Annotated in this window: 237 protein-coding genes, 11 tRNA genes, 3 rRNA genes, 3 pseudogenes, 4 riboswitches and 1 other annotated feature (2 of these 259 running past the window's edge); of the genes and pseudogenes, 182 read left to right on the forward strand and 72 right to left on the reverse strand. The window is 41.7% G+C overall.

The window, feature by feature from the left end; translation table 11 throughout:
• The 11 genes from NSQ52_RS02205 to NSQ52_RS02255 form a co-directional block, all read left to right on the forward strand.
• Positions 1–1,027, forward strand: partial view of an LLM class flavin-dependent oxidoreductase gene (locus NSQ52_RS02205; RefSeq protein WP_017358528.1) — the 3' portion only. The gene continues 299 nt to the left of window position 1, outside the view; only the last 1,027 of its 1,326 coding nucleotides appear in the window; its start codon lies beyond the left edge, outside the window; it ends in the stop codon at positions 1,025–1,027.
• 17 nt (positions 1,028–1,044) lie between these two features.
• A complete protein-coding gene (locus NSQ52_RS02210) occupies positions 1,045–1,548 on the forward strand; it encodes a GNAT family N-acetyltransferase (RefSeq protein WP_025206740.1) in 504 nt (167 codons plus the stop codon).
• A gap of 22 nt (positions 1,549–1,570) precedes the next feature.
• The gene (locus NSQ52_RS02215) at positions 1,571–2,365 is read left to right on the forward strand and encodes an amino acid ABC transporter substrate-binding protein (protein ID WP_007498164.1); all 795 of its coding nucleotides are present in this window, start codon (positions 1,571–1,573) and stop codon (positions 2,363–2,365) included.
• Between the two features lie 24 nt (positions 2,366–2,389).
• Complete coding sequence (locus NSQ52_RS02220; protein ID WP_007498163.1) at positions 2,390–3,064, forward strand: amino acid ABC transporter permease; 675 nt, start codon at positions 2,390–2,392, stop codon at positions 3,062–3,064.
• Between the two features lie 12 nt (positions 3,065–3,076).
• Complete coding sequence (locus tag NSQ52_RS02225) at positions 3,077–3,823, forward strand: amino acid ABC transporter ATP-binding protein (protein ID WP_007498162.1); 747 nt, start codon at positions 3,077–3,079, stop codon at positions 3,821–3,823.
• A gap of 33 nt (positions 3,824–3,856) precedes the next feature.
• The gene (locus NSQ52_RS02230; RefSeq protein WP_342473875.1) at positions 3,857–5,014 is read left to right on the forward strand and encodes an amidohydrolase; all 1,158 of its coding nucleotides are present in this window, start codon (positions 3,857–3,859) and stop codon (positions 5,012–5,014) included.
• Positions 5,005–6,339 carry an MmgE/PrpD family protein gene (locus NSQ52_RS02235; protein ID WP_342473876.1) on the forward strand — a complete coding sequence of 445 codons (1,335 nt, stop codon included), beginning with the start codon at positions 5,005–5,007 and terminating at the stop codon, positions 6,337–6,339. Before NSQ52_RS02230 ends, NSQ52_RS02235 begins: the two co-directional genes overlap by 10 nt.
• A gap of 256 nt (positions 6,340–6,595) precedes the next feature.
• Positions 6,596–6,763 (forward strand): hypothetical protein, encoded by a 168-nt coding sequence (locus tag NSQ52_RS02240; protein WP_342473877.1) that lies wholly within the window; start codon positions 6,596–6,598, stop codon positions 6,761–6,763.
• 53 nt (positions 6,764–6,816) lie between these two features.
• Positions 6,817–7,143, forward strand: a complete 327-nt coding sequence (locus NSQ52_RS02245; RefSeq protein ID WP_342474102.1) for a GNAT family N-acetyltransferase — start codon at positions 6,817–6,819, stop codon at positions 7,141–7,143.
• 370 nt (positions 7,144–7,513) lie between these two features.
• The gene (locus NSQ52_RS02250; RefSeq protein ID WP_017358523.1) at positions 7,514–8,209 is read left to right on the forward strand and encodes a response regulator transcription factor; all 696 of its coding nucleotides are present in this window, start codon (positions 7,514–7,516) and stop codon (positions 8,207–8,209) included.
• Positions 8,199–9,626, forward strand: coding sequence for a HAMP domain-containing sensor histidine kinase (locus NSQ52_RS02255; RefSeq protein WP_007498154.1), 1,428 nt, complete (start codon positions 8,199–8,201; stop codon positions 9,624–9,626). The genes NSQ52_RS02250 and NSQ52_RS02255 overlap by 11 nt, the downstream gene beginning before the upstream one ends.
• A gap of 186 nt (positions 9,627–9,812) precedes the next feature.
• Here NSQ52_RS02255 and NSQ52_RS02260 read toward each other — a convergent pair whose 3' ends face one another.
• The 5 genes from NSQ52_RS02260 to NSQ52_RS02280 form a co-directional block, all read right to left on the reverse strand.
• Positions 9,813–10,658 carry a GAF domain-containing protein gene (locus NSQ52_RS02260; RefSeq protein WP_024720194.1) on the reverse strand — a complete coding sequence of 282 codons (846 nt, stop codon included), beginning with the start codon at positions 10,656–10,658 and terminating at the stop codon, positions 9,813–9,815.
• Between the two features lie 152 nt (positions 10,659–10,810).
• On the reverse strand, positions 10,811–12,187 hold the full coding sequence (locus NSQ52_RS02265; protein ID WP_008347247.1) for an aspartate kinase: 1,377 nt from the start codon (positions 12,185–12,187) through the stop codon (positions 10,811–10,813).
• Positions 12,188–12,361: 174 nt separating this feature from the next.
• Positions 12,362–13,795, reverse strand: coding sequence for an MDR family MFS transporter (locus tag NSQ52_RS02270; protein WP_017358520.1), 1,434 nt, complete (start codon positions 13,793–13,795; stop codon positions 12,362–12,364).
• Positions 13,796–13,811: 16 nt separating this feature from the next.
• Complete coding sequence (locus NSQ52_RS02275) at positions 13,812–14,678, reverse strand: TetR/AcrR family transcriptional regulator (protein ID WP_224559208.1); 867 nt, start codon at positions 14,676–14,678, stop codon at positions 13,812–13,814.
• Positions 14,679–14,816: 138 nt separating this feature from the next.
• The gene (locus tag NSQ52_RS02280; RefSeq protein ID WP_138278104.1) at positions 14,817–15,191 is read right to left on the reverse strand and encodes a hypothetical protein; all 375 of its coding nucleotides are present in this window, start codon (positions 15,189–15,191) and stop codon (positions 14,817–14,819) included.
• Positions 15,192–15,314: 123 nt separating this feature from the next.
• Between NSQ52_RS02280 and NSQ52_RS02285 the strand changes: the two genes are divergently transcribed.
• Positions 15,315–15,626 carry a metalloregulator ArsR/SmtB family transcription factor gene (locus tag NSQ52_RS02285; protein WP_007498144.1) on the forward strand — a complete coding sequence of 104 codons (312 nt, stop codon included), beginning with the start codon at positions 15,315–15,317 and terminating at the stop codon, positions 15,624–15,626.
• 81 nt (positions 15,627–15,707) lie between these two features.
• Here the strand turns inward: NSQ52_RS02285 and NSQ52_RS02290 are convergent, their stop codons facing one another.
• The gene (locus NSQ52_RS02290; protein WP_342473878.1) at positions 15,708–16,259 is read right to left on the reverse strand and encodes a DUF4865 family protein; all 552 of its coding nucleotides are present in this window, start codon (positions 16,257–16,259) and stop codon (positions 15,708–15,710) included.
• A 99-nt stretch (positions 16,260–16,358) separates the two neighbouring features.
• On the opposite strand from NSQ52_RS02290, the gene NSQ52_RS02295 reads away from it, so the two are divergent.
• On the forward strand, positions 16,359–17,090 hold the full coding sequence (locus NSQ52_RS02295; protein WP_340940331.1) for a LysR family transcriptional regulator: 732 nt from the start codon (positions 16,359–16,361) through the stop codon (positions 17,088–17,090).
• A gap of 66 nt (positions 17,091–17,156) precedes the next feature.
• Here the strand turns inward: NSQ52_RS02295 and NSQ52_RS02300 are convergent, their stop codons facing one another.
• A complete protein-coding gene (locus NSQ52_RS02300) occupies positions 17,157–18,581 on the reverse strand; it encodes a PLP-dependent aminotransferase family protein (RefSeq protein ID WP_342473879.1) in 1,425 nt (474 codons plus the stop codon).
• 108 nt (positions 18,582–18,689) lie between these two features.
• Between NSQ52_RS02300 and gabT the strand changes: the two genes are divergently transcribed.
• From gabT to NSQ52_RS02315, 3 genes are read left to right on the forward strand one after another with little or no spacing between them, the layout of a single operon-like run.
• On the forward strand, positions 18,690–20,006 hold the full coding sequence (gene gabT / locus NSQ52_RS02305) for a 4-aminobutyrate--2-oxoglutarate transaminase (RefSeq protein ID WP_047946159.1): 1,317 nt from the start codon (positions 18,690–18,692) through the stop codon (positions 20,004–20,006).
• A gap of 21 nt (positions 20,007–20,027) precedes the next feature.
• A complete protein-coding gene (locus NSQ52_RS02310) occupies positions 20,028–21,416 on the forward strand; it encodes an APC family permease (protein ID WP_039166214.1) in 1,389 nt (462 codons plus the stop codon).
• On the forward strand, positions 21,391–22,785 hold the full coding sequence (locus NSQ52_RS02315; RefSeq protein ID WP_047946157.1) for an NAD-dependent succinate-semialdehyde dehydrogenase: 1,395 nt from the start codon (positions 21,391–21,393) through the stop codon (positions 22,783–22,785). The genes NSQ52_RS02310 and NSQ52_RS02315 overlap by 26 nt, the downstream gene beginning before the upstream one ends.
• Before the next feature lie 247 nt (positions 22,786–23,032).
• Here NSQ52_RS02315 and NSQ52_RS02320 read toward each other — a convergent pair whose 3' ends face one another.
• The 3 genes from NSQ52_RS02320 to NSQ52_RS02330 form a co-directional block, all read right to left on the reverse strand.
• On the reverse strand, positions 23,033–23,629 hold the full coding sequence (locus NSQ52_RS02320) for an NAD(P)H-dependent oxidoreductase (protein WP_160758164.1): 597 nt from the start codon (positions 23,627–23,629) through the stop codon (positions 23,033–23,035).
• A gap of 130 nt (positions 23,630–23,759) precedes the next feature.
• Positions 23,760–24,374: a DUF1775 domain-containing protein gene (locus tag NSQ52_RS02325; protein ID WP_039166206.1), complete on the reverse strand. Its 615-nt coding sequence runs from the start codon at positions 24,372–24,374 to the stop codon at positions 23,760–23,762.
• 16 nt (positions 24,375–24,390) lie between these two features.
• Complete coding sequence (locus NSQ52_RS02330; RefSeq protein ID WP_342473880.1) at positions 24,391–26,025, reverse strand: copper resistance protein CopC; 1,635 nt, start codon at positions 26,023–26,025, stop codon at positions 24,391–24,393.
• Positions 26,026–26,530: 505 nt separating this feature from the next.
• Between NSQ52_RS02330 and NSQ52_RS02335 the strand changes: the two genes are divergently transcribed.
• The 4 genes from NSQ52_RS02335 to NSQ52_RS02350 all read left to right on the forward strand — a co-directional run bounded on the left by NSQ52_RS02335 (position 26,531) and on the right by NSQ52_RS02350 (position 31,546).
• Complete coding sequence (locus NSQ52_RS02335) at positions 26,531–27,973, forward strand: PTS mannitol transporter subunit IICB (RefSeq protein ID WP_144679602.1); 1,443 nt, start codon at positions 26,531–26,533, stop codon at positions 27,971–27,973.
• A 95-nt stretch (positions 27,974–28,068) separates the two neighbouring features.
• A complete protein-coding gene (locus NSQ52_RS02340; protein ID WP_342473881.1) occupies positions 28,069–28,503 on the forward strand; it encodes a PTS sugar transporter subunit IIA in 435 nt (144 codons plus the stop codon).
• Position 28,504: 1 nt separating this feature from the next.
• Positions 28,505–29,626, forward strand: a complete 1,122-nt coding sequence (locus NSQ52_RS02345) for a mannitol-1-phosphate 5-dehydrogenase (protein ID WP_268373272.1) — start codon at positions 28,505–28,507, stop codon at positions 29,624–29,626.
• 171 nt (positions 29,627–29,797) lie between these two features.
• Positions 29,798–31,546, forward strand: coding sequence for a cache domain-containing protein (locus NSQ52_RS02350; protein WP_160758166.1), 1,749 nt, complete (start codon positions 29,798–29,800; stop codon positions 31,544–31,546).
• Between the two features lie 46 nt (positions 31,547–31,592).
• Here NSQ52_RS02350 and NSQ52_RS02355 read toward each other — a convergent pair whose 3' ends face one another.
• Genes NSQ52_RS02355 through NSQ52_RS02365 form a run of 3 tightly spaced genes read right to left on the reverse strand, consistent with a single transcriptional unit; the run spans position 31,593 to position 33,871 of the window.
• The gene (locus NSQ52_RS02355) at positions 31,593–32,459 is read right to left on the reverse strand and encodes an RnfABCDGE type electron transport complex subunit D (protein WP_342473882.1); all 867 of its coding nucleotides are present in this window, start codon (positions 32,457–32,459) and stop codon (positions 31,593–31,595) included.
• On the reverse strand, positions 32,417–33,394 hold the full coding sequence (locus tag NSQ52_RS02360) for an FAD:protein FMN transferase (RefSeq protein ID WP_342473883.1): 978 nt from the start codon (positions 33,392–33,394) through the stop codon (positions 32,417–32,419). Before NSQ52_RS02360 ends, NSQ52_RS02355 begins: the two co-directional genes overlap by 43 nt.
• Positions 33,395–33,409: 15 nt before the next feature.
• Positions 33,410–33,871 (reverse strand): FMN-binding protein, encoded by a 462-nt coding sequence (locus tag NSQ52_RS02365; protein WP_072367902.1) that lies wholly within the window; start codon positions 33,869–33,871, stop codon positions 33,410–33,412.
• Positions 33,872–34,214: 343 nt separating this feature from the next.
• Between NSQ52_RS02365 and NSQ52_RS02370 the strand changes: the two genes are divergently transcribed.
• A complete protein-coding gene (locus NSQ52_RS02370) occupies positions 34,215–34,607 on the forward strand; it encodes a RidA family protein (RefSeq protein ID WP_007498112.1) in 393 nt (130 codons plus the stop codon).
• 43 nt (positions 34,608–34,650) lie between these two features.
• Here the strand turns inward: NSQ52_RS02370 and NSQ52_RS02375 are convergent, their stop codons facing one another.
• Genes NSQ52_RS02375 through NSQ52_RS02385 form a run of 3 tightly spaced genes read right to left on the reverse strand, consistent with a single transcriptional unit; the run spans position 34,651 to position 35,621 of the window.
• A complete protein-coding gene (locus NSQ52_RS02375; protein ID WP_342473884.1) occupies positions 34,651–34,893 on the reverse strand; it encodes a DUF2651 family protein in 243 nt (80 codons plus the stop codon).
• Between the two features lie 31 nt (positions 34,894–34,924).
• Entirely contained in the window at positions 34,925–35,218 is a 294-nt protein-coding gene (locus NSQ52_RS02380) for a DUF5316 family protein (RefSeq protein WP_058336800.1), read from the reverse strand.
• 25 nt (positions 35,219–35,243) lie between these two features.
• Positions 35,244–35,621 (reverse strand): VOC family protein, encoded by a 378-nt coding sequence (locus NSQ52_RS02385; RefSeq protein WP_058336799.1) that lies wholly within the window; start codon positions 35,619–35,621, stop codon positions 35,244–35,246.
• Positions 35,622–35,806: 185 nt separating this feature from the next.
• On the opposite strand from NSQ52_RS02385, the gene NSQ52_RS02390 reads away from it, so the two are divergent.
• The 8 genes from NSQ52_RS02390 to NSQ52_RS02425 all read left to right on the forward strand — a co-directional run bounded on the left by NSQ52_RS02390 (position 35,807) and on the right by NSQ52_RS02425 (position 42,481).
• The gene (locus NSQ52_RS02390) at positions 35,807–36,073 is read left to right on the forward strand and encodes an excalibur calcium-binding domain-containing protein (protein ID WP_080964896.1); all 267 of its coding nucleotides are present in this window, start codon (positions 35,807–35,809) and stop codon (positions 36,071–36,073) included.
• A 127-nt stretch (positions 36,074–36,200) separates the two neighbouring features.
• A complete protein-coding gene (locus tag NSQ52_RS02395; protein ID WP_039166186.1) occupies positions 36,201–36,956 on the forward strand; it encodes a Cof-type HAD-IIB family hydrolase in 756 nt (251 codons plus the stop codon).
• Positions 36,957–37,129: 173 nt separating this feature from the next.
• Entirely contained in the window at positions 37,130–37,888 is a 759-nt protein-coding gene (locus NSQ52_RS02400; RefSeq protein WP_007498099.1) for a 5-oxoprolinase subunit PxpA, read from the forward strand.
• A gap of 24 nt (positions 37,889–37,912) precedes the next feature.
• Complete coding sequence (locus NSQ52_RS02405) at positions 37,913–39,130, forward strand: NRAMP family divalent metal transporter (protein ID WP_007498097.1); 1,218 nt, start codon at positions 37,913–37,915, stop codon at positions 39,128–39,130.
• A gap of 4 nt (positions 39,131–39,134) precedes the next feature.
• On the forward strand, positions 39,135–39,926 hold the full coding sequence (locus tag NSQ52_RS02410; RefSeq protein WP_144679586.1) for a putative hydro-lyase: 792 nt from the start codon (positions 39,135–39,137) through the stop codon (positions 39,924–39,926).
• Positions 39,927–39,945: 19 nt separating this feature from the next.
• Positions 39,946–40,692, forward strand: a complete 747-nt coding sequence (pxpB, locus tag NSQ52_RS02415; protein WP_144679584.1) for a 5-oxoprolinase subunit PxpB — start codon at positions 39,946–39,948, stop codon at positions 40,690–40,692.
• On the forward strand, positions 40,689–41,693 hold the full coding sequence (locus NSQ52_RS02420; RefSeq protein ID WP_159145420.1) for a biotin-dependent carboxyltransferase family protein: 1,005 nt from the start codon (positions 40,689–40,691) through the stop codon (positions 41,691–41,693). Before pxpB ends, NSQ52_RS02420 begins: the two co-directional genes overlap by 4 nt.
• A 14-nt stretch (positions 41,694–41,707) precedes the next feature.
• Positions 41,708–42,481, forward strand: a complete 774-nt coding sequence (locus NSQ52_RS02425; protein WP_096881018.1) for an IclR family transcriptional regulator — start codon at positions 41,708–41,710, stop codon at positions 42,479–42,481.
• A 34-nt stretch (positions 42,482–42,515) separates the two neighbouring features.
• On the opposite strand, the gene NSQ52_RS02430 is transcribed toward NSQ52_RS02425, so the two are convergent.
• Positions 42,516–43,151 carry an FMN-dependent NADH-azoreductase gene (locus NSQ52_RS02430; protein ID WP_024720223.1) on the reverse strand — a complete coding sequence of 212 codons (636 nt, stop codon included), beginning with the start codon at positions 43,149–43,151 and terminating at the stop codon, positions 42,516–42,518.
• Positions 43,152–43,566: 415 nt separating this feature from the next.
• On the opposite strand from NSQ52_RS02430, the gene NSQ52_RS02435 reads away from it, so the two are divergent.
• The 3 genes from NSQ52_RS02435 to NSQ52_RS02445 all read left to right on the forward strand — a co-directional run bounded on the left by NSQ52_RS02435 (position 43,567) and on the right by NSQ52_RS02445 (position 47,578).
• Positions 43,567–44,199 (forward strand): GDSL-type esterase/lipase family protein, encoded by a 633-nt coding sequence (locus tag NSQ52_RS02435; protein ID WP_251211005.1) that lies wholly within the window; start codon positions 43,567–43,569, stop codon positions 44,197–44,199.
• 87 nt (positions 44,200–44,286) lie between these two features.
• Complete coding sequence (locus NSQ52_RS02440; protein ID WP_135010103.1) at positions 44,287–45,369, forward strand: C45 family peptidase; 1,083 nt, start codon at positions 44,287–44,289, stop codon at positions 45,367–45,369.
• 121 nt (positions 45,370–45,490) lie between these two features.
• Positions 45,491–47,578 (forward strand): BglG family transcription antiterminator, encoded by a 2,088-nt coding sequence (locus tag NSQ52_RS02445; RefSeq protein ID WP_008347174.1) that lies wholly within the window; start codon positions 45,491–45,493, stop codon positions 47,576–47,578.
• Positions 47,579–47,594: 16 nt separating this feature from the next.
• On the opposite strand, the gene NSQ52_RS02450 is transcribed toward NSQ52_RS02445, so the two are convergent.
• Entirely contained in the window at positions 47,595–48,206 is a 612-nt protein-coding gene (locus NSQ52_RS02450) for a class I SAM-dependent methyltransferase (protein WP_138825095.1), read from the reverse strand.
• 155 nt (positions 48,207–48,361) lie between these two features.
• Here NSQ52_RS02450 and NSQ52_RS02455 point away from each other — a divergent pair, with 155 nt between their 5' ends.
• Both NSQ52_RS02455 and NSQ52_RS02460 read left to right on the forward strand, forming a co-directional pair.
• Positions 48,362–49,231, forward strand: coding sequence for an SDR family oxidoreductase (locus NSQ52_RS02455; RefSeq protein ID WP_024720227.1), 870 nt, complete (start codon positions 48,362–48,364; stop codon positions 49,229–49,231).
• 296 nt (positions 49,232–49,527) lie between these two features.
• Positions 49,528–49,950 (forward strand): pyridoxamine 5'-phosphate oxidase family protein, encoded by a 423-nt coding sequence (locus NSQ52_RS02460; protein WP_008347166.1) that lies wholly within the window; start codon positions 49,528–49,530, stop codon positions 49,948–49,950.
• A gap of 593 nt (positions 49,951–50,543) precedes the next feature.
• On the opposite strand, the gene NSQ52_RS02465 is transcribed toward NSQ52_RS02460, so the two are convergent.
• Together NSQ52_RS02465 and NSQ52_RS02470 are read right to left on the reverse strand one after the other, a co-directional pair.
• Positions 50,544–50,726, reverse strand: a complete 183-nt coding sequence (locus NSQ52_RS02465; protein WP_008347162.1) for a hypothetical protein — start codon at positions 50,724–50,726, stop codon at positions 50,544–50,546.
• A 13-nt stretch (positions 50,727–50,739) separates the two neighbouring features.
• The gene (locus tag NSQ52_RS02470) at positions 50,740–50,958 is read right to left on the reverse strand and encodes a hypothetical protein (RefSeq protein ID WP_035390420.1); all 219 of its coding nucleotides are present in this window, start codon (positions 50,956–50,958) and stop codon (positions 50,740–50,742) included.
• Between the two features lie 160 nt (positions 50,959–51,118).
• Between NSQ52_RS02470 and NSQ52_RS02475 the strand changes: the two genes are divergently transcribed.
• A complete protein-coding gene (locus NSQ52_RS02475; protein WP_342473885.1) occupies positions 51,119–53,362 on the forward strand; it encodes a hypothetical protein in 2,244 nt (747 codons plus the stop codon).
• A 57-nt stretch (positions 53,363–53,419) separates the two neighbouring features.
• On the opposite strand, the gene NSQ52_RS02480 is transcribed toward NSQ52_RS02475, so the two are convergent.
• Both NSQ52_RS02480 and NSQ52_RS02485 read right to left on the reverse strand, forming a co-directional pair.
• Complete coding sequence (locus NSQ52_RS02480) at positions 53,420–53,716, reverse strand: DUF3817 domain-containing protein (RefSeq protein WP_008347156.1); 297 nt, start codon at positions 53,714–53,716, stop codon at positions 53,420–53,422.
• A 129-nt stretch (positions 53,717–53,845) separates the two neighbouring features.
• A complete protein-coding gene (locus NSQ52_RS02485; RefSeq protein WP_045035043.1) occupies positions 53,846–54,520 on the reverse strand; it encodes a GntR family transcriptional regulator in 675 nt (224 codons plus the stop codon).
• 153 nt (positions 54,521–54,673) lie between these two features.
• Here NSQ52_RS02485 and NSQ52_RS02490 point away from each other — a divergent pair, with 153 nt between their 5' ends.
• The 14 genes from NSQ52_RS02490 to NSQ52_RS02555 all read left to right on the forward strand — a co-directional run bounded on the left by NSQ52_RS02490 (position 54,674) and on the right by NSQ52_RS02555 (position 73,862).
• Positions 54,674–55,501 carry an AraC family transcriptional regulator gene (locus NSQ52_RS02490; protein WP_058336831.1) on the forward strand — a complete coding sequence of 276 codons (828 nt, stop codon included), beginning with the start codon at positions 54,674–54,676 and terminating at the stop codon, positions 55,499–55,501.
• The gene (locus NSQ52_RS02495; RefSeq protein WP_058336789.1) at positions 55,491–56,423 is read left to right on the forward strand and encodes a DMT family transporter; all 933 of its coding nucleotides are present in this window, start codon (positions 55,491–55,493) and stop codon (positions 56,421–56,423) included. The genes NSQ52_RS02490 and NSQ52_RS02495 overlap by 11 nt, the downstream gene beginning before the upstream one ends.
• 99 nt (positions 56,424–56,522) lie before the next feature.
• Complete coding sequence (locus NSQ52_RS02500; RefSeq protein ID WP_045035033.1) at positions 56,523–57,578, forward strand: tartrate dehydrogenase; 1,056 nt, start codon at positions 56,523–56,525, stop codon at positions 57,576–57,578.
• 72 nt (positions 57,579–57,650) lie between these two features.
• Positions 57,651–59,837: a DNA topoisomerase III gene (locus NSQ52_RS02505; RefSeq protein ID WP_041091165.1), complete on the forward strand. Its 2,187-nt coding sequence runs from the start codon at positions 57,651–57,653 to the stop codon at positions 59,835–59,837.
• A gap of 197 nt (positions 59,838–60,034) precedes the next feature.
• Positions 60,035–61,117 (forward strand): glycosyl hydrolase family 8, encoded by a 1,083-nt coding sequence (locus tag NSQ52_RS02510; protein WP_342473886.1) that lies wholly within the window; start codon positions 60,035–60,037, stop codon positions 61,115–61,117.
• Positions 61,098–61,949 (forward strand): GGDEF domain-containing protein, encoded by an 852-nt coding sequence (locus NSQ52_RS02515; protein ID WP_144679562.1) that lies wholly within the window; start codon positions 61,098–61,100, stop codon positions 61,947–61,949. The genes NSQ52_RS02510 and NSQ52_RS02515 overlap by 20 nt, the downstream gene beginning before the upstream one ends.
• Positions 61,939–63,654: a DUF2334 domain-containing protein gene (locus NSQ52_RS02520; RefSeq protein ID WP_342473887.1), complete on the forward strand. Its 1,716-nt coding sequence runs from the start codon at positions 61,939–61,941 to the stop codon at positions 63,652–63,654. Before NSQ52_RS02515 ends, NSQ52_RS02520 begins: the two co-directional genes overlap by 11 nt.
• Positions 63,647–64,915 carry a glycosyltransferase gene (locus NSQ52_RS02525; protein WP_024720234.1) on the forward strand — a complete coding sequence of 423 codons (1,269 nt, stop codon included), beginning with the start codon at positions 63,647–63,649 and terminating at the stop codon, positions 64,913–64,915. The genes NSQ52_RS02520 and NSQ52_RS02525 overlap by 8 nt, the downstream gene beginning before the upstream one ends.
• Positions 64,916–64,919: 4 nt before the next feature.
• Entirely contained in the window at positions 64,920–67,001 is a 2,082-nt protein-coding gene (locus NSQ52_RS02530) for a cellulose biosynthesis cyclic di-GMP-binding regulatory protein BcsB (protein WP_342473888.1), read from the forward strand.
• A 66-nt stretch (positions 67,002–67,067) separates the two neighbouring features.
• Positions 67,068–67,215: riboswitch (cyclic di-AMP (ydaO/yuaA leader) on the forward strand.
• Between the two features lie 112 nt (positions 67,216–67,327).
• Positions 67,328–69,154: an APC family permease gene (locus NSQ52_RS02535; protein ID WP_035703793.1), complete on the forward strand. Its 1,827-nt coding sequence runs from the start codon at positions 67,328–67,330 to the stop codon at positions 69,152–69,154.
• A 70-nt stretch (positions 69,155–69,224) separates the two neighbouring features.
• The gene (locus tag NSQ52_RS02540; protein ID WP_019743133.1) at positions 69,225–70,946 is read left to right on the forward strand and encodes a pyruvate oxidase; all 1,722 of its coding nucleotides are present in this window, start codon (positions 69,225–69,227) and stop codon (positions 70,944–70,946) included.
• 194 nt (positions 70,947–71,140) lie between these two features.
• On the forward strand, positions 71,141–72,733 hold the full coding sequence (locus tag NSQ52_RS02545) for a T7SS effector LXG polymorphic toxin (RefSeq protein WP_342474103.1): 1,593 nt from the start codon (positions 71,141–71,143) through the stop codon (positions 72,731–72,733).
• Positions 72,734–72,737: 4 nt separating this feature from the next.
• The gene (locus NSQ52_RS02550; protein ID WP_041507159.1) at positions 72,738–73,220 is read left to right on the forward strand and encodes a DUF2247 family protein; all 483 of its coding nucleotides are present in this window, start codon (positions 72,738–72,740) and stop codon (positions 73,218–73,220) included.
• A 417-nt stretch (positions 73,221–73,637) separates the two neighbouring features.
• Complete coding sequence (locus tag NSQ52_RS02555; RefSeq protein ID WP_024720475.1) at positions 73,638–73,862, forward strand: hypothetical protein; 225 nt, start codon at positions 73,638–73,640, stop codon at positions 73,860–73,862.
• A 40-nt stretch (positions 73,863–73,902) separates the two neighbouring features.
• Here NSQ52_RS02555 and NSQ52_RS02560 read toward each other — a convergent pair whose 3' ends face one another.
• The 4 genes from NSQ52_RS02560 to NSQ52_RS02575 form a co-directional block, all read right to left on the reverse strand.
• Entirely contained in the window at positions 73,903–74,166 is a 264-nt protein-coding gene (locus NSQ52_RS02560) for a hypothetical protein (protein WP_008346966.1), read from the reverse strand.
• Positions 74,167–74,265: 99 nt separating this feature from the next.
• A complete protein-coding gene (locus NSQ52_RS02565) occupies positions 74,266–74,835 on the reverse strand; it encodes a GNAT family protein (protein WP_008346964.1) in 570 nt (189 codons plus the stop codon).
• Positions 74,836–74,902: 67 nt separating this feature from the next.
• Positions 74,903–76,180: an Nramp family divalent metal transporter gene (locus NSQ52_RS02570; protein WP_008346963.1), complete on the reverse strand. Its 1,278-nt coding sequence runs from the start codon at positions 76,178–76,180 to the stop codon at positions 74,903–74,905.
• Between the two features lie 229 nt (positions 76,181–76,409).
• A complete protein-coding gene (locus NSQ52_RS02575; RefSeq protein ID WP_003214275.1) occupies positions 76,410–76,670 on the reverse strand; it encodes a GlsB/YeaQ/YmgE family stress response membrane protein in 261 nt (86 codons plus the stop codon).
• A 156-nt stretch (positions 76,671–76,826) separates the two neighbouring features.
• On the opposite strand from NSQ52_RS02575, the gene NSQ52_RS02580 reads away from it, so the two are divergent.
• The gene (locus NSQ52_RS02580; RefSeq protein ID WP_342473889.1) at positions 76,827–77,657 is read left to right on the forward strand and encodes an EcsC family protein; all 831 of its coding nucleotides are present in this window, start codon (positions 76,827–76,829) and stop codon (positions 77,655–77,657) included.
• Positions 77,658–77,683: 26 nt separating this feature from the next.
• Here the strand turns inward: NSQ52_RS02580 and NSQ52_RS02585 are convergent, their stop codons facing one another.
• A complete protein-coding gene (locus tag NSQ52_RS02585; protein ID WP_096881033.1) occupies positions 77,684–78,781 on the reverse strand; it encodes a TRAP transporter substrate-binding protein in 1,098 nt (365 codons plus the stop codon).
• A gap of 82 nt (positions 78,782–78,863) precedes the next feature.
• Between NSQ52_RS02585 and NSQ52_RS02590 the strand changes: the two genes are divergently transcribed.
• The 8 genes from NSQ52_RS02590 (at position 78,864) to NSQ52_RS02625 (ending at position 87,539) form a co-directional block, all read left to right on the forward strand.
• Entirely contained in the window at positions 78,864–80,468 is a 1,605-nt protein-coding gene (locus tag NSQ52_RS02590; RefSeq protein ID WP_162837050.1) for a sensor histidine kinase, read from the forward strand.
• Positions 80,465–81,148 (forward strand): response regulator, encoded by a 684-nt coding sequence (locus NSQ52_RS02595; protein WP_039166112.1) that lies wholly within the window; start codon positions 80,465–80,467, stop codon positions 81,146–81,148. Before NSQ52_RS02590 ends, NSQ52_RS02595 begins: the two co-directional genes overlap by 4 nt.
• A gap of 124 nt (positions 81,149–81,272) precedes the next feature.
• Positions 81,273–82,541 (forward strand): C4-dicarboxylate transporter DctP, encoded by a 1,269-nt coding sequence (gene dctP / locus NSQ52_RS02600; protein ID WP_007496516.1) that lies wholly within the window; start codon positions 81,273–81,275, stop codon positions 82,539–82,541.
• Positions 82,542–82,749: 208 nt separating this feature from the next.
• Positions 82,750–83,772 (forward strand): AI-2E family transporter, encoded by a 1,023-nt coding sequence (locus tag NSQ52_RS02605; RefSeq protein ID WP_007496515.1) that lies wholly within the window; start codon positions 82,750–82,752, stop codon positions 83,770–83,772.
• Between the two features lie 63 nt (positions 83,773–83,835).
• A riboswitch (cyclic di-AMP (ydaO/yuaA leader) is annotated at positions 83,836–83,969 on the forward strand.
• A gap of 77 nt (positions 83,970–84,046) precedes the next feature.
• Positions 84,047–85,288: a dicarboxylate/amino acid:cation symporter gene (locus NSQ52_RS02610; protein ID WP_026050049.1), complete on the forward strand. Its 1,242-nt coding sequence runs from the start codon at positions 84,047–84,049 to the stop codon at positions 85,286–85,288.
• Between the two features lie 126 nt (positions 85,289–85,414).
• Positions 85,415–86,341, forward strand: a complete 927-nt coding sequence (locus NSQ52_RS02615; protein WP_024720481.1) for an ABC transporter ATP-binding protein — start codon at positions 85,415–85,417, stop codon at positions 86,339–86,341.
• The gene (locus tag NSQ52_RS02620) at positions 86,319–87,086 is read left to right on the forward strand and encodes an ABC transporter permease (RefSeq protein WP_342473890.1); all 768 of its coding nucleotides are present in this window, start codon (positions 86,319–86,321) and stop codon (positions 87,084–87,086) included. The genes NSQ52_RS02615 and NSQ52_RS02620 overlap by 23 nt, the downstream gene beginning before the upstream one ends.
• Before the next feature lie 117 nt (positions 87,087–87,203).
• Positions 87,204–87,539, forward strand: a complete 336-nt coding sequence (locus tag NSQ52_RS02625) for a hypothetical protein (protein WP_017366657.1) — start codon at positions 87,204–87,206, stop codon at positions 87,537–87,539.
• 98 nt (positions 87,540–87,637) lie between these two features.
• On the opposite strand, the gene fbpB is transcribed toward NSQ52_RS02625, so the two are convergent.
• Entirely contained in the window at positions 87,638–87,787 is a 150-nt protein-coding gene (gene fbpB, locus NSQ52_RS02630) for a Fur-regulated basic protein FbpB (protein WP_017366658.1), read from the reverse strand.
• A 339-nt stretch (positions 87,788–88,126) separates the two neighbouring features.
• Positions 88,127–88,447: a thioredoxin family protein gene (locus tag NSQ52_RS02635; RefSeq protein WP_008346934.1), complete on the reverse strand. Its 321-nt coding sequence runs from the start codon at positions 88,445–88,447 to the stop codon at positions 88,127–88,129.
• A gap of 184 nt (positions 88,448–88,631) precedes the next feature.
• Here NSQ52_RS02635 and NSQ52_RS02640 point away from each other — a divergent pair, with 184 nt between their 5' ends.
• The 7 genes from NSQ52_RS02640 to NSQ52_RS02670 all read left to right on the forward strand — a co-directional run bounded on the left by NSQ52_RS02640 (position 88,632) and on the right by NSQ52_RS02670 (position 96,078).
• Positions 88,632–89,714: a D-alanine--D-alanine ligase gene (locus NSQ52_RS02640; RefSeq protein ID WP_039169882.1), complete on the forward strand. Its 1,083-nt coding sequence runs from the start codon at positions 88,632–88,634 to the stop codon at positions 89,712–89,714.
• Between the two features lie 81 nt (positions 89,715–89,795).
• Positions 89,796–91,160: a UDP-N-acetylmuramoyl-tripeptide--D-alanyl-D-alanine ligase gene (gene murF, locus NSQ52_RS02645; protein WP_024720484.1), complete on the forward strand. Its 1,365-nt coding sequence runs from the start codon at positions 89,796–89,798 to the stop codon at positions 91,158–91,160.
• 26 nt (positions 91,161–91,186) lie between these two features.
• On the forward strand, positions 91,187–91,879 hold the full coding sequence (locus NSQ52_RS02650; protein WP_045035109.1) for an alpha/beta fold hydrolase: 693 nt from the start codon (positions 91,187–91,189) through the stop codon (positions 91,877–91,879).
• A gap of 127 nt (positions 91,880–92,006) precedes the next feature.
• Positions 92,007–92,345 (forward strand): n-acetylglutamate synthase, encoded by a 339-nt coding sequence (locus NSQ52_RS02655; protein ID WP_342473891.1) that lies wholly within the window; start codon positions 92,007–92,009, stop codon positions 92,343–92,345.
• Between the two features lie 166 nt (positions 92,346–92,511).
• Positions 92,512–94,002, forward strand: coding sequence for a DEAD/DEAH box helicase (locus tag NSQ52_RS02660; protein ID WP_041507152.1), 1,491 nt, complete (start codon positions 92,512–92,514; stop codon positions 94,000–94,002).
• A gap of 110 nt (positions 94,003–94,112) precedes the next feature.
• Positions 94,113–94,592 (forward strand): PH domain-containing protein, encoded by a 480-nt coding sequence (locus NSQ52_RS02665; protein ID WP_008346922.1) that lies wholly within the window; start codon positions 94,113–94,115, stop codon positions 94,590–94,592.
• Positions 94,582–96,078 carry a PH domain-containing protein gene (locus tag NSQ52_RS02670; protein ID WP_342473892.1) on the forward strand — a complete coding sequence of 499 codons (1,497 nt, stop codon included), beginning with the start codon at positions 94,582–94,584 and terminating at the stop codon, positions 96,076–96,078. The genes NSQ52_RS02665 and NSQ52_RS02670 overlap by 11 nt, the downstream gene beginning before the upstream one ends.
• Positions 96,079–96,134: 56 nt before the next feature.
• On the opposite strand, the gene NSQ52_RS02675 is transcribed toward NSQ52_RS02670, so the two are convergent.
• A complete protein-coding gene (locus tag NSQ52_RS02675) occupies positions 96,135–96,740 on the reverse strand; it encodes a rhomboid family intramembrane serine protease (protein ID WP_007496491.1) in 606 nt (201 codons plus the stop codon).
• A 94-nt stretch (positions 96,741–96,834) separates the two neighbouring features.
• Here NSQ52_RS02675 and acpS point away from each other — a divergent pair, with 94 nt between their 5' ends.
• From acpS to NSQ52_RS02745, 14 genes are all read left to right on the forward strand, one after another.
• Positions 96,835–97,200 carry a holo-ACP synthase gene (gene acpS / locus NSQ52_RS02680; protein ID WP_017366663.1) on the forward strand — a complete coding sequence of 122 codons (366 nt, stop codon included), beginning with the start codon at positions 96,835–96,837 and terminating at the stop codon, positions 97,198–97,200.
• 160 nt (positions 97,201–97,360) lie between these two features.
• Complete coding sequence (locus NSQ52_RS02685) at positions 97,361–98,377, forward strand: outer membrane lipoprotein-sorting protein (protein WP_007496489.1); 1,017 nt, start codon at positions 97,361–97,363, stop codon at positions 98,375–98,377.
• Positions 98,378–98,512: 135 nt separating this feature from the next.
• On the forward strand, positions 98,513–99,694 hold the full coding sequence (gene alr, locus NSQ52_RS02690; protein ID WP_326112513.1) for an alanine racemase: 1,182 nt from the start codon (positions 98,513–98,515) through the stop codon (positions 99,692–99,694).
• Positions 99,695–99,987: 293 nt separating this feature from the next.
• Positions 99,988–100,269, forward strand: coding sequence for a hypothetical protein (locus NSQ52_RS02695; protein WP_012008995.1), 282 nt, complete (start codon positions 99,988–99,990; stop codon positions 100,267–100,269).
• A gap of 4 nt (positions 100,270–100,273) precedes the next feature.
• Positions 100,274–100,624: a type II toxin-antitoxin system endoribonuclease NdoA gene (gene ndoA, locus NSQ52_RS02700; protein WP_003214169.1), complete on the forward strand. Its 351-nt coding sequence runs from the start codon at positions 100,274–100,276 to the stop codon at positions 100,622–100,624.
• A gap of 114 nt (positions 100,625–100,738) precedes the next feature.
• Positions 100,739–101,569, forward strand: a complete 831-nt coding sequence (locus NSQ52_RS02705; RefSeq protein WP_058336383.1) for an RsbT co-antagonist protein RsbRA — start codon at positions 100,739–100,741, stop codon at positions 101,567–101,569.
• A gap of 4 nt (positions 101,570–101,573) precedes the next feature.
• Positions 101,574–101,942: an RsbT antagonist protein RsbS gene (rsbS, locus tag NSQ52_RS02710; RefSeq protein WP_003214235.1), complete on the forward strand. Its 369-nt coding sequence runs from the start codon at positions 101,574–101,576 to the stop codon at positions 101,940–101,942.
• A gap of 2 nt (positions 101,943–101,944) precedes the next feature.
• Positions 101,945–102,346 carry an anti-sigma regulatory factor gene (locus tag NSQ52_RS02715; protein WP_003214085.1) on the forward strand — a complete coding sequence of 134 codons (402 nt, stop codon included), beginning with the start codon at positions 101,945–101,947 and terminating at the stop codon, positions 102,344–102,346.
• A gap of 10 nt (positions 102,347–102,356) precedes the next feature.
• A complete protein-coding gene (locus NSQ52_RS02720; RefSeq protein WP_017358394.1) occupies positions 102,357–103,364 on the forward strand; it encodes a PP2C family protein-serine/threonine phosphatase in 1,008 nt (335 codons plus the stop codon).
• A gap of 59 nt (positions 103,365–103,423) precedes the next feature.
• Positions 103,424–103,753, forward strand: coding sequence for an anti-sigma factor antagonist (locus NSQ52_RS02725; protein WP_058336382.1), 330 nt, complete (start codon positions 103,424–103,426; stop codon positions 103,751–103,753).
• Positions 103,750–104,238, forward strand: coding sequence for an anti-sigma B factor RsbW (gene rsbW, locus NSQ52_RS02730; protein WP_058336381.1), 489 nt, complete (start codon positions 103,750–103,752; stop codon positions 104,236–104,238). The genes NSQ52_RS02725 and rsbW overlap by 4 nt, the downstream gene beginning before the upstream one ends.
• Entirely contained in the window at positions 104,204–104,992 is a 789-nt protein-coding gene (sigB, locus tag NSQ52_RS02735) for an RNA polymerase sigma factor SigB (RefSeq protein WP_012009000.1), read from the forward strand. Before rsbW ends, sigB begins: the two co-directional genes overlap by 35 nt.
• Positions 104,992–105,591: a PP2C family serine/threonine-protein phosphatase gene (locus tag NSQ52_RS02740; RefSeq protein ID WP_017358391.1), complete on the forward strand. Its 600-nt coding sequence runs from the start codon at positions 104,992–104,994 to the stop codon at positions 105,589–105,591. The genes sigB and NSQ52_RS02740 overlap by 1 nt, the downstream gene beginning before the upstream one ends.
• Positions 105,592–105,667: 76 nt before the next feature.
• Entirely contained in the window at positions 105,668–107,827 is a 2,160-nt protein-coding gene (locus NSQ52_RS02745) for a Tex family protein (RefSeq protein WP_342473893.1), read from the forward strand.
• A gap of 19 nt (positions 107,828–107,846) precedes the next feature.
• Here the strand turns inward: NSQ52_RS02745 and cmpA are convergent, their stop codons facing one another.
• Positions 107,847–107,981: a cortex morphogenetic protein CmpA gene (gene cmpA, locus NSQ52_RS02750; RefSeq protein ID WP_008346893.1), complete on the reverse strand. Its 135-nt coding sequence runs from the start codon at positions 107,979–107,981 to the stop codon at positions 107,847–107,849.
• A gap of 99 nt (positions 107,982–108,080) precedes the next feature.
• Here cmpA and NSQ52_RS02755 point away from each other — a divergent pair, with 99 nt between their 5' ends.
• The 15 genes and pseudogenes from NSQ52_RS02755 to NSQ52_RS02825 form a co-directional block, all read left to right on the forward strand.
• On the forward strand, positions 108,081–108,554 hold the full coding sequence (locus tag NSQ52_RS02755; protein ID WP_039169871.1) for a SprT family protein: 474 nt from the start codon (positions 108,081–108,083) through the stop codon (positions 108,552–108,554).
• Between the two features lie 192 nt (positions 108,555–108,746).
• Entirely contained in the window at positions 108,747–109,724 is a 978-nt protein-coding gene (locus NSQ52_RS02760; RefSeq protein WP_326241932.1) for a thiamine pyrophosphate-dependent dehydrogenase E1 component subunit alpha, read from the forward strand.
• A 20-nt stretch (positions 109,725–109,744) separates the two neighbouring features.
• A complete protein-coding gene (locus NSQ52_RS02765) occupies positions 109,745–110,782 on the forward strand; it encodes an alpha-ketoacid dehydrogenase subunit beta (RefSeq protein ID WP_326112503.1) in 1,038 nt (345 codons plus the stop codon).
• A 17-nt stretch (positions 110,783–110,799) separates the two neighbouring features.
• On the forward strand, positions 110,800–111,930 hold the full coding sequence (locus tag NSQ52_RS02770) for a dihydrolipoamide acetyltransferase family protein (protein WP_058336377.1): 1,131 nt from the start codon (positions 110,800–110,802) through the stop codon (positions 111,928–111,930).
• A gap of 18 nt (positions 111,931–111,948) precedes the next feature.
• On the forward strand, positions 111,949–113,328 hold the full coding sequence (gene lpdA / locus NSQ52_RS02775; protein WP_342473894.1) for a dihydrolipoyl dehydrogenase: 1,380 nt from the start codon (positions 111,949–111,951) through the stop codon (positions 113,326–113,328).
• Positions 113,329–113,436: 108 nt separating this feature from the next.
• Positions 113,437–115,284, forward strand: a complete 1,848-nt coding sequence (locus tag NSQ52_RS02780; protein ID WP_144680384.1) for a sigma-54-dependent Fis family transcriptional regulator — start codon at positions 113,437–113,439, stop codon at positions 115,282–115,284.
• A 209-nt stretch (positions 115,285–115,493) separates the two neighbouring features.
• Positions 115,494–115,568, forward strand: a tRNA-Asn gene (locus NSQ52_RS02785).
• A gap of 4 nt (positions 115,569–115,572) precedes the next feature.
• A tRNA-Ser gene (locus NSQ52_RS02790) sits at positions 115,573–115,663 on the forward strand.
• A 9-nt stretch (positions 115,664–115,672) separates the two neighbouring features.
• Positions 115,673–115,744 (forward strand) — tRNA-Glu (locus tag NSQ52_RS02795).
• Between the two features lie 24 nt (positions 115,745–115,768).
• Positions 115,769–115,843: transfer RNA gene (locus NSQ52_RS02800), tRNA-Gln, on the forward strand.
• Between the two features lie 31 nt (positions 115,844–115,874).
• Positions 115,875–115,950 (forward strand) — tRNA-Lys (locus NSQ52_RS02805).
• A 7-nt stretch (positions 115,951–115,957) separates the two neighbouring features.
• A tRNA-Leu gene (locus NSQ52_RS02810) sits at positions 115,958–116,040 on the forward strand.
• A 48-nt stretch (positions 116,041–116,088) separates the two neighbouring features.
• Positions 116,089–116,172, forward strand: a tRNA-Leu gene (locus NSQ52_RS02815).
• Between the two features lie 625 nt (positions 116,173–116,797).
• Entirely contained in the window at positions 116,798–117,343 is a 546-nt protein-coding gene (locus tag NSQ52_RS02820) for an HAD-IIIA family hydrolase (protein ID WP_326241927.1), read from the forward strand.
• 256 nt (positions 117,344–117,599) lie between these two features.
• A pseudogene (locus NSQ52_RS02825) lies at positions 117,600–117,689 on the forward strand (hypothetical protein); the annotation flags it as partial.
• Between the two features lie 193 nt (positions 117,690–117,882).
• On the opposite strand, the gene NSQ52_RS02830 reads toward NSQ52_RS02825, so the two are convergent.
• Positions 117,883–118,446, reverse strand: coding sequence for a GNAT family protein (locus tag NSQ52_RS02830; RefSeq protein ID WP_144680377.1), 564 nt, complete (start codon positions 118,444–118,446; stop codon positions 117,883–117,885).
• 337 nt (positions 118,447–118,783) lie between these two features.
• On the opposite strand from NSQ52_RS02830, the gene NSQ52_RS02835 reads away from it, so the two are divergent.
• The 3 genes from NSQ52_RS02835 (at position 118,784) to NSQ52_RS02845 (ending at position 120,790) form a co-directional block, all read left to right on the forward strand.
• Positions 118,784–119,578, forward strand: coding sequence for an alpha/beta hydrolase (locus tag NSQ52_RS02835; RefSeq protein WP_326241926.1), 795 nt, complete (start codon positions 118,784–118,786; stop codon positions 119,576–119,578).
• Between the two features lie 215 nt (positions 119,579–119,793).
• Complete coding sequence (locus tag NSQ52_RS02840) at positions 119,794–120,300, forward strand: GrpB family protein (protein ID WP_144668423.1); 507 nt, start codon at positions 119,794–119,796, stop codon at positions 120,298–120,300.
• A gap of 286 nt (positions 120,301–120,586) precedes the next feature.
• A complete protein-coding gene (locus NSQ52_RS02845) occupies positions 120,587–120,790 on the forward strand; it encodes a cold-shock protein (protein ID WP_003214229.1) in 204 nt (67 codons plus the stop codon).
• Between the two features lie 278 nt (positions 120,791–121,068).
• On the opposite strand, the pseudogene NSQ52_RS02850 reads toward NSQ52_RS02845, so the two are convergent.
• Both NSQ52_RS02850 and NSQ52_RS02855 read right to left on the reverse strand, forming a co-directional pair.
• A pseudogene (locus tag NSQ52_RS02850) lies at positions 121,069–121,529 on the reverse strand (CarD family transcriptional regulator).
• A gap of 250 nt (positions 121,530–121,779) precedes the next feature.
• Positions 121,780–122,829, reverse strand: a complete 1,050-nt coding sequence (locus tag NSQ52_RS02855) for an NAD(P)-dependent alcohol dehydrogenase (RefSeq protein ID WP_342473895.1) — start codon at positions 122,827–122,829, stop codon at positions 121,780–121,782.
• A gap of 223 nt (positions 122,830–123,052) precedes the next feature.
• On the opposite strand from NSQ52_RS02855, the gene NSQ52_RS02860 reads away from it, so the two are divergent.
• Entirely contained in the window at positions 123,053–123,454 is a 402-nt protein-coding gene (locus NSQ52_RS02860) for a MerR family transcriptional regulator (protein WP_039169850.1), read from the forward strand.
• A 42-nt stretch (positions 123,455–123,496) separates the two neighbouring features.
• Here NSQ52_RS02860 and NSQ52_RS02865 read toward each other — a convergent pair whose 3' ends face one another.
• Positions 123,497–124,228 (reverse strand): glycoside hydrolase family 16 protein, encoded by a 732-nt coding sequence (locus tag NSQ52_RS02865; protein ID WP_342473896.1) that lies wholly within the window; start codon positions 124,226–124,228, stop codon positions 123,497–123,499.
• 268 nt (positions 124,229–124,496) lie between these two features.
• On the opposite strand from NSQ52_RS02865, the gene NSQ52_RS02870 reads away from it, so the two are divergent.
• The 5 genes from NSQ52_RS02870 to NSQ52_RS02890 all read left to right on the forward strand — a co-directional run bounded on the left by NSQ52_RS02870 (position 124,497) and on the right by NSQ52_RS02890 (position 129,073).
• A complete protein-coding gene (locus NSQ52_RS02870) occupies positions 124,497–125,075 on the forward strand; it encodes a TetR/AcrR family transcriptional regulator (RefSeq protein WP_039169846.1) in 579 nt (192 codons plus the stop codon).
• Positions 125,076–125,147: 72 nt separating this feature from the next.
• Positions 125,148–126,587, forward strand: coding sequence for a DHA2 family efflux MFS transporter permease subunit (locus tag NSQ52_RS02875; RefSeq protein ID WP_045035253.1), 1,440 nt, complete (start codon positions 125,148–125,150; stop codon positions 126,585–126,587).
• A 190-nt stretch (positions 126,588–126,777) separates the two neighbouring features.
• A complete protein-coding gene (locus NSQ52_RS02880) occupies positions 126,778–127,671 on the forward strand; it encodes an alpha/beta hydrolase (RefSeq protein WP_216896061.1) in 894 nt (297 codons plus the stop codon).
• A 151-nt stretch (positions 127,672–127,822) separates the two neighbouring features.
• Positions 127,823–128,200 (forward strand): MmcQ/YjbR family DNA-binding protein, encoded by a 378-nt coding sequence (locus NSQ52_RS02885; protein WP_019743360.1) that lies wholly within the window; start codon positions 127,823–127,825, stop codon positions 128,198–128,200.
• A 111-nt stretch (positions 128,201–128,311) separates the two neighbouring features.
• Positions 128,312–129,073: an SDR family NAD(P)-dependent oxidoreductase gene (locus NSQ52_RS02890; RefSeq protein WP_342473897.1), complete on the forward strand. Its 762-nt coding sequence runs from the start codon at positions 128,312–128,314 to the stop codon at positions 129,071–129,073.
• A 152-nt stretch (positions 129,074–129,225) separates the two neighbouring features.
• On the opposite strand, the gene NSQ52_RS02895 is transcribed toward NSQ52_RS02890, so the two are convergent.
• Positions 129,226–129,798 (reverse strand): UPF0715 family protein, encoded by a 573-nt coding sequence (locus NSQ52_RS02895; protein ID WP_342473898.1) that lies wholly within the window; start codon positions 129,796–129,798, stop codon positions 129,226–129,228.
• A gap of 25 nt (positions 129,799–129,823) precedes the next feature.
• Here NSQ52_RS02895 and NSQ52_RS02900 point away from each other — a divergent pair, with 25 nt between their 5' ends.
• A complete protein-coding gene (locus tag NSQ52_RS02900; RefSeq protein WP_342473899.1) occupies positions 129,824–130,972 on the forward strand; it encodes a type II asparaginase in 1,149 nt (382 codons plus the stop codon).
• Between the two features lie 20 nt (positions 130,973–130,992).
• Here NSQ52_RS02900 and NSQ52_RS02905 read toward each other — a convergent pair whose 3' ends face one another.
• From NSQ52_RS02905 to NSQ52_RS02915, 3 genes are all read right to left on the reverse strand, one after another.
• Positions 130,993–131,901 (reverse strand): alpha/beta hydrolase, encoded by a 909-nt coding sequence (locus NSQ52_RS02905; RefSeq protein WP_342473900.1) that lies wholly within the window; start codon positions 131,899–131,901, stop codon positions 130,993–130,995.
• A 56-nt stretch (positions 131,902–131,957) separates the two neighbouring features.
• Positions 131,958–132,410: a MarR family transcriptional regulator gene (locus NSQ52_RS02910; RefSeq protein WP_019743356.1), complete on the reverse strand. Its 453-nt coding sequence runs from the start codon at positions 132,408–132,410 to the stop codon at positions 131,958–131,960.
• A 103-nt stretch (positions 132,411–132,513) separates the two neighbouring features.
• Positions 132,514–132,699, reverse strand: a complete 186-nt coding sequence (locus NSQ52_RS02915; RefSeq protein ID WP_024719177.1) for a hypothetical protein — start codon at positions 132,697–132,699, stop codon at positions 132,514–132,516.
• Between the two features lie 137 nt (positions 132,700–132,836).
• Between NSQ52_RS02915 and NSQ52_RS02920 the strand changes: the two genes are divergently transcribed.
• From NSQ52_RS02920 to NSQ52_RS02935, 4 genes are all read left to right on the forward strand, one after another.
• Entirely contained in the window at positions 132,837–133,442 is a 606-nt protein-coding gene (locus tag NSQ52_RS02920) for a TetR/AcrR family transcriptional regulator (RefSeq protein WP_007496429.1), read from the forward strand.
• A 31-nt stretch (positions 133,443–133,473) separates the two neighbouring features.
• A complete protein-coding gene (locus NSQ52_RS02925) occupies positions 133,474–134,676 on the forward strand; it encodes an MFS transporter (RefSeq protein WP_326112480.1) in 1,203 nt (400 codons plus the stop codon).
• Between the two features lie 360 nt (positions 134,677–135,036).
• Positions 135,037–136,005: an amidase domain-containing protein gene (locus tag NSQ52_RS02930; protein ID WP_327872471.1), complete on the forward strand. Its 969-nt coding sequence runs from the start codon at positions 135,037–135,039 to the stop codon at positions 136,003–136,005.
• A 41-nt stretch (positions 136,006–136,046) separates the two neighbouring features.
• Positions 136,047–136,517 (forward strand): hypothetical protein, encoded by a 471-nt coding sequence (locus NSQ52_RS02935; RefSeq protein WP_024719174.1) that lies wholly within the window; start codon positions 136,047–136,049, stop codon positions 136,515–136,517.
• A gap of 48 nt (positions 136,518–136,565) precedes the next feature.
• On the opposite strand, the gene NSQ52_RS02940 is transcribed toward NSQ52_RS02935, so the two are convergent.
• Together NSQ52_RS02940 and NSQ52_RS02945 are read right to left on the reverse strand one after the other, a co-directional pair.
• Positions 136,566–136,982 (reverse strand): hypothetical protein, encoded by a 417-nt coding sequence (locus NSQ52_RS02940; protein ID WP_072368465.1) that lies wholly within the window; start codon positions 136,980–136,982, stop codon positions 136,566–136,568.
• The gene (locus NSQ52_RS02945; RefSeq protein WP_024719172.1) at positions 136,979–137,419 is read right to left on the reverse strand and encodes a LytTR family DNA-binding domain-containing protein; all 441 of its coding nucleotides are present in this window, start codon (positions 137,417–137,419) and stop codon (positions 136,979–136,981) included. Before NSQ52_RS02945 ends, NSQ52_RS02940 begins: the two co-directional genes overlap by 4 nt.
• A 161-nt stretch (positions 137,420–137,580) precedes the next feature.
• Here NSQ52_RS02945 and NSQ52_RS02950 point away from each other — a divergent pair, with 161 nt between their 5' ends.
• On the forward strand, positions 137,581–138,369 hold the full coding sequence (locus NSQ52_RS02950) for a GNAT family N-acetyltransferase (RefSeq protein ID WP_342473901.1): 789 nt from the start codon (positions 137,581–137,583) through the stop codon (positions 138,367–138,369).
• Here the strand turns inward: NSQ52_RS02950 and NSQ52_RS02955 are convergent.
• Positions 138,361–138,834, reverse strand: a complete 474-nt coding sequence (locus NSQ52_RS02955) for a GNAT family N-acetyltransferase (RefSeq protein ID WP_025206816.1) — start codon at positions 138,832–138,834, stop codon at positions 138,361–138,363. The genes NSQ52_RS02950 and NSQ52_RS02955 overlap by 9 nt on opposite strands.
• Positions 138,835–138,885: 51 nt before the next feature.
• On the opposite strand from NSQ52_RS02955, the gene NSQ52_RS02960 reads away from it, so the two are divergent.
• Complete coding sequence (locus tag NSQ52_RS02960) at positions 138,886–139,155, forward strand: YesK-like family protein (protein ID WP_035390333.1); 270 nt, start codon at positions 138,886–138,888, stop codon at positions 139,153–139,155.
• Between the two features lie 12 nt (positions 139,156–139,167).
• Here the strand turns inward: NSQ52_RS02960 and NSQ52_RS02965 are convergent, their stop codons facing one another.
• From NSQ52_RS02965 to NSQ52_RS02975, 3 genes are all read right to left on the reverse strand, one after another.
• Positions 139,168–139,692, reverse strand: a complete 525-nt coding sequence (locus NSQ52_RS02965; RefSeq protein WP_024719169.1) for a GNAT family protein — start codon at positions 139,690–139,692, stop codon at positions 139,168–139,170.
• The gene (locus NSQ52_RS02970) at positions 139,689–140,084 is read right to left on the reverse strand and encodes a VOC family protein (protein ID WP_008346708.1); all 396 of its coding nucleotides are present in this window, start codon (positions 140,082–140,084) and stop codon (positions 139,689–139,691) included. Before NSQ52_RS02970 ends, NSQ52_RS02965 begins: the two co-directional genes overlap by 4 nt.
• A 68-nt stretch (positions 140,085–140,152) precedes the next feature.
• The gene (locus tag NSQ52_RS02975) at positions 140,153–140,776 is read right to left on the reverse strand and encodes a GNAT family N-acetyltransferase (RefSeq protein WP_342473902.1); all 624 of its coding nucleotides are present in this window, start codon (positions 140,774–140,776) and stop codon (positions 140,153–140,155) included.
• Between the two features lie 150 nt (positions 140,777–140,926).
• Between NSQ52_RS02975 and NSQ52_RS02980 the strand changes: the two genes are divergently transcribed.
• The 6 genes from NSQ52_RS02980 (at position 140,927) to NSQ52_RS03005 (ending at position 145,001) form a co-directional block, all read left to right on the forward strand.
• Positions 140,927–141,478: a TetR/AcrR family transcriptional regulator gene (locus tag NSQ52_RS02980; RefSeq protein ID WP_342473903.1), complete on the forward strand. Its 552-nt coding sequence runs from the start codon at positions 140,927–140,929 to the stop codon at positions 141,476–141,478.
• Between the two features lie 79 nt (positions 141,479–141,557).
• Positions 141,558–142,097 carry a dihydrofolate reductase family protein gene (locus NSQ52_RS02985; protein WP_096881063.1) on the forward strand — a complete coding sequence of 180 codons (540 nt, stop codon included), beginning with the start codon at positions 141,558–141,560 and terminating at the stop codon, positions 142,095–142,097.
• Between the two features lie 109 nt (positions 142,098–142,206).
• A complete protein-coding gene (locus NSQ52_RS02990) occupies positions 142,207–142,680 on the forward strand; it encodes a MarR family transcriptional regulator (RefSeq protein WP_007496406.1) in 474 nt (157 codons plus the stop codon).
• Entirely contained in the window at positions 142,664–143,287 is a 624-nt protein-coding gene (locus NSQ52_RS02995; protein WP_039170198.1) for a nitroreductase family protein, read from the forward strand. The genes NSQ52_RS02990 and NSQ52_RS02995 overlap by 17 nt, the downstream gene beginning before the upstream one ends.
• Before the next feature lie 17 nt (positions 143,288–143,304).
• A complete protein-coding gene (locus NSQ52_RS03000; RefSeq protein ID WP_024719164.1) occupies positions 143,305–144,357 on the forward strand; it encodes an LLM class flavin-dependent oxidoreductase in 1,053 nt (350 codons plus the stop codon).
• Between the two features lie 350 nt (positions 144,358–144,707).
• Positions 144,708–145,001 carry a hypothetical protein gene (locus tag NSQ52_RS03005; protein WP_024719163.1) on the forward strand — a complete coding sequence of 98 codons (294 nt, stop codon included), beginning with the start codon at positions 144,708–144,710 and terminating at the stop codon, positions 144,999–145,001.
• Positions 145,002–145,045: 44 nt separating this feature from the next.
• On the opposite strand, the gene NSQ52_RS03010 is transcribed toward NSQ52_RS03005, so the two are convergent.
• Complete coding sequence (locus NSQ52_RS03010; RefSeq protein WP_342473904.1) at positions 145,046–145,600, reverse strand: XRE family transcriptional regulator; 555 nt, start codon at positions 145,598–145,600, stop codon at positions 145,046–145,048.
• A gap of 110 nt (positions 145,601–145,710) precedes the next feature.
• Here NSQ52_RS03010 and NSQ52_RS03015 point away from each other — a divergent pair, with 110 nt between their 5' ends.
• Positions 145,711–146,298, forward strand: a complete 588-nt coding sequence (locus NSQ52_RS03015; RefSeq protein ID WP_342473905.1) for a LysE family transporter — start codon at positions 145,711–145,713, stop codon at positions 146,296–146,298.
• 4 nt (positions 146,299–146,302) lie between these two features.
• On the opposite strand, the gene NSQ52_RS03020 is transcribed toward NSQ52_RS03015, so the two are convergent.
• Together NSQ52_RS03020 and NSQ52_RS03025 are read right to left on the reverse strand one after the other, a co-directional pair.
• The gene (locus NSQ52_RS03020; RefSeq protein WP_096881064.1) at positions 146,303–146,854 is read right to left on the reverse strand and encodes a GNAT family N-acetyltransferase; all 552 of its coding nucleotides are present in this window, start codon (positions 146,852–146,854) and stop codon (positions 146,303–146,305) included.
• A gap of 122 nt (positions 146,855–146,976) precedes the next feature.
• Positions 146,977–147,870, reverse strand: a complete 894-nt coding sequence (locus tag NSQ52_RS03025; RefSeq protein WP_096881065.1) for a LysR substrate-binding domain-containing protein — start codon at positions 147,868–147,870, stop codon at positions 146,977–146,979.
• 196 nt (positions 147,871–148,066) lie between these two features.
• Between NSQ52_RS03025 and NSQ52_RS03030 the strand changes: the two genes are divergently transcribed.
• From NSQ52_RS03030 to NSQ52_RS03040, 3 genes are all read left to right on the forward strand, one after another.
• The gene (locus NSQ52_RS03030; RefSeq protein WP_342462297.1) at positions 148,067–149,056 is read left to right on the forward strand and encodes an aldo/keto reductase family protein; all 990 of its coding nucleotides are present in this window, start codon (positions 148,067–148,069) and stop codon (positions 149,054–149,056) included.
• Positions 149,057–149,210: 154 nt separating this feature from the next.
• Entirely contained in the window at positions 149,211–149,396 is a 186-nt protein-coding gene (locus tag NSQ52_RS03035) for a CsbD family protein (protein WP_012009048.1), read from the forward strand.
• 148 nt (positions 149,397–149,544) lie between these two features.
• The gene (locus NSQ52_RS03040; protein ID WP_342473906.1) at positions 149,545–150,207 is read left to right on the forward strand and encodes an O-methyltransferase; all 663 of its coding nucleotides are present in this window, start codon (positions 149,545–149,547) and stop codon (positions 150,205–150,207) included.
• A gap of 35 nt (positions 150,208–150,242) precedes the next feature.
• On the opposite strand, the gene NSQ52_RS03045 is transcribed toward NSQ52_RS03040, so the two are convergent.
• Positions 150,243–150,563, reverse strand: a complete 321-nt coding sequence (locus NSQ52_RS03045) for an AzlD domain-containing protein (RefSeq protein WP_039170187.1) — start codon at positions 150,561–150,563, stop codon at positions 150,243–150,245.
• Complete coding sequence (locus tag NSQ52_RS03050) at positions 150,560–151,285, reverse strand: AzlC family ABC transporter permease (RefSeq protein ID WP_007496390.1); 726 nt, start codon at positions 151,283–151,285, stop codon at positions 150,560–150,562. Before NSQ52_RS03050 ends, NSQ52_RS03045 begins: the two co-directional genes overlap by 4 nt.
• A 296-nt stretch (positions 151,286–151,581) precedes the next feature.
• Here NSQ52_RS03050 and NSQ52_RS03055 point away from each other — a divergent pair, with 296 nt between their 5' ends.
• Both NSQ52_RS03055 and NSQ52_RS03060 read left to right on the forward strand, forming a co-directional pair.
• Complete coding sequence (locus NSQ52_RS03055) at positions 151,582–152,457, forward strand: DMT family transporter (RefSeq protein ID WP_024719156.1); 876 nt, start codon at positions 151,582–151,584, stop codon at positions 152,455–152,457.
• Positions 152,458–152,536: 79 nt separating this feature from the next.
• Entirely contained in the window at positions 152,537–153,556 is a 1,020-nt protein-coding gene (locus NSQ52_RS03060; protein ID WP_058336354.1) for a S66 peptidase family protein, read from the forward strand.
• A gap of 38 nt (positions 153,557–153,594) precedes the next feature.
• Here NSQ52_RS03060 and gltP read toward each other — a convergent pair whose 3' ends face one another.
• Positions 153,595–154,845 (reverse strand): glutamate-aspartate/proton symporter GltP, encoded by a 1,251-nt coding sequence (gene gltP, locus NSQ52_RS03065; protein ID WP_024719154.1) that lies wholly within the window; start codon positions 154,843–154,845, stop codon positions 153,595–153,597.
• Between the two features lie 369 nt (positions 154,846–155,214).
• Here gltP and NSQ52_RS03070 point away from each other — a divergent pair.
• The 12 genes from NSQ52_RS03070 (at position 155,215) to tsaD (ending at position 164,463) form a co-directional block, all read left to right on the forward strand.
• A tRNA-Arg gene (locus tag NSQ52_RS03070) sits at positions 155,215–155,291 on the forward strand.
• A 15-nt stretch (positions 155,292–155,306) separates the two neighbouring features.
• Positions 155,307–155,380, forward strand: a tRNA-Gly gene (locus NSQ52_RS03075).
• A 134-nt stretch (positions 155,381–155,514) separates the two neighbouring features.
• Positions 155,515–157,063: ribosomal RNA gene (locus NSQ52_RS03080) — 16S ribosomal RNA — on the forward strand.
• Positions 157,064–157,245: 182 nt separating this feature from the next.
• Positions 157,246–160,176 (forward strand): 23S ribosomal RNA (locus tag NSQ52_RS03085).
• 61 nt (positions 160,177–160,237) lie between these two features.
• Positions 160,238–160,353 (forward strand): 5S ribosomal RNA (rrf, locus tag NSQ52_RS03090).
• Together the 16S, 23S and 5S rRNA genes with 4 tRNA genes alongside form the textbook arrangement of a ribosomal RNA operon.
• Before the next feature lie 17 nt (positions 160,354–160,370).
• A tRNA-Met gene (locus NSQ52_RS03095) sits at positions 160,371–160,447 on the forward strand.
• A 49-nt stretch (positions 160,448–160,496) separates the two neighbouring features.
• Positions 160,497–160,573: transfer RNA gene (locus NSQ52_RS03100), tRNA-Asp, on the forward strand.
• Between the two features lie 278 nt (positions 160,574–160,851).
• Complete coding sequence (gene thiL / locus NSQ52_RS03105) at positions 160,852–161,829, forward strand: thiamine-phosphate kinase (RefSeq protein ID WP_281215938.1); 978 nt, start codon at positions 160,852–160,854, stop codon at positions 161,827–161,829.
• A gap of 12 nt (positions 161,830–161,841) precedes the next feature.
• Positions 161,842–162,318 (forward strand): tRNA (adenosine(37)-N6)-threonylcarbamoyltransferase complex ATPase subunit type 1 TsaE, encoded by a 477-nt coding sequence (gene tsaE, locus NSQ52_RS03110; protein ID WP_281215937.1) that lies wholly within the window; start codon positions 161,842–161,844, stop codon positions 162,316–162,318.
• Entirely contained in the window at positions 162,299–162,988 is a 690-nt protein-coding gene (tsaB, locus tag NSQ52_RS03115) for a tRNA (adenosine(37)-N6)-threonylcarbamoyltransferase complex dimerization subunit type 1 TsaB (RefSeq protein ID WP_061418121.1), read from the forward strand. Before tsaE ends, tsaB begins: the two co-directional genes overlap by 20 nt.
• 25 nt (positions 162,989–163,013) lie before the next feature.
• Positions 163,014–163,442: a ribosomal protein S18-alanine N-acetyltransferase gene (gene rimI / locus NSQ52_RS03120; RefSeq protein WP_008344382.1), complete on the forward strand. Its 429-nt coding sequence runs from the start codon at positions 163,014–163,016 to the stop codon at positions 163,440–163,442.
• A complete protein-coding gene (gene tsaD, locus NSQ52_RS03125) occupies positions 163,435–164,463 on the forward strand; it encodes a tRNA (adenosine(37)-N6)-threonylcarbamoyltransferase complex transferase subunit TsaD (RefSeq protein WP_342473907.1) in 1,029 nt (342 codons plus the stop codon). Before rimI ends, tsaD begins: the two co-directional genes overlap by 8 nt.
• A gap of 267 nt (positions 164,464–164,730) precedes the next feature.
• Here the strand turns inward: tsaD and NSQ52_RS03130 are convergent, their stop codons facing one another.
• On the reverse strand, positions 164,731–166,653 hold the full coding sequence (locus tag NSQ52_RS03130) for an ABC-F family ATP-binding cassette domain-containing protein (protein ID WP_243824929.1): 1,923 nt from the start codon (positions 166,651–166,653) through the stop codon (positions 164,731–164,733).
• A gap of 138 nt (positions 166,654–166,791) precedes the next feature.
• On the opposite strand from NSQ52_RS03130, the gene moaC reads away from it, so the two are divergent.
• The 4 genes from moaC to tatC are packed head-to-tail and all read left to right on the forward strand — an operon-like array spanning position 166,792 to position 168,930.
• Positions 166,792–167,283, forward strand: coding sequence for a cyclic pyranopterin monophosphate synthase MoaC (gene moaC / locus NSQ52_RS03135; RefSeq protein ID WP_026050052.1), 492 nt, complete (start codon positions 166,792–166,794; stop codon positions 167,281–167,283).
• A gap of 15 nt (positions 167,284–167,298) precedes the next feature.
• Entirely contained in the window at positions 167,299–167,952 is a 654-nt protein-coding gene (locus NSQ52_RS03140) for a redox-sensing transcriptional repressor Rex (protein ID WP_008355687.1), read from the forward strand.
• A gap of 27 nt (positions 167,953–167,979) precedes the next feature.
• A complete protein-coding gene (locus tag NSQ52_RS03145; protein ID WP_008344374.1) occupies positions 167,980–168,159 on the forward strand; it encodes a twin-arginine translocase TatA/TatE family subunit in 180 nt (59 codons plus the stop codon).
• A 6-nt stretch (positions 168,160–168,165) separates the two neighbouring features.
• Positions 168,166–168,930 carry a twin-arginine translocase subunit TatC gene (gene tatC / locus NSQ52_RS03150; protein ID WP_096881072.1) on the forward strand — a complete coding sequence of 255 codons (765 nt, stop codon included), beginning with the start codon at positions 168,166–168,168 and terminating at the stop codon, positions 168,928–168,930.
• Between the two features lie 39 nt (positions 168,931–168,969).
• Here the strand turns inward: tatC and NSQ52_RS03155 are convergent, their stop codons facing one another.
• From NSQ52_RS03155 to NSQ52_RS03165, 3 genes are read right to left on the reverse strand one after another with little or no spacing between them, the layout of a single operon-like run.
• Positions 168,970–169,596, reverse strand: coding sequence for an NUDIX domain-containing protein (locus NSQ52_RS03155; RefSeq protein ID WP_041506696.1), 627 nt, complete (start codon positions 169,594–169,596; stop codon positions 168,970–168,972).
• A 57-nt stretch (positions 169,597–169,653) separates the two neighbouring features.
• Positions 169,654–169,848, reverse strand: coding sequence for a YdiK family protein (locus NSQ52_RS03160; protein ID WP_017366710.1), 195 nt, complete (start codon positions 169,846–169,848; stop codon positions 169,654–169,656).
• Positions 169,845–170,579 carry a CPBP family intramembrane glutamic endopeptidase gene (locus tag NSQ52_RS03165; RefSeq protein ID WP_045034403.1) on the reverse strand — a complete coding sequence of 245 codons (735 nt, stop codon included), beginning with the start codon at positions 170,577–170,579 and terminating at the stop codon, positions 169,845–169,847. Before NSQ52_RS03165 ends, NSQ52_RS03160 begins: the two co-directional genes overlap by 4 nt.
• A gap of 230 nt (positions 170,580–170,809) precedes the next feature.
• Here NSQ52_RS03165 and groES point away from each other — a divergent pair, with 230 nt between their 5' ends.
• The 5 genes from groES (at position 170,810) to NSQ52_RS03190 (ending at position 174,780) form a co-directional block, all read left to right on the forward strand.
• Entirely contained in the window at positions 170,810–171,094 is a 285-nt protein-coding gene (groES, locus tag NSQ52_RS03170) for a co-chaperone GroES (protein ID WP_003214120.1), read from the forward strand.
• Between the two features lie 56 nt (positions 171,095–171,150).
• The gene (groL, locus tag NSQ52_RS03175; RefSeq protein ID WP_007496015.1) at positions 171,151–172,785 is read left to right on the forward strand and encodes a chaperonin GroEL; all 1,635 of its coding nucleotides are present in this window, start codon (positions 171,151–171,153) and stop codon (positions 172,783–172,785) included.
• 376 nt (positions 172,786–173,161) lie between these two features.
• Positions 173,162–173,614 carry a MarR family transcriptional regulator gene (locus NSQ52_RS03180; RefSeq protein WP_039170043.1) on the forward strand — a complete coding sequence of 151 codons (453 nt, stop codon included), beginning with the start codon at positions 173,162–173,164 and terminating at the stop codon, positions 173,612–173,614.
• 21 nt (positions 173,615–173,635) lie between these two features.
• Entirely contained in the window at positions 173,636–174,154 is a 519-nt protein-coding gene (locus NSQ52_RS03185; protein ID WP_178929654.1) for a GNAT family N-acetyltransferase, read from the forward strand.
• Between the two features lie 20 nt (positions 174,155–174,174).
• Complete coding sequence (locus tag NSQ52_RS03190) at positions 174,175–174,780, forward strand: FMN-binding negative transcriptional regulator (protein ID WP_342473908.1); 606 nt, start codon at positions 174,175–174,177, stop codon at positions 174,778–174,780.
• Positions 174,781–174,925: 145 nt separating this feature from the next.
• Here NSQ52_RS03190 and NSQ52_RS03195 read toward each other — a convergent pair whose 3' ends face one another.
• Positions 174,926–175,462 (reverse strand): hypothetical protein, encoded by a 537-nt coding sequence (locus tag NSQ52_RS03195; protein ID WP_045034406.1) that lies wholly within the window; start codon positions 175,460–175,462, stop codon positions 174,926–174,928.
• Positions 175,463–175,699: 237 nt separating this feature from the next.
• Here NSQ52_RS03195 and NSQ52_RS03200 point away from each other — a divergent pair, with 237 nt between their 5' ends.
• The gene (locus tag NSQ52_RS03200) at positions 175,700–176,143 is read left to right on the forward strand and encodes a hypothetical protein (RefSeq protein WP_178929652.1); all 444 of its coding nucleotides are present in this window, start codon (positions 175,700–175,702) and stop codon (positions 176,141–176,143) included.
• Positions 176,144–176,173: 30 nt separating this feature from the next.
• Here NSQ52_RS03200 and NSQ52_RS03205 read toward each other — a convergent pair whose 3' ends face one another.
• The 3 genes from NSQ52_RS03205 to NSQ52_RS03215 all read right to left on the reverse strand — a co-directional run bounded on the left by NSQ52_RS03205 (position 176,174) and on the right by NSQ52_RS03215 (position 178,124).
• Positions 176,174–176,524 carry a DUF4064 domain-containing protein gene (locus tag NSQ52_RS03205; protein ID WP_178929651.1) on the reverse strand — a complete coding sequence of 117 codons (351 nt, stop codon included), beginning with the start codon at positions 176,522–176,524 and terminating at the stop codon, positions 176,174–176,176.
• A gap of 138 nt (positions 176,525–176,662) precedes the next feature.
• On the reverse strand, positions 176,663–177,130 hold the full coding sequence (locus NSQ52_RS03210; protein ID WP_017366718.1) for a hypothetical protein: 468 nt from the start codon (positions 177,128–177,130) through the stop codon (positions 176,663–176,665).
• 319 nt (positions 177,131–177,449) lie between these two features.
• Positions 177,450–178,124 (reverse strand): hypothetical protein, encoded by a 675-nt coding sequence (locus NSQ52_RS03215; RefSeq protein WP_041093255.1) that lies wholly within the window; start codon positions 178,122–178,124, stop codon positions 177,450–177,452.
• 210 nt (positions 178,125–178,334) lie between these two features.
• On the opposite strand from NSQ52_RS03215, the gene NSQ52_RS03220 reads away from it, so the two are divergent.
• Positions 178,335–178,703 carry an RlpA-like double-psi beta-barrel domain-containing protein gene (locus NSQ52_RS03220; RefSeq protein WP_003213878.1) on the forward strand — a complete coding sequence of 123 codons (369 nt, stop codon included), beginning with the start codon at positions 178,335–178,337 and terminating at the stop codon, positions 178,701–178,703.
• Between the two features lie 73 nt (positions 178,704–178,776).
• Entirely contained in the window at positions 178,777–179,826 is a 1,050-nt protein-coding gene (locus NSQ52_RS03225) for a hypothetical protein (RefSeq protein WP_039170027.1), read from the forward strand.
• 217 nt (positions 179,827–180,043) lie between these two features.
• Here NSQ52_RS03225 and NSQ52_RS03230 read toward each other — a convergent pair whose 3' ends face one another.
• From NSQ52_RS03230 to gabP, 3 genes are all read right to left on the reverse strand, one after another.
• Positions 180,044–180,418, reverse strand: a complete 375-nt coding sequence (locus NSQ52_RS03230) for a carboxymuconolactone decarboxylase family protein (RefSeq protein ID WP_045034410.1) — start codon at positions 180,416–180,418, stop codon at positions 180,044–180,046.
• Between the two features lie 267 nt (positions 180,419–180,685).
• The gene (locus tag NSQ52_RS03235; RefSeq protein WP_024719379.1) at positions 180,686–182,215 is read right to left on the reverse strand and encodes a multicopper oxidase domain-containing protein; all 1,530 of its coding nucleotides are present in this window, start codon (positions 182,213–182,215) and stop codon (positions 180,686–180,688) included.
• A 97-nt stretch (positions 182,216–182,312) separates the two neighbouring features.
• On the reverse strand, positions 182,313–183,701 hold the full coding sequence (gabP, locus tag NSQ52_RS03240; protein ID WP_024719380.1) for a GABA permease: 1,389 nt from the start codon (positions 183,699–183,701) through the stop codon (positions 182,313–182,315).
• Between the two features lie 482 nt (positions 183,702–184,183).
• Here gabP and NSQ52_RS03245 point away from each other — a divergent pair, with 482 nt between their 5' ends.
• The 5 genes from NSQ52_RS03245 (at position 184,184) to guaA (ending at position 191,279) form a co-directional block, all read left to right on the forward strand.
• Positions 184,184–185,083: a cation diffusion facilitator family transporter gene (locus NSQ52_RS03245; protein ID WP_008344349.1), complete on the forward strand. Its 900-nt coding sequence runs from the start codon at positions 184,184–184,186 to the stop codon at positions 185,081–185,083.
• Between the two features lie 102 nt (positions 185,084–185,185).
• Positions 185,186–186,148: a MoxR family ATPase gene (locus NSQ52_RS03250; RefSeq protein WP_017366721.1), complete on the forward strand. Its 963-nt coding sequence runs from the start codon at positions 185,186–185,188 to the stop codon at positions 186,146–186,148.
• Positions 186,145–187,335, forward strand: a complete 1,191-nt coding sequence (locus NSQ52_RS03255; RefSeq protein ID WP_342473909.1) for a DUF58 domain-containing protein — start codon at positions 186,145–186,147, stop codon at positions 187,333–187,335. The genes NSQ52_RS03250 and NSQ52_RS03255 overlap by 4 nt, the downstream gene beginning before the upstream one ends.
• A gap of 9 nt (positions 187,336–187,344) precedes the next feature.
• Positions 187,345–189,552 carry a transglutaminaseTgpA domain-containing protein gene (locus tag NSQ52_RS03260; RefSeq protein ID WP_342473910.1) on the forward strand — a complete coding sequence of 736 codons (2,208 nt, stop codon included), beginning with the start codon at positions 187,345–187,347 and terminating at the stop codon, positions 189,550–189,552.
• A gap of 185 nt (positions 189,553–189,737) precedes the next feature.
• Positions 189,738–191,279 carry a glutamine-hydrolyzing GMP synthase gene (gene guaA, locus NSQ52_RS03265; RefSeq protein ID WP_017366723.1) on the forward strand — a complete coding sequence of 514 codons (1,542 nt, stop codon included), beginning with the start codon at positions 189,738–189,740 and terminating at the stop codon, positions 191,277–191,279.
• 82 nt (positions 191,280–191,361) lie between these two features.
• Here guaA and NSQ52_RS03270 read toward each other — a convergent pair whose 3' ends face one another.
• The 3 genes from NSQ52_RS03270 to NSQ52_RS03280 form a co-directional block, all read right to left on the reverse strand.
• Positions 191,362–191,847 carry a YbaK/EbsC family protein gene (locus tag NSQ52_RS03270; protein ID WP_256689053.1) on the reverse strand — a complete coding sequence of 162 codons (486 nt, stop codon included), beginning with the start codon at positions 191,845–191,847 and terminating at the stop codon, positions 191,362–191,364.
• A gap of 88 nt (positions 191,848–191,935) precedes the next feature.
• Positions 191,936–192,994, reverse strand: a complete 1,059-nt coding sequence (locus NSQ52_RS03275; protein ID WP_342473911.1) for a helix-turn-helix domain-containing protein — start codon at positions 192,992–192,994, stop codon at positions 191,936–191,938.
• A complete protein-coding gene (locus NSQ52_RS03280) occupies positions 192,995–194,656 on the reverse strand; it encodes a 2-isopropylmalate synthase (RefSeq protein WP_342473912.1) in 1,662 nt (553 codons plus the stop codon).
• 55 nt (positions 194,657–194,711) lie between these two features.
• Positions 194,712–194,976: a binding site (T-box leader), on the reverse strand.
• Positions 194,977–195,347: 371 nt separating this feature from the next.
• On the opposite strand from NSQ52_RS03280, the pseudogene NSQ52_RS03285 reads away from it, so the two are divergent.
• The 4 genes and pseudogenes from NSQ52_RS03285 to lmuB form a co-directional block, all read left to right on the forward strand.
• Positions 195,348–196,358: pseudogene (locus NSQ52_RS03285) on the forward strand (tyrosine-type recombinase/integrase); the annotation flags it as partial.
• An 18-nt stretch (positions 196,359–196,376) separates the two neighbouring features.
• A complete protein-coding gene (locus tag NSQ52_RS03290) occupies positions 196,377–196,955 on the forward strand; it encodes a hypothetical protein (RefSeq protein ID WP_342473913.1) in 579 nt (192 codons plus the stop codon).
• A gap of 486 nt (positions 196,956–197,441) precedes the next feature.
• Complete coding sequence (gene lmuA / locus NSQ52_RS03295; RefSeq protein WP_342473914.1) at positions 197,442–198,389, forward strand: Lamassu anti-phage system protein LmuA; 948 nt, start codon at positions 197,442–197,444, stop codon at positions 198,387–198,389.
• 5 nt (positions 198,390–198,394) lie between these two features.
• Positions 198,395–200,083: a Lamassu anti-phage system protein LmuB gene (lmuB, locus tag NSQ52_RS03300; RefSeq protein ID WP_056408233.1), complete on the forward strand. Its 1,689-nt coding sequence runs from the start codon at positions 198,395–198,397 to the stop codon at positions 200,081–200,083.
• A 355-nt stretch (positions 200,084–200,438) separates the two neighbouring features.
• On the opposite strand, the gene NSQ52_RS03305 is transcribed toward lmuB, so the two are convergent.
• From NSQ52_RS03305 to NSQ52_RS03325, 5 genes are all read right to left on the reverse strand, one after another.
• Positions 200,439–201,140, reverse strand: a complete 702-nt coding sequence (locus tag NSQ52_RS03305) for a CPBP family intramembrane glutamic endopeptidase (protein ID WP_342473915.1) — start codon at positions 201,138–201,140, stop codon at positions 200,439–200,441.
• 95 nt (positions 201,141–201,235) lie between these two features.
• Positions 201,236–201,646 (reverse strand): hypothetical protein, encoded by a 411-nt coding sequence (locus NSQ52_RS03310; RefSeq protein WP_342473916.1) that lies wholly within the window; start codon positions 201,644–201,646, stop codon positions 201,236–201,238.
• 5 nt (positions 201,647–201,651) lie between these two features.
• A complete protein-coding gene (locus NSQ52_RS03315; protein WP_157292997.1) occupies positions 201,652–202,104 on the reverse strand; it encodes a LytTR family DNA-binding domain-containing protein in 453 nt (150 codons plus the stop codon).
• A 15-nt stretch (positions 202,105–202,119) separates the two neighbouring features.
• Complete coding sequence (locus NSQ52_RS03320; RefSeq protein WP_342473917.1) at positions 202,120–202,689, reverse strand: GNAT family protein; 570 nt, start codon at positions 202,687–202,689, stop codon at positions 202,120–202,122.
• Between the two features lie 4 nt (positions 202,690–202,693).
• On the reverse strand, positions 202,694–202,879 hold the full coding sequence (locus NSQ52_RS03325) for a hypothetical protein (RefSeq protein ID WP_047946428.1): 186 nt from the start codon (positions 202,877–202,879) through the stop codon (positions 202,694–202,696).
• Between the two features lie 179 nt (positions 202,880–203,058).
• On the opposite strand from NSQ52_RS03325, the gene NSQ52_RS03330 reads away from it, so the two are divergent.
• A complete protein-coding gene (locus NSQ52_RS03330; RefSeq protein ID WP_268418041.1) occupies positions 203,059–203,604 on the forward strand; it encodes a sigma-70 family RNA polymerase sigma factor in 546 nt (181 codons plus the stop codon).
• Positions 203,573–205,018 (forward strand): DUF4179 domain-containing protein, encoded by a 1,446-nt coding sequence (locus NSQ52_RS03335; protein ID WP_342473918.1) that lies wholly within the window; start codon positions 203,573–203,575, stop codon positions 205,016–205,018. Before NSQ52_RS03330 ends, NSQ52_RS03335 begins: the two co-directional genes overlap by 32 nt.
• 18 nt (positions 205,019–205,036) lie before the next feature.
• On the opposite strand, the gene NSQ52_RS03340 is transcribed toward NSQ52_RS03335, so the two are convergent.
• Positions 205,037–206,224, reverse strand: coding sequence for an MFS transporter (locus NSQ52_RS03340; protein ID WP_342473919.1), 1,188 nt, complete (start codon positions 206,222–206,224; stop codon positions 205,037–205,039).
• Between the two features lie 100 nt (positions 206,225–206,324).
• Here NSQ52_RS03340 and NSQ52_RS03345 point away from each other — a divergent pair, with 100 nt between their 5' ends.
• The 21 genes from NSQ52_RS03345 (at position 206,325) to ablB (ending at position 225,877) form a co-directional block, all read left to right on the forward strand.
• Entirely contained in the window at positions 206,325–207,203 is an 879-nt protein-coding gene (locus NSQ52_RS03345; protein WP_342473920.1) for a LysR family transcriptional regulator, read from the forward strand.
• Between the two features lie 126 nt (positions 207,204–207,329).
• Positions 207,330–207,431: riboswitch (purine riboswitch) on the forward strand.
• A gap of 145 nt (positions 207,432–207,576) precedes the next feature.
• Complete coding sequence (locus NSQ52_RS03350) at positions 207,577–208,902, forward strand: NCS2 family permease (RefSeq protein ID WP_035703624.1); 1,326 nt, start codon at positions 207,577–207,579, stop codon at positions 208,900–208,902.
• A gap of 206 nt (positions 208,903–209,108) precedes the next feature.
• The gene (locus NSQ52_RS03355; RefSeq protein ID WP_008344307.1) at positions 209,109–209,270 is read left to right on the forward strand and encodes a hypothetical protein; all 162 of its coding nucleotides are present in this window, start codon (positions 209,109–209,111) and stop codon (positions 209,268–209,270) included.
• An 18-nt stretch (positions 209,271–209,288) separates the two neighbouring features.
• Entirely contained in the window at positions 209,289–209,468 is a 180-nt protein-coding gene (locus NSQ52_RS03360; RefSeq protein ID WP_342473921.1) for a YezD family protein, read from the forward strand.
• 220 nt (positions 209,469–209,688) lie between these two features.
• Positions 209,689–210,486, forward strand: a complete 798-nt coding sequence (locus tag NSQ52_RS03365; RefSeq protein WP_342473922.1) for a hypothetical protein — start codon at positions 209,689–209,691, stop codon at positions 210,484–210,486.
• A 305-nt stretch (positions 210,487–210,791) separates the two neighbouring features.
• Complete coding sequence (locus NSQ52_RS03370) at positions 210,792–211,346, forward strand: DUF5698 domain-containing protein (protein WP_008344300.1); 555 nt, start codon at positions 210,792–210,794, stop codon at positions 211,344–211,346.
• Positions 211,343–211,543: an NETI motif-containing protein gene (locus NSQ52_RS03375; RefSeq protein WP_017359825.1), complete on the forward strand. Its 201-nt coding sequence runs from the start codon at positions 211,343–211,345 to the stop codon at positions 211,541–211,543. The genes NSQ52_RS03370 and NSQ52_RS03375 overlap by 4 nt, the downstream gene beginning before the upstream one ends.
• A 79-nt stretch (positions 211,544–211,622) precedes the next feature.
• A riboswitch (purine riboswitch) is annotated at positions 211,623–211,724 on the forward strand.
• Positions 211,725–211,893: 169 nt separating this feature from the next.
• The gene (gene purE, locus NSQ52_RS03380) at positions 211,894–212,382 is read left to right on the forward strand and encodes a 5-(carboxyamino)imidazole ribonucleotide mutase (RefSeq protein WP_017359824.1); all 489 of its coding nucleotides are present in this window, start codon (positions 211,894–211,896) and stop codon (positions 212,380–212,382) included.
• Positions 212,375–213,517: a 5-(carboxyamino)imidazole ribonucleotide synthase gene (purK, locus tag NSQ52_RS03385; RefSeq protein ID WP_041506669.1), complete on the forward strand. Its 1,143-nt coding sequence runs from the start codon at positions 212,375–212,377 to the stop codon at positions 213,515–213,517. Before purE ends, purK begins: the two co-directional genes overlap by 8 nt.
• Positions 213,514–214,809, forward strand: a complete 1,296-nt coding sequence (gene purB, locus NSQ52_RS03390; RefSeq protein ID WP_056705698.1) for an adenylosuccinate lyase — start codon at positions 213,514–213,516, stop codon at positions 214,807–214,809. The genes purK and purB overlap by 4 nt, the downstream gene beginning before the upstream one ends.
• Positions 214,810–214,881: 72 nt before the next feature.
• The gene (purC, locus tag NSQ52_RS03395; RefSeq protein ID WP_007496901.1) at positions 214,882–215,604 is read left to right on the forward strand and encodes a phosphoribosylaminoimidazolesuccinocarboxamide synthase; all 723 of its coding nucleotides are present in this window, start codon (positions 214,882–214,884) and stop codon (positions 215,602–215,604) included.
• On the forward strand, positions 215,597–215,851 hold the full coding sequence (gene purS / locus NSQ52_RS03400; protein WP_008344293.1) for a phosphoribosylformylglycinamidine synthase subunit PurS: 255 nt from the start codon (positions 215,597–215,599) through the stop codon (positions 215,849–215,851). Before purC ends, purS begins: the two co-directional genes overlap by 8 nt.
• Entirely contained in the window at positions 215,848–216,531 is a 684-nt protein-coding gene (gene purQ / locus NSQ52_RS03405; protein WP_008344292.1) for a phosphoribosylformylglycinamidine synthase subunit PurQ, read from the forward strand. Before purS ends, purQ begins: the two co-directional genes overlap by 4 nt.
• Positions 216,515–218,746, forward strand: coding sequence for a phosphoribosylformylglycinamidine synthase subunit PurL (purL, locus tag NSQ52_RS03410; protein ID WP_089374154.1), 2,232 nt, complete (start codon positions 216,515–216,517; stop codon positions 218,744–218,746). The genes purQ and purL overlap by 17 nt, the downstream gene beginning before the upstream one ends.
• Complete coding sequence (purF, locus tag NSQ52_RS03415; protein WP_017359819.1) at positions 218,722–220,152, forward strand: amidophosphoribosyltransferase; 1,431 nt, start codon at positions 218,722–218,724, stop codon at positions 220,150–220,152. The genes purL and purF overlap by 25 nt, the downstream gene beginning before the upstream one ends.
• A 96-nt stretch (positions 220,153–220,248) precedes the next feature.
• Positions 220,249–221,289, forward strand: coding sequence for a phosphoribosylformylglycinamidine cyclo-ligase (gene purM / locus NSQ52_RS03420; RefSeq protein ID WP_045034422.1), 1,041 nt, complete (start codon positions 220,249–220,251; stop codon positions 221,287–221,289).
• Positions 221,286–221,855, forward strand: coding sequence for a phosphoribosylglycinamide formyltransferase (gene purN / locus NSQ52_RS03425; protein WP_008344288.1), 570 nt, complete (start codon positions 221,286–221,288; stop codon positions 221,853–221,855). Before purM ends, purN begins: the two co-directional genes overlap by 4 nt.
• 15 nt (positions 221,856–221,870) lie before the next feature.
• Positions 221,871–223,409: a bifunctional phosphoribosylaminoimidazolecarboxamide formyltransferase/IMP cyclohydrolase gene (gene purH, locus NSQ52_RS03430; RefSeq protein ID WP_008344287.1), complete on the forward strand. Its 1,539-nt coding sequence runs from the start codon at positions 221,871–221,873 to the stop codon at positions 223,407–223,409.
• A 12-nt stretch (positions 223,410–223,421) separates the two neighbouring features.
• Positions 223,422–224,696 carry a phosphoribosylamine--glycine ligase gene (purD, locus tag NSQ52_RS03435; RefSeq protein WP_024719399.1) on the forward strand — a complete coding sequence of 425 codons (1,275 nt, stop codon included), beginning with the start codon at positions 223,422–223,424 and terminating at the stop codon, positions 224,694–224,696.
• Between the two features lie 125 nt (positions 224,697–224,821).
• Positions 224,822–225,016 carry a hypothetical protein gene (locus tag NSQ52_RS03440; RefSeq protein ID WP_008344285.1) on the forward strand — a complete coding sequence of 65 codons (195 nt, stop codon included), beginning with the start codon at positions 224,822–224,824 and terminating at the stop codon, positions 225,014–225,016.
• A gap of 15 nt (positions 225,017–225,031) precedes the next feature.
• A complete protein-coding gene (gene ablB, locus NSQ52_RS03445) occupies positions 225,032–225,877 on the forward strand; it encodes a putative beta-lysine N-acetyltransferase (protein WP_268439395.1) in 846 nt (281 codons plus the stop codon).
• On the opposite strand, the gene NSQ52_RS03450 is transcribed toward ablB, so the two are convergent.
• The gene (locus tag NSQ52_RS03450) at positions 225,872–227,530 is read right to left on the reverse strand and encodes a PucR family transcriptional regulator (protein WP_046526923.1); all 1,659 of its coding nucleotides are present in this window, start codon (positions 227,528–227,530) and stop codon (positions 225,872–225,874) included. The two genes, ablB and NSQ52_RS03450, sit on opposite strands and share 6 nt — an antisense overlap.
• Before the next feature lie 191 nt (positions 227,531–227,721).
• Here NSQ52_RS03450 and NSQ52_RS03455 point away from each other — a divergent pair, with 191 nt between their 5' ends.
• The 4 genes in view from NSQ52_RS03455 to NSQ52_RS03470 are tightly spaced (at most 14 nt apart) and all read left to right on the forward strand, a layout consistent with a single transcriptional unit that may run on beyond the window.
• Positions 227,722–229,086 (forward strand): aspartate aminotransferase family protein, encoded by a 1,365-nt coding sequence (locus tag NSQ52_RS03455; RefSeq protein ID WP_282900914.1) that lies wholly within the window; start codon positions 227,722–227,724, stop codon positions 229,084–229,086.
• A gap of 12 nt (positions 229,087–229,098) precedes the next feature.
• Positions 229,099–229,785: a CoA transferase subunit A gene (locus tag NSQ52_RS03460; protein WP_039168513.1), complete on the forward strand. Its 687-nt coding sequence runs from the start codon at positions 229,099–229,101 to the stop codon at positions 229,783–229,785.
• Positions 229,761–230,426: a 3-oxoacid CoA-transferase subunit B gene (locus tag NSQ52_RS03465; RefSeq protein ID WP_268418063.1), complete on the forward strand. Its 666-nt coding sequence runs from the start codon at positions 229,761–229,763 to the stop codon at positions 230,424–230,426. The genes NSQ52_RS03460 and NSQ52_RS03465 overlap by 25 nt, the downstream gene beginning before the upstream one ends.
• Before the next feature lie 14 nt (positions 230,427–230,440).
• On the forward strand, positions 230,441–230,686 hold the start of the coding sequence (locus tag NSQ52_RS03470; protein ID WP_342473923.1) for a peptidase. Its footprint extends 1,020 nt past the window's final position; 246 of the gene's 1,266 nt are visible here — the first part of the coding sequence; it begins with the start codon at positions 230,441–230,443; its stop codon lies beyond the right edge, outside the window.

Consider the following 230,686-nt stretch of genomic DNA (forward strand, 5'->3'; position numbering starts at 1 on the left):
ATACAGTGAGCCATTCCATATTGCGAGACAGTTTGCCTCACTCGATCATTTATCAGGCGGACGAGCAGCATGGAATGTGGTCACATCTTCTATTGAAGAAACAGCGAAAAATTTTAGCGGAGAAGAGCATTTAGCACACCACAAACGATACGAACGAGCTGAAGAATTCGTCGATGTCGTCAAAGGTTTGTGGGATTCTTGGGAAGAGGACGCCCTTATCAGAAACCAAGAAACAGGGGAATTCTTTGAGTCTAGTAAGCTTCATGAGCTGCAGCACAAAGGTGAATTCTTCTCCGTACGGGGACCGCTTAACGTATCACGCACACCGCAAGGACAGCCGGTGATCATTCAAGCAGGATCTTCTGAAGATGGTCAAAAGCTTGCGGCTAAAACGGCTGAGCTTATTTTTACGGCACAAAACGATCTCGACAAAGCGAAGGAATTTTACCAAAGCTTGAAGGGAAAAGTAGAGGCTGCTGGACGAGCTAGAGAGGATGTCAGCATCATGCCGGGCATCTTCCCAATCATTGCCGATACAGTAGAAGAGGCAAAAGCGAAGTATGAAGAATTACAAGAGCTGATTGTTCCAGAAATCGGCCTTAGCATTTTACAAAACTACTTAGGGGGTATTGATCTTTCGCAGTATCCACTAGACGGACCGCTTCCAGAGATTGATCCAAGCGCGTCAAATGCCGTGAAAAGCCGCTTTGACCTTGTGATGAATATGGCGAGAAAGGACAACCTGACCATACGCCAGCTCTACCAATCTGTTGCAGGGTCCCGTGGGCACCATATCTTCATTGGAACACCAGAGCAGCTAGCAGATGTGATGGAGACATGGCTCGTTGAGGAAGCAGCCGACGGTTTTAACGTGATGCCGCCATTATTGCCAGAAGGACTTGATGCCTTCGTAGACCGCGTCGTTCCGATCCTTCAGGAAAGAGGCCTGTTCAAAACAGAATACACAGGACAAACTTTACGAGAAAATCTCGGATTAAAACAGCCAAAAAATCGCTACACGACATAAAGGTGAGGTGACTAACGTTGGGATATACGTTTCGTCTGGCAACTGAGGATGATATAGAAGCGCTACTTGAACTGACAACAAGAGCCTATGAGCCGATTCGTGAGCTCGGCATCCAGTTCCAAGCAGCACATGCAGATATCGCCCTCGTTCAGAAAAATGTACAAAAGAACCTTTGCTATGTAATGGAAGAAAACGGAGAGCTTCTCTCCACCTTATCACTCCGTATGCCGTGGGGAGAACAGCCAGGACCATTCGGCGTTCCGCATATTTGGTGGTTTGCTTCAGAACCAGCGGCAAAAAAAGGCACAGGCTCAGCCTTGCTTGAGTGGGTTGAAACGGAAGTGCTAAGGGACACACTAAAGGTACCGTTTGTCTCTCTTGGGACAGCTGATAAGCATCCGTGGCTCATGGACATGTATGAGCGTAAAGGCTATGTCAGAGCAGGTGAAAAGGATCTAGGCAAAGGCCATATCACCATTTATTTTAAAAAACAATTAAGATCAGATATTACACAACCATAAGAGGAAAGAAGGGTGTACGAACATGAAAAACAAAAAGTGGCTAGTTGTTTTATTTGCGGCAATGCTTGCAGTGTTAGCAGCATGCGGCGGGGGTAATCAGAGTGAAGGCAAAGACGAGAAAGTGCTTAAAGTGGGCGCTACAGGCCAAAGCTATCCATTTGCTTATAAAGAAAACGGCAAACTAGTAGGATTTGATGTCGAGGTCACAGAAGCCATTGCGAAAAAGCTAGGCTACAAACTAGACTGGCAGCTGAGTGAATTCAGCGGACTGATGGGCCAGCTGACATCTGGTAAGCTGGATACCGTATCAAACCAAGTTGCGATTACAGATGAGCGTAAACAAACGTTCAACTTTACAGATACGTATGCATACGCAGGAACACAAATCATTGTCAAGAAGGACAACAAGGACATTAAAGGACTTGACGACTTAAAAGGAAAAACGGTGGCGGCTGTTCTTGGCTCAAACCATGCCAAAAACCTAGAGAGCAAAGACCCAGACAAGAAAATCAACATCAAAACATATGAAACACAAGACGGTGTCTTAAATGAAGTGGCAAATGGCCGTGTAGATGCTTACGTCAACGGACGCAGTGTCTTGTTAGCTCAAATTGAAAAAACAGGACTTCCACTCAAAATCGTCGGCAACCCAATCGTATATGAAGAAGTCGGCTACCCATTTGCCAAAGATGAAAAGCACGACAAGCTAAGAGAAGAATTCAATCAAGCGATCAAAGAATTAAGAGAAGACGGAACACTGAAGAAATTGTCTGAGAAATATTTCAAAGACGATGTCACAGTTCCAATTAAAAAATAACAACAGCGGCGGTGAAAAGCAGACATGAATCACATTGATTGGCAGTATATGGTGACGGTTTTTCCAACCTTGATTCAATACTTGCCGATAACGATCTTCATGGCGATTGTCTCCATGGTATTTGCCATTATCATTGGTGTGGTATTCGCGCTTATAACGAAAAACCGGATACCTGTCTTATACCAATTTGCCAAGCTGTATATTTCTTTTTTCAGAGCGGTTCCAACTTTGGTTCAGCTCTTTCTCATTTATTTTGGTCTTCCGCAGCTATTCCCTGCGATGACCTCAATGGATGCCTTAACAGCGGTCATTATCGGTTTAAGTATTAAAAACTCAGCGTACTTAGCAGAAATTTTTAGAGCGGCTCTTAATTCAGTGGATGAAGGGCAGCTTGAGGCCTGTTTATCTGTCGGCATGACAAGATGGCAGTCTTACGTCAGAATTATTTTCCCGCAGGCCGTCAGAAATGCCATTCCAGCGACGGGGAATACCTTTATTGGACTTTTAAAAGAAACATCGCTTGCCTTTACCATTGGGGTGGCAGAAATGTTTGCGCAAGGGAAAATGATTGCATCGGCCAATTATAAGTACTTTGAAACGTATTTAGCGGTTGGCATTGTGTATTGGGTGCTCACCATCATTTATAGTTTCCTACAAGACCTATTTGAACGAAAAATCAGCAAACCTTACCGGAATTAAGGAGGTGTGGACATGATCAAGCTCACCAATTTGAAAAAATCATTCGGCGACCTTGTCGTCTTAGACGGAATTAATCTTGACGTGCAAAAAGGGCAGGTTGTGGCCATTATCGGACCTTCTGGCTCCGGTAAATCAACATTGCTACGCTGTCTAAATCTATTAGAAACGCCAGACGAAGGTACGATTGAAATTGGCGATGCGAAGCTGAATGCGTCTAAATATACACGTAAAGAAGCCCATCACCTGCGTCAGCAAACGGCCATGGTGTTTCAAAACTATAATTTATTCAAAAACAAAACAGCCTTGCAAAACATTACAGAGTCACTGCTTGTGACGAAAAAAATGACAAAACAGCAGGCAAATGAGATTGGTATGAAGCTATTGAAACAAGTAGGGCTAGAACAAAAAGCTGACAGCTATCCGGTTACACTATCCGGCGGTCAGCAGCAGCGAATCGGGATTGCCCGTGCGTTAGCGGTCGATCCACATGCGATTTTGCTGGATGAACCAACATCAGCACTCGATCCAGAACTTGTCTCAGGTGTGCTTCAAGTGATTAAATCCATTGCCATCCAAGAAACAACGATGATCATCGTGACACATGAAATGGCGTTTGCAAGAGAAGTAGCAGATCATGTGATTTTTATGGCAGATGGTCATATCATTGAGCAGGGAACGCCAACCGAACTATTTGACGAAACGAAGAATGAACGAACAAAACGATTTATCCAAAAAGAAGCAGCGGCTGAAGAAGCATAAGCTGCTTTTTACTCTTTAGAGGGGTGAGTATCAGTGAAATCATTAGGAAATAAATCTTTAAACAAACGTTTAATTAACATACGCCGAGCGCTTCATGAGCATCCAGAGCTGGCATTTGAAGAATATGAAACGACAAAAAAACTACGAGGCTGGTTAGAAGAGGAAGGGATCACAGTGCTCGATTTCCCAGATCTTCAAACCGGGGTCGTTTGTGAAATCAAAGGAGAACAAGAGGGACCAACGATTGCTCTGAGAGCCGATATTGACGCACTTCCAATTGAAGAAGCATCTGGCGAACCATTTTCTTCAAAGATACAGGGGAAAATGCATGCATGCGGTCATGATTTCCATACCGCTTCGATTTTTGGTGCGGCCGTCCTATTAAACGAACGGAAACATGAGCTCAAGGGAACAGTCCGCATTTTGTTCCAGCCGGCTGAGGAAGTGGCGCAAGGAGCGAAACACGTCATAGAGGCAGGCGTCTTAAATGGAGTGGATGCGATATTTGGTATGCACAATAAACCTAACCTGCCAGTTGGCACCATCGGGATAAGAGAAAAAGCGTTAATGGCGAGTGTCGATCGGTTTGAAATCGACATTCAAGGAACGGGTGGTCATGCTGGAATTCCAAATCACACAATTGATCCGATTGCCATCAGCGGTCAGATCACAAGCGCCCTACAGCAAATTGTCAGCCGCCGCATTAGTTCTTTGCATCATGCGGTTGTCAGCATCACACGTATTCAAGGCGGCACATCATGGAATGTGATACCTGATCGCGTCGAGATGGAAGGGACCGTTCGGACGTTTGAACCTGAAGTGAGAGCGATGATTCCAGATCTCATGAAACAAATCGTGAGCGGTATCGCAGAAGGATTTGGCGCAAAGGCAGAAGTGAAATGGCATCCGTATTTGCCTTCTGTGATGAATGACGAGCGTTTGACAAAGGTTGTGGAAGAAACGGCAGGAGCACTTGATCTCGCAGTAGTAGAGGCAGAACAGTCACCAGGCGGAGAAGACTTTGCCCTTTACCAAGAACGCATTCCAGGCTTTTTCGTCTGGATGGGGACAAGCGGTACCGAGGAATGGCATCACCCTGCCTTTACGTTAAATGAAGAGGCACTCCCTGTTGCCGCTGCCTTCTTTGCCGAGCTTGCGGTTCGGGCGTTGGTGTCAAGATCATGGAACTAACGAAACAGCTCGCAGAGGCAGTGCTATCTGCTGATCCGCTGCAAGATCAACAGGCCGTTCAAATGGCTCGAAACGGTTTGTTAGACGCTGCGGCAGCAGCGCTTGCTGCAAAAGAGGATGAAGGGATTCTGAAACTCATGGCGCTGGTGGAACAAGAAGGCGGCGCGGCTCAAATTCCTGTCATTGGACAAGGGAAGAAGGTCAGCCGTCAATCCGCAGCCATGCTAAATGGCTACCTGATTCACGCCCTTGATTATGATGATGTGCATTCTGATGTGAGAGGACACCCAAGTGCGGTCATCATCCCGGCCTTGCTTTCCCAGCTGACCAACGGGGAGGCGTACGGTGATCGATTTCTAGCAGCCTACATTACTGGCGTCGAAGTAATGGCAAGGCTAGGTGAATCTATCGGCAAGTCGCACTATGAGCGGGGCTGGCATAATACCGGAACTCTCGGAGCCATTGCAGCAGTCTGTGCGATTGGTTATTTGAAACAAGTTTCACAGAAAGAGCTGGCGAAAGCGATCGGCTTTGCAGGTGCGCAATCAGCTGGAATGCGAAAGCAGTTTGGTGCTGATATGAAACCATTACAAGCTGGCCTCGCCGCTAAAACCGCCGTATGGTCCATGGATTTAGCTTGTTCAGGTTTTGGCGGGAGTGAATCGCTTCTGGATGGAGAGCTGGGCTTCTTTTCTCTCTATGGGGATCAGAAACTAGCGGAAAGACGTCTGCTAGAGGACTATGGCACTGCGTGGCGTATTGTGTCACCAGGTCTATGGTTCAAAGTCTATCCGTTCTGTTCAGCGGCGCATCATGCAGCCGATGCGATCGAGTCATTAGTACAAGAACACTCTTACTTACAGGGGAAGATCGAACAGGTCGACGTCATGTTTCCGCCTGGCGGAGATGCCGCACTCACGGAGCGGACACCTTTGACGGGAGAAGAGGGACGATTTAGTGTCGAGTATGTCATCGCACTAGCGGTGTTTGGACAACCTTTATCACTGGATGCTTTTACGAAAAAAGCCATTTCACCAGAGCTGCGGACATGGATGAAGCGGGTAAATAGAGTATATGATCAAACGATAGAACCCCATCCAGACGCAGTGCCAAAAGGACGTTTTACGATTGTAAAGCTCACCTTATCTGACGGCACCACCATCAGCAAACGAGTCGATATCCCTCGGGGAGCACCAGGCTGTGCGTTATCGACAGAAGACATCATACAAAAGTTAAGCAGCGTCACCAGCACATCACAGGCAAAGCAGCTTTTACAGGCGGTTGAAGAGGGGAATGACGCTGCCTATCTGAAGTTGCTCGTGTGATATGAAAAAAGCTCATCTTTGGAGATGAGCTTTTTAAATGTCCTTATTCTTATAAGAGTGAATACACTCTATGACGTCAAACTTCGTCAGGTGAACAATTGATCTACAACAATCACATTTAAAAACGACCCTATTCTATGACAGAGCCAAAACGAGTTTTATCTTTTAGGTGTATTTTTAAAGGTATCAAATCGCAAATCGACGAATTTAGTAGTACGTTTAAAGATTTAAATCATTGATATGAAGGGAGTATGAAATGTTAACTATTCGTCGTATCTATCAAAAAAATTATCCTAAAGGAAAACAAGTATATTATCAATATACATCTGAAAAATACTATGAAATTCATATGGAAACCAGTCACAATGGTTGGAACATCTCCCTTACAGAAGAAGTATTTGAAGCGCCAGTTAAAAAAATCTAAAAGAGGAGATTTTCGATCCATATAAAGAGGGTTCAGAGGTTTACGTGTCAGAGATGAATGGTGAAGAAACTGGAATTATAGTCATTCAACACATGAAATGGAATAATACATTACTCATTCATGATTTATATGTGGATAAACAATTTAAAAGAAAAGGTATTGGCAGCACTTTCATTAAAATGGCAAAAAAACGCGCTCGTGAATTGAGAGTTAGAATGATTGTATTAGAAACCCAATCATCCAATTTTCCAGCTATCCAGTTTTATTTGAAAAATGGCTTTCAACTGATTGGATTAAATGTCAACTCTTATTCAAATGAAGATATAAAGAAAAAGGAAATTCGCATCGAAATGGGGTGCCTTATAGAAAATCACAATTAGCTTCGTTAGGGCACACCCGCCCTCGATATGCATGCCCAGTTCCAAACTGTTTTATATAGACCATTTATAACGATCAGGAAGCGTGTCATTTCATTCTTTTACTTCATGGGAGACTTCTCCATCTCAAAGAACGTAAATGACACTGTCCTCATCTTAGACTATCCTCTACAATTCCTTCATTTTTCCATTCTACGATATTAAAAAAGAACAATGTGATTCCCCAAAATGTCAACTCCATCAAAAAGTATGAATAAAAGATGACCAAAGCATGATAAGTTCATGAAATCGTATCAATCCAATTGAGATTTGAGAAGGAACATGTAAAATAAAGCTACATATAGAAAAACAAAGGCAACAGCGGAGGCTGATGATGAAAATATTAATGATTGAAGATAACCAGAGTGTTTGTACAATGACGGATATGTTTTTTCAACGAGAAGGATTTCAAGCGGAATTCGTCCATGATGGATTAGAAGGATTGAATCGATTTAAGCAAGAGGAGGATTGGGATCTGCTCATCTTAGATGTCATGCTTCCTTCAATGGATGGTCTGACCATTTGTCAAAAAGTACGCCAGATTAGTGATGTTCCGATTATTATGCTGACAGCAAAGGAAACGGAATCTGATCAGGTGCTGGGCTTCGATCTTGGGGCAGATGATTATGTGACAAAACCCTTTAGTCCGCTCACCTTAATGGCAAGAATCAAAGCAGTGAAACGACGTTTTGCTCAAACAACATCTACTCAAGAAGGAGCGAAAGAGGGTGAACGGCTAGAGACCGAACATTTTCAGTTAGATAAAAAAACGAGAGAAGTGTTTCTAGAGGGGAAACGGATCGAAAATTTAACGCCAAAGGAATACGATCTGCTGTGCTTTTTTATACAGCATCCTCGGCAAGTATTTTCACGAGAACAATTGCTTGAGCAAATTTGGGGATACCAATTTTATGGTGATGAACGAACAGTTGATGTTCATATTAAACGATTGCGCCAAAAAATCGGAGACGGACCTAAGCCCTTTCTGTATACGGTATGGGGCGTAGGGTATAAGTTCGATGAAGATTAAATATTTTTACCAGTTGCTGATTAGTCACCTTGGGTTATTGCTCATTGCCATCATTATTATCAGCACCCTCATGTCTCATTTTGTAAAAGATATTGCCTATCAAAATAGGGTAGACGAAATGAGTTCGTATGGGAATGAAATTTTGGAGAATTTTAAACAACTGTCGAAAGCCGAGATGAACTTCCGTTTGCGTCCATTTGAAGACATTCTTTCGACAAGACAAATCCGTTTTTTCGTCTTTGATGAAAAAGGGACTGTGCTGTCTCAGCAGCAAGAGATGCCACCGCATGAAGCGTTACTCACAAAAGATTTGTGGGCCAAGCTTGCAAAAGGAGAAGAAATCATTGTCAAGCGAAGTGATTCGCGCCGGCTTGATCAAGAAGCATCACTTGTGGCACTTCCTGTCATGGAAGACGGAAAGCTGAAGGGCGGGGTGGTACTCATAGCTCCTATTCAAGGAGCAGAAGAGCTGATTGCTCAAATGAACCGGTATTTATATATCATCGTGTTTGTGGCATTGACGATTACCTTTATTCTCAGTCTGTTTCTGTCGAAGTTCCATGTGAATCGTATCAAAAAACTGAGAGAGGCAACTGAGAAAATTGCGCATGGTGACTACAACATTCATCTTGAAAACAAACACCTTGATGAAATCGGCACACTAGGTGAGGATTTTAATATGATGGCCAATCGTCTTCAACGATCAAGAGAGGAAATTGACCGGCTCGAAAAGCGGAGACGCCAATTCATTGCGGATGTGTCTCACGAATTGAAAACACCGCTGACGACCATTCGAGGATTGGTCGAATGGCTGAATACTGCGGATGTGCCGGCAGAAGAGAAAGAGAAATGCTATGCGCTCATCACTGATGAAACAAAAAGAATGTTGCGTCTCGTCAATGAAAATATGGATTATGAGAAAATCAGGTCGAATCAAATCACCCTTCAAAAATTTCACTATCCACTCATTGATACGTTTGAAGTGATTAAGGAGCAGCTGAGCCGAATGGCTGAAGAGAAAAACAATCAGCTCATGGTAGAGGTTCACCCTGAACAAAAGGTATACGCAGATTATGACCGGCTCATTCAAATCCTCGTTAACATCACAAAGAACGCCATCCAATTTACAGAAGGCGGCCGTATTTCTTTGAGAGGGAAAGAAGAGAATGGGGAAACGATCATTGAAGTAGAAGACACGGGAATCGGCATTGCACCCGAAGAAGTCAAACACATTTGGGAACGTTTTTATAAAGCGGATATTTCGAGAACGAATACACCATATGGAGAATACGGACTTGGATTGTCGATTGTCAAGCAGCTTGTGGACTTGCACGACGGACAGATTGATTTAAAAAGTGAAAAACATAAGGGAACAACATTTATCATTCGATTGCCGCTCCCACAGGAAAAGGGCTAAACTCTGTTTAGCCTCAGCGTGAAGACAAACCCTCGCATTCTTTGTCAGTCCTGCGTGCCAGTGCTCACGAATGTGAAATTCGCTCCGCGCCGGTACTCGTCTTTCCTAGACTGCAAAGGTTTTCTATCACGCTGAAAAGAAGAAAAAGGGCTAAACTCGGTTTAGCCCTTTTTGGTGTATCATCACTTATTCTGTTTTGGAGAACGTTAGGCCGATATGAGCAAGTGCCTGCGGTAAATCCTTACGAATGGTGATGTCTTTAAATGAAATATTCGATTGAATCGCACTCAGCGCAAGGTCTTGCTTAATTCCTGTTAAAACAGCTGAGATGCCTAACAGTCTTAACGTTTGCGCATAGCTGACCAAGTATTGAATGCTTTGTTCATTGAGTCGTTTTGTCCCTGAAACATCAATGACCAAATGAGAGAGCGACAGCCTGTAGCTTTCCTGTAAAATGGTTTCTAAAATATGCTGCGCACGTGTCTCTTCGATATCACCAAGAAGAGGGAGCACGGCGACACCGTCAACAACAGGTACGATCGGTACAGATAATTGCTGAATCTGCCGATTGGCCTGGTCGAGTTCTAAGACGTAACTCAACAAAGATGCCATCGTTTCAAACATATGAACATGCTCTTCTGTAAATTGCTGCGGCCTTAGATCAAGCCCACAAATTGTTCCATAGTTCGTACCATCAGTAAAATCGATGGGAACCCCAATAAATGAGCCGCCTTGCAGCTGTTTCGTGACGTCTAAGTTTTTTGAACGCTCGTCCAAGCGGATATCAGGGATCAACAGCGTATCGCGATGATCGACCGCCAGCTTGCAAAATGTCTTCTCGTAAGGATTTTCTTCTCCTTCTTCAAGAAGCTGCTCGTCATGATTTAGCACCTTCACAATCTGATTGGTGTTTTGATCATTTTTAGCAATAAACAGTGTATTCATATGAATGAATTGACTCATCATGTTTAAAATACTTGTAGAAGCATCATGAAAATTGCGAAACTGTTTTAATAGTTGTTGACGAGGCATGGATTAGGACTCCTTGTAGCTCCGATCAATGGCCGGAACAATAGTTGATTTGTCTCTATCATACAAAATCAAACGAGAAATAGATATACTTTAATGCGCAAATCGTGTGAGATCAAAAAGACTGCCGATCCGGAGATCTGACAGTCTGCTGATTAAATGGAGACAGGCACCGTGGACATAGAGAAAAATTCCTCATATAAGGCTTGAACGGCTTCTTTTTCTTGAGCCGCTTTGACGCCAAACATCATGCTCACCTCTGAAGAGCCTTGGTTGATCATTTCAATATTCACTTTGGCTTTTGACAGCGCTTTTGCCGCTCTTGCTGTTGTACCAACATTATGACGCATCGCTTCTCCTACGACCATAATAAGCGAGAGGTTCCGCTCTAAAACCACTTCATCTGCATCAAGCACAAGCTTTAATCGGTCTAAAAGTTCTTGTTCAATCTGTTGCTCCTCCAGCTGATCCTGCCTTAAAATAATGGTCATATCATCAATGCCAGAAGGCACGTGTTCATACGTAAGTCCATATTCCTCTAACGTTTGCAACACCTTACGTCCAAAGCCCACTTCTCGGTTCATCAAATACTTAGAGATATAAATACTGCAAAATCCATTGTCTGACGCGATTCCCACAACAGGGCCATTCGTATGATCCCGTTGATTTACAATTTTTGTGCCTTTGGCCGTTGGATTATTGGTGTTCTTAATCTGAACAGGAATGCCTGCCCGAAAGGCTGGAATAAGTGCCTCATCATGAAATACAGAAAAACCCGCATAGGACAATTCACGCATTTCACGATACGTCAGCTCTGTGATTTCCTTTGGCTCATGAACGATCGTTGGATTGACGGCGTAGACTGCATCCACATCGGTAAAGTTTTCATACACATCTGCCTTCAGTCCATTTGCCAAAATGGAACCGGTAATGTCTGATCCACTACGGGAAAAAGTGACGATATCACCCGCTAGACTAAAACCGAAAAAGCCAGGGAACACAATAATGCCAGAGCGTTCTCTTAATTTGTACAAATGATCATACGATTCTGGAAGGACTTGCGCTTGACCAGGCTCGTCGCTGACAAATAGACCGGCTTCTTTTGGATTCACATAGTGCGCTTCGACGCCTTGATGCTGAAAGTAGGCTGCAATCAGCTTTGCGTTATTATCTTCACCGCTTGCTTTAATCGCATCAAGATAACGCTCAGGATGAGAAGAATCAGCCTGTAATAACGTGTTTACATCTTGCCGGATGGTGTCAATAATGTCATGACCTAACCCCAGCTCATCCGCAATCGAGGCATATCGCTCGATGACAGCTTCTTGTAAATCGTGTGCTTCACCTAAACGTAAATATTGTTCACCGCAGCTAATTAATAGATCGGTGACCTTCGTATCCGTTGAATGCCGTTTTCCTGGTGCGGAAACAACGACTGCTTTTCGAGCTGGATCTGCTGTGACAATGTCAAATACCTTTTGCAGCTGCTTGCCAGAAGCAAGAGAACTGCCACCAAATTTAACGACCTTCAATGCATACATCTCCTATAGTAAAAATTTTCTCACAAATTGAATAGTTTCTATTATCAACTCTTTTCTTCAAATTATCAAGGTTTTTCTTCTCTGAATGAACAAATGTATTTTTGGGGAGGACGTTATGTGTGAATAGATGAAAAAAGAGCCGGCGATATGCCGAGCTCTTTGTCTTTATGAAGAAGAGGACGAAGAAGATAGCTCCTGCTTCATCACTTTGTTTTTACGTTTTTCTTTTAAGAAGAACGAGAGAACGAGTCCAATGACCGCAATAGCACCAGACACGATAAATGACGTATTCATGCCATGAACGGCTGACTTCATTGGATCGGATAATGCTGCATTGGCAGCAGAGCTGCTCATAATGGAGACAAGCACAGCCGTCCCGATAGAGCCGCCCATTTGTCTCATCGTATTATTCATTGCTGTCCCGTGCGGAATCAAATGCGGTGGTAACGAGTTAATACCGGCTGTTGTCAGCGGCATCATGATCATCCCAACCCCGATTAAGCGAAGTGTGTAGGCCACTGTAATGAGGGCAATCGATGAATCAAGGTTCAGCATCATAAATGGCAGGGAAGTGACAGCTAATATCGTAAACCCGCCTAGAGCCAGCCCTTTACCGCCTACTTTGTCAAAAATTCGTCCGATAATCGGTGATAGGAATCCCATAAAGAGAGCCCCTGGCAATAAGATCAGCCCTGTATCAAGGGCAGATAACCCTCTGACATTCTGCGTATAGAGCGGCAGAATCGTCTCTGTTCCAATCAGTAAGGCAAAGACGAGCATACCGAGGAAGGTCGTTAAGCTAAAGATCGCAAACTTAAAGACGCCAAACTCAAGCATCGGTCTTTTCAAATTCGACTGACGCAGGATAAAGAAGAACAAGCTCACAGCACCGACAATGAGTGAAATCAGAACGGTCGCACTCGTCCAACCATACGTTCCGACACTTGAAAATCCGTACAGCAGTCCGCCAAATCCGAAGGAAGACAGGATCACCGATAAGACATCGATACGAGTGTCTCTTTGCTGTGTGACATTTTTCATTAAGAAGAAAGCAAGAATGAGATCAATAATACCGATTGGAAGAACAATATAGAATAAGAACTTCCAGCTAAAGGAATCGACAATCCAGCCGCCAAGTGTTGGTCCAAGCGCCGGTGCGAATGAAATCACTAGTCCGACCATACCCATGGCTTGCCCGCGTTTTTCTTTTGGGAAAATGGTTAAAAAGATCGTTTGCATGAGCGGCATCAAAATCCCTGCGCCAGCTGCCTGGACGATACGTGCTGCAAGTAGCACCGGGAAATTCGTGGCGAACGAAGCAAGAATGGTACCTGCTGTAAAAATGCTAAGAGCCGTTAAGACTAAGGAACGGCTTGAAAATTTCTCAATTAAAAAGGCCGTAATTGGGATGAGAATCCCGTTTGTCAGCATAAAGGCTGTGGTCAGCCATTGGCCTTTACTGACATCAATATTGAACTCTTCCATGATATGCGGGATCGCTGGAATGAGAAGCGTTTGGTTTAAGATCGCAACGAACGCCCCAACGAGGAAAATCCCAACAATCACAGACCGGTTATACGATGTTGTTGATTGGTTCATATTATCCCTTCTTTATCTATAAAATAATGCTTTTCAGCTGTGACACGTTTTGAGATAAAACGCTGTGTTTGCCTAAATAATCAAGCAATGAGCTGATTAAAAAGGTTCTCGGTTGGTCCTTTGACAGTTCTTGACTCAGCAGCTCAAACGCAGAGAGGAGATCGTCCTTTTCTTCTCCATTTGAGAGTGTGTGAAGCTCTTGTTTCATCTTTGTTAAGTACGAGATGACAAGCTTTTCTTCATCATATTCTTCCTGTGTGGAAAGCAAATAAGAGTCCATCAGCTGATCTGTTAACACAGGCTCAATGGAGCAAGGCTTTATTGATACACGGTCCATCACACCGATGATCATTTCGGCGGCATTTTCTAATTGGATGTTCTTGTGCTCAATCGCCAACATCAAGATGAATTCTCTCATTAATCCGTTGAGGACAATCACAAGATCCCACACATAAGGCGCAACAGATTCACCATATGTGCTTAAAATGATGTCTCTGTGCCGCTGCATGATAATGGAGCGTGTCTCACGTAAATGCTTAATGACGATGGGCGAATGCTGTGAAAAAGCTTCAAAGGACAGCATATTCAAAAATTTATGATTCTCTTTAAACTCTTCAAGCTCAAGCTTAATCTTTTTTGTGAATTTTTCCTTTTTGGACAGCGTCGTTTCGGAATGAATGATCTGAGAAATCTCTCTCATTTTGCGCTGATTGTATTTAATCAGTTCCAATAGAAGAGCTTCCTTTGAATCAAACAGTTTATAAATAGACGCTTTTGATATTTTACAGGCATCAGCAATTGACTGCATGGAGACACTCATATAGCCTTTTTGAGAAAATAATTTCTTCGATACCCGCAAAATCTCTTCTTGCTTTTCGTTCATCTTCATAAGTCCTTTCCGAATCGGCAAAACCATATGGTCACAATGGAAACCGAGTGGTCACTTTTGCTATGATAACAAAACCAATGGCACATGACAAGAAAATGAACTTAAAAAAATACCTGCCCCAATGACAGGTATTTATCCTTCCGCATGTGCGGCATATATGTGGATCTGTCCGTTACGTTCGATGATCAAAAGGTCTTCCCGCTCCTTGACAGAGTAAATAGGTGTTCCTTTTTTCAACCGAGAAGCTGTTCCATGTTCAAAATGTGTGGTAGCTGTTTTCTGAATGACACCTACTTGCTGATGTTTTGTTACATTTAATGATTTTGTCCAATCTATGTTTGTTTCATAGATCGTTTCTTCCCATTGAAATAAATCTGCCTGTGGATCGAGAGCTAATAACTCTTCTGCACTAGGTGGTTTTGACTCAAATTGCTGAACAGATTGGCAGGCGCATAAGCTCGTTGCCAATAAGAGCATGAATAAGCAAGTCCATATTGTACGTGTCAAATAAGGTTCTTCCCTTCAAAATAGTGTCTATGAGTCATAGTCGTTTCCAAAGGTTGTCACGTTACAATGTCATAGACGAGTAACGAGATTGTATGTTAGAACAAAATACGATACATTTATCGTATGAATAATCCAAATCATCCAACCCAAGAAAACATGAGACTCATTTCTGTGCTGCAAGCATTGGCTGACCCTGTTCGGCTGGAGATTGTCCGCTGCTTAGCAGAAGCGGGTGAGAGAACATGCGGTACGTATCATATGAACATTGCCAAGTCCACACTGTCGCATCACTTTAAAGTACTAAGAGAAGCAGGCATCGTGAAAGTGAGAATTGACGGGAAGCACCGTTACTACTCTCTCAGAAAGGACGACATTGATACCGCTTTTCCAGGCCTCTTGTCATCCGTATTAGCTGTAGACAAGGAGCGGTGGTAAGAGAATTTTGCATCAATAAATGACAAATCCCCAAGGCATTGTAACCTTGGGGATTTGTGATGCGTCTCGTGTAAAACGGAATTAGGCCATTGAATGATCCATAGACAGATGGATAATCTCATAAGTGTGAATTTGCTTCTCTATATTCACTGGCAATGAGTCTAGAAAAGAATATTTGACGTATTTCCATTTATCGGGGTTATATACGATGACTTCCCCCTTATTGTCGTTAAAATGGGAAAAGAGATGAGCGATATCTAGGTTTTCCAGGCAATCAGTAGGATGAATCGTCACATACTCTTCAAGAACGAATGTGCTACGATGAAAATCATCTGTTAAATGAACGGAATACGTGATGCCAATATTGATTTGTTTCCAGCCAAAAGAACGTAAAATATGATCAAATGACCCCTTAAACACAAAATCCGTCATGCCCTCAGATTGTTTCCAAATATACAATGGGCAATAGCCATTGTGTAAACTCCTATGTTTGTCTTTTTCAGTGATCAAATAAGCTTTAAATAATAAATCCTGATATCCATCTGTTTTCCATCCATTGTTTCGTACTCTTTTTCTAATGATATTCATATCATAATCCGCAGGCAGATCCACATGATATTGCATGGCATGCATAGAAACACTCCCTTTCAATAGCCATCATAATCGACTTCAAACCAGTTGAATAATACATATTTGTGTTATTGTTATCACAAAAAGTGATAGGTGATCATGATGAATATAAATGATTTGATTATTTTTATAGAGGTGTATCAAAAAGAATCGATTAATCAAGCGGCTAAAGCTTTAGGGTATGCGCAATCCAATATTTCTCAAAGAATCAAAGCGCTTGAAACTTTATATGATGCAACATTTTTTATCCGGCATCATCATGGAATCAGTTCAACAGGACAGGGGGATTTATTTTATCAATACGCTCAAAAAATCGTAAAAGAAACGAAGGCCATTCAACAAAAATTGACTTCAAAGAAAAAGACCGTTTTATGCTCTGAGCTTCTATTTACCGTTTTATACGAGCAGCATGTTTTAGAGGATATTCAAGCCACTGATTTTATCATTGCTTCATCAAGTACGATCAACAAAAAATTAACAGAGGATGTGTATGATCAAATCATTTCTTTTAATCAAATGGAAAAAGCGGAATATCAATTAAAAGAGGTAAAGAGCTTGGCATTGAACGTATATGGAAAATCTAAAGAGATATACGATGATGATATTTCATTGGTCGTGAATCGTGATCAGCTTTGCCCATTAAGACATGAGGCCAGACGTATGCTGGGTGATCGAACCCTATTTGAGTTAGATTCGTTTGAAGGAATGATCAAAATCGTTGAACAGGGAGATGGTATTGCGTTACTGCCAACCAACTTAAAAAGCCTTCAAACACTCGTGAAATTGCTAGAAAAAAATATTCACATCAACTATTTCGTTTATGAAAGAATGTGATCGTAACACTCCTCTATGGGGATAGTCCCGTCAAAGGAGTGCCACGATTCATCTACATGAGCTGTTTCATTTCCCATAAATCGAGTCATACAGGCGTTTCACCGCTGGCTTAATATCCTCTGGCCGCATATGCGAGAAACCGAGGACGAGCGGGACAAAGCCTTCTTTGTGACCGGGTACATGCTCATCAAGGGTGAAACGGTCCATTCCGTACATTTTTAGCTTTCGCTCTTTGGCACGTTGTAAAATCTCATGCTGCGTGCGGTTTGAACGGAACTCTGCGATAAAATGCAGCCCTGCATTTTCCCCGATAATCCTTACGTTGTCACGAAAGACAGTGTCGAGCTCTCCAATGAGCTGTTTTCGTTTTTCCTCATATAGCCCATTCATTCTTTTAATATGCCGCTGATAGGCGCCATCTTTTATAAAATAAAGAAGGGTGTATTGTGTAAAAAGGTTAGCCGTTTGAATAAAAAAGTGCTGTTCTTCTTTATAGCGTCTTAATAAATGCTGCGGTAGCACCATGTAGCTGATCCTCAAGCCGGGCAGCAATGATTTCGAAAAGGTCCCCATATAAATGACTTTGTCATAGCGGTCAAGGCTCTGCAGCGCCGGTATGCTGTCTGTGCCATACTTAAATTCACTGTCATAATCGTCCTCAATGATATAGCGGTCTGGCTGATCAGCCGCCCAGTTTAACAGCTGTATCCGCCGGGAAATCGGCATGATCACCCCTGTTGGGAACTGATGAGAAGGCGTAATGATCAAGACATTTGGCTCTTTCTTCTGAATATCGCTCATCCGCACCCCTTTTCGATCAATGCCAATCGTTTCAATCCGGTGATGATTGTTTTTCAGCATTTGATACAGTCTGCGGTAGCCGGGGTTTTCTAATCCATATATTTGATCAGCTGGAAGGATGCTAGATAACGAATGAATGAGTGACTGTGTACCCGCACTTAAAATGAGCTGTTCAGGGTAGCATTTGACCCCTCGTGCAAGTCCAATCAGCCGGGCAATCGTTTCCCGTAGTTCATAGACGCCTTGTGGGTGCGGCAGCTCACCAAAGGCTTCTTGGTGGAGATGAATCGCTTTTTGCTCACTTTTCAGCCAGCTTTTAAAAGGAAAATTGGCTGTATCAACAGAAATATGAGAAAAGGAATACCAGTCATCTCGCTCAATCGGATTCTCTTTTAAATCAGCTGGAAGGGAAGAGGGTTTCAGCTGACCTGACTCATGAAACGTTTCCAGTGATTCCACGAAAAAGCCTTTCCGTTCAACTGAATATAAATATCCCTCGGCAAGCAGCTGCTGATAGGCGCCATTCACTGAATTGACGCTGACGTTTAAATTATCTGCTAACTCTCGTTTAGACGGTAATTGATCGTGTGGTTGCAGGTTGCGGTTTAAAATTTCCTCTTTAATTTTTGTATAAATTTGATGATAAATAAACCCGTTTTCCCCTGTTTGATCTAGTTGAATTGTCAGCATCTCGTCATTCCATCCTCTCTGGTACCATGAAAAAAATGATATTGGTACTTTCTATCATACCAAAAAATATTCAGAATAATAAAAAAGACATAAAGGGGATGGATGACAATGAGTCAAACGACAACAAACCGTTTTTCAACAGAGGAATGGCAGGGGAAAAGAGATCAATACGTCGCAAGAGGCGTAAGTAATGGCAACCGTCATCTTGCAGCGAAAGGGAAGGGAGCCGAGCTTTTCGATATTGATGGCAATCGTTTTATCGATTTTGCAGGCGCCATCGGTACATTAAATGTAGGACACTCCCATCCAAAGGTTGTGGAAGCAGTCAAAGCACAGGCAGACAGCCTGATTCACCCAGGATTTAATGTCATGATGTACGAATCCTATATCGAATTGGCAGAAAAACTATGCCACCTCACACCAGGCGACCACGACAAAAAAGCCATTTTCTTAAATTCAGGTGCAGAAGCAGTTGAAAACGCAGTGAAAATTGCCCGTAAATATACGAAAAGACAAGCGGTTGTCTCTTTTACAAGAGGGTTCCACGGAAGAACGAATATGACGATGAGCATGACAAGCAAGGTCAAGCCTTATAAATTTGGATTCGGCCCATTTGCGTCAGAGGTGTATCAAGCGCCGTATCCTTATTACTATCAAAAACCTGAAGGATTAAGCGATGCAGCCTACGACGAATACATCATTGATCAGTTCAATCAATTCTTTGTCGCAACCGTTGCACCAGAAACCGTCGCTTGTGTGGTGATGGAGCCAGTCCAAGGGGAGGGCGGATTCATTGTACCATCGAAGCGTTTTGTCCAGCACGTCGCTTCATTCTGTCAGCAGCATGGAATCGTATTCGTGGCAGATGAGATCCAAACAGGATTCGCAAGAACAGGGAAATACTTTGCGATTGAACACTTCGATGTGGTGCCAGACTTAATCACTGTGTCAAAATCACTTGCAGCTGGCCTGCCGCTGAGCGGTGTCGTTGGCAGAAAAGAATTACTTGATGCAGCGGACCCAGGGGAGCTAGGGGGGACGTATGCTGGCAGTCCATTAGGCTGTGTGGCGGCATTGGCTGTACTTGATATTATTGAAACAGAACAACTGAATGAACGATCTGAACACATTGGACAAGTCATTGAGGACAAAGCGAATGAGTGGAGAAGTCAGTATTCATTCATCGGGGAAGTCCGGCGTTTAGGGGCAATGGCGGCCATTGAAATTGTGGAAGATCAAAAAACGCGTACACCAGATAAGAAGACAGCCGCAGCGATTGCAGCCTATGCAAACAAGCACGGACTACTCTTATTAACGGCAGGGATCAATGGGAATATTATTCGCTTTTTAACACCACTTGTCATCACAGATGAGCTGCTGCAAGAAGGACTAGGGATCATCGAAGACGCCTTCACAGCACGCTAAACAACAAAGGGGGATGGTTGTATGCAAAAACAACAAATGGCTAAAACCATGTCGCAGTCAGACGTACTGTTTTTATCCATTGGTGCAATGCTTGGCTGGGGCTGGGTTGTACTTTCGGGAGATTGGATTTTAACAGCTGGATTTTTAGGAAGTGTGATTGCCTTTGTCATAGGGGGCATTCTCGTCATCTTTATTGGACTAACGTATGCAGAGCTTTCCTCTGCAATTCCAGAAACAGGCGGAGGACTCGTCTTTGTCCAGCGGGCATTTGGGATCAAATCAGCGTTTGTCTCCGCATGGGGCGTATTGTTCGGTTATGTGTCCGTGATTACGTTTGAAGCGGTCGCACTTCCGACAGTCATTGACTATGTCATTCCAACACAGCATGTTGGTTTCCTATGGAATATAGGAGGATGGGATGTTTACTTTACATGGGTATTGATTGGATCTGGCGGTGCGCTGTTTTTAACAGCTCTCAACTACATTGGCGCAAAGCCTGCTGCTATTTTTCAATCGGTGTTCACAGTGGCCATTATCCTGACAGGTTTTCTTCTATTAGGCGGAGCTACATTTAATGGAGATTTTGCAAACCTTGAGCCGATGTTTCAAGGCGGGGTTGGCGGTCTGATGGCTGTGTTAGTGATGATTCCCTTTTTATTCGTTGGGTTTGATGTCATCCCGCAGGTAGCGGCGGAGATTAACGCACCGAAGAAAATCATCGGGAGAATTTTGATTATCTCCATTGTGAGTGCGGTTGTATTTTATCTGCTCATTGTCTTTGGAGTAGCGGCAGGATTGTCAAAAGGTCAGCTTGAGGCTTCATCACTAGCAACAGCAGATGCTATGGTACAGCTTCTTGGTCATCAGGCGTTTGGGACTGTGCTTGTCATTGGTGGTGTAGCAGGTATCGTAACGAGCTGGAATGCTTTTATCATTGGTGCAAGCCGTATCCTCTACGCAATGGCGGAAAGAGGCATGATTTCCAAATGGTTTGCGTATATTCATCCGAAGTATAAAACTCCGACAAATGCCATTTTGTTCTTAGGTGCATTGGCCTTTTTTGCACCATTACTAGGCCGACCTGCCCTCGTGTGGATTGTCAATGCAGGGGGTGTGGGCATCATCGTTGGGTATTTGATTGTGTCCATTGCCTTTATGAGACTTCGCAAGACAGAACCTGAGCTTGAGCGTCCATACCGCATTAAATATTGGCGGACGACCGGCGTTTTTGCCATTGGACTCAGTCTCCTTTTTCTTTCATTTTATTTTCCAGGGATGCCGGCTTCCTTGTCATGGCCAGCTGAATGGATTTTGCTTTTAGGTTGGGCACTCATTGGGTATATACTATATGTAATGAATCCAAGAACGAAGGAGAAGATAGAGCATGACAAACGAACTCAAAGTGTATAATCCTGCAACCGGAGAAGAAATTGCCTCAGTTGCTCAGCATACAAAAGAACAGATTGAAGATGCGATCACTCGCTCACACAAAGCATTCAAAACATGGGCAAAAACGTCAGCCCATGAACGTGCAAATATCATTCGCAAATGGTTTGATCTCATGATCGAGCATAAAGAAAGGCTTGCAAAAATCATCACAGAAGAAAACGGGAAGCCGTATCAAGAAGCATTAGGAGAAATTGTCTATGCCGCTGGATATATCGAATGGTACGCAGAGGAAGCAAAGCGGATTTACGGCAGAACGATCCCATCACATACGACAAACAAACGCCTATTTGTCACAAAACAGCCAGTCGGTCCTGTTGCCGCCATTACACCATGGAATTTCCCTGCGGCGATGATTACAAGGAAGGCTGCACCAGCGCTTGCGGCGGGCTGTACGTTTATCGTGAAACCTGCTGAAGACACGCCGCTTACGGCCATTGAGCTTGTGAAATTAGGCCATGAAGCCGGAATTCCAGAGGAAGCCTTGCAATGGGTGATTGGAGATGGAAAAGAAGTGGGGGAAATTTTCACAGATAGTCCATTGATCCGCAAGATCACGTTTACTGGCTCAACACCAGTTGGAAAACATCTCATCAAAAACAGTGCGAGCACGGTGAAACACGTTTCTATGGAACTTGGCGGTCATGCCCCGCTGATCGTAGATAAGGACGCCAACCTTGAATTGGCTGTGAAACAAGCAGTGGCATCTAAATTCCGTAATGCAGGCCAGACGTGTGTTTGTGCCAATCGCTTAATCGTCCATGAAGAAATTCATGAAGCATTTGCGCAAAGCTTCAGCAAAGAAGTGGAAAAGCTGAAAGTAGGAAATGGGTTTGAAGAAGGCACGTCCATCGGACCGATTATCAATAAGCGAGGCTTCGATAAAATTGTCGACCAAATTCAAGATGCCGTGGATAAAGGGGCGAAAGTTCTTGTCGGCGGCGATACACATTTTGACGAGGAGAAGTCGTATTATTTTGTTCAGCCGACGGTGCTAACTCATGTCGACCCTTCAATGAACATTATGCATGAAGAGACGTTTGGTCCAGTTGCACCAATTACGACATTTAGCACTTTAGATGAAGCCATTGAATTAGCGAACGATACACCTTTTGGACTTGCGGCTTATTTCTTTACAGAGAATTACCGCAATGGCCTCTATATATCTGAGAATCTAGATTACGGGATTATTGGCTGGAATGACGGGGGACCATCCGCTGTGCAGGCACCTTTCGGCGGTATGAAAGAGAGCGGTATTGGCCGTGAAGGCGGCATCGAAGGCATCGAACCTTATTTAGAAACGAAGTATGTGTCAATTGGTTTAGACGAATAACATGTGAAAAAGACTGTCCGAGAAGCCTCGGCAGTCTCAGCATGTAGACAAACCCTCGCATTCTTTGTCAGTCCTACGCGCTGGTGCTCACGAATGTGAAATTCGCTCCGCGCCAGTACTCGTCCTTCCTAGACTGCAAAGGTTTTCTATCACGCTGAAAAGAAGACAAAGGGCTAAAATCAAGTTCATTTTAGCCCTTTGTCAACAATCTGTGACTGTCCGAGAAGTCTCGGCAGTCTTTTTTATGTTAAACAGCCGGTGGGAAAAGTTGATCCACCGTTTCTTTTGTTTCTTTGAGAATCTCGTGGATGTCGTCTGCAGATGCTTGTTCCATGCTGCTGAACAAGAGCCGTTCGACTGGCTCAACGCCGATCAGATCGAAGGCGGCTGTATCTGTCGTCATCTGATGGCTGGGGGTGATGATCATATTTGAATCAAGAAAGGTCCTCGGTGCATCATGCGTATTAATAATGACCCCTTTTTTGTCTCGAAGCAGATTTTTCACCACTCCGTTTTCATTGATCTCATACGCAAACCCCTCTGAAAAAACGCGCTCTACATAACCCTTTAGCATCGCCGGCAAGCCTGTCCACCATATTGGAAAGATAAATGTGAGGACATCGGCTTGCTGAATCAGCTTCTGCTCTCTTTGAACCGGTACCGGCACATGCCCATTTTTCATGGCAGCCTTTTCTGCTGTTGTCCGCTCTGGCGGAAAGCCAATGGCATACACATCACGAACTGTCACATCATGACCATTGTTCAAAAGAGTGCTTACAACAAGATCTAATAGGGTTTGATTTAAGCTTTGCTGGGGATGAGCAAATATGATTAGATGGTTCATCTCATAGCCTCCTAGGTGGTCATGTGTCTCATTATGGCATGCACGAGTATCCTATTCAATCCTATATTGGAAATGATAGGTTGGGAAAATAAAAAGCGACCGCTTGAAAAAACGATCGCTCATGTAAGGTTTATTTCTTTCTAAAAGCAAGACCAAGTGCAATCAATGCCACAACTAAGGCTGCAATGGACAGACCAAGAACAAGTGGTGAAGAAGAAGCAGAGGCTGTTTCAGATGCCTTTTCTTCTTTTGGTTTTTCTTGCCCATGTGAATCCGTTACGGTATTAGACGCAACAATATTTGTGATTGAATGAGGCTTATCAGCGTCCTTGTCGCCAGTCCATTCAACTACTGTTCCATCCTTATAATATTGATACGCATCCCATGCCGCTTCGCCGGCTTTTTCAGGGTTTTTTGCAACAAACACGAATTGCTGGAACTGCCCAGCAAGGACACCATCGCCAGTTGCTTCCCAAGTGACTCTTGTGACTTTTCCGTTTTTCTCTTCAGTTGTTGTTTTCCAGCCAGGCACTGGCTCGTATTGCTGGAATTCTACGCCTTTAGGCATCGTGATGACAACCTTTGTTGTCGGACTGTCGCTTTCAGAAGGTACTTTTAACGTATAGGTTTCCCAAGCATTAGTTGCAGATGTATCAGGTTTGACTGTCACGTGTGCACTTACAGGAATCGCCAGTAAAAATGAAGCGAGAAGCATTGGTAATAAAGCTTTAACGTATTTTTTCATATCATATAAACTCCTTTTAGTTTCTTCTAATGAATGTCGTATCGATGTTGTCAAAAGAACCAGTTAACGCATGAATGTTAATTTTCCAAGTGCCTTTTTCATTTAGTAAGAGGTTTTCAGCCGAGAAGTGTCCATTCTTTAATCGTTTCAGCTGAAACTCGTTAGGCGTTTCATCACCGAACAAGGAGACTTTGTGGATCTTAGCTGTCACAGATTGAATGTCTGTGATCGTTTGTCCATCCTTCTTCGTAAATGCCACCTCGAACGTGTTTTTACCAGGAGCATTCGGGGTAATGCTCAAAGACACAAGGTCACGATGCTCCACCTGATTGGCTGCAAAGAATGGCTCTGGTGCAGGCGGCGGAGGACTTGGGATATTGGTGAATACGGCTGTTAATAGTAAAATAGCGATCCCAATGATCCACTCTGCTCGTAAAGATACGTTTCGTTTCTGCTTCTTTTCCCATCTCAGCATCAAATAATGGACGAGCCCAAGGAGACCCATGATGATAAATAAACCAAGTTTGATTAAGAAGGTGCGTCCATAAGCTGATTGGAAAAGGGCATCAAATGATTGCAGAATAAAAATCGCATTCACAAACCCAGAAAACACAATCAGTCCAACCGAGAGCAGTGCCCACGGATGAAAAGCTGTCAGGGTGCTGCGTATGAGCGGTTGATCTTCATTCGGCAGTTTCTTCATCAAAAGAAGGACAATAGCTGTTAAGCCGCCGACCCAAATGGATGCAGAAACGAGATGAATGAAGTCAAGTGACGTTGTCAGTATTTTATTATCTGTTGCGGCTGGATGACCGATTTGTGCTTTCAGCCAAAGGAGTACGATGAAAATGAGCAGTGGAAACAGCCATACCCGGAAGGAAGTGAAGTTTCCTTTTTTCATCGCCACAATCGTCCAGATCGTCAGTAGAACAAATGACGCCATTAGCATCATCCACAGACTCCCGCCCGAAGTCGACGCAATGGTTTCTTGTAAAAGAGATGGTTGAAATGCCCCTAAAAAGGACACGTCTGCCGCTGATTTAGTTTGAATCGGCAGCTGGAACAAGAGTGCTCCGCCCATCATGATCAATGAAACAGTTAAGAGTCGCTTCATTCGCCGGGCTAAAACGTCGGTTATGGCCGCTTTAAACCATAGAAGTCCAAATAAAATGGTTCCAAGAAATAAGCTAAATGACGTATACAGAAAGGCTTTGTCAATGGTTGAAGCCATATCGATGGATTCACTCGACTGTCCTTGATCTAATTGATCAAATCCTCCATCCGCTTTTCCGATACTAAAAGGAATCATGCCAGACACAGAGTGTCCATCGGCTGATACCGCATTCCATTGAATGGTGTAAATTCCTTTAGGTAAATTCTTTTTTAAAGCTGCTTCCATGATCTTTTGCTCTTTGATGACCGTATCTCCTTGATCGACACGATCCCCTTTTGCATTGAACACCTTAATGGCATGAAATCCACTTTCGATTCCTTCACTAAAGGTGATCGAGACTGCAGGAGGCTGCTGATCCAGCTCTTCATTTGCCACTGGATTTGAGCTCACTACATATGCATGAGCAAATGCCTCTTTTGGCATGAAGAAGGAGAACATGAAGATGAGCAGCAAAAGCCAATTACTATATTTCAACAATGTGAATAACCGCCTTTCTACCTATGAAAATGTCTCATGTATCAGAAAGAAAGCGGCAGTAAACTGTGAGTCACAGAAAAACCGCTCTTTCTATTGTACCGCCCACTCTAAAAGGTAAACGAAACAAATAGCAAGATGGTTCACTTTTTCTGTGTCATGTCTTGTCTGCGCAGACGTTTCTTGAATGTTTGATCAATATAAGCCTATTCGATTTAAGTAGAGGAAACAAGAAGTGACCATTTGAAAGTTGTGAAATTCCAATGAATTTTGCGCCAAAACAACAGTAGATTCAACTTTTACCCCGCTATCATCTATGGTATGCCGAGAGGTGTCACATTATTTTTCAATTTTGTCACACACTAAGTGACAAAGTGACATTTAGTTTCAATTGAAGGGAAAGTGAAAGCGTTTTACGATAGGTATAAGGGCTTCACTGACTCTTGTTATTATATCTTTTGACCTATAAAGCCCGAAATAAAGGGAGAGAAGAAAGGGGTTTTCACAGATGCAGGAAAAAAGCGGATTCCGCGTGAAAGTACAGCGCTTTGGAAGCTATTTAAGCGGCATGATTATGCCGAATATTGGTGCATTTATTGCATGGGGACTGATTACAGCTTTGTTCATTCCAAGTGGTTATCTTCCGAATGAGCAATTAGCTACACTCGTTGGACCGATGATTAACTACTTACTGCCGCTCTTAATTGGTTACACAGGCGGTAAACTCGTCTATGACCATCGAGGCGGAGTGCTCGGTGCTACGGCTACGATTGGGGTCATTGTTGGCTCAGACATTCCAATGTTTTTAGGTGCCATGATCATGGGGCCGCTGGGCGGTTATCTTATTAAGAAAATCGACCAGCTGTTCAAAGACCGAATCAAATCTGGCTTTGAAATGCTTGTGAATAACTTTACGGCAGGTATCCTCGGTGCCATTCTTGTTGCCATTGCATTCTATGCTATCGGCCCAGTGGTACTAGGTCTGAATAAAGCCCTTGCGGCAGGTGTAGATATCATTGTCAATGCTCATTTACTGCCACTAGCAAGTATCTTCATTGAACCTGCAAAAGTATTATTCTTAAACAACGCGATTAACCAAGGTATTTTAGGTCCGTTAGGGGTCGAGCAAGCAGCGAAGACAGGGCAATCTGTTTTGTTCTTGCTTGAAACAAACCCAGGGCCAGGCTTAGGGGTTCTTCTTGCGTATATGTTCTTTGGAAAAGGAAATGCGAAACAGTCTGCACCAGGTGCTATTGTCATTCAGTTCTTAGGAGGAATCCATGAAATTTACTTCCCGTACATCTTAATGAAACCAAAACTTATTTTGGCTGTCATTGCAGGGGGAGCAAGTGGTGTCCTGACGTTCACATTATTAAATGCAGGATTAAAAGCTGTGCCGTCACCAGGAAGTATTATTGCGCTTATGCTGATGTCTCCAAAAGGCGGTCACCTTGCCGTTTTAGCAGGTGTTGTCGTAGCAGCTATCGTATCGTTCCTTGTCGCATCGGTCATTTTGAAAGCATCTAAAGAAGTTGACGAAGATTTAACAGCAGCAACTGAAAAGATGCAGGACATGAAAGGCAAGAAAAGTGCAGCAGCCGCTGCTCTTACGGCACAAAAAGAAGACGCTCAAGCAAACGAGCAAGCAGCATCTCCAAGTGACGTCAATCCAGATGACGTGAACAAAATCATCTTTGCCTGCGATGCAGGGATGGGTTCAAGTGCAATGGGTGCGTCCATTCTGAAAAACAAAGTGAAAAAGGCAGAGCTTGATATCGATGTGACAAACACTTCTATCAGCAACATCCCAGACGATGCGGATGTGGTCTTTACTCATAAAGATTTAACAGACAGAGCCAAGGCAAAGCTGCCAGGCGCTGTGCATATCTCAGTGGATAATTTCTTAAACAGCCCGAAATATGATGAGCTGATTGAGAAATTGAAAAAATAACATGACGAAACGGGTTGAGTCCAATTTTTCCTAATTGAACTCCCCGTTTTGGTTGTTTTCCTGATTTTTATTCTAAAAAAGGTGTGTGATCATGTATGAAACAAGTACTTTCTAAAGACAATATTTTTCTAAACGAACAAGCAGGTTCTAAAGAAGAAGCCATCAAAAAAGCAGGCGAAGTCCTCGTAGCAAACGGCTATGTCACAAGTGATTATGTCAACAAAATGTTTGAAAGAGAAGAGATCTCTTCTACATTTATGGGGAACGGCATTGCAATCCCTCATGGAACAGAGGATGCGAAAGCGGCAGTCCTTCATTCAGGGATTTCGATTATCCAAATTCCAGATGGTGTTGAATATGGTGAAGGAAATGTGGCGAAAGTCGTCTTTGGGATCGCTGGGAAAAACAACGAGCATCTTGATATTCTGTCTCAAATTGCGATTGTCTGTTCAGAAGAAGAAAATGTAGAACGGATCATTCATGCAAAGGATCAGGTTGAACTGATCGCCATCTTTAACGAGGTGAACTAATATGAAGGCACTTCATTTTGGAGCAGGGAATATTGGCAGAGGGTTTATCGGATCTTTGTTAAAGACATCAGGCTTTGAACTTGTCTTTACCGATGTGAATGAAGCGGTCATCAATGAGCTGAATGAAAGAGGAGAATACACGGTTGAACTGGCAGCACCAGGGCAGAAGCAAGAAGTAGTCGGGCCCGTATCAGCGATCAATTCTTCGCAAAATCCAGCAGCATTAACAGAGGCGGTTGCCACAGCCAATTTGATTACAACAGCGGTTGGACCAGCCGTATTGAAGATCATTGCCTCATCAATTGCTGAAGGATTAAAACAAAAAAAGCCAGACCATATCATCAACATCGTGGCATGTGAAAATATGATTGGGGGAAGTGCTCATTTAAAAGAAGCGGTGTTCTCTCATTTAACAGCAGATGAGCAAGCAGCGATATCACAAACCGTTGGCTTTCCAAACGCTGCGGTTGATCGCATTGTTCCGATTCAGCACCATGAGGACATTCTCAAAGTGTCAGTTGAACCATTTTTCGAGTGGGTCATTGATGAGACGGGCTTTATTGGAGATGTTCCGCAAATTGACGGAGCGACCTTTGTCCAAGATTTGACGCCGTATATTGAACGGAAGCTTTTCACTGTCAATACAGGACATGCACTAGCGGCTTATGTCGGGTATCAGCAAGGTGTAAAAACCATTAAAGAAGCTGTTGATACACCAGACATTCGTCAAGTTGTCGAAGGTGCCCTTCATGAAACGGGCAGTTATTTAATTGACGCGTATGGCTTCCGAAAAGAAGAACATGATGCGTATATTCAAAAAATCATCAAGCGATTTGAAAATGCGTTTATTTCCGATGAAGTGACTCGTGTCGCACGCTCTCCTCTTAGAAAGCTGGGAGCAGATGACCGTTTAATCGGTCCAGCGAAAAAGATCAAGCAGCCAGTGTACTTAATCAAAGGGATCGCTGCTGCTTTGGCTTACGACTTTGCAGAAGACGAAGAAGCGGTTCGCTTGCAGGCATTAAGGAAAGAAAAAGGAATTGAAGGTGTGCTTCAAGAGGTATGTGGACTCCAACCTGAAGACGATCTCTATCAAGCCATCCTCAAAGAAACCGAGCGATAATCAAAAAATCCCTTTCTAACGTGAAAAGAAGACAAAGGGCTAAAATCAAGTTCATTTTAGCCCTTTGTCAACAATCTGAGATCCCTTTCTAACGTGAAAGGGATTTTTTTCTATGACTTTTTTAATACTTTCCCCTGCATGACGATATATGTAGTAAGGGGGAATTAGAACATGAAAAAGAAAGCGTTTGCTTCAAGGAGTGTCTTTTTTCAATTGATGTCAGCCATTATCGTTATTACAATTTTAACAGGCGGACTTGTAGGAACAACGGGGTATTTTTTAGCGAAAAATGTCTTAATTGATGCAGGGAAAGCAGATTTAAAACACATCGTAAATGGAGCGATGGCCACTCTTGAACAATTGAACGACCGTGTGGAGAAAAAAGAACTGACGCTTGAACAGGCGCAGGAACAAGCCCGTATTTATTTGAACGGGCCTAAAAATGACGACGGCAAAGGGTACCAATTTCAAAAATCAGATTTCATCTATAAAAATAAAGGCTACCTTGTCGCATATGGAGCCGATTATTCATCACAGGTTCATCCGGTTAACGACATCGGCGTCATCCCAGATAACACGACAAACCGTCAAAAAATGGTCGCTGGCGCTACAGCAAAAGGCGAGGATGCACACTATATCACCTATATGGATAAAGATGATGCCACGGGGGAAGAAAAGCAAAAACTCGCTTATATGAACCAGTTTACACCGTGGAATTGGAGTATAGGAATCGCCGTATTTCAGGATGAATTTTATAAAGAACTAGAGCAGATGAAGCTCTATATTATTCTCATTACAGCAGGTGTCGCTCTTTTAAGTATGGGTGTCTTTTATTTGGCAGCCCGAGGAAAAGTGAGACTGCTCAAGCAAGTTACGGCTGCTTCAAAAGAAATTGCGGCGGGCAATATTGAACGCACCAGCTTAAAAGAAACCTCGGATGAAATTGGGCAGTTGGCAAAAGGCTTTAATCATATGTCAGGAGAGCTTAGAGCACTTGTGAGCGGTTTGCAGGAAACGAGCAGCCAGCTCGTCGAATCTGCGACAGATCTATCCGCCATCTCTGAAGAAACATCTGCCAGCAGTGAAGAAATTGGCCGAGCGATTGGAGATATCTCAACTGGGACACTTCATCAGGCATCAGACCTTGAGGTAGCCAATCAACAAATGACTCAGTTCAATCAATCCATTGAAAACGTCAAAGAACAAAGCGACCAGATCAAACGAATTTCAGACCAGTCGAACCAATCTTCCGAGCAGGGTCAGCAAATTGTCCAGCAATTAAAACAATCAAATGAGCAATCCATTCAGGCATCTCAAGGCATTCGATCAGGGATTGAGCAGTTAAGTACAAAAGTACAAGATATTTCTCAAATCACAGATACCATTGAAAGCATTTCAAATGAAACGAACTTACTGGCCCTGAATGCGAGCATTGAAGCAGCTCGTGCAGGAGAGCATGGCAAAGGATTCTCGGTTGTGGCGAGTGAAGTGCGGAATTTAGCTGAACAGACAAAGCAATCAGCCGTTCAAATCCAGCAGATGATTCAAGGCATTAAAGAAGAAACGACGGCTACAGCTGGCATGATGTCCAAAACAATGGATCGTTTTGCCGAGCTTGATGAAGCGGTTCACGCAACAGAACAAGAATTCAATTCCATCTCTACATCGATTTCACAAACCATCGTTGAAACAAATGCGATGGCAAAAGAGCTGAATACATTACTGGAACAAAACGACCTCATCACAAAAGCGATGCATGGTGCAGCCCATATTTCTCAAGAAAATGCCGCAGCGATTGAAGAAATCACTGCATCTACAGACGAACAAGTCACCGCCATCTCCAATGTGGCGAAGGCAGCAGAAAGGCTCAATGAGCTAAGCATGCGATTGAATCAAGATATTGCACGTTATCGTTTATAAGGTATGGTCAAACGGACGTCGAAAAGTCGATGTCCGTTTTTTTTATTTAGACGACTTTCGTCCGTGTTGCCCGTCGCTTTTGATTTGTTTGGTACGTTCGATAGGCTTTCCAAGCATTGGCACATAAAAGCCCTGTGAGTAAGTAAGATAAGCTATTAAATAAATAGAAGTCCACACACGAAACGACAGCACAGAGGATACCAAAGATGATTTGATCACGATTCTTTGCTGGTGAAGTAGGTGGATCAGTCAACATAAAGAACGCAAGAAACAAGACAGCATTCAAGTAGGGCGTCATAAAAGCAGATGAAGCATCCGTTAAGCCAATGAATCCCAATATGAGGTGGATCAGGCCGTATGCTGCTAGAAAGGCGAAAACTTGCGGGAATTTTTGTACGCGGCTGGTCACCAAATAACCGCCGACCACCACAAGGAATAGGGTCCACCAAGGTAGAAGAGACATACCGCCCCACCAGCTTTGATTGGAAGAAAATAAAATGACTGAGAGCCATAAACCAAACGCAGCTGGATTCAAAATCGGTTTCTTTTGATAAGTGATGACATGCTTAGATAAAATGGCTGCTGCGGCTGTGAAAACAGAAACAGCAAAAGAAGTAGCTGGACTTAGAACAATGCCAATAATCAGCCCTGTGAGAAGAGCTCCATCAGGGAATGTGTGTTTATTGTTTTTCCAAATCACTCTTGAGATGAAAGAGTCAAGAATTAGTGCTGTCCCGATGCTGGTAGCAACTGTAGCGAGACCACTAAGAAAACCAGCGTGCAGACTCCCGGCGGCTAAAAGGACCAAAAGAATGGCGATGACATACCGTTTTGGTGTCCGAATGTAGGTTTTTAGTGAGGGTGATGGTTTCAAAAATGTTTGGTTTGTGATAGGTGCTGGTTGTGATTCCATGAGTGAACCTCCTTCATCTCCGGTGTTACGATCATATCAGCGGTTTGATCTACCATCACGGCAGGTATTTCATGTTCGGCTAAAAATGAATAACCCTCTTCTCGACCTAATAAAAAAGCAGCTGTGGATAGACTATCGGCGAGCATACCAAGTGGTGCAATGACGGTACAGCTTAACAAACTTTGTTCAGACTGTTTCGTTTGAGGGTGTATCAAATGGTGCGTATGAGGATCATAACGACTGATCCGTTCATAGCTTCCAGATGTACAAATCGCACAATTGGTGGTTTGAATGACCGAGATGTTGGTCTGTTTGTGAATGGGATGCCGAATCCCAATTGTCCACTCTTCTTGTTGTTCGTTAAATCCAGATACCAACACATCCCCACCAGCATTCATCATAAAGCCTTCCCATGCTTCAAGCTCTTTTGCGGCAAGATCGCACGCAAATCCCTTTGCAATAGAACCGAAATCCAAAATCAGCGGTTTGTTCAAATAAATCGTCCGATTCTTCTCGTTTAACTGGACGTCACGATAATGAACGGCTACATGTGGAACGTCATGTGATGAAAAAGTTTGTCCTGTCGTATATAAACGATCGAATCCTTTTTGTTCCATGATTTTTCCGATGGTTGGATCATACTTGCCATTTGTTAACTCGGCTAACTCTAGCGCATAGGCTGTTAAATCGAAAAGCATTTCACTGACTAATACCTCTTGCTTTGAACGATTGGCTAACTTCATGACTTCAGAATCAGAGCGGAAACGGCTAAAACGATGCTCGATATCGTAAAAAATGGAAAAGGCACGGTTGATGTCCTCTAAAACAGCCCGTCGATCTTCTTCATAGGCAACCACTTGAATATTGATAACAGTTCCCATAGCCAGCATGGATTTTTGAAAAGTAATGAGTTTTTGTTGTCCTAACCATTTCATCATGGTGTCTCCTCTCTATGCCTTTGCCTGCTCTAAAGCCTGAGCAACGGCTGTTTCAAAATCCTGAGTACTTAATGTTGCGCCGCTCACCGTATCTACATCAGCACTTTGTCTGATGACCACTTCATTGGGTAATGATGAAATGGAGCTTTGTCCGTATCTAGTGTTATCACTCGTAATCTCGACAGAAGTGATATTTCCTTGTTTGATGGTAACAGATACACTGATAGAGCCAATCTCATTTGATCCAGTACCAGAGAAAGTACCATCCGTGAGTTCAGTTTCTGAAGTGGTATCTTCTGTTTGAGTGGCGGTAGTATCTGATGTGAGAGATGTATGATTAGAAGCGTCTGTTTGTGTATTTGATTGTGCTGTCTGAACGGCTTGCGCGTGATGGGTAGTTGCATAACCAGTGATGTATAAGCTGCTGATAGCTGCGGTGCAAAGACTAATCATTTTCTTATTTATTTTTGCCATGATGTATCCTACCTCCTATTACGATCTACTATATAGAAGAAATTTGAACAAACCATGAACAAGAAAAGAACGATTTTAGATAATAGGCAATAAGAATCAAGATATTGCACGTTATCGTTTATCTTTGACTGTGGTTCATTTATCAGGTAGGATGAAATGAATCTAAACCTTGCTCACGCAATCAAAAAGGAGTGTTTCGTCCATGAAAAAGAAAATATTGATGTTCTTACCTTGTGGCTACGGATACTCCACTGCTGTTTTCTTTTAGGATAGACAAAAATTGGTGAAGTCTGTCTACAGGAAGAAAAACACGCAGAAAAATCATAGTGAGTGAGGGATTTACATGGAGAAAATTACGAGAAAAAATCCAGAAAGTATGCCGAAACCCGTTGGCAACTACAGTCATATCACAAGGGTGCCAAAGGGTGCAGGGTTATTTGTGACATCAGGTCAAGTAGGGACAGGAGCGGATGGACAGATCCCATCAAGCTTAAACGACCAAGTCACCAATACGTTTGAAAATATAAAGAGAATCCTTGCATCAGAAGGGTTGAATGAAGAACACGTCATCAAAGTCAATATTTGGGCAACAGAAGAAATTGATTGGGATCATCTATACCCACAGTGGGATGCAATCTTCAAAACGGCATATCCATCAATGACCGTTGCCTATGTGACTGCATTAGGGTGGCCAGAGCTGAAAATCGAAATAGAGCTATGGTGTGCCGATATTTAATCAAAAAAAGAACAGTGCAAACTGTTCTTTTTTTGATGAGTATTTATGAAACAGCTTTGAATCGCTTTGTAATGAATGCACCGAGAAATGCACAGACTGTGTAAATGATGACCCAAATGAGAAAAGATTCATTTCCACCAATAGAGGTGAACATCAGAATCAGACTCGCAACCAGCACAATCAATGTAGGAAACCAAATGTTCTTTAAAAACAATGTGCCGAAAATACCAATCAGCACAGAGATCATAGGTAAACCAAATACAACGAATAAGACAAAAACAGCCATGTTAATTACTCCTTTGAACCAAATCAACTATTTACATAAAAACATACAACAGTGCTGCACCCATATGCGGAAGGGCAAAGATGATGAAAAGAAAAGCCGTATCAAGACGAAACATCCGGTGTTCTTTTGTTTCAGAGTGATAGGCCGCTCGTGCCTCTTCCCCGTTGGTCCATGCACCCATAAGAAATCCAGATGCAACGAACGCAATAATAGAGATTCCACCACTGACGAATCCAATCCATTCATGGTGCTGTAATATGAGCGCCGCACTGCAAATCAACAGCATGGAGCAACCACCAGCAAAAAAAGCATGTTTCTTTCTCATTATGCTTCACTCCTTCAGACAGCTATTAGGAGACCGCATCACATATTTCAATGAAATGTCCATCAGGATCAGACACATAACTGACCGTTTGTCCCCACGGCTTCTTGGCAGGTTCCTTGATGACAGGTACTCCTTTTTCCTTCAAGGATGCAATTGTTTCATTCACATCATCCACAACAAAGCCAATCTCAAACGTTTGTGACGAGCTAACTGCCTCTGGAACAGGCAGACCAAGTGACTCTTTCACATCTTGGCGTGAATTAATCGATAAGGTCACTTCTCCTGTATCAAACTCAACATAGGATTCAACTCTCAATTTAATCGGGAAACCGAGGATATGATGGTAGAACTGAATACTTGCTTCAACATCGTTTACATATAGAATGGTATATTTCATTTTCATGTGGAAAGCTCCTCTCTTCATATACGTGTCAAAACCGGAAAGGTTTCCCACTCATTTTACCACATAGGCAATAAGATTCATTTAATTCCAAAAAAAACAATATTCCTACCTCAATCGTCTTGAAAAACAAAATGTGGTGACATATGATAAAAATGTAAAATGAGAAAAAATAGGGGGGAACTTACATGTTGAAAAAAATCATGGTGGCTGTCATATCTTTCGGTCTTTTACTTAGCTTTACACAAGTTGACACTCACACAGCGGATGCAAAGACAGTCAAGTACAAAAACTGCAAAGCACTCAACAAAGTGTATAAAGGCGGCGTGGCAAAAAGCAAAAATACGAAAAACAAAGGTGGAAAAACGAAGTACAAGCCTTATGTATCAAAAGCACTTTACTTAAAAAATAAACACCTTGACCGTGATAAAGACGGCATCGCATGTGAACGTTAAGAAGAAGAAAAAAGACCTGTCACAAGGTCTTTTTTCTTTGGGATCAAACTCGTCCCTTTGTGCCATCTTCATCTTTATATTAAAATAAAGATAGATTCAAAAAATGATACAAAGTGGGGTACTCAATTTGTCAACACAAGCTGATAAGAAAGACATCCGATTGATTGCCATTGATATGGATGGCACGCTGTTAAACAGTGAGCACGTCATTCCTGAGGAAAATAAACAAGCCATTAAAGAAGCAGAAGCCAAAGGGGTCCATGTGGTGATTAGCACAGGACGTACGCTGATGACATGCCGAGAGCTGGTCGAGCCGCTGAAACTCTCTTCTTATCTTGTCACAGCGAACGGAAGTGAAATTTGGGATTCAAACTTCCAGTTGATTGAACGGGAACTGCTGCATCCCGATCACGTTCAGATGATGTGGGATCTAAAAAACAGATACGAAACCGATTACTGGGCATCTACTGTGGATAAAGTGTGGAGAGGAGAATTCCCAGAACGCATTCATGACCACGAATGGTTGAAATTTGGTTTTGATATTCATGACGATGCTGTTCGTGAGGAAGTCCTCCATACATTGAAAACAAATGGACAGCTAGAAATCACGAATTCCAGTCCAACCAATATCGAAGTCAATGCAGCAGGCATTAACAAAGCGGCAGCTCTTGCAAAAGTAGCAGAACGCATTGGCTGCACAATGGACAACGTCATGTCACTTGGCGACAGTCTGAATGATATGGCGATGATTCAAGAAGCCGGATTAGGCATTGCAATGGGCAATGCACAAGAAGTTGTGAAAGAAGCGGCTGATTGGATTACGGCTCCTAATACAGACCACGGGGTAGCAAAAGCCATCCAACATTGGGTGCTGTCTAAATAAACGAGTAGAAAAAGTGAGAGGACATGACCTCTCGCTTTTTTTGTTTTCTACTAGTTCTATTGTTATATTTTCTGACAATTTCATGTGCAGTCTATTCAAAGTTGGTATAATCAATATAAATTCGAATATTCGGACTTTCTATTCCGCAATTCGGAACGACAAGGAGGGGTCCTATGTATCAAGTGGATATTAACTGTGATTTGGGAGAAAGTTTTGGTCAATACACCATCGGTTCAGATGAACAAATTCTTGAATATGTTACCTCAGCCAATATTGCATGCGGTTTTCATGCGGGAGATCCAACTGTGATGAGAAAGACGGTTAAAATGGCACTGGATAAAGGGGTTCAAATTGGTGCACATCCAGGTCTGCAAGATTTAGTCGGTTTTGGCAGACGTCCAATCGCGATCTCAGCAGAGGAAGCCTATGATCTTGTGATCTATCAAATTGGTGCACTATCAGCTTTTCTGAAAGCAGAAGGCGGCATGATGCAGCACGTCAAACCACATGGCGCCCTTTACAACATGGCGGCTAAAAATACTGAATTATCTGAATCGATTGCGAAGGCTGTGTATGATATTGATCCTAACCTTGTGTTATTTGCGCTGTCAGGCAGTGAACTTGCGTCAGCAGGGGAAAGAATCGGTCTTCAAGTGGCACATGAAGTTTTTTCTGATCGGACGTATCAACCAGACGGGACACTGACATCCCGCCGTGAACCTCATGCACTCATTGAAGAGGATGAAAGGGCGGTTCAGCAGGTCATCCGTATGGTAAGAGAGGGAAAAGTGCGTACAGTGCAAGGGGAAGATGTTCAGCTCAAAGCAGATACGGTATGCATCCACGGGGATGGCAGTCACGCGCTTCAATTTGCAAAAACCATTACAGCGAAGCTAAAAGAAGCCACTATTCAACTCAAGGCCTTTCGATAAATCGTCATCAAAGGGGGAAACAGCATGAAAAGAGAGAAAGCCAAACAGATGAAAGCTCCAAAAGGGAACCGTTCTATGCTGATGGGCGCAGCCTTTTTAATGGCAACGTCAGCCATTGGACCGGGATTTTTAACACAAACAACGGTGTTCACACAGCAGCTCGCAGCTAGCTTTGGGTTTGTCATTTTGATTTCCATTTTGCTAGACATTTTTGCGCAAACAAATGTATGGCGTATCATTGCCGTCTCGGAAAAAAGAGGACAGGACATTGCCAATATGGTTCTGCCGGGGCTCGGATATGTGTTAGCCTGTTTGATTGTCATTGGGGGTCTTGCCTTTAATATTGGAAATATCGCTGGTGCGGGTCTCGGTTTTCAGGTCATATTCGGCGTCGATCCCCGCATAGGGGCTGGGGTCAGTGCAGTCATTGCCATTCTCATTTTTGTCATCAAAGAGGCAGGAAAAGCGATGGACCGATTCACACAAATCGCTGGTTTTGTCATGATTGGTCTGATGCTGTATGTGGCTATTTCCACAGCACCGCCAGTTGGAGAAGCGGTCATGAGAACTTTCGTGCCAGAGAAAATTGACATGTTATCGATTGTCACACTTGTCGGCGGGACAGTTGGTGGCTATATCGTTTTTGCTGGTGGTCATCGTCTGCTGGATGCTGGCATTAAGGGGAAGGAAGCATTGCCGCAAGTGACGAAAAGTTCCATTTTCGGTATTTTGATCACATCCGTAATGCGTGTGGCTTTATTTTTAGCCGTTCTAGGAGTTGTCTCAAAAGGCTTACAGATTGATCCGTCGAACCCGCCTGCGTCTGTTTTTCAATTAGCATCTGGAAATGTTGGATATAAAATGTTCGGGATTATTATGTGGGCTGCTGCCATTACCTCAGTCATTGGAGCAGCATACACCTCCGTTTCCTTCTTTAAAACCTTCTCACCAAAAATCGAGAAAAATCAACGAGGCATTATCGTTGGATTCATTGCGCTCTCGACCATTTGTTTTATAACGATTGGAAGACCTGTGAACATATTGATTTTGGTTGGGGCCATCAATGCATTGATCTTGCCGCTTGCACTCGGAACATTGCTGATTGCTGCCTATAAAAAAGAAATTGTCGGTGATTATCGCCATCCATTCTTTTTGACCGCAACAGGTGCGTTTGTTGTTGTCATCATGGCAATCATGGGCGGATATACCATCATGAATGAAATTCCAAAACTATGGAGCTGATCACATGAAAGCATATCAAACCTATAAGCCGTCACAAATAAGGGAATTGATTCGTAAGCAGAAGATCACAGGACCAACGGCTGGCTTTGCTGAGGGATTTGCGCAAGCCAACTTAATGATCGTCAAAAAAGAGCTGGCCTTCGATTTTCTTTTATTTTGTCAGAGGAATCCGGCTTCGTGTCCTTTGCTTGATGTGCTCGACCCAGGTGATCCAGTGCCAAGGCGTTCAGCACCTGATGCGGATATTCGAACGGATTTCCCTAAATACCGTGTTTACAAAAAAGGGGTTCTTCAAGAAGAGATAACAGATATTTCTTCCTATTGGGAGGATGATATGGTGGGCTTTCTCATCGGATGCAGCTTTACGTTTGAGCATGCACTCATGCTGAATGACATTCCTGTCCGCCATATTGAAAATGGACATAATGTCCCAATGTATCAAACGAACATTTCATGTGAAAGGGCAGGTGTATTCCATGGTCCGATGGTTGTCAGCATGAGGCCGATCCCAGCGCATCAAGTCACAAGAAGTGTTCAGGTGACGTCTAGATTCCCATCGGTACATGGCGGTCCTATCCATATAGGTGATCCAGCTGTGATTGGCATAGAACATGTAGATCAACCAGACTTTGGAGAGCCATCTGTGATCAAAGAAGGGGAAGTTCCGGTGTTTTGGGCATGTGGTGTGACGCCGCAAGCCATCGTCATGCACACTAAGCCAGACATTGCGATCACCCATGCACCCGGTCATATGTTTATCACAGATGTAAGAGATCAAAAGCTCGGTGTCCTGTAGAAAGAGAGGTGTCATAAGAGTGACATTTTCAACGATAAAAGATACGATCACGTTCCACCCGCTAGGAGACGCAGCCATTGTCATCCAAGCCGGGACTGATATAAGTGAAGACATTCATGAGCGTGTGAAGCAGCTGTTTTCATGTATTGAACAGCATCCATTTGAAGGATATGTGGAAGCTGTTCAAGCTTTTACAAACGTGACCGTCTTTTATGAGCCCTATAAGGTGTATCAATCTGCTCAGCTTAAGCAACGTGCGATCTCTCCGTATGAATGGGTCAAAGACTATATTGAAAACCTCCTTGAAGACAACTGGCAGGAGGGGAATCAGGCAAAGCGCCGGATCGTCGACATTCCTGTATGTTATGGAGGAGAGCTCGGTCCTGACTTAGAAGAAGTCGCCCGTATCAATGATTTGACGCCTGAAGAAGTTGTACGCATTCACACCTCCGGGACGTATCTTGTCTATATGATTGGGTTTGCTCCTGGGTTCCCGTTTTTAGGCGGACTTTCTGAAAAAATTGCAGCTCCGCGCAGACAAACACCAAGAATGTCGATTCCAAAAGGATCTGTGGGTATTGCGGGGAAGCAGACAGGGGTTTATCCGATATCTACACCCGGAGGCTGGCAGCTCATTGGACAAACCCCTTTGTCCTTATTTCGGCCGAATGCTGAGAGACCTAGTCTACTAAAGGCAGGGGACGAGGTTCGATTTGTTCAACTGTCTGAAAAGGAATTTTTCAGCATGAAGGAGGAAGATCGTTGAGTATGCATGTCATCAAGCCAGGAATGTTCACCACCATTCAAGATAAAGGGAGAATAGGCTATCAGAAGTACGGTGTGTTAACGAGCGGCGGCATGGACCCGCTCTCGCTCCGAATCGCCAACATCCTCACCGGGAATCAAGAAAACGAAGCGGTGCTGGAAATCACTTTAATGGGGCCCGGCCCAGTGTTGACATGTCAGAAGGATCAGCTGATTGCCTTGACCGGTGCTGATGTGGAGATTGAGATTGACGGGGAACAAGCGCCTCTATGGAAACCACTCTTCATTCGAGCAGGAAGCACGATCACCTTTGGCCCTTGTAAGAGGGGATGCCGCTCCTACCTCGCTGTAGCCGGTGGATTTGATGTTGAGCCGGTGATGAAAAGTAAAAGTACGTATGTCAGAGCGAAGATAGGCGGGATAGAAGGGCGTCCGCTAGAAAAAGGAGACGTCCTGCCAATTGGAGAACCGTCACCACTGGCGGAGCGCCTCGTTCACATGTTAAAAAGCAAAGGGGAACGTGCGCCAGACTGGACAGTCAATCATGCGCATTTTTTGCCTCTCGGAAAATCACCAGTCATTCGGGTGCTGGCAGGCAGACATTTATCTCATTTTCAGGAAGAATCGCAGCAAGCTTTTTTCGAACGGTCTTATCAGGTCACTCCCCAATCTGATCGTATGGGATGCAGATTGAAAGGGGAACCGATTCGTTTAAAGCAAAAACTTGAATTGATTTCAGAAGCGGTTGCTTTTGGCTCTATTCAAATTCCTCCTGACGGCCAGCCGATTATTCTGCTCGCAGATCGTCAAACGACAGGTGGATATCCCCGTATTGGTGAGGTGGCAACAGTCGATTTGCCGCTCATTGCGCAGGCGATGCCTGGAGCGAATCTCACGTTTCAACAAATTGGCCGCCAAGAAGCAGAGCAAGCCTTATTCACACAAGAAGCAGAGATGAAGGACCTGACGGCAAGATTAAAACTCGAAGCATTTTCGTTTTAGAAAAGGTGAGAAACATGCAGAACACAAATAAAACCGTTGTGAAATCAATGGAGATATTACGGCTTTTTATCACTCGCGAACAATTAACGTTAAATGACATGATTGAGCTCTCGAACATGCCCAAAACATCTGTACACCGAATGGCCAACTCGTTAGCCGATATGGGGTTATTAGAAAAGCATCCTTCAGGTGTTTACCGATTAGGATTGATGTTCCTTGAATACGGTCAGCTTGTCGCAGACCGCCTTGATATCCGTAGAATTGCAAGGCCCTTTATGGAAAACTTGCGTGATGAGGTAGGTGAGGCTGTTCAGCTCATTATTCGTGAAGGGGATGAAGCCATTTATGTGGAGAAAATGGAAGGAACGCAGCCTGTCCGGCTCTATACCGCTGTCGGGAGAAGATCGCCATTATATGCGGGAGCCTGTGCGAGAAGTATTCTCTCCTTTTTGCCAGAGGAAGAGAGACTTGCCTATATTGATTCGGTAGAGCTCGGGAAAATCGGGATCGGAACCATTACCGATAAAGATGTCCTGCGAAACATGATCGAAGAATCAAACAGGCGTGGATATACGTTAAGCTATTCAGAACTTGAAAACTATACTGCGGCTATTGGAGCGCCCATTTTCAATCATCATGGAGAGGTGGCAGCAGGCATTAGTATTGCAGGGTTTGAGGCAGGCTATCAAAAGGAACGGCTTCCTTATTTAATTGAGCAGGTCAAAAAAGCGGCCAGCGGCATTTCAAAAGAATTAGGTTTTACAACTGAACAAATAAAAAGCCAATGATCGTTAAGATCATTGGCTTTTTGCGTGTTCATGATTAGAAAGTTTTACCTAAAGCTTTTGCACGTTCGATCGCATCTGCTTTAATTTGTTCTGCTTTTGCAGGCTCAGCATTGTGACCTTCAACAATAAGACCTTCGAAAGAAGGAATACCGAAGAAGTTTGCAATTGTTCCAAGGTAACGGTGACCTGCTTCTAGTTCAGCAGCAGGACCTTCAGTGTAGTATCCGCCACGTGCTTGGATGTGTAGCGCTTTTTTGTCTGTTAGTAATCCAACAGGACCTTGCTCAGTGTATTTGAATGTTTTACCAGCTACAGCAACAGAGTCGATGTATGCTTTAAGAACAGGTGGGAATGAGAAGTTCCAAAGTGGTGAAACAAATACGTATTTGTCAGCAGAAACGAATTGATCGCTTAATTCGTTTAGGCGAGCAACTTTCGCTTGCTCTTCAGCTGAAAGTGTATCGAAGCCAGCACCAGATTGAAGCTTGCCCCATCCAGCGAATACATCTGCATCAATGTGAGGAATGTTTTCTTTGTACAAATCAATATGTACAACCTCGTCACTTGGATTTGCTTCCTTATAAGATTCGATAAATGCTTTAGCAGTAGCCATACTGTAAGAAACTGTTTCATCATGCGGATGTGCAGTGATGTATAAAACTTTTGCCATGTTCATTCAATCCTTCCTGTTTCAATGATTTTTTTAGTGTATCCCAAAGATACACTGAATATGTGGCATCTTTAATCATATTGGAATGCTATGAAAAAGATGTAACAAGCACAGTTACATAAAAACTGATATTTTTATTGTAATCACTATATAGTTTGAAGTCAAGGTATAAAGTCTTGAAATCAAGATAAAAAGTTTGTAAATTTTTCTGAAACGCTTCAAGTCTGCGATTTAAGCAAAAAAACCCTACTCCCATTGAACAAAAAATGGATCGATATCGCAAGTAAAGTGTTTGTAAATGCGACTCATCCTGCGTTTTTGAAAAAAAGGTGGATGCCTTTAAGCCATCTGCTACAAGCATTTGCTCTTCTTTTTCGTATATATAAGAGAAGGCAGGAGAGAGTGAGGGATAAGAGTGGGACGATCCTATGTTGCGATTGGAGATTCCTTAACGGTTGGGGTGGGGGCACGTTTATTTGGCGGCGGTTTTACGGAGCGATATGCGGCGAAGCTTGAAAAGAAGTTGCATATACCGGTGAAACTGTCCGTATTTGCGAAATCAGGGTTAACAACGGAAGAGATCTTGCAGCTTTTTCAGCGGTCTGATGTAAGGCGGGCGATTGCTCATGCTGACATCATCACCATCACAGGCTGCGGGAATGATCTTGTTCAAGCTGTTCTGCAGTATGAAAAAGGTGAAGATGAAAAGAAACTGCTGCAAGCGTCTATGCATTGTCAGGCGAATTTTAGCAAAATGGTTCAAGAAATCGCCCTGATAAAAAGAGGGCAGCATCAACCATACTGCGTATATTTATTGAATTTATATAATCCTTTTCCTGAGATTCCGATCGCCGAGAGATGGCTGAAGCAATACAACCATCACCTTCGCCAGCTTGCTGCGAATCCACATGTAGAAGTGGTGGATATTTACGGTGTATTTGAAGGTCATCAAAGCGCATACTTATCGATTGATCAATTTCATCCGAACCACAAAGGATATGAAGCAATGGCAGAAGCGCTGTTTCAACAATCCGCTAAGCAACTGTGATCCCGCGGGATTACAGTTTTTTTCATTCTTTTAAATGAAGGGCTGTTTCGATATGATAAAAGAAACAAAGACAAAAGAGGTGGATGCATGCAGGAGATGAGTGCGTATTTTCATGAATTGAAAGGAACAGCTTATGAGGTAGGAAAGCAGCAGGCTATTTGGCTGAAGGAACGCCCTTTGCTTAAGAAACAATACATTCAATCAGAACCGTTATCAAAAGAGGCTGTGAAGGAAACAAAGCAGCTGATTCGACCGTTTCTTCCTCAGTTAGAAGAAGAGCTCTCGGGATTTTGTGATGAAATGCAAATAGATGAAAGCGATTTGACCTTTTTCTATTCTTCGCATCTTCAGCCAGGCTGTTCCCATTGTGTGATGCAGGGGAATGAGGCTGCCAATCAACAGACGGTGATGCTGCGCAACTATGATTTTTCTCCGCTGTTTGATGATATGCGTCTTGTATCTACGCATGTGAAGGGCTCAGCAGTCCATACAGGCTCATCATTAATCTTATTTGGTCGATCGGATGGGATGAATGAGCATGGTCTATCGGTAACATTTTCTGCATGCGGTCCGCCTGTTGGCAACGAACCAGGCTTAAAGCCGCCGGCTGTTGCTGGCTTGCAAGTATATCATGTCATTCGTGCTGTGCTAGAGTCCTGTAAAACGGTGGAGGATGCCGTCCGTTTGGTACAGGAAATGCCCGTCGCGTCTAATGTTCACCTCATGCTTGCTGACCGGAAGGGAGAGGCGGCTGTGATTGAAATGATTGATGGGCAAAAAAAGGTGAGAAGGCCGGAGCGTGGATTTATTGCGGCTACGAACCATCCGCTCGCTGATCACACGGCAAAAGGGTTGACGAAACATCATTCTGTTGTCAGGTACGACATGTTAATTCAAGCTTTAGAAGAACAGCCGTCAAGCGAGTCTCTGACGGAACTATTTCAGGCAGAATACCCTGCTGGTCTGACTGTGCACAATTATGAAGAGCTGTTTGGGACGATGCGAACCGTCATGTTTCGGCCGGAGGAAGGGACGATGGAGTATTGCTTTGGCTCTCCCGTCTATAATCCTACCTATTCATTAAAGGTCGGGGGCACACTGCCATTTCATGAACAAACGATTCAATTTCATCAAAAGGATTATGGACCTTCCTTTTGGAGAAACGTGTGAGTCTTTCATTTTGTCACAGCCTGTGTGCCAAATTTAGATCAACTTCAGGTTGCATCGATCAGTGAAAGCGTTTTATATTAAAGTGTGACAATAGACCTATTTAAGCAGAAGGAGGCATTTCATGTACATAACGGCACGAGAACAGAAAGTGATCAAATATATGATTCAGCAAAATCGTTATGTCACCATTCGTGAGATCGCCGATTCTGTCCAGGTAAGTACAAGAACCATTCATAGAGAACTTAAATCCATTAAACCTATTTTAAAGAATTACAACCTATCACTTGATAAACAGCCGGGGAAGGGCTTGAAGGCGGTCGGTGAACAGGAAGACAAACAGCGGCTTCTGTCTCATATTTCAAATGAAGATCAAATTGAATATAGTTCTGATGAACGGAAGCTCTTAATCCTGTGTGCCCTGCTCGAAGCAAAAGAACCGGTGAAATTATATACACTTGCAGCCGACTTGCAGGTCACAAATGCGACCATCAGCTACGACTTAGATGAACTGACGGACTGGATCGCTCCTTACGGTTTACTGCTTATCCGCAAGCGTGGGTACGGCATTGAATTAAAAGGACCGGAGGAAGCCAAACGAAAAATTGTCGGGAACCTGATTGTTGACCGTCTCGACATTCAATTATTTCTCGAAACGATTGAGATGAATATTAAACATCGAACGAAAGCGACTGAAAAGGTGTTTGGGGTAGTCAGTCGAGGACAGCTGCTCAAGGTAGAAAGGCTGCTCTTTCATTTGAAAAACAGACTCTCTCTCTCTTTGTCAGATAGTGCCTATATTGCACTTGTCGTTCACTTAACCTATGCCATTGAACGCATTCAAATCGGTGAAACCATTCGGATGGAAGAGGAAGAATTGCTTGAATTAAAGCGGACGAAGGAATTTGAATCTTCACTCAGAATCGCGCGAGCATTAGAACGCATGTTTAATGTAGAGATTCCTGAAGCTGAAGTTGGATACATGACCATCCATTTGCGCAGTGCAAATCGAAGCTTTACGGCAGAATACCGCATTGATGAGATTGAGTTAGATATCGCGCTGAGAACGAAGAAACTCATTGACTTTATTTCTCATAAAACAGGCTATCATTTAAATGAAAACGATTCATTGTATGAGGGACTCGTGTCTCATCTTGAACCAGCTATGAACCGATTAAAAGAAAAGATGCGGATTTATAATCCGCTCACACAACAAATAAAAAAAGACTACTTCTTGCTGTTCATGGCGATTGAAGAAGGTGTGGAGCGCTTCTTTCCTGAGATCGAATTTCCAGAGGATGAAATTGCCTTTATCGTGCTTCATTTTGGTTCGGTGCTTGAAATTAAAAAAGAAGAAACCAAGATTCATGCATTGGTCGTTTGCTCAAGCGGTATCGGTTCGTCAAAAATGCTCGCATCACGATTAAAAAAAGAATTGCCTGAGATCGCCAAATTCGATCTATCTTCCTTAATGGAGCTAAAGGAAATCGACGCTGCAAGCTATGACATGATCGTATCAACCGTGCCGATCCCCTACGAGCATATTGATTACATTATGGTCAGCCCGCTCTTAAACGAGGATGACGCGGTGCGGGTCAAGTCTCATATTAAACGAAAAATTCCTTATCTGATTGAGAAAAAAAGAGCGCAGGAATCTGCAAAAGAATCGGTGGAGGAAACGGTTGATATGATAGGAATGGCAGAGCAAATCACGAATTATATGTCAGTGATTCGCAGTATCTTGTCCCATTTTACAATCGAAAAAAAGAAGACGACGGAGCAGCATGAGTCAACAATGAGAGAGCTGATGCGTCAGGTTGAAAGTCAAGGCTATTTAGAACGTGCAGACGAAGTGACAGCCGGTTTGCTTGAGCGTGAGCAGCAAGGTGGTTTAGGCATTCCAGGAACCGAGTTTGCTCTTTTTCACTTAAAGCATGATCTCATTAAGAAACCGGTCTTTCATATCTATGATCTTGATGAGGCATACGAGATCAAAAGCATGGATGGCGGGCAGCAGCTCATGTCCAGAATGCTCCTCATGCTGGCGCCGCTAGAGCTTGGCAAAGAAGGGTCTGAAATGTTTAGCCTGATCAGTTCATCCATCATTGAAAGCGAAGAAAGCATGGCACTTTATGGACAAGGAACAAAGGAAGAGATTGAACAGAAATTACATCAACTTTTTTATCAATTTGTCAAAGAGGCAAAATGGTAAGAAAAAAGCCGAGAGCTTATTCGCTTCTCGGCTTTTTTGCTGTGACACAGACAGCGAGGGTGGGACGAATCTCCTCATATTCAACAGAAAACTGATCAAATCCAGCAAATTCTAAATCATTGAGGATGCTTTCGCTCATTTCTTTTGTTCGATTGGCGTCCGCTCCTTTTTCTCTTGGTTGCATCACAATGACGAGTGTTCCGCCCGGCTTCAAGGTGTGATAAAGGTTGAGTGCGCCAGCCTTTGGGTCATCCCAAATCGTATAATTGTTAACAGAAAGTACTTTGTCATACTGATCCGCCGGCAGGCGTGTTTTTTCAATTTTCCCGACATACAGCCGGACCTGCTTCTCTTTGGATCGTTTCTTTATACGCGAATGCGCCTGTTCCTTCATAGTTGAAGAAGCATCTAGTCCATCAATGTGAAGATCGTCATAATGCTTGAGCATATGTTTGATGCTATAGCCGGGGCCATAGCCTATTTCCAATATGTTTTCACCATCTGATAAATCTAAATGCTGGATCGCCCATTGATTCAGTGCCTTATTTTCATTTGCCATAATAAAACCTGCGATGCTTCCGAGCCAGCCTTTTGGTCTGCTAAAGGTTTTAGAAATGGTTGACAGCATGTGAGAACGCTCCTTTTTTATGTTTATGTAACCGATTTTTCCCATCCTGAAACCTGTCAGTTTTCAAAACGCATCGATGACGCATAGGGATGTTTGAGTGAAAAAATGAAGTGGTAATGAAAGGATACATCAACAAATCAAGGAGGAGCTTACACATGGATTTACGTGAATACTTAACAAATGGCATTCCGCGCCAAACGCAGGATCAGCAGCCGGGCAGTGAAAGAGAAATGAATCCTGCGCCGATCTATGAGGATGAATCGTATAAAGGGTCTGGTAAGCTAAAAGGAAAAGTAGCGCTGATTACAGGTGGAGACAGCGGAATTGGACGTGCCGTTTCTGTTGCGTATGCCAAAGAAGGAGCTCATGTCGCGATCGTATACTTAAATGAACATGAGGATGCAGAGGATACGCAAAAACGTGTAGAACAGGAAGGCGTCAAATGTTTAACAATTGCAGGGGATGTCGGGGACGAAGCCTTTTGTGAGAAAGCGGTAGAAAAGACAGTTGAAGCCTTTGGACAGCTGGACATCTTAGTCAATAATGCGGCCGAACAGCATCCGAAAGAACGTATTCAAGATATTTCTAGTGAACAGCTTCACCAAACCTTTAGAACCAATTTCTATTCCTATTTTTATTTTACGAAGAAGGCACTCGATTACTTAAAACCGGGAAGTTCCATTATTAATACAACATCTATTAACCCGTATCGAGGCAACAAAGTGCTCATTGATTATACAGCGACAAAAGGGGCCATCAACGGCTTTACTCGTTCTATGGCACAGTCGCTTGTGAAAGATGGAATTCGGGTGAACGGTGTAGCACCCGGTCCAATTTGGACGCCGCTCATTCCATCTACATTTGATGAAGACAGTGTCGAAAGCTTCGGTGCCGAGACGCCAATGGGAAGACCAGGACAGCCTGTGGAGCATGTAGGCTGCTATGTACTGCTTGCTTCGGACGAATCGTCTTATATGACGGGACAGACACTTCATGTCAACGGCGGTTCCTTTATGAATACATGATCAATAGCACGCCGCCCAGATTTAATTGGGCGGTGTGTTTAGTATTTCTTCCGATTCTTCTGTACAGATGAGACAGACCATATGATAATGCCCACAACAACCGCTGCAATAACAAGCGAACTCAAATGGAACATCGTTTCATGATGCATATTCAACTACTTCCCCTTTCAATGTATCCGTTTTTTATAGCATCAGCTAGAAGATGTCTTTTTATGAAAAACACATTTCTTTGTTTAATGAATGGATTGTCGTGGAAACCTAAGAGTACGGATGACATTTTGAAGGAGTGAAGATACATGTCACAAGAAGAGTTAAAACAAAAGGTAATGAATTTATTAGACGAACAAAAAGTGGGAACATTGGCGACTGTTGAACAAGATAAGCCGCATACCCGCTATATGACTTTTTTTCATGAAGGGCTGACATTATATACACCAACAAGCAAAGAAACACATAAAGCGGATGAGATTGAAAAAAATCCGAATGTTCATATTCTCATTGGTTATTCAGGTGAAGGATTTGGGGACACATATGCAGAAATTGCAGGTAAAGCCACATTAACTGATGATCCAGAACTGATCGACCGCCTTTGGTCTGATGAGATGGAGAAATGGTTTAAAGGAAAAGATGATCCAAACCTAGTGATCCTTAAGATTGACCCAACCTCCATTCGTTATATGAACGAAGGAAACCGGACACCAGCAGAATTATCACTTTAACACTTGCGTAATTTGGGGGAACGTGTTATAGTTTTATATTAAGTGTTGAAATAGCAAATAAATAAAGAAAGTAAACTTTCTTTTTTCTATGACATAATGAGAAGCAATAGAGCTTCTACTTGATAAGAACGAGACGCTGTCAAAGCGAACAAACTTATTCTTTTCCTTCTGCAACCGCCCCCTATAAAAGCGGAAGAATGGAAAAAAGACGTTTTGATTTACAATTCACACTGGCACGGCTTCGGAGCCGTAAGGACGAATGAGAGGTAGGGCTTTCGTTGTCTTGTTATCCAGAACTTCCATGGCGTTTACTTTCAAACGTAGGTTCACTCGGAACACATATGACACACTGATATGATCGAATCTTAATTCATACACTCCGTGACGGAGATTAAACATTGATTATTTATTTGCATGAAAAGAGTAAGAAACGGGCTGCCATCTATTTGGCAGCCTTTTTACGTTTTAAACAATAAAATAGGAAAAAGGAAGATAAAAGCGGACACCGTCCGCATGATATCTCCTTCAAAAAGATCCGCCGCCAACAATAGAACAACGAACACTCATCGACAGAAAGAGGAAATGCTTCATCATTACTCACTTCGCCCTTTCTTCTGATACCTCCAAATCCGGCCAATAAAAAAGAACATCACCGTAAACAAAATAGAGAAGATCAACATGTCCAGCAGTGTCACGCCTCTATCTGGATGCACAACCCCAAACCAAACCCATTGAAGAACAAAAGAGATAGCAAAATAAAAGATGGATTCTTTCATGAAATTCTCCTTTTTACTTGTTTTTTTGACTGTTTAGCCACACCATCCAGATGAAAAAGGAACAAATGGCGCATGCGAGCAAAGTGACAGGCGGCAAGGTGTGCCAGCTAGTCAGCCCCTTTACAAAGCACATATAAAAAAAGAAAATGGTAATAGATACGAGCACCCCTTGCTTGAACCAACGGGGAACACGCAGCCAAGCCGCTAGAATGATCGATGATAGCTTATCCATTGAGATAACATCCTTTTTTTGAATCTGATTGGATTTTATCGTAAATAATCAAATATGTAAAATATGGATTTAGAAAGTTGGAATGGTATTCTGCTAGCATGAAACATTCTCGCTGCACTGACGTATAAGAAAAAGGAACTCCATGAAAGGAAGCGATCAAGTGAAAAGAATACCAGTGATTTTCCTCAGGTATATTGTCTTCTTTATTCCAGCAATCATTCTTAGTGTCTTGGTGTGGAACCATTACCAAGATGATTTGTCAGCAGGGAAAGCGACGCAATATGACGTCAAACAAATATTTACATTCGATGAAGGAAAACGAGTGGTGAGTGCTGTATCAAAAAACCAGCAGCTCCATTTTGCAATGTATGATCCTCAATCAGGAAAAAGAATCAGTGAATGGACCACGGAAAGCGATACGTTTAATGAAATGTTGCCATCCACTCAAGGTAACAACCTCTTACTTGCTTTAAAAAATAAAGACGAGCAGCTGTTGATCGAGAAACTGTCTCCAAGCGGAGCAAAGAAAGAACTCGTTAAGCAAAAATTACAGATTCCCTCATTTTTAAAAACGAATACATATCAATGGAATGGACGACTCTTGTTTACAGGAGAAAAGGAAGGCGCTGCTGCGGTCCTCGGTGAGCTAAAGAATGGTCAGTTTCATGTCCACAATCTCAACGAGCTGAAGCTGCCAGCAAGACCTGTTTCCATCGATGTCGTCATGAATTCTTTTAGAGGGCAGACCCCATTCCCTATGTTTGAATTGACTTTGAAAAATGACCAGAAGGCGTATGTCAGCGGAATCTCAAACGAGAAACATCAGCTTGGGGTCTATGTCTCCAAAAGTGCAGAACCGTTCAGCCTCATTGAAGATAAAGTCGTGCAGCAGCTGCAAAAAACGATCGGATCATCACAAAACGTTGCTGTCGCTGTCGAATCCACCTATCCAAAAAGACCAAGGAAAGTGAATGCAGAGGGAAGGCTTGGGGAAGTCGTCCCAACACCAAAACCGATTTACCAAACCTTTATCTACCAGCTGAATGAAGAAGAAGTTCTTCTTGCAGGCTCTACAGCAAAGGATGAAGCAAAAGGCAAGCTGACTGGTTATATTTATAATCATCGCACAAATAAGGCGACGTCTGCCAGCAAGCTTTTTCAGTCGTTGTCATATGAATCTTTACAAAAAGAAGATCTCTCTTTTCATAAAAATGTGAAGAGCGATTGGCTCTATTATTCACTTGGCAACCAATTAACGGGGGCATTTGAGGCGAAAAGCAAAAAGCTAAAGGAATTCCCTTTGCAAAAGGTCATCTCAATCGAAAATGCCAGTCCAGCCCACCAAACGTCTGTTGACACCTTTATGCAATATGTCATGAAGGGCGGACCGCTCATTCTCAACTGGGCGATATGGCTCTTTATCCCACTGCTGTTATTTGTGCTAGCGATCTTCCTGCCGCCGATTTTGAGACTGGTGAGAAAGAACAAGATAAAAGACAGTGTCACATTAGAAGCCAATATTGTATCTGTCAAAGAAACGGGTACCTACATCAATGAACAGCCGCTGGTCAACATGCAGCTTCAATTTCAATATGATGGGGAAAATATCGAGAAGGCGGTTAAAACGGTTGTATCCTATACTCAGATACCGCAACCGGATCAGCGTATCGCCATTCTCTACAATCCGAAAAAGAAAAAAGCAATGCTCTTAAAAGAGGGTGACTTCTCGCAGCCGAGCGAGCCAAAGTTCATCAAAGGCGCTATTTTAAGAAACATAGAATCATATGGAACCGTAGGACGAGGCACCGTCTTATCGCTTACATTTGAAGCAGATCAGAAAAGGTATACCATTCCGATGATTCAAGCCGCTGGTTTTGAGTTTAGAACAGGAGAAAAAGCTGATCTCGTTGACATCAGCGGTCAGTTGAAAATGGCAGCCTATGGGCATGAAGTGCGGAATCGTGCGGGGAAAGACGTGACATTAACAGGAACTATCCAACGGGTGAAGCAATATCCAGTCACAATTCATGATCAGAAGCCTATTATGCTGGATGTGACGGTTTCTAGCGGAGGTCAATCCATCACAAAAACGGTCAGTCAATTCATCCCTGACCATATGGAGGTCGAGCCAGGAACTCAAATCACGATGCAGACAAAACAAGAAGAGCTGGATAAAGAAATCAGTCTTATGCAAGAAGGAAGTGCAAAAGTGACCCATGTCACATTTTCCGGTGTCATCGGCAACCAGCCGTTAGCGATCATTCAGATTGAGAGAGATGGCGTGATGTATGAAGTGAAACAGCCAATCGATCCGATCACTAGCGTACTGCCAGGTGATGAATTATGGGTGGCATATCACGAAATGACACGTCAAGCAGCCATTGTGAAATATGCATCGATTTAAAAAATACGTCAGCGTGTAGAAAAAGGGCTAAAACGAATTTCGTTTTAGCCCTTTTGATTAAGCTTTTGTATCATACTGGCGAAGCACCTTATCATAGGCGAAGTTGCCGAAAGGAATGAATGCCGCAAAGAATCCGGCGATGGACCATTTCAAATGCCAGCGAACTTTAAATGTCACATATGCCAAAATGAGCATATAGATCACAAACAATGCGCCATGAAGAGAGCCCACAATGGTGACCGCCATCGGAATATCCGCAAAATATTTTAGAGGCATGGCAATTAAAAGAAGGGTTAAAAGAGACATACCCTCAATAAAACCCGCCTGTCGAAGACGGCTAATACTTGTATGCATATACAAATCCTCCTGTATAAAAGCTAGTTTCTCATCTTCTAATATAAACGAAAGATCGTCTGGACATGCGGAAATCTACGAAAAATTCAAAATATGTTCATGGAATGCTTAAAAAATGGGAAAAGTCCTTTACTCCTTGTTTGTTTCAGAGAGTACTTGCTTTAAGTGCATCACATCATGCAATAAATGCTCCGTCATTGCTTGAACGGCTTCTGTGGAGCGGCGCTTTTTTATTTTAGAATAGATGGCTGCATGCTCTCTTTGAATGGTTTCAGCACGAGCCCCGCCGCTAAAATGAAAGATGCGGCAATAGTGAATGAGTGCATTTACGTGATTCAATTGTTTGGATAAGCGGTCATTGTGACTCGCCAAAATGATTTTTTGGTGAAAGGCTTCATGTAACTGGACGATCTCTTTAGAGGGCAGCTGCTGCTTGATCGCTTCGTCCGCCTGCGTGAGAACCTGCTCAATTTCATCCATTTCTCTTTGCACGGCTTCCTTACAGGCAAGCTCAACAGCAAGTGTTTCTAAAGCTACCCGAATTTGATAAAGCTCCTCGACATCTTTTTCTGTTAACGTATAGACGGAATAGCCTGATCGATGATCCGCAATTAAGAGCTCGTCTTTTTCTAACAGCCTCATCGCCTCTCTTACCGGTGATCGGCTTACGCCAAATTGTTTGGCAAGCTGTGTTTCATTGATGCGCTCTCCTGGCTGAAACTGGCCATCAAAAATCATTTGCTTCAGCTGTTCATAAAATTGCATGTGATACGGTGTTGGTCTTTCCATCTCGAATGAATTCATGCCATCATTCCCTCTTTAATACATCATCTTTTGTCTCATGTTATCCAAGTTTTTCCCTCTAGGCAAGCCTGCATCAAAAAGTCAATATCGTACAATCCAAGAGAAAAGGGGTGTGCTACACTTATGATCAGTTCAGCGAAAAGAGGGATCGACATGAACACACAAGAGGAACGAACTGTACATTTTGATCAAGACTTACAAATAGAGGCATATCGCTTTCATGGCATCATGCAAAAGTTCCCGAATCATTTTCATACATATTATGTGATTGGATTTATTGAAGACGGTCAAAGACGTTTGGTCTGCCAAAATCAAGAATACATCATTGAAAAAGGTGATATCCTTCTTTTTAATCCGTATGATAATCACGCATGTGAACAAATTGATCACAGGACACTCGATTATCGCTGCTTAAATATTGAAGCAGGTGTGCTAGAGAAGGTCTTTCAGCACAAACCGCATTTTAAAGCCCCTGTGTTTTTACAAAGTGAACTAACAAAGCCATTATATGATCTACATCAAATGATCACAGAAGAAGCTCCTGCTTTGAATAAACAGGAAACCTTCTATTTCTTTATGAAACAATTGATTGAAGCCTATGCTGATACCTCAGAGGAAAAAGCATCAGCCACACGTGCCAACGAACAAAAAGTCCGAGACGTACAGCAATATATCGAAACACACCTCACGGAAAATATATCGTTAGATGACTTAGGCGAGCTTGTGTCCATGAACAAATATTCATTGCTGCGTGCTTTTACAAAGTTTAGAGGCATCACGCCGTATCGTTATTTACAGACAGTCAGAGTGAACTTTGCGAAGGAGCTTCTCGCCCAAGGAGTGAAGCCTGTAGATGCGGCTGCCTCCGCTGGATTTTCTGATCAAAGTCATTTGAGTCATTTCTTTTCAGAATTTATTGGGCTCACGCCAGGGCAGTATCAGCAAATTTTTGTAAAGCAGGTAACAGCTGATGAAAAATAAACAGCTGCTCGGTCATTTAGCGGCCATGTTCACCATTTTTTTATGGGGATCTACCTTTATCTCTACCAAAATATTATTAACGGCTTTTTCTCCAACAGAGATTTTATTTTTCCGTTTTTTTATAGGGTACTTGGCTCTGATGATCATCTATCCGTTTACGATGAAGGTGCAAAGTAAAAAGCATGAAGGGATGTTTGCGCTGGCAGGTTTATGCGGTGTGGTCTTATATTACTTTTTAGAAAATGTCGCACTTACTTATACGTTCGCTTCGAATGCAGGTGTCATCAGCTCCGTTGTCCCATTCTTCTCTTTTTTATTGGCTTATTTTTTATTAAAAGATGAGCCGCTGCACAGCCGGTTTTTCATAGGCTTTTTCATCGCGATGACGGGAATCGTGCTGATTAGCATGAATGGAATGACGACGTTTCAATTGAATCCACTCGGTGATGCCTTAGCATTAACAGCAACCATCGTCTGGGCATTCTATTCCATTTTATCGAAGATGATCAACCAATATGGCTACCATATCATTCAGGTAACAAGGCGTGTCTTCTTTTACGGACTGCTATGGATGATTCCACTGATCTGGCATTTTAAGGTTCGTTTAGACTGGGAGCGGTTGACCAATCCATCGTTTGCCTTCCACTTGCTGTTTTTAGGCGTCTTTGCATCTGCTATTTGTTTTCTGACATGGAGCTTTTCCGTGAAGACGATCGGTGTGGTGAAATCAAGTATGTATATTTATGGAGTGCCTATTATCACGATGATCATTTCAATGATCGTTCTTCACGAGAGCTTGACCTTCATGTCTGGGCTTGGAACAGCACTGACCTTAGGAGGTTTGCTGCTTTCAGATAAAAAAAGTGCGGGAAGAAAGAAACAGAAGCCCCATGTGCTGATGCAGGATAAAAAGGCGCTTTGATCAAAAAAAGCGTCTTTTGTCCATTGTAAGAACACGCACTCTTTAGTAAACTCAAATGAAACGGTCGACGGTCGACCGATAACAAAGGGGGAAAAATCAATGAAGCATGTTTCAATTGCAGCGATACCAGGTGACGGGGTTGGAAAGGAAGTTGTGCCTGAAGCTATTCGAGTTTTGAAAGCGGTATCAGATGTGCATGGCGGTCTGTCTTTCACCTTTCAGGACTTTCCGTGGAGCTGTGAGTATTATTTAGAGCATGGCGAAATGATGCCAAAGGATGGATTGGAACAACTAAAAGCCTTTGACAGCATTTTCTTAGGAGCAGTCGGAGATGCCAATTTAGTGCCGGATCATGTATCACTTTGGGGATTGCTCATTAAAATTAGACGTGAATTTGAGCAGGTGATCAACGTTAGACCTGCAAAACAGCTGAGCGGCATTCGCTCCCCGCTTGCTCACCCAAAGGATTTCGATCTTCTTGTTGTAAGAGAAAACGGTGAAGGTGAATATAGTGAAATTGGAGGCCGCATCTATCAAGGGGAAGATCAGCTTGCCATTCAAAATGCTGTTTTCTCAAGAAAAGGGACAGAACGAGCCATGCGTTTTGCCTTTCAATTAGCAGAAAAGAGACGAAAGCATGTGACAAGTGCAACCAAATCGAATGGAATCGTTCATACAATGCCATTTTGGGATGAAGTGTTTCAAGACGTAGCCAAGGATTATCCAAAGGTGACAGCAGACTCGCAGCACATTGATGCGCTTTCAGCCTTCTTTGTGACAAGACCTGAGAAATTCGATGTAATTGTTGCCAGTAATTTATTTGGCGATATTTTAACTGATCTTGGGGCAGCCATTATGGGAGGTATTGGCGTGGCGCCTGCTGCCAACATCAATGTAAATGGCAAATATCCATCAATGTTTGAGCCTGTACATGGGTCAGCCCCAGACATTGCAGGAAAAGGAATCGCCAACCCAATCGGTCAAATTTGGACCGCTAAACTCATGCTTGATCATTTCGGAGAGGAAGAACTCGGTACACACCTGCTCGAAATCATCGAGTCAGTCACAGCAGACGGCTTTTTAACGGCAGACATCGGCGGGGCTTATCGAACACAAGAAATCACAAACGAAATCATCAAGCGCTTGAAGAAATAATCCGTCATTAGAACCGCATCTCCACGTCTGCTATAATAAAAGGATGGATAGAAGAAAGAGATGTGAAATTTCGTGTCAAAAACAGTTGTATTAGCAGAGAAACCTTCGGTAGGACGTGACCTTGCACGTGTGCTGAAGTGTCATAAAAAAGGAAATGGTTTTTTAGAAGGTGATCAATACATTGTCACGTGGGCGCTTGGCCATTTGGTCACACTGGCTGATCCAGAAGGCTACGGGAAAGAATTTCAATCCTGGCGCCTAGAGGATTTACCAATTATTCCAGAACCACTCAAGCTTGTCGTGATGAAAAAGACAGGGAAGCAGTTCCAAGCGGTCAAAGCGCAGCTGGCGAGAAAAGATGTAAAAGACATTGTCATCGCAACAGATGCTGGACGTGAAGGGGAGCTTGTGGCAAGGTGGATTCTTGAAAAAGCACATGTGAAAAAGCCTCTAAAACGTTTATGGATTTCGTCTGTTACAGACAAAGCCATTCAAGAAGGGTTCAAACGATTAAAAGACGGCAGAGAGTATGACAACTTGTACCGCTCTGCGGTGGCGCGTGCAGAGGCAGACTGGATTGTAGGGATCAACGCAACAAGAGCGCTGACAACGAAGTTCAATGCGCAGTTATCCTGTGGACGTGTGCAAACGCCAACGATTGCTATGATCGCCAAGCGAGAGGAAGACATTCAGCAATTCCAGCCGAAGCCGTTCTTTGGGCTGACTGCACAAGTAGACGGACTGACGCTGACTTGGCAGGATGCAAAGACAAAACAAAACCGTACATTCCAAGAAGATGTAGTGAAGGAGCGCTTGGCAGCCTGTAAAGGAAAACCTGCAGTGATTGATGCACTGAAAAAAACAGCGAAAAAAGCCTTTGCTCCAGGGTTGTATGACCTGACAGAATTGCAGCGTGATGCCCATAAACGCTACGGTTTTTCAGCAAAAGAAACACTGTCTACACTTCAGCGTCTGTATGAGCAGCATAAGCTCGTCACGTACCCGCGTACGGATTCACGTTTCATTTCGGCAGATATCGTGCCTACATTAAAAGATCGACTCAAAGGAATGAACGTTAGACCTTACGCGCAGCATGTGAATCGCATTTTACAATCAGGCATTAAAGCACATAAAGGATTCGTCAACGATGCCAAAGTGTCAGATCACCATGCGATCATTCCAACCGAGGAAGAGCTGTATCCAGGTGCATTAAGCGATAAAGAGCGTAAATTATATGACCTGATTGCCAAGCGATTCCTCGCTGTACTGATGACCCCTTTTGAATATGAGGAAACAACAGTGATCGCCAAGATCGGCAGTGAGACGTTCACAGCGAAAGGAAAAATTGTGCAATCAGCCGGCTGGAAAGCCGTGTACGATGATTCCTATGAAGACGAGGAATCAGCCGAAGCAGATCAGCACTTGCCGGCATTAACAGAGGGGCAGTCACTTGACGTACGCCAATTAAAAGAGACAAAAGGCGAAACGAAACCTCCTGCTCGTTTTAACGAAGCGACCCTTTTATCTGCCATGGAGAACCCGTCTGCATTTATGGAGAACAAGGAAAAAGACTTAGTGAAAACCCTTGGCGAAACGGGTGGATTGGGGACAGTGGCAACTAGAGCTGATATCATTGAGAAACTATTTAACAGCTTCTTAATTGAGAAAAAAGGCAAAGACATCTTCATCACATCGAAAGGGAAGCAGCTTCTTTCTTTAGTACCTGAAGATTTAAAGTCACCTGCGTTAACAGCGGAATGGGAACAAAAGCTGTCTAAAATTGCGAAAGGCCAATTGAAAGCTTCTCAATTCATGAGTGAAATGAAGTCATATGCAAAACAAGCCGTATCTGAAATCAAACAAACGAACCAAACCTTTAAGCATGACAACATGACAGGCACACATTGCCCTGACTGCGGAAAACTCATGTTAAAAGTGAACGGGAAAAACGGCACCATGCTTGTTTGTCAGGATAGAGAATGCGGACATCGAAAAAATGTGGCAAAGAAAACAAATGCACGCTGCCCGAACTGTCATAAAAAGCTTGAGCTACGAGGAGAAGGTGATGGCAAAATATTTGCCTGTGTTTGTGGTCATAGAGAGAAATTGTCTGTTTTCGAAAAGCGCAAATCACAATCCAATCAAAAACGAGCCAGTAAGCACGATGTGTCTAAATATATGAAGAAACAAAAGAAAGTGGAAGAACCAATCAATAACGCACTTGCAGAACAATTGAAGAAACTAAAATTAGATCAATAGTTGTGTAAAAACCCATGTGAATTCGCATGGGTTTTTTGTTTGTTCGAGTATTTTGACATGTTGTTTTTCTGTAAATGGGAATATGTAAGCGAAAAGACTCGTAATTTGGTATAAAATATTTATTTTCATTTAAACAGAAACGCTCTATAATAAATCGTTAGATGCTTAGAGAGAACAAGGATTGAAAGGGGACACGAATGGATACACCCATATATCGTACGTCTATCGCTATACTTATTGTCATTTTACTAGGCGGATGTACCTGGAAACAGCAGCAACATTCAGCTCAACCAGAACCTGCAAAGCCAGTATTGTCAGGAGAGTACTTTATGACTCACCACTTAATGACAGATCAAGGCATGATCCGGACCTCGCTTGCGGAGCAGCCTACTTACTTATCAGAATCGCTCGGACTTTGGATGGATTATCTTGTTAGAAAAAAAGATCAAACATCTTTTGATCAACAGGTAGACGTCCTGCGCACTCAATTTTTACTGGAACATAATCTTCTTAGCTGGCAAATCGAATCTCATCAAAAAAGCAAAGTCAATGCTTTAGTTGATGACTTACGTGTAGTAACAGCACTTCAAAAAGCAGATCAATTGTGGCAGAAGTCAGTGTATCAAACCACAGCCAAAAAAATCGCCAAAGCGTTAAAAGACAAAAACATGTTCAAGGGTATGTTGACCGACTATTATGATGCATCGACAAAGCAAACTTCACATACAATCACACTTTCATATCTTGACCCAAAAGCAATCAAAGAACTAGTATCCCTCCACCTATTCACAGAACAAATGATGAACAACCAATTGGCCATTCTAAAAAATGCACCGAGACAAAAAGGATTTTTTCCAAAATCCTATGACATAGCGAAGAAAGTCTACTCGTTTGATCAGGAAATCAACTTGATCGACCAGCTTTATACGGCTCTTTATGCCGAACGTGCACAGGTTGATACAACAGTCATCATGAAATGGCTGAAAACCAACTTCCAAAAGGAAGGAAAACTGTATGGACGATATAAACTGAGCACATTAAAGCCAGCAGTGACGTATGAATCACCTTCGGTCTATGCACTGGTGATCTTATATGCACTCAAACAAGGAGAAGATGATTTTGCAAAAGACGTCTATCACCGAATGAAAGAGCTGCAAATCCAAGATCCTCTCAAGCCTTATTACGGAGGCTACATGAACGAAAAAGATACACACTCATTTGATAATTTATTGCCTCTAATTGCAGAAAGGGAGCTTCTAAATGAAAAGGTTATTCAGTAACACCTATCGCACGTATTATACGGTGCTCCTCATGTTTGCGGGACTCATTTTATTTATGGGCTACTTGAATGGACGTGATGCGGAGAGTGTCATGATCATCACACTCACATTTGTCGTGATAGGATGCGGCATTTTATTTGGTATTTTGCCAGCATTGGTTTTTACTTTGTTGATTTTGTTCTTTATAGGAAGCGGGATGTTCTTTACAGAGCTTGGTCACACAAATTCCCTCTTTTCTCATCAAACGTTGCAAGATGTCGTGATATGGGGCGTGGCGCTTCTCTTTTTTGCTATTTCTGCTGGAAACGTGCATGAGCGAATAAAAACGATGCGTTACACCATTGAACAACAAAAGAGGGCCATCAAACAATTTGTAGCGATTGACTCAACCACAGGCTTTGACAATGCAGAGCGGATGAGGCTCGAATTGTCTGAGGAAATGAAACGAGCAGAACGATACAAACAGCCATTCGTCTTTATCCTTCTTCATATGCACTACTCAGCTGAATTCAAAACATTATATGGAGAAAAAGAAATGCAGCATCTTTTCCAGCAACTCAGTATGAAGATACGCGAAAGTGTGAGAGAAACCGATAAGAAATTTCGATTATCCGAAGAACGAATCGGGCTGCTGCTCACTCACACACCTGCAGAAAACGTCTCGATCGTTCTTGAAAAGCTAAAGGATAAACTGCAAACGCATGTCCTGCTAAATGGTCGTGAAGTGACCTTAACCTTTCATGTTTGTCATTTAACAAGCAGCTCGGATTATCGGACACCAGAGCAATTTTTAGAAGAACTAGAAAACGAGATGATGATGAATGAACTTTAATGTTTTGACGAAATGTTGTTTGTTAATCGTTCTTTTCTCTATGCTTTCGATCAAAGACAGTACATCAGCCGGTGCACTTGAGAAAGAGTCAAGGACCCTCATCGTCTATTCCACACAATCAGGTGAGACAACGCCATCTGTTCATATGCTTGATGTACTTGTGGGGCATTTTTCCACACGAACGACCATTTTATCTGATGAACAAATCACTGAAAAGAACCTCAATGACTCTCAGCTAGTTATCTATATAGGTGAAGAAAAGAGAACGTTGAAAGCACAAACAATTCGTCTTATAAACGAATCAAAACGCTTAATCGCAATAGGATACAATGCGGAACAGCTTCGTCCATTCTCCAAGCTTACTTTTCACAAACAAGATCACATCAGTCAAATCAAAGATACTGATGATCAAGAATACCGTCAGTTAGAGAGAGGAATCACAGCTCAGACGGTTCAAGGGACAGATCTGCAACGTAAATTCTTATTGAAGAAAAATCAAGCTGAACAGCCATTTGTGATTCAAACAAAAGAAGGTGCGGCATATGTCGGAATGCTAAATATCCTTCAGCACGACAAGCTGCTTGCAGAGGTGCTGGAAAGTCTCCTGCCGGCTTCTAATCAAACGACGACAAAGTACTTACAGATTGGGAAGATTAACCCCGTCACGGAGGAGAAGAAGTTACTTGAACTTGGACGATACGTAACAGCTCGCCATATCCCTTTTCTGCTGGCGGTGACCCCTATATGGATTGATCCAGCAACAGGGGATGAAGTGACGCTCAGTGACCGGCCTAAACTTGTCCACGTGTTAACACAATTGCAAAGCAATGGAGCAAGTGTCGTTCTTCACGGGTTTAGCCGTACGTATCGAACGGAGGAGTCGGGTAAAGGCTTTGAATTCTGGGATGTCAAGTACGATCAGCCCGTTACGTCAAATGAACCAGAGAAAGCTAATCAACAGCTGAACAAAAGCTTTTTTCCAAATGAAAAAGATTTTAATGCGTATAACACATCCAATCAACATCAAGAAGCCATCTATACAGAAGAAAAGCTGACAAAAGGCATTGAACTGCTTGCGCAGCAGGGATTATATCCTCTTGCATTTGAAGTGCCAAATGACGCCATTTCCCTGCAAGGCTATGAAGTGATTTCCCGCCATGTGTCCAGTCTATTTGGACAGGTGCAGCTCTCAGACCGTACATGGAAAACAAGAAGTGCATCACCATTTTTGTCGACACCCGCCATGCTTCATGGCATGACTTTATATCCTGAACAGTCTATAGATACAGCGTCTGACCAAGAAGGTGCAAACATACTGACTGAGCAAACAATTCAATCCTTGCAGCATATCCAATCCGCCGCCATTGGGCTGTCCTATGATGTGGAAGCGGGGATAGATGGGCTGCAAGATGTAATCACACAAATGGATGCGATCCCTTCTAGTGAATGGCTAGATTTAAAGAAAACAAAACAGACTGTTCAAACTCAGAATGTCCAGATCAAAACAACAGGAAATGGACAGATTCAAATAGAGCAATCCAATATAGCTGAACCAAAAACAAACAAACGAAGCGGGATGGAAAATATGCTTCGAATACTCACAGTGGTGGTGCTGCTCTTTATTGTGGCATTTGCTTTTTACACATTGTATTTAAGGCTGACGATGAAAAAACGGATCTTTAAGGAGAGAAAATCAGGTGGCTGATATCTTATTTTACCTATCATTAATACTGATTTGGATCATGCTCCTATATCATATGTTTCTGATGCAGGGAGGCTTTCAGCACTATTTAACTTACGAAAAAGTGCTGCCTAAATGGACGAAACAAGGGAAAGATCTGCCGACGGTCAGCATTCTCATTCCAGCACATAATGAAGAAGTGGTCATTCGGCAGACGCTAAAAGCCATGGTCCAGTTATCCTATCCCAAACACCTTCTTGAAATCATTGTGATTAATGACAATTCCTCTGATCGTACAGGGGAGATTGTGCAATCATTTAGTGAGCAATACGATCATGTCCATATGATTGAAACAAAGCCGCCATTTGCAGGGAAGGGGAAATCTACTGCACTGAATGAAGGCTTGAAGGCTTCGACAGGAGACGTTATTTGTGTATACGATGCAGATAATATGCCTGAAAAGAAAGCCGTCTACCATTTGGTTCTTGGATTATTGAATGATCCTAAAGCAGGTGCTGTTGTCGGGAAATTCAGGGTCATCAATGCAGCCAAAAACCTCCTTACAAAATTCATTAACATAGAAACGATCTGCTTCCAGTGGATGGCGCAAGGCGGGAGATGGAAATGGTTTGGCATTGCGACGATACCAGGCACCAACTTTGCGATCCGCCGGCACATTTTAGAAGAGCTTGGCGGCTGGGATGTCCATGCACTAGCTGAAGACACTGAATTAACAATTCGTGTGTATAATCTGGGCTATGTGATTCGGTTCTTTCCTGCTGCGATTACATGGGAACAAGAGCCTGAAACATGGAAAGTCTGGTGGCGGCAGAGAACACGCTGGGCTAGAGGCAACCAATATGTTGTGCTCAAATTTTTAAGGCAATTTATGAAATTAAAACGAAAACGAATGATTTTCGATTTATTTTATTTTTTCTTTACGTATTTCTTATTTTTCTTTGGTGTACTGCTCTCCAACAGCATTTTTATCGTAAACTTATTCGTTGATCTTCACTTATCTGTGGGAGCTGTGGCACTCATCCTATGGGGGTTAGCCTTCTTCCTCTTTTTAACAGAAGTGATGATTACGTTAAGCATAGAGAAAACAGAGCTGACCAAACAAAACATTCTCATTGTCGTTCTCATGTACTTTACCTATTCCCAAGTATGGATTGCGCTTGTTGTGTACTCCTTATGTGTAGAGGTGAAAAGCCGATTATTGAAACAAGAAGTGAAATGGTACAAAACCGAGCGTTACAATCAACAACAAAAGAAAAGCGGGTGACATATTGAAATCGTTAAAATGGTTGATTTATATATTAGGATTATCCTTAGCGATCCAGCCTTTTTTCATGGCAGGTCAAGCAATGGCGCAATCCAACCGAGTTCAAGTCAAAGATGATTGGGTTCAATCTTCAAAAGAAAGCAAAACAAAAACGCAGCATCTATCAGAAGACGTAGTGACCTTATATGGACAAGAAGACCGCACTGATTTTACCTATCAAGTGGATCAGGAAAAAACAGAGTCAAGCACATTGACGTTAAATATAGAGACTTCACCATTATTGATTTCACCTTCCTCATTCACTGTTATGATTGATGGAGAGATCGAAAAGACCATCCCTGTATCAGGGAAAAACCAGAAGAAATCGATTCAAATCAAGTTGAACAAAGCACAATTGAAAAAAGGTACTCACCGCATTCAGGTCACCTTTTATGGTGTTTTAAAAGAAGGCGTGTGTATCAACCAAGAGACACCTGCTAATTGGCTAAAAGTGTATCCTGAAAGTGAACTTACATTCAAAGGAATCCAGACAAAAGATTTCACATTAGATAGCTTTCCATCACCTTTTATTCAAACAGGTGATCAGAAAGAACAGACAGACATTGTAATTCCTAATTCACCGGATGCAGCTGAATTAGAAGCAGCCATCAAAGTATATCGTACGTTGAAAAACAAAGATCGCCAAAAAGAGATCAAACTGATCCAAGAAAAGGACATCAAGCAAGTGGCTCACCCAACGATTGCTGTGGGAGCTATAGGAAGCTGGGATGGACGGATGAAAACGATTGAACAAGCTGCAGGAATTAAAACGAAAAGTAGTCATCTTACGTTAGCGATGAGAACTTTGACAGCAAAGAAAACAAGACAGCCCATTTTATTAGTGACAGCGGAAAAGCCTGTGACAATCGCTGAAAAAATCAATGTTCTAACTCAGTCAGAATTAACGGATCAACTGACTGGAACAGACCTGCTGCTTCAAAAGGCTGCAGCTCAAACGTCTAAACCATCTCACAAGATTCCTTTGAAAGATTTTGGCGGAGATGATGTCACGGTTGGGACCAACAAGACGGCATCCGACCACTACTATTATCCGAAAGCGCTACTGGCTAACCAAAAATCAGGTGCAAAGCTCAATCTTTCATTCAAAAAATCTGATACAGCTGCAAGCAAAACAGAACGGTTAACTGTTATGATCAATGACGAACCGCACGACGTACCATTAACAAAACTAGGCAGTAAAGATGCGAATGGATTCTATCATGTCTCGATTCCAGTAGATTCAAAGATACTTCAAAAAAATGAATATATTGATTTGCAATTTGTCACAAGTGGTTTTAAAAACATGGAATCTTGCAGACATACGGATGAAGAAGGCTGGATATTCATTGACAAAGACAGCTCTCTTCAAATACCAGAAGGAACAACGAGTGAAAAGCCAGATTTAGCCGCATGGCCGCTCCCGTTCACTTCGAAAAATACATTGATCATCATACCAGATCAAATCAAACGTGAAACAATCAATCAAATGGCCATGTTGACGGAATCTTTTAGTCAGCCAGAAGTAGCTCAATATCATTTAATGAAAGCTTCTCAAGTGACAAATGAACAATTGAAAAATCACCCTCTCATTTTCATCGGAGGCATTCAAACATTCTCTCTTCTGAAAGAAAAAGCAGCCGATCTCGTTGTTCCGGTGAAAAAGGATCAGTATGATGTATCTTCTTTCGGCATGATCAACGAAACAACGGCTCGAATTGTATGGACGCAGCCATCTGTTTGGAATAAAGAACAGACAATGACAGTCTTTTCAGGAATGACTGCAGCTGAAGCTAACGTGTCAAATGAAGTAATGCAATTTCTTCAAACAAATACAGAAAAAGCAACAGTTGCAATAGAGAGTAAAAACAAAGGCGTGTTTACTAATCATCAATCCGTCAGTAGCACATCGAGCAGTCTGAAAACAAGTGAAAAACAAAGCAGTAGCGAGTCTTGGATTTACTTTGCGTGTATCGCTGCACTCATCCTTTTGGTGCTTGTGATGATTGTCTATTTCGTACGAAAAAACCGTAAAAAGACTGAGTTCTAAACGATCAAAAGACCTTGAAAAAATCTCTTTACTTTGGTGTCAAACGGGAGTATGATCTCTTTTATAAAAGACCAATCGCTGAATCATTTCGATGAGCGGGGGAACCAATTGTGGTGGTATAAAACACCACGTGGGGTGAATCCTTTTAAGGTAGGGCAAAATCTCATGCGCCCGAATCCGTCAGCTAACCTCGTAAGCGTTAAAGAGAGCAAAGACCAACCTGTGATCTAAACAATAGGCACAGGGGCATTCTATTGCCTCTGTGTCTTTTTGGCGATCCCAATTTTGTAACTCAAATCGTTTGACACTAAAGGAGCGGGCATCACATGTACAGTTTGATGAAGCGTATTTTAATTGGTAAACCATTAAAATCACAGGCAGCAGGAGAACAAAAACTATCAAAAATCAAAGCTTTGGCATTATTGTCATCAGACGCATTGTCGTCAGTCGCATACGGTACAGAACAAATCTTAATTGTTCTATCAGTTGTCAGTGCGGCAGCGTTTTGGTACTCACTCCCGATTGCAGGTTGTGTATTAATTCTTTTAATGGCGTTAATTCTATCTTACCGCCAGATTATTTATGCTTATCCAGAAGGCGGCGGGGCGTATGTCGTCTCCAGCAGAAACTTAGGTGAAAAACCAGGGCTGGTTGCTGGTGGATCATTACTCGTCGATTACATTTTAACCGTAGCAGTGAGTATTTCTGCTGGGACCGATGCAATCACATCGGCTTTTCCAGCTCTATATCCATATCATGTCATGATCTCAATCGTATTAGTCCTAGTGATTATGGTGTTAAACCTTCGCGGACTGACAGAGTCGGCATCTATTTTGGCTTATCCTGTGTACCTATTTGTCTTTTCATTGCTCATTTTAATTGGGGTGGGCGGTTTTAAACTATTAACAGGGCAAGTGCCGCCAGCACCTGAACATACAGCATTTGGCACACATGTATCAGGCATCACGTTATTTCTTTTATTAAAGGCATTTTCGTCTGGCTGTTCTGCTTTAACTGGTGTTGAAGCGATTTCTAATACAATTCCATCCTTTAAAAAACCAGCTGCACAAAATGCAGCGAGAACTTTATTGATGATGGGGGGATTACTGGCCGTTCTATTTGTAGGAGTGACATTGCTTGCGTTTGGTTTTGGCATCTCGCCAAAGCCAGAAGAAACGGTTGTGTCACAGATTGCATCAGACACTTTTGGACGGACATTTTTCTACTATGTCATTCAAGCTGTCACAGCTTTAATTTTAATATTAGCGGCAAACACAGGTTTTTCAGCTTTTCCATTATTGGCTGTCAACTTAGCAAAGGATAAATATATGCCGCGCATGTTTACAGTGAGAGGAGATCGGCTCGGTTATTCCAATGGTATTATCTTTTTAGGTGTAGCTTCTATGCTGCTTATTTGGTTATTTGATGGGAAAACGGAACACCTCATTCCACTTTATGCTGTCGGTGTGTTTATTCCATTTACCTTGTCTCAGACAGGTATGTGTGTAAAGTGGATTCGTGAAAAACCACAGGGATGGAAAGTGAAAATGCCTATCAATATCGTAGGAGCACTTATTTCATTTACGGTTTTCATGATTCTCATTTTGACCAAGTTCCATCTTGTATGGCCGGTATTTGTTTTCATGCCAATTGTTCTATTTATTTTTTATTCTATTAAGAAACATTATCTGTCTGTTGGAGAACAATTACGTTTATTGAATGAAACCGAGCCTGTCGAAATCAAAGGGAATGTGGTCATCGTCCCAATAGCAGGTGTCACACGTGTCGTCGAACAATCTGTTCAATATGCAAAATCCTTATCAGACCAGGTCATAGCGGTTCATGTATCGTTTGATAAAGAGAAAGACAAGAAAATTGAAGCTGATTGGGAAAAGCTGAATAGTGATGTGCGTCTTGTGATTTTACATTCGTCTTATCGAAGTCTCATTCACCCGCTTGATAAGTTTCTTGAAACGATTGAAGCGAAAGCAAATGCGCATCAATATAGAGTGATGGTACTCGTCCCTCAATTTATTCCGAAAAAAAGATGGCACACCATTTTGCATAATCAATCTGCTTTCTTATTAAGGTTCCGTTTATTATGGAAACGGGATATTGTTGTCGCCACTCTTCCATATCACTTTAAAAAGTAACAAGAGCAAGTTGAAACGTTTGATCAAAAGGGTGCGGTGGTATGGAGTAAGAAAAAAGGAGTTTTCTCACATGCCGCAAAGAACCGCAGGAAAAGAAGTAACAGCGCTACTGGAAGAGTGGGGCGTGAAACATATTTATGGAATGCCCGGCGACAGTATTAACGAATTAATCGAAGAACTAAGGCATGAATCAAGCAAAATTCAATTTATACAAACAAGACATGAAGAAGTGGCAGCACTTTCAGCAGCAGCTGATGCGAAACTAACAGGCAAACTTGGTGTTTGTTTATCAATTGCTGGGCCAGGTGCTGTCCACTTATTAAATGGACTATACGATGCAAAAGCGGATGGTGCACCTGTATTAGCGATTGCAGGGCAGGTTGCCTCAACTGAAGTAGGCAGAGATGCATTTCAAGAAATCAAATTAGAGCGGATGTTTGACGATGTTGCTGTCTTTAATCAGCAAGTACAAACAGCAGAAGCTCTGCCTGACTTATTGAATCAAGCCATCAAAGCTGCTTATACCCATAAAGGGGTGGCGGTTCTCACTGTCTCAGATGATTTATTTTCTCAGAAAATTAAGCGGAGTCCCGTTTATACATCACCTCTTTATGTAGAGGGAGATGTGCGGCCGAAGAAAGATCAACTGCTAAAGGCTGCTCAACTCATTAACAATGCGAAGAAGCCAGTCATCTTAGCAGGAAAAGGATTAAGAAATGCTAAAGAAGAACTTCTTTCGTTTGCAGAAAAGGCAGCTGCACCGATCGTCATTACACTTCCAGCAAAAGGTGTTGTTCCAGACAGGCATCCATACTTTTTAGGGAACCTAGGTCAGATCGGGACGAAGCCTGCATATGAAGCGATGGAAGAGTGCGATTTATTAATCATGCTTGGAACCTCCTTCCCATATAGGGATTACTTACCGGAAGACACACCTGCCATTCAATTGGATATCAAACCGGATCAGATCGGTAAAAGATATCCAGTAGAAGTGGGGATTGTAAGTGACAGTAAGACTGGTCTTCATGAACTAACCTCTTATATTGAATATAAAGAGCAGCGCGGTTTCCTTGAAGCTTGTACAGAGCATATGATGAAGTGGCGAGAAGAAATGGATAAGGAAAAATCTATTGCCACATCACCGCTTAAACCGCAGCAAGTCATCGCTAGATTAGAAGAAGCGGTCGATGATGATGCCATTCTTTCAGTTGATGTCGGTAATGTGACGGTATGGATGGCACGTCATTTCGAAATGAAGCAGCAGGATTTCATTATTTCCAGCTGGCTTGCCACAATGGGCTGTGGGTTACCTGGCGCAATATCAGCTAAATTAAACGAACCAAACCGCCAAGCCATTGCTGTCTGTGGTGACGGAGGCTTCACAATGGTGATGCAAGATTTTGTGACGGCGGTAAAATATAAACTGCCAATTGTCGTTGTGATCTTAAACAACAACAATCTTGGTATGATTGAATATGAACAACAGGTAAAAGGCAACATCAACTATGGTATAGAGCTGGAAGATATTGATTTTGCAAAATTTGCAGAAGCATGCGGTGGTAAAGGAATCTCGGTGTCATCACATGAAGAACTAGCACCAGCCTTTGATCAAGCACTTCAAGCTGAGAAACCTGTGATTATTGATGTTGCGGTGACCAATGAACCACCGTTACCTGGTAAAATCACGTACACACAAGCAGCAGGCTTTAGTAAATATTTATTGAAAAAATTCTTTGAAAAAGGTGAGCTGGATATCCCTCCACTCAAGAAAAGCCTTAAACGCTTTTTCTAAACAGCAGGTAGTCGGTCTTCTAATTAGAAGACTGACTTTTTTTGTTGAATAGGTAAAATCATTTCAATTGTCACTTGTTTTCTTCTATATAAAAATATACAGACTGGATTTTTTGCAACTTAAAGCCTATTTTTCCAATTCGGTGAGAAAGGTAAAATAGACTTTATGATCAATAATGGAGGGAGTGGCTTAATCTGGGCAAGATACTTGATGCAAAAGCACTAACCAGTGCCATGGATACAAGGGCAAAACACTATCAGGAACTCCGCGAACAAATGATAGATTTAAAAAAGGCATTACAAGGTGTTGCTAATCTCGGTGACGACTTCACTGGAAAAGGTGCCGATAACATTAAAAGCTTCTACAAAGAACTCGCCGGAAATGTGGACATGTTTATTAGCTTCATTGATAAACAAAAAGCCTTTCATGAAGGTGTTTCTGGGACACTTGATGATACAAATTTTGGCGGCGACACCTTTGTTGAAGAACACTTTTTAGACAATGCCGTTCATATGGGCATCAAAAACGCCAAAAGCATTGTAAAAGATCAAAAAAAGGCACTCAAAACCATTTTTCAAGATATAGATGACCTCATTTCACTAGAGGTATTTGATAGCCAAACTTTTGATGAAAAAATAGAAGATGCGGAATACGAGCGAAAAAAGACAGTGAAAGACCTAAGAGAACTTGATCAAAATCTAAAAGATGAATATGCTTTGTCAGAGACGGAGCAGCAGGCTACAATGGCATTGTACGCAGAAATGATCAATGCCACAAATAACAGAAAGTCCATTTCGCCTATGAATTTTGACAAGAAAGCGTATCAAAATAGCGAAATCTACAAGGCAAAAAGCGATATTGAGAAGCAAACTTCTGAATATCTAAAAATCAAAAAAGATCAAGAAGAAGCTCGCAAGATCGCAAAGGAACAAGAAGCGCTCGCCAACCGTCCGTGGTATGAAAAAGCTCTTGATTACGGAGGAAATATCGTCAATGAACTGACAGGCGTGAACGATGCAAAACGTGCCGCAACAGGTGTCGATCCGATCACAGGTGAAGAACTTACCGCAGGCCAGCGAGTCGCCGCAGGCGGCATGGCAGCAGCAGGATACATCCCGATTGTCGGCTGGGCAGGACGTATTTTCAAAGGCGGAAAAGCCGTCTATAAAACGACTCAAGCCACGTCCGCCGCAGTCAGAGCGGTCGACATTTACAAGACATCACAGAAGTCTTTCGATGCGTTGAAAACATCACAAAAAGGCTTATATGGACTCACCGCGACCAACGGCTTCAGCGAAGCGATTACGGGTCGAGACATGTTTGGAAATAAAGTCTCGAAAGAACAACAGGAAGCGAGTATGAATACGGCGCTTACAATGCTTTTACCGTTTGGATCGAAAGGTTTTCGTGGGAAGATGGGGATTAAGAGTACGAGTGAACTTAAGCATCCGGTTTTAGATAATCCAAGAGTAGGTAGTGCATTAAAAGATGATTTTTATCATAGATTTAATGATATTATTGACAACTATGCAGTTCATTCTAAAAGATTTGATTTGCCGAATAGAAGAGGACATATGGATTCGTTGTATCAAATTGAGGGATCAATGGTTAAGTATGAGACAAAGTTTGTAAAAATTAAGAATAATGCACCTGAAATGATACAGTCGAAAGAGATAAGAAATGGCGTGTTTGAATGGGTTGTAGATCCAACAACTAACAAAGTAACCCATAGAACTTTTATACCTGACGGCAAAGTTACAGGAAAAATAAATCAATGGGGGAAATAAAAAATTGTATAAAATTGAAATAATCAAGAAAAGTGGATTTGAATGTAATTGGGCTACGTTGTTTATTGGTAGACAGTATAATTTAATTCCTGCCTTAGAAGTAACAAACTATGCAGTGGAATATCTAGAAAATAACCCTCATGATGATAACGAGCTCATTCTTGAATTAGCGTGGGAACAAGAAGAAGTAAAGGTAGATGATATACTTGAAAGCATAATCTCTGATAATTCTTCGGAAGACATGACGAGAGAATATCATAAGTGGCTATATAGTATTATGAAAGAAGCGTATACTCACTCAACTGATGATACCATCTTTGAAGAAATTGAACATATTTTCTCAGTCTTTCACACGCCCGAAAATATGTATGTTTTTTTTAGAGAAGTATCAGACGCATTTTATTATCCCCATGATTCACAAAAAACAATGAAAGAACTTGTAGAAGAGTTTTTAGAAAATGAAAAACAATTGATTTTAAATAAGTAGAGAACTTAAAGAAAACGATGGATAAATAAGCCATCGTTTTTTCGTACATAAGATTGTTTGTCTAATGACCTTTCTCTTGAGCATAGGGATTTTCATGCAATTGCAGAAGTCCTTTGGTGATTGAATTCTACGTGGAATGTTATATATAGGATCATTTTATAAAATTTTGAAAGAAACGGTGAAAACATAGATTGACAATAAAATAAGTATCATATCCGAGAAATTTGAAAATAAAAATATGGGTGAACTCGTAGAAGGAATTACGATTATCATAGATAGAAAATTTCACCTTGATTTTTCTGATAAAATCAAGGTTTTTTAAACTGTAAATTCACTTTCATACCAAATCACCCCACACATAATTGGGAATCATATGTTAAACTAACCCAATCACCACAAAAAAAGGGGAAATAAACCATGCTATGGATTTTCACACAAAACGAACAAAGTTTCGTTAATGTTCACGAAGTCACAGTAACCGGTAAAAAGATTGAAGGGTTTATCGCTGGCAGTGATTCTTGGGTCAAGACGCTCGGCAAGTATGACTCAAGCGATCGAGCGTCAGAGATCCTTCAAGACATTGTGAAAGTAATTGAAAAAAACCCAAATGGTACGATGACCTATCGAATGCCTCAGCAGTAAAAAAAGAAACCACCTTTCCATCGCGAAAAGGTGGTTTTGTTTATGAAGGTGTTTTGGTAAAGGCTAAAAATAACGGGATGCCTGTGCCGACAAGTGTAGTGGCGAATAGGAACATACCGCAAATGAATAGAAAATGACTGGCTGAAAAGACGAGTGCCAGAATGAGAAACACGATGCTGAGTCCTGCCATGCTATATGATGGAACAAAGCGGCGTTTGTATGTGGCTTTCTTTGTTAGGAATGAGAAGAAAATGCCAAATAATAAAGGGACAATCCATAAGTAAAATAAAATAATAAGAGACATACATCATACCTCGATTTTTTCCTTCTATTTTATCAGATGCCAATCACAACGGATACTACAAAGCTTCACTTTGTAAAATAGTTCATGCAATCGACACAATTAAGTGGGCTGATTGATCGAATTCGTTTTTTGTTTCATATATTCAGGCTGTAAAAGTGCGTACACACAGTGATCGGCAAAGTGGTCGCCTAGCCATTCACATTGTCTTAATATGCCTTCAAGTGAAAAAGATAAACGCTCTGCGATGCGTCTGCTTTTTTGATTATCAACAGCGGCCCTTATTTCAATGCGATGCAGACCGCACTCTTCAAATAAATAGTGAATGACCGCTTTGCATGCTTTTGTCATGATGCCTTTTCCTTGATAGCCTTCCCCGAGCCAATAGCCAATGGAAACCGTCCGATTAATCCAATGAATTTGGTGGGTGCCAATGATACCAACGAGTTCTCCATGTGACCAGATTCCAGCCTGAAAACCATTGTTTTGCAAAGCTTGCTGCATGGCACCTTGAATAAACGCCATGCTGTCTTCTTCTGTCTGCGTCGAATCGACCCATAGCATCCATTCACGTAAGTGCTCTCTTGAGCGTTGGATGAGCAGATACAGACTTCTCGCGTCTCTTGGTTCAAGCAGCCGCATGGATAGATCTTGATCCTGATAAAAAAACATGTGATCACATCCTCTCAAGGGAAATTCTACCACAACCCGATATAAAAGACAGCATGATCACTGTCTTTTACATAAACGTATCCACAATTAAAAACAGATTCAGTGCGACAACAAGAGCTGCTATCACCCAAGATATTCCGGTCACCCAGCGAGCATTCGTCAAATCGCCCATAATTCGTTTTTTACTTGTAAACAAAATGAGCGGAATTAAAGCAAACGCAATTCCAAAGGATAAGACCACTTGACTCATCACAAGCGCAGATGTCGGATTGACCCCAGATGCAATGATCGCAATAGGGGGAATGATGGTAATTAGCCGGCGGACATACAGCGGAATTCGGTACTGAATAAAACCTTGCATAATAATATCGCCTGACAGTGTACCGACAGAAGAACTGGAAAGTCCGGCTACAAGCAGACCTACACCAAATAAGATCGCTGATACAGGACCTGCGAGAGTTCCAAAATGCTGAAATGCTACATCTAAATCCTCAACAAAAAGACCATTTTTAAAAAATAAAGCAGCTGCTACAATCAACATGCTGGCATTGATGGCGCCAGCAACTACCATCGCAATGAGGATGTCTAAAAACTCAAAACGAAAAATCAGCTTTTTCTCTTTTTCCGTTCTGCCGACGACTCTTCTTTGCGTTAAGGCTGAATGGAGATAGATCGCATGCGGCATCACCGTAGCGCCTAAAATACCAGCGGCAAGCAGTACGCTGTCTGTCCCTTCAAACCTTGGAATGAACAGTCCACCGGCGACACTTGCAAGATCAGGTTTGGCGACAAAGGTTTGTACAGCGAAAGCAATCACGACAACAAACAGCATACCGGTAATTCCTGCTTCTAATGCTCGATAACCTCGTCTTTGGAGCTCTAAAATGGCAAAAGAACCGATCGCTGCAATAATCGATGCTTCAAGCAGCGGGATACGAAAGAGTAAGTATAAACCAAGGGCAGCCCCGATAAATTCGGCTAAATCTGTGGCGATAATGACGAGTTCGCCCTGAATCCATAAACCGATCGAGACTGGTTTTGGAAACTCTTCTCGAGCAATTTCAGGTAAATTTTTCCCTGTTGCGATTCCAAGCTTTGCAGACAAAGACTGGATGAGTAAGGCCATGAGATTGGATATGAGAATGACCCATAACAGAAGGTAGCCATATTTCGAGCCAGCGGCAATGTTGGTCGCAAAGTTTCCTGGATCAATATAGGCAATGGCTGCGATAAAAGCAGGTCCGAGAAAAGGAAGGAGCCTTCTAAATCCCTTCACCTTTCCTTCAAGTGCACGCTCCGCTGCCACTGACATGTGGGCCTGTGCCTCGATGTATTTGTTTGTCATATGTCATCACCTAGATTCTACAAAGTTTTGCTTTGGCACAAAAAGTTTCCTCGATGCAATTTTTAATCATCATATGCCCATCTTCATGAAAAGTCAACTATCTGAACTAATAGGTTTGTTTATCATATGTAAGTGAAAAAAATAGATACCTTGTCAATCAACACATAAAAAACACCGCCTCTTATCTTAGGCGGTGCATCCTCTGCTTCCTCTTCTTTTGTATCGTTTTTTAAGAAACCCTTGATCCAACGCTGCGGAAGATCAAGCTTAAAATAATGACGAAAATGGCTGCTCCTAAGATCGCTGGAATGATCGCAAATCCTGCCAGACTAGGACCCCACGTTCCAAGTAATCCATGACCAATCCAAGCACCTGCAAGCCCAGCAATCATTGAACCGATCCAGCCTCCTGGTACACTGCCTCCAGCTAGTGCACTCCCAATGAGACCAATGACAATCGCCACAACTAATGAAATCAGAAATCCTAACATGTTGATCACTCCTCTTTTGTTTGTTTACTAAGCAATAACCGTTTTAAAAGAGATTAAAACCTTTCGGAACCGCTTCAATGTTCGATACGTATGATGGACAAGGATTGTGTATAATAACAGACATATACTTGAACGGCATCTAAGGAGGCAAATGGCATGGAGGAAAGAGAGTGGCTAAAAGCACAATTAAAAGAGATTGAAAAATGGGAGAAAGACCAGCAAAAGGTATGGTTTTGGGAGAAACTTAGCCGGCTTCCATTTCAAATGCTGGACAAGCTGACCCCTGCCTTTATTCAAAAGAAAATCGGTGTGTTATTAGATGAGATGGGGCACTACATTCAATCAGGCGGTGTCTATTTGACGTCAGAGAAAGGCATTATTCATCAATTTCAAAAGAAATGTGCCGATGAATCGATTCAGCGTATTGAAGATATTGAGGCGGCTCCGATCGAGGTTATGGATGTCATTAGTGATCAGATGGGGAAAAACCGAACAAACCTCGCCACTGTACAAGGTGCGACAACAGGTGTCGGAGGTATGTTTACATTAGCGGCAGATATTCCGGCTGTCCTCGGTCTCTCTTTAAAAACATTACAGGATATCGCCGTCACCTATGGCTATGATCCGAAAAATAAAGAAGAACGAGTCTTTATCATTAAATGTTTACAGTTGAATTCTGCTGACGTTGTTGGGAAAAAATCAATATTAAAAGAGCTGAAGAGCTATCATGCATCAGAAGGGAAGCACGAAAACATGATCTCTCAAATTCAAGGATGGCGTGAGGTCGTATATAACTACCGTGATTCGTTTGGCTGGAAGAAGCTGTTTCAACTTGTCCCAATTGCGGGGATTTTGTTTGGTGCAGCGTCCAACCGCTCACAGTTAAAAGGAATTGCCGAAACAGGCATCATGCAATATCGAAAGCGCAGAATATTAACAAGATTAGAGGAGCTCGCTCAGCAAGAACAGCGTGACTCCGGCGCATAAAAAAATCCCTTTCTCGAAGGGATTTTTTATTTGGTCTCAGCATCTTCTTCAAACGCTTGAATCGGAGAATATTCATAGCGTGCCCGGAGCTCGCGGATTTGTTTGATCAAGGTGGAACCGATGATCCTTTCTGCTTCATCATACAAAGGATCGAGCGCCTTCATCCATTTTTGCCGCTCTGCTGGTGTTAATTCGTGTATGGCAATTGGAGATTCGCGTTTAATATCCTCCAGCTGATCCTTGTTCATTTGTTCGGCATGTTTTTCGTTCCATGCCGTTGTTTCTTCCATCGCTTCGAGTAAAATTCGCTTCGTCTCAGGCGTTTGACGATCAAAAAAGGATTGATCTGTTAAGACGACATACCCTAAATACCCGTGATTACTGATCGTCATATAGTCTTGTATATGATAGAATTTTTTTGAATAAATATTTGAAATTGTATTTTCTTCACCGTCTACTTTTTTTGTTTCTAGCAGCTGAAAAGTTGAATTAAACGATTCCTGATAGGGTTTTGCGCCAAGAAGCTTGAATTGCTTTTCAATCATATCACTTTGCATAATACGGAGAGATTGCTTTTTTAAATCACTAGGCTGCTTGATTGGGCCTTTATTCGAAGTGATTTGCTTAAAGCCATTTGTCCAGTAGGCCATTCCCTTTAGTCCGTCTTTTTGCAGTGTGCCGAACAGTCTCTGTCCAATCGCACCATGTAACCCTTCTTGGACAGCATCGTAGTTAGAAAAGGCAAAGGGCAGATCAAGTGCCAGCCATTCAGGGGACAGCATGCCGAGCTTTGACGTAGACGGAGCAATAAATTGAACTTGATTCTCTTTTAGTGCATTAATTTCTTCAATATCAGAATAAAGACTCCCGTTTGAAAAGATTTGAATGCTGATCCTGCCGTCGGATTTTTCATGAACAAGCTCAGCAAATTTCTTTGCAGCCAGCCCTTTTGGGGTATTATCGGCGACAACATGGCTGAATTTGAACACAAGCTGATCCTTCAGCCCAGTCTGTTCATCGTCGAAGATCGTCGCTGATTTAGGCATCATATGATAAAAACCAAAGTATAAAGCGGTTACAAAACCGATGATGAGCAATAGCGTATAGGCGAGTAAATTCTTCATGCGTCAGATCCCCCTTATGTCAAGGATACTTGACAGAGGAAGAATTCGTAAAGATACAGGTGAAAAAATGATGAGAAATCGACTGAAATTACAACAATTATCTATTAGATGGAAGCTCACCATCCTCACATATTTCGTTGTCATTTTTGCCCTTTTAATCGGAGGAATTGTTCTAGTCGGGGGAATTCAGCAAACAGAGGAACGAGAACTTCGAAAAAGGCTCATGAACACGGCAAGAACAGTAGCTGAGATGAATGAGGTAAAGCAGGCATTGGATGATCAGACAAAGGAGCGTGCTCGGTTGCAGCATGCCATTGAAGAGATTCGGATTATCCAAGATGCTGACTACATTGTTGTCATGGATATGGATCACGTGCGATTGACACATCCAGTAAAAACGAGGATTGGCCAGCGCTCTGAGGGGACAGATGAAGAACCTGCCTTTGCAGAGCATATCTATTTCTCAGAAGCACAGGGAGAGCTTGGCACAGCCATTAGAGCCTTTTATCCAGTAAAGGATGAAAAATTTAACCAAACAGGGGTTGTACTAGTCGGAAGAACATTGCCGAGTATGGCAGATATATTAGGAGAAATGAAGCAGGATATCCTCATGATCCTTTTGCTCACGCTCAGCTTTGGTCTTGTCGGTTCATTTTTGCTCGCCCGTCATATTAAACAGCAAATGTTTAAGCTGGAACCGCATGAGATTGTCAGAATGCTAGAGGAGCGCACCGCTACCTTTCATTCCATTAATGAAGGGGTCATTGCCATTGATAACCAGCACATGATCACCATTTTTAATGAAAAAGCAAAGCAAATTTTCAGCGTGACAGGTGATGTAGTGGGCCGAAATATTTGGGATGTGCTGTCAGATACAAGGCTTCCAGAAATCATTGACCGTGCAGAACCTGTCTACAATGAAGAAATTCATATGAGCGGAAAGCGGATCATGAGCAGCCGAATTCCGATTGTGATGAAAAAGAAAATCATCGGAGCGGTTGCGATTTTTCAGGACCGGACAGAGGCGGCCAAATTAGCGGAGGAATTAACCGGGGTGAAGAACTTCGTTGATGGCCTACGGGTGCAAAATCATGAACATATGAATAAGCTTCATACAATTGCGGGATTAATTCAGCTGGGGAAAGCCGATCAAGCACTCGATTTAGCGTTTCAAACGACCGAAGAGCAGGAGCATGTGACGGACTTTCTCCACCGTGTGATACAGCATGACGCAGTGGCAGGTTTATTGATGAGCAAGATAAGAAGGGGCAAGGAGCTAGGCATAAAGGTTGAAGTAGATGAAAATAGCAGTCTGCGCGATTTCCCAGAGCGGCTGGATCAGCATGATATGACGAAGCTACTTGGCAACCTGATCGAGAACGCCTTTGCCGCGTATGATACTGTAGAAAGAGACACAAAACTCATTTCTATTAGTATTGATCAAACAGAGGATGTCCTCGCGATCTTAATTGAAGATTATGGATCTGGAATAGAAGAGGACATGATTCCTCATATTTTCGACAAAGGCTTTACTCACGGTAAAGAAGGCGGAACAGGCTACGGACTGTATATTGTAAAAACGATTATCGACAAAGGGATGGGAAATGTAGAAGTCACATCAAGCATCGGCATTGGTACCACCTTCTCAATCGAATTCCCAATGACAATAGAGGAGAGAGACAGATGACTCAGATTAAGGTGCTATTAATTGAAGATGACCCGATGGTGCAAGAAGTCAATAAAGAGTTCATTAAGAGTGTCCCTGGCTTTCAAGTTGCGGCTGTAGCAGGAAATGGCGAGCAGGGCATCCAGCTGATCAAAGACATTCGTCCAGATCTTGTGGTGCTCGATGTGTATATGCCTAAAAAAGATGGCGTCAAAACACTGCAAGACATCAGAAAGCAAAAGATGCAGGTGGATGTGATTGTTATTTCGGCAGCAAAGGACAAAGAGACGATCGGCACCATGCTTCAAAATGGTGCCCGAGATTATATCATTAAGCCATTTAAGTTTGAACGGATGAAAGAATCTCTTGAAAGCTATAAAGCGTTCAAATCAAAAATTCGTACCGCAGCAGAATTTTCTCAAGAGATGCTCGATGATATCATACGAAAGCCTGCAGTTAAGCAGGAAGAGACATGGCTTCCTAAGGGGCTGAATGTGCATACGATGAATGAAATTAAAGCCTATATGCGTCTGCAAGAAGGAGCGCAGTCTGCAGAGGAAGTCGCCAATGCACTTGGGATTGCACGTGTCACGGCACGCCGTTATTTAGACTTCCTTGTAAAAGAAGGCGAGCTGAAATTAGATATGCAATATGGCGGGGTCGGACGCCCTGTGAATAAATATATCGTACATTCTGACTAAGAGACCAAAAAGACCAAAATGTACGATATGTCCATAAGCTTCACAGCCTTTGATGAAATCGCTATCATTTACCTACAGATAACAGTTAAGCGTTTACATCAAAGGGTGAGGGAGTTGATTTTTTATGAAGAGGCTATTGAAGAACTTGACATTTCAGGTCATTGCAGCTGTCATTATCGGGATCATTGTTGGGATGGTTTGGCCAAACGTCGGGAAAGAAATGAAGCCGCTTGGTGATACATTTATTAATGCAGTGAAAATGGTCATTGCACCCATTATTTTCTTAACCATCGTACTTGGGATTGCCAAGATGGGGGATATGAAAAAGGTTGGAAAAGTTGGGGGAAAAGCTTTTATCTATTTCGAAGTTGTGACGACGCTTGCGCTTGTCATTGGACTGTTTGTGGTCAATATCATGAAGCCGGGAGCGGGTCTTGACTATAGTAAGCTTGAAAAAGGGGATGTCTCGCAATATACCCAAAATGGGGGACAGGGTATCGACTGGATGGAGTTTGTCACACACATTGTGCCATCTAACATGGTAGATGCCTTTGCAAAGGGAGATATTTTACAGGTCTTATTCTTCTCTATTTTATTCGGTGTTGCGCTCGCTGCACTTGGCGAGAAGGGGAAAGGCATCATCGAATGGCTTGATAAGCTGTCGCTTGTCTTCTTTAAAATCATTGGTTACATCATGCGTGCCGCGCCATTAGGGGCATTTGGAGCAATGGCTTATACAATCGGACACTTCGGTTTAGCTTCAATTAAACCACTGGCTAGTCTGATGCTTTCCGTTTATATGACGATGTTCTTGTTTATTTTCGTCGTGCTGAACATCATTTGTAAAATGTATGGCTTCAGCCTGTTCGGTTATCTCCGTTTTATCAAAGATGAAATTTTAATTGTTCTTGGCACAAGTTCTTCAGAATCTGTCTTGCCAAGAATGATGGATAAAATGGAACGCTACGGGTGCTCTAAGTCGGTTGTTGGACTTGTCATTCCGACAGGCTATTCTTTTAACTTAGATGGAACCTCAATCTACTTGTCCATGGCCGTGGTCTTCTTAGCGCAAGTGTTTGGGGTGGATCTATCCATCGGACAGCAGATCACGATTATCCTTGTTCTGATGCTCACATCAAAGGGAGCAGCTGGAGTCACAGGAAGCGGATTTATCGTGCTGGCTTCTACACTTGCTGCACTTCAGGTTATCCCGCTAGAAGGTCTTGCACTGCTATTAGGGGTCGACCGTTTCATGAGTGAAGGAAGAGCGATTACGAACCTGATTGGAAATGGAATTGCTACAATTGTTGTAGCGAAAAGTGAAGGGGAATTTGACGAAGCGAAGAGTAAAACAGCGCTACAGGAAATGCGAAATATCAAGCAGGCTGTCTAGTATAAAAACAACCAAAAACCGAAACCTTATGTCTACATGGGGTTCGGTTTTTTCTTGTGTAAAAAAGAAAAAACATAAAAGCTTGATTAATTTAGGACGAATCGTAAGACCTCATTGACCTTTTGTTATATAATTTACAGAAAGATCCGATATAATGAATATGAGATCCAACGAAAAATAGACTTTAGTCCTGGCAGGTGTGTAACGTATGGCGGCATTTTTTAAATTGTTTGAAAAACCTGGTGTCAAGAGGTTTTCAGTATTTGTAGTATTAGCCACAGCATTATATCTATTAAGAGGAATGATGAATTTAATCCTCCTGACCTTCATTTTCACTTTTTTAATGAACCGGTTAGAAGAGGTCATAAGAGGCTTTTTAAATCGCTTCCTGAAAATAGGACAGAAATCAGTCATCACCATTTTGTACATCCTTCTGGCTGGTGGATTGACGTTTGGCGGCTTTGTGTTTGTGCCCATCATTGCTAAACAGGTGGAACAGTTATTTCATTTAGGGAAAAAGATTGCAGATCATCCACAAGATTTACCCTTCTTTGACGTCGTCACCAATGTGTTCGGAGATTTCAAAATATCTTCTTTCTTCGAGAAAGGGTTTAATTTCCTCTATACATACTTAACAGATTTCAGCACGTTCAGTATCCAGGTCATTATGTCCTTAATATTAAGCATGTTCTTCCTGTTCGAAAAGGAACGCCTCATTCAATTCATGAATAAGTTCAAAACGAGTAAAATCTCCGTGTTCTATCATGAAATTGCCTTCTTTGGACGTAAGTTTTCCAGAACATTTGGTAAGGTACTTGAAGCACAGTTCATCATTGCAACAGTTAACTGTGTCTTAACGACAATTGCGCTTGGCATTATGGGCTTCCCGCAATTATTTGGATTAGCGGTCATGGTCTTCTTGTTAGGTTTAATTCCGGTAGCGGGTGTGGTCATCTCCCTCGTTCCACTCAGCATCATTGCGTATACACTTGGAGGCGGAATGTACGTCCTATATATTGTGCTGGTGATCGTGATCATCCATGCCATTGAAGCCTACTTCTTAAATCCGAAGCTCATGTCAGCTAAAACAGAGCTCCCTATTTTCTTCACGTTTATTGTCCTGATCTTTTCTGAACACTATATTGGCATTTGGGGACTGATTATCGGCATCCCAATCTTTGTGTTTATCTTAGATATCTTGGAGGTCACGAATAAGGAAGAAAGTAATTAAAAAGTTCATATGAACCTGTTTACAATTTTCTAAAAATAAGGTATAAATAGTATGAAAATATCATATTACCACACGCTTAATCCTTCTAAAGGAATGGGGGACCCAAGTTTTTGGGGTGAATTTTTCTTATTTAAGAAAAAAGGACATCTCTTCGTCCTAACCCGTCAGCTAACCTCATCAGCGTGAAGAGAGTAGACAGTGGTACACGTATGGACACGCAGGCCCACGAGAAGACTCTCTCGTGGGCCTTTTTGACGAGGAAGGGGAGATTTTATTGAAGCTTGCGACGAAAATTATTATTGCTTTAATTGTAGGTGCAATCACAGGACTACTGCTCAACATTTTTGCTCCAAATGTATTCAAAGTGTTAGACCCTTATCTATTTACACCTCTAGGTCAAATCTTCTTAAACCTGATTAAAATGTTAGTTGTACCGATTGTCTTCTTTTCGATCACACTTGGTGTAGCAGGCCTTGGCGATCCGAAAAAACTTGGCAGAATCGGCGTAAAAACCATTACTTACTTTCTACTCACTACGACTTTTGCCATCATTATTGGCATTTCATTGGCCTTACTTATTAAGCCAGGCACATTTGGCAATTTTGATACGAAAGCGGCAGAATATTCCGCTGAGGAAGCCCCATCAATGGCAGACACACTACTCAATATTATTCCAACCAATCCAGTCCAATCTCTAGTTGAAGGAAATATGCTTCAAATTATCGTCTTCTGTGTATTTTTAGGTCTTGGCATTGCCTTGCTCGGTAAAAAAACAGAAGGTTTGCTGAAGCTGTTTGAACAAGGAAATGAATTAATGATGTATCTTGTCGGTGTTGTGATGAAATTCGCACCGTACGGGACATTCGGTTTGATCGCAACGGCGATTGGCAGTCAGGGGCTCGATGCCATGAAAGCGATGGGACTTTACTTCTCAGTCGTCTTAATTGCGCTGATCTTGCATTTCTTCCTGACCTATGGGTCAACCGTTGCCCTATTAGCTAAACGAAATCCAATGGCATTCTTCAAAGGATTTTCTCCAGCGATGGTTGTGGCATTTAGTACATCAAGCAGTAACGCAGTGCTGCCAGTATCAATGGAAACAGCTCAAAAGCGCTTAAAGGTGCCAGAACCTATTTCAAGCTTTGTGCAGCCGCTAGGTGCGACCATTAATATGGATGGTACAGCGATCATGCAAGGGGTTGCGACTATTTTTATCGCACAAGTGTATGGAGTTGAATTAACCCTTGTTCAAATGCTGACAGTTGTCTTAACGGCAGTACTAGCAAGTATTGGCACAGCAGGTGTCCCAGGGGTAGGGCTCATCATGCTAGCCATGGTTTTAAATTCCGTGAATCTTCCTGTTGAGGGCATTGCGCTGATCCTTGGCATAGACCGCTTATTAGACATGGCAAGAACCGTGGTCAATATTACAGGTGACGCAGCATGTGCGGTGATTGTATCTGAAACCGAGAAGAAACATGAGAAGGAAGCACCAACACCTAATTTATCACTGTAACAACAAAAAGGGCTGACTGGATCAGCCCTTTTTTTCGTGGAACGGCTTGTCTAGCGTGATATACTTTTTACAGGATGAGCGGCCGTAACTGCCGCCATAGGTTTTACATCAGAAGGAGGAACCACTTTGCAGTCTGCTGTTCTACACATAGAGAACGTCGATAAACAAATTGGCCGGCATCAAATTTTGCAACATATTTCGATGGACATTAGGCAAGGAGAAATTGTCGGTTTACTTGGACCGAATGGGTCTGGAAAAACGACCTTGATTCGATTGATTGTTGGCTTGATGAAAAAAAACAACGGCCGGATCATCATTAATGGATATTCTCAAGATGATGATCATCTAAAAGCGATGTCATCTGTTGGGGCGATCATAGAAAATCCGGAATTTTATTCATATTTAACAGGTTTTGAAAACCTTGAGCTGTATGCGTCTATGCATGATGGAGTTTCAGAAGAGCGCATTTTTGAAGTGGTAAAAAGAGTTCGTCTGGAGCACGCCATTCACCAGAAGGTCAAAACGTATTCACTAGGGATGAAACAAAGGCTCGGGATTGCACAAGCCATTTTGCATAAGCCCAATCTGCTCATTTTAGATGAACCAACAAATGGGCTTGATCCCGCAGGAATGAAGGAGTTTCGAGAGCACTTGCAAATGCTTGTACAAGAAGAAGGTGTCTCTGTGTTATTTGCTACACATCTTTTGCATGAAGTAGAAGAGCTTTGTGACCGCATGATCATCATCCAAAAAGGACAGATCAAAGCCAATACAAATCTTCGCGACATGGAAGGAAAAGAGCAGGTGCTGATGAATATTCAGCCAGTAGAAAAGGCAGTTTCATGGCTAGAGACGCAAGGATATACATATGAACAAAGGGAGCAGCATGTGCTGGTTCAACTGAAAAAAGACCGTGTGCCGGAGCTGAATAAACAGCTTGTCTTAGCAGAATTTGATGTACTTGAAATGACGCCTCAAAAACAATCAATTGAAGAGGCCTTTATGAAATGGACGGAAGGCGGGACGGCAGATGCTTCAACTCATCAAGAATGAACATAAAAAAATCACGAGACAAAAGATCACATTCATTGCACTTGGACTGATTGTTGTCTTTCAATTGACGATGGCTCTAGCATTGAAACGAGTCATTTCCGGGCTTGGCGGGCAAGATACAGTCGCGAACTATTTTGCTTATTCCACGAATGTTGTGTTTATTTTACAAGTGTTCGCTGTCGTGATTGGCGCCACATTGATCTCAACAGAGTTTCAAAAAAGAACCATCAAGTTCTTGTTGATCAGGCCGAAGACAAGGCTTCATATTTTCTTGTCAAAATATATCACACTTGTGCTGATGGTCCTTTACCTGTTTGTTTTTTATTATGTGTTCGCTTTTCTTTTTGGCCTTATTTTCTTTGGTACTGATTTTGATGAAAGCACTGGGCGGTTATTTCTGCACACATTTGTTGTGATTGGATCACAGTGGGTGGAAGTAGTCATGATGGCAAGCTTTGCTTTTCTGTGCTCAAGTTTGTTTAGAAACAGTCTGATTGCACTTGTGACTTCATTTTTCGTCTTATACGCGGCGAAATCATTAGTGTCGATCATGTCTCTGTTAGAAAATCAGTGGGGGAAAATTCTACTTTTCGCTAATACGGACTTCACACAATACAGTTTTCAAGGTCCGCCGCTCTTTCAGGGCATGAGCCCTCTGTTTTCGCTATTCATTGTAGGGGCGCATTTCGTTTTCTTTGTTGGTGCTGCTTGGCTCCTTTTTTGGAAGCGTGATGTAAATGTGTAAAAATTGTGTCAAATAACAAGAAAAATTCGTGACATCTTTGTGAAAACGAGTCTGTATTTCACGATAACCGGCTGGTTTTGTCTTATAATAAGACAGAGTCATGGAGGTGGCACTATCGTGAAAAATTTTATTACGGCTTTACCTATTTTGTTGCTGTTGTCGTTTTCGTTTGTGTCTTTTGCCTTCCAGTTTGATCATCTTGTTTATTTCAGACTAGCGCTAGGGATCTTTTCATTAGCGGGTCTTTTCTTTCTGTATACACTTAAAAGAAACATGAAATGGTTCATGGTCTATTTATATGCGAGCTGGATCGTTCTTGCTGCCGTTACGACATTTGAAGAACCCGTGTTTTCACAATTCTTCTTTGGTGGTTTAACGATGACAATGGGTTATCTAACATATATGCTCATCTATTTAGGAATGAAACAAGACCGTGTAGCGAAATCACATTAAAACAAAAGCCGATAAAATCGAAGAATAGATTTTATCGGCTTTTTCTTTTCTTCAGGCAAATAAAAAAGCAGCCATCTGTTTGACTGCTCTTCTTGTGTTTATGATTCACGTCCAGCAGCGGCAAGCTGCTTCTGGTGCTTTTTGTCGATGGTTGCGTATATACTTTCCATCATCTTAGGGTCTCGCATGATCGCTTCCTTGTTTTCTTCAATCAATTGCTGATACGTTTTGATTTTCTTCTTAGACATGTAACTCAACGCTCCTTTGGTAGAATGGACTCTATAAGATTTCACACAGATGAAATTGATAATCATTTTCAATTAGCAACTCCATTATACAAAGCAGAATGTCATAAGTAAAGATTCAATTCAGAAAATTCACGTAACCGACATATTCCCATCCATATCGACGATGAATTCTTTCCCAGGAAATAATCCGCTGTCAAACCTTGTCATGAAATCAGATCAAACATTCCTGCCGATGTTGAAACATTTTAGCCGCACATCTCGTCTTATGAAGAGACTTGATTTAAAAGGATATAAAAAAAGACACCAGCATGAGTTGGCTGATGTCTCCATTCAAATGAGTTATGAAACGTGTTCTTGAAGAAACTCTGTGACTTCTTCAGGTGATTTAGCGTTGGCACTGTGTAAATGACCTGTTTTTTCGCCATTTTTGAAAATTAACAGGCTAGGAATTCCCATGACCTGATACGTTTCAGCTAACTCAGGAAAGTCGTCTTTGTTTATTTCAAACCATTCATTCTGAGCATAAGCCTCTAAGATGTCTGGAATGAACATGTCCATTCTAGTGCAATCAGGGCACCATGTCGCAAAGAATTTAACGATGACCTCTTTGTCTGATTGAATGATTTCGTTGAATTGTTCAGTGCTTGTAATTTTTTTCAATTTGTCACAACTCCTTTTCAATGTCATTTTAATATAAAATAAAGGCGAATGACATACAAATGCTCGGGGGGCGCTTACAACCTTTACAAATCATTTCAATTCCGTAACAACAAAAATTAATTAGAGCATTTTTGCTTGAAAGTGATAAGATAGTAAAGATGAATTTTAGTGGGGGGAGTATCCATTGAAAATAAGTTTAGGATTGGTTTACGGCGGAAAGTCAGCCGAACATAATGTATCACTGCAAACAGCCCTTGCAGTTACGAAAGCACTTAACACTGAGAAGTTCGATATACATCCAATTTATATTACAGAAGAGGGCGAATGGCTAAGAGGAGAAAAACTCACTGAACCAGTATCAAACGTCAAAATGCTTCAATTTGAACAAAATGCAAAGACGTTTTTACCAACTTCTTTAAATGAAAGCATGTTTCCACAGCCTGCATCAGCTGATGAAAAGATTGATGTCGTCTTTCCATTGCTACATGGGCCAAATGGTGAAGATGGGACCATGCAAGGGTTACTTGAACTAATGAATATCCCGTATGTCGGTAACGGCGTTCTCGCGTCTGCTGCGGGTATGGATAAAGTCATGATGAAAGATGTGTTTGCTCAAGCTGGGCTTGCGCAGGCAAAGCATCTTTCCTTCAATAAAAAGGATTATGAGAAAGCCATATCAGACAGTCTAGAACAGGTAGAAGCAGTTCTCGGGTATCCTTGTTTTGTGAAACCTGCCAACATGGGATCAAGTGTCGGAATTAGTAAATGCCGCAGCAAAGAAGAGCTGCAAACAGCATTTGATTTGGCTTTCCAATATGATCGTCGTGTTGTTGTGGAAGAAGGCGTTGTAGGACGAGAAATTGAAATTGGTGTATTAGGAAATGACGAGCCGAAATGCTCAGTCGTTGGTGAAATTGCACCTAAAACAGATTTTTATGACTACAAAGCAAAATATGAAGATGGCGATACAGATTTGATCATTCCTGCGAGTGTGTCAGAGGAAGAGTACAAGACAATTCACGATATGGCGATTAAGGCATTTAAAGCCATTGATGGATCTGGCCTCGTACGTGCAGATTTCTTCCTAACAGAAGAAGGCGAAGTGCTGATCAATGAAGTGAATACAATGCCAGGGTTCACACCTTTTAGTATGTTCCCGCTGCTTTGGAAACATACTGGTGTAGAGTATCCTGAGCTGATTGAGAAGCTGGTGTCACTTGCAATTGAACGCCATCAAGAAAAACAAACCATTAAAACCACTTTTTAATGTAAGAAGCAAGCAGACACTATCCTACAGGTAGTGTCTCTTTTCCTTCAAACGTGATATGAGAAAGAGAGGCGAAAAAACATGATCAAACGTACAGTGAAACAAGTCGCCCAAATGGCTGGTGGCACATTATCGAATGAAGCTTTTGGCGAAGAACAGATACACGGAGTGACAACAGATACACGAAAAGTATCAAAAGGCGCACTATTTATCCCGCTTATCGGGGAACATTTTAACGGTCACACTTTTGCTTCAAAAGCAGTGGAGCTTGGAGCGGCAGCGGTTCTTTGGAATCAAACAGAAGCGAATCCACCGTTCGGTGTACCTGTCATACTTGTAGAGGATACTTTGACAGCACTCCAACAGCTTGCAAAATCATACTTAAAAGAGGAAAACCCTCGAGTTGTCGGTATTACTGGAAGTAATGGCAAAACAACGACGAAAGATATGATCCATTCTGTCCTACAAACGACATACAGAGTCCACAAAACAGATGGCAACTTTAATAATCACATTGGACTTCCACTGACCATCCTTGCGATGCCAGAAGGAACCGAGATTGCTGTACTAGAGATGGGCATGAGTGCAAAAGGGGAAATCGAATTTTTATCTAAACTCGCTGAACCTGATGCAGCTGTCATCACGAATATTGGAGAATCTCATATGCAGGATTTAGGATCAAGAGAAGCCATTGCAGATGCAAAATGTGAGATCACAAAAGGGTTAAAAGAGGATGGGACTTTTTATTATTTAGGAGACGAGCCTTTACTCCGCCAAAGAGCAAATGCCCTGGCACGCAGCGTAAAAACGTTTGGAGAATCAGAGGACTGTGATATCAAGGTGATTCACATTCACCAACTCGCTGAAGGCACTGAATTTCAAGTGGAGGGATATGCTCAAGGGTTTCTCATTCCTGTATTAGGGAAACACAATGTAAAGAATGCTCTTGCAGCTATTGCAATCGGCCAGCATTTCGGTCTGAATGAAAGACAAATTGCCCAAGGGCTGATGCAAACGAAATTGACAGGCATGCGTTTAGAACTGTTTAAAACAGATAAGGGCATCACGGTTATCAACGATGCGTATAATGCGAGTCCTACGTCGATGAAAGCAGCGATTGATCTTGTAGGAGATATGGATGGCTTTGCTAACCGCATACTCGTTCTCGGAGATATGCTGGAGATGGGCAGTGAAGAAGAGACCTATCATTTTGAAGTAGGGGAGTACATCAAGCCTGAGTTTATTGATCATGTTTTAACGTTTGGCCGTCTTGGCGCATTCATTGCTGAAGGAGCAAAGAAAGCATTTGGAGACGACCGCGTGTCTTCTTATATGGACAAAGAAGAATTGAAGAAAAAACTAGCGGATGTGGCAGGACCTGACGATGTCGTTCTGGTCAAAGCTTCCCGTGGCATGAGATTGGAAGACGTTATTACTGCACTATAAATCAGATCGGCAAAGAAGGTGACAGGGTGATTGGCTGTCTATGTATACACGGTTTTACTGGTGCCCCGTATGAAGTAGAGCCGCTTGCGGAATATTTAAAGCAGACGACAGATTGGACGGTACAATCTGTCACGCTTCCGGGGCATGGGGAGGAACTTCAGCTCAAAGGCATTCTCTATCAGGAGTGGATTGCCACCGCTGAATTAGAACTCTTATCCCTTTACCGAACATGTGACACCATTTATTTGGTCGGCTTTTCTATGGGCGGGATGATTGCCTCATATTTAGCAGCGAAGTATCCAGTGGCCCGTCTTGTTCTGTTAAGTGCTGCTGCTAAATATGTAAACCCAAAACAAATGATTCAAGACACAAGGCAGATGGTGAAGGAATCCTTGTCTGGTTTGATTGAGACGAACCCATTGTATGATCGATATCGTCATAAGCTGACGAGTACACCGCTATCAGCTGCTGTAGAATTTATGAAATTGGTGAAGCAAACGAAAGGTTCTCTTGAAAAGCTTCATCTACCTGTCTTGATCGTTCAAGGTGAAAGTGATGGGATCGTCCCCGCTTCTAGTGCAGAATTCATTTATCATAAAATCCCGTCCCGTCAGAAAGAAATGTTCTATTTACCTGATTGTAAACATCACGTTTGTCATGAGCCTTGTGCACAGCAATTGTTTGAGAAAGTAGAACAATTTCTAAAAAAAACAATTTAATCTATAGAAAAGCTAAAATGTGGCTAAACTAATATAAATTGAATCCCACTTGTTAAAATTTGCATCATTTTTGTCGAATGAGTGACAGGCCTATGTTACAATAGGTAAGAAAAGGTGGTCGATTCGGTTGTTTCAATATGACGGAAAAACCTTTATCCCGCAGTCTAATTCGAGCAATGGGGAAGTATCGGAAGGAACCATATTTCAATATCGTCAGGACGGGAATATTTTAACGGGCACATATCAAGGCGGCAATATTCAATCTGGCGTGCTTGTAGGAACTGTGAATAAAGACGGAGCACTTCATTTTAGATATCACCATGTAAGTAAGGATGGCAGCATGAGAAGCGGTTCATGTCATTCCACTCCTAAGCAGCTGGATAACGGAAAAATTCAACTGTTTGAAAAGTGGAAATGGATGGACGGAGATCAAAGTGAAGGTGAATCGGTCATTGTCGAGCAGTAGATATATCCATTTCTGTCTTGTTGAAAAACAAATAGTGTAATGGTAAGATATAATGTAGGGTAATTCGGGCTTTGTATATAATGGACCTGTCCTTTCATACAAAGGGCAGTTTTTAATGATCATTCACGAGATTACTGAAACAGCAATTAGAAGGAGTTTGAATAATTTGACTATAACGTTTCAAGATTTTCAATTAAGCGAAAGTCTCATGAAAGCTATTAACCGCATGGGATTTGAAGAAGCAACACCGATTCAAGCGGAAACAATTCCTCTCGGTCTTCAGAATAAAGATGTCATTGGACAAGCACAAACAGGAACAGGAAAAACTGCAGCGTTTGGTATTCCTCTTGTAGAAAAAATCGACCCAGCGTCTCCAAATATCCAAGCGATTATCATTGCGCCAACAAGAGAATTAGCGATTCAAGTATCTGAAGAGCTATACAAAATTGGCCAAGACAAGCGTGCGCGCGTACTTCCGATTTACGGTGGACAAGATATCGGTCGCCAAATCCGTTCGCTCAAGAAAAATCCTCATATCATCGTAGGGACTCCAGGACGTTTACTCGATCACATTAACCGTCGTACAATGCGTCTTCAAAATGTTGAAACAGTCGTGCTTGATGAAGCAGACGAAATGCTAAACATGGGTTTCATCGAAGACATTGAATCGATCCTTTCAAATGTACCAAGTGAACACCAAACACTTTTATTCTCTGCGACAATGCCTGCACCAATTAAGCGTATTGCAGAACGTTTCATGACAAACCCAGAACACGTAAAAGTAAAAGCGAAAGAAATGACTGTATCTAACATCCAGCAGTTCTACTTGGATATCCATGAACGTAAAAAGTTTGATACATTGACTCGTCTTCTTGACATTCAATCACCTGAGCTTTCAATTGTCTTCGGCCGTACAAAGCGCCGCGTTGACGAATTGACTGAAGCACTGAACCTTAGAGGTTATACAGCTGAAGGAATTCATGGTGACTTGACTCAAGCGAAACGTATGGTTGCGCTTCGTAAATTCAAAGAAGGTTCAATCGATGTGCTTGTAGCAACAGACGTTGCAGCACGTGGACTTGATATTTCAGGCGTAACACACGTGTATAACTTTGACGTGCCACAAGATCCAGAAAGCTATGTACACCGTATTGGACGTACTGGACGTGCTGGACGTACAGGTATGGCGATGACATTCATCACACCACGTGAAAAAGATATGCTTCGTGCGATCGAGCAAACAACTAAACGTAAAATGGATCGTATGAAAGAACCAACACTAGATGAGGCAATCGAAGGACAACAACAAGTAACTATTGATCGTCTGCGCACAATCATCAGTGAAAACAATTTAAACTTCTACATGACAGCAGCTGCTGAATTGTTAGAAGATCATGATTCTGTCACAGTGGTTGCGGCTGCCATCAAAATGATGACAAAAGAGCCAGATGCAACGCCTGTTCGTTTGACAGATGAAGCACCAATGGTTTCAAAACGCAATCGTAACAACCGCAGCTCTTCAAAACGTAGAGACGGTGGCGGCGGAGGCGGCTATCGCGGAAAAAGCCGTTCATCTTACGGTGATAAAAAGCGTTCTTCAAATGACCGCAATCGTTCTTCTAACGATCGTCGTCAAAAGAAATCTTATAACAACTAATTCAAAAGCGAATCCTTTGCAGGGTTCGCTTTTTTTAACAGGCCTAATGAAACTTTTTAGGCTTTCTTTCGTAATATATTGATAGAAAAGTAAGAGAATGGGGGAAGAATGTGAGAAAACAGCCGCAACGTCAAATCAGCTTAAATGGATTAAAAGTATGGCGTCTTCAAAATGGAATTATCTCATTGATTTTCTTATTCATCATCATTGGGGTATTTGTAGCTAGTTATTATTTTCAATGGCCATATTGGATTGGAGCCATCCTCATCGGTTTGTGGATTTTACAGGTCATCTTCGGAATCTGGCTCATACCGAAAATCCGCCATCACATCTGGCGCTACGAAGTATTTGAGAACGAAATTGAAATACAGCACGGACTGATTCGTGTCACACGTGTCATTGTGCCAATGGTACGTGTTCAGCATGTGGATACATCCCAAGGGCCGCTTTTAAGGCGCTACCGGTTGGCATCTGTTCAAATTTCTACTGCTGCGACAGTGCATGATATTCCGGCACTGGAATTAGAAGAGGCAGATGAGCTTCGCGATTACATATCTCGATTAGCAAGGGTGACGGAAGATGATGTCTGAACCAAAACGTGTACATCCAATCTCGATGCTCATTGATTTTATATCAGATGCCGTATCCATGATCAAAAACTTCATTATCCCTTTTTTCGTGCTTATTTTTGTGAACTCGAATTCAAGTATTCGTTTTTATGCGTTTATCATTCTTGGTGTGCTTCTGTTATGGAAAGCTGTTTCAACCGTTTTAGGATGGAGACGATTCACCTATCGAATGGAAGACGATGAATTTCGAGTAGAATCAGGTGTGATCACCAAAAAGAAAAAGTATATCTCGTTAGAACGAATTCAAACGGTGAATACAAGTGAAGGCATCTTCCAGCGGATTTTTGGTTTGGTTCGGGTGCAAATCGAAACGGCAGGCGGGACGGATGGACCTGAAGTGAGCCTGACGGCTATTACAAAAGCAGAAGCTGAGCAATTAAAGCAATCGATTTTCAACCGGAAGAAAAGCTTGCAACAAGAAGAAATGAATGATGAAAATTTAGATTTCCCTGATCCTCTGACAGCGCAACAGCCTGTAGAAAAAGAAATCAGTGTTTCCTACAGAATGGGTATACCAGAGCTGCTTTTGGCTGCGACCACTTCAAGCGGAATCGGCGTCATTATTTCTGGGTGTCTCGCCATTTACACACAAATAGATGAAATTCTGCCTTTGGACGGATTCCTCAAACGGTTTTCTTTTTTAAGTCATGCGAGTGTTGAGATTTATGCGATTCTCATATTTATTGCCGTATTGATTGCGTGGATTCTTAGTGTTGGGGTAACAGCCCTTCAATATGCGAATTTTAACGCAAAACGAAAAGGGAAAGACATCATCATCACAAGAGGACTCATCGAAAGGCATCAAATGACCATTCCGCTTGCGAGAATTCAAGCAGTGAAAATCAAGGAAAATATTCTTCGTGAACCATTTGGTTTTGCGACGGTCATGCTTGTCAGCGCAGGAGGTTCCATTACAGAAAAAGAGACTTCTTCTGTCTTATTTCCACTCATACGGAAGAAAAAAATCAATGAATTGTTAACGCAATTTACAGATCAATATCAGCTGGCACCAGAAAGTGAATTGAAAAAAGTGCCGAAGCGTTCACTAAAACGTTATCTGATATCTTACGGATTTGTTCCATTACTTGTAGGTATAATCCTTTCTGTACGTTTTCCACCATGGGGATATTTGGCGCTGATTCCATTACCGTTTGCCTTGTTTTTTGGGTATTTAGCCTATAAACAATCAGGATATGTGATCAAAGATCAACTGATTCAATTAACGACAAGAGGCATCGGAAAGACCACCGGAATTGTTTTAAGAAAACGAATGCAAAACTATACGATGACCCAATCTTATTTTCAAAAGAAAGGGCGGGTGGCAAGTATTCACACCTTTGTGAAGTCCTCTGCCTTGCTTGATTCCTTTGGTGTGCATCACCTTGAAGAGGAAGATGCTGCACGTGTATGCGATTGGTATTCCTATGAAACGAATCAATCAACTTAAACCAAAAAATGTCGATCAGCTCCCGTTAAACGGAGTGATCGACATTTTTTATGAGCTTAATAGCGTCGTTTTTTTGAATGGAAGAATAGGGTGATCGGTGCTAGGATCATGCCGCCTATCAATCCAAATAAGTGGGCCATGATGTTGATGTTCGAGTTGACGAACGTCATAATGACAGAAACGCCGAGAATCGTTAAGATGACCTGAGAATTACCACGGTCCATCATATGCGGTTTAAATAGGACAAGATAAAGATAGACGCCAAATAAACCAAATATCGCACCAGAAGCCCCGACATGTACGTACTCTAAAGGCTCCACCCAATAGGTTCCGAGATTGCCAATGAATCCAGCACCCAGATAAATCACAAGAAATCGAACCTTTCCAAGCAAATACTCAAGTGCTGGAGCGAATAGGAAGAGCGACATGGAATTGAACAGAATATGTGTCAGACTTCCGTGAAGAAAAATAGGCGTTAAAAGCCGCCACCATTCTCCTGCTGCAACACCATAATTAAAACCAACGAGATGGTCCTGCCCAAGCTGGATCATTGGAATAGGGATTGCAAATAAAAGCCATAGGCCGATTTGCAAAGCAAGGATCGCTGTTACGATTGGATACGATCTAATAAATTGTTGAAAGCTCTCCGTTCGAATAAACATAACAAACCCCTTTTGACTAGATAATGGTAAGTTTATAGTAACACGTTTATGAAGCGAACATCCAAATTAGTACGAGTATCATAGGAGGTACCTCATGATTAAAGGAATCGGTATGGATATTGTAGAGATCGGCCGGCTGTCACGAGTGCTTAGCAGGCAGCCCCGTTTACCAGAACGAATTTTGACTTTACGTGAACAGGAAGTCTTTCGCACACTAAGTGAAAAGAGACAGCTGGAGTTTCTGGCAGGACGTTTTGCGGCGAAGGAAGCATTCGCAAAAGCATACGGTACGGGAATTGGTCAGTATGTCAGCTTTCACGACATCGAGATACAAAAAGATGCGAACGGAAAACCTCTCATCAAAAGTGAGAAAACAAAAGAAGACTACGTTCATGTATCCATTACACACACAAAAGAATATGCTGCAGCACAAGTTTTAATTGAAAGGTTGTCAAGCTAGTCTGCATATTGTTTGTCCCCCCTTCATATATTGGGTAGTGCGATAAGGAAGGGCGAGTTGCTAACAGGCTTTGATGGTTCGCGGTACGCAGTTAACTCTTGAGGCGTACTGTTAAAGTCAAACAAGCGGTTTCTTCCTTTTAACACAATTAACGAAGGGGTTGAAAAGGGTGAGAAAAAGCTTTGTTTTGCTTGTAACGGGGATCCTTTTTGTACTGATTCTCTCCGCATGCGGTCAAAAATCTCAACAGGATATCGTTGGAGATCTAAACAAAAAGGCAGAGGAAATGACATCATACAAAGCCAAAGCAAAAATGACCATTGAGACAGGAAATGATCCGCAGGAATACCATGTGGAAATTTGGTACAAGAAGCCGGAGCTTTACCGTGTCTACTTAGAAAATCCGAAGAAGGATCAGAGTCAAGTCATTTTAAGAAATGGCAATGGTGTATTTGTGCTGACACCTTCATTAAACAAAAGCTTCCGCTTCCATAGCGATTGGCCGAACAACAGCAGTCAGGTGTATTTATTTGAATCACTTGTGAAAGACATTAAAAATGACAGTGCAGCTCAGTTCAAAGCAAAAGAGTCGAAGTACGTTTTTGAAACAAAAACCAACTATCAGCACAACCAAATGCTGCCGACCCAAGAGATTACCTTTCATAAAAAAACAATGGCGCCTGCCAGTGTGAAAGTACTGGATAGCGATAAAAAGCCAATGGTGAAAGTAGAATTCTCTCACTTTGAATTCAACAAATCCTTTGACAAAGACGCCTTTGATGAGAAGAAAAATATGACACTTTCTCAAATGGATGTTGCCACAAGTGCAGATCCATCTGACAGCTTTGCGGTGAAAACGCCTGTGGATATGCCAGAGGGCGTGAAGAAAATGGAAGAGAAAGAAATGACAACAGATGCTGGAAAGCGGTATGTGATGACGTATGGCGGAAAGAAATCCTTCACGCTCATTCAGGAAAAAGCGCGGGTAGCAGAAGCGTCTACGCCTGTGACGATGAACGGCGAGCCAGTCGATCTTGGCATGACAGTGGGTGTTCTGACAGACAAATCTCTTTCTTGGACATCTGATGGAGTTGACTACTTGATTTCTTCAAGTGATTTATCGAAGGAAGAGCTCTTGATGGTTGCAAAGAGTGTAGAAGGCCAGTCAGCGAAATAAATACCTCAGGCGAGAGCCTTAGATATGAAAAATCAGCCCTATACAAGGGCTGATTTTCTTTGATTTGTTTCACTTTATTCCTGATTTTTAGTATCATATGAGGGGATTGAATCATTCAATAGGGAAGTGTGACGGATGGACACAAACGCCTTTTATAGAGACACATGGGCAGAAATTAATTTATCAGCAATCAAGCATAATGTTTCACATATGAAAGATCATATCGGTCAAAATGTTCAACTAATGGCTGTGGTGAAAGCCAATGCATATGGACATGGAGATATAGAAGTGACAAGAGCTGCTCTCAAAGCAGGAGCAGACGTATTAGCCGTCGCTTTTTTAGATGAAGCCATTTCTTTAAGAAATAAAGGTGTAAAAGCACCTATTCTTGTGCTCGGCGCAGTACCGGCAGAGTATGTCAAAGTCGCCGTTAGATACAACGTTATCATGACTGCTTACTCGATCGATTGGCTAAGAGAAGTCGTCAAAGTGATGAAAGGGCAGATGGGACAACCCATTCGTTTCCACTTGAAAATCGACAGCGGCATGAATCGGTTAGGTGTGAAAACAATCGAGCAGGTGAGCGAAGTAAAAGAGCTTGTCCACAATCATTCTTTTTTACAGCTGGAAGGAGTATTTACTCACTTTGCCACAGCGGATGAAAAAGATGAAAACTACTTCGGTATGCAGGTTGATACGTTTAAAACATTGCTTCAACCGCTTCATACGGACAAACTGCTCATTCATTGCGCCAACAGTGCAGCAGGTCTAAGGTTTAAAGACACTTTATTTAATATGGTTCGTTTTGGCATCAGTATGTACGGGCTGTCGCCGTCGGAAGAAATCAAAGATGAATTGCCGTTTCAACTGGAAGAAGCATTATCTCTTCATACAAAACTTGCACATGTAAAGCCCATTCAAAAGGGTGAGAGCGTGAGCTATGGTGCAACTTATACAGCGAATCAAGATACATGGATTGGTACAATTCCAATTGGGTATGCAGACGGCTGGATCAGGAAGCTTGCCGGAACAGAAGTGCTCGTTGGCGGAAAACGCCGAAAGATTGCCGGAAGGGTGTGTATGGATCAATTCATGGTTGATTTGAAAAAGGACATTCCGGCAGGGGAGCCAGTCGTGCTCATCGGGACACAAGGCGAAGACAGGATATCTGTCGATGAAATAGCCAAGCGGCTTGAAACCATTAACTACGAAGTCACTTGTTCTGTTGGCTACCGCGTCCCAAGAGTCTATATAGAGGACGGCGAAAGGGTTCATGTACGAAATCCGTTGCTTCAAGGCGGTCCAAGCTTTTTATAAACAACATCCACGGGAACGATGTTCAAACTGACATCGTTCTCTTTTATTCTACAAAGGCATCATAAACATTCTCCCTTTTTTAGAGATTTTGGAAATACCGTATGATTTTCGGAAAAAAGCGTATAATGGGAAAGAGGAACTCCATTATCATCTTGATTTACGGGTGGCGAGCCGCTTCATGTTCTAATAAGAAATCATGAAAAAACAGCTTTGCTTGTGCATTGAATAATGGTATGATTAGTCTTGGAATGGATCGATACGGAATCCGTAAGTTTTGTGGAGGTGTATGTTTTTTGTCTGAATCCAGCGCAACAAACGAAATGAAGATTCGACTGCCGGAGACTTTAATGTCTGAGATCGAACGAGTAGCAGAGCAGGATAAGGTAACAAGAAATGAATTGATCTACCGAGCGACAAAAACGTATATTCGTGAACGTAATATTCGACAAAATCGTGAATCGATGAGACGCGGCTACATGGAGATGGCGAAAATTAATCTGAATATCTCTTCAGAAGCACAATACGCAGAGTTTGAGGCTGAGAATACAGTTGAGCGATTAGTCAGCGGGGGTTAAACATTTGATTGTTAAACGCGGTGATGTTTACTTTGCTGATTTATCTCCTGTTGTTGGCTCCGAGCAGGGCGGGGTTCGCCCAGTATTGGTGATTCAAAATGACATTGGAAATCGCTTCAGCCCGACTGCTATCGTTGCAGCCATAACAGCCCAAATACAAAAAGCGAAATTACCGACTCACGTCGAAATTAATGCAAAGCGCTACGGCTTTGAACGAGATTCTGTCATTCTTTTGGAACAGATTCGTACGATCGATAAACAAAGATTGACAGATAAAATCACACATCTTGATGATGAGATGATGGAGAAGGTTGATGAAGCCTTACAAGTTAGTTTGGCTCTTATTGATTTTTAATATGGTGATACTTGGTTGCTCTATTGGGAGCAACTTTTTTTGTGTTCAATTTTTTTTAACGTTATAATGAAGAAAGACTAAAGAAGAGCTTTAAATGTAAGTAGGGGGTAAAACATGTCGAATCATATCGTGTTAGCTTTTGCAAGAAAGCACCAAAAGGAATTAGAAACAGAGTGGACGGACATTTTAAAACGACTCGGAGAAAAAGAAACGGACATGATGCTGAACGACAAAATGTATGAAACCATCTGTTCGGAATATGTTCAACTCATCATTACATCTCTTTCAGAGGGGGATAATGAAGATTTTGAAGAAAAAGTGCAAAATTTTGCTTTGAAAATCGTTCAAATGGGTATATCACTTAAGTTACTGGCAAACGGTCTAACGGAAATCCGTACACATTTATATGAAAAAATGAACGATGACAAAGATACAACACAAGAAAGTCATGACCTCATCTGGCAAATCGATCGATTCATCACACCCATCCATAATGAGATCTTAAACCAGTATTCCATCTCATGGGAAAAAACCGTCAGCCTTCAAAAAATTGCGCTGCAGGAACTTTCTGCCCCGCTAATCCCTGTGTTTGAGCACATCACCGTCATGCCACTTGTTGGCACAATTGATACAGATCGTGCGAAAAAAATTATGGAGAACCTACTTAATGGTGTCGTCAAACATCGCTCACAGGTCGTTTTGATTGATATCACGGGTGTACCTGTCGTAGACACAATGGTGGCCCACCATATTATTCAAGCGTCAGAGGCTGTGAGATTAGTAGGAGCGAAGTGTTTACTTGTCGGTATTCGCCCAGAAATAGCCCAAACAATCGTTAACCTTGGAATTGATTTATCTCAGGTTACAACAAAGAATACCCTTCAAAAAGGAATTCAAACTGCTTTGGAAATGACAAATCGAAAAATTGTTTCATTGGAGGGATAACCAATTGAGAAATCACCCGAAGATTCCAATCTTAAAATTATATAATTGTCTTCTGATTTCAATACAGTGGGAGCTTGATGATCAAACAGCTCTTCACTTTCAAGAAGACTTACTGAATAAAATTCATGAAACAGGAGCAAACGGTGTGGTCATTGACTTAACATCCGTCGATATGATTGATTCATTTATCGCAAAGGTATTAGGCGATGTGATCACCATGTCCAAGCTCATGGGGGCAAAAGTTGTATTAACAGGAATACAGCCGGCAGTCGCTGTGACGCTTATTGAACTTGGCATTTCACTGGAAGAAATTCAGACAGCACTAGATCTTGAACAAGGGCTTGAGACACTGAAGCGGGAATTGGGGGAATAGATATGAAAGACCAATCCTGTGTAAAAATATTGACGGAATGGGACATAGTCGCAGCAAGACAATTGGGGCGGAATGTTGCAAAAGAACTTGGTTTTGGAACAGTTGACCAAGCAAGAATTACGACGGCCATTTCAGAATTAGCTCGAAACATCTATTTATACGCTGGTAAAGGTCAGATTTGTATAGAAGAAGTGATGGAGCGCGGAAAGCGTGGACTCAAAGTCATCGCAGCCGATGAGGGGCCTGGCATCATGGATATACGTAAAGTAATGGAAGACGGATTTTCTACATCAGGCGGACTCGGAGCAGGCTTGCCGGGCGTCAGAAGACTGATGGATGAATTTAAATTAGATTCCGCACCAGAACAAGGAACTGAGATACAAGCTGTCAAGTGGCTTCGCTAGGAGGGAAACCATGGATTTTAAGGAGGTAATGGAGCAGCGTTATCATCAGCTGCTCAGTCGTTATATCAGTGATTTAACTGAAACATCGCTTTATCAAGCTCAAAAATTTAGCCGAAAAACCATTGAGCATCAAATACCTCCTGAAGAAATAGTGAGTGTTCACCGAAAAGTGATTCAGGAGCTTTACCCTGATTTGCCGGAAGATGTCTTTCATTCACTAGACTTCTTAATTGAAGTCATGATTGGATACGGACTTGCCTACCAGGAGCATTTAACACTAAGAGGCATCCAGCAAGAAATTAAGTCGGAAATTGAAATTGCTGCAAATGTTCAGCAAACCCTTCTGGAAACGAAAATTCCAGAAGGAGACACATTTGATATCGGAGCCATCAGTGTGCCGGCAAAACAGATGAGCGGGGATTATTACCATTTCGTAACAGATCACGATACAATCAATATCGCGATTGCAGACGTCATTGGGAAAGGCATTCCAGCTGCGCTCTGTATGTCGATGATTAAGTATGCGATGGATTCCTTGCCAGAGTCAGGCAGCGGCCCAACGAAAGTGCTCAAAACCCTTAATCGTGTGGTCGAGCAAAACGTAGACCCAAGCATGTTTATCACCATGTTTTATGGCAGCTATAATAAAGAAACACATGAATTTAAGTACGCATCGGCTGGACATGAGCCGGGCTTTTTCTATTGCAAAAAAGAGAATCAATTTTACGATTTAGATGCAAAGGGTCTTGTGCTTGGAATTGCACCAGATTTTGATTATAAGCAGTATGAGAAGCATTTGGACGTAGGGGATATGGTAATCTTATTCTCTGATGGTGTCACAGAATCCAAATCGGAGGATGGCTTCCTAGAGCGTGAGGATATCAAAGCCCTGATATCTGAGAACCTATCCTATTCAGCTCAGGAAATGGTGGATTCCATCTATGACAGCTTACTCAAGCTGCAAGAATTTCAGCTGCATGATGATTTTACGTTACTTGTCCTCAAAAGGAAGGTTTAGAAAGTGCATAGACGGGTATATAAAATTCAAGGAAACAAGAATTTCGAGGTGAATGCATAATGAATATGTCTGTAAAAGAGCATCAAATAGATCAAAAAACAAAAATTAGTGTTAGTGGAGAAATCGATGTGTACTCTGCTCCTCAGCTAAGAGAAACACTCATGCCTAAAGCCGAGGTGGGAGAACATCTAGAGATCTGTTTGAAGGATGTTACGTATATGGATAGTACAGGATTAGGTGTATTTGTTGGGTTGTTTAAAGCAGCTCAAAAAGCAGGTGGAACACTAAAGCTTGAGAACTTGTCAGAGCGGCTTGTAAGGTTGTTTGAAATCACTGGACTAAAGGACATCATTGACATTTCTGCAAAGTCAGAGGGTGGGGTACAATGAACGAAACAGTAGATCTAATCGAGATGAAAATACCGGCAAAACCAGAATATGTAGGCATCATTCGTCTGACTCTTTCAGGCGTAGCGAGCCGAATGGGCTATGTCTACGAAGAGATTGAAGACTTAAAAATTGCCGTCAGTGAGGCTTGTACAAATGCAGTTCAGCATGCCTATAAAGGAAAAGACGGTGAAGATGGAGAGGTAGCGGTTCGCTTTCTTGTCTACGAAGATCGTCTAGAAATCATTGTCGCAGACAAAGGCGGTAGCTTTGACTTTAAGCAAAAGCAGGAAGACCTAGGGCCGTACACATCTGCTCATACGGTGGAACAATTGGCAGAAGGAGGTCTTGGTTTATACTTAATGCAAACATTGATGGATGAAGTCGAGGTGCAAGCAAACTCCGGAGTTACCGTGGCGATGACAAAGTTTTTAAACAGGGAGCGAGTTGACCATGACACAACCATCCAAAACTATGAAACTAACTAAAGATGAAGTGGATCGCCTCATTCAAAGCTATCAATCCAACCAAGACGAGCAGGCGCAGCTGACACTAGTTGAGTGTTATACAAATCTTGTGGATATGCTCGCGAAGAAATACTCCAAAGGAAAAAGCTTTCATGAGGATTTAAGACAAGTTGGAATGATTGGTCTACTTGGCGCAATTAAGCGTTATGATCCACTTGTCGGTAAATCATTTGAGGCATTTGCCATTCCAACCATTATCGGGGAAATCAAACGCTTTTTACGTGATAAAACATGGAGTGTCCATGTACCAAGACGAATTAAAGAGCTTGGACCAAGAATCAAAATGGCAGTTGATCACCTGACAACGGAAACGCAAAAGTCACCTAAAGTACAAGAAATCGCAGAATATCTAGATGTAACAGAAGAAGAAGTTCTTGAAACAATGGAGATGGGCAAAAGCTATCAAGCGCTGTCTGTTGACCAAGGCGTAGAGGCAGATTCTGAAGGAAGCACTGTGACGATTTTAGACGTCGTCGGCTCACAAGAAGAAGGGTACGAACGTGTAAACCAAAAAATGATGCTTGAAAGTGTGCTTCACGTTCTGACGGATAGAGAAAAAGAAATTATCAATCTCACGTATTTGCAAAATAAAAGCCAGAAAGAAACAGGCGATTTACTCGGCATATCTCAAATGCATGTATCAAGGCTGCAGCGGAAGGCAGTTAAAAAGCTACGAGATGCATTGTCAGAAGATGCGTCTATGGAGCTAGGGTAATGAAGCAGATCGAACAGCATGAGCATGTAAACGCCATTATCTATCAATCGAACAAAGAAGGAAAATCATGCTGCGGGGACAGTTTTTTTATTAAAGCAGATGATGAAGAACTAATTTGTGCTGTAGCAGACGGATTAGGCAGCGGCCAGTTCGCCAATGAATCATCTTCTTTAGTCAGCGAAATTGTCGAAGAATATGGACATGAGGATGTGACAACCCTCATCGATAGATGCAATCAGGCCATGAAAAATAAACGCGGAGCCACTGTGGCCATATTGAAGGTGAATTTTTCCCAGCAGCAGTTTACCTATTGTTCGGTTGGCAATATTCGATTTATCTTGAATGCACCTTCTGGCGACTATATTTATCCACTTCCGACATCAGGATATCTATCAGGTAAACCTAGAAAATACAAAACATACACCTATTCCTACGAAAAAGGTTCGACATTCATTATGTATTCAGACGGGCTGAATGTGCCAAACATGCGAATGTGTTTAAAGCATAGCCATTCAGTTGCAGACATCGCAAAAGAACTTGAAACATACACACAAGACAAGAAAGACGATCTCACCTATGTACTTGGTCAGCTTACATGAAATAGCTGACCTTTTTTCTGTTTTGCCAGTTTTTTTGATACACTAAAAGAGAAGACACAGTGAGAGGATGCAAAGTATGAAGACATCTGACTTTTTATTGAAACAAATTGCGACAGAATTAAAGCTTTCAACAAAACAAATTGGAAGTGTGATCCAGCTATTAGAGGATGGCAACACCGTCCCGTTTATTGCACGCTACCGGAAAGAGCAGACAGGCTCACTAGACGAGGTGCAAATTCAAACCATTTCTGAACGCTATACATATATCCAAAATGTGACGAATCGAAAAGAAGAAGTGATTCGCTTAATCGCTGAACAAGACAAATTAACAGATGAATTAAAACAGAAGATCGAACAGGCGCATAAGCTACAAGAGGTCGAAGATTTATATCGACCATTTAAACAAAAACGAAAAACGAAGGCAAATGTAGCCAAAGCAAAAGGACTTGAGCCGCTTGCGGAGTATTTACTGCAGCTGCCAAACGATGAGATCGAAAAGAAAGCATCGGCTTTTATTAATGAAGAAAAAGAAGTCACAACCGCAGAAGAAGCACTAGAGGGCGCCCAGCACATCATTGCTGAACAGCTTGCGGATGATCCTGATATGCGGAAATGGATTCGCAGTGAGACGTACCAAAAGGGAAGTCTTGTCACATCAGGAAAAGACGTTGAAAACGACGAGAAAAACGTCTATGAAATGTATTACGACTACCAAGAGCCGATTAAAAAAATTGTGCCTCATCGTGTACTTGCGGTCAACCGAGGCGAGAAAGAAGGGATTTTGAAAGCAACCATCGAACCACCTGCTGAAAATATTCGTTTCTACCTCGATAAACAAGTCTTAAAAGGCAAGCAAACGACGGCGAGGCCTTACATTGAAGCGGCCATTGATGATGCATACAAGCGCTTGATTCAGCCTTCAATTGAACGGGAAATACGAAAAGAGCTGACAGAAAAAGCAGAGGAACAAGCCATTCATATTTTCGCTGAAAACTTAAGAAAGCTCCTACTTCAACCGCCGATGAAAGGGAAACGTGTACTTGGGGTGGACCCTGCGTTTCGTACAGGCTGTAAATTAGCCGTCGTGGATGATACAGGAAAAGTCCATCATATTGGCGTCATTTATCCGCACCCGCCTGTGCAGAAAAAAGCGGAAGCCAAACAAAAAGTGAAAGAAATCATTCAATCATCCAACATTGAAGTCATTGCGATCGGAAACGGAACAGCCTCAAGAGAGACCGAACAATTCATCGCAGACTTGATCCAAGAGCTGGACCAGCCGGTTTCATATTTGATCGTGAATGAAGCAGGGGCAAGTGTATACTCTGCATCTGCACTGGCAAGAGAAGAGTTTCCAGACTTGCAAGTCGAAGAACGAAGCGCTATATCCATTGCTCGAAGATTACAAGATCCATTAGCAGAGCTCGTAAAAATAGATCCAAAATCTGTCGGTGTAGGACAATACCAGCACGATGTGAGTCAAAAGCAATTAAACAGCTCGTTAACCTTTGTGGTAGAGACGGTTGTTAACCAAGTCGGTGTGAACGTTAATACAGCTTCACAGGCACTGCTGCAATATGTGTCAGGTCTTTCAAAAGCCGTCGCAGGGAACATCGTCAAGCGCCGTGAAGAGATTGGGAGATTCACAAGCAGAAAAGAGCTGAAGGATATCCCAAGGCTTGGTGCAAAGACATATGAGCAGTGTATCGGCTTCCTGCGCATCACAGATGGACAAGATCCACTTGACCGCACAGGTATTCACCCTGAAAGCTATAAAGAAACAAAACAGTTTTTACGCATGATTAAGATGACGCCAGACGATCTTGGTACAGAGCAGTTAAAAGAGAAAATCGCAGAGGTCAAGCTAGACGAAGCCGCACAGCAGCTTGACATTGGTCCAATTACACTTCAGGATATCATCGATCAGCTGACAAGACCTGAGCGTGATCCGCGCGATGAAGTACCAAAACCTCTTTTGAAAACAGATGTGTTGAAATTGGAGGACTTGAAGCAAGGAATGGAGCTACAAGGAACGGTGAGAAACGTCGTAGACTTCGGCGCATTCGTTGATATTGGCGTAAAACAGGATGGACTTGTCCACATTTCCAAGCTAAGCAATCGCTTTGTGAAACATCCGCTCGACGTTGTATCAGTCGGTGATATTGTGACCGTATGGGTAGACTCCGTTGACCAGGCAAAAGGTCGGGTGGCTCTTTCGATGCTAAAACCAGATTAAACAAAAAACGAGGCGCACCTTAGGATGGGGTGTGCCTTGATGTGACTGAATGTTTTTTTCTATAGAAGTACCAGCATTGATTAAGCAATTTGATTTGATAATGATTTTTCTCATAAAATGCTTTCTGCATCTGATTTTTCAGCCAGTTGGGCATCGCCCATTCCTCCTTTGATCAAAACAGTGGGTGTACCTTCAATGTATGCAAAGAGGAAATTGTCCCGTTCGAGGTTTTTATAGAAAGGAACGATCTTGATTGAACGAGAGAGAGTTACAGCAGTTAACAGAAGACATTTCAGAGCAGTTCTTTGGTAAGACGTTTCGCCATCAGGCTGTTTTCAATCCCCGTTTAAAAACGACAGGCGGGAGATATTTACTTGGAACACACAATATCGAATTGAACCGCCGATACCTAGAAGAACATGGACGAGAAGAATTAATCGGGATCATCAAGCATGAGCTGTGTCATTATCATCTGCATCTTGAGGGAAAAGGCTATCAGCATCGGGACCGTTCCTTTAAAGAGTTATTAAAACAAGTAGGAGCCCCGCGTTTTTGTACAGCGCTAAAGACCGTACAAAATAAACGACGTGGACAGAAGCGACAAGAATATGTTTGCACAGGATGCGGTCAGTATTTTATCAGGAAAAGGCGAATTGATACCTCTCGTTATGTGTGCGGCGTCTGCAAAGGAAAATTAAAATGGCAGCGTACAATCGGTTCAGAGTGATATGCATTCCTTTATGGGATGCTTTTTTTGTGAGATGAAGTAGACATATTGAGACAAATAGAGACGCGAGTCTCATTTTGTCTCTTTTGTGATCGATGGGAATCGCTCAAATCCTAAGCTTTCAAGCGCCATGATGTTGGCACGCTTTTTGCTTGTATAGAAGTGCAAGCAAAAAAGATAGGAGGTTTTAACATGGAAATGGCACTTAAAAAAGAAAAAGCCGTTTGGATGTATCAAAAAATGCAGGAAATTCGCCAATTTGAAGATCAAGTACACACGCTTTTTACAAAGGGGATCTTGCCAGGTTTTGTCCATCTTTATGCTGGTGAAGAGGCTGTTGCTGTAGGAGTCTGCGCTCATCTGAATGAACAAGACAGTATTACAAGTACACATCGTGGCCACGGTCATTGTATCGCCAAGGGCTGTGATCTAAAAGGAATGATGGCAGAAATCTATGGAAAAGCCACAGGTCTTTGTAAAGGTAAAGGTGGATCTATGCACATTGCAGATTTTGATAAAGGAATGCTCGGTGCCAACGGGATTGTTGGAGGCGGCTTTCCACTTGCGTGCGGGGCAGCCCTCACGGCTAAATATAAAAAGAAAGATAATGTAAGCGTTTGCTTTTTTGGGGATGGTGCTAACAATCAAGGGACTTTTCACGAAGGAATCAATCTCGCCGCTATCTGGAAACTGCCAGTCATTTTCATCGCAGAAAACAATGGTTACGGGGAAGCGACGCCATTTTCGTATGCTTCAAGCTGCAAATCGATTGTGGATCGAGCCGCCAGTTATGGTATTCCGGGTATTCAAGTGGATGGAAAAGATGTGACAGCCGTTTATCAAGCAGCAGAACAAGCGATAGAACGAGCAAAAAATGGAGAAGGTCCGACATTGATTGAATGCATGACATATCGGAATTATGGTCATTTTGAAGGAGACGCTCAGCGCTACAAAACCAATCAAGAAAAAACCGAACATCAAGAAGAGAAAGATGCCATCACTCTTTTTAAAAATGAATTATTAAAGCAGCAGCTGCTAACAGATCGAGAAATATCAAGTATTGAAGCGTCTGTAGCAGAAGCGATAGATGAAGCCGTGAGATTCAGTGAAGAAAGTGAATATCCAGATCATACTGAATTGCTAACTGATGTGTATGTTTCGTATCAATAAATCTGAAAGGAGAGAGGGAAATGACAAGAGAAATCAGCATGTCTAGTGCTTTGAATGAAGCGATTAAACTGGCAATGAGAAGAGATGGAGATGTCATTTTAATGGGAGAAGATGTTGCAGGAGGTGCTCATGTAGATCACTTACAGGATGATGAAGCATGGGGCGGTGTTCTTGGTGTAACAAAAGGCATTGTTCAGGAATTTGGGCGTGAACGTGTCCTTGATACACCGATTAGTGAAGCTGGCTATATAGGTGCGGCCATGGCTGCTGCTTCAACAGGGCTAAGACCAATTGCTGAACTCATGTTTAATGATTTTATCGGTACTTGTCTCGACCAAGTGCTGAATCAAGGCGCAAAATTTCGATACATGTTTGGCGGAAAAGCAGAGGTGCCTATCACGATTAGAACGACACATGGGGCGGGTTTTAGAGCAGCTGCCCAGCATTCACAAAGTTTGTATGCGCTATTTACAAGCATCCCTGGTTTGAAAGTAGTTGTGCCTTCTTCACCATATGATGCCAAAGGGCTGCTGCTGGCAGCCATCGAGGATCAGGATCCTGTCATCTTTTTTGAAGACAAGACGCTTTACAATATCACAGGAGATGTGCCGGAGAGGTATTACACATTGCCGCTTGGTCAAGCAGATGTGAAGAGAGAGGGATCTGATGTAACCATCTTTGCAGTGGGCAAACAAGTGTGTACAGCACTCGAAGCGGCAGAGCAATTGTCTGCTCAAGGTATTGAAGCGGAAGTGATTGATCCAAGAAGTTTGTCACCGCTCGATGAAGAGGCCATTCTGACTTCAGTAGAAAAAACTAATCGACTTGTCATTGTTGATGAAGCAAATCCAAGGTGCGGAATTGCCGCAGATATCTCTTCTTTGATTGCAGATAAAGGATTTGATTTACTGGACGCACCAATCAAAAAAGTGACGGCTCCTCATACACCGGTGCCATTTTCACCACCTCTTGAAGATATATATTTGCCAACACCCGATAAAGTTGTGAACACCGTATTAGAGATGATTGGCAAGAGTCATGACAAGATCTTGAACTAGAGAAAGGAGAGAGGGAGATGGCTGTCGAAGTTGTGATGCCTAAATTGGGCATGTCGATGAAAGAAGGAACGGTATCTGTCTGGAATAAAGAGGTCGGTGAGACCGTAAATAAAGGAGAAAGCATTGCAAGCATCAACTCCGAAAAAATTGAAATGGAGATCGAATCACCTGCTGAAGGAACCATATTGGATATAAAAGTACCTGAGGGAGAAGGTGTACCGCCTGGCACGGTCATCTGCTATATCGGTGAAGGAAATGAACAGGTGGAGAGAAAGAAAGAAAAAGAAATCCAGTCAAAACCAAAGAAAGAGAGAAAAAAAATCTCCCCTGTTGCCCGTAAAATGGCGAATAGCGCAAACCTAGACATTGATACGCTAGTGGGGACAGGACCAGGTGGAAGAATTACGAAAGAGGATGTGCTTCGTGCACTTCCTGAACGGAAAGAGAAGAAACAAAACGAGACAGTGCAACAGCCTATTAACATGATGCGGAAAACAATTGCCTCAAGAATGATGGAAAGCCTGCAAACAAGTGCACAATTAACCATTACGATGAAAGCGGACGTGACAAAACTGACAAACCTACAACAACAGCTGAATGAAACAGCCATCGCACGTTACGAGACAAAGTTGACCATCACCGATTTTGTAGCCAAAGCAGCGATCCTATCGTTGTTAGAACATCCTGCGATGAACAGTCAATATCATAACGGAGTTGTCGAAACCTTTGAGAATGTTCATCTTGGGATTGCTGCTGCGTTAGATAACGGATTGGCTGTACCGGTCATTCGGCATGCGGAGCGGTTAACGCTGATAGAGCTGGCGAAGGGCATTAAATTGTATGGTAAAAAAGCACGTGAAGGAAAGCTTCTACATGACGAAATCAAAGGTTCTACCTTTACCATCACCAATCTTGGAGCGTATGGTGTAGAGCATTTCACACCAATTTTGAATCCGCCGGAAGCGGGGATCCTTGGTGTCGGAACAATGTATGACACCCCTGTTTATCGAGAGGATGAATTGTGCAAAGGGACCATCCTACCACTCAGTCTTACGTTTGATCACCGCGTGCTGGACGGGGCGCCTGCCTCTGCATTTTTATCAACGGTCAAAGCACACTTAGAAGAACCAATATCCATTCTTTTATAGGAAGAAGGTGAATGTACCATGACACTGGTCATTATAGGAGGCGGACCAGCAGGTTATGTGGCGGCCATAACAGCCGCCCGTTTTGACAGGGAGGTTGTGTTAATTGATCAAGGTCAGCTGGGAGGTACCTGCCTCAATGAAGGCTGTATCCCGACCAAAGCACTTTTGCAAAGCGCCGATATGTATGAGCATGTGAAATCGGCTGGACATTTTGGAATTGAGCTTCCAGAACATGAGCCTATCATTCAATGGAATGCTGTCCAAAAGCTGAAACAGTCTGTCGTCAAGCAGCTCACTGATGGTGTTCGTTACTTGATGAATAAAAACAAAATTACCGTGGTAAATGGGAAGGCTTCATTTCTATCAGCACATGAGCTATTCTTAGAAAGTGAAGGGAAGTCTGAAATCATTCAAGCAAAACAAATCATTATTGCAACAGGGGCTGAGCCTGCGGCTTTACCGTTTGCACCTTTTGATGGCGAATGGATCATTCACAGCAAGGACGCCATGTCACTTTCTTCGATCCCAGATTCACTTTGTATCATTGGGGGCGGGGTGATTGGCTGTGAGTTTGCGAGCATCTTTAGCAGAATGGGATCAAAGGTTGTCATGGTTGAACGGGCAGTGCACATTTTACCAGAAGAAGATCGTGATACAGCACAATGTCTTCACGAGCAACTCGAAGAAACGGGTGTAAACATTTTGACGTCCGCCGCAGTCAAACAGCTTGATTCCTCTTCAAGAAAAGTAGTGGTGGAGAATAATCAAGGAGAACGTTGTGACATCCAGTCGGATCTTTGCTTAGTGGCGATTGGCAGAACTCCGCAACTTGGAGAGTTGAATCTTGATCAGATTGGAATTGAATTTGATAGAAACGGAATCTACGTCAATGAACATATGCAAACCAATCTCCCGCATATTTATGCGTGCGGTGATGTGACAGGTGGGGTCCAGCTTGCTCATACTGCCTTTCATGAAGGGACGGTTGCAGCTTCCCATGCATCAGGTGAACATCTAAAGGTCAATGAACAAGTGATTCCGAGGTGCATCTACACCTCTCCAGAAATCGCGAGTGTTGGTTTAAATGAAGAGAGTGCTAGAAAACAATATGAGGAGATTCGGATAGGGACATGTGCATTTTCTGCAAATGGAAAAGCATTAATCTTAAATCAACCAGCCGGTCACGTAAAGGTCATTGTAGAGCCGCAATATCAAGAAATATTAGGCGTTTCAATCATTGGACCGAATGCAACAGAAATGATTGGACAAGCGGCGGTGATGATGCATGCAGAGTTGACCGCTGATACATTAGAGCAGTTTATTGCGGCACATCCGACACTTTCAGAGGCAATACACGAAGCCGTTCTGCAAACCATTGGAAGAGCGGTGCACTGCTGAAAAAGACTCCTTTTCCATCCAATTGACTTCTTGGGTTAGCCAATGATAATTGAAAGCGCTTTTATGTTTATCTATAATGAATAAAAAGCCCCCAGAGGAGAGGATGGAATGAATCCGACGCCTTGTTATTTAAATACGTGGAAACGTTTTGTTCGTGAAGGTTTGCTTGATCAGTCTCGTCTGAATAAGAGAGTGGCAGAATCATGGCACAGGTGTAAACAGGCAAATGTGAATCCGTATTTAGATAAAGGACAGTCGTTGTTAGAAAAGGAACGATTCAGTGCTCAAAAAAAGAAATATTCATTATTCCTAAATGCGGCTCTTCCTTACTTAAATAAAATCAATCAGCAATTAAAAGATTCTGATATGCTGGCCTTACTCATTGATGCAGATGGTTATGTGCTAAGTCTGACAGGAAGCGAAAGAACGATGGTGGAAGCCAGAAGAATTAATTTTATGGAGGGTTCACGCTGGACTGAAACAGATGTAGGGACAAATGCGATCGGAACGGCACTCGTCATCGGAGAAGCGGTGACGATCAACGGAACGGAGCATTTTTCTATCGCCTCTCATCATTGGAGTTGTTCAGCTGCTCCAATTCGCGATGCGGACGGTACGATCATAGGGGTGATTGATATCTCCTGTATGACGGATAACAAGCACCCTTTTATGCTTGGAATGGCTTCAACGGTTGCTTATGCCATAGAGAGAGAAATTCAAGTCGAGCAAAAAAGGAGAGAGCTGGAGCTGATCACTCATTGTCTCCAGCAGGTGGAAGCAGATGAACCGTATGTGGTCTGTAATGAAAAAAAGCAAATTGTGTCTGCCAGCAGGTCGATTAGAGATCGATTTTCAGACTGGTATGGAATGGATGTTGAGCGGCTTAAGGATCATCCATTTGTTATCCGGGGAAAGCAGATCATTCAATCAGAGCAAGACGGGAAGGTGCTAGGCATATCCCTTTCTCTTGAAGAAGTAGCGAAAAGCAGCATGACCGTTTCTTTTGCTCAATTTCCCGGGGAATCAGGAACAAGTAAGGTATTTCAACAGACGCTTAGTGAGATGAAGAGAGCGGCACAAACAGATGCTCATGTGTATATTTGGGGAGAAACAGGGACAGGGAAGGAACTCGCCGCTAGAGCCATTCACTCCGCCAGTGAAAGGCATAAAGGGCCGTTCATTGCTGTTAATTGCGGAGCCATTCCTGAAAGCCTGTTAGAAAGTGAGCTGTTTGGCTATGCTGAAGGTGCTTTTACAGGAGCAAAACGTCACGGAGCTAAAGGAAAATTTGAACAAGCCCATAAAGGAACACTCTTTCTAGATGAAATAGGCGAAATCCCATATGCGATGCAAGTAGCGCTTCTTCGGGTGATAGAAGAAAGGGCAGTCGTACCGCTCGGCGGGACACACGAAATCCCTTTGGATATTCGAATCATTACAGCGACTCACCGTAATATGAACGAACTGCTGAAGGAAGGAAAAATACGAGAAGACTTGTATTACCGTCTTCATGTCTATCCGATCAATATCCCGCCGCTTAGAGAAAGAAAAGAAGACATTCATGATTTATATCGTTATTACCAAAAGAAGCATCACTGGAATGCAGCGTTTCCTGAATCATTTTTTCAGAAATTACAGGCGTATCATTGGCCAGGAAACATAAGAGAGCTTTTTAACCTGTTTGAACATCTAAGGGTTCTCTTTCCGAAAGGTGGATGGATTGGTGAATCGCAATATGCTTCAGTATTAGAGACGATTGATCAGAAAAAACAGAAGCTGCATCCAGCGGAGCAACCCGAGACTTCAAAAGAACTCACATTCAGGGAACGCATTCAAAAGCAAACAGTGATAGACGCACTGCATAAAACAAAAGGTCATGTGTCAGAAGCAGCGAGGTTAGCAGGAGTACCAAGAAGTACTTTTTATAAGTGGATGCGAAAGTTTCATCTGTCTTAATCTTATGAGGAAGGCTGCATCAAGGCCCTTGGTCTACGTGGAGGTCGGGGGCTTTCTGTCAAGTTAAACAAATGGCATGGAAAAAGGCTTGACTGTTATATTAGTATATGTTAAATTATAAAAGCCGTCGCAAATGAAGCAGGAATGAAACGTTTAAAAATTCTTGACACATTTTTCTGGCATAGATATAATGAAACATGTCTCATTATTCCGCAGTAGCTCAGTGGTAGAGCTATCGGCTGTTAACCGATCGGTCGTAGGTTCGAGTCCTACCTGCGGAGCCATAATGGAGAAGTACTCAAGTGGCTGAAGAGGCGCCCCTGCTAAGGGTGTAGGTCGCGCAAGCGGCGCGAGGGTTCAAATCCCTCCTTCTCCGCCATTATCATATGGCCCGTTGGTCAAGCGGTTAAGACACCGCCCTTTCACGGCGGTAACACGGGTTCGAATCCCGTACGGGTCATGTTTTCTTTTTATGTTGATTCGTTGGGCTATAGCCAAGCGGTAAGGCAACGGACTTTGACTCCGTCATGCGTTGGTTCGAATCCAGCTAGCCCAGCCATTTTTTATATATGTTTTTCTGCATAGCAGATGAGCCATTAGCTCAGTTGGTAGAGCATCTGACTTTTAATCAGAGGGTCGAAGGTTCGAGTCCTTCATGGCTCACCATTGTCACGCGGGTGTGGCGGAATTGGCAGACGCGCTAGACTTAGGATCTAGTGTCTTTATGACGTGGGGGTTCAAGTCCCTTCACCCGCATTGTTTTTTCAAACAGTGCACTTATGAATATATGAGCACATCATACACGCGGTCGTGGCGGAATGGCAGACGCGCTAGGTTGAGGGCCTAGTGGGTGAATAACCCGTGGAGGTTCAAGTCCTCTCGGCCGCATCTAAGAAACCAAAGGTTATAGATCTTTGGTTTTTTTGTTTTTTATAACTTTTAAATGAATTTGTCCACTTATCTTAAGTAAATGGATTTTTTTGTTTGAGTTTGATATTTTTATATATTGTCGTCTAATTCTCAGCCGTAGCCTTTTTTAGAAAATAAATGACCTTATACATTCTTCTCCTTGTTCAATTAATAGAGCGATATGAGAGTGTTTAAGATAGTGAAGATTTTTGAAGTTTTTGTTTGTAGATAGTCGCAGTACACGGAAGTACACAACACAATATTAAAGATATGTTTTTAGCTTCTTTCAATTAATGAGAGGTTAACAGAGCCTTCCTTAATAATTAAGTTGAATGGTTGGTGAGTATGAAACAAATGTAATTTACAAAGACACCACGTAGAAACTTATTATGTAAATTCATTTGGCAAGTCTGTAACATGAACATCCTTTTTCTCTTTCTTGGAAAGAATGAAACAAATTGAAAAGAAAGACAGTTGAAAAGATTTTAATTTTTATTAGGGGATATTGATAATAAATATTTATGATAAACTGATGTCATCAAAATTTTCTAATGGAATAATAAATCTTAACGCAGGATCAGTTGCTAGCTAATGGGGGGATAACATGAAACAGATAGAAGCAATTTTTTTAGATAGAGATGGAACAATTGGTGGTGATGACACTATTCATTATCCCGGAAAATTCGAACTCTTTCCTTATACAGCAATTCAAATTAATAAACTAAAAAAAGATAATGTGAAAATATTCTCTTTTACAAATCAATCTGGTATATCAAGTGGACTAGCTAAGGTAGAAGATTTTAAAGAGGAATTGAAAGGTTTTGGTTTTGATGAAGTATATATATGTCCACACGGTCATAATGACGGATGCTCTTGTAGGAAGCCCGGCATAGGAATGTTAATGGAAGCTCAACAAAAACACGATTTAACTCTCGAAAATTGTGTGGTAATCGGGGACCGTTGGAGTGATATTGTTGCAGCTGATAAAGTAGGAAGTATTAAAATTTTGGTTAGAACTGGGGCTGGTGAATATTCGCTTAGTGAACACTTTGATAAATTAAGTGGGATTAAAATAGACTATATAGCCAATGACCTTAATGATGCTATAAACTGGTTGTATAAAAATTCTTGTATAAATAATCAAGTGTAATATTACCCTGCTAATGAGAGCTGTCAATACAAAAAAAGGTGTTTCAACATGTAGCATCTTTTTTGTTTTTTTAAAACAGGTTACGAGTCCTTTCATGAACAGAGTGTTGAGGTCGTTGAAATTAAGTTAAACCAGTGGAAATGATGGTGACGGAGTTAAAACAGACCGAACTATGAAAAAATGGCAAGAAACATGAAAGCTAATCAGGAGGAAAGTCTTTAGAAATCTGTGAATGGAGAGTGAATCCAATTGCTCTATAAAAGAAATTGACTGGGATAAAAAAGTACCTCGTGACAGGTCGAAGCTGATTGCAGTTACATTGTGGTCTTGTGTTGAGAGCCTGCTGCTGAAAACTTTCTGTCAGGGTTTATCAAAGAAAACATCAGATTATGAAGAAGTAAAGGCAATAAGGACAATGTTAGAGGAGTAGACCCACTTATCAAGGCCAAAATTAAAAAACATAGCATATTATATAATATGCTATGTTTTTTCTTGTTCCACTAATGCACCCATTACTTTAATTGCTGATGTTCATTAGGTTACTTTATTATGGAATAAAAACAAGTGTCAGTCAGCTTGCTGCCATCCGCGGATAAATCATCATTTCTTAAAGTGCCTTCAAATGCAAAGCCAAGTTTTTCTGGGAGAGCCCGACTTTTGAGGTTGGTTGATTCACACCTTATTTCAATTCTTCTAAATTTGACATTGTTTAATCCGAAGTCAGCTAATTTCTCCACTGCTTCTGTCATATATCCATTCCCACTAAACTTTGTATTTATCCAGTACCCAATCTCACATTTAGGAATGGTCCAGTCAATCCCCTGAAGGCTAGTTATCCCAATGAAGTGATTGCTGTTTTTATCAAAAATAAGAAAACGGAAACTTTCCCTTTTTAAAAAATTGATATGAGCATTTCTTAAATTGATCTCTGTTTCTTCAGCAGTAGGAAGTTCTTGAGCAAATGGCAACCATGCTTTTAATTCAGAAAAGGAATCTTTTATTGCTTGGTTTACAATTTTCCCGTCTCCTGTTTGGTGGGGTGCTCGAAGTATGAGTCTTTTTGTCTCTAATTGTAAAGGAATATCTAACAATAAAGGGTTCATTTCATTTCTCCTCTCAGAATTTTATATTTTAGCATGTATGGAGAGTATGTGGTTCAAACTGTTCGTTGTCAATTTATTGTAGCAAGAAACTGATCAATTCATTAGAAGAGCTTTGGAACAATTTTCAATTCTTTAAAATTTGAAGTAACATAAAGCATTTCAATGTCACACATGAATATGGGGATTTGTTATGATGAAGTGAAAGAATATAAACAGGCTGCACAATATTTTTTGTTAGAAGTTTTTTTGGGGTTATCGCAACATAGTTTCCTAACAAGCAAAACAACAAAAAACCTTGAGATTACTAGGGAAGCGCTAGAAAAGGGGATGCAAATACATGTCAATTTATCATAAAGTCATTGGAGAAGGATTTCCGATCGTGATATTGCATGGTTGGACACTTGACCATCAAGTGATGTTACATGCATTGGAACCGGTATTTGAAAAACAAAGCGGTTGGAAAAGAATATACATAGACTTACCGGGTATGGGACGTTCCCAGCCTCACCCATCTATTCAGAACTCTGACGAAATGTTAGAAGCGGTATTGCGTCTTTTGGACGAGATGATCCCTGATGAACAGTTTATTGTTTGTGGTTATTCGTATGGAGGGTACATAGCTAGAGGTATTGTTCATTCACGCCGGGAAACCGTTCGTGGATTACTGCTTGTGGCCCCAATGACTATACCTGTATTCGATAAAAGAGTCGTACCAGAGAAGACAGTTCTAAAAAGTGACAGCCACTTGATATCGCATTTGTCTTCAGAGGAGGCGGATGCATTTTGCTCCATGGCGGTTGTGCAAGGAAAAACGGAATGGGAGAGGTTTCGCGATGAAATTTACCTTCCTTCTAAACAAACAAATCATGAATTCATCAATAACATTCTTCAAAATGGGTATGGCTATACCTTCGACATTTCAGCTGAATTTCAGTATCCCACGCTCATGATCACAGGGCGTCAAGACGATGTAGTCGGATATCAAGATGCGTGGCGGCTGATCGAAGACTATCCAAGGGCCACTTTTGCAGTGCTTGATATGGCTGGTCACAACCTGCAGATTGAACAACCCGATGTGTTTCATTCATTAGTCCATAACTGGTTAAACAGACTTGAGTCGGAAAATATGTAGTTGTTCACCTTTGTATAAATAGAAATTTTCTTGATTCGGGTTCGTGGCTGTATTAATGATTTTTATAGTTTGTGAACGAAAAAGTCCACTCATCTTATGTGAGTGGGCTTTTTGTATGAGTTATCATATAATAAATGTCATTCTAATCGATCGAATGGCTTCAAACTATTGAAATTTCCAACTAAACAACGAAATGATAAGGTGGGGTTGAGCTTATGCTTGGATTGCCAAGAGGGGAAGTTTTTTTAGTTCCCTGGTCTGCTGAATGGGGCAAAGAATTTGAAAGGGAAAAGAAACGCATAGTAGAGGTCATTGGTCAGTATACAGTGAATGTGCATCATATTGGAAGTACAGCAGTTAATGGTTTGAGTGCGAAACCCATTATTGATATTGCGATTGAAATAGATTGTTTTTTTGACGGGAAACAGTGTGTAACAGCTTTGCAAGGGCTTGGTTATTCATATAGAGGGACCAAAGTTTTACCTGAGAGACACTATTTTAACAAAGGAGAACCACGTACTCACCAAATTCATATGTATCAAACAGGCAATAGATATTTACTTGAACAGTTAAATTTCAGGGATTATTTAAGAAGTAACAAATTAGTAAGAATTGAGTACGAGCAACTCAAACTGAACCTATCTAGCTTAATTAAAAATGACAAACACAAATATGCCGAGGGAAAAACTAACTTTGTCCAATCGATTTTAGAGAGAATTTAGATAAAGATTTCTTTTCATGCTGAAAAAAGCTGATTTTATGCACAAATGATTGAACAAAGCTAAATAAACATTTCATCATTAAATCTCTGTCTTATTTGTGTTACCATAGCACATTCGGTGCTCTTTTAAATCCTAAATTGCAATAATTTCCGATTCATGTTACAATAAGAATAATTATTTTTGTTCGGCGTAAAGGATAGCATGAAGAAAGACTTTTCGTCTTGAGGATACTTTGGGCAAGGATAGTATAATACATTGTGTGGTAACGCACTAGGAGGCAACAAACATGGAACAAGGTACAGTAAAATGGTTTAACGCAGAAAAAGGTTTTGGATTTATCGAACGTGAAGAAGGAGACGATGTATTCGTACATTTCTCAGCTATCCAAGGTGACGGATTCAAATCTTTAGACGAAGGTCAAAAAGTAACTTTTGACGTAGAGCAAGGTTCTCGTGGAGCTCAAGCTGCTAACGTTCAAAAAACTGCTTAATCTTCATTTTTTAAAACAGGTTCTCTGTAGAGAGCCTGTTTTTTTGTGTTTTCATTTATTTCTGCAATAAAAAACCCTACTCAGCGTACAAGTAGGGAGATGTTACAAGGTAATCGTAAAAAAATTCATGCTTCAAAGGTTTATCAACAGTATAGCATATTGGATTTACAATATGCGGAATTTGCTTAAATAAATTCTTTTTTCTTTACTGGTCGAAGATAGAGGGATTTGTTCGTAGAGAAAATGTATTCAAAAAATGGGGAAGCAGGTAGACAATATTAGCAGAAACTCTTGATTTGTTTTTCAGTGATTCCTTTGATGACTTCTAGCTCACTAATCAAATAACCATAAGCATCGTCGAGCATTTTCTTTTCGCTTGCATTCAGTTTTTTTCTTTCTTCATTCGCATGAGATCACGTACCACTTCAGCGCCTTCTAGTATGTCGCCCGTTTTGATTTTGTCGGTGTTGATTTTATATCTCTCTTTCCATGGCAATAACTTATCTGATGTTCCATTTTGAAAAGTGTGCATAATGTTCTTTAAGGCAAGTATATCTGTAACAGGTCTTATTCTTGACCTTGACATCTTCCTTGTAGGAATCATCACTTTCATATGGCTAACGGCCATCTTAATGACATAATACTGTTGTTTTTCATCAGAGAATTCTTTTTCTTCTATGGCTTCAATTATACCTGCTCCGTGCATTGGATAAACAATGTTATCACCAATTTGAAACATATCATCCGCCTCCATATCATGTATCTACTTTAAGGGTACCACACTTAGAGGTAAAATAATCAAATTTTTAATAATAACATGTTTATTTATTTTTTGTCAATAAATTTTGTTCTGAAAAAGAGAGATTTTTTCATGTGAATTTCGGATGGTTTTTGATCATATCCTCAAGAATCCTTGCTACAAGAAAAACAGAATATCCACCATTAAAAAAAGACCAGCCATTGAGCTGGTCTTTCCAAATAGAATTCGATCATAATGTCGAAATATCAATCACAAACCGATAACGCACATCACTTTTGAGCACACGTTCATATGCTTCATCGACTTGGTTTGCGTTGATCACTTCAATTTGTGGTGCGATTTTGTGAGCAGCTGCGAAATCGAGCATTTCTTGTGTTTCTTGGATGCCGCCAACGAGTGAGCCGGCGATGCTGCGACGTCCCGTAATTAATGAAAACACATGGAAGTTGTCTGGCTTTGGTGGTGCACCGACGTTCACTAATGTTCCGTCAACACGAAGTAAGGACAAATAGGCATCCACGTTGATATTGGCAGAGACGGTATTGAGAATGAGGTCATATTGACCGGCTAGTGTCTGAAACGTATCAGGGTCACTTGTAGCAAAATAGTCTTTTGCACCAAATGACAGCGCCTCTTCTTTTTTATTCAAAGAGCGGCTTAATACAGTCACTTCTGCGCCAAGTGCGCGTGCAAATTGAATGGCGACATGACCTAGACCGCCCATTCCGACAATCGCCACTTTTTTGCCAGGCCCAGCCTTCCAGTGTTTTAACGGAGAATACGTTGTGATGCCGGCACAGAGAAGGGGGCTGGCGACATCGAGGGAGAGCTGGTCAGGAATATTGACAACAAATCGTTCTGTCACAACAATTTTCTGACTGTAACCGCCGTAAGTTGGTTCTCCATCATAATCCAGGTTATTATAAGTTTGAACGACTCCTTTCTTGCAATATTGTTCATCTCCATTTTGGCAATATTCACATGTACCGCAAGAATCGACAAAACAACCGACACCTACACGATCACCAATGTTGAATTTCGTGACAGCATCCCCAACAGCTGAAACAACTCCAGTAATCTCATGACCCGGAACCATTGGGAAAATACCGCCGCCCCATTCATCAAAGGCACTGTGGATATCTGAATGACAGATCCCGCTAAACTGAATATCAATTAAAATATCATGTGGACGAAGTGCTCTTCGTTCAATGGTTGTCCGTTCAAAGTTTGCTTTTGCATGGGAAACACTTAAAACGTTTGATTGGTGCGTCTGACACATTCTTGATCATCCTTTCAAAAGTAAGATTCGGGCCTTCCTCTATACTGTACGTCTTAAAGTGAACTTTAAGTCAACATAGAACCCTCTGATCGCCTCAATTCAGGCTTTAGCATCAACCTTGAATCAAGATTTGAGCCAAAAGTATCTTGTCTTCTCGATTAAAATGGAGATGATGGGAAAAGGGAGATCGTCAAGTAAGAGAAAGAAGAGAAGGGTGAAAACAATGAAAATAGCACAAGCCGCCAAGCAGCTCGATTTATCTACTGCTACGCTCAGGTATTATGAGAATATAGGTTTAATTAGACCGATCAGGCGTGATGAAAATGGTGTTCGTGATTATACAGAAGAAGATATTCAGTGGATAGAATTTATTAAATGTATGAGAAATGCGGGTCTGTCAATTGATGCTCTTAGAGAATATACGGCTTTATTTATCGAGGGAGAGGATCGTACATTGTCCTCAAGGAAGAGTATTTTGGTCAATGAGAGAGAAAGACTCGTAGACAAACAAAAGGAAATCGAAGAAACGATTAAACGGTTAGATTACAAGATCGAAAGTTATGAAGATATTATCCACAGTTATGAACAAAAACTAGTTCATCAATTAAAAACGAGCTCTATTTAAATGAAGAAAAACCTGTGACTTGTCACAGGTTTTGTGATGTGGTTATCTTTTTGTGTAACGCACCCAATTGTAATGAGCGTAAAGTGGAGTAACACCGTTGTAGGAGCCGAGCCATTCATCGACACCTGCACCATTCCATAAGTTCATCATAATCTTTCCCGGTGTTTGAGGGATTTGAGTAGTAGCCGTATGTTTTAATTGACCGTCCACATACCATTTAATCGAGTTAGGCTGCCAGTCGAACGCATATGTGTGATAAGAGTTTGCTGCATCAAAACCAAGGTTGACGATTTTTTCATGATTTCCGACACCATTGGTATAATAGTTAAACTGAACTTTTGTCGTATCTTTTCCTAGAAATTCGATGTCGATTTCATCCCAAGGCGTACCATCAGTCGGTCCCGTATAAGTAAAGAACGAAGACACGATCCCAACATTTTTGGCTGGTTTCATGTTTACTTCATATAGCCCATAGCCATATGTTTGAGTAGAACGGTTTTCTCCGCAGTCAAACTTATTATAGTAGGGACTTGTGAGCGATAATCGCATTTCCCCTAACGACGTCATGGAGACATTGTTTGCGCGCCACGTACAGTTGAACATATTTCCGTTCGAGTACCCATCGGCTTTTTGCCATAACCCGGTATTATAGTTGTTGAACGGTTCATAAAACGACCCGCCCGTTTGTGCCGAGGCACTTGCAGCAAATGTGGACAAACTTAAGAATAATCCAGTGACAAGCAGCATCAACAATCGTTTTACACGGTAAGACATGTAGGCATTCCCCTCTCTTTTTTTGAAAGCGTTTTCTTTTTGATCATACATGATTCTCTCAAAATGGAAAATCGGTCTAAATAATGATAAACAGTGTGTTTTTTTAATAGAATGAAAAGAAAATTGATAGGTAAAAAATAATGATTGACAAAGCGGACAGTTGTCCGTAAGATAATACCGGTACAATTGTCCTAATGAAAATGAAAGAAATTTGATTTACACATAGAGATATATGCAAGGTGGATGAAGGTAAAGAAGGTGAAGCATCATGGAAAAGGATATTGGAAAGGAAATTGAAGAGGTCGCTTTTTCTTTGTTTCAAGAGTTTGGTGTAGAGAATGTCAGTATGCATAAAATTGCTAAAACAGCTGGTGTTGGACAGGGTACTCTTTACCGCCGATATGCCAATAAAAGTGATTTATGCCTTTCGATCCTTGGAGAAAAATTTGAACAACTGATCCCTGCGTTGCATCTTTACTTAAGTAAAATCAGTGATCAGCCGGTTCGTGAGCGTTTACGATATGTTCTTGAAGAAATTCATCTCATCGTCGGTCATCATTTAGATTGGATTCGCATGCTCACAATCTCTGGGAACTTAGAGCAGACAAGTAAAGTATATGATTGTCATTACAGTCAATCACTCAAACAAATCATTCGTGATTTGCTCGAGGAAGCGAAAGTAAAGGGAGAAGCAAACATACAAGACATTGAGTTGACGACATTATGTATGTCCTCTCCAATGACGCCTGAACTCATGTTTTATATTCATGAATCTGGCTACTCAATCGAAAAAATTGCACAATTCGCTGCGGAAAAACAAATTTTATCTGTTTTTCAACGACAATGAAGTGGCTCATTTCTGACTAGCCTGACTTCCTAAGATTGCTCAATATTGAAAAAGAAAAGGAGCCAACTTAATATGAACAAACAGCAAACAGCAGCTTCCGACATTCGAACGCTGCCCATTATTATTTCATTTATCACAGCTGGATTTATTGGACTGTTTAGTGAAACGGCACTCAACATGGCGCTGAGAAGTTTAACATTAGACTTTGGTATTGAAGCAACGACTGCTCAGTGGCTTACAACCGGTTATTTATTAACACTAGGGATTCTTGTTCCAATTTCAGGCCTCATTCTTCAATGGTTTACAACAAGACAGCTTTTCATAACTTCACTGGTCTTTTCGATCATCGGTACATTTATTGCGGCCGTTGCACCAGTCTTCAGTATTTTAATGGTGGCACGTGTGGTGCAGGCAGTAGGAACAGCCTTGCTCCTTCCATTGATGTTTAATACGATTTTGGTCATCATTCCGCCTCATAAAAGAGGTAGATCAATGGGGATTATCGGTCTTGTCATTATGTTTGCCCCAGCAGTTGGTCCAACTGTCTCTGGTCTCATTCTTAAATCGTTAACATGGCATTGGATTTTTTGGATTTCGCTTCCGTTATTAGTTGCTGCACTCGTATTTGGGTATATTTTTATGCAAAATATTACGGAACCCACGAGACCGAAAATCGACATTTTATCGATTGTGTTATCAACCATCGGTTTCGGTGGAATTGTGTATGGTTTTAGCAGTGCCGGTGAAGGCGGTGGCTGGAGCAGTATGCATGTGATTGTGGCGATTGTTGTAGGTGTCATTGGCATTCTTGTGTTCTCCCTAAGACAGTTAAACATGAAAGAACCGATGTTGAATTTAAGCCCATTTAAATATCCAATGTTTGTGATCGGGTTACTTCTGATCTTAGTGTGTATGATGGTGATGCTGTCTGCTATGATGATTTTGCCATTATATCTGCAAACGTCCTTGGCACTTTCTACATTTACAGCAGGTTTAATGCTATTACCAGGTGGAATTATCAATGGACTGCTATCGCCAATCATGGGTGGGCTTTTTGATAAATTTGGGCCGAAGTGGCTTGTCATCCCAGGCCTTGTCATCGTTGCAGCGACCATGTTTGGCTTCACGAACTTAAGTGTGAATACGTCCATCGGTTATATCGTGACGCTTCATATTACGTTAATGATAGGAATTGCGATGATCATGATGCCTGCCCAAACAAATGGATTAAATCAGCTGCCGCCAGAGCTATATCCGCACGGTACAGCGATTATGAATACATTGCAGCAAGTGTCAGGAGCGATTGGGACTGCGGTTGGTATCTCGATCCTTTCATCAGGAGCGCGCAGTTTTATGGAAAATGTGGCTGATCCCGCAAATCCAGTCAATAAGCTGCTCGCCTTTACAAATGGCGTCCAGCATGCCTTTATCTTTGCTGTCATCATGACAGTGATTGGCTTGGTGATTGCTTTCTTTATTAAACGAGTGAAAGTAGAACAACAAGTATCATAATATATGAAAAGCACTGAGGACTTAGCACCGCAGTGCTTTTTTTATTTACTCATAGGGGTGAATGTTTGTTTCAAAGGAGCTGAAAATGGGGAGATAGATAAAAAGCAACGACTCTCTGACGACATTGAAGGAAAAGGCGAAATTCGTAACGAATGGATAGAGATAAAAGAATAAGATAGGAGCTGAGATCATGAACTTAGACGAACAAATTAAAATGGCTGAGTCATTGCGTCAACCAGCTGAAGATTCATTAGCTGGTCAATCAGAACTTAAGCCAGTCCACCCTCCTGAAGTGAACAAAATGGAATATGATATCCCAACGGGTGCTGGTAAAACAAAGGTGTGGGTATTTAAACCTGTGAAAACATTGAAACAACCCCTACCTGTTTTCGTCAATTTGCATGGGGGCGGTTTTATACTTGGAAGTGCTGAAATGGATAATCATTGGTGTCCGGTCATAGCAGATCGTGCGGAGTGTATCGTCGTCAATGTGGAATATCAGCTGGCACCGGAACACCCTTTTCCGGCCGCTCTTCATGAATGCTACGATGTGATGAAATGGTTATATGAACATCCTGATGAACTACAAATAGACCCAAATCGATTAGCCATTGGCGGACATAGTGCAGGTGGGAATTTGGCAACAGCGGTTTGTTTGCTTGATATCCAAAAAGGGAACAAACTTCCGATTGTCTATCAAGTGCTTGATTATCCGCCGCTTGATTTAGCTACTGATCCAGCACAAAAGCCAGCGTTTGAAGAAGCAATTCCAGTTGAAATGGCGAGACTGTTTAATGCCTTCTATCTGCAAGGTCAAGATCCGCACAATCCGCTCGTTTCTCCAGTCTTTGCAGAGAGAGAAGTCTTAGCACAAATGCCCCCAGCTCTTGTTATCACAGCTGAGAAAGATTCACTAGCTGAAGAAGCTGAGCATTATGCGGACAAGTTAAAAGAAGCAGGGGTAGATGTCACATACAAACAATTTAAAGGAGTCCCTCATGCGTTCACTCATGCCGGAGATTTAGAGATAGCTGAAGAGGCTTGGCATCTAATGAGCGATCAGCTTAAGAAGGCGTTTGAATAAGAAATATTCGGATATAAGTAAAAAGCACAGACCTTTTTTTCTGTGCTTTTTTTGTGTTCTTGCTGACGTCCTGAAAAGAAGTGTAGATACAACAATCACAACTGTCGATATAATAGAAAGATAGAAGACAACTAAAAAAGGAGCTAATAGAATGAAAAAAGAGACACTACAGGCATTTTGTCTTTCTTTACAAGGAGCAACCCACGACTATCAACCTGAGTGGCAGGCAGATCGTTATCATATAGGTGGAAAGATGTTCGCCATGATGGGGGGAGACGTCGATCGCAAGCCAGTCATCACTTTAAAATGTGATCCGCAACGCGCTGAAGAATTAAGAGAAATGCATGAAGGAATTATTCCCGGATATTACATGAATAAGACGCATTGGAATTCTATTTATCTTGATGCAGATATTCCATCTTCATTTGTCGAAGAGCTAATTGAACATTCCTATCAACTGGTTTTTCACAAATTAACAAAAAAAGCTCAGCAGGCTATCCTCCAACATGATTCAAAAGAAACCGATTAAAAGCTGAACGTTCAGTTGTTCATGACTCTTTGAATCTCTTCAAAATTGACTAGAGTCACATGCTCTCGCTATACTTTAAACAGCTAGAAGATACGAATAGGGGGATATACAATGGGCTATACAGTCATTACAGGGGCAAGTTCAGGTATTGGATATGAAACGGCTTTGGCCTTTGCAGCAAGAGGAAAAAATCTGATCTTAGCTGCACGCCGGCTTGATAAACTCCAAGAACTGAAGGGAAAGGTTCTAGAAACATATCCCGATATTCAAGTGAAAGTCCAGTCTGTTGATTTAACAGACAGAGAGCAAGTGTATTCTTTCTATGAGTCATTAGCTGGTGATGAGCTGGATACGTTCATTAATAATGCCGGGTTTGGCCATTTTGGTTCAATAGGAGAGCAGGATGTGAAAAAAATTGGGGACATGCTTCATCTCAATATTGAAGCGTTAACAATTTTATCCACTCTGTTTGTCCGTGATTATGAGCAAAAAGAGGGGAAGCAGCTAATCAATATCTCTTCAAGAGCGGGTTATACCGTCGTCGGCAACGCTGTCACTTATTCAGCCACGAAATTTTATGTGAGCGCCTTTACAGAAGGGCTGGCCCTAGAATTGAAAGAAAAAGGAGCCAAATTACAGGCAAAAGTATTAGCGCCTGCTGCGACAGAATCGGAATTTGCAAAGCGTTCATTAGATGTCGATCAATTCGAATATGAAGGCACTATCAAGAAATATCACACATCAAAAGAAATGGCAGCGTGCTTGCTTGAGCTTTACGACAGTTCAAAAACAGTTGGTATCGTTGATGGGAAGACATTTGATTTTGAATTGAAGGACCCCATTTTTTTACACGCTGGCACAAGCATGAAATAAAAAGTTCCAATCACTGAGGATAGATTCTCTTAGTGACTCTTATTCATCATTCAAAACCCATGATCACATCAGTAGGTCACCGAGCCGAAAGATGTCTTGGATAATGTGGAGCACTGTCAACACATACTAGAATAGATAAAAACACCTACACATTAGGTGTTTTTTTTATGCATTTTTTGATAAATCAAAGAATCGCAGGTCCAGTAGATGAGACTGCTGACAATTATGATCGGAAGGGATGTGGAGCTCTCAATTCCATCCATAACAAAAAGCATGACAATCATTGCTATCAGTAAGTAAGCCGCTAAATAAAGAGGATGAAAAGCCTTGGGCTGTAAAGAAAACAACAACTGTAAAGGTACCGCAAAGATGAAATAATAAACAAAAAAGATGGGAGTGTAAAACATCATAAACGCAGGCTCGCCCTGAATCGGTGGATATAAACATACGAACAAGCTGAGTAAAATGGAACTGAAGAATAGTGTGAGTAGGATTTTGTAAAATGGTTGAACGGAACGCACTGTATGTACTCCTTTTTTGTAAGATTTCCTATATTTTATCATAAATGGGTTGAGAATAATTTCTGAAGTCAATTTAGGTATTATGGTATAAATAAATTTTGATAATAGTGTCCTTTTTCCTTTATTTGGTTCTGTGACTTTCACCTCATGCTGATGAATGAAGGAATGGTATAAAGTAAACCCTATAGACAGATAATTATTCATCACATTTAAGAAAAGAGATGATCTTATGAACGTAACAAAATGGTTTGGTGCTGCCCTTCTTTCTGTTTCACTATTGGTGACCGCAGCTTGTGCGAACGATAGCACTCAAGAGAATAATCAAAGTAATCAAGAAAGCACTACCAGTGAAACAAAAGAAAAAAACACGGCTGTTGAGACAGGGAACAAATCTTTATCCAATATTAAGGTGCTGGCAACAGGCGGAACGATTGCCGGTAGTTCAGACAGCAATACAGATACGACTGGATATAAATCTGGTGCACTTGGAATCGATAAAGTCATTGCTTCCGTACCACAGCTGAAGGATATTGCAAATGTCACGGGTGAGCAAGTAGCGAACGTCGGCAGTGAAAATGTGGATAACGCTCTGCTTTTAAAATTAGCGAAACGAGTCAATCAGCTTTTAAATGATGATCAAGTGGATGGCATTGTGGTGACACATGGAACAGATACGTTAGAAGAAACGGCCTATTTTTTACATTTGGTTGTAAAAAGTGATAAGCCAGTGGTGGTCGTGGGTTCCATGAGGCCAGCATCTGCCATTAGTGCGGATGGCCCGCTTAACCTGTATCATGCAGTGAAAATTGCTTCGACAAAAGAAGCCAAAGGCAAAGGTGTAATGGTGACATTAAATGACCGAATTGCCTCTGCTCGTTTTATTACGAAGACAAATACCACCACAACCGATTCGTTCAAGTCTCTTGAGCAAGGGTACATTGGAGAAGTGGCGGGTGAAGTTGTCTCTTTTTATAACGAACCGACAAGAAAACATACAGCTGACAGTGAATTCGATATTTCAAAGCTAAAAGAACTGCCGCAAGTGGGTATCTTATACGGCTATCAAAATGATCAAAAGTATGTGTATGATGCTGCGGTTAAAGCAGGAGCGAAAGGCATTGTCGTTGCCGCGGCAGGAAATGGAACGATGTCAACAGAAGCGATCAATGGGGCAACAGATGCAGTGAAGAAAGACGTGGTGATCGTGAGGTCAAGCCGTGCAGGAAATGGCATTGTCACACATGAAAAAATGGATGATGAACATCATTTTGTCTCATCGGATTCATTAAATCCACAAAAAGCCCGCATTTTACTCATGCTGGCTCTGACGAAAACAAAAGATCCAGATAAAATTCAATCCTATTACGAGCAGTATTAAAAAGAAGAAGACCCGACGAATCATTGGGTCTTTTTTATATGTGGTACCTGATGTTCAGCCCGTTTTTTTAAAGAGAGTAAAATGTCTCTCCAAACATCATCTATATCAGTCAGAAAATGTCCTGCTTGCTCGATATAGTGCGTTTTGGCGTTTGGAATGTTCGGAGCAATGCTTTCTATCTCTGCAAAAGGGGCCATCTGATCCTCTTTTCCATGCCAGACATCCACAGGGATTTGTATTTCTTTCATATCGAATGCCCATGACCGTGAGAGTAAATCTGGTTCATGAATACATTCATCAACTGATTGACGAGTAGCTTCGTATAAATGCCGCATCATCAGCTCCAGTTGCTCATCGGTTTGAAGAAATTGCCGATCCGATGGATGTAAATGTTTGTTCCCTTTTTTCGTTAGTTTCTTAAATTTCTCTGGTTTCTTTTCAATTAGTTTTTTCTGAGCGCGATAACTTGCCTTTAAGAGCCAAGGCATTCTTTTACTGAGGAAAAAGGCAATCTTGTTCTCCTTTAGCATACTTTTAGGCGGTTTACCATCCTGAAATGGGGTGGTACTTGAGACGAGAGCAGCTGAAAGAATGTGGTCTGGCAATTGATAGGCACAACCAGCAGCGAATGCCCCGCCTCCAGAGACACCAATCACTGAAAAATGGGAGATGTCAAGATGATCGGCCACTTCCTGTACGTCTTTTGCCCAGTCTAAAATGGTACGGTTAGGTTGCGGATCAGATAAACCAAAACCAGGTCTGTCTAAAGAAATGAGACGAATGCCAAGCTCTTTTGAGATTGGATCATCATCTAAAAACATCACTCTCGATCCAGGTGTCCCATGAAAAAAGAATACTGGGAATCCTTCAAGATCACCGTATTGAGACAAACCAATATGACGTCCATCTTGCAAATGAATCCTGTCCATATGAACATCCCCTTCATCGTTTATCTAGCTTACATATTCATGCATGAAAGGCCGGGTTAAGGCGTTTCTTTCGCAATTTGATAGATTTTTTCGTAAAGCGATAATAATGTTTTTAGATCTTCTTTTGAAAGCTTGGCATAGTATTTTTGAATAAGATGTAGCTGAATTTTTTCAATATCTTTATGATAGTCATGGCCCTTTTGAGCAAAATCAACAATGATTTCTCTACGGTTATGTGGATTAATCTCTCTTTTCACATATCCAAGCTGTTCAAGCTTTGATATGAGCTGGCTAGCGGCACTAGATGAAATGGAGAAATAATCAGCTAGTTCATTGATTGTTCTCGTCTTCGACCGCAGCAATTCAAGTGTCAGTTCTTGTTTGCTTGTTAAATCTGCATACTCATTTTTCAAGAATCGTTGATACTCTTCTACATAGATAGAACCTAGTGCGTTTGAGTACTCAATGATTTTTTTGCTGTAATGAATGATATCCTCATCCAATGACATCACCTCTTTTCTCCTATATTATATGCGATCTTAATATTTAAGTAAAGTTAAATGTTAAGAAAAATTAAATAAAAGAGGGATAGATGTGATGAGAAAATGACCTCTACCTCCACTTTCTCATCAACAATGGACAAAGAATACTTCCTGTTATCCCTAAGCATTCATAAAACATAGTTGGTTTGATTTTGAACATGTAGTAGGCTAAGGTGGCAATGAATAGATCATAAAAGAAAAACAAGTATACGTCCTTTTTGGTGATGGCATAAATGATCGTTTTGTTTGTTTTCACTTAGATTCACTCCTTAGGAAGTCGATGCCTTTTTCATTGTATTATGGGCGATCTCCATTTATAATAAAAAAATAAACCAACTGGTCGGTTTTATTTGTCCATGTGAAGAAAAGCAAGGTAGAAGGGATTGTTCATAGATGACAAGTACACAAAGCGGGGCTGGAAAAAGTGAAAAGACGAAGCAGAAGATTGTCACCGCTTCACGTGATTTATTTGCGAAAAAAGGATATTCCGAAACATCCGTGCGAGATATTCTAGAGGCGGCTGAGATTAGTAAAGGCAACCTCTATCATCATTTTAAAGGAAAAGAGTTTTTGTTCCTTCATATTATGGAAGAGGATCATCGATTCATGATGGAGACGTGGCATGAAGAGAAACAAACGCTGCACCGGGCCATTGATAAGCTCGCAGGGTTTGCAGAGCTGCTTAGTCAAATGGGGATTAACTATCCTTTAATGAGAGCAAGTGAAGAATTCTGTGCCAGTGCATTTACATCAGATGAAGTCATGGAGCGGCTGAACAAGATTGATGTAGACTTTGATGATGTAATGCGAGACATCCTGCTTGAAGGAAACGAAGATGGCAGCTGGTCGATTCAGCATGTTGAATCAAAAGTGAAAATATTACTTTCTGTATTCTATGGATTAGACGTGTTATATAAAAATGACACGATGCAGCAGAAAAAGGAATTACAAAAAGAGGCGATCTCATTGTTTATTCACGGAATCAACCATCATGAGTAACAAGTGAGTCAGTAAAGGGGAAACAAACATCATGCAAAAACCGATTCGTGAGCAAAAAGCGGTACTTGTTATTTTATTAAGTAATATATTTATTGCGTTTTTAGGCATCGGTCTGATTATACCTGTCATGCCGCTCTTTATGAATGTCATGCATTTAACGGGCAGTACGATGGGATATCTTGTGGCGGCGTTTGCTGTTGCACAGCTTATCGCATCACCTATTGCGGGAAGATGGGTAGACCGATACGGAAGAAAGATCATGATTGTGTCTGGGCTGTTTCTATTCGCGTTATCAGAACTCGTTTTTGGCCTTGGGACACATGTGTATGTTCTGTATTTTGCAAGGCTTCTAGGCGGTATTAGTGCGGCATTTATCATGCCGGCTGTCACTGCCTATGTCGCTGATATCACAACCGTTCAAGAAAGATCAAAGGCAATGGGGTATGTATCCGCTGCTATTAGTACCGGATTTATCATCGGCCCGGGAATTGGCGGATTTATTGCAGAATATGGCGTTCGCCTGCCGTTTTTCTTTGCAGCAGGGATTGCATTTATTGCTGTGATTTCGTCTATGTTTATGCTGAAGGAACCATTAACAAAAGAAGAGCGAGAAGAGCAAATGGATCAAGTGAAGGAATCGACCTTCTTTAAAGACTTGAAAAAATCGATCCATCCAAGCTATCTCATCGCCTTCATCATTGTCTTTGTGCTGGCGTTTGGACTATCGGCATATGAAACGGTCTTTAGCTTGTTTACAAATCACAAGTTTGGATTTGGTCCGAAGGATATTGCGATTATCATTACCGTCAGTTCAATTGTAGCCGTCATCATTCAAGTCCTCGTGTTTGGTAAAATGGTGAATGCGCTTGGGGAGAAACGAGTTATTCAACTATGCTTGATTGTTGGAGCAGTTCTCGCTTTTGTTTCCACAGTCGTGTCAGGCTTTATGGTTGTGCTGATCGTGACGTGTGTGATTTTCCTTGCGTTCGATTTATTGCGCCCTGCACTCACGACCTTCTTATCAAAAATCGCTGGCAATCAGCAAGGATTTGTCGCAGGGATGAACTCTACCTACACAAGTCTTGGTACGATCTTTGGCCCGGCACTTGGCGGAATTTTATTCGATCAAAATATTCATTTCCCTTTTCTGTTTGCAGGTGTTGTCTTATTTCTTGGATTGGGCTTAACTCTTATTTGGAAGGGGAAGGTGACAGAAGAGGCATCAGGAGAATAATGAAAAGCAGATACTACCAATGCTTGTGTCTAGTGAGGAAATAATCCTTTTCCTAAAAAATCCTGTTGATAATTTACTAGTAGATTAAAAAATAAAGTAATAAAATGGAACACCAAAGATTTATTCAAAAATCTTTATTGAAAAAAGTGAGACCTTTTTTAGGTCTCTTTTTTTATGATTGAATAAAGAGTTAGAAATTTCATTTGAAATTAAGAAATGCTCAAAGTTAATTTGAATATTTTAATCTTCTTTTTTTGATTAAAAATACCTAATTAAAATGATTTTTATCATATGAATATATTGACAAAATAACCATATTGAACTATTGTATATGATATTATTGTAAAAATGGAGGATGAAATGAAGATAATTACAGTATTATTAGGATGTATATTAGTGTTTAACTTTTTTTTCACCAATGATATTGAAGCTGCATCAACAAATGTTACACAGGTGAAATCAAATAATGATTATACATTAGGTGAAATTCAAACTATTTTAGAGACCTATTTAAAAAATAACGGTAAAAATCTTAGTTTAAATACTCAAGAATTTGATCAATTTGCTACAGATCAATTATTAGATGACAAAGATAAAGCTCTTGTCAATCATGAAAAATATGGGATGATATGTGACTTTCTAGTTTATTATTTACAAGAAAGACAAAATAATAATGATATTAGTAAGATGAAAAATAAAACAATTGGGCAAATCAGTAAAGAAGGTTTAGAAGAAGAAAATAATGTAGAACAAATAGTTAAAGAAAATGAGAATAAAATAAAAGCCTTTGGAAGTTCTTATAGTGTAACTAAAGCACAAGCATATGCAAGAAAATGGTACAATGGGAGAAATAGAAATTATAATGATTACTCAGGAGCAGGTGGAGATTGCACTAACTATGTATCTCAAATTCTTTATTCTGGTGGAAAGAAAGAGGAACAAGATAGGAAGAGGGCTGAACCACTAAAGGTTAATAATACTACCTATTATTGGTACAGTTTTATAAATAGTCTAGAAACAGGAAAGATATTTAGGTATGGACGCGCAGTCTCTTCTTCATGGATAAGAGTATCTGATTTTGGTGCTTATTGGGCTAGATCACAAAAAGTAAAAACTTACAATAATACTAAAGACGTTATCAAGAATGCTAAACCTGGAGATGTCATTCAGTTTATGAAAAATGGACGAAGTACTTATTTCCATACTATGTTTGTATATGGTAAATCCAATGGCACTTTACAGTTGTCGGGTCATTCAACTGACTATTTAAAAAGGAATATTAAGAATATATCAGGTATCAAGAAATATAGGTTAATTAAGTTTACATAAACAATATCAAAGTAATATAAAATAGAGTTTAGGAGTCGAACATGAAGACGAAATCATTAGTGGTTATAGTCACAACAATAATCCTCGTTATTCTTTTGGGATGGTTTCTTTTTGAAGCCACACATCAGCCGCCTATTTTAACGGGAACCTCTAAAGATGGTAAATGGCATGTAACATACGAGCCAGAAGAAGATATTGATCTTGCCAGTCAGAATTTATGGGCTGTCCATCTCACTTGGAATGAGCGTCCTAAGATGTATGTAAAGGAGTTTTCCTTTAAAGAAAATGGGGTAACAGTTTCATCTGGAAATGGAAAGGATGAACAAGTAAAAGCGCAAAAAATGGCAGTTGCAATCATGGCTGATCAGCCTGATCCAGCTAAACAATATGAAGTAAATCTCCTTTGGGAGGATAATGGTGTATTAAAAGAAGATGTTATTAAAGTGGATCACCAAATAAAGAGAGCGTTTGTTTTACCGAATCTTATAAAACGAATTTTCCATTTGTACTAATTGCATGAGTTATTCAAAAAGAGACCTTTCAAATAAGGTCTCTTTTTTTTAAGGCTGCGGCTTCAGGTGATTCAGTGCCTGCGCCAGTTTTTGATTTTGTTGCTTTTTGTAAAATAGAAAGGCGATGATATGGCCTACTAATGTGAGAAAGGCTATACCGATAAAATAAGGCATGATCCATTCGAGCAGTGTAGTCGAATATAAAGCGACGGCTCCTACTTGAAACCCTAAATTGACGACAGTGGAGATGAGAATGTTGGTGGGTGCTGGAAAGGTAAAGTAGTTCCATAGTAAAGGATACATGACCCCAAAGACGATGCCTGCCAGAGTACCGATGCCAATGATGTGCCACACGTAATGAAAAGGGATAGAGGATGACCATTGAGTGATTGACAGGATGAGTGTCAGCCATACGATAGAGACAAAAGCTGTTTGCATAAATTGATGTTTTAGTTCCTTGATCATTTGAATCGCTCCTTTATATATTTGGCGTAATGACGACTGACGGTGTAGCTGTTTTTCGAGATGGTTTCGACCTCTAAGCGAGCGTACGTACCAGCGACAAAGCTGTCGACTTGCGCTAAATTGAGAATGACTGCATTGTTGATACGATAGAAATGTTCACGCTCTAACGACTTCAGATCCTTCAGCCGTTTACTGAGAAAATACGTCGTACCCTGAGTCGTGATCACCTTTGACAGATGTCCAAGCGCAGAGATCGCTTCAATTTGTTCTAATGGTAAAAGAGACTGCCGATCATTTTTTGGATCTTTGACCGTTAGAGATGTACTAGTCTCCAGCATTGATGCCATCTTTTGTAAACGTTCTTGGTTATGTGGATGGCTGATGACGTCTACTTCCGTCACATCCTTTTCTTGATTCCAGATCAAACGAAATTTCATCCATAAACCTCCTCTCACAATGAGCATAGCAATAGATGAAAGCGAATGCGATTGAATGTTGCTTTGATGCAGAAGAATTCTTTTTGTTGCAAAGATTCACCGCGTGTCTGCGGCTTTCCTTTATAATGAAAAGATACTCGTTCGTGAATGGAGGAATGATGTTGTATCTTGTAGATCAACAAAGGACAGGAGCGGTAAAAGAGGGAATTCGGCAGATTGATCCTGCCTATCCAGTGTTCGTAGATGCGATACTCGATGGCGTGATACAAGGAGATTTATATGTGGATCACCGAGATCACCCGTGTGTCTATTTTGCAGGGACGACAACCGGCATTTATTATGTCGCAGGCAAGACAGAAGCAGCACTATCATTATGTTCAACGTTCATTGTGGATGTTTATAAAAAGCAGAAAAGAGAGAACAGACGGTTCACTTTGTTTTCAGCAAATCCAGCATCAGATGAGATGATGAAAAAATGCTTCGGTTCCCAACTGAATGAAATGCAAAGACATGCGTATTCTTATGACTTGACCTCTCCTGATCTGATTGTGCCTGGTCAAGACGAAATGATCAAACGCACGAATGAACAAGTTATTGCCGCAAGCAAAGTATTCCCATCCAGCTATTATGAAGCATATTGGGGAGGAGTAGATCACTTTTTATCTAATGGCGTCGGAGTTGCCATCTTAAATGGTGAAGATGTGGTCAGTGAATGTGTCTCTATTTTTTTAAGTGAAAAACGTGTGGAAATCGATATTTGGACAGATGAAGCCTGCCGTGGAAAAGGGTTGGCTTTGTTAGCAGCTCAGCAAATGATCAGCATCTGTGTTGAAAAAGGGAAGACACCGCATTGGGATTGCGATGTCCATCATGCAGCCTCGGCCAAATTGGCAGAGAAGCTAGGTTTTCAGTGGACAAAGACGTATCGCTTATTTTATGCCTCACGCTGAAAAGGTTTTGAGATACCAAGCATCCATGGCAGAATGCTCTGAGCCTTCAATCGGTGCAGGAAGAAGAGAGAAGTCATACCGTTGATAAAGACCAGTAGCAGCTGTTAATTCACTGCGGGTTTCTAAATAACAAGCATCGTAGTATGTAGCAGCATATTGCAGGGCCGTATCCATCAGTTTCTTGCCCGCACCTTTGCCTTGTGCTTTTGGGCTTAAATAAAGCTTTTGCAGCTCACAAATGCCATCTGTGAAAGGGGCAATGCCAACGCCACCAACAACTTCACCATGTTCTTCGGCAATCCAATAGGCTGCATGAGTCAATGATTGATAGTATTCGAAAAGCTGATCAAGGTGCGGGTCTGTGTAGGCTGTACCTTCAATCGCAAGATTCGCTGATTCTAATGACTGGCGGATAATGGCCGCGATAAAAGGATTGTCCTGCTTTTGAATCGGTCTAATATTCATTGGAAAAACCTCCGTTGTCATAGGATAAAAAAGAAAAGGAGTTGATGCGATATGTTCTGGCTGCAAACCGCTATTTTTACTGTCATTGTACTCTGTCTCTCGTGGTGGGCAGGAAAAAGACGCAGGCATCGCCATGCCGGGCTGATTGTTCCGGTATGTATCACCTTGTTTGGATTGCTGTTATTGATCGGCAGTTTCTTCATCGGCAGATGGGAAGGGATGGCGCTCAGCATATCAAGCGTCTCTATCGTTCTCTCTTCTATCATTTGTTTGATCATCGTTACAGGGGTTCATTTGTTTAAAAAAGATGACCCATCGTAGGCTGGGACATTTTTATGATTTGATTCTATCGTATTCCTCACGAAGGATGCCCATCATGATGACATCCGAATAAGCACCGTTGAAATAGAGCGCTTGACGTCTTTTTCCTTCATATTGAAATCCGGCTTTCTCATAGCTTCGAAAGGCTCGTGGGTTATGGGAAAAAACTTCAAGCTCAAGCCGATTGAGTTCTAACGTCTCAAAGGCAAATGTTTGGACCATCCGAACAGCCTCAGTGCCATATCCTTTGTGAAAATGCTCTGGACCATGTAGCGCAATGCGGAAACTTGCCGTATGGTTTATCGGATCAATATCTACAATCGCCGCATCCCCGATCATTTCTTTCGTGTCTAGCAGACAAATAGCAAAGTCTCGTCTACTGTCATCTAGCAGAAAACGGGTATAGGCTGAACGAATTTCTTCTAGTGTGAACGTTTTGCGTGTGCCAGTCATATAAAGTGTTTCTGCATGCTGGCATCCTCTATGAATACCAGGATAATCTTTTTCTTCAATCGGTCTCAAGAATAATCGAGTCATGATGGATCAGCCTCCTCTATATATCGGGAGATTTCAATTAAGTTCATATCAGGATCACGGATATAAATGGATTCAATCGGACCTAATGCACCAGAACGTCTGACCGGACCTTCTTCAATTGGAACAACCTGCTTTCGAAGATGAAGCAATAAACTGTCTATATCTAAATCGGTGATAAAACACAAGTCAGCAGATCCAGGCTGGGGATGAGCAGCTTTTGGTTCAAATTCATGACCCGCTTCATGCAGGTTAATCTTTTGTAAGCCAAAACGAAGGGCTTTACGGCCTTCTCCAAAAGTTTCTTCCTTCATTCCTAATACGTTTGTATAAAAGCGAATGGTTTCCTCCATATGTTGAACAGTCAACACGATATGATCAAGTCGTCGTATCATCAGTCTCTCCTCCAAGTATGATCATTGTCTGAACTGCTTCTATTATATCATCCCTTGAAGAAGATACCTTATTTGATCACGGTTTTATAACTCCAGCTTTCTAGGGACATCTCTTCTCCGTGCAGTACTCTCTCATCAAACTCCGTCCACCCATTTTTTCGATAGAAATGACGATTGGCCTCGTTATGTGTAATCAGTGTGAACAGTCCGCCGCCTTGCCGGGCGATAAAGGGGAAAAGACATTGCTTTAACATACGACTTCCAAGTTTTTTTCCTTGTTGGTCTTTTGCAACGACAAGAGCTTCTAAATACCAGTAAGGTTTCTTTAAGGAAGAACACGCTTTTTTTGCCTCCTTTAACATACGGAACACATGCTGAATCGCCGATATGCCACCAGTAAAGAGCAGCTTTAACCCACCAGATAACACATAATCCATGAGTCCTGGTTCAGGAAGACGGGGATGTTTTAACAGGGCGGCAGACACAATTTTCTCGTTCTCAACCCCGACCAAACAGATTTGATGCTGAAAATATACCTTTGTATTGATCAAATGCAGCTGACGGGCGAAAGCAGAACGCTTGGTAACCTTTTCGCATAATAAATCAAAAAATGAATAGTTCTGAAATGAATCATCTAACAACGCTGCCACTTGAGGCAGTTCATCCTCTCTAGCAAGTCTGAATTGAAACATATGATGGTCCTCCTTTTTTTGAACAGATATAGATTATTGAACATGTGTCCATTATAATAAGAGGAAAATAAACCGAACATCGGCAATGAATGATCTCTTGTTCATAAATAGACAGGTATAGCCAGATTGTTCAAAAATGGAGGGTGTTTGATGAAGGACAGACGAACAATCAAAACCAAAAAGGCGATACGGGAAAGCTTTCTTGAGCTTTTAAAGGATAAAGATGTTCAACAAATTACAGTATCAGAGCTATCTAGAAGAGCGGATTTAGGAAGAGGGACCTTTTATTTGCACTACCAAGATGTATTTGATTTGCATGAACAGCTTGAGAAGGAACTATTCGATCAGCTTGGCGGACTATACGATGAATCGTTTCCAAGCCAGGACCCGCTTGATATGCTGTCCTTTTTAAACAAAACAACTGAGTATTTAAAAGAAAAACAATTCATGATGACGTTGTTTGTCAAACCGAATAGCCCAACGACGAATCAATTCAAATCCTTTTTTAAAGAAAAAATCATGAAAGAGTGGCAGCTTGATCAGCGGCAAATTACGGAGCATGAACAGATTGTGGCCTCATTTGTTGTGTCTGGTGTTGTTGGTGTACTGGAGGAATGGATTCATGAAGGGATGATAGTCGAAGCGGGGCAGCTTGCACACATCTTGTACAAACTTCTCATGAAGGTAGAACAGGAATCGTAAGAAACGAATGGATCATTTATCATTTATCTATTCTTTCTGTTAAAATGGGAATATACGTTCTTATTTCAGGCGGGGAGTGGTGAGATTGAAAAGGAAATTACTATTTTATGGGGCAATGAGCATTGATGGATATTTAGCAAGGGATGATCACCGTTTAGATTGGCTCATAGGAACAGAGGGCGAAGAGGATACGAGATATGAGGAATTTTATGCTTCAGTCGATACGCTGATTATGGGACGGAACACATACGAACAGGTTCTAAAGCTCTCACCTGATGGGTTTCCTTATGAAGACAAGACATGTTATATCGTTTCTCGCACTTTACAAGACAGCCATACAGGAACCCGTATCATTCGTGAAGATGTTCTCTCATTTATCCACAACTTAAAAAATGAAAAAGGGCAGCATATCTGGATAGTAGGAGGCGGGGAACTGCTTCAAGCATTATTAAAAGAAAAATTAGTCGATGAGCTGTATCTCCAAATCGCACCTGTCATGATTGGAAAAGGAATCCCTCTTTTCCCTCCAACTGATCAGGAATCTAGATTTTCATTACAACAAGTGAATCAATACAAACAAATTGCTGAAATGCATTTTGTGTCAAAAGAAGACCACTGAATCACAGGGGTCTTTTTTTTAATCAAACAAACACGTTGACAAGAAAATATCCTAGTGTTAGGATAAATTTATCCTAGTTTTAGGATTTATTGAAAAAGGAGTAGTTGCCATGGTGCAGCAAGATCAGGAATTAGACTTAAGGCTTTTCCGAGTGTGGATGAAAGCCTACCATGCCCTTTTTGCAAACATCCAAAAAGACATTGAACGTTATGATATCGGATTTGAAAACTTTCAAATTCTTGAATTACTGTATAGTAAGGGACCGCATCCCGTTCAAAAAATTAGTGAGATTCTATCCATTCCAAGTGGGAGCATCACCTATGTGGTCAACAAATTAGAAAAACAAGAATTAGTCAAAAGACAATGTGCACCTTCTGATAAACGTGTATTCCATGTATTACTGACAGATAAAGGGAAGCAGCTATTTGACGATATTTTTCCAAAACATACAGATGTCATTTCACAAAATCTGTCCTTTATCGAAACAGAGGAAAAAGAACAGCTCATTGAATGGTTGAAAAAAATCGGTTTAGGTGCAAAACAACTTCACGAAAAGGGGAAACAAGATGACACACAGCTTTGATACATTGGTACGTGAAAGACGATCAGCATCAAATTTTTTGCCAAATATCTCGATTTCGAGAGAAGAGCTTAATAGTATTTTTGAAGAAGTGAAGCTGGCACCTTCAGCCTTTAATTTACAGCATACGCAATATGTCGTCGTCCAATCAGAAGCGCTTAAAGAGCAAGTAAGAGATGCTGCATTTGGACAATATAAGGTGCATTCCGCTTCAGCAGCGATCATTGTACTCGGCGATCCGAAAGCTTATGAGCAAGCAGGAAACATTTATGAAGGCCTAAAAATGCTCGGCATCTTAAATGCGCAACAATATGAGGAAATGGTCAGAGAGACGATGAGTTTTTATGTGCAGAGAGGATCAGACTTTCAGAAAGAAGAGGCGATTCGCAATGCTTCATTATCTGCCATGCTATTTATGCTTGCCGCCAAAAACAAGGGATGGGATACTTGCCCAATGATCGGCTTTGACCCCGAAGCAATGAAAAAGGTGTTAAACATCGAATCAGATTTGGTTCCTGTATTAATGATTACACTCGGAAAAGAAAAAGTAGAAAGCAGACAAGCGAGAGGCTACCGCAAGCCGGTCTCTGAATTTGTGACATATTTATAAGATAGGGGGTTCCATTCATGGAACTAGGAATTAGTACATTTGTAGAAACAACACCTGATTTTCAAACAGGAAAAACAGTCAGCCACGCACAGCGTATTCGTGAAGTAGTAGAAGAAATTATTTTAGCAGATCAAGTGGGTCTCGACGTTTTTGGTGTAGGAGAGCATCATCGTGAAGATTTCGCCGCATCAAATCCAGCAGTCGTATTAGCAGCTGCGGCAACGCAAACAAAGAATATTCGTCTGACAAGTGCCGTAACTGTTCTTTCATCGGCAGATCCTGTTCGTGTGTTTCAAGATTTTGCGACATTAGATGGCCTTTCTAACGGTCGTGCAGAGATCATGGCTGGCCGTGGATCATTTATTGAATCGTTCCCGCTTTTTGGCTATGACTTAGATGATTATGAAGAATTATTTGAAGAAAAACTAGATTTACTGTTGAAATTACAGCAGTCAGAGCGTGTGACGTGGAGCGGTAAGCACCGTCCTTCCATTCAGGATGTCGGCGTATATCCAAGACCTGTTCAAGATCCGCTTCCCATCTGGATTGGCAGTGGAGGAAACAGAGAATCTGTCGTACGTGCTGGATTATTAGGATTACCACTTGTCCTTGCCATTATTGGCGGCAGCCCTAGACAGTTCGCACCGCTAGTGCAGCTCTACAAGCAAGCTGCGATTCACGCTGGACATGATCCTGAGAAATTAACGGTGGCATCCCATTCACATGGATTTGTTGCGGAGGAAACAGAATTAGCAGCAGATCAATTCTTCCCTTCTACACAGCATGTCATGAATACATTAGCAAGAGAACGAGGCTGGGGACCTTATACCCGTTCTACATTCGATGCAGCAAGAACATTAGAAGGTGCATTGTATGTAGGAGATCCAGATGCCGTAGCAGAGAAAGTGATTCATCTGCGAAAAAATGTAGGCATTACGCGCTTCATGCTGCACGTACCGGTCGGTTCGATGCCGCATGATCAAGTGCTGAAAGCTATTGAGTTATTTGGGAAAGAAGTGGCTCCTAAAGTAAGAGAAGAGGTTGCCCGCTGGGAAGCCGAACAAGCATAACAAAAAAGTCGATCAAGTGAATAGGCTTGATCGACTTTTTCTTATGCTTAAGGATCAATAACACATGGTTTCACTGTAGGGCATGAAGCAGCAGAAGCAAATGGTGTGGCCGTCAAGGTGAAGAGGAAAACAAGTTGAAAACAGATAAGCCATTTTTTCATGAAATCACCTCCGTTATCAATTGTTTCACTAGAACGAGGTGAGGATAAAAGCATGGAAGTATGTAACACCCTCTATCCAGCATAAGACAATCATATCATAATTTTCAAAAAAATGAAAAAATAACTTACTAAAGTTCTAAATTATGGTATGGTTGATATGTTCAACAAAAAAAGGGAGGGATTTTTTGTATGAAAAAGGTCATAACTTCTGTTTTGGTTGGAGCAATTGTTTTAACGGGTGCGGGTGTCACCGCTGTCCCGGTAGAAGCGAAGGGGAAAGTAAGCAGTGAAGTAACGGTACAAGCAAGTCGAACCGTCTCGGAAACGAGAACATATACGACGTCAAACATCCCATCAAGTATTACATATGCAAAGGATGGATGGGTCGGTATTCTCTATCAATCGTCAATTGAAGAGTTAGGTTTAGGAAAATATAGAGTTACCTTTACTGGAACGGTTGTACGCGATCCAGGATTTAATTAAATATAAAATGTAAAGCTGACAGGTGGACAAGCCTGTCAGCTTTTTTATTGCGGATAATAAAGAATCATTTGCAGCCTGACCATTTGTTCTCCAATTTGTTTATATGTATGAGTACGGTCTGCTTTAAAACGAATGGAGTCGCCGGCTTTTAAGCGATACTGTTCATCTCCAATGGATATATCAAGCGATCCCTCAAAAACGGTAATCAATTCCTCTGTCCCGCCAATGTGTTCATTTGCATGTAGCGACCCGCCAGGATCAATTTCTACTCGGTACACTTCAAATTTCCCTCGATCATCAAAAGGAAAAGTCGTATATACGCGATATCTCCCGTCATCTTCCGTTAAAATCTGTGCATCCTCATGGCGTACTACTTTGATTTCAGGCTGTGGTGCATGGATGAGCTCACTAAAAGATACCTTTAATCCGTTCGCGATTTTCCACAAAGTCGTGATGGTAGGGGTTGATTCTCCTCTTTCAATTTGTCCAATCATGGTTTTGCTGACACCAGTTAATTCTGCCATCTTTTCGAGGCTTAATTTCTTTTGGTCTCTAAGAAGCCTCACATTTTTAGAAATAATCGATTGTACATCTTCCATGAAAAAAACTCCTTTCTCTATTTACTTTATAAAGACCAAACGTTACAATAAAGCGTAACATACGTAATAAAGTAATTAAAGTCTTAATAACGTACAAGGGAGGCGGCAATTTGATTCTTTCTATGTTGATCTATGCTTTTGTGAGTAGCTTTACCCCAGGGCCAAACAATATCATGGCCATGGTGTTTACGAATAAATATGGGGTTAAGCAAACATTTCGTTTTTGTTTAGGTGTGGGTATCGGATTTCTCGTTATTTTGTGTTTGAGTTGCTTTTTTAATATCATTCTCTATCAAGTGATGCCGAAAATAGGGTGGGTCATGGCGTTCATTGGAGCTGCATACATGATTTATTTAGCGGTCAAAATCATGAAAAGTAAAGGCGAGGATGACGAAACACTTGATCGTTACAATCATTTTGTCCCTGGTATGATGCTGCAATTTATCAACCCAAAAGCGATTTTGTATGGATTGACCGTGATTTCAACATTTGTTTTGCCATATGGACAATCTAATATGCAGTATGTCATATGGACGCTGATTCTCGCACTTATTGGTTTTCTCGGTACATTCAGCTGGAGCCTATTTGGCTCTTTGTATAAGCGGTTTTTGACTGCTTACGAAAGACCGTTCCAGTATGTCATGGGGCTGCTTCTAATTTACAGTGCGGTTTCAATGGTATGGGGCTATGTCATGTAAGGTGTCAGAAGCTTGGCCGCTGCCTGCCCATCACAACAGTATTGTAATAAAGTCCATCTGCCAGACGTTTATCATTTTTTAATACCCCTTCAATCAGAAAGCCATGGTGCTCATATAAGCGAATGGCTTTTTGGTTCGTTTCCAGCACTTCAAGTGACATCTTCTGAATGCCTTGCTGATCTGCCCAGTCAATAGAAGCGGCTAAAAGCTCTTTGCCAATGTGATAGCCCCAAACATCCTTTTGAATGGCGACGCCAAAAGTCACTTTGTGAGCAAAGCGTTTGAGTGAATGTCCCTCACATCTTGAGAAGCCAACAATGTCTCCTTCAATATCAGCGACCAAAAATAAATGCCTGCTTTGTTTGGTATCCTCTTGAATCAACACCTCGAAATCTTTTTCATGAAGAAAGGCTTCGCCTGGTTCACGGTCTAAATATTCTGTTTCACCATCGATTTTCAGCCTGAGCGCTGATAACTGCTTGGCATCGCCAATTGCAGCAGACCGAATACGATAGGTCAAGTCACGAACAGTAAATATGTTTTCAGCGATAATCATAGAACACCAACCTTTCTTGTCGTTATGTCTATCATACCTGAAACGTGTACATAGCAGGTGAAAGCTTTTAAGCCTGTCTTATAAAACATTATTTTTTAATCCAGCAGGCTCTGGCTGGATTCTCATGATTTAGACTGAGAGCTTAAATAAGCTTCTCTCACAACTGTTAAAAAGTGCTCAGCGACGGTTGACGTTTCATCATGTCTCCATGAAACATATAAATTTACTCTTGGTGTCGTTTCTTGGATTTTTCTATAAACAACCCCTGAGCGTTTTACGCTTTCTACTGAGGATGGAACGACAGAGATTCCCATTCCTGCAGCAACTAAATTCACAATCGTATGCATTTGAATAGCTTCCTGAACTACGTTTAAACTTATGTTATTTTCCCAAAAGTAACTGATAATTAAATCGTAAAATGCAGCACCTAGATGACGCGGAAACATGATAAATGGTTCATTGGCTAATAAATGAATTGGAACTTTGGGAAATGAAGCTAAAGGATGGTTTTCTGGCAAAACCAAGCTTAAGGATTCCTCACAACAGATTTCTGAGGTAAGTATCTTATTATTTTGGTTAGAACGAATAAATCCTATTTGAATTTCTTTCTTATGTAGTGCTTTTAACTGCTGTTCTGTAGCCATTTCACATAAGACAAGATGAATGTTAGGGAAACTTTCTCGAAACCTTTTAATAATATCAATCACAATATCAGTAGAATCAACGAAACCGATCGTTAAATGCCCTATTTTTCCGTCATCTGCAAGTTGTGTTGCTTTAATCGTTCTATCTACTTGAAGGAGCGTACGGCGGGCTTCTTCTAAAAATACTCTCCCCGAATCTGAAAGTTCAACCTGTCTTCTCGTTCTATGAAAAAGCGTAACACCTAACTGTTCTTCTAATTTGCGAATTTCTTGACTTAATGGAGGCTGTGCCATTTTAAGACGTTCAGCTGCTCGGCTAAAATTTAGTTCTTCAGCAACCATTATAAAATACCGTATTTGTCTCAAATCCATCTTTAAGCCCCCAGTAAATTTCATACTTGCTTATTGTAAAATGATGAAGAAGGATTGTTATTAAACAGTTTTGCGCTTTTTAATGGAACTATTTTAATTATATAAAATACATATATATCTATCAGGATATATATATTATACATATTAATGGCCTCTTTTTATAATGAAAGTATTCTTTCAAAAGGGGGACATTGTTATGAAGTATAGTAAACTTGGAAATAGTGGATTAACAATTAGTAAACTTGCATACGGAAATTGGATTAATCATGGTGGTAAGATAAATGAAGATACTGCCCATGATTGTGTGAAAGCTGCTCTTGATGTTGGTATTACGACGTTTGATACTGCTGATGTTTATTCAGACACCAAGGCTGAAGAGATACTAGGCAGGTCTTTAAAAGGGATCCGGCGTGAAAGCATTGAACTTTGTACAAAAGTATGTCATCCAACCGGTACTGGGAAAAACGATAGAGGATTATCACGCAAGCATATCATGGAAAACTGTCATGCCTCTTTGCGACGTTTACAAACGGATTATATTGATATTTACTATGCACACAGGTTTGATCCAACTACGCCTCTGGAAGAAACGATGTTAGCTTTTGCTGATCTAGTAAGACAGGGAAAAGTGAACTATATTGGTGTAAGTGAGTGGACAGCAGAACAAATTACTCGAGGGGCAGTGCTTGCCCGAGAGCTAAATGTTCCTCTAATCGCCAGCCAACCTCAATACTCCATGTTATGGAGAATCATTGAAAGTGATGTAATACCGACCTGCCAGCGTGAAGGACTTGGGCAGGTCGTATGGTCGCCTTTGGCCCAGGGAATCCTTACTGGAAAGTATCTCCCTGGAAAATCACTTCCGACTAATTCACGTGCTAACTCAACTGCTGGAAAACCTTTTTTTAAAAACCTTGCTCAACGCTGGATGAATAATAACACCTTAGAGGCGATCCAAAAGCTTAAGCTTGTCGCACAAGAGGTTGATCTTACTCTCGCTCAGCTTGCGATAGCATGGGTACTGCAAAATCAGAACGTTTCTGCAGCAATTATCGGTGCTTCTAGTCCAGAACAGGTGAGGGAGAATGCTTTAGCATCTGAGGTGAAAATTGAAGCTGAATTGATGAATCAAATTGATGAAATTCTAGGTGATCTGGTCGAGTACGATCAGAGTAAAACAGGTTAAAGCTTTTAAGTCTATCTTATAGATCATTATTCTTTAATCCAGCCGACCTTGGCTGGATTTTCTTGTTGCTGTAGTTTCATGGGATCGCACACTCAGATGTTTTGTATTTGTCAAAAAGGCTAAATGAATAGTATCAAATGTGGAGGTGGAACAAATGAGTGAAGAAAAAGGACATATGGATAAAGCAAAAGGAAAAACGAATCAAGCCAAAGGTCAATTGAAAGAGAAGCTTGGCGAAGCAACAGATCATCAAAAACTGAAGTCAGAAGGGAAAAAGGATCAAGCCAAAGGAAAGCTTCAAGATAAAAAAGGGGATTTGAAAAATCACCTGAACGAGTAAATTCGAATACAGGACACTGCTTCATGTCTCCCTCATGACATGTCTTTCATCAATAAAATGAATAGATGTGTGAAAAGAATTGATTATACGCGCTCACTATCATCATGTAGACTTATAACAGAAGACATGATCAAGGGAGATGGATGAAATGAAGCAAGTATGGGGGAAAGTTGACGAGTATATCACAGATAAGTTGATTCCTAAAGATGATGTTTTGGAGCAAACTCTTATCAAGAATAAGCAAGCCGGGTTACCAGAAATAGATGTGTCGCCGGCCCAAGGAAAACTGCTTTATTTGTTAGCAAAAACCAAGGGTGCAAAGCGCATTTTAGAAATCGGTACACTTGGCGGTTATAGTACCATTTGGCTTGCCCGTGCACTTGAAGCGGATGGAGAACTCATGACATTAGAGGCTGTCAGTCATCATGCAGAAACAGCACAGCAAAACATAGACAGAGCAGGCCTAGCAGAACGTGTCACCATTTTACAAGGAAAAGCGTTAGATACTTTATCTCAGTTAAAAGAGCAGGATACGCTTCCGTTCGATTTGATTTTCATTGATGCAGACAAACCGAACAACCCGCAATATTTGAAGTGGGCGTTACATTTCTCAAAAAAGGGAACAGTCATTATTGCAGACAATGTGGTCAGAAATGGGGCAGTTCTCCATGCCTCTGATCAAGATGAGCGAGTGAAGGGAACGCGTGAATTTTTCAATTTACTCAAACAAGAGTCGAGAATAGAAGCAACCGCTATTCAAACTGTTGGCGAAAAAGGCTATGACGGCTTTATATACGGTATCGTAAAATGAAAAAAGCTTAACCGCATCCGGTTAAGCTTTTTCTTTTAGAAAAACCATCTAGCTGTGCCCATCAGCATGACGCCTACTAGAACGGTGAGGGACAAGCTTTTTGTCCAAATAGCGATTAACACAGTTGGAACCAAGACAGCAAGGTACATCCAGTGAATGGTGACGCCTGCTGTAGTATGTATGAAAAGATGCTCTGCAATCAAAGCGGTAAATATACAAATAGGGATAAACGATAACCATTTGAGCACCACTTCTGGCATCTGGATACTCCTTACAAATAAAAATGGAACGACTCTTGGGATGATGGTCACAATCATACAGCCAAGAATGAGCCATAACATAAAACTGCTCATCATTTATCTGTCACCACCCCGATAGTGGCAACAAGCACAGTTGCCAACAAAACAGCCACGTGTGAAGGAACAAAATGAAGCAGCACAAACATCGCAACAAACATATATAAAACAAGTGACAAGCGATGGGTTAGCTTATTTTTTGGCACCGTCTGTAAAGAAAGAATGAGCAGCGCAGCAAACATCGCAGATAAGGCAAAATCAAGACCAAGCGCCTCTGGATTTGAAATCCAGTGTCCAAATATTCCGCCAAGTGTACATGCGGCAATCCAACATAAATAAGCTGTAATATTCAGTCCATGCATCCATCTGTTATTCAATTTTCCTTGCTGTGCTAATTTATTCATCGCTACGCCAAAGGATTCATCAGTAAGCAGAAGACCAAACCCGATGTTCTGCTTTACAGAGTAGCGTGTAAAATGGGGGGCAAGCGTAAGGCTGAGTAACAAATGCCGTAAATTGACAATGAACGTGGTGAAAATAATAGCGGAAAGGGGGCTTCCTGTCACAAGTAATGCACAGATGATAAACTGTGAAGCGCCAGCATAAATAAAGATAGAGAGCAGCGCGATTTCCCATATACTTAACTGCGAACTAATGCCAACAATTCCAAAGGCAAACCCAATGCTCATATAACCAAGCAAGGTTGGCACACAATCTTTTATTCCCTCAAGAAACGGTTCGTTTCCGGCAGTGGGAATGTGTTTCCTAGCTTCAACATCCAAAGAACTCTACTCCTTTTCTGTGTAAACATCAATTGTTTTACTTACTATAAGAAAACGAATTCATCATGTCAATCCTATTGAACTTCTATTATATGAAGAAACATGGCGATAAAAAAGGATTGAAGTGAACCAGATTTTGTTATAAAGTAATCAGAAAATAAAAACAATTGGGGTGACTGATATGCAATGGAAGCCTTTATTTGAACATGATGTACCAAATCACCTCCGTCCATAACGGAGAGTGATCTCCGTTTGTGGATATCGCAGTGAATATATCCAGTAACGGAGGGGAAAAAATGAATGAAAAATATATAGGAGCCCTTTACTTAGCGTTAGCTGCTAGTATTTGGGGCGGTATGTATGTAGTGGTCAAAGTAACAGTTGCGGTGGTCCCGCCACTTGAGCTTGTCTGGATGAGATATGCAATAGCTGGAGTCGTTCTTGTGTTCACGATTTGGCGTTTGGGTTACTCTTTTCGATTAGACAAAAAGGATATCCCGCTGATTGTGGCGATTGGATTGATTGGCAACTTTCTCTCGATCGTGACCCAAGAAATTGGCACAATGTATACGTCTGCACAAATGGGTGCCGTCATCACATCGGCCACACCTGCTTTTATGGTGCTTTTCGCTTTCTTTCTATTAAAAGAATCATTCACAGTGAGAAAGTGTGTCTCCATTCTGCTTGCTACAGTAGGTGTGCTGACGATGATTGGGCCTGTCGCTGTTCAAACGGATGAGTTTGTTGGTGGTCTTTCACTGGTTATTGCTGCATTAACATGGGCGCTCATGTCTGTTCTTTTGAAACGAGTTCCAGGAAAGTATCCTCAAGTAGTGACGACAACATATGCGATCATTGTGGCCTTTATCGTGTTAACACCACCTGTCTTGTTTCGTTTGCCTCATCTTGATGTGCAGCAAATGGCAAGACCGGAAATATGGGGCGGCATTCTGTATCTAGGTATCATCTCAACGGCCCTTGCTTTCTTTTTGTGGAATAGAGGGCTTCAACTGATGGACGCTTCAAGCGGTGGTCTTTTTTTCTTCTTTCAACCAATCGTTGGCACGGTCCTTGGATGGATGCTTCTAGGTGAAGAGATGGGCTTACGTTCGTTTGTTGGGATTTTGTGTATTTTCGCAGGTGTATATACTGTCCTGCGTCAGAGAGAGTAAGACGAGATTCCCCTTGGAGAAGGGGAATTTTCTTTACAATGAATAGATGAGAGACTCATAGAAGGTGAAGGTGAGCAGGATGATCCAGTATCCGCATTTGAAAAAGGGACAAACAATTGGTGTGACAGCACCATCCTCAGGTGTACAATCCTCTTTGCATGAGATGTTTCAACTGTCTTGCGATCGGATGAAAAAAAGAGGCTATGAAGTCATATGCGGAGAGACAGTATGGCAGCAGGAAAAAGCGAAATCAGCCCCTGCGATCAAGCGAGCAAATGAGTTACAGCGGATGATGAATTGTCATGAGATTGACCACATCATCCCGCCATGGGGTGGACAGCTGCTTATTGAAGTGTTAGAGCATCTTGATTTCTCAGTGATGCAAAAAAAGTGGATTCTTGGTTACTCAGATACAAGTCTCCTTCTATTAGCTTTGACCTTAAACACTGGCATTGCGACAGCGCATGGACCGAACCTTGTGGATCTTCAGGGGGAAGAGCTTGATCAGGTGACGGCTATGTGGGAACAAATACTTTCCACTCCAGAGAAAAAGGACGTTACTCAATTTTCTTCTGATATGTATCAAAAGGAATGGCAGTATGACCATCCAAGCATTCATGTCTTTCATTTAACCGAGCCAACCGCATGGCGTACTGTTGATCACTTAGAGACGACGATGAAGGGAAGACTGATGGGTGGCTGTATTGATGTGATCCGGCACTTAGCTGGCACGCCTTTTGGAGATGTCAAAGCTTTTCAAGAAACATACCTGAAAGGTGAACCCATTCTATGGTATTTTGAAAACTGTGAATTAAATGCTGCGAGCATGAAGAGGTCTCTTGTTCAATTAAAACTAGCAGGCTGGTTTGATCATTGCTCTGGCATCATGTTTGGCAGGAGTGCAGTGGACACTCCTGTGGAAGGATATGAATATACGGATCTATATGAAGAATTGCATAAAGAATTACACATACCGATTGTTTACGATATTGATTGTGGACACGTACCGCCGCAAATGACCCTCATTAACGGAGCATATGCGGAGGTGCAGTTGCAACAAGAAGGTAAAGCCGTGCTGAAGCAGACATTTTTGCCATAAAAAAAGGAAAGGGCGACCCCTTTCCTTCATAAAAAACATTACATTCCTTTTGTTTCTTCACCTGCTTTTGGAACTTCCCATGCAGACTCTCGGAATACTTTTTCCCATTTAGAAACGACAATACAGGCAACCGCATGTCCAGGAACATTCACGCCTGTTCGAGCCATATCCATAATCCGGTCAACCCCGGCGATAATAGCGACACCTTCTGCTGGCAGACCTACTGCATGAGCTGTTGCCAAAAGAACAACAAGTGAGCCAGACGGGACAGCTGCAATGCCTTTACTTGTTAAAACAAGGACAAGCATCATGAGGAGCTGCTGTGATAAACTCATATCGACACCAAACGCTTGTGCAAGAAACACACAGGAAACCGATAAATATAAACTTGAACCATCGCAATTAAGAGAAAGACCTGACGGGATGACGAAGGAAACGATTCTTTTTGGGCAGCCGTATTTCTCCATCCGTGACATGAGCTGTGGAAGAACAGTTTCTGTACTTGTAGTAGAAAAGGCAACCAAAAACAAATCCCAAATCATTTTCAACACTTCGAAGTAGTTAAAACGGAAGATCAGTGCGACAAGAGGGAACAAAACAAATAGAATAATAAACAATCCTAAGAAGACAGTGCCAACAAGTTTCATCATAGGAATGAGTAAAACAATGCCGTATTGTCCGACAGAAGCTGCCATTAATGCTAAAACTCCAATAGGAGCTGTCACCATGACCATTTGTGTGAGCTTAAACATAATTTGTGCTACTGATTCAAAGAAGGTAAGGACAGGAGCGGAAGCTTTCCCAATGCCGCTTGCGGCTACACCGAATAAAATAGCGAAGAAAATCACTGCTAGTAAATCATTCTGAGCCATGACATCGATGATATTGGTTGGAATGATGTCTAAAACCATCTGTTTAAAATCGACGACCTTTTGAGTATAACCATCGAGTTCCCCAATATCTTTCTTAGCTAATTGAGAGAAATCGAGTCCAACGCCTGGCTTTAACACGTTGGCCAATAAAAGCCCGATTCCAAGAACGATGGTCGTAATGACTTCAAACCAAATGATTGTCTTTAATCCGAGACTGCCCATTTTCTTCATTCCACCGCTGCCAGCTGCGCCGATGACAATCGTAGAGAAAACAATAGGGACTACAATCATTTTAATCAATCGGATAAAGCCATCCCCAATGGGCCGCAGTGCCATTCCGAAATCAGGGAAGAAGTGGCCGATAAGAGCTCCTATCACCAAAGCGATCATGATTTGAAAAGCGACAAACTTTTTCATCATCTCCTACCTCCTTTAAATGCATGGAAAATATTAAGAATTTTCCAATAAATAAAAATTCTAGGTGACCATGTTTTGTCCTCCTTTGGATTTAGAAAGATTTTATTTAAGAATCATTAGAATTATGAAGAAAGAAATGAAAATAGGGCGATTGAAACTCTATTTATCTAACAAAAGAGCACTTCTTAAAAAACATTAAACTTTTTTAGAAAAATGTATTGACCCTTTTGTATGATCCATGGTATATTTTTATTCGTCGCTGATGACGCATCTGAAACACTGATGCTCAGACAGATACGACAAACAAACTTCAAAAAGATGTTGACTTAATAAAAACGATATGTTAAGATAATTAAGTCGCCTGATTAAGCGCCCGTAGCTCAATTGGATAGAGCGTTTGACTACGGATCAAAAGGTTAGGGGTTCGACTCCTCTCGGGCGCGCCAATAACATTTAACCACGCGGGTGTAGTTTAGTGGTAAAACCTCAGCCTTCCAAGCTGATGTCGTGAGTTCGATTCTCATCACCCGCTCCATTTTAAAAAAATGATCTTTGAAAACTAAACAAGACAAAACGCACCTGTTAATTCGAGTTTTTATAAAAAATCCTATGATACATCATAGGTAGTCAGTCAAACGCTGACGAAAAACAAAACTTCGGTTTTGTACTTTTTCGGAGAGTTTGATCCTGGCTCAGGACGAACGCTGGCGGCGTGCCTAATACATGCAAGTCGAGCGGACAGAAGGGAGCTTGCTCCCGGATGTTAGCGGCGGACGGGTGAGTAACACGTGGGTAACCTGCCTGTAAGACTGGGATAACTCCGGGAAACCGGAGCTAATACCGGATAGTTCCTTGAACCGCATGGTTCAAGGATGAAAGACGGTTTCGGCTGTCACTTACAGATGGACCCGCGGCGCATTAGCTAGTTGGTGAGGTAACGGCTCACCAAGGCGACGATGCGTAGCCGACCTGAGAGGGTGATCGGCCACACTGGGACTGAGACACGGCCCAGACTCCTACGGGAGGCAGCAGTAGGGAATCTTCCGCAATGGACGAAAGTCTGACGGAGCAACGCCGCGTGAGTGATGAAGGTTTTCGGATCGTAAAGCTCTGTTGTTAGGGAAGAACAAGTGCAAGAGTAACTGCTTGCACCTTGACGGTACCTAACCAGAAAGCCACGGCTAACTACGTGCCAGCAGCCGCGGTAATACGTAGGTGGCAAGCGTTGTCCGGAATTATTGGGCGTAAAGGGCTCGCAGGCGGTTTCTTAAGTCTGATGTGAAAGCCCCCGGCTCAACCGGGGAGGGTCATTGGAAACTGGGAAACTTGAGTGCAGAAGAGGAGAGTGGAATTCCACGTGTAGCGGTGAAATGCGTAGAGATGTGGAGGAACACCAGTGGCGAAGGCGACTCTCTGGTCTGTAACTGACGCTGAGGAGCGAAAGCGTGGGGAGCGAACAGGATTAGATACCCTGGTAGTCCACGCCGTAAACGATGAGTGCTAAGTGTTAGGGGGTTTCCGCCCCTTAGTGCTGCAGCTAACGCATTAAGCACTCCGCCTGGGGAGTACGGTCGCAAGACTGAAACTCAAAGGAATTGACGGGGGCCCGCACAAGCGGTGGAGCATGTGGTTTAATTCGAAGCAACGCGAAGAACCTTACCAGGTCTTGACATCCTCTGACAACCCTAGAGATAGGGCTTTCCCTTCGGGGACAGAGTGACAGGTGGTGCATGGTTGTCGTCAGCTCGTGTCGTGAGATGTTGGGTTAAGTCCCGCAACGAGCGCAACCCTTGATCTTAGTTGCCAGCATTCAGTTGGGCACTCTAAGGTGACTGCCGGTGACAAACCGGAGGAAGGTGGGGATGACGTCAAATCATCATGCCCCTTATGACCTGGGCTACACACGTGCTACAATGGACAGAACAAAGGGCTGCGAGACCGCAAGGTTTAGCCAATCCCACAAATCTGTTCTCAGTTCGGATCGCAGTCTGCAACTCGACTGCGTGAAGCTGGAATCGCTAGTAATCGCGGATCAGCATGCCGCGGTGAATACGTTCCCGGGCCTTGTACACACCGCCCGTCACACCACGAGAGTTTGCAACACCCGAAGTCGGTGAGGTAACCTTTATGGAGCCAGCCGCCGAAGGTGGGGCAGATGATTGGGGTGAAGTCGTAACAAGGTAGCCGTATCGGAAGGTGCGGCTGGATCACCTCCTTTCTAAGGATATATGGAGCAGCGTACGTTTTTCGTCTTGTTTAGTTTTGAAGGATCATTCCTTCAAACATGTCTCTAGCGAGACAGGATTGTTCTTTGAAAACTAGATAACAATAAGTAATACATTCACATTGAATGCAATGCAAAGTTCATCACACATAGTGATTCTTTCTAAAGTAAGAAATGGTTAAGTTAGAAAGGGCGCACGGTGGATGCCTTGGCACTAGGAGCCGATGAAGGACGGGACGAACACCGATATGCTTCGGGGAGCTGTAAGCAAGCTTTGATCCGGAGATTTCCGAATGGGGAAACCCACTGCTCGTAATGGAGTAGTATCCATACTTGAATACATAGAGTATGAGAAGGCATACCCGGGGAACTGAAACATCTAAGTACCCGGAGGAAGAGAAAGCAAATGCGATTCCCTGAGTAGCGGCGAGCGAAACGGGAACAGCCCAAACCAAGAGGCTTGCCTCTTGGGGTTGTAGGACACTCTATACGGAGTTACAAAGGAACGATATAAGCGAAGAGGTCTGGAAAGGCCCGCCAAAGAAGGTAACAGCCCTGTAACTGAAATGTTGTTCTCTCCAGAGTGGATCCTGAGTACGGCGGAACACGTGAAATTCCGTCGGAATCCGGGAGGACCATCTCCCAAGGCTAAATACTCCCTAGTGACCGATAGTGAACCAGTACCGTGAGGGAAAGGTGAAAAGCACCCCGGAAGGGGAGTGAAATAGATCCTGAAACCGTGTGCCTACAAGTAGTCAGAGCCCGTTAACGGGTGATGGCGTGCCTTTTGTAGAATGAACCGGCGAGTTACGATCCCGTGCAAGGTTAAGCAGAAGATGCGGAGCCGCAGCGAAAGCGAGTCTGAATAGGGCGCATGAGTACGTGGTCGTAGACCCGAAACCAGGTGATCTACCCATGTCCAGGGTGAAGTTCAGGTAACACTGAATGGAGGCCCGAACCCACGCACGTTGAAAAGTGCGGGGATGAGGTGTGGGTAGGGGTGAAATGCCAATCGAACCTGGAGATAGCTGGTTCTCTCCGAAATAGCTTTAGGGCTAGCCTCAAGGTAAGAGTCTCGGAGGTAGAGCACTGATTGGACTAGGGGCCCCTACCGGGTTACCGAATTCAGTCAAACTCCGAATGCCGATGACTTATCCTTGGGAGTCAGACTGCGAGTGATAAGATCCGTAGTCGAAAGGGAAACAGCCCAGACCGCCAGCTAAGGTCCCAAAGTATACGTTAAGTGGAAAAGGATGTGGAGTTGCTTAGACAACCAGGATGTTGGCTTAGAAGCAGCCACCATTTAAAGAGTGCGTAATAGCTCACTGGTCGAGTGACTCTGCGCCGAAAATGTACCGGGGCTAAACGTATCACCGAAGCTGCGGACTGTTCTTACGAACAGTGGTAGGAGAGCGTTCTAAGTGCAGTGAAGTCAGACCGGAAGGACTGGTGGAGCGCTTAGAAGTGAGAATGCCGGTATGAGTAGCGAAAGACGGGTGAGAATCCCGTCCACCGAATGCCTAAGGTTTCCTGAGGAAGGCTCGTCCGCTCAGGGTTAGTCGGGACCTAAGCCGAGGCCGAAAGGCGTAGGCGATGGACAACAGGTTGATATTCCTGTACCACCTCCTCACCATTTGAGCAATGGGGGGACGCAGGAGGATAGGGTAAGCGCGGTATTGGATATCCGCGTCCAAGCAGTTAGGCTGGGAAATAGGCAAATCCGTTTCCCGTGAAGGCTGAGCTGTGATGGCGAGCGAAATTTAGTAGCGAAGTTCCTGATTCCACACTGCCAAGAAAAGCCTCTAGCGAGGTGAGAGGTGCCCGTACCGCAAACCGACACAGGTAGGCGAGGAGAGAATCCTAAGGTGATCGAGAGAACTCTCGTTAAGGAACTCGGCAAAATGACCCCGTAACTTCGGGAGAAGGGGTGCTTCTTAGGGTGTTAAAGCCCCGAGAAGCCGCAGTGAATAGGCCCAGGCGACTGTTTAGCAAAAACACAGGTCTCTGCGAAGCCGTAAGGCGAAGTATAGGGGCTGACGCCTGCCCGGTGCTGGAAGGTTAAGAGGAGCGCTTAGCGTAAGCGAAGGTGCGAATTGAAGCCCCAGTAAACGGCGGCCGTAACTATAACGGTCCTAAGGTAGCGAAATTCCTTGTCGGGTAAGTTCCGACCCGCACGAAAGGCGCAACGATCTGGGCACTGTCTCAACGAGAGACTCGGTGAAATTATAGTACCTGTGAAGATGCAGGTTACCCGCGACAGGACGGAAAGACCCCGTGGAGCTTTACTGCAGCCTGATATTGAATGTTGGTACAGCTTGTACAGGATAGGTAGGAGCCTTGGAAACCGGAGCGCTAGCTTCGGTGGAGGCATCGGTGGGATACTACCCTGGCTGTATTGACCTTCTAACCCGCTGCCCTTATCGGGCAGGGAGACAGTGTCAGGTGGGCAGTTTGACTGGGGCGGTCGCCTCCTAAAATGTAACGGAGGCGCCCAAAGGTTCCCTCAGAATGGTTGGAAATCATTCGCAGAGTGTAAAGGCACAAGGGAGCTTGACTGCGAGACCTACAAGTCGAGCAGGGACGAAAGTCGGGCTTAGTGATCCGGTGGTTCCGCATGGAAGGGCCATCGCTCAACGGATAAAAGCTACCCCGGGGATAACAGGCTTATCTCCCCCAAGAGTCCACATCGACGGGGAGGTTTGGCACCTCGATGTCGGCTCATCGCATCCTGGGGCTGTAGTCGGTCCCAAGGGTTGGGCTGTTCGCCCATTAAAGCGGTACGCGAGCTGGGTTCAGAACGTCGTGAGACAGTTCGGTCCCTATCCGTCGCGGGCGCAGGAAATTTGAGAGGAGCTGTCCTTAGTACGAGAGGACCGGGATGGACGCACCGCTGGTGTACCAGTTGTTCTGCCAAGGGCATCGCTGGGTAGCTATGTGCGGACGGGATAAGTGCTGAAAGCATCTAAGCATGAAGCCCCCCTCAAGATGAGATTTCCCATTCCGCAAGGAAGTAAGATCCCTGAAAGATGATCAGGTTGATAGGTCTGAGGTGGAAGCGTGGTGACACGTGGAGCTGACAGATACTAATAGATCGAGGACTTAACCTATATTCTAATGTGAAAAATGAACATTGTTATCTAGTTTTGAGAGAACATTCTCTCCATCAGGTTTGGTGGCGATAGCGAAGAGGTCACACCCGTTCCCATACCGAACACGGAAGTTAAGCTCTTCAGCGCCGATGGTAGTTGGGGGTTTCCCCCTGTGAGAGTAGGACGCCGCCAAGCTTTTCATTTTATATCGTCGCGGGGTGGAGCAGTTCGGTAGCTCGTCGGGCTCATAACCCGAAGGTCGCAGGTTCAAATCCTGCCCCCGCAACCAAATTATTTTACCTATTAAATAGGGAGTACTCATTGAGTACAGCCAAAATGGTCCGGTAGTTCAGTTGGTTAGAATGCCTGCCTGTCACGCAGGAGGTCGCGGGTTCGAGTCCCGTCCGGACCGCCATTTTTATGACTTGTAAACGAAAACGTATAGTTTCGTTTTTTTTTATGTCTTTTTCTTTCAATAAGTATCCTAGATGCAATGAAACTCCTTGTGTTTGGCTACACTAAATGTGATAAGAAAAGATCATGACTTCAACAAACATCGCCTGGTTTTTTTATACCAGGCTTTCTTTATATCGTTTTTAGTTGGAACCGAGGCTCATATTCGCTACACTAATACTAACTGTGTCTGACATCATGTTTGCTCAATCAGTTGATTGTATGAAGGGGCTGTCTTTTATGGATGAATTTGATCTTATTCGCCGAATTACACCAAAAGAAACGCATCAGCGTTCTTTGGTCATGGGCATCGGTGATGATGCTAGTGTTTATCAACCTCATTCACATTGTGAAGAGGTCGTTTGTGTTGATACAATGGTAGAGCATGTCCATTTTCGATTTGATTTTTCCACACCCTTTGAGGTTGGATTTAAAGCGCTGGCAGTGAATATCAGTGATATCGCAGCCATGGGAGGAACCCCTAAGTATTATCTTGTATCAATTGCAATCCCGCCTCATGGGGATGAAGCAATTGTCGCAGCTTTTTACGAGGGAATGAAAGCATTGGCTGACAGATATCATATGGATTTAATCGGTGGAGATACAGTAGCCACCCGCAGTGACTTTGTCATCACAGTAACGGTCATTGGTGAGATTCCAAAGGGAACAGCCTGTTACCGTCATAGTGCTCAGACAGGAGACGTTGTCTTTGTCACAGGTGAATTAGGTTCATCAGCTGCTGGGCTATCCCTTTTAATGAATGAAGTAAATGCTGAACATTCGATTGACACTGCTTTTTTTCTAGAGCGACACAAAATGCCGCAGCCGCATATTGCTGCTGGCCTTATTTGTTCAAGCTTCCCCCGGGTGACCTTGAATGATGTGAGTGACGGATTAGCGAGTGAGCTGAACGAAATAGCGGAGGCCAGTCGTGTAACGCTGGAAATTGAGGCTGATCAACTCCCAAAACATCCACATCTCCCGTTGTTACATAAAGAGTGGATGGAATGGGTCTTGTTCGGTGGAGAGGATTTTGTCTTAACTGGTACGATCCCTGAAACGGATTGGAAGCGATTTGAGACGCAATGTAAAAAAGAACACATTCAGGTCACGCGTATTGGACAAGTCAAAGATGATCGAGCGTCCAGCGTTATTTTAAAAGACCATGATCAACAAACAATTTTAATGAAAAAAGGATATAATCATTTTAAGAAATGAGGTGACTCCACCATGAAGTTAACGTGGACAACAAAAGGTGCGGATGAGACGAAACGAATTGCTGCTGCCTTGGCTACACTTGTGATGCCCGGCGATGTCTTAACATTAGAAGGAGACTTAGGCGCAGGTAAAACGACTTTTTCAAAAGGTTTTGCAGAAGGCTTAGGTATTACCCGTATCGTCAACAGCCCTACTTTTACAATTATTAAAGAATATACGGATGGCAGACTGCCACTTTATCATATGGATGTGTATCGTATGGAAGATGCGGAAGAAGATATTGGACTGGGCGAATATTTTGAGGGGGAAGGTGTATGTTTGGTTGAATGGGCACATCTCATTGAACCTCAATTGCCTTCATCGTATTTAAAAATTGAAATGCTGAGAACAGAACGTGAAGAAGAACGTCATCTCACGTTTTATGCAAAAGGGGAGCGCTATGAGGACCTTTGTAAGGAGATGAAAGATATTGACCATACTGGCAATTGATACGTCAAACCATACACTCGGAATAGCTCTTGTCCGTGATGACACTGTGGTTGGGGAAAGTATTACGTACTTAAAGAAGAATCATTCAGTACGAGCAATGCCGACAGTTGAAGCACTGATGAAAGAATGCGGCGTAGCACCGAACGAATTAAGCAAAATTGTTGTAGCCAAAGGACCCGGTTCTTACACTGGCGTTAGAATCGGTGTGACCATTGCAAAAACACTTGCTTGGACGCTGTCTATCCCGATAACTGCTGTTTCAAGTTTAGAAACGCTGGCGGCAAATGCTCGATATTTTGATGGAATGATTTCTCCTATATTTGATGCAAGAAGAGGACAAGTTTATACAGGGTTATATACATTTGAAGGTGGAAAGATAAAAGAAGCGAAACCAGATCAAAATATCCTGCTCACTGATTGGCTTCAAGAGCTGAAAAAGGAAGGGAACTCTGTTTTATTTCTTGGACATGATGTGCATCTTCATCAAGAGAATGTTCTCTCCATACTTGGAGAAACTGCTGTGATCGCAGACGAGGCATTTCATAACCCAAGACCTTCAGTGCTCGCATTTTTAGGGGCAGACCGCCCTGCTGAAGATGTCCATCAGCTTGTTCCTAATTATATTCGTTTGGCAGAAGCGGAAGTGAAATGGCTTGAAGGACAAAAATAATCTCAACACAGTAGAGATGCGAAGAATGACAGTAGAGGACATCCCAGAGGTATATACGATTGAAGTGCATTCGTTTACAGCGCCTTGGAAAAAAGAGTCGTTTGTCTATGAAATTCTCCATAACCAATACAGCCATTATTTCCTCATTGAAGAAGATGGTCAGCCTGTTGGGTATTGCGGCGTTTGGATTGTCATGGATGATGCACAAATTACGAATATTGCGATTCTCCCTGAGCACCGGGGAAAAGGATACGGGGAAGCGCTGCTTCGATATGTCATGGAATTTTGCAAAGAAAAAAAGACAGATCATCTTTCACTAGAAGTGCGGGTATCAAATACGCCAGCACAATCCCTTTATGAAAAGCTAGGTTTTAAACCAGCTTCTATTCGAAAGAATTATTATACGGATAACGGGGAAGATGCATTAGTCATGTGGGTGAAGATAAATGAATGAAAAAAAAGATCGATTCATATTAGGTATAGAAACAAGCTGTGACGAAACAGCTGCGTCCATTGTGAAAAATGGGAAAGAGATCGTAGCGAATGTTGTCGCCTCACAAATAGAAAGCCATAAACGATTTGGCGGCGTGGTACCAGAAATCGCTTCAAGGCATCATGTGGAACAAATGACGATCGTATTAGAAGAAGTCATGACGCAGGCCAATATGACCTTTCAGGATTTAGACGCCATTGCTGTGACAGAAGGTCCGGGCTTAGTTGGTGCACTTTTGATAGGTGTCAATGCAGCCAAAGCATTGAGTTTTGCACAACAAATTCCGCTTGTTGGTGTTCATCATATTGCTGGACACATTTATGCGAACCAGCTCGTTGGTGAACTGGTGTTTCCTTGTTTAGCTCTAGTCGTCTCTGGTGGGCATACTGAGCTTGTTTTGATGAAAGAGCATGGGTCTTTTGAGGTCATTGGTGAAACGTTGGATGATGCGGCTGGAGAAGCGTATGACAAAGTAGCTCGGACGATGGGTCTGCCATATCCAGGAGGACCTCACATTGATCGATTGGCACATGAAGGGGAGCCAACGATTAAGCTTCCTCGAGCGTGGCTTGAAGAAGGATCCTATCATTTTAGCTTCAGCGGTTTAAAATCAGCGGTCATCAACACGTTACACAATGCGTCTCAAAAGGGCGAAACCATTGCGCCAGAGGATTTGGCTGCAAGTTTCCAAGAAAGCGTGATTGAGGTGCTGGTTGGAAAGACCTTAAAAGCGGCTGAAGCGTATGGTGTGAAACAAGTTGTTCTAGCTGGCGGGGTTGCTGCCAATAAAGGTCTTAGAGAAGCCCTTACTTCAGCATTTGCGAAGCTATCTGAAGTGAATGTCATGATTCCGCCATTGTCTCTTTGTACAGACAATGCAGCCATGATTGCTGCTGCGGGAACCATTGCATTTGAAAAGGGAATAAGAGGCGACATGGCAATGAACGGTCAACCTGGACTGCCGCTTGTCTCCTATGAATAAGAACTCCTGTGGATATACAGGAGTTTTTTCTATTGAAATGAAAGCGATTTATTCACATGTAAACGTTATATATCCACAATTGTTAGAAAATTCGTTTTAAAATGAAGAGAATGTGTATAAATGTGATCTTTTGTGTGGATATGTGATTAAAATACTGTGGATAAAGTGGATAACTTTAAAATATTTAAGAATAATCAAGATGTTATTGTGGGTATCATTGTGGATAAATATTCTCACCTTAAAAAAGAGCACCCGTTAGGGCACTCTTTATGCATCTGATAGATCTTCCCATTCCGCAAAAAGTGATTCCATCTCTTGATTGAGCGCATCATTTTCTGTTTGAATGGCTTGTACTTTCTCGTGATCTTGGAAAATAGCAGGATCACATAGAAGCTCTTCGTTTTCACCGAGCTTGTCTTCGATGACAGCGATACGCTCTTCAATTTCTTCAATTCGGCGCTGCTTTTGTCTTTCTTTCTTTTTGAGTTCTTTCTCTTCTGCATAGGAAAGTTTTGCTGTTTCTACTGGTTTTTCTGCTTGTTTTTTATGCGTCTCCTGAGTTTGGAGTGCTTCAAGCTCTAATTGTTCGTTTTTCTTTTCAAGATAGTAGTCGTAGTCACCAAGGTATTCTTTTGTTTCATTTGGTGAAAGCTCAAGTACTTTTGTTGCCAAGCGATTGATAAAGTAACGGTCATGCGAAACAAACAAGATGGTGCCTGGATAATCAATTAGTGCATTCTCTAATATTTCCTTACTGTCTAAATCAAGATGGTTCGTCGGTTCATCGAGAATGAGGAAATTGGCTTTTTGGAGCATCAGCTTTGCCAGTGCAAGTCGTGCTTTTTCTCCACCACTTAAAGCATGTACAGGCTTTAAGACGTCATCACCTGAAAAAAGGAAGTTTCCTAAACAAGTCCGAATGTCTTTTTCAGTCATATGGGGATAATCATCCCAAAGTTCATTTAACACTTTCTTGGAGGATGTCAGCTTGGCTTGTTCCTGATCATAGTAGCCAATCGTCACATGAGAACCAAAGCTGATATCGCCTTTTACTGGTTTTAACGTATCCGTTAAGGTTTTTAAAAGAGTTGATTTCCCGATACCGTTAGGACCGATGAGTGCCACGCTATCCTCCCGTTTAATATGAAAAGAGAGGGAGGAGAGGAGCGGCGTTTTTTGATCGTAACTAATATCGAGATCATGCACCTTCAGCACGTCATTTCCGCTTTGCCTCATAATATCGAAATGGAAGTTTGCGGATTTTTCATCTCCTAACGGCTTATCTAAACGATCCATCCGTTCCAGCTGTTTCCGTCTGCTTTGAGCACGCTTTGTGGTGGAGGCTCTTGCTAAGTTGCGATCCACGAAATCTTGAAGCTTCGAAATTTCTTCTTGTTGTTTTTCATACAGCTTCATATCACGCTCTAGCTGCTCAGCTTTTTGGTCAAGATACTTGCTATAGTTCCCAGCGAACTTTTTCATCGCTGTTCTTGACACTTCATATACATGGTTCACGACTTTGTCTAAGAAGTATCGGTCATGGGAAACGATAAGGATGGCTCCTGTATAATTTTGCAAATACTGCTCAAGCCATGATAAGGTATCAATATCTAGATGGTTGGTTGGCTCATCCAAAATCAAGAGTTCTGGTTTCATCAATAATAGCTTTCCAAGCGCTAGACGGGTTTTCTGACCGCCGCTTAAGGATTGGACAGTTGTATGGTCTTCAAAATGACTAAAGCCGAGTCCGTGTAAAATGGAGCGGACATCTGCTTCATATTGGTAGCCGCCTTGATCTTTAAATGCTTGCTGCAGTCTGTCATAGGTTTTCATTAGAGAATCTAATTCTGTTCCTGTGGAAGAAGCCATTTTCTCTTCTATGGTTCTCATCTCTTGTTCCATTTCTTTTAAATGATCGAAAACGGATAGTAGTTCGTCTTTTAGCGTACGTGTAGACGTCACATCTGTATGCTGTGCTAGATATCCTATGGATAGGTCTTTCGGTTTGATGATCTCACCTTGTTCGTAAGACATTTGACCGGCAATGATTTTTAAAAGCGTGGATTTTCCTGCACCGTTACGACCGACAATGGCAATACGATCCCTCGCTTTGACTTCCAATTTTATATTCGTTAAAACGGTATCAGCGCCAAACGATTTGGACAGCTGATTCACTTGTAGAATCATCATGTAACTTCACCTCTGCTATAATATGTTAAGTGTAGCTTATCAGCAGTAAACCGGCAAATCTTACATACGGCTGCCATGGTCAAATGAAAGACAGATAGGAAAAAATAGTGTATGATTTGAGTGAGGGAGCGTTGAAAGATGAGTCAATTTAGCCACTTTAACGAACAAGGAAGAGCAAAGATGGTCGACATTAGTGACAAATCGTCTACAGTGAGAACTGCCGTTGCTGTTTCAAGCGTTCGTATGATAAAAGAAGTATTTCATCAAATACAAAAGCATGACATTGGAAAAGGGGATGTATTATCTGTCGCACAGGTAGCTGGCATCATGGCAGCAAAGCAAACGTCCAGCATCATTCCAATGTGTCATCCGCTTGCATTAAAAGGTGTCGATATCTCCTTTGATTGGGAGGAAGACGGAAATGCGTACATTCTGAACATACAAGTACAGGTGAAAACAAAAGGAAGTACGGGTGTGGAGATGGAAGCGCTCACTTCTGCCTCAGTATGTGCACTGACCGTTTATGACATGTGCAAAGCAATAGACAAAGGGATGATCATCGGCCCGACCTATCTAGTAGAAAAAACAGGCGGGAAAAACGGTGATTTTCACAGAGCATCTGATATTTAAGTTGGAGGATCTTATATGAATATAGACCAGTCAAAAATTCCACAAGCGACAGCCAAACGTTTGCCGCTTTACTACCGTTTTTTAAAAAATCTGCATGCATCAGGAAAACAAAGGGTGTCATCGGCAGAGCTTAGTGATGCAGTCAAAGTGGATTCTGCCACCATTCGCCGAGATTTTTCTTACTTTGGTGCACTTGGGAAGAAAGGGTATGGCTATAATGTCGATTACCTCTTGACCTTCTTTAGAAAGACCCTTGACCAAGATGAAATGACGAATGTCATGCTCATCGGTGTCGGGAATTTAGGGACTGCTTTTTTACACTATAATTTCATTAAAAATAATAATACAAAAATTTCAATGGCTTTTGACGTCAATGAGAGTAAAATAGGAAGTGAGATAGGCGGCGTGCCTGTCTATGATTTGGATAAGCTTGAAGAGCATGTGCAAGAGGTAGGAGATATTCCTGTTGCGATTTTGACAGTGCCTGCCGTAGCAGCTCAATCCATTACAGATCGTTTGATTGCCCTTGGCATCAAAGGAATCCTTAACTTTACGCCGGCTCGATTGAATGTGCCGGAACACATTCGAATTCATCATATAGATTTGGCGGTTGAACTTCAGTCTCTTGTGTATTTCTTAAAGCATTACTCTGTTACACAGGAGGACTGACGAAAAGGGGTAAAGGGGGTGGAGCAAATGGGTCCGATCGGTCCTGGAAGTTTGGTTCTGATTGCGGTTGTTGCGCTCATTATTTTTGGGCCGAAAAAGCTTCCTGAATTAGGAAGAGCAGCAGGAGATACATTACGTGAATTCAAAAATGCCACAAAAGGTTTAGCTGATGATCAGGAAGAAAAAAAGAAAAAAGAAGATCAGTAGAATAGGATGAGCTTCATGAATGTCAAAGATATGCCGCTTATGGAGCATATTGTGGAACTGCGAAAACGTTTAGTGATCATTGCGATGTTTTTTGTCACCTTTATGGTGGCAGGTTTTTTTCTCGCTAAGCCGGTCATTGTGTATTTACAAAATACCGATGAAGCGGCCACACTGACATTGAACGCGTTTAAGCTCACAGATCCACTGTACGTGTTTATGCAGTTCGCTTTTGTCATTGCTCTTGTTTTGACGTGTCCCGTGATCTTATATCAGCTTTGGGCGTTTGTGAGTCCTGGCTTATATGAAAAAGAAAGAAAGGTGACACTTGCTTATATTCCGATTGCACTGCTTTTATTTCTGAGCGGTGTGGCTTTCTCTTATTTTATTTTGTTTCCATTTGTCGTCGATTTTATGATACGGATGTCAAATGATTTACATGTGGAGCAAGTGATTGGGATTCATGAGTATTTTACATTTCTGATGCAGTTAACACTTCCATTTGGCTTTTTGTTTCAGATGCCTGTCGTGTTGATGTTTCTCACTAGACTTGGTATCATTACACCGATGTTTTTATCAAAAATACGGAAGTATGCCTATTTTGTCCTCCTTGTCATTGCCGCACTTATTACACCGCCAGAGCTCGTTTCTCACCTCATGGTTACCTTGCCAATGCTCGTTTTGTATGAAGTGAGTATTGTCATTTCAAGAGTGACCTATCGCAAAATGCAGCAAACAGAGACAGAGGAGAAAGAAAATGATGTTGTCTCATAAAAAAGCATCGTGATCCAAATAGGGGTCACGATGCTTTTTCTATTGTGAAAGAAATTGATTGATTGCTTGAAAGAGATGCTCATAATAGGCAGGTTGATGCGGGACAAAATCATGTACACGGACCTCTCTCTTTTCCTCACGTCGCTTGCCGTCTGCATCCACTTCAAAGCCCTCGATGTTCATTTTTTCGCATTCTCTACTTAAAAGCTGCTGTGCATCCATCAACCTTGCTCTATAAAGTCCAGCAACTTCTTCTTTCTGTAGATGGACATCCATGTGCTCTTTTTGATCCATATAAAAATACACATGGCAAAACTCACGATCGGTAAACGAAGGCATATGGATTTCATCTTTAATAACACCAGCAAAGGTAAGGTTCTCAAACGAGATGGAAAGACCAAGCTCTTCTTCGACTTCTCTGATGCCATCAGAAGGCTGTTCATCTGCGAGAAGGTGGCCTGCTGCTGTGATATCAAGTAGAGAAGGGAAATCCTTTTTGGAGGGACTCCTCAGCTGAAAATAGAGAAACACTGTGTCATCTTCCTTTTTTAAAAGCCAGAAATGAAAGGTTTCATGCCAAAGGCCCTCAGCATGGATATCAGATCGAGCGGCTGTACCAATCGTTTCATGCTGATTGTTCATGATGTTCAGTTTTTCGTGTTCCATGAAAACATGACCTCCATAAAAAAACCATTTTCCAAACGGCGGAAAATGGTTTTTGCTTTATTTTTGCTGCTGTTTTTTCATTTTGACAGAAAAAGCAAACATTTTTAACGCGATATTGATATTATAGGCCGCAAACACCATCAGCAAAATGCTGTAAAATGACCACATGTCACCTGGATTTTGAATGGCCATATAGGTGAACGCCACACCTACGGCAAAATAAATAATGCCCCATACGACAGGGTTTCTCATGAGAAAAAGCCTCCAATAATCATTTGCATTGTTTGAGATTGTTCTTCAATCATTTTTCTTACTGGCTCAATCTGCACAAGGATAACGAGCGAATTCATCAGCATATGAGCACCGATGGGCACAATGATTCGTTTTGTTTTCGCATATAAAAAGGCAAATGTAAAGCCCATTGCGGTATAGAGCAAGATATGTGGGAAATCATTGTGTACAGCAGCAAAAACCACTGAACTGACAAGTGCGCCAATGAAAAAATTCGTTTTTTCATAAACCACACCAAAAATGATTTTTCGAAAAATGATTTCTTCTAATATCGGTCCAATCAGAGCGATGACGATTACAAGCCATGGAACTGCATCCATAATGGCTAAAATGTTTTGAGTATTTTCGGATTCTCGGCTAATGCCAAATGCATATTGTTCAATCGCCCCCGCAATGGATTGTGCAAAGAGGGAAAGAAAGAAACCGCCAATGATCCAAGCGATTGCCACGCCGACTGATGCCGGTGCTTCATTTCGAAGTGATGTTTTTGGCACAGTCCGAAGAATGAGCAGAATAATGATTAATCCGACACAGAAGCTAATGATTGTCCAGGTTCCTGACAATTCAGAGAGCTCTGCTTGTGTCATCGGTGTCTGAATGTATCCTAACCATTTCATAATGAACACATAAGGAATCGCAGAAACCTGCACCAATATATACGTTAAGATGATGTACCAATATTGTTTTTTCAAGTAACGAAAACCCCTTTACTAAAAGAACTAGATTTATTGTAACACAAGTCTTCTTTTTCGTTGAAAAGGAAAGAATCGGTGATAAAAAAAGATCATGAAAGCGTAAAAATTTTTAAAGGTTTTTACTTGAAATTACAGAAGACATTCTTTATTATAATAAATGTGTTAGCACTCGTTGATGATGAGTGCTAAAAAAAGACTACATATAAAAATTGAGGAGGTTGTTTCTTATGTTAAAGCCATTAGGCGATCGCGTAATCATTGAACTCGTTGAATCTGAGGAAAAAACCGCTAGCGGTATTGTCTTACCGGATTCTGCAAAAGAAAAACCGCAAGAAGGTAAAATTGTTGCAGCAGGTTCAGGTCGTGTACTTGAAAGTGGTGAGCGCGTTGCGTTAGAAGTAAACACAGGCGACCGCATTATCTTCTCAAAATATGCAGGTACTGAAGTGAAATATGAAGGAAAAGAATATTTAATCCTTCGTGAAAGCGACATTTTAGCTGTTATTGGTTAATCACATAAACAAAGATTGAGATATATTTCTAAAAAGACTGAGGAGGTTTCGTTATTATGGCAAAAGATATTAAGTTCAGTGAAGAAGCACGTCGTGCGATGTTACGTGGTGTAGATGCACTTGCAGATGCTGTAAAAGTAACTTTAGGACCTAAAGGACGTAACGTGGTTCTTGAGAAAAAATTCGGTTCTCCACTTATCACAAATGATGGTGTAACGATTGCAAAAGAAATCGAATTAGAAGATGCATTTGAAAACATGGGTGCAAAACTTGTGGCAGAAGTTGCAAGCAAAACAAACGATGTAGCTGGTGACGGTACAACGACTGCAACAGTTCTAGCTCAAGCAATGATCCGTGAAGGTCTTAAAAACGTAACAGCTGGTGCAAACCCTGTTGGTGTGCGTAAAGGGATCGAAGAAGCAGTGAAAGTAGCACTTGAAGGCTTGCACGAGATTTCTAAACCAATCGAAGGTAAAGAATCAATTGCTCAAGTTGCGTCTATTTCTGCAGCAGATGAAGAAGTCGGCAGCCTAATTGCTGAAGCGATGGAGCGTGTAGGAAACGACGGCGTCATCACAATTGAAGAATCTAAAGGTTTCACAACTGAGCTTGAAGTGGTTGAAGGAATGCAGTTTGACCGTGGATACGCTTCACCATACATGGTCACTGATTCTGATAAGATGGAAGCGGTTCTTGAAAATCCTTACATCTTAATCACTGATAAAAAGATCACAAACATTCAAGAAATCCTTCCTGTGCTTGAGCAAGTCGTGCAACAAGGAAAACCATTATTGATCATTGCTGAAGATGTAGAAGGCGAAGCACTTGCAACACTTGTTGTGAACAAACTTCGTGGAACATTCAACGCAGTGGCTGTAAAAGCACCTGGATTCGGTGATCGTCGTAAAGCAATGCTTGAAGACATCTCTGTTCTAACAGGCGGGGAATTAATCACAGAAGACCTAGGACTTGACCTGAAATCAACTGAAATTGGTCAGCTTGGCCGTGCGTCTAAAGTGGTTGTTACAAAAGAAAACACAACGATCGTAGAAGGATCAGGAGATTCTGCTCAAATCGCAGCACGCGTGAACCAAATTCGTGCGCAAGTAGAAGAAACAACTTCTGAATTCGATAAAGAAAAATTACAAGAACGTCTTGCAAAACTAGCTGGCGGCGTTGCTGTCATCAAAGTTGGTGCTGCAACTGAAACAGAACTAAAAGAACGTAAACTACGCATTGAGGATGCACTGAACTCAACTCGTGCAGCAGTTGAAGAAGGTATCGTATCCGGTGGTGGTACAGCACTTGTGAATGTATACAACAAAGTCGCTTCCATCGAAGCTGATGGTGACGTTCAAACAGGTGTGAACATCGTTCTACGTTCTCTTGAAGAGCCAATTCGTCAAATCGCTCACAACGCAGGTCTTGAAGGATCAGTCATCGTTGAGCGCTTGAAAAACGAAGAAATTGGCGTAGGCTTCAACGCAGCAACAAACGAATGGGTAAACATGATCGAAAAAGGAATCGTTGACCCAACAAAAGTCACTCGCTCTGCACTTCAAAACGCAGCTTCTGTAGCAGCTATGCTTCTTACAACTGAAGCAGTCGTAGCTGACAAACCAGAAGAAGGCGGCTCAGGCGGCGGAATGCCGGATATGGGCGGCATGGGCGGAATGGGTGGAATGATGTAACACCCCCGAAAACCCCTTGAAATATAGGGGTTTTTGTTTTGTCTATTTTTTGGTTAAGAGCGTTAAATGAATTGAAACCTTCACCGCTTTACATCCGTTAACTAAAGAAACAGTGATTTTTTGGGTTTTATCTAACATAAAGAGATGATTTTCAAAAGAAAAGCGGTGATCATATGGGCTTTACGACTTGGGTGGCGATTATTGTTGCGCTGGCGGTCGTGTTTGGATTGTTTGGATCGAAGAGGCGTGATAAATAAAGAAAGAGTTGAAAACCCACTTTCAATTAAGAAGTGGGTTTTTTGTTGTAAATACAACATTAATCAATTATACTAACTTTAGTTATTTGTTGTAAATGCAATAAAAGGAGTCGAGGTATATGAAAGAAATTTTGCGGGAGATCGGCGTGATTGCTCGCGCGCTTGATTCCATTAGTAATATTGAATTTAAAGAGTATGATTTAACGAAGGGGCAGTATTTGTATCTTGTGCGTATTTGTGAGGAGCCTGGCATCATTCAGGAAAAACTAGCGGAAATGATTAAGGTGGATCGAACTACGGCTGCTCGGGCTATTCAAAAATTAGAGCTGCATGAATTTATTGAGAAGAAACATGACTCAGCGAATAAAAAAATCAAGAAATTGTTTCCAACTGAGAAAGGGAAAGCCGTCTATCCAATGATCAAACGAGAACATGATCATTCAAATCGGGTAGCGCTGGATGGGTTTTCTGAAGAGGAAGCGGAACAGATTTATCAGTATCTTTTGAGGGTGCGAAAGAATATCGAAAAAGATTGGGAAGATGTGAAAAAAGGCAAAAAGAGAAGCTACTAATGACTAAGGAGGGGTTACTTCATGACCGTCACGCTCATTCGGTGTAATGAACAACATATAAAAGAGCTGCAAAAAATCGGAATCGAGACTTTTATAGAAACGTTTCAGGAGCAAAACAAGGCGGAGCATATCGACGCATATGTGAAGACAGCTTTTCATTCGAACCAGCTGTTAAAAGAATTACAACATCCCTTTTCACAATTTTATTTTGTTCAAGTAAATGGGCGCCTTGCTGGTTATTTAAAGGTCAATATGGACGATGCACAGTCAGAAGAGATGGGTGATGACACATTAGAAATTGAACGCATTTATATCAAACAGTCCTTTCATAAACTAGGATTAGGTCGATATTTAATGAATCAAGCCTTTGAAATTGCAGAGAAACATCATAAACGTGATGTTTGGCTTGGTGTGTGGGAGCATAATAAAGCCGCCATGGCATTTTATCAAAAGCTTGGGTTTGTTCAAACAGGAGTGCATGCTTTCCAAATGGGGGACGAGGAGCAAATGGACTTCATTATGACCAAAACATTGAGATGATCAAAAAGGGGGAAGGGGACATGCATATACCATCATTTTTTCAAGTGAAAGATATGGAAAAAATCAAATCATTTATTCAATCACATTCATTTGCTACAGTTGTGACGACAACGAATGAAAAGCCCATTGCGACCCATATTCCAGTGAGTTTTCATCAAATTGGCGATTCGTATGTGATCTCAGGGCATATGGCGATTGGAAATCCTCAGTGGAAAACGTTTGAAGAGAACGAGAAGGTGCTCGTCATTTTTCAAGGGCCGCATGCTTACATATCCTCTTCATGGTATGAGAAAGAAGCCGTACCGACGTGGAATTATCAAGCTGTACATGTATATGGAAAGGCTGCACTGCTCGAAAAATCAGAACTGGTCAAGGAATTAACAGCGATGCTGGAGACATATGAAAGTCATAGAGATCAGCCAGTGTTATGGGATACGTTATCTGAGGAACTGCTAGAGAAACAAATGAAAGGGATTGTGGGCTTCAAAATCATCATTAATGAAGTTCAAGCTGCTTTTAAGTTAAGCCAAAATCGCCATGAAAGAGATTATGCTCGCATTATTGAACAGCTGGAAGCAGAGGGTGAAGTGGAAATGGCGGCTACGATGAAAAAGAGTTCCATGTAAGAGACTTCTCGAAAAATCAGTTATTCTTATGAAGTATTAAAATGAATGAATCGTTACTTATAAACAAAAACACTTTCTTTTCGGAAAGTGTTTTTTAATGTGATAAATAAAAAAGCCCTCATTATTCAAGGGCAATAGCGAAAGTTTATTTTACTTTTACTGTGAAGGTCACATCTTTACTATTCATGTAATCGTCAGTTGTGACATTTCCAAATTTCAGCTTTAATTCTTTGATGTTTTTAATGTTGATCTCTTTGCCTTCAGGAGCTAAGAATTGAATAACACCATCTTGTTTAACGCCACCTTCAACTTCGCCACCAATATCGCCATCAGTCATAAACATATTCGCATCTAATTGCATGCTTCCAGCTACAACTTTACCTTGGTCTGGATAGAAGTTTAGAACTTTATCTGTCGTATTTTCGATATTCATTCCTACATTGATTCTATCCTTCATAATTTTAATTTCGCCAAGGTTTACTTTCATTCCTTGAGCAGTTGTTTTGTGTTTGCTAGCATTTATTTTCTTTGAACCATCATCTTTTTTGTTTTTTGATTGTGTTTTTGTGCTAGTAGACTCTTTTTCTTTAGATGCACCTGTAGACACATCTTCTGTTGAGCCGCAAGCAGCCAGTGTAAATGTTAGCCCTAAAGCTAAAAATAAAGCATATAATTTCTTCAAAATGAAAATCCCCTTTTGTTTAATTTATATAAGCGTCTTGCACTTATATATTGACCATGACTATTATAATAGGATAAAAGAACCTTTAAATCAACAAAAAATGATAAAAATAGAAAATAATTGTTTTTGGGTGGTTTTTTGATAAACCAGTTAGCTTAAAATTACATAAAATCCACTTCTGATGACTTAAAACGAGTTTGAATTTCCTTATAATAGAATTATTATAAGAGATTGGGAGTGATTAAAATGGATGGTTCGTCAATCAAGATGGTTAATAGAGAGGAACAACATGAATTCTCGTTTCTGAATATATCTTCAAATACAGTTGGGGCTCTTTCAAAGGAATTTGCTGAGAGGATTCTAAAGGAAAGGAAAGTAGATGAAATTCATCAATTGATGTATGTTCCTATTGAAAATCATGAAGACCTTAAATGGCTGATCTACTCTTTGCATAAAGCCATCATGGATGAAAAAGATGTAAGTGTCGCTCTTGAATTGGCTGACCTACTCTATTTCTTTATTGTCCCTGCTTACAAAGAAGAATTGATGTGCAAGGAAGATTTGTCACACATGATGGATGATATATTGTTTATATTGGATCTTTGGACAGATGAAAACATAATAGAGTTAGTTGATGTCATTCAATATGAATTACAAAAAGTAGAGAGAAAAGGCTTGTAGAGCAATCTCTACAAGCTTTATTCTCTATTTTTATGCAGTTGTGTTATTGACGACAGGCTCTTTTCTAAACACACCCATGCATCCTGCGATGAGGATTAATACAGCTGGAAGGATAAAGAACATAGAAATAGAAATAATACCACCAACAGCAGATACTAATAATAAAATCCCGCCAAGCTTTGCTTTTTTCTTCACGATAACAGATGCCACAATAGCAAGAATAGAGAAAAGCATCGCTGCCCAGCCTAATCCTGTGATTTGACTCGTACCTGATTCACTAAATGCCGCATCGAGTCCTCCAAAGGCAATGGCAAACATTGCACCGAAAAATCCAAAAATACCTCCAATTAAACCTAAAACAAATTCTGTCGTTCTTTTCATAATACTTTCCTCCGTTATGTACATAAGAATTATTGGTACTTAAGAACCAACACAATCTTACTAATCGGCATTTCTTTCATAATGTTAATAGTTTTGTTAAAAAAAAGAAGAAAATCCATAAAGGATTTTCTTGTCCGGTTATTGGGCTCTTTCCCAAGTGATTTTTGTTTCATTTGTTGTTTTCTTTCCTTTTGCCAGTACTTTTCCGTTTTCCTGTTTCACGGTAATGTTTAGGTCATAAAAGGAGTAGAGGGCGCCGAGGCTGTCATTTTCCGGTTTATGCAGGTTGTTTTCCTTTTCAGTGGATGCACCAATAGCTAGTGTTTTGGCAAAGTTCAAACCAATGACTTCAGCGTAATCACTATTGGTCTCAGATGAAGCCGTCACGTTTAAGGAAATGACTTTTTTCTTTTGATCAACGGTGATCGCTGTGTCTTTTACGAGCTTAGACTGCTCCATGACCTCTTTCGTTTCATTTTGAATGCGTTCATTAATCGTTGGAAGTGCCGTAGATTCTGTTTTTTCTTCTTTTGCCGTATTTGAGCAAGCTGCTAGGATAGAGAAGGTTGCAACAAGACTCATGAAAACAAGTAGACTTTTTCTCACGTTCTTTCTCCTTTGTTCTTCAAAGTATGTATGCTTATGTTACCACGAATTGATGTTTTGATTAAAAGAGAAGTGTTGATAAGCTGTGAACAATCAAAAGCACCCAAATGGGTGCTCCAGCGTGTAGACAAACCCTCGCATTCGGTGTCAGGCCTGCGCGCCGGTGCTCACGAATGTCAAATTCGCTCCGCGCCGGTGCTCGCCCTTCCTAGACTGCAAAGGTTTTCTTGCACGCTGAAAAGAAGACAAAGAGCTAAAATAAAATCATTTTAGCTCTTTGTCAGCAATTTTGAAGCACCCAAAGTTGGGTGCTCGTGTTTTATTGTGCTGAAAGGGTTGTACTAAGTGGGATAGACGAAATGACTGTGAATTTTGGAGCCGGAGCACCAGATTCTAGATTTTTGCGTAAAAGAGATGATTTGACGGTGCCGTCCCATTTTTTATAGACACTTCCAGATGTATTTGCACGAAGCTGTACATTAGAGAAGCTTGCTTGCGAGTAGCTGTTTGTTCCATTATCTTGTACGCCGTGTACCATTTTGACGACATCGAGGTCTTTCAGACGACTAGGGTTGAAAACAGGCTGTTTATAACGCAGTTTCCCGTTGACGTATAGTGACACTGTGCCATCACCATTGTTGATGAGCTTTAAGTTGACACGTGCACCATCTTTAATACTTGAATCGTATTCGCTGTTCCAATATTGACTGCCGCCTTGGGAGCCGGTGCCCAGGAATACCTTATAACCAGAAGATGTTTTTGAAATCCCGCTCTCAACAACGGCAGAACCGAGACCAAGATACCAGTCGGCATAGCCATTTTTAATAGTGGCTGTTTTTGGCAGCACAATATCAGCCGAGATACCTGACCATTTGGCTTCATCCGTTTGTGTCACGATGGCGCCGTGACGAGGACCAGCCGCAGAGGCAGGAATACTTGAAAGCATCAATACGAAGGTCAAACTTACACTCAAAACGATGAACCACTTTTTCATGAAAATTCCTCCTTATCTTTGATTCATTTCTATTATATAAAACAAAAGGGAGGGATCTACTGACAATGTTCTGGCTGTTTTTGGTGAAATTTATGAACAAAATCGGTCATTAAGTGGTCAACTTGTATTCGAATTGTAATGTGACTGTAAAATAACTGGGTGCATCTTCATGTATAATAGGGTCAGAAACCAAATACGGAGGATTTTTTAATGAATAAAAAGCTTATCGCGACAATCGTAACAGTAGCTAGTTTATTTTTAGCGTTTAGTTTCTCACATGGAGCAAGTGCAAAAAAAGTAAGCGGCAATATTACATGGTATAATGGTGTCGGTAAAAAAGGCGCAGATGGAAAAAAACTCGGTCATTGGGATGCAGCAACGAAAATGGGATTTGACGTACCGAAAAAAGGTACAAAACTAAGAGTGACAACAAAAGCGAAACCACATAAAGTGATTACAGTATATAAATATGATGTAGGTAGAATGCCAAACGCAGTATTAGACGTAAGTCCGAAAGCATTCAAAGCACTTGGGTATAAAACAAGTAAAGGTGTCGTCAAAGGGCATTACACTTATTAATACATAGGCATGCAAAGAAGCGGGAAAAGTTCATTTTCTGGCTTCTTTTCTTGTGGAGAGGGTCTGAAAGTCAATGAAAAAATCAACATGGTGGATCATCACAGTAATTGGAGTCGTAGTGATTGCGGCCGTCATCTTCTTCATGATGAAGCCGGGGCAAGAGGCAAAACATGCAGGAAAAGTGAAAACAAATCAAGATGCAAAAGACGAATTGCTTGTTTCATTTACGGATCAAAAGTTAAACAATACTTATTACTTGCATGACAAGGCGCTTCATACAGAGAAACTGACAGCATATCCTTCAATTGCTTATGATCAGGCGAAGCAGCTTTTATATTACACGTATACAGATGAAGACACACAAAAAGTAAGTATACGGGAATTGAATGTGAAAACGGATAAAGAAAAAACGCTCTTTACGAGTGACGATTCAATCGACAGTATGAGACTTTCTGGTGACGGCAAACAGTTATATCTAAGGTATAACAAGGATTCAGGTGAGCAATTTTATGTAGCGTCTTTTGATTTGAAAACACAGAAAGTGAAAGTGTTATATCCAGAAAAAAGTGATGATGATACGGTGAGTTCTTTTGCTTATGATCCAGCATCAAATCTGTTGGCCATTCAGCATTATTCGTTAAAAGAGGATTATAAAAAGACGGATGAGGCAAATGAAAAAGGAATGGATCCTGAACCAACGACCATGAAGATTACCCTTCAAACAGGTGAGAAGGGAAAGCGAATTGCACGTATTTCTCAAACCATCAATGATATTTCTTTTTCACCAGATCATAAAAAACTCATTTATACAGAAGTGAAGGTTCGAAATGAAAAAGAAGTATCATCTATTAAGGTGATGGATGTAGATACAGGAAAAACAAAGACACTCGTTAAAAACAGCCAAGATGTGCGTATTTTAAGTGCTGCCCAGCCGCAATTTTCTGCGGATGGTACATCTGTTTATTTCTTAGGTGTTGCAAAGAACGCAAAGGAATTAAAGGATGACACAGGACGAAAGGCGAAGGTCAGAACCATTTTTGAATATGATATTAAGAAGAAAACAGTAGAAACCGCTTGGGAGAAAGAAGGCGGGATTGTTAACAATTTCACTGTCAATCGGTAAAAGGTGCGCGTTCAGTTATTTTATATAACTGGACGTTTTTTTATTTTGTCATGGGATGTGTCGGTGAAAAATGCGGTTTGTGAAATGAACATCACTTTTTAAGCAAGGAAATGAGTGGTATTTTGATATTTTGCTACTGTGACAGAATCAGCGTAAGAGAGTAAAGTAAGTGGAAATAAAAAAACGAGAGGACAGAAGACTTCTCGTTTTCTCTTATTTATTTATTGTTTTCATCTAGTAAGTTCTGAAAAATAAACAAGGCATTAATGGAATGAGGGAATCCTGCAACCTTTGTACAGTGCTTAATGATCTCCATAATCTCTATAACAGAGAGCCCGATATGTAATGCTTGTACAAAATGAGCTTTTAACTCTTCATCACAATCACCTTTTGCAATGAGAGCCGATAATGTGCTGATGGTCTTCTGTTTTTCATCTAATATGAAGTGATTGAATTCTTTTTGTTCACCGAGTTCAATTGTTAGTTGTTCAATGTTTGATCGAATGCTCTCGTTTTCATGAATTGAAAGCTTCTCCCTGTTACCTGCCACTGTTTCTTGCTTGACCTGGCAAGTCTCTTTTTCTTCATTCAAATTGAACTCCTCCGTTTTTTATGACGATTTTCTATTTGTTCGTGCTTGGTTTCTTAAGTGCCTTTTGATAGAGGTAATGGGTATATAGTAGTATTATCGGTTTACTTCGTCAACTTTTTAAGTGTGGAATGTTCAAAAAAATGCCATTCATGCGATACATTGTTCGTTTTTTCTCATGGAGATTGAAAAGAAAATAGAGGGCTAATATATAGAAGCTGTTAGCCCTTTTCATATTACGCAATTAAGAGAGAGGAGGTTTCATATTTACTAAATGATATCCATCGGCCGCATCATGTCATAATCCTCGTGTTCTAAAATGTGACAATGCCACACATATCGTCCGCTATATGGGACAAACCGAGCGATGATGCGAATGACTTCACCGGCATGCGCCTGAATTGTATCCTTGTAGCCTTGTTCATGCAAAGGAGGCGCTTCATTTGGTCCCGTGTACACGATTTCACCAGTTGATTGATAGATGTCTGTATCGAATGGTCTTCTATCAATCACCCGAAATTGAACAAGATGTAAATGAATAGGGTGTGTGCCCCTTGTTGGGTTGACAATGTTCCATACCTCTACACTACCAAGTCGAGGATTTTCCGTGACAGGATCATTCCAAAACCGGTTATCTAGTAATAAAATCGGGCGCCCATATTTATCTTGTGTGCCAGTAAGCGTTAGCGTTCGCTCGTTATCAGCTCGGCTCGGCCGGAGCGGTGGCAGTGGTTTGAAGATCGGACGCAATGTTTTAGCTGCTCTTCCTTTGAGCGGACGAGTGACTTTAAATTGCATAATGTTCGCATCTGTTTCTGGATTGACATCCTGACCGCAACCTGCCGTATTTTTTAAAACAATCGTTTTGTTTTCGTAAGCTGAGAAGTCGATGATGACATCAAAACGTTCAGCAGGTGCAATGCTAAAAGATTGGTGATGAACAGGTCTTGGCAAAAAGCCACCATCAGATCCAATTTGTAAGATTGTGGCGTCGTTATCTAGATGAAGCTCGTAAGTTCTTGTATTGGACGCGTTTAAGATACGAAAACGATATTTTCGAGGCTCTACTTCTAAATATGGCCATACTTTTCCATTGACTAAAATCGTTTCCCCGCAAAAAAATGGCACGATGGAGGGATCTGGAAGGTCACTATCTTCTGGTGTGTTATTTGGTCTACTTGGGTAAAACAGTGCGCCATTCTCCTGGAATGTCCGGTCCATGATCATTAAAGGGATATCATATTCATCTTTCGGTAATTCGAGTGATTTTTCAAACGCATCTGAGATCAAATAAAAGCCAGCTAATCCGGCGTATACATTTAATCGTGTTAATGCCATGGCATGATCGTGATACCACAATGTGCATGCTTGCTGGTGATTAGGGTATTCGTAAACCTCTCGTTCAAAGAAGGGGCCGGTCGCTTCAAAGTCTCGCGAAAACCAAGCCTCCGGATAACCGTCACTGCTTGCAGGTGTCACGCCCCCATGCAGGTGAACGACTGTTTTGACTTCGGGTTCATCATGATGTCCAGCGTGAATGGTATGATCGACAGGAAGGAAGTGTTTCAGCGGCAATTTGTTCATCCATTTCACTTTGACCTTTTCATTTCGATTCGCTTTAATGGTTGGACCCGGCAAACTGCCATTATAGGTCCATAGCTTGGTTGGGGGCAGATCTCTATGAACTTTTAGGAACACCTCCTCCATAGCGATTTCATAATACGTTTGTCTTGGGTTTTTTTTGACGGGCTCTGCGACTTCTGGAATTGGCAGCTCGTCAACAAACTTTTCTAGGTTCATGTTGACTAATCCTCACTTAAAATCAATTTGATACATTATAAGTGCGGACATCCAAATAGGTGAATAAAATAAAAAAACCCGCTTTTCAGCGGGAGAATTAAGGGTGTTTATTTTCAAGCGCTGCACTTGCAGGCACTTTTTTATTCGGTTTAAAGATGAAGTAGGCGGCTAGTACACCGATGGTAATGATGCTTGTCAGTATGAGCTGAGGTCTCATCGATTCGATAAACAGCATAGAGGCCAAAATGGCGCAGATGACCAAAATGGTAAAGTACGTAAGGTATGGGAACAGCCACATTTTGATTTTGAGTTGTTCTGGGTTTTCTTTTTCAATTTTACGACGCATTCTTAATTGTGAAACGGCAATGACCAAGTAGACAAGAAGTGCAATGGCACCAGAGGCATTGACTAGAAATAGAAAGATGGTTTCAGGGTAAAAGTAGTTCATCATGACGGCAATATAGGAAAAGAAGGTACCTGCGACTGTCGCTGCTACAGGGACACCGCGTTTGCTGATTTTCATAAAACGTTTTGGTGCTTCGCCTCTTTCTGCTAATGAATAAAGCATTCTGGACGTTGTGTATAGGCCGGAGTTTAAACAAGAAAGAACGGCTGTTAAAACAATGACGTTCATGACTTGGGCGGCTGATGGGACACCGATGTATTCTAATACTGCAACGAACGGACTTGTTAAAATATTCGCTGAATTCCATGGGAGTAAAGTGACAACGACGGCGATCGACCCGACGTAGAAAACAATGATACGCCATACAACTGAACGGGTAGCTGTTGTCACAGATTTGACAGGGTCTGCTGATTCACCTGCGGCAATTGCCACAATCTCGGTTCCCATGAAGGAAAAGATGACAACGACAATCCCGAGGAGTACAGAGCCGAATCCGTTTGGAAGGAAACCGCCATTCCCCGTTAAATTGGCAAGACCTGCAGTATGATGACCGCCAAAACCAAAGATAAATGCAAAACCAATGAGTAGGAAGAGAATAATGCTGACGACTTTAATCAATGAAAACCAATATTCAAATTCGCCAAAAGATTTAACAGAAAAGATATTTGTCAAAGTTAAGAGGATTGTGAGGATAAGACTTGTGAGCCAAACAGGTGCATCTCCATACCAATATTGAATAATGGCAGCACCGGCAATGGCTTCAATGGCGATGACGATGACCCAGAAGAACCAGTAAAGCCAGCCGATTGTAAATCCGGCCCACGGGCCTATGGCGTCGCTCGCATATTGTGAGAAAGAGCCGCTTGTCGGATAGGCACATGCCATTTCTCCAAGCATTCTCATAATAAAGATGACCAGAAGTCCGGCAAATGAATAGGAAAGAATCGATCCAGGCCCTGCAGAATGAATGACAGCACCACTACCAACAAATAGCCCTGCCCCAATGACCCCGGCAATGGAGATCATTGAAATATGTCTTGTCTTAAGGTTTTTTTGAAGACCGTTTGTCATGTTGGACATTTCTTTACCTCCAAACATTTCTCTTTTATTCAAGAGTTTGTTTTTAGAATATTTTAAATTTTATCATACTGAATTGTCATTCAGCATTGGACAGGTTATCAAACTGACATTTCAAACCTCTTAACATGATGTTAAAAAGTATAAAGGATTTGAGAGATTATGTTCCCTCATTTTCCTCTGCCCATTCTTAAAAATAGCATAAGAAGGAAGAAAGAAAAGTTGTGTTTTAAAATAAAACTATTCTGACAATTAGATAGTAGAGTGATTTTGTTCTTTTTCATTTTTCGGGGTGGTTTTGAAAAACATTGATGGGAGTAGGTCTTGAGGTCAATTGACCTTATAAAAATAAGTTTGCTTAGGTCAACACATTTCCATGTATCCTATTTTGCTGATTCAAGCGAATCATGTTGCTGTAGACCCACACGGGCTTGGCTTTGTAAGATAAATATAGAAAAGTAATGTGTGAGGAGGCGCTGTTCGGTATGGAGCGCTACAACGAATTAAGACAAGGTGAAACAGGTGCTTGGGTCAGCATTATAGCCTATGTGATCTTATCTGCTGTCAAACTGATCATTGGGTATGTGTTTCATTCAGAAGCCCTTTCCGCAGATGGCTTGAATAATACGACAGATATCATTGCTTCGCTTGCCGTATTAATTGGGTTGCGTATTTCTCAGAAGCCACCTGATGAGGATCATCCATACGGTCATTTTAGAGCTGAAAATATTGCGTCACTTGTGGCTTCCTTTATTATGATGCTTGTCGGGCTTCAGGTTTTGCTGAGTGCAGGCCAGTCGCTTTTCTCATCAGAGCATCAAACGCCTGATATGATTGCAGCTTGGACGGCAGCAGGAAGTGCTGTTGTGATGTATGGTGTGTATATGTATAACCGTAAACTGTCTAAACGAATTAATAGCCAGGCGCTATATGCGGCAGCGGCTGATAATAAATCAGATGCTTATGTGAGTATCGGGACGTTTGTCGGAATTATCGCCTCTCAATTTCAGCTGGCGTGGGTTGATACGCTTGCTGCGTTTGTGATTGGCTTAATTATCTGTAAAACGGCGTGGGAGATTTTCAGAGATGCGTCTCATTCGTTAACGGACGGTTTTCATATAAAAGATATGTCTAAATATAAAGAGACGATTGAAGCGACACCAGGAGTGGGCGATTTGAAAGACATTAAAGCTCGTTATCTTGGAAGCACCGTCCATGTGGATGTGGTCGTTGAAGTAGAACCGCATTTAAACATCGCAGAAAGCCATGATATTGCAGATGAAATTGAACGCAGAATGAAGCAGGAACATGATATTCTACACTCTCATGTTCATATGGAACCAGCAAGTGAGCCTAAAGAGGAGCAGAAGTCTTTTCCATCGTGAGAAGGCTTCTTTTTTCTACGTGTTGATGTTTCATGCAAATGCGTGTTGTATGGTAAAGTTAGACTATATGAAAATTGACGGAAACGTGATAGGAGGATCAGGATGGCATTTGATGAACCGATGCATTCAGATTTACAAAAAATCGTAGATAACATCAATAAAGTGATGGTGGGGAAAAAAGATATTGCGATATTAAGCCTTGTTGCGATTTTGGCGAAGGGGCATGTGCTATTAGAGGATGTGCCTGGCGTTGGGAAGACCATGATGGTTCGTGCTCTTGCAAAATCCATTGGGTGTGAGTTTAAGCGAATCCAATTTACGCCTGACCTTTTGCCTTCAGATGTAACAGGTGTGTCGATTTATAATAAAAAGACAAACGAGTTTGAATTTAGACAAGGACCGATTATGGGGCAGATTATTTTGGCTGATGAAATCAACCGAACCTCTCCTAAAACACAATCAGCCCTTCTTGAAGCGATGGAAGAAGGCAGTGTCACAGTGGACGGAGAAACGATGCCGCTGGCAGATCCTTTCTTTGTGATGGCTACGCAAAATCCAGTGGAGTATGAGGGAACCTATCCACTTCCAGAGGCGCAAATGGACCGTTTCTTGTTCAAGCTGCAGATGGGGTATCCAACCATGCTGGAGGAGCTTGAGGTGCTGAATTTGCAGGAGAAACAATCGCCAATTGACACGCTTCAGGCAGTCATGACAAAAGATCATATCCATGCTTTGCAGCAAGCGGTTCAGACCGTACATGTGGATGCATCGATTAAAGAATATATTGTCGAAATCGCCCAAGCGACGCGAAATCATCCGTCTGTCTATTTAGGCGTGAGCCCAAGGGGTTCAATTGCATTGATGAAAGCGGCTCAGGCGTATGCGCTGTTGAACAGGCGGGATTATGTGATTCCTGATGATGTACAGTATTTGGCGCCTTATACATTGCCGCATCGCATGATTTTGACATCAGAAGCAACATATGAAGGGAAGAAGGCGGAGACACTGCTGCGACAGATGATTGAGCATATTGGCGTACCAGTTCAAAAGTCGATGACTCAATGAAGTCACGTGACCGTTTCGCTTTTTCACTATGGTTACGGGTGTTTATGCTCCTTCTCCTTACAGCAGCAGCCTTTTGCTATGCCATGTTTCAGGGCGGCTTTGTGAGCTGGTTCCTTTTTTATGCATTTTCACCATATGCTTTGTATGCTTTGTTGTTTGCCCTTGTTCCACTTCGTGCAACAGCCAAAAGGACATTACAGCATACCCGGTTAAAGGCAGGGGATGTGCTGTCTGTTGACCTTGAAATCAAGCGGACGAATTTATTTCCGTACGTGTACGCCATACTTGAGGATGAACCGCCGGATACCTTTCATTTGCAGGAACAAATTGAAATGAAGCGAATGATCTTTCCATGGTTTCGGAAAACGTGGCGATTTTCGTATCAATTCAATGACATTGTGCGGGGAGAGCATCAATTGACGGCGGTTAGAATTAAAACGGGTGATATGTTTGGGTTTGTTGAAAAAGAAGTGATTCTTCCACTAGAGAAAACATTGCTTGTGTATCCGAAAATGTTGGATATTCCTGTTGAATCTGCTGCATCGGTGAATGAAAATGGAGGCAAAGCGTTGCACTCTTGGTTAAATGAACCGACAAATGTGACAACAGGTGTGCGTGAATACCAGCAAGGAGACCGTTTCGCTTGGGTGGACTGGAAGACAACAGCTAGAAGAGGTCAGCTTATGACGAAGGAGTTTGAACAGAATCAGACAAAGGATCTGGTGGTGTTTGCTGATTTTACAGATGAAGCCGCTTTTGAAACGATTGTGTCTATGGCCGCATCGGTTCTGCAAACGGCTGTGAAAAAAGGGGTGCCGGTAGGCCTTGTCCCGCTTGGGGATCAGCACTTATTTCGAGTGGATCAAGGAGAGTGGCATTTACAGGACATGCTCTACTATTTAACAAAGGTGCAGTATCAGCCTTCTCGTGCACCTGATTATCAATCATTAACAGCGAGTGAGCACCAACAGACAGGAAAGTATGTGGTGACAGGTCATCTGCAAGAAGAGCTTGCTGCCATTTTACTTGGGAATCGAAACAGAAAGAACATCACTGTTCTTTTAGTGAAGAGAGCCGTTGATCGATTGACGGCAAAAGAAAAACAGCTTGTGGACCGGCTTAAAGCTTCTGGGATACACACGACCCTTTTATTTGAGGACCGGCTGCACGAAAGAACTGTGAGGTGACAAACATTTATGCTGCATATGCATCAGCGGCAAAGCCGTTTTGAGTTGTTCATCTATTATGCTGTCGCATTTCTGCTGCTTTGGGAGTGGCTTCGTCCGCTTCAAGATTTTACAGAGACGAGTCATACGTCTTATTTCATCATTTTTATAGGGCTTACGTGTTTGTTTACGTTCTTTCGATTGAAGTGGTATGTGACGTTTCCTATTTGTGCTGGATTGATCTTGCTCGCATTATATTTGATTTTTTATCAATCAGAGCCAAGTTATCTGCCTGCGCTGTTTGCTGATATTAAAGATAATATTTCTTTGATGAGCATGGGCATGTGGAGTGACATGTATCCGTCTTTCCGCACATTGTTGTTTTATATTTTGCTTTGGCTACTTGTTTATTTGCTTCATTATTGGGTTGTGTATCAGCAGCGTATCTTTTTCTTTTTACTGATGACGATTGTATATGTCACGATTCTTGATACGTTTACACCTTATGATGCGACTTTTGCGATCGTTCGAATTATGGTATTTGGCTTTTGTTTGCTTGGCCTGCTCTATTTCGACCGGCTTCGTTTGGCTGAAGGTGTGCGGGTGTCACAGAAAGCTCGTCTCAATTGGTTCTTACCCATGCTGGCACTTGTTCTTGTATCAGCATCACTCGGTGCTTCTTTGCCAAAATCTGATCCGAAATGGCCTGACCCTGTCCCGTTTTTTAAAGCGGTCACGAATCAAGATGGTTCTGCCGGGCAGAATAAGGTGGGATATAGTGCGGATGATTCGTCGCTTGGGGGACCGTTTAGTGAGGACCGTACACCGGTATTTAAATGGAGCGGAAAAGAGCCGTCTTATTTTCGTGTAGAAACAAAAAGTATTTACACGGGGAAAGGCTGGGAGGATGCTTCAAATGATACGAAACCTACTCGGTTAAAAGGGAATGAAGTGCCGAACCAGTGGTTTACCAATCGCGTGAAAACAGAGGAGCATGAAACGAGAGTCGATATGGAATCAAATTATCGATTTAATCATGCTGTTTATCCGATTGGTACGGTTATGCTGACGCCAATGGAAAACATTCCACTGCAAATGATGGGCAAAACGGAGAAAATTGTCCCGTCCACTCAAAACACGCCTAAAAATTTAGGGAACTATCGAGTCAGCTTCTTATCACCTACATTTATCCTAGAGGACTTGCAGCGGATCAAAGTACCGACCAAGCAGCAAGTGAACCAGCAGGTCGGACGTGAATACTTGCAGCTCCCATCCTCGCTGCCAGAGCGTGTGAAAACATTGGCGAACAGCTTAACGGAAACGAAGGATAATATGTATGATAAAGCAAAAGCGATTGAGGATTATTTAGGATCTGCGAAGTTTTCATATGAAACCCAAAATGTCGCTGTGCCTGGGCGTAACGAAGACTATGTGGATCAGTTCTTATTTGACACAATGATTGGCTATTGTGATAACTTTTCAACCTCGATGATTGTCATGCTTCGCTCGATTGGAATTCCGGCGAGATGGGTGAAAGGGTACACGTCAGGTCAATTATATGAAACACAGATGGATGGAAACAATGTGTATGAAGTGACCAATAACAATGCGCATTCATGGGTAGAGGTGTATTTTCCAAACCGTGGCTGGGTGACTTTTGAACCGACAAAAGGGTTCACGAACCCAGAGACATTTACGAATGAAACCACGGCTAACAACGACCAAACAGATGATCAACAGGATGAAAAAGATCAGCCCGCATCTGATCAACAAGAAAACGAGCAGACACAACAGCCGCAGCAACAAGAACCAGAACAGGCGGCAAAACAAGAGGAACAAGCAGCTAAAGCGAAGCCAAGTATGGTTCATGTTGGTTCAATCTTGGGCTACGCAGCAGGTGTGATTGTCTTTCTTGGATTTATAGGCTGGATGCTTTACCGGTTCAGAGCAAGATGGCTGCCAATCTTTATTGTGAGAAAGGTAAAACGTCTGCCAGATGAGGAAGCTTTTTTCTACGCATATGCTGCTCTATTAAAACAGCTAAGGCGCAGAGGGATCGAGAAAAAGCCAGGCATGACGCTAAGAGAATTTGCTTCTTTGATCGATGACAAGGAAGGGAATCATCACATGTCTGAGCTAACGCAGTTCTATGAGCGGGCGCTCTATCGACAAGAAGATGCGTCGGCGCTTTGGCGGCAGTCGGTGAAGTTATGGGAAAATTTAATAAACAGGAGATAGTCTTGACCCCGTACCTTCCTGTTGTTAGAATAGGTGAATATTAAAACCTTCTAAAATACATGAAATTGAAGCGTTCGGATGTGAGTCTGGGCGCTTCAAAAGCGTGATTTACACTGAGAGCAGGTTTTCTCCTCTCATTTTTTCTGTGCGTTTATAAAAACTATATTGGACATAGAGGTGACACCATGACAAATTTAGTAAATGAAATGATTTTGGTTCTCGATTTCGGTAGTCAGTACAATCAGCTGATCACTCGCCGTATTCGTGAATTTGGTGTGTACAGTGAGCTTCATCCGCACACTTTAACTGCTGAAGAAATTAAAGAAATGGCGCCGAAAGGAATCATCCTTTCTGGTGGACCAAACAGTGTATATGATGAAGGATCTTTCCGTTGTGACGAAAAGATTTTTGATCTAGGCATTCCAGTTCTAGGCATTTGCTACGGCATGCAGCTGATGACTCACTATTTAGGTGGGAAAGTAGAAGCGGCAAGCCAGCGTGAATATGGAAAAGCAGACATTCATATTAACGGAACACCTGCTTTATTCAAAGACCTTCCAACGGATCAAGTCGTTTGGATGAGCCATGGTGACCTTGTCGTTGAAGTACCAGAAGGCTTTACAGTTGATGCAACAAGTGCACATTGTCCAAACTCAGCGATGAGCTTAGCTGAGAAGAATTTCTATGGCGTTCAGTTCCACCCAGAGGTACGTCACTCTGAGTACGGAAATGATCTATTGAAGAACTTTGTCTTCGGCGTATGTGAGTGCGATGGCAAATGGTCAATGGAGAACTTCATTGAAATCGAAATGCAGAAAATCCGTGAAACAGTAGGCGACAAACAAGTATTGTGCGCACTAAGCGGCGGTGTAGATTCATCTGTTGTGGCTGTATTGATCCACAAAGCCATCGGTGATCAGCTGACATGTATTTTCGTTGACCACGGTCTTCTTCGCAAAGGCGAAGCAGAAGGGGTTATGAAAACATTTAGCGAAGGTTTCAACATGAACGTGATTAAAGTAGATGCGAAAGATCGCTTCTTAAACAAGCTAAAAGGTGTGTCTGATCCTGAGCAAAAACGTAAAATCATCGGTAACGAATTCATTTATGTATTCGATGACGAATCGGACAAGCTTAAAGGAATCGACTACTTAGCACAAGGAACACTTTACACAGACATCATTGAGAGTGGAACAGCAACGGCACAAACAATCAAATCTCACCACAACGTTGGCGGTCTTCCAGAAGACATGCAGTTTGAATTGATTGAGCCACTCAATACACTATTCAAGGATGAAGTTCGTGCTCTAGGGTCAGAGCTAGGTATTCCAGACGACATCGTATGGAGACAGCCATTCCCAGGTCCAGGACTAGGAATCCGTGTACTAGGTGAAATTTCTGAAGAAAAACTAGAAATCGTCCGTGAATCGGATGCGATTCTACGCGAAGAAATTGCCAACTTCGGCCTTGAGCGCGACATCTGGCAATACTTCACAGTTCTCCCAGACATCCGCAGCGTAGGTGTCATGGGTGACGCAAGAACATACGATTACACAATCGGTATCCGTGCTGTTACGTCTATTGACGGTATGACGAGTGACTGGGCAAGAATCCCTTGGGATGTACTTGAAAAGATCTCGACTCGTATCGTGAATGAAGTGAAGCATGTGAACCGCGTGGTGTATGATATTACGAGTAAGCCGCCTGCTACGATTGAGTGGGAATAGTTATAAAAGAGCTAGAAACCTTTGTGTATCAAGGGTTTCTAGCTCTTTTTTATGTTTAATTGCAGCACTTTTTCCTTCCATTTTATTGTATGAATTCATCATTCCATCCTTTACACACATCAATCCATTGTGTATAACCGGAGTGTTTTTCTAGTTGTTTGATTGTGAGTTCAATAGCACTGTTACTGCTGCCGCAGGCTGGATAGACTGTCTCAAAACGTTTGAGTGACATATCTAAATAAACAGAAACGCCATTCTTTATAGCAAAAGGACATACTCCGCCAATTTCATGACCGACCAAGTCAACGACCTCATGAGGAGGCAGCATTTTCGCTTTTGTTTTAAAATATTCTTTGAATTTTTTGTTATCAACTTTTGCATCGCCAGAGGTCACAACTAAAATAGCTTGTCCATTTACTAGAAAGGAGAGTGTTTTTGCGATTCTTTCAGGTTCGCAGCCCAATGCAGAAGCAGCTAAGTCTACGGTTGCGCTAGATACTGAAAATTCTTGAATTCGAGTATCCATCTCATATTGTTTAAAATAATCTTTTACTTTCTTGATTGACATGATGATGTCTCCTTTTTATTCGTATTGATTTGACATTTTCTTGATTTTGAAATTTTACTTTAAAGATAAGTGTCATACATTCTGCTCATTATGTTCTATTATTTAAACGATATTGATGTGGTGTTAGATGGTACTTTTTCTTAAATAAACGAATGAAATGCTCTACATTTTGATAACCAACGGCTCCCGAAATATGATCCACTTGTAAATTACTACCGGTTAGCATTTCGCAGGCTTTGTCCAATCTTATTTCTTGTCGAATCTCACGAAATGATTTGCCGAGTTTACGAGCTATATATTTAGACAGGTAAGATTGTGAAAGGTTAAATTCCTCTGCCATCTCCTGAATTGTTATATGCTCACAACATTGCTGAATATATTGAAGCATTTGAATCATACGTATATCACTATATTGTTTGACCTGAATGACGTTCATATGACTTGGTTTGAATCTTAATAAGAGACATAATAATATCTCAAACAAATTATTCATAATCAACTGGTAACTAGGAAATCGATTATGATTTTCTATAAATAGTTGAAGAGAGCAGTCTAGCAAATTTTTATCCAAGTGACTATGGAAAATAAGAATATGTTTATTTTCTTTTATATACAATGCATTCAAAAAGAACTCTGAAATGACATGATTTCCTTTTAACATTTTAAAAAACACTTTTTGAAAAGTACTTTTACGGATCATGATTTGTATTGCGATTGTATTCTCCATTACAAGTGGCTTGTGTATTGTGTCAGGTGGAATAAAGGCAATATCTCCTGATTTTAAAACGATTTTTTTATCTTCCACTTCTACATACATCTCATTTTCCAGAACATAGATCATCTCAAAGAAATCATGGATAGCCGACAATTGAGGCATAAAACGGCTATACTTTCTCACTTCGATATCTTTCTCCTGACCTAACCACATGGTATCCTCTTTTTCAAATTCGTTCTGCCCTTTTAGCAAAAATTCTTCTATATATATTTGCTTTTGCATGAAATTGTTTTGATCATAATCCTTCAAAAATAATTGCAATGATTGTTTGTCATGCTGTTTCTGTTGGTATTGTTGATAAAAGATTTCTTGTTCGTTATATTCTCTTAAAAATTGCATTGCTTCATGTTTTTCAAGTTTATCTGTTTCCATCTACATCCAAACCTCTAGTTTATTTACTGCAACCACCAGGGCCTTTACTGTTGCTTCAATAATATCTTTATCAATTCCAGCACCCCAATGCATTTTTCCTTGATTTGAAATACCAACCTGTGCACAGGCTTTTGCTTGAGAATCGTTGCCCAAAGAATTCTGTTCATAGACTTCCAAATCATACTCGAGATGAAAATGTGCTTTTAACGCATTACTGATTGCATCTAAACTTCCAGTGCCAGTTCCTTGTATGTCTATTTGCTGATGATCTCTCAGCAAAGTTAAGGTGACTTCTTGCTTCTCTCCTTTATGAAATTGATAATCAAGCAGCTGGAAATGAGGGTGAAAATCAACATACTGTTCTTCAAAAACATGATATATTTCTTCGACAGACAATTCCCTATTTGTCTGATCAGATACTTTCTTCGCTGCATATCCCATGGCTTCATTCATTTGATAAGGAAGTTGAATGCCATAATTTGTTTCTAGGATATAGCCTATGCCGCCTTTTCCAGACTGGCTATTGATTCGAATTACATCCGTTTGATAATTCCTCCCCAAGTCAACTGGATCTACTGGGATATACGGAACGTCCCATTTATCAACATGATGTTCCTTTCTATATTTCATACCTTTAGATATCGCATCTTGATGTGACCCAGAGAATGCGGTGAAAACCATCTCACCAGAATATGGCTGTCTCTCATGAACAGTGATTTTTGTTAGTTTTTCATATTTTTTACGAATCGCTTCTAGGTTATTGAAATTCAATTGTGGATCATAACCTTGTGAATACATATTCATCGCCAAGGTAATCAAGTCTACGTTCCCTGTACGTTCACCGATACCAAATAATGTCCCTTCGACTCTTTCTGCACCAGCTAGCACACCAAATTCTGCATCACTCACCCCAGAGCCACGGTCATTATGAGGGTGAACAGATAATGTCACACTGTCTCGGTAAGACAAATTTTTGTGTATATACTCAATCTGACTTGCAAAGATATGAGGCATTGAATATTCAACTGTTGTCGGAATATTGATGATCGCTTTATGATGTGGTGTCGGTTTCCAAATATCTAAAACACTATTACAAATATCTAATGCATAATCCACTTCTGTTCCTGGAAAGCTTTCAGGACTATATTGAAAATAAATGTTACTTTTTGTTTTTTCGGCCAGTTCTTTTACTAAAATAGCGCCATCAATGGCAATTTGTTTAATTTCATCTTTTGTTTTCTTAAATACTTGTCTGCGCTGCGCTTCTGACGTCGAATTATATAAATGAACAATCGCTTTCGGTACCCCCTTAATGGCTTCGAAGGTTCGGCGGATAATATGCTCTCTCGCTTGCGTGATCACCATAATCGTGACATCGTCTGGAATCATATGATGATCAATCAGTGTCCGTAATAGCTTAAACTCCGTATCATTAGCAGCTGGAAATGCGATTTCAATTTCTTTAAAACCTATCTCTACTAGTAACTGAAACATTTCCAATTTCTCTTCTAAGTTCATAGGAATAGGTAATGCTTGATTTCCATCCCGCAAGTCCACACTGCACCATATCGGAGCACTTTCTAATGTTTCTTTCTTCACCCAATCATAAGTAAGGTTCGGTGGCAAAAAGTATTTCTTTTCGTATTTTTTGTGGTTAAACATCATCGATTCCTCCTAGTAAATAGAATAAAAAAAGTCCTTCATCTCCAATATTTTCATTGGAGACGAAAGACTTCTTCTTACGCGGTACCACCCCTGTTTCATGATAACCATACATTATCATGCCCTTATTCGGATACAGATTGTTATATCTTATATCCTTCCCGTATAACGGCGGGGTGCCGACCTTAACTACATCAATCCTTTTCATTTCACTAAGGCTACTCTAAGGTGAGTTCCCTGCCTTTATGTTATTGCTTCTCATCAACCAGCAACTTTCTGAAAACATTTCGGCAAATACTATTCCTTATCATCGCATTCTCATTTTTCTGATTTTTTCTATTATACCAAGATGACAAAAAAGAGATAGTGGTAGGGATATTCTTTTTAATTGATTTTTTTTGTCCTACGGGTGTCCGATCTTTATTTTACTTCTGTTTTAATGGTGAAAGTGAATTCTAGAATAACTAGCGTGTTCTGCTAGAATTTGAAGCGGTAATTCATCTTTCAGATGTTAATGTTTCTTGAATCGTTTTCTCACGTTCTTGATAGGACAACCGAGCACCTTTTTACCTTAAGAGTTTAGTATATCGGAAATCATTTTTAAGAAACTTGACTTTTTGTGCTGTTGCAATATTAGAATGGCCCTTCTATTACGAGTTAGCGGTGTAATAGGTGACATTTCGCATAAGGAGAATATCCTAAGGTCAACAGTTATTCTAACTATAAAATGTCTTACAACAAATTATGAATAGTGTTTATATACCTTATGAAACGAATGTTGAGGAAAGTACATTCTCTGTTCTAAAAAGAATATTGGAGAAAAGTAGAGATAGATTTGTTTCTATCCTTCTTCGTTCTAATTCAGTAAAAGATGTACAACATTTTCGTACATGGTTATTAACAAGTATAGAAAATGGTGGTGCGTGATATTCACAATCCTGCAATCCTAGTATTTGGGGCGTTCCGTAAAAGTTTAGATAAAGCTGTGGAAATGCAATACTTAGAAATGAATATTTCTAAGAAGGACAGAGCAATACCAAAAGGTAAGGCAAATGTGTCGTATTGGACAAAAGAAGATTTTGAAAAAGTGATAAACCAAATTTATACAGAAGATTTTTTATGAACATTTGAATTTTGTAATACCGGGGGTCTAATATATTACCGGAATACGAGTGAATGAAGGCACTGCTTTACGTTGGAATGATGTCGATTTGAAAAATAAACGTTTGCGTGTCCATCATAATGAAAACGCGAAGTGAATGGAAAAGAAATTTTTTCGTAAAAATGGAAGATGGAAAGAGAATTATCGCTCTTGATGATACAATAAATATATTAACAATATGGCGAAATCGACAACTGGAGATAGGGTTAGGTAATTCAAATGACTTTATTTTTAGTTATGATGGATTGCCAATGATAAAATCGACAATAGACAGAAGTATTAAACATTATTCTCACTTCACAGGAGTAACAAAGATTGCGTCACTTCCATGCTTCATATTTAATCAATGAATTTAATGTTTCTGTTCTTGTGTTGTCACAACGTAAGGGGCATTCAAGTCCAGAGATTACTCTAAAACACTATTCCCACAGGATTGGGGCAGATACTGCACAAGCTGAGATGTTGGCAGGAAATATTTCAATTGAAACTGCTTTACAATCAAAAATTAAATTCAATGGAAACCAATCATTAAAAAAATGAATTAGAGAGGAAAATTCCATGTTAGATTTAATAAAGGATATTGAAAATGCTCTTCGTAATAAAAGCTACTTATCAGCGCTTGCACTATCTCTAACTTTACCTGATATTTGTGGGGAAATTGAATATCCTCAGTTCAAAAATAAAAATGGATACAGAAATGTTGGAGAACAGTATAAAACGTGGTTTGATAATTGGGTAAACCATTATTACGCTGATAATACATGGTGGACGGATGATTATAGTAAGGCGAAAAATCCTTATTTTACAGGGGAAATGTGTTATTCCTTACGTTGCTCTTTTTTACATGCTGGAAATTCAGCTATAAAAGGGTGGGGGGAGAATGAAGACGATGAACATCGTTATTACTACGAATTTAAGCTAGGGTTAGGTGGGGCAGATTCCTTTGGTTCTTCTTGGTCAAGTTCAGTTTGTAATAATGGAAAAATCATAAAGACAAAAAGTGTGACCATAAATATTGATAAATTGTGTGAGTATATTTGTTTAGCTGCTAAAACATATTACAAAGAAAAAGATGCTATTCATTTTAAAAAACATAATATTGATTTAATTGATTTTAATAGGTATCTTCAACAATGATAATCTGGTTTTTATAAGGTTTGCAATTTGCTTTCCCACCGAAATTACCACCAAATCATATTAGACAGTTAAGAAACCTTATTACTAAAGAAATTTCTGTTACTATGTATGATCGAGTGGGAGTAGTGCATATTTATAATTGTGTGTTGAGGCGAGTGTTAATCTATTGCAAATAGTTTTGCAATTCTCCACTAGTCAATTATATCTCTTGATATCCATCTCGATAAAAAACTTTTAAAGACACTTTCTCATTTGGGAGGTGTCTTTATTTATTGGTATCATAGTTTTTTTATGGGAGCTAATAAAAGTAACATAAGATCTGCTCATGCATTCTGTGTCTGATAATGAAAAAAATTAGGTATTTATATTTGATAGTTCAAAATCTATATTATTGAAAACATAATAAAATTTTCCTGATAAATAGTACCATTTTTTTGAAAATCCTGATATCATATAAATAAGAGAGAGCATATCAGGAGGAGCGCAATGATTGAAATTGACAACGGGGGAGCCATCGCACTAAAAGGATTTAACTATCAAAAAGCTTCCATCATACTTGTAATGATTCATAATTTTGAAAAAGATAATTTTATAGTCATACCTGAATCGCAAGAAGATTTTGAAATTCATCTTGGACAAGATACTTATTTTATACAAGTGAAAGGAACAAAAAAACTTTCCATAGGTAAGTTGAAGTCAAGGCCTAGCGGAAAAGCTTCAATCATAGAGAAAAATCTTTCTCCTGGTAATATTGGAGATATAAGGAAAATATTTCTCTGGGATATAGCGGAGTTAACAAAAAACGAATTGATAAGCCAAGAAGGAACGCTTATTCCTATGAAACACAGCCTTTCATTGAAACAAAAGACAGAGATTATAAACACTCTTGATTTAGATGAAGAACAGAAAAATAGAATGAACAATCAATATATATATATAACCCCTTTTCCAAACGATATAAATTTAGCTTTAACATTTTTAAAAGGAGAAATGGTTAATGAAAACTTGCTGGTTTCTAACGATCGAGCTAAATTAGTTTTAGGAGAACTATCATTGGAAATAGATCGTAAAAGTGAAATAGTAGTTTCTACTGAAAGTGATGTAGAAAGGAAAAAAATCGACGGGAATTATCTTAAGCAGGTATTCATTAATATTAAGCAAAAAGAGATGTTTGATGAAATTTTAGATAATCTCTCTATCAACACAATTATGAAAAAAAAAGTAAAGAAGGAGAAATTAAGAATACCACTCTTGTATCAAAATATTAAAGAGCAAACGAAGCAAAAGGCAGATATTAATTTACTTATGAGGGAGAATGATGAGGGTGCTATTAACTATCTCAGAGATCTATTGGTAGAGATAGTGCCAGATATGAAGCCTACAGAACTATCTATTGCTTTAGCAATAGACTGTTTTTGTGAGTTGGGAGAATAAAATCTATGATAATAATTGCTTTTTCTATTCTTGATTTTAAAAATAAAGAAGCACAAAATTTTGACTTTAAAGCTGGGACTAATCTAATTGTTAGTAAAGGAAATACCAAAGGTAAATCAAGTCTTTTAAAATCAATGTATTATACATTAGGATTTGATGTGCATCAATTTCCTAGTAACTGGAACATAAATTTTATGTATTTCCAAATAGAAGTCTTAATAAATAATGTTAAATATAATATAACTAGACAAAAAAATATTTTTAGAGTAAGTGATGTAGAAGTACCTTTGAATGTAAAAGAGTATTCAGAGTGGCTTCAACATAAACTTGAGATTAAAATGCAGTTAGCTAATACTCATACTAAGCACTTATACGAGGCATATTCTTCGGCAGTAATTTTACCATTTTACATAGATCAAGACGATTCTTGGGATGGCGGAATTTATAGAAATGTAACTAATACTCTGAATCAATATACTCGCATACCGGCAGATATTTTCAAAAGTGTTTTTAATCTCTCCAATTACGAACTTCTGGAGTTGCAAAATTCGCTTACTAATTATAGTAAAGAAAAGAATACGGTAGTGTCTACAATAAAGAGTTTATTAAATGTTTTGGAAGATTATAGACATGAAAACGCAGATGTCCCTACTGTTTCAAAAATTGATAAAATAGCCTTAAATAAAGATATCGATCGCTACTTGCAGATGCAAAATGAATTAAATGAACAAATAGTAAAATATAAAATGAAGCTATTAAACAAGCAAGAAATGTTGGATTTACAAAAGCAAGAATTGTCTGAATTAGAGCAGCTTTTAAAAATGAACAAAAAGAGATATAACTCTATTGAAACAGAATGTCAATATTGTCATTCTAAATTAACGAAAGAACAATCTTTAACAAGACTTGATTTATCGAATAATTATTTTGAAATATCGCTTTTGAAAGAGGAAATAGAAAAAGAAGTAGTAAAATTGACTAATGAAATTATAATATTCGAATCACAACAAAATTCTATTGAATCTAAAATTGATGAAATTCATCGTAGGATTCAAAATTCTAAAGATCTACTTACGATTGATGATTATGTAAAAGCAACTGCTAAAAAAGAAGCATCAAATGAATTGGAAAGTTTAGTTGATAAACAAGTTCTTTCTAAATATAATTTAGAAGAAAAAATTAAAGTATTAAGAAGGGAAATTAATAAACTGAAGAAAGAGAAAGAAAGTTTAAGAGAGATTATTGAGCGAGATTACACTGATTTGGTATTTGAAATAAAAAAAGTGTTAAATGATTTAAATGATACAAAGCTGGATTTATCTGAATTAAATCTGGATGAACTTAAATTTCTTGAATTTAAGAAAATATCGGGGAGTGGTATGGATAAAAATAAAAAATTTTTAGCTTACTATTTAATTTATTTTAGTTTGTTGAGAAAGTATAGCTCTTATATAATTCCCTTTTGTATGGATTCGTTTATTAAAAATGAAATTACGGGTGAGACTGCAAAAAAGATGTTTGAAGCAATAGAAAAATATTTTTTTGACACTAATCAGTCTTTCTTTTCAATCGTTTCTGAAAACCTTAAACATTTAGAGTTTGTAGATAGTTACAATAAGATTAATGTTGAGGGTAAGCTGTTGGTTAGAGATAAATATGATGAGATTGCTTTGAAATTCAAATTTGATAGTTAAAATTATTAAAGGGCCTTGAATGACATTTGATAGTTCAAACTTTCAAATGCCTGAAGAGAAAAATGATTATCCGAAAGAAATTAACTCATATAGAATTATGCACTTAATATTCTTAATTTTTTAGTAGAATACTCAATCCCTTGATTTTTTTGGAATATAATAACATTTCTCATCAGAAAACAACAAGGGGAAAAGCCAATTTCTTTACAGTAGGAGTTGGCTTTATTGTGCAGAAACTAAATTAAATATTATATGTTTTTTCGATCTTAACCATATGAAAGGATAAATAAACAAAGAGTTGATTGACTTCGTTCTTCGCTTCATAGATTGAGGAGTTGATTCAACTTTCCATTCTTTATCTTCTCCACAACACCACCGCAAGAACAAGCAAAATGACACATTGAATCGAAAGTAAAAGCATTTGTAATTCCACAGGCGTTTGCCCATTTGTGGTTTGATCCACGATATTATGAACGGCATGCCATAAGATCACCCATTGCAGACTGTTCGTGAGTGCAACGATTTCAGCTGCAACGAATCCAAATAAAAAGGCGAAAAGGATTTGTGCCACTGTTAATGTGAGGCTTTTTCCGCTTAGCAGATTCGCAGCATGACCAAGTCCGAATAGTACGGCGGAGCCCCATATGGCAGTGCTCAAGTTAATTTGTTTTAAATATTGAAACAGAATGCCTCGAAAGATTCCTTCTTCAAAAAGACCGACACACACCATGAAGAAACAAAGTGCTAGAAAGGAAGAAACAGTTAAATCCTTGTTGAATCCAGCAATAAACGGAATGGCCTCGATGATAAGGATCGGAAATATCCACATACCGAGAGAGCCTTTTCGAAAACCTATTTCTTTCAAGTGAAAACGACTTTTTTGAATAATGAATAGAAGTAAAAGACACCCAGCTAGCATGGCGCAGCCATTGATGAGATAGATGGTCATCGGGTCGGTTACTTCTTTGATGGATAAATAGACACCTGCACTTGTTGGAATGATTAAAGAAAAGAGCAGTAGAAGTACTGATTTTCGAATGATTGTGATTGGTTTCATGTGTTGATTCCTCCTCTAACCTCAGAGTAGTGGAATCATGCAGAAGTCACAATGAAATCTTCCTAACATGTCAATTTTTAGCCCTAAGATGCGCTTTAAGATGTTGTTCGTTTCTTTCGCTGCTGTAAAAGTTCGTTGATTTCCTCAGCGGTTGCTTGATCTTTTTTATACAATAGGTACTTGATCACAAAGAATAAAGCCATGACCACAAGGAAATTCACGATAAACGAAAGGGGGCTGATTTCACCGCTCACAATAATGATGATTGTTATAATCATACACATCACAAGGACGATATATAGAATTTGTTGAAAAAGAATCCGTTTATGGCTGTACGTTTGTTTTGGGTATAGCAAGAAGGTCAGGGCGCTTGAAAAAAAGGAACTGAACATGATGGCTTGTAAAATATAGATGGGCATCGTTCCAAACGTGAAACAGTAAATCAATACGAGTGCAGTAAAGATCATACAAAATGTGATCAAAAGATTTGTGATATAACGTTTCATCCTGTTCACTTCCTCCGTAATCCAAGCTTCTCTTTTAATGCTTGGATATAAAAACGTGAAATCATTACTTTTTCTTTATTTGTAAGGCTTGCTTCAAAACGGCCACTCGTTTTAGGAGAAATAGCGGCAATAGAATCTATATTCAGAATCATCGATTTTGAAATCCTGACATAATCGTGCGCTTCAAGCCGTTCTTCAAGTTCAAATAACTTTTCCTTTAAGAGAAACACTCCATCTGACGTATACAAGAACGATCTTTTATCAACGCTTTCTATATATAAAATGTCGTGATAATAGACCTTTTTCACTCTTTCTTTCGTTGGTTCTTGTGCTAAGAAATAGGGGGCTGACTGCTCCACTTGCTGGACAAGTTTTTCAACCGCCGGATTGAGTTCATAAATGTGAAAAGAAACATACTCTGGTTGCGGCTTTTGGATGAAATGAATATCCGTTTTCATTTGTTTCTCCTCTGTTTAATAGGATTTTTCGTAATCTCTCTTCAAAATCGAATACATATACACATCATCGAATCCCTTCTGACCCAATTCATACTCTCTTAATAAACCCTCTTGTACAAAATGTATCTTCTCCAATAATTGAACAGAAGACGTATTTGCTGGATCAATGATCGCTTCAATCCGATTCAAGTTCATCTCCTGCAATCCATACCGCAACACCGCAGTAATCGCTTCCTTCATGATGCCTTTTCGCCAATGATCTTGGTGTAATTCATAGCCAATTTCCGTACGGCGGTGCTGTTTTTCTAGATTGAGAAAGCCGCAGCTGCCGATGATGGCTGGATTTTCTTTTAGAGAAATGCCCCAGCGGATGCCTGTTTGTTCTTTGAAGATATTGTCATACCATTTGATTTCCCCTTTTGTGTCCTCGATGGTTTCATGTGCATCAATGCCCATGTAGCGGCACACGGTTTCATTGGATAAATAGATGTGCATATCCTCAGCATCTGCGATTGTCGCTTGTTTTAAGATTAGTCTTTCAGTCTGTATCGTTGGAAATGATTGTGGAAAAGTAATTTTGTTCATGCATTTATCCCCCATGTGATGTCTTTTGTTCTGTACATGCCTTACAATAAAAAACCCCTTCATTTCTTAGCCAAGCCTTTACTTCTGTCATTCCTCGTCTCTTTGGATAGACCAGCTTAACGTACACTTCTTCGTTACCTTCTATTTTCTTTTGGCAGCTAGCACAAGCAGGTTCTTCAAATAGAAACAATCAATATCCTCCTTTTTGTAGATATTTCTTCCATTATATCAAAAGTTCAATACGATCTTTGCGGCCTATTCTTCACTTTCTCTATTTTTGTCCGACATATGTTGAGTAAAAGAAATTTTTGTTTGTTGAAACCGTTTGTGAGAAAGCTTGCTCTAACAGGTGTAGGAGGTGTGAATGAGATGAAACAAGTGCGTCTAATTAAAAAAGCACAAAAAGGGAATGTCCCGGCATTTGAGACATTAATGCTGATGTATCAAGAGCGTTTATATAAAACGGCTTTTCTCTACACAAGAAATAAAGAGGATTCGTTAGATGCTGTTCAGGAGACGGTCATTAAAGCATTTAAACATTTATCTGGATTAAAAGAACCGGCTTATTTTTCTACATGGCTGACTAGGATCTTGATTCATACGATTTTTGCGATGAAGAAAAAGCAGCAAGATGTTGTTCCGTTTGAACAGCATCATGAGAGCGTTGAGCGGCATGATTTTTTGGAAGACAAGCTCGATTTAAAAAATGCACTTGATGTGTTAGATGAGCAATATCAGCTCGTGATTCAGCTATTTTATTTTCAAGATTATTCGATTTCAATGATTTCTGAACAGATGGGTGTGCCCGAAGGAACGGTCAAAACTCATTTGTATCGAGCAAGAAAGTTATTAAAGCAAACATTGGAGAAGGAGGAGAGTGTCGATGGAACAAAAGGAAATGAAAAAGCTTTATGAAGAGATTGATGTACCAAAGGTTGAATTGACCTCTGCGGTTCGCCAAGCAATGGGAGATGTGAAAGCGGAAAAGAAAAGACGTTGGTTCATATGGAATTGGAGAACGCCAATATATTCTGCCATCGTACTAATCCTTCTTTATTTTTCATCCGGCTTCCTTTTTCCTTCTCTTAATACAGCGATGGCTCGAGTGCCGTTTGTTGGACAGTTATATATGATGTTTCACGATAAAGTAGGAATGTCTCTTTTTCAGAGTGAGTTGGTGAAGCATGTCAATGAGGGGGCTGAATCAAGAGGGGTTACTGTGAAAGTGAACAGTGTGTATTATGATGCAGGGCGGCTTGTTTATACGTTTACTGTGGAGAATTTCCATACAAATGAAGATTTTATACCGATCAACATTGATTCAGATCAGATCAATGAAAATTTCCAACCAGATACAAGGGGTCCAGAGTTGAAAAAACTAAAAGATGGTCGATATGCTGGACGAATAGAATTCTTTACAAATGGACAAATGATTAAGCAAGGTCAAAAAGCACAACTCGTGATTTCGAAAATTGGAGATATTGTAGGGAATTGGCGATTTGAGTTGCCTGTGGTTAAGCAAAAAACCATCTTATTAGCAGGACAAAAAGAAGTATCTATTTTAAATGGACGTTATCAATTGAAAGATATCAAGGTGGAAAATGGAGTGAATTCCTCTGTGATTCAATATGCGATTGATTACAATGGTATCGCAAAAGACGATGAAGTTTTAATAGATAGAATGAGAGATAATTTAGGAAATAAGTACAGACTTGAGACTGGGACAAGATTTGAGGAAAAACAACTTTCAAACAAAAAAACTAGGATAAATCATATGACAATCTTAAATCAGCCAATCGATCCAAAGGCAACAGAACTAACATTTTTTACTACTTTATGGGTAGAACATGAAGAAAGTAAAATCATTCCCCTCCAGACGAAGCTGCCTATTCAGTTCAAGACAAAGCATTATGGGATTGGGATTAAAATTAATAAAATTGAGCAAAAAGGCCGTTCTGTGATAGTAGATTATCAATTTACTGGAGTAGGCCAGAAAGAATTAGATGAAGGTGTGATGAAGAATGCAGGGGAATGGATAGGATTAGGCGATGTTAAAAAGATGAAATCATGGTCAGACCCTGAAGCAGATTATGAGAACGGATATTATTTGAAAGGGAACAATGCAAAGGTGACCAATTTAAAGACAGCTTCTATGCAATCCACCTTTGATTTTGATGTGAAGGAGTTAGACAAATTATCATTAAACCATTTTTCATTTAAGGATTATGGGCTGTATCTTGATCTGTCAAATCTGAATCTGTTGGCACCACAAAAAGATATAACGGTAACCATTCCAGTCAAAAAAGAAACATCAAAAGCTAATCGATAAATAAGAAAGCGAACATAATTACACATGTTCGCTTTTTATCTGTTGATTCGCCAGTCGATGACGATTGAACGAGTACCGAATCAACATCAACGCAACAAAACTGGCTAGCCCGCCTATCCAACTTAAATTCGTTACATTTGTATATTGAATAATCAGACCACCCATTGACGAGCCAAGCATCATGCCGATATTCATAATCGCTGTATTAAAGCTCAGCACAGTTTCTGATGTTTCGGGTTTTAGGGAGATGAGATAAAATTGCTTCGCTGGTGTTGTTGTCCATGTGGCGGTGCCCCAAATGGCGAGCGTGATGAAGACGCCAACTACAGAAAATTGTGTAAAAGATAATGCAAAGAGCATGAGCATCTGAACCGTGATGCTGATTGAAATGGTTCGGTTTGGTCCCCATTGATCGACAGCGTATCCGCCAAAGCGTGATCCGATAAAAGCAGAAATCCCTAAGACGAGCAAGGCAATGCTTGTCATTTCGAGCGTAAATCCGGATGTCTGTCGCAATAATGGCGAAATGTAGGCAAATACCATTGTGTAACCTAAAATCCAAAAGGCAGTCGTGGCTAAGCCGCTTAACACCCTACGGTCTTGAAGAATTTGCATTTGCTGTTTGAATGGCACATGGGAATGTCCCTCCATAGGCGGTAATAATCGATACAGAAGAAACAAGAGACAAGCGGTTCCTATTGCAATGATGAGAAAAATGGCATGCCAATCTACATATCCTGCTAAAAATGTTCCAATCGGTACACCGAGTACTAGTGAAACTGTAAATCCAGTGATCACGGTTGCCATCGCACTTCCCTTTTTTTCTGGCGGGGCGAGCTGCGCTGCATAATTTGTTGCGAGTACAATATATAAGCCGCCACTCATGGCCATGATGACCCGTGAGAGCATGAGCAGCATAAAGTGATGGCTAAAAAAGGCGAGCACATTCCCTGCTATAAACATGGAAATCGCCGATAAAAGAACCTTTTTTCGATTCAATTTCGATGTGGCCATGACTAAAAAGAGGGCACCCACGGCATAAAAAAGAGAATAGATGGTGATGAGCTGTCCCGCAACCGGGATGGAGATACGCAGATCGTCAGAAATGATGTCCAGTATGCCTGATACGACGAATTCTGAAGTACCTGTGACGAAAGAACCGACGGCTAAAAGAAATATGAGCAATGGATAAGATGTACTTTTCATTTTGAACCCTTCCTTTATGTTGAAACGTTGTATTCATTTTAAATTCCGTGCTAACATAAGTAAAATTGATGTTTTTCATGAAAGGGATGAGTGAATACTCATGAGCTTTGTTCGATTCGAGACGATGGCTAAGGTGGTCGAGCTAGGCAGTTTTACCGCTGCAGCTGAAGCATTAAATATGACACAGTCTGCCGTGAGTCATGCGGTGGCAAGTTTAGAGACGGAGTGGGGCGTGTCTTTATTCGTGCGTGACCGAAAAAAGGGCATTACGCTGACAGACATCGGTGAAACCCTTCTCCCGCATATAAGAGAAGTGCTAAATCGAGTAGAGAAAATTCAGCAGGAAATTGCGCTCACCAAAAATATTGAATCTGGCTTGATTCGGATTGGAACATTTGCCAGTGCATCCGCTTGTTTATTGCCTAAACTGCTTGTGAGCTATCAGAAAAAGCACCCAAAGATTGAATTTAAATTCTATGAGGGGACATATGAAGAAATATTGGAGTGGCTCGATTCTGGCATTATTGATGTTGGGTTTGTTGTAAAAGGTAAAGCGGATGAAGCGTTTGATCTATTGCCACTTATGAAAGATAAAATGGTAGTCGCCTATCACGAAAATCATCGTTTTAAGCAGCAGCCAATTGTAGACATGGAAGAATTAGCAGATGAACCGTTTATTATGCCAACTGGCATGTATCAGTCCCATGTAGAGGATATTTTTTCAGAGGCGCAAATCAAGCCGGCTATTTTATTTGAAGTGCATGATTGTACGACCATTGCCCGCATGGTTGGGGAAGGACTTGGTGTGACGATAGGTCCTGAGTTATTCCTAAAAACGCAGCAACTTGTGCAGATCAGTCATCTGAATGTATCGCATCATCGTGAGGTGGCGCTTGCCTGTCCATCGCTCACGCAAGCTTCTCCTGCTGTGAAGGCATTTTTCGATGTAGCAGAAACGGTTTTTGCCAGAATTCAGTGATGGGTGTATAAAGAACTAGATGTGATTTTCCAAATTCGTGTAATAAGACGAATGAAGCGGACATTTCTTTGAAAAATGTTCGCTTTTCGTATTGTGTTTTAAAAATGAAGTTGGTACAATAGACACAGAAATCAAATAGATAGAAGTCGTATAATGGCGGGGATATGGCCCGCAAGTTTCTACCAAGCTACCGTAAATGGCTTGACTACGTCAATTCACACTCGTTTGATATAAATCATGCATTGTTCTTGTTTGATGTCACGGTCTGAATTCACATTGTAGTCAAGCGTCCCAAAAACTGTTGGGGCGTTTTTTATTTGACTTGTGAATGGGGCAGACTAAAGCAAAAGGACATGAAGGGAGTCAGTTGGCTTTGAAACAGTTTTTTCAGTTTGATGAGTTAGGTACGAATTATCGCAGAGAGATCATCGGCGGTTTAACGACATTTTTGTCGATGGCTTACATCTTGTTTGTCAATCCGATCACACTTGCTTTAGTAGCAGTACCGGATTTTCCAGATAAATTACGAATTGATCAGGGGGCTGTCTTTACAGCTACGGCGTTAGCTTCTGCGGCAGGTTGTTTCCTGATGGGATTGATCGCCAGGTACCCGATTGCGATTGCACCGGGCATGGGACTGAATGCGTTCTTCGCTTTCTCAGTGGTTCTTGGTATGGGAATCTCATGGCAGGCAGCACTTTCCGGTGTGTTTGTTTCAGGATTGATTTTCGTTGCTCTTTCTTTAACAGGTTTCCGTGAAAAAATCATCAATGCTATTCCGAGTGAGCTGAAGCTGGCTGTTGGTGCAGGGATTGGTTTGTTCATTACATTTGTGGGTCTTCAAGGCTCCGGTATTATAGCCAATAACGATAATACGCTCGTTTCGATTGGAAACATTCATAGTGGTCCTGTATTGTTGACGGTATTTGGAATCGTTGTGACTGTCATTTTAATGGTTCTTCGAGTGAATGCAGGTGTCTTCATTGGGATGCTTGTGACAGCTATTGCTGGGATGATCCTTGGTCTTGTGCCAGTTCCATCTCAAATTGTAGATAGCATTCCAAGCTTGTCTCCAACTTTTGGTCAAGCCTTGATTCACTTGCCAGACATCTTCTCCATTCAAATGCTTGTGGTTATTTTAACGTTCCTATTCGTTGGGTTCTTTGATACAGCTGGTACACTTGTGGCTGTGGCAACGCAGGCTGGTTTAATGAAAAATAATGAGCTGCCGCGTGCAGGAAAAGCGCTTCTGGCGGATTCTTCTTCTATCGTCGTCGGTTCTGTTCTTGGTACATCAACGACGACGTCTTATGTTGAATCTAGTTCAGGTGTTGCTGCGGGTGCCCGTTCTGGTTTTGCAGCTGTCGTGACAGGTATTTTCTTCTTACTTGCGATGTTCTTCTCGCCGCTTTTATCTGTCGTGACACCGAATGTAACGGCACCTGCTTTAATCATTGTCGGTGCACTGATGGTAGCACCTCTTGCAAAGATCGCATGGGATCGTTTTGAAATTGCGGTACCGGCCTTCTTAACCATGATTATGATGCCACTCACATATAGTATTGCAACAGGGATTGCAATTGGTTTCATTTTCTACCCGATCACCATGATCTTTAAAGGAAAAGCAAAAGAAGTACATCCAATTATGTACGGACTGTTTGTCATCTTTATTCTATATTTTGCTTTCTTAAATCATTAATGGTTTGTCTGAAACAGCAGCTCATGGAGGCTGCTGTTTTTTGCAGGGAAATTTTAAAAACATAGTTGACTTATAGGAATTATGTGTTTATGATAAAAAGACATAATTCGCTGATTGGATCACCAAAGGCGCTTTGATTTCCTTTTTTCTATAGAAGGGTTCAGAGTGCCTTTTTTCTTGCATTCATTATAACGGGAGGGGATGACTTGTCACGCTGGCTTAGGCAGGTGATTGAGCGGAAAAAGCAGGTATTGATTGAGCAACTCCTTTTATGGGGGCATGAAGAAAAACATGAAGCGCTCATGCATTATACGATTCATGAGCTGGAAAATGAGGTTCTCTATTTAAAAGAGCGAAAGCAAAATTAGTGGGATGGGGGATGAGCGATGGATGAACAAAAGCTGAATTTTATTTTATCTGCCTTAAAAGGGATTGAATACGGGTCGGTGGTGATCACCATTCATAATGGACAAATTACACAAGTCGATACGACAGAAAAGACTCGTTTCCCCGCACACCAGGAGAATCTTCGGATTCAGAAAGCAAAGCAGGGGCGCTATCGTTAATGAAAAGTTATGAAAGATGATGAAAAGCTGATCCACTCATCAGCTTTTTTGTTTTGGCTTAATTTCTCTCCATTTAAAACCTCTTCATTCTTTTATCCGTCTATTCGTATGAACGTCAAGGAATCTTGACTGAATAGAGAGACTCCGCTACTTTAATAGGAGTCATCCGGACAGGTCACCTGAGCCTGTGCGGATTGTCTGAGATAGGAGTTGATATGGGATGTTAGAGAAAGATCAAGAGCAGGTCACATCTGAAACGAAAAACGAAAACGAAGAGCCATCAATAGATCAAGAAACGAGGCAGTCCCGCCTCAGCCGCAGTGCTGCAAAACGAGGAAGAACGGCTAAGCCAACTGATGAAGAGCGTTCAGCCATTCAGCGCATTGCAAGAGGTGTAGGCGGTGCGTTTAAGCGCTATGGCTCATATGGGCTCGCGATGTTAAAATCACCGAGCCGTGCGATCCATCAAGCGGACACTTTACGTATGAAGTACGCCTGGATTTCAATTGTGTTATTCAGCGTGTTTTTTGCTTTAGGCAACTACGTTCAATTAAAGGCGTCAAAGACTCGTTTATTAGGTTTTGGTATTCATTATTCTTTTGGTGACGCCTTTTTGAAGGTAGCGGTCTTTACACTCATTTTGTTGACACTGATGATGCTGACGGTTTGGGTGCTCGGTAAGTACATGCTGAAAGGGAACATATTGCTGAAAGAAGTGATCATGAAGTTCGGTGCCATGCTTGTGCCGGTTTTGGTTTTATCTATCCTTTGGCTTGTATTTGCCATGCTGAATATTCCATATGTAACGGTGATTTTATCCGTGATGATGTTTTTTGGTCTTCAGCTGATTGCCATTGTGCTCTTCCGCTCCATTCAATCAGAGCAAGAAGCTGTGCGGGGAGACTTGATGTATGCCGGCTGGGTCTTTTTGTTGATTGAGCTCATTATCATTGCCCTTTTATGGGGCATAGTCGGAGAGTATTTGATCCCATCACTTGTTCCGGTTAGGTTTGGATAGAATACGTTTCAGCGTGTACTCGGTCTTTTTAAAATTCAAAGGTTTTCTATCACGCTGAAAAGAAGACAAAGGGTTAAAATAAAGTATATTTTAGCCCTTTATCAACCATCTAAAGCCTCCTTTTGAAAAAGGAGGTTTTTCATGTTGAGAAGAGGAAAAAACGGGTAAACTCTTGGTAACAAAGACCACCCCTTGTTGTCGAAAGATATATGTGTTTTTCTCGCGCAAATTTGATTGTATCAAGGTTTGTTCTCTAGTAGAATATGGGGTGCTTTATTTGATTTTTAGTGCAGGGGGTTCGAATCGTGCTTCAACAACTTTTATCCAATGCGTTCACCATGGTTTTGATTATTTTAGTGATTAACATTGTTTATGTCTCTTTTTCCACTATGCGTTTAATTTTAACAATGAAAGGCAGAAGGTATGCAGCCGCTTTTGCTGGTACTGTCGAGATGCTGATTTATGTCATTGGTTTGAGTATCGTATTAGATAACTTAGATCAAGTACAAAATGTCATTGCGTATGCGCTAGGTTATGGAATTGGAATCATTGTCGGGATGAAAATTGAAGAGAAGCTGGCACTTGGCTACATTACTGTGAACGTGATTACAAAAGAAATCGATCTAGATCTCCCAAAACAATTGAGAGAAAAAGGATATGGCGTCACCAACTGGGTAGTAGGAGGTCTTGAAGGAGACCGGTCAGCGATGCAAATTTTAACACCGAGAAAATATGAACTGCAATTATATGAAACGATTAAAACGCTTGATTCAAAGGCGTTTATCATTTCGTATGAGCCCAAAACGATTCATGGCGGCTTCTGGGTGAAGGCTGTGAAGAAAAGGAGAATTAAAGAATGACCGCAAAACCAAAGAAAAAGAAATTCTACGTGGAAGACAACATGACGATTGAACAAGTGTTGTCCCAGATGGCAGAGGAAGGCTACTCACCTGTCCGACGAATGGAGGAGCCCATCTTTCAGGAAAAGAAGGAAAATGGGTCGATTCAGATCATTCCGATTGGGAAAAAAATCGTATTTGAGGGAAAAATACTCTAAATCCGAACATTAAAACGACGACTTCATAGATTGTTCGATAAATCCGTTGACATCATGAACATCCGTTGTTAAGATAAACATGAAATCAAAACACGAGCCTCATATAATCTTGGGAATATGGCCCATAAGTTTCTACCCAGTTACCGTAAATGACTGGACTATGCAGGATAGTGAACAAAACTGACATGGCGTTTTAAAAGCGAACAGCGCTTACCATGGCCCGGTTTGTGTTGCTTCCTAACAATGCAATACAAACCGGGCTTTTTTGTTCGGCGTTTGACAAGCTGCTTAGGTTTGGGAAGCGTGTCAAACGATACAAAATCGAATAATAGCTTAAAGGTGGGGACAAAATGAAGCCGCTTGTAGGTGTCATCATGGGAAGTACATCTGATTGGGAAACAATGAAACATGCGTGCGATATCTTAGAGGAATTAAACATTCCGTATGAAAAACAGGTTGTATCTGCACATCGGACACCTGATTTGATGTTTGAATATGCGACTGAAGCAAGAGGTAAAGGACTCAAGGTCATTATTGCCGGTGCTGGAGGCGCAGCACATTTACCGGGGATGGTCGCAGCAAAAACGACACTGCCGGTCATTGGTGTGCCCGTACAATCAAAAGCATTAAACGGGCTGGATTCCTTATTATCCATCGTTCAAATGCCAGGCGGTGTACCTGTTGCTACAGTGGCAATTGGCAAAGCCGGTGCAACAAATGCAGGGCTTCTAGCCGCACAAATGATTTCAGCATTTGATGAAGCCGTTGCAGCACGCCTTGAAGAAAGAAGAGAGCAAACAAAACAAACTGTATTAGAAAGCAGTGATCAGCTTGGCTAAGCAGACCATTTTTCCAAACGCAACCATTGGTATCATCGGCGGCGGACAGCTTGGCAGATACATGGCCGTCAGTGCAAAGCAAATGGGCTACCGGGCAGCAGTTCTTGACCCAGTCACACTTTCTCCTTGTGGACAGGTTGCTGATACAGAAATTACAGCCGCATACAGTGACCTTGAAGCGATCAGGCAGCTGGCGGACATCAGCGATGTGGTCACATATGAATTTGAAAATATTGATTATGATGCACTCAATCAGCTGAAGGAAGAGGCGTATTTACCGCAAGGAAGCGAACTCCTTCTTTTAACCCAAAACCGTGAAACGGAGAAAAAAGGGATTGTAGATGCAGGCTGTGAAGTCGCCCCTTATCGCATCGTTCATGATGAGAAGGAGCTGAAAGATGCAGTAAGTGCGCTTGGTTTGCCAGCTGTGCTGAAAACATGCAGAGGCGGTTACGACGGTAAAGGACAGTACGTCATCAAAGAGAAGGATCAGCTTCATGAAGCGGCTGCGCTTCTCACGCATGGAACGTGCATTTTAGAAAGCTGGGTTCCTTTCCAAATGGAACTGTCCGTGATTGTGACACGGTCTGTTCATGGGGAAATTGCGACATTCCCAGTCGCTGAGAACATTCATAAGCACAATATTTTATTCCAAAGCATCGTGCCTGCACGGGTAGATGGCAGCATTCAGGAGAAAGCAAAAGAGCTGGCAACAACGCTTGCTGAAAAGCTAGGGCTGGTCGGTACGCTTGCTGTTGAACTGTTCCTGACAAATGAAGGGAAGCTGCTCGTCAATGAACTGGCACCGCGCCCGCATAACTCTGGACATTACACATTGGATTTATGTGAGACGAGTCAGTTTGAACAGCACATTCGCGCCATATGCGGTTTGCCGCTTGGCGGAACAGCTCTTTTATCAGAGGGTATGATGGTGAATTTGCTGGGCGATGAAGTGGACATCCCAAAAGAACATCCTGAGCTTTTAAAGGAAGCGAAGCTTTATCTATATGGCAAACATGAAGTAAAAGCCGGCCGCAAAATGGGGCATATGACATTTATGAAACAGCTTGATGATGAATGGATGGCAAACATCACAAAGATATGGACTGAAAGAGATGGAGGAAACGGGAAATGATCGAACGTTACGCACGACCAGAAATGTCAGCAATCTGGACAGAGGAAAACAAATTTAATGCATGGCTTGAAGTAGAAATTCTCGCTTGTGAAGCTTGGGCAGAGCTTGGTGTTATTCCAAAAGAAGACGTTGTGACTATGCGTAAGAATGCAAGCTTTGATATTGATCGTATTTTAGAGATTGAACAAGACACGCGCCATGACGTGGTTGCCTTTACGCGTGCTGTATCTGAATCTCTAGGAGAAGAAAGAAAGTGGGTTCATTACGGGTTAACATCTACAGACGTAGTGGATACGGCGCTTTCATATCTATTAAAACAGGCGAACGATATTTTGCTCAAGGACATTGAGAGATTTGTTGACATACTAAAAGAAAAAGCAAAAGAGCACAAATATACAGTCATGATGGGCCGTACGCACGGTGTACACGCTGAACCGACAACATTTGGCTTGAAGCTTGCTCTTTGGTACGAGGAAATGAAGCGTAACTTAGAACGTTTTAAACAAGCAAAAGCCGGCATCGAATACGGCAAAATCTCTGGTGCTGTTGGCACATATGCGAACATCGACCCGTTTGTGGAGCAATATGTATGTGAGAAACTTGGCATCAAAGCTGCACCAATTTCAACCCAAACCTTGCAGCGTGACCGTCATGCCGATTACATGGCTACTCTTGCACTCGTCGCAACAAGCATTGAGAAATTTGCTGTTGAAATTCGTGGTCTTCAAAAGAGTGAAACACGTGAAGTAGAAGAGTTCTTTGCAAAAGGACAAAAAGGATCATCAGCGATGCCTCATAAACGAAACCCGATCGGTTCTGAAAATATGACGGGGATTGCCCGTGTCATCCGTGGTTATATGCTGACTGCTTATGAAAATGTACCGCTTTGGCATGAGCGTGATATTTCTCATTCATCTGCTGAACGCATCATTTTACCAGATGCAACGATTGCACTGAACTATATGCTGAACCGTTTCTCTAACATTGTGAAGAACTTGACGGTGTTCCCTGAAAATATGAAACGCAACATGGACCGCACACTTGGCTTGATCTACTCTCAGCGTGTTCTGCTTGCACTTATTGATACAGGCATGGCACGTGAAGAAGCATATGACACGGTTCAGCCAAAGGCGATGGAAGCTTGGGAGAAACAAGTACCATTCCGTTCATTAGTAGAAGCAGAAGAGAAAATCACTTCACGCTTAACACCTGAACAAATCGCTGACTGCTTCGATTACAACTATCACTTGAAAAATGTCGATATGATTTTCGAACGTCTAGGTCTTGCGTAAGAAATGGGCCGCCTGCTAGTCAGGCGCCTAATCCTGAAAATTGCCAACATTCAAATTAGGAGGCCAATCTGAATGACTGTGAAACAAGAACTTCTCTACGAAGGCAAAGCGAAAAGAATCTATCAGACCGATGACGAGCATATTTTATATGTCGAATATAAAGACTCAGCTACAGCATTTAACGGTGAAAAGAAAGCGGAAATTGAAGGAAAAGGCAGACTGAATAACGAAATTTCTAGCTTGATTTTTCAAATGCTACATGAGAAAGGGATCAACAATCACTTTGTGAAACGCCTATCTGAAACAGAACAGCTCATTCAAAAGGTAGACATCGTACCGCTTGAAGTCGTTGTGCGAAACGTGGTGGCAGGCAGTATGTCAAAACGTCTTGGGATTCCAGAGGGAACGAAACTGGACACACCTTTGATCGAGTTTTACTACAAAGATGATGCACTTGGCGATCCGCTCATTACAGAAGATCATATTCGCATTTTACATGCAGCGACACCTGAGCAGGTCGAGGAAATGAAACAAATCACAAGACAAGTGAATGAAGAATTGAAGCAAATCTTCTCAGATTGCCATGTGAATTTAATTGATTTCAAGCTTGAATTCGGAATAGATCACGAGAATCGTATTTTGCTAGCTGATGAGATTTCACCTGATACGTGCAGGCTTTGGGACAAAGACACAAACGAAAAGCTTGATAAAGACGTGTTCAGACGAAACCTGGGCGGCTTAACAAATGCATACGAAGAAATTTTCAAAAGACTTGGAGGCCATAAACATGTATAAAGTGAAAATTTTTGTCAGCTTAAAAGAGAGCGTTCTTGATCCACAAGGAAGTGCCGTGCAGCACGCTTTGCACAGCATGTCTTATCAGGAAGTAAAGGATGTCCGTATCGGGAAATATATGGAGCTAGTCATTGAGAAATCAGAACGTGACTTAGATACAGTGGTCAAAGAAATGTGTGAAAAATTGCTTGCCAATACGGTGATTGAAGATTACCGCTATGAGGTGGAGGAGGTTGTCGCACAGTGAAGTTTGCAGTGATCGTCTTGCCTGGCTCTAACTGTGATATCGATATGTACCATGCGATTCAAGATGAGTTAGGTGAACAAGTTGAATATGTATGGCACGACGAAACGAGTCTTGATGGTTTTGACGGTGTACTCGTACCAGGCGGTTTCTCTTATGGGGATTACTTAAGATGCGGTGCGATTGCTCGTTTTTCTAACATCATGCCGGCTGTGAAAAAAGCAGCTGCGGAAGGAAAACCTGTTCTTGGTGTTTGTAACGGGTTCCAAATTCTTCAAGAGCTTGGCATTCTGCCAGGCGCAATGAGACGGAATAAAGATCTAAAATTTATCTGTCGTCCAGTTGAACTCATTGTAGAGAACAACGAAACGCAATTTACAAGCGGTTATCAAAAAGGTGAATCGATTACGATTCCTGTAGCACACGGTGAAGGCAACTTCTACTGTGACGAAGACACGTTAGCGAAGCTGATTGAACGAGGCCAAATCGCTTTCACTTACGGTGACGATATTAACGGCAGTGTCAATCGAATTGCAGGTGTAACGAATGAACAGGGCAATGTACTCGGCATGATGCCGCACCCTGAGCGCGCGGTTGACTCATTACTAGGCAGCGCAGACGGACTTAAATTGTTTCAATCTATCGTGAAAAATTGGAGGGACACTCATGTCACTACTGCTTGAACCAAGTCACAAGCAAATTAAAGAAGAGAAATTGTATCAGCAAATGGGATTGAGTGATGAAGAATTCGCTTTAATCGAATCCATTATTGGCAGGCTGCCAAACTACACAGAAACGGGTATCTTTTCTGTCATGTGGTCAGAGCATTGCAGTTATAAAAACTCAAAGCCTGTTTTAAGCAAATTCCCGACAAAAGGAGAGCATGTTCTTCAAGGTCCTGGGGAAGGCGCTGGAATCGTTGATATTGGAGACAACCAAGCGGTTGTATTTAAAATCGAATCACATAACCATCCATCTGCAATTGAACCGTATCAAGGAGCGGCAACAGGTGTCGGCGGAATCATCCGTGATGTATTCTCCATGGGTGCTCGTCCAATTGCGGTATTAAACTCTCTTCGTTTTGGTGAACTGACTTCACCGCGCGTGAAGTACTTGTTTGAAGAAGTAGTGGCAGGGATTGCAGGCTATGGAAACTGTATCGGTATTCCAACAGTCGGCGGAGAAGTTCATTTTGATCAAAGTTATGAAGGCAATCCGCTCGTTAACGCGATGTGTGTAGGGTTAATCAACCATGAAGACATCAAGAAAGGGCAGGCAAAAGGTGTTGGCAATACGGTCATGTACGTTGGTGCCAAAACAGGACGTGACGGGATTCACGGTGCAACATTTGCGTCTGAAGAATTTTCTGATGAATCAGAAGAAAAACGTTCAGCGGTTCAAGTCGGCGATCCGTTCATGGAAAAGCTTTTGCTTGAAGCATGCCTTGAAGTCATCAAAAATGATGCGCTTGTGGGCATTCAAGATATGGGAGCGGCTGGCTTAACTAGCTCAAGTGCAGAGATGGCAAGTAAAGCTGGTTCAGGTATCGAAATGAACCTAGACCTGATCCCTCAGCGTGAAACCGGTATGTCAGCGTATGAAATGATGCTGTCTGAATCCCAAGAGAGAATGCTGTTGGTCATTGAAAAAGGCCGTGAGCAAGAAATCATTGATATTTTTGAAAAATACGATCTTGAAGCAGTCTCAGTCGGTCATGTGACAGATGATAAAATGCTTCGTTTACTCCATCAAGGAGAAGTAGTGTGTGAGCTTCCAGTTGATGCACTTGCAGAAGAAGCACCGGTTTATCACAAGCCGTCAAGTGAGCCTGCATACTATCGCGAGTTTTTAGAAACAAAAGTGGAAGCTCCAGCGATCACAGATGCAGCAGATACGTTGAAACAGCTGTTAAAACAGCCAACGATTGCGAGTAAAGAATGGGTTTACGATCAATACGACTATATGGTTCGTACAAACACAGTCGTTGCACCTGGCTCTGATGCAGGTGTGCTCAGAATCCGTGGGACGAAAAAAGCTCTTGCGATGACAACAGATTGTAACGCACGTTATCTCTACCTTGATCCAGAGGTTGGCGGGAAGATCGCCGTCGCAGAAGCTGCACGTAACATTGTCTGCTCAGGCGCTCGTCCGCTTGCAGTAACAGATAACTTGAACTTCGGTAACCCGGAGAAACCAGAAATCTTCTGGCAGATTGAAAAGTCTGCTGACGGCATTAGCGAAGCTTGCCGTACATTAAGCACACCGGTCATCGGCGGTAACGTCTCTTTATATAACGAGTCAAATGGAACAGCCATTTACCCAACGCCAGTTATTGGCATGGTTGGTTTGATTGAAGATACAGCTCATATTACGACTCAATCGTTCCAACAGGCAGGCGATGTGATTTTCGTCATTGGTGAAACGAAGGAAGAATTTGCAGGCAGTGAGCTTCAAAAAATGACAGAAGGCCGTATCTACGGAAAAGCACCAGAAATTAATTTGGATGTAGAACTGGCGCGTCAAGAAGCCCTATTAGCAGCGATTCAAAACGGACTTGTTCAGTCAGCACATGATGTGTCTGAAGGCGGTCTTGGTGTAGCACTAGCTGAAAGTACATTTGGAACAGATGGTCTTGGCGCTGATATCCAGATCGATCTAAACAGCGCAGCATCACTATTTAGTGAATCACAGTCACGTTTTGTCGTCACAGTGAAACCAGAAAATCGCGAAGCGTTTGCTGCGGCTGTGCAAGATGCAAAAGAAGTCGGAACGGTCACAAATGATGGTGTATTCACTGTCAAAAATCAAGAAGGACAACAATGGATTCATGCGGCAGTCAACGAGCTTGAACGCGCATGGAAAGGAGCGATCCCATGCTTGCTGAAATCAGAGGCTTAAACGAAGAATGTGGCGTCTTTGGGGTTTGGGGACACGAAGAAGCCCCGCAAATCACATATTACGGATTGCATAGCCTTCAGCACCGAGGACAAGAAGGTGCGGGAATTATTGCAACAGACGGTGAAAACTTGACGTCACACAAAGGCCTTGGACTGATTACGGAAGTGTTCCAAAATGGTGAGCTTAAGGATTTAAAGGGAAAAGGTGCGATCGGACACGTTCGGTATGCGACAGCAGGCGGAGGCGGCTTTGAGAATGTGCAGCCCCTCTTCTTTCGCTCGCAAAACAATGGCAGTCTTGCCCTTGCTCATAATGGAAACTTGGTCAATGCAACGCAATTAAAACAGCAGCTAGAGAACCAAGGAAGTATTTTTCAAACGTCTTCTGATACCGAAGTGCTCGCTCACTTAATTAAGCGCAGTGGATATATGGATTTGAAGGATCAAATCAAAAATGCTCTGTCTATGTTAAAAGGAGCTTATGCTTTCCTAATCATGACGGAAACAGAAATGATCGTAGCGCTTGATCCGAACGGATTACGCCCACTTTCACTTGGTATGCTTGGGGATGCTTATGTTGTCGCTTCTGAAACATGTGCCTTTGATGTCGTTGGTGCTACCTATTTACGTGATGTGGAGCCTGGCGAAATGCTGATCATTAATGATGAAGGCTTAAAATCTGAGCGCTTTTCGATGAACATTAACCGTAGCATGTGCAGCATGGAATACATTTATTTCTCAAGACCGGACAGCAATATCAATGGCATCAACGTGCATAGTGCGAGAAAGAATCTTGGCAAGAAACTTGCAGAAGAAGCACATGTCGAAGCAGATGTCGTGACAGGTGTGCCAGACTCCAGTATTTCTGCAGCGATTGGTTATGCCGAAGCAACTGGTATTCCATATGAGCTAGGTTTAATTAAAAACCGTTATGTCGGCCGGACATTTATTCAGCCGTCTCAAGCATTGCGTGAGCAGGGCGTGCGAATGAAGCTGTCTGCTGTGCGCGGGGTGGTCGAAGGCAAACGTGTCGTCATGGTGGATGATTCCATCGTACGAGGAACCACAAGCCGCCGGATTGTGACGATGCTAAGAGAAGCGGGAGCGACGGAAGTGCATGTACGCATTAGTTCACCGCCAATCGCTCATCCGTGTTTTTATGGAATTGATACGTCTACACACGAAGAGCTGATTGCATCATCTCATTCAGTGGAAGAAATTAGACAGGAAATCGGTGCAGACACCATTGCATTTTTATCTGTAGACGGTTTAATGGACGGGATTGGCAGAAAGTATGATGATCCGCAGCGTGGTCAGTGTTTAGCATGCTTTACTGGAAAATACCCGACCGAAATTTATGAAGATACTGTCCTTCCTCATGTGAAGGAAACAGTCCTGACGAAATAATCGAATAATGGAGCAGCTGTCAACGTGATTTGATATGCTGCTCTTTCATTCTGCCGAAAATACATGAAAGACAAGCAGATAAAAGGAGTGAATGGGATGTCAGAAGCATATAAAAACGCCGGTGTCGACATCGAAGCAGGATACGAAGCCGTTAAACGAATGAAAACACACGTAGAACGTACAAAAAGAGCAGGTGTCATGGGGGCTCTAGGCGGATTTGGCGGTATGTTTGATTTATCTGAACTGCCATACAAAAAGCCCGTTCTTGTCTCAGGAACAGATGGTGTTGGTACGAAATTAAAGCTGGCATTTTTAATGGATCAACACGATACGATCGGTGTAGATGCTGTTGCTATGTGTGTGAACGATGTACTTGCACAAGGGGCAGAGCCGCTCTTTTTCTTAGATTACTTAGCAGTTGGAAAAGCAGATCCTTTGAAAATTGAATCCATCGTCAAAGGTGTAGCTGACGGATGCGAGCAGTCTGGTTCAGCGCTTGTCGGCGGAGAGACAGCAGAAATGCCGGGTCTTTACACAGAAGAAGAATATGATATTGCTGGATTTTCTGTAGGTGTCGTTGAAAAGGATGAAATCGTCACAGGAGAGAACATCAAGGAAGGTCATTTGCTGATTGGACTCAGCTCTAGCGGAATTCATAGCAATGGCTATTCTCTTGTACGAAAAGTATTGCTGGAAGACGCAGGTCTAGACCTTCACCAAACGTATGAACCTTTTACAAGACCGCTTGGAGAAGAGCTGCTGGAACCGACGAAGATTTATGTCAAGCCTGTTCTTAAACAAGTGAAAGCTGGCAAGATTGACGGTATGGCACATGTGACAGGCGGTGGCTTTATCGAGAACTTACCACGTATGCTACCTGAAGGACTTGGTGTTGAGATTGATAATGGCTCATGGCCGGTCCCGCCTATTTTCTCCTTTATTCAAGAAAAAGGGCAATTGAAAGCAGAAGAGATGTTCAATGTATTTAATATGGGCATCGGCTTTGTCCTAGCCGTCAAAGAGGATGATCTCGTCGATGTGATCAGCGGACTTGAACAAGACGGAGAGAAAGCCTTTCTTATCGGACGAGTTCAAAAAGGAGAAGGCGTCACTTTCGGTGGTGGAAGCCTCTCATGAAAAAGTTTGCGATCTTCGCCTCTGGAAGCGGGACAAATTTTCAAGCCATTATTGATACGTTAAAAGAAGAACAGTGGCCGGCAAAAGCCGCCATTGTGATCTGTGATAAACCGGGTGCGAAGGTGCTGGAGCGGGCAGAGAAAGAGGGCATTCCGTCCTTTTCTTTTACGCCGAAGGCTTTCCCGAGTAAAGCCGCTTTTGAGCAAACCATCATTGAACAGCTGAAGCTGCATGAAGTGGAATGGATTTTCCTCGCTGGGTATATGCGACTGATCGGTCCGACATTGCTTGATGCATTTAGAGGGAAAATCGTGAATATCCACCCTTCTTTACTGCCAGCATTTCCTGGACTCGATGCGATTGGACAAGCCTATCAAGCAGGAGTCAAAGTGGCTGGCATCACGGTTCATTATGTCGACGAAGGCATGGATACCGGCCCGATTATTGATCAAGCAGCCATTCATATTGAACAAGGGGAAGACCTTGAATCCATTGAAAAAAGAATGCATGAATTAGAACATACACTATATCCAAAAGTGATCAAATCACTTTTAGAATTATCTTAATGAGGTGACAAAGGCATGACGATCAAACGCGCATTAATCAGTGTTTCCGATAAAACAAATCTTGTACCTTTTGTGAAAGAACTAACAGAACTTGGCGTTGAAGTGATTTCAACTGGTGGTACACACAAACTTCTTCAAGAGAACGGCATTGATGTCATTGGTATTTCTGAAGTGACTGGCTTCCCAGAAATCATGGACGGACGTCTCAAAACGCTTCATCCGAACATTCACGGTGGACTGTTAGCAGTGAGAGAAAACGATGAGCATATGGCACAGATCGAAAAGCACGGCATTCAGCCGATTGATCTTGTCGTTGTGAATCTATATCCATTCAAAGAGACCATTTCCAAAGACGATGTCACGTATGAAGAAGCGATTGAAAACATTGATATTGGCGGACCGGGTATGCTTCGTGCTGCTTCTAAAAACCATCAGGACGTCACGGTGATTGTAGACCCGCGTGATTATGATTCTGTCGTTCAACAAATCAAAGAAGGCGGCGTATCACTAGAGAAAAAACGTGAGCTTGCAGCAAAAGTATTCCGTCATACAGCTGCTTACGATGCCCTGATTGCGGATTATTTAACGAACTTTGTTGGCGAAACAGAGCCAGAACAGTTCACAGTCACATTTGAGAAAAAGCAATCTCTTCGTTATGGAGAAAACCCGCACCAAGCGGCGACTTTCTATGAAAATGCGCTTCCAAGCAAAGGCTCTTTAGCTACTGCAACGCAATTACATGGAAAAGAACTTTCCTACAACAACATCAAAGATGCAGATGCAGCTCTTCAAATTGTACGTGAATTTACGGAGCCAGCGGCTGTGGCTGTAAAGCATATGAACCCATGTGGTGTTGGGACAGGAGAAACGATTGCAGAAGCATTTGATCGTGCATTTAAAGCAGATGAAACATCTATTTTCGGCGGCATTGTGGCGCTTAATCGTGAAGTAGACAAGCAAACGGCTGAGGTGCTCCATACGATTTTCTTAGAAATCGTCATCGCACCATCGTTTAGCCAAGAAGCACTTGATGTGCTAACAGCGAAAAAGAACCTTCGTCTACTAACATTAGATGTAGAAGCAGATCTTGGGAAAAAAGAAAAACAGCTCACAAGTGTTCATGGTGGATTGCTCGTTCAGGATATCGACACATACGGCTTAGAGGAAGCAACGATTTCTATCCCAACGAAAAGAGAGCCGACTGAAGACGAATGGAAAGACTTAAAGCTCGCTTGGAAAGTTGTCAAGCATGTGAAATCAAATGCCATCGTTCTAGCGAAGGATCAAATGACAGCAGGTATTGGTGCTGGTCAAATGAACCGTGTTGGCTCGGCTAACATTGCGATTGAGCAAGCAGGTGAAAAAGCGAAAGGAAGCGCACTAGGATCTGATGCGTTCTTCCCAATGGGCGATACAGTGGAAGCTGCTGCAAAGGCAGGCGTTACAGCGATCATCCAGCCAGGTGGTTCCATTCGTGATGAAGAATCAATCCAAAAAGCAGATGAATACGGCATCGCCATGGTCTTCACTGGCGTTAGACATTTCAAACATTAAGGGGATGACAGTGTGAACGTATTAATTATCGGCAGAGGCGGAAGAGAGCATACCATCGCATGGAAAGTGAATCAAAGCGAACTTGTCAGCCAAGTATTTGTCGCACCCGGCAATGATGGAATGACAGACGCTGCGAAGCTTGTACCGATTGACGAGGGCGATCATGAGGCGTTAATTCGTTTTGCAAAAGACAATAACATCGGTTTAACAATTGTCGGTCCAGAGGTTCCTTTAATTGCAGGTGTCGTCGATGCATTTGAAGAAGCAGGTCTAAAGGTATTTGGACCGAATGCAAAAGCCGCAGTCATTGAAGGCTCAAAAGAATTTGCAAAAGACTTAATGAAAAATTATGAGATCCCGACAGCCGCTTACGCCACTTTTACATCGTTTGAAGAAGCGAAGGCATATGTGGAAGAAAAGGGTGCCCCAATTGTCATTAAAGCAGATGGGCTTGCCGCAGGAAAAGGCGTGACAGTGGCAATGACGCTTGAAGAGGCAATCAACTGCCTACATGACTTTTTAGAGGATGAAAAGTTTGGCGATGCGAGTGCATCGGTTGTCATTGAAGAATTTTTAACAGGTGAAGAGTTTTCTCTGATGGCCTTTGTCAATGGAGAAAAGGTGTATCCGATGGTGATCGCACAGGATCATAAACGGGCATTTGAAGATGACAAAGGACCAAACACCGGCGGGATGGGCGCTTATTCACCGGTTCCACAAATTTCTGATGAAGTCGTACAAAAAGCGGTGGAAGACGTCGTCAAACCAGCAGCTCGCGCGATGGTGCAGGAAGAGCGTTCGTTTACAGGCATTTTATATGCAGGCTTAATGCTGACACCAGAAGGCTCAAAAGTCATTGAGTTCAATGCACGCTTTGGCGACCCTGAAACGCAAGTAGTGCTCCCTCGCCTTGAATCAGATCTAGTCCAAGTCTTCCTAGACATTCTAGATGGAAAAGATGTGGACTTGCAGTGGAAAGACACAGCCGCTGTCAGTGTCGTTCTTGCATCAGAAGGATACCCGGAAGACTATGCAAAAGGCACGCCAATCGGTGCTTTGCAAACAACGGTCTCTGATGTCGTCACCTTCCACGCAGGAACAAAAAAGGAAAACGATCAATTCGTCACAAATGGCGGCCGTGTAGCAAATGTGACCGCATTTGACGACACATTTGAAGCGGCAAGATCAAGAGTGTATGAAGCGGTTGAAGAAATCATTCAGCCAGGTTTATTTTATCGCCGTGACATTGGCGCCCGTGCGCTGAAGGCAGCGGGGAAAAACGTTTAATCAAAACACCTTTCTATCTGACGAGATGGAAAGGTGTTTTTTTCTTCTTCTGTTCATAGGAGGGATCGGGCAGATGATGAAGAAGTAGTATGGGATCTGATCACGAATAGATTTAGGGAGGCAACATGGAAATCAAAGCATTTATCATCTTTGCAAACGTCATGCTTGTTTTATATCTCATAACTATAAATAACATCATGGTGACTGCCATTAAGCAGAATAAATTGAAAAAAGGCTTTGCCATTAGTTATATGATCCTATCCATTTTTTCTGGCATTGCTATTTCTTCATTTTTAATTTGGAAGTTTTTCATTAGCTAAGAGGGGAATGAGTGTATGGTGCAATTGAAGAAACTTGCAAACGAGCGTTTTTCTGCTTTGATCTGTATGGATCCATTCAATGAGCGAATTCGTTTGGATGACTATAGCGGCAGGGTGCAGGATGTGATTCAGTCCGTGCTTCAGGAAGCGGCGGACTGCAAGGCGTCTAAGGTTATTGTAAAAGTAAGGCGCGAGCATATGCCTCTTTTTTTAGCAAAAGGCTTTCGGCTTGAAGGCGTGTTTTCTCATTATTTCCTCGGAAGTGATGCGTACGGCATGTCGCTCTTTCTGACCGAAGATCGAATGAACAGCCCATTTTGGCTGAAGGAAGATGAAATCGTTGCGTCTATTCAAGAAAAGCCGATGAAAAAAGACCAAGGCGTGTGGCAAGATGAGTATGTGATGAGGAAAGCTGGTCCAGAGGATGTGCACAAGCTGGCAGCGCTCTATGATACGGTCTTTGAAACGTACCCCACGCCAATGAACGAGCCAGATTACATCCAAAAGGTAATGGAGGAAGGGACGGTTTTTTATGCCGTTGAACATGACGGTCAACTTGTAAGTGCCGCATCCGCTGAAATCAATGTGCCGTATGGTCATGCAGAATTAACAGATTGTGCAACCCTTCCCACATACAGAAAACTAGGATTCATGCATCATTTGATTCTAGCCCTCGAACAAGAGCTTCAATCCATGCACATTTATGTCTTTTATTCTCTCGCCCGTGCACTGTCCTATGGAATGAATCAAGTATTTTATCAGCTCGGGTATACATACACCGGACGCTTTCAAAACAACTGCTATATTTTTGACAAAATTGAAGATATGAATCTATGGGTCAAAACGCCAAATGAATCATGAAATGGTTCTCATCTGATCAAGCAGACCAGATAGGCGGTACGCCATGATACTCAGCTGCAGCTTCATCCGATCATCAGTGGATTTGAGGCTGCAGCCTGTTCTCGTTTCAATTTGTTTCAACCGGTAGCTTAACGTATGCCGGTGAATAAACAATTCCCCCGCTGACTTTTGAATATTTTCATTGTGTGCCAAATACACTTCGAGTGTATGAATGAGGTCAGCCCCTTGTTTTTTTGTATAAAGCAGCGGGCTTAACAGCTCCACGTAAAAGTCATGCAAATTCATTCCGGCTTCGTTCATTTCAAGCAGCATCCCATATAGACCGAGCTTCTGATAATGAATGATGCTGTCATCTGTTTTCAAAAGAGGAAGAAGCCTTGCTGCATACTGGGCTTCTTTTGCACTTTTAGCAAAGAGACTGATCTGGTCGTAGGCTCTTCCAATGCCAATCACAATGGGATGGACGGGGAAAAAATAAGACCAAGTACTGCGGCATTCTTCTGATGCACGATACCAATTTGTTTCTTGATACGTGTTTTTTCCTGCGGGTGTCAGAACGAAAATGGAATCAAGCCTTGCCTTTAATAAAAAAGGAATTTGTCTGCGTTCAAAAATGGATGTGAGCAATTGGGATAGGCGCTGCACCATTTGATGATCGAGCTGTGTGTGCTGATGCTGAAATTGAAAGTAGATGACGACTTGTTCCTCACTCATATCATATTGCAGCTTTCTTGCTTGTTCGATGACATAACTTTCTTCTGTGTATTGCTGTTGCAGCATATCATCCAATAAATGCCCCTGCATTTGGTTTTCTGTATCTTGAATGGCTTTTTGTTTCAACCATTCAATCGCATACACCGCACCGGCATGCTCAATGGCGATGGCATCGAGATGGTGCCACGTCTCTTTTTTCTTTAACGCCACAATGAACCCGAAAATATCCCCCATTGCAATCACAGGGCATGCCGCTAGAACAAACGCACCATATGTGTCATAGACGAGCCGGCCTTTTTCCTCTGCCTGCTTGAGCAGAGAAGAGGTTTCAATCGGTTCGTCATCTGTTAGAAAGCCAAAAGCAGGAGAATAGGTCACTTCGTCTGTTTCGAGATGAGCTGCTGTTTGGTGCAAAAACACATCCAGTACGACGATATTTGCTGCTGTGAGATGTGCCAGTTCATCTGTAATTTGCGTGACATTTTTATTGCTCACATTTAAATGGGTCAGTCTTTGATGAATCGCAGAAGAATATTTGAGCTGATGGAGCTGACTGCTGACGATTTGTTCTAGAACGGCTTTTGTGATGTCTGAAAAATTGACATGGGGCGGAATCTCGATGAGCGGAATACCGCTATTTTCGGCGGCTTCAATGAGTGATGCGGGAATTTCCGTTAAGTACACGCCTTTATAGATGGCAATGGCTGAAAGACGATGAGATTGAATCAATTTTTCAAGCCGGATGCGTCTTTCTTTATTTTCTGTCAGTCCAAACCCAGTTGTAACAAGTAATTCTCCTTCGGAAAGTCTAGACGTGTCCTCAATAATTTCCACAATGGTCACCCACTGGATAAGACGATCCAGTCCATTTTCTCCAGCAAGCAGTTTGGTTTCTTTCATCATATCGAGCGAGAGTGCATCTTTGACGAGAATCGCCATAGACTCATGACCTCCTTTTGAACACTCTTATACACCATGTATAAAAAACACATGTGAAATTCGGGCATATGGCGAATGGAGGATGACTGCCCTCTTGATTAAGCTAATCTTATACCAAGTATACAAAATTTTCTTGCGATTCATGTAAAAAGAAAAGTGCAGCTGCTGACAAGAGAGGGAGGAATGACAAAGTGGAGACCCGGGATTACTTAATCAAACCAATGTTAAATCAGCAATATCCTGTGGCTGTGAGAGGAGAGGGGATTTATTTATATGATCGGGACGGAAAAAAATATATAGATGGCTCATCAGGGGCAGTCACGGCAAGTATTGGACATGGCATACAAGAGATTATTGATGCGATGACGGAGCAAGCGAAAAAGGTGAGCTTTACGTACAGATCACAATTTACGAATGAACCAGCGGAAGAACTAGCGTATGAATTGAGTACACTTTGCCCAGGTGATCTGAACTGGTCTTTTTTTGTAGGGAGCGGTTCAGAGGCAACGGAAACTGCTATGAAAATGGCGATTCAGCATTGGCAGGAGCAGGGGAAGACGGAAAAAAATCATATCATCTCAAGATGGATGAGTTACCACGGTATTACATTAGGGGCGCTGTCAATGTCAGGTCATATTGCAAGGAGAGAGCGTTTTGAACCACTGCTTGAAAAGCACCCAGTGCTGTCACCGCCCTATAGCTACAGGTCATGGCTGCCAAAGGAAGACAGCAAGCAGGTCGAGTGGTATGTCCAGGAATTTAAGACCGTCATCCAGCGTATAGGAAAAGAGAGGATCGCCGCATTGATTGCTGAACCGATTGTTGGTGCAGCGGGAGCGGCGCTCCTGCCGCCAGACGGATATTTCGAAGCGATGAAGCGTGTCTGTGAAGAAAACGACATTTTAATGATCGCAGATGAAGTCATGACGGGCTTTGGACGAACTGGAAAAATGTTTGCGATGGAACATTGGGGCACGGTACCAGATATCATGGTTCTCGGAAAGGGCATGAGCGCAGGTTATTCTCCAATCGCAGCAGTTGTCTCAACGGATCGTGTGATGGCACCGATTATCAGCGGCTCCGGCTCTGTCATGGCAGGGCACACATATAGTGCCAATCCGCTTTCAGCAGCTGTTTCATTAGCGGTCATTCGATATATGAAAAAGCATCAGCTTCCCGAACGGGCTGAACTTTCCGGGCGATACATGATGAATGCTTTAAAAGATCTGCAAGTAGCCCATTCCATCATAGGGGATGTAAGAGGGAAGGGATTGCTTATTGGCATTGAATTTGTCGCAGATCGTTTATCCAAAACGCCATTTCCTGCACATGCTCAGATAACCAATCTCGTCGTTGAAACGGCAAAACAAAATGGACTGCTGGTGTATCCAGCAAGCGCTGGAGAGGATGGAGTTGGAGGCGCAGCGGTTATGATCGCACCGCCGCTTTCCATCACACAGCAGGAAATGGATGAACTGATTGATAAATTCGGCCAGACCATCACACAAGTCGAACAAGAAGTAATCAATCGAGGGTTTTTCCCATCTGCTATGTAAGGAGGAACGAACATGAACAAAACTGTGGGTTTGGATGAAGTGATGACGCGATTAAAAGATGGCATGACCATCATGTTTGGCGGATTTGGCGGCGTGGGTTCACCACCATCGTTGATTGATGCCATTTTGGAAGCAAATATTCAAGATCTGACATTGATCGGAAATGATGCAGGTTTCCCGCAAATTGGTGTGGGCCGGCTCATCACAGAAGGAAGAGTGAAAAAAATCATCGCCTCTCATATCGGCTCAAATCCCATTGCCGGACAGAAAATGCAGGCTGGTACATTAGACGTTCATTTTTATCCGCAGGGCATTCTTGCAGAAAAAATCAGAGCAGGCGGAATGGGGCTGGCGGGCATTGTGACAGATGTTGGGATGGATAGCCTGAATCTCGATGAGAAACAATTGGTTCAACTGAATGGGAAGAATTATATGTTAGAGCCTGCGCTCACAGCGGATATTGCCATCGTCAATGCCTACAAAGCAGATGAAGTGGGAAACCTGATTTTTGATAAAAGCGCACGGAATACAAACCCGATTGTGGCGATGGCAGGAGACTGGACCATTGCGGAGGCAGAAGAAATTGTGGCAGCGGGGCAGCTCGATCCAGAAGAAATCGTGACGCCAGGCGTATTTGTGAATCAAATCGTGCAATCAAAAGGAGTGAACTGGACATGGGCATGGGAGACATCGATTTAAGACACCGCATTGCTAAAAGAGCAGCACAAGAAATTGAAGATGGCATGATTGTGAATCTTGGGATCGGCATTCCGACCCTAGCAGCAGATTACATTCCATCACATTACGAGGTGTGGCTGCATGCAGAAAACGGCATTATGGGGGCAGGAGCCTCGCCTTTGCAAGGGGGAGAAGATCCGAATTTGTGCAATGCCGGTGGTTTTCCCATTACGTTGACAAAGGGCGGCTCGTACATGGACAGTACGACTGCTTTTGGCATCATCCGAAAAGGCATGCTGGATATGACGATTTTGGGTGCACTTGAAGTAAGCAGCCAAGGGGATCTTGCCAATTGGATTGTACCGGGGAAAAGAGTACCGGGTATGGGCGGAGCGATTGAGCTGGCGCAAAAAGCGAAAAAAGTGGTCGTGGTGATGAGCCATCTTGATAAACACGGTCGATCTAAAGTGAAATCGGCTTGTACATTGCCGTTAACCGCTAAAGCGTGTGTCGATTTGATTATTACGGATATGGCGGTCATTGAGGTCAAGTCTCAGCTGCTCATTTTACGTGAAGTCATGCCGCCATTTCAGCCGGAAGATGTCATAAGGGCGACTGAAGCGCCATTAATTTTAGCGCCTGATGTCAAATCTGTTGTGTAGAAAGGATGAACGACTTGCAGCCAATGACACGTATTAGAAACTGGATGAAAGAGCATCAGGATGAAGCCATTACGCTTCTTCAGCAAATGGTGCAATGTGACAGCACCCAAGGAAATGAAGAAGATGTGCAGCAGATCGTGGCCAATAAACTGTCCGCCATTGGCTTTGATGTAGACGTTTGGGAAATTGGCGACGATGAATTACTAGAGCATCCTTATTTTTATTCCCCGCGCCGATCTTTTCAAGGGAGTCCCAACGTT

This window comes from Bacillus sp. FSL W8-1141 (assembly GCF_038593205.1).
GTDB classification, from domain to species: domain Bacteria; phylum Bacillota; class Bacilli; order Bacillales; family Bacillaceae; genus Bacillus; species Bacillus altitudinis.

Coding starts and splice junctions, on each gene's coding strand:
- NSQ52_RS02215 (WP_007498164.1), top strand. CDS start 1,571: ATGAAAAACAAAAAGTGGCTAGTTGTTTTATTTGCGGCAATGCTTGCA.
- NSQ52_RS02220 (WP_007498163.1), top strand. CDS start 2,390: ATGAATCACATTGATTGGCAGTATATGGTGACGGTTTTTCCAACCTTG.
- NSQ52_RS02225 (WP_007498162.1), top strand. CDS start 3,077: ATGATCAAGCTCACCAATTTGAAAAAATCATTCGGCGACCTTGTCGTC.
- NSQ52_RS02235 (WP_342473876.1), top strand. CDS start 5,005: ATGGAACTAACGAAACAGCTCGCAGAGGCAGTGCTATCTGCTGATCCG.
- NSQ52_RS02240 (WP_342473877.1), top strand. CDS start 6,596: ATGTTAACTATTCGTCGTATCTATCAAAAAAATTATCCTAAAGGAAAA.
- NSQ52_RS02245 (WP_342474102.1), top strand. CDS start 6,817: ATGAATGGTGAAGAAACTGGAATTATAGTCATTCAACACATGAAATGG.
- NSQ52_RS02250 (WP_017358523.1), top strand. CDS start 7,514: ATGAAAATATTAATGATTGAAGATAACCAGAGTGTTTGTACAATGACG.
- NSQ52_RS02255 (WP_007498154.1), top strand. CDS start 8,199: ATGAAGATTAAATATTTTTACCAGTTGCTGATTAGTCACCTTGGGTTA.
- NSQ52_RS02260 (WP_024720194.1), bottom strand. CDS start 10,658: ATGCCTCGTCAACAACTATTAAAACAGTTTCGCAATTTTCATGATGCT.
- NSQ52_RS02270 (WP_017358520.1), bottom strand. CDS start 13,795: ATGAACCAATCAACAACATCGTATAACCGGTCTGTGATTGTTGGGATT.
- NSQ52_RS02275 (WP_224559208.1), bottom strand. CDS start 14,678: ATGAACGAAAAGCAAGAAGAGATTTTGCGGGTATCGAAGAAATTATTT.
- NSQ52_RS02285 (WP_007498144.1), top strand. CDS start 15,315: ATGAATAATCCAAATCATCCAACCCAAGAAAACATGAGACTCATTTCT.
- NSQ52_RS02290 (WP_342473878.1), bottom strand. CDS start 16,259: ATGCATGCCATGCAATATCATGTGGATCTGCCTGCGGATTATGATATG.
- NSQ52_RS02295 (WP_340940331.1), top strand. CDS start 16,359: ATGAATATAAATGATTTGATTATTTTTATAGAGGTGTATCAAAAAGAA.
- NSQ52_RS02300 (WP_342473879.1), bottom strand. CDS start 18,581: ATGCTGACAATTCAACTAGATCAAACAGGGGAAAACGGGTTTATTTAT.
- gabT (WP_047946159.1), top strand. CDS start 18,690: ATGAGTCAAACGACAACAAACCGTTTTTCAACAGAGGAATGGCAGGGG.
- NSQ52_RS02310 (WP_039166214.1), top strand. CDS start 20,028: ATGCAAAAACAACAAATGGCTAAAACCATGTCGCAGTCAGACGTACTG.
- NSQ52_RS02315 (WP_047946157.1), top strand. CDS start 21,391: ATGACAAACGAACTCAAAGTGTATAATCCTGCAACCGGAGAAGAAATT.
- NSQ52_RS02320 (WP_160758164.1), bottom strand. CDS start 23,629: ATGAACCATCTAATCATATTTGCTCATCCCCAGCAAAGCTTAAATCAA.
- NSQ52_RS02325 (WP_039166206.1), bottom strand. CDS start 24,374: ATGAAAAAATACGTTAAAGCTTTATTACCAATGCTTCTCGCTTCATTT.
- NSQ52_RS02335 (WP_144679602.1), top strand. CDS start 26,531: ATGCAGGAAAAAAGCGGATTCCGCGTGAAAGTACAGCGCTTTGGAAGC.
- NSQ52_RS02340 (WP_342473881.1), top strand. CDS start 28,069: ATGAAACAAGTACTTTCTAAAGACAATATTTTTCTAAACGAACAAGCA.
- NSQ52_RS02345 (WP_268373272.1), top strand. CDS start 28,505: ATGAAGGCACTTCATTTTGGAGCAGGGAATATTGGCAGAGGGTTTATC.
- NSQ52_RS02350 (WP_160758166.1), top strand. CDS start 29,798: ATGAAAAAGAAAGCGTTTGCTTCAAGGAGTGTCTTTTTTCAATTGATG.
- NSQ52_RS02355 (WP_342473882.1), bottom strand. CDS start 32,459: ATGGAATCACAACCAGCACCTATCACAAACCAAACATTTTTGAAACCA.
- NSQ52_RS02360 (WP_342473883.1), bottom strand. CDS start 33,394: ATGAAATGGTTAGGACAACAAAAACTCATTACTTTTCAAAAATCCATG.
- NSQ52_RS02365 (WP_072367902.1), bottom strand. CDS start 33,871: ATGGCAAAAATAAATAAGAAAATGATTAGTCTTTGCACCGCAGCTATC.
- NSQ52_RS02370 (WP_007498112.1), top strand. CDS start 34,215: ATGGAGAAAATTACGAGAAAAAATCCAGAAAGTATGCCGAAACCCGTT.
- NSQ52_RS02375 (WP_342473884.1), bottom strand. CDS start 34,893: ATGGCTGTTTTTGTCTTATTCGTTGTATTTGGTTTACCTATGATCTCT.
- NSQ52_RS02380 (WP_058336800.1), bottom strand. CDS start 35,218: ATGAGAAAGAAACATGCTTTTTTTGCTGGTGGTTGCTCCATGCTGTTG.
- NSQ52_RS02385 (WP_058336799.1), bottom strand. CDS start 35,621: ATGAAAATGAAATATACCATTCTATATGTAAACGATGTTGAAGCAAGT.
- NSQ52_RS02390 (WP_080964896.1), top strand. CDS start 35,807: ATGTTGAAAAAAATCATGGTGGCTGTCATATCTTTCGGTCTTTTACTT.
- NSQ52_RS02400 (WP_007498099.1), top strand. CDS start 37,130: ATGTATCAAGTGGATATTAACTGTGATTTGGGAGAAAGTTTTGGTCAA.
- NSQ52_RS02405 (WP_007498097.1), top strand. CDS start 37,913: ATGAAAAGAGAGAAAGCCAAACAGATGAAAGCTCCAAAAGGGAACCGT.
- NSQ52_RS02410 (WP_144679586.1), top strand. CDS start 39,135: ATGAAAGCATATCAAACCTATAAGCCGTCACAAATAAGGGAATTGATT.
- NSQ52_RS02425 (WP_096881018.1), top strand. CDS start 41,708: ATGCAGAACACAAATAAAACCGTTGTGAAATCAATGGAGATATTACGG.
- NSQ52_RS02430 (WP_024720223.1), bottom strand. CDS start 43,151: ATGGCAAAAGTTTTATACATCACTGCACATCCGCATGATGAAACAGTT.
- NSQ52_RS02440 (WP_135010103.1), top strand. CDS start 44,287: ATGCAGGAGATGAGTGCGTATTTTCATGAATTGAAAGGAACAGCTTAT.
- NSQ52_RS02445 (WP_008347174.1), top strand. CDS start 45,491: ATGTACATAACGGCACGAGAACAGAAAGTGATCAAATATATGATTCAG.
- NSQ52_RS02450 (WP_138825095.1), bottom strand. CDS start 48,206: ATGCTGTCAACCATTTCTAAAACCTTTAGCAGACCAAAAGGCTGGCTC.
- NSQ52_RS02455 (WP_024720227.1), top strand. CDS start 48,362: ATGGATTTACGTGAATACTTAACAAATGGCATTCCGCGCCAAACGCAG.
- NSQ52_RS02460 (WP_008347166.1), top strand. CDS start 49,528: ATGTCACAAGAAGAGTTAAAACAAAAGGTAATGAATTTATTAGACGAA.
- NSQ52_RS02465 (WP_008347162.1), bottom strand. CDS start 50,726: ATGAAAGAATCCATCTTTTATTTTGCTATCTCTTTTGTTCTTCAATGG.
- NSQ52_RS02470 (WP_035390420.1), bottom strand. CDS start 50,958: ATGGATAAGCTATCATCGATCATTCTAGCGGCTTGGCTGCGTGTTCCC.
- NSQ52_RS02480 (WP_008347156.1), bottom strand. CDS start 53,716: ATGCATACAAGTATTAGCCGTCTTCGACAGGCGGGTTTTATTGAGGGT.
- NSQ52_RS02485 (WP_045035043.1), bottom strand. CDS start 54,520: ATGAATTCATTCGAGATGGAAAGACCAACACCGTATCACATGCAATTT.
- NSQ52_RS02490 (WP_058336831.1), top strand. CDS start 54,674: ATGAACACACAAGAGGAACGAACTGTACATTTTGATCAAGACTTACAA.
- NSQ52_RS02495 (WP_058336789.1), top strand. CDS start 55,491: ATGAAAAATAAACAGCTGCTCGGTCATTTAGCGGCCATGTTCACCATT.
- NSQ52_RS02500 (WP_045035033.1), top strand. CDS start 56,523: ATGAAGCATGTTTCAATTGCAGCGATACCAGGTGACGGGGTTGGAAAG.
- NSQ52_RS02510 (WP_342473886.1), top strand. CDS start 60,035: ATGGATACACCCATATATCGTACGTCTATCGCTATACTTATTGTCATT.
- NSQ52_RS02515 (WP_144679562.1), top strand. CDS start 61,098: ATGAAAAGGTTATTCAGTAACACCTATCGCACGTATTATACGGTGCTC.
- NSQ52_RS02520 (WP_342473887.1), top strand. CDS start 61,939: ATGAACTTTAATGTTTTGACGAAATGTTGTTTGTTAATCGTTCTTTTC.
- NSQ52_RS02535 (WP_035703793.1), top strand. CDS start 67,328: ATGTACAGTTTGATGAAGCGTATTTTAATTGGTAAACCATTAAAATCA.
- NSQ52_RS02540 (WP_019743133.1), top strand. CDS start 69,225: ATGCCGCAAAGAACCGCAGGAAAAGAAGTAACAGCGCTACTGGAAGAG.
- NSQ52_RS02555 (WP_024720475.1), top strand. CDS start 73,638: ATGCTATGGATTTTCACACAAAACGAACAAAGTTTCGTTAATGTTCAC.
- NSQ52_RS02560 (WP_008346966.1), bottom strand. CDS start 74,166: ATGTCTCTTATTATTTTATTTTACTTATGGATTGTCCCTTTATTATTT.
- NSQ52_RS02565 (WP_008346964.1), bottom strand. CDS start 74,835: ATGTTTTTTTATCAGGATCAAGATCTATCCATGCGGCTGCTTGAACCA.
- NSQ52_RS02570 (WP_008346963.1), bottom strand. CDS start 76,180: ATGACAAACAAATACATCGAGGCACAGGCCCACATGTCAGTGGCAGCG.
- NSQ52_RS02575 (WP_003214275.1), bottom strand. CDS start 76,670: ATGTTAGGATTTCTGATTTCATTAGTTGTGGCGATTGTCATTGGTCTC.
- NSQ52_RS02580 (WP_342473889.1), top strand. CDS start 76,827: ATGGAGGAAAGAGAGTGGCTAAAAGCACAATTAAAAGAGATTGAAAAA.
- NSQ52_RS02585 (WP_096881033.1), bottom strand. CDS start 78,781: ATGAAGAATTTACTCGCCTATACGCTATTGCTCATCATCGGTTTTGTA.
- NSQ52_RS02595 (WP_039166112.1), top strand. CDS start 80,465: ATGACTCAGATTAAGGTGCTATTAATTGAAGATGACCCGATGGTGCAA.
- dctP (WP_007496516.1), top strand. CDS start 81,273: ATGAAGAGGCTATTGAAGAACTTGACATTTCAGGTCATTGCAGCTGTC.
- NSQ52_RS02605 (WP_007496515.1), top strand. CDS start 82,750: ATGGCGGCATTTTTTAAATTGTTTGAAAAACCTGGTGTCAAGAGGTTT.
- NSQ52_RS02620 (WP_342473890.1), top strand. CDS start 86,319: ATGCTTCAACTCATCAAGAATGAACATAAAAAAATCACGAGACAAAAG.
- fbpB (WP_017366658.1), bottom strand. CDS start 87,787: ATGTCTAAGAAGAAAATCAAAACGTATCAGCAATTGATTGAAGAAAAC.
- murF (WP_024720484.1), top strand. CDS start 89,796: ATGATCAAACGTACAGTGAAACAAGTCGCCCAAATGGCTGGTGGCACA.
- NSQ52_RS02670 (WP_342473892.1), top strand. CDS start 94,582: ATGATGTCTGAACCAAAACGTGTACATCCAATCTCGATGCTCATTGAT.
- NSQ52_RS02675 (WP_007496491.1), bottom strand. CDS start 96,740: ATGTTTATTCGAACGGAGAGCTTTCAACAATTTATTAGATCGTATCCA.
- acpS (WP_017366663.1), top strand. CDS start 96,835: ATGATTAAAGGAATCGGTATGGATATTGTAGAGATCGGCCGGCTGTCA.
- alr (WP_326112513.1), top strand. CDS start 98,513: ATGGACACAAACGCCTTTTATAGAGACACATGGGCAGAAATTAATTTA.
- NSQ52_RS02705 (WP_058336383.1), top strand. CDS start 100,739: ATGTCGAATCATATCGTGTTAGCTTTTGCAAGAAAGCACCAAAAGGAA.
- NSQ52_RS02715 (WP_003214085.1), top strand. CDS start 101,945: ATGAAAGACCAATCCTGTGTAAAAATATTGACGGAATGGGACATAGTC.
- NSQ52_RS02720 (WP_017358394.1), top strand. CDS start 102,357: ATGGATTTTAAGGAGGTAATGGAGCAGCGTTATCATCAGCTGCTCAGT.
- NSQ52_RS02725 (WP_058336382.1), top strand. CDS start 103,424: ATGAATATGTCTGTAAAAGAGCATCAAATAGATCAAAAAACAAAAATT.
- rsbW (WP_058336381.1), top strand. CDS start 103,750: ATGAACGAAACAGTAGATCTAATCGAGATGAAAATACCGGCAAAACCA.
- sigB (WP_012009000.1), top strand. CDS start 104,204: ATGACACAACCATCCAAAACTATGAAACTAACTAAAGATGAAGTGGAT.
- NSQ52_RS02740 (WP_017358391.1), top strand. CDS start 104,992: ATGAAGCAGATCGAACAGCATGAGCATGTAAACGCCATTATCTATCAA.
- NSQ52_RS02745 (WP_342473893.1), top strand. CDS start 105,668: ATGAAGACATCTGACTTTTTATTGAAACAAATTGCGACAGAATTAAAG.
- cmpA (WP_008346893.1), bottom strand. CDS start 107,981: ATGCCCAACTGGCTGAAAAATCAGATGCAGAAAGCATTTTATGAGAAA.
- NSQ52_RS02760 (WP_326241932.1), top strand. CDS start 108,747: ATGGAAATGGCACTTAAAAAAGAAAAAGCCGTTTGGATGTATCAAAAA.
- NSQ52_RS02765 (WP_326112503.1), top strand. CDS start 109,745: ATGACAAGAGAAATCAGCATGTCTAGTGCTTTGAATGAAGCGATTAAA.
- NSQ52_RS02770 (WP_058336377.1), top strand. CDS start 110,800: ATGGCTGTCGAAGTTGTGATGCCTAAATTGGGCATGTCGATGAAAGAA.
- lpdA (WP_342473894.1), top strand. CDS start 111,949: ATGACACTGGTCATTATAGGAGGCGGACCAGCAGGTTATGTGGCGGCC.
- NSQ52_RS02780 (WP_144680384.1), top strand. CDS start 113,437: ATGAATCCGACGCCTTGTTATTTAAATACGTGGAAACGTTTTGTTCGT.
- NSQ52_RS02820 (WP_326241927.1), top strand. CDS start 116,798: ATGAAACAGATAGAAGCAATTTTTTTAGATAGAGATGGAACAATTGGT.
- NSQ52_RS02830 (WP_144680377.1), bottom strand. CDS start 118,446: ATGAACCCTTTATTGTTAGATATTCCTTTACAATTAGAGACAAAAAGA.
- NSQ52_RS02835 (WP_326241926.1), top strand. CDS start 118,784: ATGTCAATTTATCATAAAGTCATTGGAGAAGGATTTCCGATCGTGATA.
- NSQ52_RS02840 (WP_144668423.1), top strand. CDS start 119,794: ATGCTTGGATTGCCAAGAGGGGAAGTTTTTTTAGTTCCCTGGTCTGCT.
- NSQ52_RS02845 (WP_003214229.1), top strand. CDS start 120,587: ATGGAACAAGGTACAGTAAAATGGTTTAACGCAGAAAAAGGTTTTGGA.
- NSQ52_RS02855 (WP_342473895.1), bottom strand. CDS start 122,829: ATGTGTCAGACGCACCAATCAAACGTTTTAAGTGTTTCCCATGCAAAA.
- NSQ52_RS02860 (WP_039169850.1), top strand. CDS start 123,053: ATGAAAATAGCACAAGCCGCCAAGCAGCTCGATTTATCTACTGCTACG.
- NSQ52_RS02865 (WP_342473896.1), bottom strand. CDS start 124,228: ATGTCTTACCGTGTAAAACGATTGTTGATGCTGCTTGTCACTGGATTA.
- NSQ52_RS02870 (WP_039169846.1), top strand. CDS start 124,497: ATGGAAAAGGATATTGGAAAGGAAATTGAAGAGGTCGCTTTTTCTTTG.
- NSQ52_RS02875 (WP_045035253.1), top strand. CDS start 125,148: ATGAACAAACAGCAAACAGCAGCTTCCGACATTCGAACGCTGCCCATT.
- NSQ52_RS02880 (WP_216896061.1), top strand. CDS start 126,778: ATGAACTTAGACGAACAAATTAAAATGGCTGAGTCATTGCGTCAACCA.
- NSQ52_RS02885 (WP_019743360.1), top strand. CDS start 127,823: ATGAAAAAAGAGACACTACAGGCATTTTGTCTTTCTTTACAAGGAGCA.
- NSQ52_RS02890 (WP_342473897.1), top strand. CDS start 128,312: ATGGGCTATACAGTCATTACAGGGGCAAGTTCAGGTATTGGATATGAA.
- NSQ52_RS02895 (WP_342473898.1), bottom strand. CDS start 129,798: ATGAATAATTATCTGTCTATAGGGTTTACTTTATACCATTCCTTCATT.
- NSQ52_RS02900 (WP_342473899.1), top strand. CDS start 129,824: ATGAACGTAACAAAATGGTTTGGTGCTGCCCTTCTTTCTGTTTCACTA.
- NSQ52_RS02905 (WP_342473900.1), bottom strand. CDS start 131,901: ATGGACAGGATTCATTTGCAAGATGGACGTCATATTGGTTTGTCTCAA.
- NSQ52_RS02910 (WP_019743356.1), bottom strand. CDS start 132,410: ATGTCATTGGATGAGGATATCATTCATTACAGCAAAAAAATCATTGAG.
- NSQ52_RS02920 (WP_007496429.1), top strand. CDS start 132,837: ATGACAAGTACACAAAGCGGGGCTGGAAAAAGTGAAAAGACGAAGCAG.
- NSQ52_RS02925 (WP_326112480.1), top strand. CDS start 133,474: ATGCAAAAACCGATTCGTGAGCAAAAAGCGGTACTTGTTATTTTATTA.
- NSQ52_RS02930 (WP_327872471.1), top strand. CDS start 135,037: ATGAAGATAATTACAGTATTATTAGGATGTATATTAGTGTTTAACTTT.
- NSQ52_RS02935 (WP_024719174.1), top strand. CDS start 136,047: ATGAAGACGAAATCATTAGTGGTTATAGTCACAACAATAATCCTCGTT.
- NSQ52_RS02940 (WP_072368465.1), bottom strand. CDS start 136,982: ATGATCAAGGAACTAAAACATCAATTTATGCAAACAGCTTTTGTCTCT.
- NSQ52_RS02945 (WP_024719172.1), bottom strand. CDS start 137,419: ATGAAATTTCGTTTGATCTGGAATCAAGAAAAGGATGTGACGGAAGTA.
- NSQ52_RS02955 (WP_025206816.1), bottom strand. CDS start 138,834: ATGAATATTAGACCGATTCAAAAGCAGGACAATCCTTTTATCGCGGCC.
- NSQ52_RS02960 (WP_035390333.1), top strand. CDS start 138,886: ATGTTCTGGCTGCAAACCGCTATTTTTACTGTCATTGTACTCTGTCTC.
- NSQ52_RS02965 (WP_024719169.1), bottom strand. CDS start 139,692: ATGACTCGATTATTCTTGAGACCGATTGAAGAAAAAGATTATCCTGGT.
- NSQ52_RS02970 (WP_008346708.1), bottom strand. CDS start 140,084: ATGATACGACGACTTGATCATATCGTGTTGACTGTTCAACATATGGAG.
- NSQ52_RS02975 (WP_342473902.1), bottom strand. CDS start 140,776: ATGTTTCAATTCAGACTTGCTAGAGAGGATGAACTGCCTCAAGTGGCA.
- NSQ52_RS02980 (WP_342473903.1), top strand. CDS start 140,927: ATGAAGGACAGACGAACAATCAAAACCAAAAAGGCGATACGGGAAAGC.
- NSQ52_RS02990 (WP_007496406.1), top strand. CDS start 142,207: ATGGTGCAGCAAGATCAGGAATTAGACTTAAGGCTTTTCCGAGTGTGG.
- NSQ52_RS02995 (WP_039170198.1), top strand. CDS start 142,664: ATGACACACAGCTTTGATACATTGGTACGTGAAAGACGATCAGCATCA.
- NSQ52_RS03000 (WP_024719164.1), top strand. CDS start 143,305: ATGGAACTAGGAATTAGTACATTTGTAGAAACAACACCTGATTTTCAA.
- NSQ52_RS03005 (WP_024719163.1), top strand. CDS start 144,708: ATGAAAAAGGTCATAACTTCTGTTTTGGTTGGAGCAATTGTTTTAACG.
- NSQ52_RS03010 (WP_342473904.1), bottom strand. CDS start 145,600: ATGGAAGATGTACAATCGATTATTTCTAAAAATGTGAGGCTTCTTAGA.
- NSQ52_RS03020 (WP_096881064.1), bottom strand. CDS start 146,854: ATGATTATCGCTGAAAACATATTTACTGTTCGTGACTTGACCTATCGT.
- NSQ52_RS03025 (WP_096881065.1), bottom strand. CDS start 147,870: ATGGATTTGAGACAAATACGGTATTTTATAATGGTTGCTGAAGAACTA.
- NSQ52_RS03030 (WP_342462297.1), top strand. CDS start 148,067: ATGAAGTATAGTAAACTTGGAAATAGTGGATTAACAATTAGTAAACTT.
- NSQ52_RS03035 (WP_012009048.1), top strand. CDS start 149,211: ATGAGTGAAGAAAAAGGACATATGGATAAAGCAAAAGGAAAAACGAAT.
- NSQ52_RS03040 (WP_342473906.1), top strand. CDS start 149,545: ATGAAGCAAGTATGGGGGAAAGTTGACGAGTATATCACAGATAAGTTG.
- NSQ52_RS03045 (WP_039170187.1), bottom strand. CDS start 150,563: ATGATGAGCAGTTTTATGTTATGGCTCATTCTTGGCTGTATGATTGTG.
- NSQ52_RS03055 (WP_024719156.1), top strand. CDS start 151,582: ATGAATGAAAAATATATAGGAGCCCTTTACTTAGCGTTAGCTGCTAGT.
- NSQ52_RS03060 (WP_058336354.1), top strand. CDS start 152,537: ATGATCCAGTATCCGCATTTGAAAAAGGGACAAACAATTGGTGTGACA.
- gltP (WP_024719154.1), bottom strand. CDS start 154,845: ATGAAAAAGTTTGTCGCTTTTCAAATCATGATCGCTTTGGTGATAGGA.
- thiL (WP_281215938.1), top strand. CDS start 160,852: ATGGATGAATTTGATCTTATTCGCCGAATTACACCAAAAGAAACGCAT.
- tsaE (WP_281215937.1), top strand. CDS start 161,842: ATGAAGTTAACGTGGACAACAAAAGGTGCGGATGAGACGAAACGAATT.
- rimI (WP_008344382.1), top strand. CDS start 163,014: ATGACAGTAGAGGACATCCCAGAGGTATATACGATTGAAGTGCATTCG.
- tsaD (WP_342473907.1), top strand. CDS start 163,435: ATGAATGAAAAAAAAGATCGATTCATATTAGGTATAGAAACAAGCTGT.
- NSQ52_RS03130 (WP_243824929.1), bottom strand. CDS start 166,653: ATGATGATTCTACAAGTGAATCAGCTGTCCAAATCGTTTGGCGCTGAT.
- moaC (WP_026050052.1), top strand. CDS start 166,792: ATGAGTCAATTTAGCCACTTTAACGAACAAGGAAGAGCAAAGATGGTC.
- NSQ52_RS03140 (WP_008355687.1), top strand. CDS start 167,299: ATGAATATAGACCAGTCAAAAATTCCACAAGCGACAGCCAAACGTTTG.
- NSQ52_RS03145 (WP_008344374.1), top strand. CDS start 167,980: ATGGGTCCGATCGGTCCTGGAAGTTTGGTTCTGATTGCGGTTGTTGCG.
- tatC (WP_096881072.1), top strand. CDS start 168,166: ATGAGCTTCATGAATGTCAAAGATATGCCGCTTATGGAGCATATTGTG.
- NSQ52_RS03155 (WP_041506696.1), bottom strand. CDS start 169,596: ATGGAACACGAAAAACTGAACATCATGAACAATCAGCATGAAACGATT.
- NSQ52_RS03160 (WP_017366710.1), bottom strand. CDS start 169,848: ATGAGAAACCCTGTCGTATGGGGCATTATTTATTTTGCCGTAGGTGTG.
- groES (WP_003214120.1), top strand. CDS start 170,810: ATGTTAAAGCCATTAGGCGATCGCGTAATCATTGAACTCGTTGAATCT.
- groL (WP_007496015.1), top strand. CDS start 171,151: ATGGCAAAAGATATTAAGTTCAGTGAAGAAGCACGTCGTGCGATGTTA.
- NSQ52_RS03180 (WP_039170043.1), top strand. CDS start 173,162: ATGAAAGAAATTTTGCGGGAGATCGGCGTGATTGCTCGCGCGCTTGAT.
- NSQ52_RS03185 (WP_178929654.1), top strand. CDS start 173,636: ATGACCGTCACGCTCATTCGGTGTAATGAACAACATATAAAAGAGCTG.
- NSQ52_RS03190 (WP_342473908.1), top strand. CDS start 174,175: ATGCATATACCATCATTTTTTCAAGTGAAAGATATGGAAAAAATCAAA.
- NSQ52_RS03205 (WP_178929651.1), bottom strand. CDS start 176,524: ATGAAAAGAACGACAGAATTTGTTTTAGGTTTAATTGGAGGTATTTTT.
- NSQ52_RS03215 (WP_041093255.1), bottom strand. CDS start 178,124: ATGAAAAAGTGGTTCATCGTTTTGAGTGTAAGTTTGACCTTCGTATTG.
- NSQ52_RS03220 (WP_003213878.1), top strand. CDS start 178,335: ATGAATAAAAAGCTTATCGCGACAATCGTAACAGTAGCTAGTTTATTT.
- NSQ52_RS03225 (WP_039170027.1), top strand. CDS start 178,777: ATGAAAAAATCAACATGGTGGATCATCACAGTAATTGGAGTCGTAGTG.
- NSQ52_RS03235 (WP_024719379.1), bottom strand. CDS start 182,215: ATGAACCTAGAAAAGTTTGTTGACGAGCTGCCAATTCCAGAAGTCGCA.
- gabP (WP_024719380.1), bottom strand. CDS start 183,701: ATGTCCAACATGACAAACGGTCTTCAAAAAAACCTTAAGACAAGACAT.
- NSQ52_RS03245 (WP_008344349.1), top strand. CDS start 184,184: ATGGAGCGCTACAACGAATTAAGACAAGGTGAAACAGGTGCTTGGGTC.
- NSQ52_RS03250 (WP_017366721.1), top strand. CDS start 185,186: ATGGCATTTGATGAACCGATGCATTCAGATTTACAAAAAATCGTAGAT.
- NSQ52_RS03255 (WP_342473909.1), top strand. CDS start 186,145: ATGAAGTCACGTGACCGTTTCGCTTTTTCACTATGGTTACGGGTGTTT.
- NSQ52_RS03260 (WP_342473910.1), top strand. CDS start 187,345: ATGCTGCATATGCATCAGCGGCAAAGCCGTTTTGAGTTGTTCATCTAT.
- guaA (WP_017366723.1), top strand. CDS start 189,738: ATGACAAATTTAGTAAATGAAATGATTTTGGTTCTCGATTTCGGTAGT.
- NSQ52_RS03270 (WP_256689053.1), bottom strand. CDS start 191,847: ATGTCAATCAAGAAAGTAAAAGATTATTTTAAACAATATGAGATGGAT.
- NSQ52_RS03275 (WP_342473911.1), bottom strand. CDS start 192,994: ATGGAAACAGATAAACTTGAAAAACATGAAGCAATGCAATTTTTAAGA.
- NSQ52_RS03280 (WP_342473912.1), bottom strand. CDS start 194,656: ATGTTTAACCACAAAAAATACGAAAAGAAATACTTTTTGCCACCGAAC.
- NSQ52_RS03290 (WP_342473913.1), top strand. CDS start 196,377: ATGTTAGATTTAATAAAGGATATTGAAAATGCTCTTCGTAATAAAAGC.
- lmuA (WP_342473914.1), top strand. CDS start 197,442: ATGATTGAAATTGACAACGGGGGAGCCATCGCACTAAAAGGATTTAAC.
- lmuB (WP_056408233.1), top strand. CDS start 198,395: ATGATAATAATTGCTTTTTCTATTCTTGATTTTAAAAATAAAGAAGCA.
- NSQ52_RS03305 (WP_342473915.1), bottom strand. CDS start 201,140: ATGAAACCAATCACAATCATTCGAAAATCAGTACTTCTACTGCTCTTT.
- NSQ52_RS03310 (WP_342473916.1), bottom strand. CDS start 201,646: ATGAAACGTTATATCACAAATCTTTTGATCACATTTTGTATGATCTTT.
- NSQ52_RS03315 (WP_157292997.1), bottom strand. CDS start 202,104: ATGAAAACGGATATTCATTTCATCCAAAAGCCGCAACCAGAGTATGTT.
- NSQ52_RS03320 (WP_342473917.1), bottom strand. CDS start 202,689: ATGAACAAAATTACTTTTCCACAATCATTTCCAACGATACAGACTGAA.
- NSQ52_RS03330 (WP_268418041.1), top strand. CDS start 203,059: ATGAAACAAGTGCGTCTAATTAAAAAAGCACAAAAAGGGAATGTCCCG.
- NSQ52_RS03335 (WP_342473918.1), top strand. CDS start 203,573: ATGGAACAAAAGGAAATGAAAAAGCTTTATGAAGAGATTGATGTACCA.
- NSQ52_RS03340 (WP_342473919.1), bottom strand. CDS start 206,224: ATGAAAAGTACATCTTATCCATTGCTCATATTTCTTTTAGCCGTCGGT.
- NSQ52_RS03345 (WP_342473920.1), top strand. CDS start 206,325: ATGAGCTTTGTTCGATTCGAGACGATGGCTAAGGTGGTCGAGCTAGGC.
- NSQ52_RS03360 (WP_342473921.1), top strand. CDS start 209,289: ATGGATGAACAAAAGCTGAATTTTATTTTATCTGCCTTAAAAGGGATT.
- NSQ52_RS03365 (WP_342473922.1), top strand. CDS start 209,689: ATGTTAGAGAAAGATCAAGAGCAGGTCACATCTGAAACGAAAAACGAA.
- NSQ52_RS03375 (WP_017359825.1), top strand. CDS start 211,343: ATGACCGCAAAACCAAAGAAAAAGAAATTCTACGTGGAAGACAACATG.
- purE (WP_017359824.1), top strand. CDS start 211,894: ATGAAGCCGCTTGTAGGTGTCATCATGGGAAGTACATCTGATTGGGAA.
- purB (WP_056705698.1), top strand. CDS start 213,514: ATGATCGAACGTTACGCACGACCAGAAATGTCAGCAATCTGGACAGAG.
- purC (WP_007496901.1), top strand. CDS start 214,882: ATGACTGTGAAACAAGAACTTCTCTACGAAGGCAAAGCGAAAAGAATC.
- purS (WP_008344293.1), top strand. CDS start 215,597: ATGTATAAAGTGAAAATTTTTGTCAGCTTAAAAGAGAGCGTTCTTGAT.
- purL (WP_089374154.1), top strand. CDS start 216,515: ATGTCACTACTGCTTGAACCAAGTCACAAGCAAATTAAAGAAGAGAAA.
- purF (WP_017359819.1), top strand. CDS start 218,722: ATGCTTGCTGAAATCAGAGGCTTAAACGAAGAATGTGGCGTCTTTGGG.
- purM (WP_045034422.1), top strand. CDS start 220,249: ATGTCAGAAGCATATAAAAACGCCGGTGTCGACATCGAAGCAGGATAC.
- purN (WP_008344288.1), top strand. CDS start 221,286: ATGAAAAAGTTTGCGATCTTCGCCTCTGGAAGCGGGACAAATTTTCAA.
- purH (WP_008344287.1), top strand. CDS start 221,871: ATGACGATCAAACGCGCATTAATCAGTGTTTCCGATAAAACAAATCTT.
- NSQ52_RS03440 (WP_008344285.1), top strand. CDS start 224,822: ATGGAAATCAAAGCATTTATCATCTTTGCAAACGTCATGCTTGTTTTA.
- ablB (WP_268439395.1), top strand. CDS start 225,032: ATGGTGCAATTGAAGAAACTTGCAAACGAGCGTTTTTCTGCTTTGATC.
- NSQ52_RS03450 (WP_046526923.1), bottom strand. CDS start 227,530: ATGGCGATTCTCGTCAAAGATGCACTCTCGCTCGATATGATGAAAGAA.
- NSQ52_RS03460 (WP_039168513.1), top strand. CDS start 229,099: ATGAACAAAACTGTGGGTTTGGATGAAGTGATGACGCGATTAAAAGAT.
- NSQ52_RS03465 (WP_268418063.1), top strand. CDS start 229,761: ATGGGCATGGGAGACATCGATTTAAGACACCGCATTGCTAAAAGAGCA.